The sequence below is a fragment of the Micromonospora halophytica genome (genome assembly GCF_900090245.1).
GTDB lineage: Bacteria > Actinomycetota > Actinomycetes > Mycobacteriales > Micromonosporaceae > Micromonospora > Micromonospora halophytica.
Genome location: NZ_FMDN01000007.1, coordinates 56,427 through 271,655 on the forward strand (window position 1 = coordinate 56,427; position 215,229 = coordinate 271,655).

At 73.9% G+C, this 215,229-nt stretch carries 192 protein-coding genes, 2 pseudogenes and 1 riboswitch (1 of these 195 cut by a window edge); of the genes and pseudogenes, 73 read left to right on the forward strand and 121 right to left on the reverse strand.

Annotated features, from left to right (window positions below):
* Nucleotides 1-2,542: the 5' portion of an FtsX-like permease family protein gene (locus GA0070560_RS12440; protein ID WP_091295230.1), read on the reverse strand. It extends 659 nt beyond the left edge of the window; the window shows 2,542 of its 3,201 coding nt (coding positions 1-2,542); the start codon lies at nucleotides 2,540-2,542; its stop codon lies off the left edge, out of view.
* A gap of 132 nt (nucleotides 2,543-2,674) precedes the next feature.
* Here GA0070560_RS12440 and GA0070560_RS12445 point away from each other — a divergent pair, with 132 nt between their 5' ends.
* Entirely contained in the window at nucleotides 2,675-2,968 is a 294-nt protein-coding gene (locus GA0070560_RS12445; protein WP_091295738.1) for a hypothetical protein, read from the forward strand.
* A 60-nt stretch (nucleotides 2,969-3,028) separates the two neighbouring features.
* Here the strand turns inward: GA0070560_RS12445 and ligD are convergent, their stop codons facing one another.
* Nucleotides 3,029-4,057, reverse strand: coding sequence for a non-homologous end-joining DNA ligase (gene ligD / locus GA0070560_RS12450; RefSeq protein ID WP_091295233.1), 1,029 nt, complete (start codon nucleotides 4,055-4,057; stop codon nucleotides 3,029-3,031).
* Between the two features lie 47 nt (nucleotides 4,058-4,104).
* On the opposite strand from ligD, the gene msrB reads away from it, so the two are divergent.
* The 7 genes from msrB to GA0070560_RS12480 all read left to right on the forward strand — a co-directional run bounded on the left by msrB (nucleotide 4,105) and on the right by GA0070560_RS12480 (nucleotide 8,530).
* Nucleotides 4,105-4,515, forward strand: coding sequence for a peptide-methionine (R)-S-oxide reductase MsrB (msrB, locus tag GA0070560_RS12455; RefSeq protein WP_091295237.1), 411 nt, complete (start codon nucleotides 4,105-4,107; stop codon nucleotides 4,513-4,515).
* A 157-nt stretch (nucleotides 4,516-4,672) separates the two neighbouring features.
* On the forward strand, nucleotides 4,673-4,930 hold the full coding sequence (locus GA0070560_RS12460) for a Prokaryotic metallothionein (RefSeq protein ID WP_091295240.1): 258 nt from the start codon (nucleotides 4,673-4,675) through the stop codon (nucleotides 4,928-4,930).
* A 90-nt stretch (nucleotides 4,931-5,020) separates the two neighbouring features.
* Nucleotides 5,021-5,611 (forward strand): redoxin domain-containing protein, encoded by a 591-nt coding sequence (locus tag GA0070560_RS12465; RefSeq protein ID WP_091295244.1) that lies wholly within the window; start codon nucleotides 5,021-5,023, stop codon nucleotides 5,609-5,611.
* A gap of 1 nt (nucleotide 5,612) precedes the next feature.
* Nucleotides 5,613-6,509 carry a cytochrome c biogenesis CcdA family protein gene (locus GA0070560_RS12470; RefSeq protein ID WP_091295247.1) on the forward strand — a complete coding sequence of 299 codons (897 nt, stop codon included), beginning with the start codon at nucleotides 5,613-5,615 and terminating at the stop codon, nucleotides 6,507-6,509.
* 9 nt (nucleotides 6,510-6,518) lie between these two features.
* Complete coding sequence (locus tag GA0070560_RS12475) at nucleotides 6,519-6,974, forward strand: GNAT family N-acetyltransferase (RefSeq protein ID WP_091295250.1); 456 nt, start codon at nucleotides 6,519-6,521, stop codon at nucleotides 6,972-6,974.
* A gap of 186 nt (nucleotides 6,975-7,160) precedes the next feature.
* The gene (locus GA0070560_RS29790; RefSeq protein WP_281184041.1) at nucleotides 7,161-7,292 is read left to right on the forward strand and encodes a hypothetical protein; all 132 of its coding nucleotides are present in this window, start codon (nucleotides 7,161-7,163) and stop codon (nucleotides 7,290-7,292) included.
* A 131-nt stretch (nucleotides 7,293-7,423) separates the two neighbouring features.
* Nucleotides 7,424-8,530: a lytic polysaccharide monooxygenase auxiliary activity family 9 protein gene (locus GA0070560_RS12480; RefSeq protein WP_091295252.1), complete on the forward strand. Its 1,107-nt coding sequence runs from the start codon at nucleotides 7,424-7,426 to the stop codon at nucleotides 8,528-8,530.
* Between the two features lie 42 nt (nucleotides 8,531-8,572).
* On the opposite strand, the gene GA0070560_RS12485 is transcribed toward GA0070560_RS12480, so the two are convergent.
* From GA0070560_RS12485 to hemE, 6 genes are all read right to left on the reverse strand, one after another.
* Nucleotides 8,573-9,946, reverse strand: coding sequence for an extracellular solute-binding protein (locus GA0070560_RS12485; protein WP_091295255.1), 1,374 nt, complete (start codon nucleotides 9,944-9,946; stop codon nucleotides 8,573-8,575).
* A complete protein-coding gene (locus GA0070560_RS12490) occupies nucleotides 9,943-12,510 on the reverse strand; it encodes a trypsin-like peptidase domain-containing protein (RefSeq protein WP_091295259.1) in 2,568 nt (855 codons plus the stop codon). Before GA0070560_RS12490 ends, GA0070560_RS12485 begins: the two co-directional genes overlap by 4 nt.
* Before the next feature lie 24 nt (nucleotides 12,511-12,534).
* Nucleotides 12,535-12,861: a CU044_2847 family protein gene (locus GA0070560_RS12495; RefSeq protein ID WP_091295263.1), complete on the reverse strand. Its 327-nt coding sequence runs from the start codon at nucleotides 12,859-12,861 to the stop codon at nucleotides 12,535-12,537.
* 199 nt (nucleotides 12,862-13,060) lie between these two features.
* Nucleotides 13,061-13,762, reverse strand: a complete 702-nt coding sequence (gene hemQ / locus GA0070560_RS12500) for a hydrogen peroxide-dependent heme synthase (protein ID WP_091295266.1) — start codon at nucleotides 13,760-13,762, stop codon at nucleotides 13,061-13,063.
* Nucleotides 13,759-15,195 carry a protoporphyrinogen oxidase gene (gene hemG, locus GA0070560_RS12505; RefSeq protein WP_091295270.1) on the reverse strand — a complete coding sequence of 479 codons (1,437 nt, stop codon included), beginning with the start codon at nucleotides 15,193-15,195 and terminating at the stop codon, nucleotides 13,759-13,761. The genes hemQ and hemG overlap by 4 nt, the downstream gene beginning before the upstream one ends.
* A gap of 11 nt (nucleotides 15,196-15,206) precedes the next feature.
* The gene (hemE, locus tag GA0070560_RS12510; protein ID WP_091295273.1) at nucleotides 15,207-16,349 is read right to left on the reverse strand and encodes a uroporphyrinogen decarboxylase; all 1,143 of its coding nucleotides are present in this window, start codon (nucleotides 16,347-16,349) and stop codon (nucleotides 15,207-15,209) included.
* Between the two features lie 305 nt (nucleotides 16,350-16,654).
* On the opposite strand from hemE, the gene GA0070560_RS12515 reads away from it, so the two are divergent.
* The 6 genes from GA0070560_RS12515 to GA0070560_RS12540 all read left to right on the forward strand — a co-directional run bounded on the left by GA0070560_RS12515 (nucleotide 16,655) and on the right by GA0070560_RS12540 (nucleotide 25,719).
* Nucleotides 16,655-17,227, forward strand: coding sequence for a DUF3000 domain-containing protein (locus GA0070560_RS12515; RefSeq protein WP_091295276.1), 573 nt, complete (start codon nucleotides 16,655-16,657; stop codon nucleotides 17,225-17,227).
* A gap of 128 nt (nucleotides 17,228-17,355) precedes the next feature.
* Entirely contained in the window at nucleotides 17,356-18,669 is a 1,314-nt protein-coding gene (locus GA0070560_RS12520) for a ribonuclease D (RefSeq protein ID WP_091295279.1), read from the forward strand.
* Nucleotides 18,670-18,911: 242 nt separating this feature from the next.
* Nucleotides 18,912-20,132 carry a thiolase family protein gene (locus tag GA0070560_RS12525; RefSeq protein WP_091295282.1) on the forward strand — a complete coding sequence of 407 codons (1,221 nt, stop codon included), beginning with the start codon at nucleotides 18,912-18,914 and terminating at the stop codon, nucleotides 20,130-20,132.
* Entirely contained in the window at nucleotides 20,129-22,198 is a 2,070-nt protein-coding gene (locus GA0070560_RS12530) for a 3-hydroxyacyl-CoA dehydrogenase NAD-binding domain-containing protein (RefSeq protein ID WP_091295286.1), read from the forward strand. The genes GA0070560_RS12525 and GA0070560_RS12530 overlap by 4 nt, the downstream gene beginning before the upstream one ends.
* Nucleotides 22,199-22,395: 197 nt before the next feature.
* Complete coding sequence (locus GA0070560_RS12535) at nucleotides 22,396-23,415, forward strand: hypothetical protein (RefSeq protein ID WP_091295290.1); 1,020 nt, start codon at nucleotides 22,396-22,398, stop codon at nucleotides 23,413-23,415.
* A 222-nt stretch (nucleotides 23,416-23,637) separates the two neighbouring features.
* The gene (locus tag GA0070560_RS12540) at nucleotides 23,638-25,719 is read left to right on the forward strand and encodes an NACHT domain-containing protein (protein WP_091295294.1); all 2,082 of its coding nucleotides are present in this window, start codon (nucleotides 23,638-23,640) and stop codon (nucleotides 25,717-25,719) included.
* Between the two features lie 229 nt (nucleotides 25,720-25,948).
* Here GA0070560_RS12540 and GA0070560_RS12545 read toward each other — a convergent pair whose 3' ends face one another.
* The 3 genes from GA0070560_RS12545 to GA0070560_RS12555 form a co-directional block, all read right to left on the reverse strand.
* Nucleotides 25,949-26,335: a VOC family protein gene (locus GA0070560_RS12545; protein ID WP_091295298.1), complete on the reverse strand. Its 387-nt coding sequence runs from the start codon at nucleotides 26,333-26,335 to the stop codon at nucleotides 25,949-25,951.
* 172 nt (nucleotides 26,336-26,507) lie between these two features.
* Complete coding sequence (locus tag GA0070560_RS12550) at nucleotides 26,508-27,650, reverse strand: sensor histidine kinase (RefSeq protein ID WP_091295741.1); 1,143 nt, start codon at nucleotides 27,648-27,650, stop codon at nucleotides 26,508-26,510.
* Between the two features lie 2 nt (nucleotides 27,651-27,652).
* Nucleotides 27,653-28,321 (reverse strand): response regulator transcription factor, encoded by a 669-nt coding sequence (locus GA0070560_RS12555; protein ID WP_091295301.1) that lies wholly within the window; start codon nucleotides 28,319-28,321, stop codon nucleotides 27,653-27,655.
* 133 nt (nucleotides 28,322-28,454) lie between these two features.
* Here GA0070560_RS12555 and GA0070560_RS12560 point away from each other — a divergent pair, with 133 nt between their 5' ends.
* Nucleotides 28,455-29,756: a peptidase C39 family protein gene (locus tag GA0070560_RS12560; RefSeq protein WP_091295305.1), complete on the forward strand. Its 1,302-nt coding sequence runs from the start codon at nucleotides 28,455-28,457 to the stop codon at nucleotides 29,754-29,756.
* On the opposite strand, the gene GA0070560_RS12565 is transcribed toward GA0070560_RS12560, so the two are convergent.
* Complete coding sequence (locus GA0070560_RS12565; protein ID WP_170839378.1) at nucleotides 29,757-31,052, reverse strand: outer membrane protein assembly factor BamB family protein; 1,296 nt, start codon at nucleotides 31,050-31,052, stop codon at nucleotides 29,757-29,759. It abuts the gene before it with no gap.
* Nucleotides 31,053-31,165: 113 nt separating this feature from the next.
* Here GA0070560_RS12565 and GA0070560_RS12570 point away from each other — a divergent pair, with 113 nt between their 5' ends.
* The gene (locus GA0070560_RS12570) at nucleotides 31,166-33,031 is read left to right on the forward strand and encodes a DUF6311 domain-containing protein (RefSeq protein WP_170839384.1); all 1,866 of its coding nucleotides are present in this window, start codon (nucleotides 31,166-31,168) and stop codon (nucleotides 33,029-33,031) included.
* Nucleotides 33,032-33,034: 3 nt separating this feature from the next.
* Here GA0070560_RS12570 and GA0070560_RS12575 read toward each other — a convergent pair whose 3' ends face one another.
* A complete protein-coding gene (locus tag GA0070560_RS12575) occupies nucleotides 33,035-34,831 on the reverse strand; it encodes a DUF6311 domain-containing protein (protein ID WP_091295747.1) in 1,797 nt (598 codons plus the stop codon).
* A 471-nt stretch (nucleotides 34,832-35,302) separates the two neighbouring features.
* Between GA0070560_RS12575 and GA0070560_RS12580 the strand changes: the two genes are divergently transcribed.
* Entirely contained in the window at nucleotides 35,303-36,496 is a 1,194-nt protein-coding gene (locus GA0070560_RS12580; protein WP_091295750.1) for a hypothetical protein, read from the forward strand.
* A gap of 554 nt (nucleotides 36,497-37,050) precedes the next feature.
* Here the strand turns inward: GA0070560_RS12580 and dxs are convergent.
* The 4 genes from dxs to GA0070560_RS12600 all read right to left on the reverse strand — a co-directional run bounded on the left by dxs (nucleotide 37,051) and on the right by GA0070560_RS12600 (nucleotide 43,623).
* Nucleotides 37,051-39,000: a 1-deoxy-D-xylulose-5-phosphate synthase gene (gene dxs / locus GA0070560_RS12585; protein ID WP_091295312.1), complete on the reverse strand. Its 1,950-nt coding sequence runs from the start codon at nucleotides 38,998-39,000 to the stop codon at nucleotides 37,051-37,053.
* Between the two features lie 71 nt (nucleotides 39,001-39,071).
* Nucleotides 39,072-40,247 carry an anhydro-N-acetylmuramic acid kinase gene (locus tag GA0070560_RS12590; protein WP_091295316.1) on the reverse strand — a complete coding sequence of 392 codons (1,176 nt, stop codon included), beginning with the start codon at nucleotides 40,245-40,247 and terminating at the stop codon, nucleotides 39,072-39,074.
* Between the two features lie 14 nt (nucleotides 40,248-40,261).
* Nucleotides 40,262-41,482 (reverse strand): class I SAM-dependent RNA methyltransferase, encoded by a 1,221-nt coding sequence (locus GA0070560_RS12595; protein WP_091295753.1) that lies wholly within the window; start codon nucleotides 41,480-41,482, stop codon nucleotides 40,262-40,264.
* Between the two features lie 68 nt (nucleotides 41,483-41,550).
* Nucleotides 41,551-43,623 (reverse strand): APC family permease, encoded by a 2,073-nt coding sequence (locus GA0070560_RS12600; RefSeq protein WP_091295319.1) that lies wholly within the window; start codon nucleotides 43,621-43,623, stop codon nucleotides 41,551-41,553.
* Nucleotides 43,624-43,785: 162 nt separating this feature from the next.
* Here GA0070560_RS12600 and GA0070560_RS12605 point away from each other — a divergent pair, with 162 nt between their 5' ends.
* Nucleotides 43,786-44,451, forward strand: coding sequence for a potassium channel family protein (locus GA0070560_RS12605; RefSeq protein WP_091295322.1), 666 nt, complete (start codon nucleotides 43,786-43,788; stop codon nucleotides 44,449-44,451).
* A gap of 3 nt (nucleotides 44,452-44,454) precedes the next feature.
* The gene (locus GA0070560_RS12610; RefSeq protein WP_091295324.1) at nucleotides 44,455-45,144 is read left to right on the forward strand and encodes a potassium channel family protein; all 690 of its coding nucleotides are present in this window, start codon (nucleotides 44,455-44,457) and stop codon (nucleotides 45,142-45,144) included.
* 29 nt (nucleotides 45,145-45,173) lie between these two features.
* Here the strand turns inward: GA0070560_RS12610 and GA0070560_RS12615 are convergent, their stop codons facing one another.
* The 4 genes from GA0070560_RS12615 to dut form a co-directional block, all read right to left on the reverse strand.
* Entirely contained in the window at nucleotides 45,174-45,857 is a 684-nt protein-coding gene (locus GA0070560_RS12615) for a DUF3159 domain-containing protein (RefSeq protein WP_091295327.1), read from the reverse strand.
* Nucleotides 45,854-46,234, reverse strand: coding sequence for an OB-fold nucleic acid binding domain-containing protein (locus GA0070560_RS12620; protein WP_088978070.1), 381 nt, complete (start codon nucleotides 46,232-46,234; stop codon nucleotides 45,854-45,856). The genes GA0070560_RS12615 and GA0070560_RS12620 overlap by 4 nt, the downstream gene beginning before the upstream one ends.
* 162 nt (nucleotides 46,235-46,396) lie before the next feature.
* Nucleotides 46,397-47,077, reverse strand: coding sequence for a DUF3710 domain-containing protein (locus tag GA0070560_RS12625; RefSeq protein ID WP_091295755.1), 681 nt, complete (start codon nucleotides 47,075-47,077; stop codon nucleotides 46,397-46,399).
* A 25-nt stretch (nucleotides 47,078-47,102) separates the two neighbouring features.
* Nucleotides 47,103-47,636, reverse strand: coding sequence for a dUTP diphosphatase (gene dut / locus GA0070560_RS12630; protein WP_088978068.1), 534 nt, complete (start codon nucleotides 47,634-47,636; stop codon nucleotides 47,103-47,105).
* A gap of 90 nt (nucleotides 47,637-47,726) precedes the next feature.
* Between dut and GA0070560_RS12635 the strand changes: the two genes are divergently transcribed.
* Nucleotides 47,727-48,221, forward strand: coding sequence for a DUF3093 domain-containing protein (locus GA0070560_RS12635; protein WP_091295757.1), 495 nt, complete (start codon nucleotides 47,727-47,729; stop codon nucleotides 48,219-48,221).
* Nucleotides 48,222-48,225: 4 nt separating this feature from the next.
* Here the strand turns inward: GA0070560_RS12635 and GA0070560_RS12640 are convergent, their stop codons facing one another.
* Complete coding sequence (locus GA0070560_RS12640) at nucleotides 48,226-49,200, reverse strand: hypothetical protein (protein ID WP_245675490.1); 975 nt, start codon at nucleotides 49,198-49,200, stop codon at nucleotides 48,226-48,228.
* A gap of 135 nt (nucleotides 49,201-49,335) precedes the next feature.
* A complete protein-coding gene (locus tag GA0070560_RS12645; RefSeq protein WP_088978067.1) occupies nucleotides 49,336-49,632 on the reverse strand; it encodes a DUF4193 domain-containing protein in 297 nt (98 codons plus the stop codon).
* A 432-nt stretch (nucleotides 49,633-50,064) separates the two neighbouring features.
* On the opposite strand from GA0070560_RS12645, the gene GA0070560_RS12650 reads away from it, so the two are divergent.
* Nucleotides 50,065-50,580, forward strand: a complete 516-nt coding sequence (locus GA0070560_RS12650; RefSeq protein WP_170839385.1) for a LytR C-terminal domain-containing protein — start codon at nucleotides 50,065-50,067, stop codon at nucleotides 50,578-50,580.
* Between the two features lie 172 nt (nucleotides 50,581-50,752).
* Here the strand turns inward: GA0070560_RS12650 and GA0070560_RS12655 are convergent, their stop codons facing one another.
* Nucleotides 50,753-51,571 carry an inositol monophosphatase family protein gene (locus GA0070560_RS12655; RefSeq protein ID WP_091295334.1) on the reverse strand — a complete coding sequence of 273 codons (819 nt, stop codon included), beginning with the start codon at nucleotides 51,569-51,571 and terminating at the stop codon, nucleotides 50,753-50,755.
* A gap of 286 nt (nucleotides 51,572-51,857) precedes the next feature.
* Here GA0070560_RS12655 and GA0070560_RS12660 point away from each other — a divergent pair, with 286 nt between their 5' ends.
* Nucleotides 51,858-53,462, forward strand: a complete 1,605-nt coding sequence (locus tag GA0070560_RS12660; RefSeq protein ID WP_091295337.1) for an RNA polymerase sigma factor — start codon at nucleotides 51,858-51,860, stop codon at nucleotides 53,460-53,462.
* A gap of 248 nt (nucleotides 53,463-53,710) precedes the next feature.
* Nucleotides 53,711-53,944 carry a DUF7455 domain-containing protein gene (locus tag GA0070560_RS12665; protein ID WP_088964796.1) on the forward strand — a complete coding sequence of 78 codons (234 nt, stop codon included), beginning with the start codon at nucleotides 53,711-53,713 and terminating at the stop codon, nucleotides 53,942-53,944.
* Between the two features lie 385 nt (nucleotides 53,945-54,329).
* Here GA0070560_RS12665 and GA0070560_RS12670 read toward each other — a convergent pair whose 3' ends face one another.
* From GA0070560_RS12670 to GA0070560_RS12680, 3 genes are all read right to left on the reverse strand, one after another.
* A complete protein-coding gene (locus GA0070560_RS12670) occupies nucleotides 54,330-56,063 on the reverse strand; it encodes a DEAD/DEAH box helicase (RefSeq protein ID WP_091295341.1) in 1,734 nt (577 codons plus the stop codon).
* Between the two features lie 220 nt (nucleotides 56,064-56,283).
* Nucleotides 56,284-56,934 (reverse strand): trimeric intracellular cation channel family protein, encoded by a 651-nt coding sequence (locus GA0070560_RS12675; RefSeq protein WP_091295345.1) that lies wholly within the window; start codon nucleotides 56,932-56,934, stop codon nucleotides 56,284-56,286.
* A gap of 42 nt (nucleotides 56,935-56,976) precedes the next feature.
* Nucleotides 56,977-57,195, reverse strand: coding sequence for a DUF3039 domain-containing protein (locus tag GA0070560_RS12680; RefSeq protein WP_088978061.1), 219 nt, complete (start codon nucleotides 57,193-57,195; stop codon nucleotides 56,977-56,979).
* Nucleotides 57,196-57,282: 87 nt separating this feature from the next.
* Here GA0070560_RS12680 and GA0070560_RS12685 point away from each other — a divergent pair, with 87 nt between their 5' ends.
* Together GA0070560_RS12685 and GA0070560_RS12690 are read left to right on the forward strand one after the other, a co-directional pair.
* Nucleotides 57,283-58,212, forward strand: a complete 930-nt coding sequence (locus tag GA0070560_RS12685; protein WP_091295348.1) for a pseudouridine-5'-phosphate glycosidase — start codon at nucleotides 57,283-57,285, stop codon at nucleotides 58,210-58,212.
* A complete protein-coding gene (locus GA0070560_RS12690) occupies nucleotides 58,209-59,108 on the forward strand; it encodes a carbohydrate kinase family protein (protein WP_091295351.1) in 900 nt (299 codons plus the stop codon). The genes GA0070560_RS12685 and GA0070560_RS12690 overlap by 4 nt, the downstream gene beginning before the upstream one ends.
* A gap of 81 nt (nucleotides 59,109-59,189) precedes the next feature.
* On the opposite strand, the gene GA0070560_RS12695 is transcribed toward GA0070560_RS12690, so the two are convergent.
* On the reverse strand, nucleotides 59,190-59,546 hold the full coding sequence (locus GA0070560_RS12695; RefSeq protein WP_091295761.1) for a DUF3099 domain-containing protein: 357 nt from the start codon (nucleotides 59,544-59,546) through the stop codon (nucleotides 59,190-59,192).
* Between the two features lie 104 nt (nucleotides 59,547-59,650).
* Between GA0070560_RS12695 and GA0070560_RS12700 the strand changes: the two genes are divergently transcribed.
* The gene (locus GA0070560_RS12700; protein ID WP_245675491.1) at nucleotides 59,651-59,962 is read left to right on the forward strand and encodes a hypothetical protein; all 312 of its coding nucleotides are present in this window, start codon (nucleotides 59,651-59,653) and stop codon (nucleotides 59,960-59,962) included.
* Nucleotides 59,952-60,257 (forward strand): hypothetical protein, encoded by a 306-nt coding sequence (locus GA0070560_RS12705; RefSeq protein WP_088978056.1) that lies wholly within the window; start codon nucleotides 59,952-59,954, stop codon nucleotides 60,255-60,257. Before GA0070560_RS12700 ends, GA0070560_RS12705 begins: the two co-directional genes overlap by 11 nt.
* A gap of 101 nt (nucleotides 60,258-60,358) precedes the next feature.
* On the opposite strand, the gene GA0070560_RS12710 is transcribed toward GA0070560_RS12705, so the two are convergent.
* From GA0070560_RS12710 to GA0070560_RS12720, 3 genes are all read right to left on the reverse strand, one after another.
* The gene (locus GA0070560_RS12710; protein ID WP_091295358.1) at nucleotides 60,359-61,555 is read right to left on the reverse strand and encodes a low temperature requirement protein A; all 1,197 of its coding nucleotides are present in this window, start codon (nucleotides 61,553-61,555) and stop codon (nucleotides 60,359-60,361) included.
* A 56-nt stretch (nucleotides 61,556-61,611) separates the two neighbouring features.
* Nucleotides 61,612-62,196 carry an HhH-GPD-type base excision DNA repair protein gene (locus GA0070560_RS12715; RefSeq protein ID WP_091295361.1) on the reverse strand — a complete coding sequence of 195 codons (585 nt, stop codon included), beginning with the start codon at nucleotides 62,194-62,196 and terminating at the stop codon, nucleotides 61,612-61,614.
* A 388-nt stretch (nucleotides 62,197-62,584) separates the two neighbouring features.
* The gene (locus GA0070560_RS12720; RefSeq protein WP_245675492.1) at nucleotides 62,585-62,752 is read right to left on the reverse strand and encodes a hypothetical protein; all 168 of its coding nucleotides are present in this window, start codon (nucleotides 62,750-62,752) and stop codon (nucleotides 62,585-62,587) included.
* A gap of 310 nt (nucleotides 62,753-63,062) precedes the next feature.
* Here GA0070560_RS12720 and GA0070560_RS12725 point away from each other — a divergent pair, with 310 nt between their 5' ends.
* From GA0070560_RS12725 to GA0070560_RS12735, 3 genes are all read left to right on the forward strand, one after another.
* Nucleotides 63,063-64,121: an iron ABC transporter substrate-binding protein gene (locus tag GA0070560_RS12725; RefSeq protein WP_091295364.1), complete on the forward strand. Its 1,059-nt coding sequence runs from the start codon at nucleotides 63,063-63,065 to the stop codon at nucleotides 64,119-64,121.
* 71 nt (nucleotides 64,122-64,192) lie between these two features.
* Nucleotides 64,193-65,725, forward strand: a complete 1,533-nt coding sequence (locus tag GA0070560_RS12730) for an ABC transporter permease (RefSeq protein ID WP_091295763.1) — start codon at nucleotides 64,193-64,195, stop codon at nucleotides 65,723-65,725.
* The gene (locus tag GA0070560_RS12735) at nucleotides 65,722-66,798 is read left to right on the forward strand and encodes an ABC transporter ATP-binding protein (protein WP_091295368.1); all 1,077 of its coding nucleotides are present in this window, start codon (nucleotides 65,722-65,724) and stop codon (nucleotides 66,796-66,798) included. The genes GA0070560_RS12730 and GA0070560_RS12735 overlap by 4 nt, the downstream gene beginning before the upstream one ends.
* 61 nt (nucleotides 66,799-66,859) lie before the next feature.
* Here GA0070560_RS12735 and GA0070560_RS12740 read toward each other — a convergent pair whose 3' ends face one another.
* Nucleotides 66,860-67,081, reverse strand: a complete 222-nt coding sequence (locus GA0070560_RS12740; protein ID WP_091295372.1) for a hypothetical protein — start codon at nucleotides 67,079-67,081, stop codon at nucleotides 66,860-66,862.
* 64 nt (nucleotides 67,082-67,145) lie between these two features.
* On the opposite strand from GA0070560_RS12740, the gene GA0070560_RS12745 reads away from it, so the two are divergent.
* Entirely contained in the window at nucleotides 67,146-68,630 is a 1,485-nt protein-coding gene (locus tag GA0070560_RS12745) for a DUF7782 domain-containing protein (protein ID WP_170839381.1), read from the forward strand.
* 145 nt (nucleotides 68,631-68,775) lie between these two features.
* Nucleotides 68,776-69,198 (forward strand): D-aminoacyl-tRNA deacylase, encoded by a 423-nt coding sequence (gene dtd, locus GA0070560_RS12750; protein ID WP_091295379.1) that lies wholly within the window; start codon nucleotides 68,776-68,778, stop codon nucleotides 69,196-69,198.
* Nucleotides 69,199-69,345: 147 nt separating this feature from the next.
* Here the strand turns inward: dtd and GA0070560_RS12755 are convergent, their stop codons facing one another.
* Nucleotides 69,346-70,134: a sporulation protein gene (locus GA0070560_RS12755; RefSeq protein ID WP_091295765.1), complete on the reverse strand. Its 789-nt coding sequence runs from the start codon at nucleotides 70,132-70,134 to the stop codon at nucleotides 69,346-69,348.
* Nucleotides 70,135-70,347: 213 nt separating this feature from the next.
* Here GA0070560_RS12755 and sigB point away from each other — a divergent pair, with 213 nt between their 5' ends.
* The 4 genes from sigB to GA0070560_RS12775 all read left to right on the forward strand — a co-directional run bounded on the left by sigB (nucleotide 70,348) and on the right by GA0070560_RS12775 (nucleotide 72,790).
* A complete protein-coding gene (gene sigB, locus GA0070560_RS12760) occupies nucleotides 70,348-71,364 on the forward strand; it encodes an RNA polymerase sigma factor SigB (RefSeq protein ID WP_425412639.1) in 1,017 nt (338 codons plus the stop codon).
* A 117-nt stretch (nucleotides 71,365-71,481) separates the two neighbouring features.
* Nucleotides 71,482-71,889, forward strand: coding sequence for an ArsR/SmtB family transcription factor (locus tag GA0070560_RS12765; protein ID WP_091295383.1), 408 nt, complete (start codon nucleotides 71,482-71,484; stop codon nucleotides 71,887-71,889).
* Nucleotides 71,886-72,386, forward strand: coding sequence for an SRPBCC domain-containing protein (locus GA0070560_RS12770; protein WP_245675493.1), 501 nt, complete (start codon nucleotides 71,886-71,888; stop codon nucleotides 72,384-72,386). The genes GA0070560_RS12765 and GA0070560_RS12770 overlap by 4 nt, the downstream gene beginning before the upstream one ends.
* Nucleotides 72,383-72,790: a VOC family protein gene (locus GA0070560_RS12775; RefSeq protein ID WP_091295386.1), complete on the forward strand. Its 408-nt coding sequence runs from the start codon at nucleotides 72,383-72,385 to the stop codon at nucleotides 72,788-72,790. Before GA0070560_RS12770 ends, GA0070560_RS12775 begins: the two co-directional genes overlap by 4 nt.
* A 7-nt stretch (nucleotides 72,791-72,797) precedes the next feature.
* Here the strand turns inward: GA0070560_RS12775 and GA0070560_RS12780 are convergent, their stop codons facing one another.
* The 3 genes from GA0070560_RS12780 to GA0070560_RS12790 are packed head-to-tail and all read right to left on the reverse strand — an operon-like array spanning nucleotide 72,798 to nucleotide 77,470.
* Nucleotides 72,798-75,356, reverse strand: coding sequence for a bifunctional acetate--CoA ligase family protein/GNAT family N-acetyltransferase (locus GA0070560_RS12780; RefSeq protein WP_091295388.1), 2,559 nt, complete (start codon nucleotides 75,354-75,356; stop codon nucleotides 72,798-72,800).
* Nucleotides 75,357-75,382: 26 nt separating this feature from the next.
* Nucleotides 75,383-76,564 carry an acetoin utilization protein AcuC gene (locus tag GA0070560_RS12785; protein WP_091295391.1) on the reverse strand — a complete coding sequence of 394 codons (1,182 nt, stop codon included), beginning with the start codon at nucleotides 76,562-76,564 and terminating at the stop codon, nucleotides 75,383-75,385.
* Between the two features lie 48 nt (nucleotides 76,565-76,612).
* Nucleotides 76,613-77,470, reverse strand: coding sequence for a sulfurtransferase (locus GA0070560_RS12790; RefSeq protein ID WP_091295394.1), 858 nt, complete (start codon nucleotides 77,468-77,470; stop codon nucleotides 76,613-76,615).
* A 161-nt stretch (nucleotides 77,471-77,631) separates the two neighbouring features.
* Here GA0070560_RS12790 and GA0070560_RS12795 point away from each other — a divergent pair, with 161 nt between their 5' ends.
* Nucleotides 77,632-78,321, forward strand: a complete 690-nt coding sequence (locus GA0070560_RS12795) for an iron-dependent transcriptional repressor DtxR (RefSeq protein WP_425412640.1) — start codon at nucleotides 77,632-77,634, stop codon at nucleotides 78,319-78,321.
* 38 nt (nucleotides 78,322-78,359) lie between these two features.
* Here the strand turns inward: GA0070560_RS12795 and GA0070560_RS12800 are convergent, their stop codons facing one another.
* The 4 genes from GA0070560_RS12800 to GA0070560_RS12815 form a co-directional block, all read right to left on the reverse strand.
* The gene (locus GA0070560_RS12800; protein ID WP_091295401.1) at nucleotides 78,360-78,908 is read right to left on the reverse strand and encodes a hypothetical protein; all 549 of its coding nucleotides are present in this window, start codon (nucleotides 78,906-78,908) and stop codon (nucleotides 78,360-78,362) included.
* 148 nt (nucleotides 78,909-79,056) lie between these two features.
* Nucleotides 79,057-79,299, reverse strand: coding sequence for a DUF5522 domain-containing protein (locus tag GA0070560_RS12805; RefSeq protein WP_091295771.1), 243 nt, complete (start codon nucleotides 79,297-79,299; stop codon nucleotides 79,057-79,059).
* 75 nt (nucleotides 79,300-79,374) lie between these two features.
* The gene (locus tag GA0070560_RS12810; RefSeq protein ID WP_091295403.1) at nucleotides 79,375-80,364 is read right to left on the reverse strand and encodes an asparaginase; all 990 of its coding nucleotides are present in this window, start codon (nucleotides 80,362-80,364) and stop codon (nucleotides 79,375-79,377) included.
* Nucleotides 80,365-80,403: 39 nt separating this feature from the next.
* Entirely contained in the window at nucleotides 80,404-80,622 is a 219-nt protein-coding gene (locus GA0070560_RS12815; RefSeq protein WP_091295406.1) for a hypothetical protein, read from the reverse strand.
* Between the two features lie 137 nt (nucleotides 80,623-80,759).
* Between GA0070560_RS12815 and GA0070560_RS12820 the strand changes: the two genes are divergently transcribed.
* Together GA0070560_RS12820 and GA0070560_RS12825 are read left to right on the forward strand one after the other, a co-directional pair.
* Nucleotides 80,760-81,671, forward strand: coding sequence for a DUF5753 domain-containing protein (locus GA0070560_RS12820; protein ID WP_170839382.1), 912 nt, complete (start codon nucleotides 80,760-80,762; stop codon nucleotides 81,669-81,671).
* A gap of 10 nt (nucleotides 81,672-81,681) precedes the next feature.
* Nucleotides 81,682-81,852: a DUF397 domain-containing protein gene (locus tag GA0070560_RS12825; RefSeq protein WP_091295414.1), complete on the forward strand. Its 171-nt coding sequence runs from the start codon at nucleotides 81,682-81,684 to the stop codon at nucleotides 81,850-81,852.
* 40 nt (nucleotides 81,853-81,892) lie between these two features.
* Here the strand turns inward: GA0070560_RS12825 and GA0070560_RS12830 are convergent, their stop codons facing one another.
* From GA0070560_RS12830 to nrdR, 3 genes are all read right to left on the reverse strand, one after another.
* A complete protein-coding gene (locus tag GA0070560_RS12830) occupies nucleotides 81,893-82,834 on the reverse strand; it encodes a DUF2332 domain-containing protein (protein ID WP_245675494.1) in 942 nt (313 codons plus the stop codon).
* 167 nt (nucleotides 82,835-83,001) lie between these two features.
* Nucleotides 83,002-85,887 carry a vitamin B12-dependent ribonucleotide reductase gene (locus tag GA0070560_RS12835; RefSeq protein ID WP_091295416.1) on the reverse strand — a complete coding sequence of 962 codons (2,886 nt, stop codon included), beginning with the start codon at nucleotides 85,885-85,887 and terminating at the stop codon, nucleotides 83,002-83,004.
* 66 nt (nucleotides 85,888-85,953) lie between these two features.
* A complete protein-coding gene (nrdR, locus tag GA0070560_RS12840; protein ID WP_088978034.1) occupies nucleotides 85,954-86,445 on the reverse strand; it encodes a transcriptional regulator NrdR in 492 nt (163 codons plus the stop codon).
* A gap of 614 nt (nucleotides 86,446-87,059) precedes the next feature.
* On the opposite strand from nrdR, the gene lexA reads away from it, so the two are divergent.
* The gene (lexA, locus tag GA0070560_RS12845) at nucleotides 87,060-87,842 is read left to right on the forward strand and encodes a transcriptional repressor LexA (protein WP_091295419.1); all 783 of its coding nucleotides are present in this window, start codon (nucleotides 87,060-87,062) and stop codon (nucleotides 87,840-87,842) included.
* Nucleotides 87,843-87,936: 94 nt separating this feature from the next.
* Here lexA and GA0070560_RS12850 read toward each other — a convergent pair whose 3' ends face one another.
* Together GA0070560_RS12850 and hflX are read right to left on the reverse strand one after the other, a co-directional pair.
* Nucleotides 87,937-89,646: a hypothetical protein gene (locus GA0070560_RS12850; RefSeq protein WP_091295423.1), complete on the reverse strand. Its 1,710-nt coding sequence runs from the start codon at nucleotides 89,644-89,646 to the stop codon at nucleotides 87,937-87,939.
* Between the two features lie 49 nt (nucleotides 89,647-89,695).
* A complete protein-coding gene (hflX, locus tag GA0070560_RS12855) occupies nucleotides 89,696-91,147 on the reverse strand; it encodes a GTPase HflX (protein WP_091295426.1) in 1,452 nt (483 codons plus the stop codon).
* Between the two features lie 175 nt (nucleotides 91,148-91,322).
* Between hflX and GA0070560_RS12860 the strand changes: the two genes are divergently transcribed.
* Nucleotides 91,323-92,795: an NAD-dependent malic enzyme gene (locus tag GA0070560_RS12860; RefSeq protein WP_091295430.1), complete on the forward strand. Its 1,473-nt coding sequence runs from the start codon at nucleotides 91,323-91,325 to the stop codon at nucleotides 92,793-92,795.
* Between the two features lie 58 nt (nucleotides 92,796-92,853).
* Here the strand turns inward: GA0070560_RS12860 and dapF are convergent, their stop codons facing one another.
* Genes dapF through GA0070560_RS12875 form a run of 4 tightly spaced genes read right to left on the reverse strand, consistent with a single transcriptional unit; the run spans nucleotide 92,854 to nucleotide 95,834 of the window.
* On the reverse strand, nucleotides 92,854-93,699 hold the full coding sequence (gene dapF, locus GA0070560_RS12865) for a diaminopimelate epimerase (RefSeq protein WP_091295434.1): 846 nt from the start codon (nucleotides 93,697-93,699) through the stop codon (nucleotides 92,854-92,856).
* A gap of 7 nt (nucleotides 93,700-93,706) precedes the next feature.
* Nucleotides 93,707-94,732 (reverse strand): tRNA (adenosine(37)-N6)-dimethylallyltransferase MiaA, encoded by a 1,026-nt coding sequence (miaA, locus tag GA0070560_RS12870; RefSeq protein WP_091295438.1) that lies wholly within the window; start codon nucleotides 94,730-94,732, stop codon nucleotides 93,707-93,709.
* Entirely contained in the window at nucleotides 94,615-95,334 is a 720-nt protein-coding gene (locus tag GA0070560_RS28140; protein ID WP_139131486.1) for a class III extradiol ring-cleavage dioxygenase family protein, read from the reverse strand. The genes miaA and GA0070560_RS28140 overlap by 118 nt, the downstream gene beginning before the upstream one ends.
* A 50-nt stretch (nucleotides 95,335-95,384) precedes the next feature.
* Complete coding sequence (locus tag GA0070560_RS12875; RefSeq protein ID WP_211565819.1) at nucleotides 95,385-95,834, reverse strand: hypothetical protein; 450 nt, start codon at nucleotides 95,832-95,834, stop codon at nucleotides 95,385-95,387.
* Between the two features lie 252 nt (nucleotides 95,835-96,086).
* Here GA0070560_RS12875 and GA0070560_RS12880 point away from each other — a divergent pair, with 252 nt between their 5' ends.
* Both GA0070560_RS12880 and GA0070560_RS12885 read left to right on the forward strand, forming a co-directional pair.
* Nucleotides 96,087-97,295 carry a DUF349 domain-containing protein gene (locus GA0070560_RS12880; RefSeq protein ID WP_091295442.1) on the forward strand — a complete coding sequence of 403 codons (1,209 nt, stop codon included), beginning with the start codon at nucleotides 96,087-96,089 and terminating at the stop codon, nucleotides 97,293-97,295.
* 609 nt (nucleotides 97,296-97,904) lie between these two features.
* On the forward strand, nucleotides 97,905-99,539 hold the full coding sequence (locus GA0070560_RS12885) for a cellulase family glycosylhydrolase (RefSeq protein ID WP_091295446.1): 1,635 nt from the start codon (nucleotides 97,905-97,907) through the stop codon (nucleotides 99,537-99,539).
* Between the two features lie 291 nt (nucleotides 99,540-99,830).
* Here the strand turns inward: GA0070560_RS12885 and miaB are convergent, their stop codons facing one another.
* The gene (gene miaB, locus GA0070560_RS12895) at nucleotides 99,831-101,399 is read right to left on the reverse strand and encodes a tRNA (N6-isopentenyl adenosine(37)-C2)-methylthiotransferase MiaB (protein WP_091295776.1); all 1,569 of its coding nucleotides are present in this window, start codon (nucleotides 101,397-101,399) and stop codon (nucleotides 99,831-99,833) included.
* 53 nt (nucleotides 101,400-101,452) lie between these two features.
* Between miaB and GA0070560_RS12900 the strand changes: the two genes are divergently transcribed.
* On the forward strand, nucleotides 101,453-101,680 hold the full coding sequence (locus GA0070560_RS12900) for a DUF2277 domain-containing protein (protein WP_091295449.1): 228 nt from the start codon (nucleotides 101,453-101,455) through the stop codon (nucleotides 101,678-101,680).
* Between the two features lie 87 nt (nucleotides 101,681-101,767).
* Here GA0070560_RS12900 and GA0070560_RS12905 read toward each other — a convergent pair whose 3' ends face one another.
* Together GA0070560_RS12905 and selD are read right to left on the reverse strand one after the other, a co-directional pair.
* Complete coding sequence (locus GA0070560_RS12905) at nucleotides 101,768-102,247, reverse strand: hypothetical protein (protein WP_091295453.1); 480 nt, start codon at nucleotides 102,245-102,247, stop codon at nucleotides 101,768-101,770.
* Between the two features lie 276 nt (nucleotides 102,248-102,523).
* A complete protein-coding gene (gene selD, locus GA0070560_RS12910) occupies nucleotides 102,524-103,513 on the reverse strand; it encodes a selenide, water dikinase SelD (protein WP_091295456.1) in 990 nt (329 codons plus the stop codon).
* A 199-nt stretch (nucleotides 103,514-103,712) separates the two neighbouring features.
* Between selD and GA0070560_RS12915 the strand changes: the two genes are divergently transcribed.
* The 4 genes from GA0070560_RS12915 to GA0070560_RS12930 are packed head-to-tail and all read left to right on the forward strand — an operon-like array spanning nucleotide 103,713 to nucleotide 107,116.
* Entirely contained in the window at nucleotides 103,713-104,468 is a 756-nt protein-coding gene (locus GA0070560_RS12915) for an amino acid ABC transporter ATP-binding protein (RefSeq protein ID WP_091295459.1), read from the forward strand.
* A gap of 57 nt (nucleotides 104,469-104,525) precedes the next feature.
* Nucleotides 104,526-105,404: a glutamate ABC transporter substrate-binding protein gene (locus tag GA0070560_RS12920; protein WP_091295463.1), complete on the forward strand. Its 879-nt coding sequence runs from the start codon at nucleotides 104,526-104,528 to the stop codon at nucleotides 105,402-105,404.
* Nucleotides 105,405-105,443: 39 nt separating this feature from the next.
* Complete coding sequence (locus GA0070560_RS12925; protein ID WP_091295467.1) at nucleotides 105,444-106,151, forward strand: amino acid ABC transporter permease; 708 nt, start codon at nucleotides 105,444-105,446, stop codon at nucleotides 106,149-106,151.
* A complete protein-coding gene (locus GA0070560_RS12930) occupies nucleotides 106,148-107,116 on the forward strand; it encodes an amino acid ABC transporter permease (RefSeq protein ID WP_091295470.1) in 969 nt (322 codons plus the stop codon). Before GA0070560_RS12925 ends, GA0070560_RS12930 begins: the two co-directional genes overlap by 4 nt.
* A 51-nt stretch (nucleotides 107,117-107,167) precedes the next feature.
* On the opposite strand, the gene rny is transcribed toward GA0070560_RS12930, so the two are convergent.
* From rny to GA0070560_RS12970, 8 genes are all read right to left on the reverse strand, one after another.
* Nucleotides 107,168-108,934: a ribonuclease Y gene (rny, locus tag GA0070560_RS12935; RefSeq protein ID WP_091295473.1), complete on the reverse strand. Its 1,767-nt coding sequence runs from the start codon at nucleotides 108,932-108,934 to the stop codon at nucleotides 107,168-107,170.
* Nucleotides 108,935-109,780: 846 nt separating this feature from the next.
* Nucleotides 109,781-110,479 (reverse strand): regulatory protein RecX, encoded by a 699-nt coding sequence (locus tag GA0070560_RS12940; protein WP_091295476.1) that lies wholly within the window; start codon nucleotides 110,477-110,479, stop codon nucleotides 109,781-109,783.
* A gap of 14 nt (nucleotides 110,480-110,493) precedes the next feature.
* Entirely contained in the window at nucleotides 110,494-111,540 is a 1,047-nt protein-coding gene (gene recA, locus GA0070560_RS12945; protein WP_091295478.1) for a recombinase RecA, read from the reverse strand.
* Nucleotides 111,541-111,725: 185 nt separating this feature from the next.
* Nucleotides 111,726-111,926 carry a DUF3046 domain-containing protein gene (locus GA0070560_RS12950; RefSeq protein ID WP_091295481.1) on the reverse strand — a complete coding sequence of 67 codons (201 nt, stop codon included), beginning with the start codon at nucleotides 111,924-111,926 and terminating at the stop codon, nucleotides 111,726-111,728.
* 4 nt (nucleotides 111,927-111,930) lie between these two features.
* On the reverse strand, nucleotides 111,931-113,238 hold the full coding sequence (locus GA0070560_RS12955) for an MFS transporter (RefSeq protein ID WP_091295485.1): 1,308 nt from the start codon (nucleotides 113,236-113,238) through the stop codon (nucleotides 111,931-111,933).
* A gap of 136 nt (nucleotides 113,239-113,374) precedes the next feature.
* Nucleotides 113,375-114,127: a GNAT family N-acetyltransferase gene (locus tag GA0070560_RS12960; RefSeq protein ID WP_139131487.1), complete on the reverse strand. Its 753-nt coding sequence runs from the start codon at nucleotides 114,125-114,127 to the stop codon at nucleotides 113,375-113,377.
* A 157-nt stretch (nucleotides 114,128-114,284) separates the two neighbouring features.
* A complete protein-coding gene (locus GA0070560_RS12965) occupies nucleotides 114,285-114,986 on the reverse strand; it encodes a UdgX family uracil-DNA binding protein (RefSeq protein ID WP_091295492.1) in 702 nt (233 codons plus the stop codon).
* A gap of 106 nt (nucleotides 114,987-115,092) precedes the next feature.
* The gene (locus GA0070560_RS12970; RefSeq protein WP_091295496.1) at nucleotides 115,093-116,433 is read right to left on the reverse strand and encodes an aminotransferase class I/II-fold pyridoxal phosphate-dependent enzyme; all 1,341 of its coding nucleotides are present in this window, start codon (nucleotides 116,431-116,433) and stop codon (nucleotides 115,093-115,095) included.
* A gap of 38 nt (nucleotides 116,434-116,471) precedes the next feature.
* Here GA0070560_RS12970 and GA0070560_RS12975 point away from each other — a divergent pair, with 38 nt between their 5' ends.
* Together GA0070560_RS12975 and leuE are read left to right on the forward strand one after the other, a co-directional pair.
* Complete coding sequence (locus GA0070560_RS12975; RefSeq protein ID WP_091295499.1) at nucleotides 116,472-117,716, forward strand: bifunctional pyridoxamine 5'-phosphate oxidase family protein/GNAT family N-acetyltransferase; 1,245 nt, start codon at nucleotides 116,472-116,474, stop codon at nucleotides 117,714-117,716.
* A 2-nt stretch (nucleotides 117,717-117,718) separates the two neighbouring features.
* Nucleotides 117,719-118,384 (forward strand): leucine efflux protein LeuE, encoded by a 666-nt coding sequence (leuE, locus tag GA0070560_RS12980; protein WP_091295505.1) that lies wholly within the window; start codon nucleotides 117,719-117,721, stop codon nucleotides 118,382-118,384.
* Nucleotides 118,385-118,527: 143 nt separating this feature from the next.
* On the opposite strand, the gene GA0070560_RS12985 is transcribed toward leuE, so the two are convergent.
* The 10 genes from GA0070560_RS12985 to GA0070560_RS13030 form a co-directional block, all read right to left on the reverse strand.
* Entirely contained in the window at nucleotides 118,528-119,457 is a 930-nt protein-coding gene (locus GA0070560_RS12985) for a sporulation protein (RefSeq protein WP_091295508.1), read from the reverse strand.
* Between the two features lie 231 nt (nucleotides 119,458-119,688).
* Complete coding sequence (locus GA0070560_RS12990) at nucleotides 119,689-120,753, reverse strand: hemolysin family protein (RefSeq protein WP_091295511.1); 1,065 nt, start codon at nucleotides 120,751-120,753, stop codon at nucleotides 119,689-119,691.
* Entirely contained in the window at nucleotides 120,750-122,099 is a 1,350-nt protein-coding gene (locus tag GA0070560_RS12995; protein ID WP_091295515.1) for a hemolysin family protein, read from the reverse strand. Before GA0070560_RS12995 ends, GA0070560_RS12990 begins: the two co-directional genes overlap by 4 nt.
* A 161-nt stretch (nucleotides 122,100-122,260) precedes the next feature.
* Nucleotides 122,261-122,602, reverse strand: a complete 342-nt coding sequence (gene mnhG, locus GA0070560_RS13000; RefSeq protein ID WP_091295518.1) for a monovalent cation/H(+) antiporter subunit G — start codon at nucleotides 122,600-122,602, stop codon at nucleotides 122,261-122,263.
* Nucleotides 122,599-122,862 (reverse strand): MrpF/PhaF family protein, encoded by a 264-nt coding sequence (locus tag GA0070560_RS13005; RefSeq protein WP_091295521.1) that lies wholly within the window; start codon nucleotides 122,860-122,862, stop codon nucleotides 122,599-122,601. The genes mnhG and GA0070560_RS13005 overlap by 4 nt, the downstream gene beginning before the upstream one ends.
* A complete protein-coding gene (locus GA0070560_RS13010; RefSeq protein ID WP_091295524.1) occupies nucleotides 122,859-123,434 on the reverse strand; it encodes a Na+/H+ antiporter subunit E in 576 nt (191 codons plus the stop codon). The genes GA0070560_RS13005 and GA0070560_RS13010 overlap by 4 nt, the downstream gene beginning before the upstream one ends.
* Nucleotides 123,431-124,936, reverse strand: a complete 1,506-nt coding sequence (locus tag GA0070560_RS13015; protein WP_091295529.1) for a Na+/H+ antiporter subunit D — start codon at nucleotides 124,934-124,936, stop codon at nucleotides 123,431-123,433. The genes GA0070560_RS13010 and GA0070560_RS13015 overlap by 4 nt, the downstream gene beginning before the upstream one ends.
* A complete protein-coding gene (locus GA0070560_RS13020) occupies nucleotides 124,933-125,415 on the reverse strand; it encodes a Na(+)/H(+) antiporter subunit C (protein WP_091295532.1) in 483 nt (160 codons plus the stop codon). The genes GA0070560_RS13015 and GA0070560_RS13020 overlap by 4 nt, the downstream gene beginning before the upstream one ends.
* Nucleotides 125,412-128,243, reverse strand: a complete 2,832-nt coding sequence (locus GA0070560_RS13025; protein ID WP_091295535.1) for a Na+/H+ antiporter subunit A — start codon at nucleotides 128,241-128,243, stop codon at nucleotides 125,412-125,414. Before GA0070560_RS13025 ends, GA0070560_RS13020 begins: the two co-directional genes overlap by 4 nt.
* Before the next feature lie 151 nt (nucleotides 128,244-128,394).
* A complete protein-coding gene (locus tag GA0070560_RS13030; protein WP_091295538.1) occupies nucleotides 128,395-128,772 on the reverse strand; it encodes a hypothetical protein in 378 nt (125 codons plus the stop codon).
* A 206-nt stretch (nucleotides 128,773-128,978) separates the two neighbouring features.
* On the opposite strand from GA0070560_RS13030, the pseudogene GA0070560_RS13035 reads away from it, so the two are divergent.
* A pseudogene (locus GA0070560_RS13035) lies at nucleotides 128,979-133,727 on the forward strand (Lhr family helicase); the annotation flags it as partial.
* 69 nt (nucleotides 133,728-133,796) lie between these two features.
* Here the strand turns inward: GA0070560_RS13035 and GA0070560_RS13040 are convergent.
* Nucleotides 133,797-134,339, reverse strand: a complete 543-nt coding sequence (locus GA0070560_RS13040) for a hypothetical protein (protein ID WP_091295541.1) — start codon at nucleotides 134,337-134,339, stop codon at nucleotides 133,797-133,799.
* 100 nt (nucleotides 134,340-134,439) lie between these two features.
* Here GA0070560_RS13040 and GA0070560_RS13045 point away from each other — a divergent pair, with 100 nt between their 5' ends.
* From GA0070560_RS13045 to GA0070560_RS13060, 4 genes are all read left to right on the forward strand, one after another.
* Nucleotides 134,440-135,231, forward strand: coding sequence for an SAM hydrolase/SAM-dependent halogenase family protein (locus GA0070560_RS13045; RefSeq protein ID WP_091295544.1), 792 nt, complete (start codon nucleotides 134,440-134,442; stop codon nucleotides 135,229-135,231).
* A gap of 76 nt (nucleotides 135,232-135,307) precedes the next feature.
* Nucleotides 135,308-135,550 carry a CPCC family cysteine-rich protein gene (locus GA0070560_RS13050; protein ID WP_211565821.1) on the forward strand — a complete coding sequence of 81 codons (243 nt, stop codon included), beginning with the start codon at nucleotides 135,308-135,310 and terminating at the stop codon, nucleotides 135,548-135,550.
* 141 nt (nucleotides 135,551-135,691) lie between these two features.
* Complete coding sequence (locus GA0070560_RS13055; protein WP_091295551.1) at nucleotides 135,692-136,495, forward strand: zinc finger domain-containing protein; 804 nt, start codon at nucleotides 135,692-135,694, stop codon at nucleotides 136,493-136,495.
* A 183-nt stretch (nucleotides 136,496-136,678) separates the two neighbouring features.
* Nucleotides 136,679-140,281, forward strand: a complete 3,603-nt coding sequence (locus GA0070560_RS13060) for a hypothetical protein (RefSeq protein WP_091295554.1) — start codon at nucleotides 136,679-136,681, stop codon at nucleotides 140,279-140,281.
* Between the two features lie 13 nt (nucleotides 140,282-140,294).
* On the opposite strand, the gene pspM is transcribed toward GA0070560_RS13060, so the two are convergent.
* The 7 genes from pspM to GA0070560_RS13095 all read right to left on the reverse strand — a co-directional run bounded on the left by pspM (nucleotide 140,295) and on the right by GA0070560_RS13095 (nucleotide 146,630).
* Complete coding sequence (pspM, locus tag GA0070560_RS13065; RefSeq protein WP_091295557.1) at nucleotides 140,295-141,080, reverse strand: phage shock envelope stress response protein PspM; 786 nt, start codon at nucleotides 141,078-141,080, stop codon at nucleotides 140,295-140,297.
* 23 nt (nucleotides 141,081-141,103) lie between these two features.
* Nucleotides 141,104-141,979, reverse strand: a complete 876-nt coding sequence (locus tag GA0070560_RS13070; protein ID WP_091295560.1) for a PspA/IM30 family protein — start codon at nucleotides 141,977-141,979, stop codon at nucleotides 141,104-141,106.
* Between the two features lie 193 nt (nucleotides 141,980-142,172).
* A complete protein-coding gene (locus tag GA0070560_RS13075; RefSeq protein ID WP_091295562.1) occupies nucleotides 142,173-142,604 on the reverse strand; it encodes a helix-turn-helix domain-containing protein in 432 nt (143 codons plus the stop codon).
* Nucleotides 142,605-142,767: 163 nt separating this feature from the next.
* A complete protein-coding gene (locus GA0070560_RS13080; protein ID WP_091295567.1) occupies nucleotides 142,768-143,331 on the reverse strand; it encodes a CinA family protein in 564 nt (187 codons plus the stop codon).
* Nucleotides 143,332-143,431: 100 nt separating this feature from the next.
* Nucleotides 143,432-144,019, reverse strand: coding sequence for a CDP-diacylglycerol--glycerol-3-phosphate 3-phosphatidyltransferase (gene pgsA / locus GA0070560_RS13085; protein ID WP_091295571.1), 588 nt, complete (start codon nucleotides 144,017-144,019; stop codon nucleotides 143,432-143,434).
* 77 nt (nucleotides 144,020-144,096) lie between these two features.
* The gene (gene rimO, locus GA0070560_RS13090; protein ID WP_091295574.1) at nucleotides 144,097-145,599 is read right to left on the reverse strand and encodes a 30S ribosomal protein S12 methylthiotransferase RimO; all 1,503 of its coding nucleotides are present in this window, start codon (nucleotides 145,597-145,599) and stop codon (nucleotides 144,097-144,099) included.
* A gap of 107 nt (nucleotides 145,600-145,706) precedes the next feature.
* Entirely contained in the window at nucleotides 145,707-146,630 is a 924-nt protein-coding gene (locus GA0070560_RS13095; RefSeq protein WP_091295780.1) for an ornithine cyclodeaminase family protein, read from the reverse strand.
* A gap of 92 nt (nucleotides 146,631-146,722) precedes the next feature.
* A riboswitch (guanidine-III (ykkC-III) riboswitch) is annotated at nucleotides 146,723-146,785 on the forward strand.
* Between the two features lie 58 nt (nucleotides 146,786-146,843).
* Between GA0070560_RS13095 and sugE the strand changes: the two genes are divergently transcribed.
* Both sugE and GA0070560_RS13105 read left to right on the forward strand, forming a co-directional pair.
* Nucleotides 146,844-147,158 (forward strand): quaternary ammonium compound efflux SMR transporter SugE, encoded by a 315-nt coding sequence (sugE, locus tag GA0070560_RS13100; RefSeq protein ID WP_091295782.1) that lies wholly within the window; start codon nucleotides 146,844-146,846, stop codon nucleotides 147,156-147,158.
* A 674-nt stretch (nucleotides 147,159-147,832) separates the two neighbouring features.
* Entirely contained in the window at nucleotides 147,833-148,075 is a 243-nt protein-coding gene (locus GA0070560_RS13105) for a hypothetical protein (protein WP_091295577.1), read from the forward strand.
* 84 nt (nucleotides 148,076-148,159) lie between these two features.
* Here the strand turns inward: GA0070560_RS13105 and GA0070560_RS13110 are convergent, their stop codons facing one another.
* Nucleotides 148,160-150,613 (reverse strand): FtsK/SpoIIIE family DNA translocase, encoded by a 2,454-nt coding sequence (locus GA0070560_RS13110; RefSeq protein WP_091295581.1) that lies wholly within the window; start codon nucleotides 150,611-150,613, stop codon nucleotides 148,160-148,162.
* A gap of 114 nt (nucleotides 150,614-150,727) precedes the next feature.
* Between GA0070560_RS13110 and GA0070560_RS13115 the strand changes: the two genes are divergently transcribed.
* Complete coding sequence (locus GA0070560_RS13115; RefSeq protein ID WP_091295584.1) at nucleotides 150,728-151,204, forward strand: type III secretion system chaperone family protein; 477 nt, start codon at nucleotides 150,728-150,730, stop codon at nucleotides 151,202-151,204.
* Nucleotides 151,176-152,805: pseudogene (locus tag GA0070560_RS13120) on the forward strand (YbjN domain-containing protein); the annotation flags it as partial. The gene GA0070560_RS13115 and the pseudogene GA0070560_RS13120, both read left to right, overlap by 29 nt.
* Nucleotides 152,806-152,945: 140 nt before the next feature.
* On the opposite strand, the gene GA0070560_RS13125 reads toward GA0070560_RS13120, so the two are convergent.
* The 6 genes from GA0070560_RS13125 to GA0070560_RS13150 all read right to left on the reverse strand — a co-directional run bounded on the left by GA0070560_RS13125 (nucleotide 152,946) and on the right by GA0070560_RS13150 (nucleotide 160,149).
* Nucleotides 152,946-154,523: a S1 family peptidase gene (locus GA0070560_RS13125; protein WP_091295588.1), complete on the reverse strand. Its 1,578-nt coding sequence runs from the start codon at nucleotides 154,521-154,523 to the stop codon at nucleotides 152,946-152,948.
* A gap of 179 nt (nucleotides 154,524-154,702) precedes the next feature.
* Nucleotides 154,703-156,391, reverse strand: coding sequence for a ribonuclease J (locus GA0070560_RS13130; RefSeq protein WP_091295591.1), 1,689 nt, complete (start codon nucleotides 156,389-156,391; stop codon nucleotides 154,703-154,705).
* A 52-nt stretch (nucleotides 156,392-156,443) separates the two neighbouring features.
* Nucleotides 156,444-157,367 carry a 4-hydroxy-tetrahydrodipicolinate synthase gene (gene dapA, locus GA0070560_RS13135; RefSeq protein WP_091295594.1) on the reverse strand — a complete coding sequence of 308 codons (924 nt, stop codon included), beginning with the start codon at nucleotides 157,365-157,367 and terminating at the stop codon, nucleotides 156,444-156,446.
* A gap of 46 nt (nucleotides 157,368-157,413) precedes the next feature.
* Nucleotides 157,414-158,157 carry an FAD-dependent thymidylate synthase gene (thyX, locus tag GA0070560_RS13140; RefSeq protein WP_091295599.1) on the reverse strand — a complete coding sequence of 248 codons (744 nt, stop codon included), beginning with the start codon at nucleotides 158,155-158,157 and terminating at the stop codon, nucleotides 157,414-157,416.
* A gap of 140 nt (nucleotides 158,158-158,297) precedes the next feature.
* On the reverse strand, nucleotides 158,298-158,915 hold the full coding sequence (locus tag GA0070560_RS13145) for a DUF2752 domain-containing protein (protein WP_245675496.1): 618 nt from the start codon (nucleotides 158,913-158,915) through the stop codon (nucleotides 158,298-158,300).
* Nucleotides 158,916-158,919: 4 nt separating this feature from the next.
* On the reverse strand, nucleotides 158,920-160,149 hold the full coding sequence (locus tag GA0070560_RS13150; protein WP_091295603.1) for a winged helix-turn-helix domain-containing protein: 1,230 nt from the start codon (nucleotides 160,147-160,149) through the stop codon (nucleotides 158,920-158,922).
* A gap of 125 nt (nucleotides 160,150-160,274) precedes the next feature.
* Between GA0070560_RS13150 and GA0070560_RS13155 the strand changes: the two genes are divergently transcribed.
* Complete coding sequence (locus GA0070560_RS13155) at nucleotides 160,275-160,826, forward strand: GNAT family N-acetyltransferase (RefSeq protein ID WP_091295607.1); 552 nt, start codon at nucleotides 160,275-160,277, stop codon at nucleotides 160,824-160,826.
* On the opposite strand, the gene GA0070560_RS13160 is transcribed toward GA0070560_RS13155, so the two are convergent.
* A complete protein-coding gene (locus GA0070560_RS13160) occupies nucleotides 160,725-162,035 on the reverse strand; it encodes a glycosyltransferase family 87 protein (protein ID WP_091295789.1) in 1,311 nt (436 codons plus the stop codon). The genes GA0070560_RS13155 and GA0070560_RS13160 overlap by 102 nt on opposite strands.
* Before the next feature lie 35 nt (nucleotides 162,036-162,070).
* Between GA0070560_RS13160 and GA0070560_RS13165 the strand changes: the two genes are divergently transcribed.
* The 3 genes from GA0070560_RS13165 (at nucleotide 162,071) to GA0070560_RS13175 (ending at nucleotide 164,240) form a co-directional block, all read left to right on the forward strand.
* Nucleotides 162,071-162,652 (forward strand): GNAT family N-acetyltransferase, encoded by a 582-nt coding sequence (locus GA0070560_RS13165; RefSeq protein ID WP_091295612.1) that lies wholly within the window; start codon nucleotides 162,071-162,073, stop codon nucleotides 162,650-162,652.
* Nucleotides 162,653-162,712: 60 nt separating this feature from the next.
* Nucleotides 162,713-163,672: a sigma-70 family RNA polymerase sigma factor gene (locus GA0070560_RS13170; protein ID WP_091295615.1), complete on the forward strand. Its 960-nt coding sequence runs from the start codon at nucleotides 162,713-162,715 to the stop codon at nucleotides 163,670-163,672.
* A gap of 187 nt (nucleotides 163,673-163,859) precedes the next feature.
* Nucleotides 163,860-164,240, forward strand: a complete 381-nt coding sequence (locus tag GA0070560_RS13175) for a VOC family protein (protein ID WP_091295619.1) — start codon at nucleotides 163,860-163,862, stop codon at nucleotides 164,238-164,240.
* A gap of 15 nt (nucleotides 164,241-164,255) precedes the next feature.
* Here GA0070560_RS13175 and GA0070560_RS13180 read toward each other — a convergent pair whose 3' ends face one another.
* The 18 genes from GA0070560_RS13180 to rimP all read right to left on the reverse strand — a co-directional run bounded on the left by GA0070560_RS13180 (nucleotide 164,256) and on the right by rimP (nucleotide 183,592).
* A complete protein-coding gene (locus tag GA0070560_RS13180) occupies nucleotides 164,256-164,729 on the reverse strand; it encodes a GNAT family N-acetyltransferase (protein WP_091295621.1) in 474 nt (157 codons plus the stop codon).
* Between the two features lie 709 nt (nucleotides 164,730-165,438).
* The gene (gene dapB, locus GA0070560_RS13185) at nucleotides 165,439-166,212 is read right to left on the reverse strand and encodes a 4-hydroxy-tetrahydrodipicolinate reductase (RefSeq protein ID WP_091295624.1); all 774 of its coding nucleotides are present in this window, start codon (nucleotides 166,210-166,212) and stop codon (nucleotides 165,439-165,441) included.
* 130 nt (nucleotides 166,213-166,342) lie between these two features.
* Complete coding sequence (locus tag GA0070560_RS13190; protein WP_091295627.1) at nucleotides 166,343-167,713, reverse strand: M16 family metallopeptidase; 1,371 nt, start codon at nucleotides 167,711-167,713, stop codon at nucleotides 166,343-166,345.
* A 136-nt stretch (nucleotides 167,714-167,849) separates the two neighbouring features.
* Nucleotides 167,850-170,225, reverse strand: coding sequence for a polyribonucleotide nucleotidyltransferase (locus GA0070560_RS13195; protein ID WP_091295630.1), 2,376 nt, complete (start codon nucleotides 170,223-170,225; stop codon nucleotides 167,850-167,852).
* Between the two features lie 221 nt (nucleotides 170,226-170,446).
* Entirely contained in the window at nucleotides 170,447-170,716 is a 270-nt protein-coding gene (gene rpsO / locus GA0070560_RS13200) for a 30S ribosomal protein S15 (RefSeq protein WP_043962418.1), read from the reverse strand.
* A gap of 195 nt (nucleotides 170,717-170,911) precedes the next feature.
* Entirely contained in the window at nucleotides 170,912-171,841 is a 930-nt protein-coding gene (locus tag GA0070560_RS13205) for a bifunctional riboflavin kinase/FAD synthetase (RefSeq protein WP_091295633.1), read from the reverse strand.
* Between the two features lie 49 nt (nucleotides 171,842-171,890).
* The gene (truB, locus tag GA0070560_RS13210) at nucleotides 171,891-172,775 is read right to left on the reverse strand and encodes a tRNA pseudouridine(55) synthase TruB (RefSeq protein ID WP_091295637.1); all 885 of its coding nucleotides are present in this window, start codon (nucleotides 172,773-172,775) and stop codon (nucleotides 171,891-171,893) included.
* Between the two features lie 189 nt (nucleotides 172,776-172,964).
* A complete protein-coding gene (locus GA0070560_RS13215) occupies nucleotides 172,965-174,281 on the reverse strand; it encodes an MATE family efflux transporter (RefSeq protein WP_091295641.1) in 1,317 nt (438 codons plus the stop codon).
* Between the two features lie 154 nt (nucleotides 174,282-174,435).
* Nucleotides 174,436-174,948: an AAA family ATPase gene (locus GA0070560_RS13220; protein WP_245675497.1), complete on the reverse strand. Its 513-nt coding sequence runs from the start codon at nucleotides 174,946-174,948 to the stop codon at nucleotides 174,436-174,438.
* 698 nt (nucleotides 174,949-175,646) lie between these two features.
* Nucleotides 175,647-175,856, reverse strand: coding sequence for a DUF6186 family protein (locus GA0070560_RS13225; RefSeq protein ID WP_170839387.1), 210 nt, complete (start codon nucleotides 175,854-175,856; stop codon nucleotides 175,647-175,649).
* Nucleotides 175,856-176,263 carry a hypothetical protein gene (locus GA0070560_RS13230; RefSeq protein WP_091295648.1) on the reverse strand — a complete coding sequence of 136 codons (408 nt, stop codon included), beginning with the start codon at nucleotides 176,261-176,263 and terminating at the stop codon, nucleotides 175,856-175,858. Before GA0070560_RS13230 ends, GA0070560_RS13225 begins: the two co-directional genes overlap by 1 nt.
* Nucleotides 176,264-176,319: 56 nt before the next feature.
* Nucleotides 176,320-177,351: a DHH family phosphoesterase gene (locus GA0070560_RS13235; protein ID WP_091295792.1), complete on the reverse strand. Its 1,032-nt coding sequence runs from the start codon at nucleotides 177,349-177,351 to the stop codon at nucleotides 176,320-176,322.
* A 23-nt stretch (nucleotides 177,352-177,374) separates the two neighbouring features.
* Nucleotides 177,375-177,857, reverse strand: coding sequence for a 30S ribosome-binding factor RbfA (rbfA, locus tag GA0070560_RS13240; RefSeq protein WP_091295651.1), 483 nt, complete (start codon nucleotides 177,855-177,857; stop codon nucleotides 177,375-177,377).
* Between the two features lie 151 nt (nucleotides 177,858-178,008).
* On the reverse strand, nucleotides 178,009-178,302 hold the full coding sequence (locus GA0070560_RS13245; protein ID WP_091295652.1) for a DUF503 domain-containing protein: 294 nt from the start codon (nucleotides 178,300-178,302) through the stop codon (nucleotides 178,009-178,011).
* Between the two features lie 88 nt (nucleotides 178,303-178,390).
* Nucleotides 178,391-181,396 (reverse strand): translation initiation factor IF-2, encoded by a 3,006-nt coding sequence (gene infB / locus GA0070560_RS13250; protein WP_091295656.1) that lies wholly within the window; start codon nucleotides 181,394-181,396, stop codon nucleotides 178,391-178,393.
* 93 nt (nucleotides 181,397-181,489) lie between these two features.
* Entirely contained in the window at nucleotides 181,490-181,822 is a 333-nt protein-coding gene (locus GA0070560_RS13255) for a YlxR family protein (protein ID WP_091295659.1), read from the reverse strand.
* A 16-nt stretch (nucleotides 181,823-181,838) separates the two neighbouring features.
* Nucleotides 181,839-182,882, reverse strand: coding sequence for a transcription termination factor NusA (nusA, locus tag GA0070560_RS13260; protein ID WP_091295662.1), 1,044 nt, complete (start codon nucleotides 182,880-182,882; stop codon nucleotides 181,839-181,841).
* The gene (gene rimP / locus GA0070560_RS13265) at nucleotides 182,879-183,592 is read right to left on the reverse strand and encodes a ribosome maturation factor RimP (protein WP_091295795.1); all 714 of its coding nucleotides are present in this window, start codon (nucleotides 183,590-183,592) and stop codon (nucleotides 182,879-182,881) included. The genes nusA and rimP overlap by 4 nt, the downstream gene beginning before the upstream one ends.
* 230 nt (nucleotides 183,593-183,822) lie before the next feature.
* Here rimP and GA0070560_RS13270 point away from each other — a divergent pair, with 230 nt between their 5' ends.
* The 6 genes from GA0070560_RS13270 to GA0070560_RS13295 all read left to right on the forward strand — a co-directional run bounded on the left by GA0070560_RS13270 (nucleotide 183,823) and on the right by GA0070560_RS13295 (nucleotide 189,379).
* The gene (locus GA0070560_RS13270; protein ID WP_170839388.1) at nucleotides 183,823-184,263 is read left to right on the forward strand and encodes a hypothetical protein; all 441 of its coding nucleotides are present in this window, start codon (nucleotides 183,823-183,825) and stop codon (nucleotides 184,261-184,263) included.
* Entirely contained in the window at nucleotides 184,260-184,709 is a 450-nt protein-coding gene (locus GA0070560_RS13275) for a ferritin-like domain-containing protein (RefSeq protein ID WP_091295666.1), read from the forward strand. The genes GA0070560_RS13270 and GA0070560_RS13275 overlap by 4 nt, the downstream gene beginning before the upstream one ends.
* Before the next feature lie 58 nt (nucleotides 184,710-184,767).
* The gene (locus tag GA0070560_RS13280) at nucleotides 184,768-185,352 is read left to right on the forward strand and encodes a PadR family transcriptional regulator (RefSeq protein WP_091295670.1); all 585 of its coding nucleotides are present in this window, start codon (nucleotides 184,768-184,770) and stop codon (nucleotides 185,350-185,352) included.
* Nucleotides 185,349-186,083: an ABC transporter ATP-binding protein gene (locus tag GA0070560_RS13285; RefSeq protein WP_091295674.1), complete on the forward strand. Its 735-nt coding sequence runs from the start codon at nucleotides 185,349-185,351 to the stop codon at nucleotides 186,081-186,083. Before GA0070560_RS13280 ends, GA0070560_RS13285 begins: the two co-directional genes overlap by 4 nt.
* 717 nt (nucleotides 186,084-186,800) lie before the next feature.
* Nucleotides 186,801-188,831, forward strand: coding sequence for an FtsX-like permease family protein (locus GA0070560_RS13290; RefSeq protein WP_245675498.1), 2,031 nt, complete (start codon nucleotides 186,801-186,803; stop codon nucleotides 188,829-188,831).
* 62 nt (nucleotides 188,832-188,893) lie between these two features.
* Nucleotides 188,894-189,379 (forward strand): nitroreductase family deazaflavin-dependent oxidoreductase, encoded by a 486-nt coding sequence (locus GA0070560_RS13295; protein ID WP_091295678.1) that lies wholly within the window; start codon nucleotides 188,894-188,896, stop codon nucleotides 189,377-189,379.
* Between the two features lie 201 nt (nucleotides 189,380-189,580).
* On the opposite strand, the gene GA0070560_RS13300 is transcribed toward GA0070560_RS13295, so the two are convergent.
* On the reverse strand, nucleotides 189,581-190,297 hold the full coding sequence (locus GA0070560_RS13300; protein WP_091295681.1) for a VIT1/CCC1 transporter family protein: 717 nt from the start codon (nucleotides 190,295-190,297) through the stop codon (nucleotides 189,581-189,583).
* Nucleotides 190,294-191,151, reverse strand: coding sequence for a type I methionyl aminopeptidase (map, locus tag GA0070560_RS13305; protein ID WP_091295685.1), 858 nt, complete (start codon nucleotides 191,149-191,151; stop codon nucleotides 190,294-190,296). The genes GA0070560_RS13300 and map overlap by 4 nt, the downstream gene beginning before the upstream one ends.
* 161 nt (nucleotides 191,152-191,312) lie before the next feature.
* Here map and GA0070560_RS13310 point away from each other — a divergent pair, with 161 nt between their 5' ends.
* Nucleotides 191,313-191,561 carry an STAS domain-containing protein gene (locus GA0070560_RS13310; RefSeq protein WP_425412641.1) on the forward strand — a complete coding sequence of 83 codons (249 nt, stop codon included), beginning with the start codon at nucleotides 191,313-191,315 and terminating at the stop codon, nucleotides 191,559-191,561.
* 60 nt (nucleotides 191,562-191,621) lie between these two features.
* On the opposite strand, the gene GA0070560_RS13315 is transcribed toward GA0070560_RS13310, so the two are convergent.
* The 5 genes from GA0070560_RS13315 to GA0070560_RS13335 all read right to left on the reverse strand — a co-directional run bounded on the left by GA0070560_RS13315 (nucleotide 191,622) and on the right by GA0070560_RS13335 (nucleotide 199,759).
* Entirely contained in the window at nucleotides 191,622-195,284 is a 3,663-nt protein-coding gene (locus tag GA0070560_RS13315; protein ID WP_091295692.1) for a SpoIIE family protein phosphatase, read from the reverse strand.
* A gap of 213 nt (nucleotides 195,285-195,497) precedes the next feature.
* On the reverse strand, nucleotides 195,498-196,046 hold the full coding sequence (locus GA0070560_RS13320) for a pyridoxamine 5'-phosphate oxidase family protein (protein WP_091295695.1): 549 nt from the start codon (nucleotides 196,044-196,046) through the stop codon (nucleotides 195,498-195,500).
* Between the two features lie 108 nt (nucleotides 196,047-196,154).
* Nucleotides 196,155-196,922: a 3-oxoacyl-ACP reductase gene (locus GA0070560_RS13325; RefSeq protein ID WP_091295801.1), complete on the reverse strand. Its 768-nt coding sequence runs from the start codon at nucleotides 196,920-196,922 to the stop codon at nucleotides 196,155-196,157.
* A gap of 5 nt (nucleotides 196,923-196,927) precedes the next feature.
* Nucleotides 196,928-198,283, reverse strand: coding sequence for an aldehyde dehydrogenase family protein (locus GA0070560_RS13330; RefSeq protein ID WP_091295804.1), 1,356 nt, complete (start codon nucleotides 198,281-198,283; stop codon nucleotides 196,928-196,930).
* A 111-nt stretch (nucleotides 198,284-198,394) separates the two neighbouring features.
* Complete coding sequence (locus GA0070560_RS13335; protein WP_091295697.1) at nucleotides 198,395-199,759, reverse strand: glutamine synthetase family protein; 1,365 nt, start codon at nucleotides 199,757-199,759, stop codon at nucleotides 198,395-198,397.
* A gap of 337 nt (nucleotides 199,760-200,096) precedes the next feature.
* Between GA0070560_RS13335 and GA0070560_RS29440 the strand changes: the two genes are divergently transcribed.
* On the forward strand, nucleotides 200,097-200,540 hold the full coding sequence (locus GA0070560_RS29440) for a hypothetical protein (protein WP_091295699.1): 444 nt from the start codon (nucleotides 200,097-200,099) through the stop codon (nucleotides 200,538-200,540).
* On the opposite strand, the gene GA0070560_RS13345 is transcribed toward GA0070560_RS29440, so the two are convergent.
* The 5 genes from GA0070560_RS13345 to pcaF form a co-directional block, all read right to left on the reverse strand.
* The gene (locus GA0070560_RS13345) at nucleotides 200,519-201,700 is read right to left on the reverse strand and encodes an FG-GAP repeat domain-containing protein (RefSeq protein WP_091295702.1); all 1,182 of its coding nucleotides are present in this window, start codon (nucleotides 201,698-201,700) and stop codon (nucleotides 200,519-200,521) included. The genes GA0070560_RS29440 and GA0070560_RS13345 overlap by 22 nt on opposite strands.
* Before the next feature lie 170 nt (nucleotides 201,701-201,870).
* Complete coding sequence (locus tag GA0070560_RS13350) at nucleotides 201,871-202,371, reverse strand: DUF456 domain-containing protein (protein WP_091295704.1); 501 nt, start codon at nucleotides 202,369-202,371, stop codon at nucleotides 201,871-201,873.
* A gap of 91 nt (nucleotides 202,372-202,462) precedes the next feature.
* Complete coding sequence (locus tag GA0070560_RS13355) at nucleotides 202,463-204,628, reverse strand: putative bifunctional diguanylate cyclase/phosphodiesterase (RefSeq protein ID WP_091295708.1); 2,166 nt, start codon at nucleotides 204,626-204,628, stop codon at nucleotides 202,463-202,465.
* A 6-nt stretch (nucleotides 204,629-204,634) separates the two neighbouring features.
* On the reverse strand, nucleotides 204,635-205,450 hold the full coding sequence (locus tag GA0070560_RS13360) for an SAM-dependent methyltransferase (RefSeq protein WP_091295711.1): 816 nt from the start codon (nucleotides 205,448-205,450) through the stop codon (nucleotides 204,635-204,637).
* Between the two features lie 195 nt (nucleotides 205,451-205,645).
* Nucleotides 205,646-206,851, reverse strand: a complete 1,206-nt coding sequence (gene pcaF, locus GA0070560_RS13365) for a 3-oxoadipyl-CoA thiolase (RefSeq protein WP_091295714.1) — start codon at nucleotides 206,849-206,851, stop codon at nucleotides 205,646-205,648.
* Nucleotides 206,852-207,068: 217 nt separating this feature from the next.
* On the opposite strand from pcaF, the gene GA0070560_RS13370 reads away from it, so the two are divergent.
* Together GA0070560_RS13370 and GA0070560_RS13375 are read left to right on the forward strand one after the other, a co-directional pair.
* The gene (locus GA0070560_RS13370; protein ID WP_091295718.1) at nucleotides 207,069-207,776 is read left to right on the forward strand and encodes a DUF998 domain-containing protein; all 708 of its coding nucleotides are present in this window, start codon (nucleotides 207,069-207,071) and stop codon (nucleotides 207,774-207,776) included.
* A 313-nt stretch (nucleotides 207,777-208,089) separates the two neighbouring features.
* On the forward strand, nucleotides 208,090-209,157 hold the full coding sequence (locus tag GA0070560_RS13375; protein ID WP_091295720.1) for an NADH:flavin oxidoreductase/NADH oxidase: 1,068 nt from the start codon (nucleotides 208,090-208,092) through the stop codon (nucleotides 209,155-209,157).
* 72 nt (nucleotides 209,158-209,229) lie between these two features.
* Here GA0070560_RS13375 and GA0070560_RS13380 read toward each other — a convergent pair whose 3' ends face one another.
* From GA0070560_RS13380 to GA0070560_RS13400, 5 genes are all read right to left on the reverse strand, one after another.
* Nucleotides 209,230-212,727 carry an ATP-binding cassette domain-containing protein gene (locus GA0070560_RS13380; protein WP_091295723.1) on the reverse strand — a complete coding sequence of 1,166 codons (3,498 nt, stop codon included), beginning with the start codon at nucleotides 212,725-212,727 and terminating at the stop codon, nucleotides 209,230-209,232.
* 104 nt (nucleotides 212,728-212,831) lie between these two features.
* A complete protein-coding gene (locus tag GA0070560_RS13385; RefSeq protein WP_245675499.1) occupies nucleotides 212,832-212,969 on the reverse strand; it encodes a hypothetical protein in 138 nt (45 codons plus the stop codon).
* 19 nt (nucleotides 212,970-212,988) lie between these two features.
* Nucleotides 212,989-213,828, reverse strand: a complete 840-nt coding sequence (locus GA0070560_RS13390; protein WP_091295726.1) for a GNAT family N-acetyltransferase — start codon at nucleotides 213,826-213,828, stop codon at nucleotides 212,989-212,991.
* A 158-nt stretch (nucleotides 213,829-213,986) separates the two neighbouring features.
* Nucleotides 213,987-214,817 (reverse strand): class I SAM-dependent methyltransferase, encoded by an 831-nt coding sequence (locus tag GA0070560_RS13395; RefSeq protein ID WP_170839383.1) that lies wholly within the window; start codon nucleotides 214,815-214,817, stop codon nucleotides 213,987-213,989.
* Nucleotides 214,818-214,896: 79 nt separating this feature from the next.
* Nucleotides 214,897-215,229 (reverse strand): transposase (locus GA0070560_RS13400; RefSeq protein ID WP_281184131.1); only part of this gene is annotated, 333 nt, incomplete at its 5' end.

Sequence of the window (215,229 nt, forward strand, 5' to 3'; positions counted from 1 at the left end):
CGCGCAGCTCGCCGACCACCCGCACCGGCACGGACACGCCGGAGAGCGAGAGCGGCACCACGTCGCCGGAACGGACATCGAGGGCGGCCAGCACCTGCGGGGTGACCAGCGCCGGCACCGCCCGGCTCTCACCGGCCCGGACGACCGCGAAGCGGATCGTCGGCTGGCTGGCGAAGCGCCCGCCCGCGGTCAGCACGACCGGGTAGTCCACGTCCACCCCACCGGCGGAGACCCCGGTCGCCTCGACGGGCTCCCCGCGCAGGGCGTCCACCAGGGACCAGCCGCCGGTCAGCGCCACCGGTCGGGCGGTCCCGACGGCGTCCTCGACGTGCAGGCCGTCGACCTGGAGCCCGTATCCACGGGCGGCGGCGTCACCGGCGTCGGCCTGGAAGCCGGCCACCCGCAGCGGCGGCCCGGCGGGCAGGTCCACGGCGAACGGGACGGTCCGGTCGTCGGCGGAGTTCGTGGTGGCCAGCGGCAGTCGCAGGGCCAGCCCGTCGTCGCGGGTGAGCAGCACCGTGACCTCGATGGACTGCGGGACGACCAGATCGCGTACCGGGGTGCGGACGGTGCCGGTGAGCCGCCGCGCGTCGGCCGGCAGCGGGACCCCGGCGGCCTCGTCGCGCTCGCGCACCATCCGGTCGAGCAGCTCGCGGGGCGGCCGGTCGCCCAGCCGGTCGGCGATCCGCGCCACGTCACCGGCGGCTGCCGCGTCCAGGGCCAGCACCGTGGTCGGCAGGCTGGCCCGCCCCAGCCGGATCTCGTCGCGCCAGGCCGGCAGCACCTGCCGTACCCCCGGTGCGCCGGCCAGTGCGGCGGAGCGGTCCACCGGCGCGGCGCCACCGCGCTCGACCACCCGCAGGTCGGCGCCGACACTGTGATCGGCCTGGTCGGTCTGCGACCGTTCCCAGGTGGTGACCAGCGTCCAGGCCAGGGTGCTGGCGCCGACGGCGAGGGCGAGCAGCAGCACCGGCCCGGCGTGCGGGCGGCGGCCGGCCTGCCACATGCCGAGCATGGTGGCCGTCCACGGCCGGCGGTCGACGAACCGCTCGGCGACCCGGGTGACCGGCGGCAGCAGCCGCAGCGCGAGCACCGCCCCGGCCAGCACGCCGAGGGTGGGGGCGACGGCGAGCAGCGGGTCGATGCCGAGCCGCCCGCCAGCGCCGGCCAGCGGCGACGAGTACTGCCGCAGCTGAGTCCAGGCGAGCAGGGCGAGCAGCACCAGGGCCAGGTCGACGCCGGCCCGCTGCACGGTGGCGGCCCGGGTGGGGCGGGAGCGGGCGGCCATGTCGGCGACATAGCTGCCCGCCCGGCGCAGCGCCGGCAGCACCATGGCGACCAGACAGCCGACCGCCGCGGCGAGCGCCACCGTCCAGACCGTGCCGGCGCCACCGCCGTCCAGGCGCAGGTCGGTCAGCCCGCCCTCGCCGCCGACGCGGCGCAGCGCCAAACCGGCCAGCGGGGGCGCGAGCAGCGCTGCCGGCAGCACCACCAGGGTCGCCTCCCGTACGGCGAGACCGGCGAGCTGGCCGCGCCCCGCCCCCCGGGCGCGCAGCAGCGCGGTCTGGCCCCGACGGTCCTCGTTGAGCAGCGCGGCGACGAGCACCAGCGCGTACCCGCCGAGGACCACGATCAGCAGCAGCGGGGTGAGCAGCGCCGAGCGCCCCACCAGGTCGGCCCGGCCGAGCCGGTCGATCAGCCGGTCCAGCCCGGTGACGCTCTGCGCCGACGAGCCGAGTCCCGCCTCCTGCGGCACCTCGCGCAGGGCGACGGCCACCGCCCGCCCGACGTCGGGCAGCCGGCTCGGCGCGACACCGGTGAGGTCCGGCTCGACCACCCAGGTCACCGAGGTGGAGCCGGGGAAGGTACCGACGAAGTCCGCCGGGTCGAGGACGAACGGCCCGTACGAGCCGCCGTCGCTCCCGGCGGCGCCCAGCGCCCCCGGCGCGAGCTGCCAGTAGGCGGCGGCCGGGTCGTGGGGGCGGAAGACCCCGGCGACCACCACGTCGGCGGCCCGGCCGGTGCTGCGGTCGGTCATCGGCACCCGGCTGTCGACGGTCAGCCGCAGCGCGCCCGCCACCCGCTCGGGGACGGCGACCTGGGCCGGGGACGTCCCGGCGGTGGGCCAGGACCCGGCGACGAGGTCGGCGCGGGCGGGCAGGTCGTCGAGGGTGGCCAGGTCGGCGAAGACCGGATCGTCGTCGACCCGGACGCCGCCCAGGTCGCCGGTGAGTTCCCGGCCGGTGCCGTGCCGGGCGGCCGACACGGTGACCGTCGCACCGCCCAGTCCCCGGGCGAACCGGTCCCGCACCGTCCGGTCGCGGGCAGCGGCCTCGGCCGCGTCCCGGCCACCGGAGCCGCTGATCAACAGGCTGCGTTCGGCGGCCGGCGCGGCGGCGAGCACGGCCCGCTGGCCGGCGTCAACCGCGCGGCGGCTGTAGTCGGAGAGCCCGGTGACGAGGGCGACCGCGACCAACGCTGCGGCCGTCGCCGCCAGCAGCAGACCCCGTGCCTCGCGGGCCCGCCTCCACACCAGCTTCATCCGACGCCTCCCCCGCCGCCCCCCGTCGGGCCGACGATCAGACAGAGCGGGTGGGGCCGGAAAAGGTTCGCGCCCTTTACGTGATCGTTACCGGTCGGCGGTCCCCTGGTGCCGGTCTGCTTCGATCAGCTCATGGAATACGCCCTCGCTGTCCTGCTCGTACTCGCCCTGACGCTGCTCGCCGCGCAGTCGACCGGGCCCGGTCGTCGGGACGCCACCGCGCTACGGCTGGCCGAGATCGAACGCCGTCTGGACCTCGTGATGAGGCATCTCGGCGTGGTGGACGAGGGGCCGGCCCTGCCGGGCGTGCGCGAGCACCTGTTGCGAGGCGAGAAGATCAAGGCGATCAGGGCGTACCGGGCGGCGACCGGCGCGGACCTCAGGACCGCCAAGGAGGCGGTGGAGGCGATGGCCGGGGGCCGCTGAGACGACGTGCCGGCCCAGCGGTGGACGTCGGCGTGCCGCAGCCGAGGTCGCCGGGCACGGTCAGCGCGGGCGATCCCGGTCCCGGGAGGGCTGGACCCGCTTCGGCTCGCCGGGCATCTTCGGGTGGTCCGGCGGGTACGGCAGGTCGCCCTGCCCGCCGGTGGCGTCCCGGTCGGCCCACTCCAGCAGCGCGGTGATGTCGTACGGGGCGTCGTCGATGCCGGCGTGCGGATCGCCCCGCTCGGCCAGCCGCGCCGGGACGGTACGCAGGTCGAAGTCGTCCGGGTCGACATCGGGCAGCTCGTCCCAGTCGACGGGGGTGGAGACGGTGGCCCGGGCGTTGGCGCGCAGCGAGTACGCGCAGGCGATCGTCCGGTCCCGGGCCATCTGGTTGTAGTCGACGAAGACCCGGGTGCCGCGTTCCTCCTTCCACCAGGCGGTGGTGATCAGGTCGGGGCGACGGCGCTCCAGCTCCCGGGCCAGCGCGATGGTGGCCCGGCGCACCTCGGTGAACGTCCAGCGGGGCTGGATACGCAGGTAGACGTGCACGCCCCGGCCGCCGGAGGTCTTCGGCCAGCCGACCGCGCCCAGCTCGGCCAGCAGCGCCCGGACCTCGCCGGCGGCGGCCACCGCGTCGGCGAAGTCGGTGCCGGGCTGCGGGTCGAGGTCGATGCGCAGCTCGTCGGGGCGGTCGACGTCGGCGGCGCGCACCGGCCACGGGTGGAACACGATGGTGCCCATCTGGGCGGCCCAGGCGACGTGGGCGAGGTCGGCCGGGCACAGCTCGTCGGCGCTGCGCCCGCTGGGGAAGCTGATCCGCGCGGTACGCACCCAGGGCGGCACGCCCCGGGTGGGCACCCGCTTCTGGTAGAACGCCTCTCCCTGGACGCCCTCGGGGAAGCGCTGCAGTGTGGTGGGGCGGTCCCGCAGGGCGCGCATGATGCCGTCGCCCACCGCCGCGTAGTAGTGGAAGACGTCGGCCTTGGTGAAGCCGCGCTGCGGGAAGATGAGCCGGTCGGGGCTGCTCAGCCGGACGGTGTGCCCGGCCACCTCGATCTCGGTCACCGTCGCCTTCGTGGTGCCACCCATTCCGCGACCATATGCGACACCTCCGACGTCCGGCGTACCGTTGACGGGTGAGTCTCGACGAGAACGAACTGCCCCGTACCGAGGACGAGTGGCGAATCCGGCTGACCCCCGAGGAGTTCCGGGTGCTGCGGGAGGCCGGCACCGAGCGGCCGTGGACGGGCGAGTACGTGGACACGAAGACCCCCGGCGTCTACCACTGCCGGGCGTGCGGGGCGGAGCTGTTCCGCAGCGACGACAAGTTCGACTCGCACTGCGGCTGGCCGAGCTTCGACGACGCCATCCCCGGCGCGGTCAAGGAGATCCCCGACCACACCCTCGGCATGGCGCGCGTGGAGATCCGCTGCGCGCGCTGCGACAGCCACCTGGGTCACGTCTTCGAAGGTGAGGGATTCACCCCGAAGGACACCCGGCACTGCGTGAACTCGCTGTCGATCCGGCTGGAGCCGAAGCAGGTCTGACCCGGCCGGCGGGACCGTGGCCGGCCGCCCGGGACCGAACGCACGACGCGCCGGGGGCGAAACGCCGCCCGACCCGATCGGCTCGCGGCATTTCGCCCCCGCGAACCCCAACCTGGCGCACCCTGGAGGCACATGTCCTGATTTGGGGGTTTTGAGCGTGGCTACCTGCGAGGTCTGCGGCAACGACTACTGGATGGCGTTCGAGGTGCGTACGGTCAGCGGCGACGTGCACACCTTCGACTGCTTCGAGTGCGCGGCACACAAGCTGGCACCGATCTGCGAACACTGCGACGTCAAGATCCTCGGGCACGGGGTGGAGGTCGGCGGCCGGTTCTTCTGCTGTGCGCACTGCGCCCGCAACGAGGAGACCCAGGGCGCCGAGATCCGCGACGCGGTGGGCTCCCGCCCGGCCTGACCGGCGCGCGGGGCGGGCCGACCGGCGCCGGACGCAGGCGTAAGCGAGCGGTAAGGGCCCGGCGGCCACGGTGCCGGCTAGCATCCGGACATGCCCGCCCTCACCCGCCGGATCCTGCCGACCGTCCTGACCACGGCCGTCCTGGCCCTCACCGCCTGCGGCGGCGCCACCGAGCAGCCGGCCACGCCCGACGCCGCCCCGGACACGGCCCAAGCCGGCACCGCCACACCGGCGAGCGGCACGCCGGGCGCCACCGGCGACGCCGCCCGCCCGGCCACGCCCCCGACCCTGGACTTCACCGCGCGCACCATCGACGACCGGCCCTTCGCCGGAAGCAGCCTCGCCGGCAGACCGGCGGTGCTGTGGTTCTGGGCGGCGTGGTGCACCCGGTGCCGGGCCGTCGCCGACGACGTGGCCGCCGTGCAGCGGGACAACGCGACCCGGGTCAACCTGATCGGCGTGGCGGGGCTGGGCAGCGGCGCCGACGCGATGCGCCGCTTCGCCCGCGACACCGGCATCGAGGGGTTCCCCCACCTCGCCGACGACGACGGCGCGGTGTGGCGCCGGTTCGGCGTCACCAGCCAGGAGCAGTACGTCCTGCTCGACTCGGCCGGCAAGGTCGTCCACTCTGGGCCGCTGGCCCAGGACGAGCTACGCCGGCGGATCGCGGAGCTGACCTGACATGCCGGACGCGTCCTACGGGCTCGCCCTCGGCGCCGGCCTGCTCGCCGCGGTGAACCCGTGCGGCTTCGCGCTGCTGCCCGCGTACCTCTCGGTGCTGGTGCTCGGCGACGGCCCGGCGGCCGACCGCGGGCCGCTGCGGCCGGTGGGCCGGGCGCTCGCCCTCACCGCCGCGATGACCGTCGGGTTCGTCGCCGTGTTCGGCCTCTTCGGGCTGCTCGCCGGGCCGGCCGCCGACGCGGTCGCGAGCCGGCTGCCCTGGGTGTCGGTGCTGATCGGCCTGGCGCTGGTGGCGGCCGGCGGGTGGCTGCTCGCCGGTCGGGAGCTGCCGACGATCACGCCGAAGGTGGCCGCCGGGCCCGCGGTCCGGATGCGGTTCAGCTCGATGGCGCTGTTCGGCGCGGCCTACGCGATCGCCTCGCTCGGCTGCACCATCGGCCCGTTCCTGGCCGTGGTGGTGGCCGGTTTCCGGGCCGGCAGCCCGGTCGCCGGCATCGGCCTGTTCGTGACCTACGCCCTCGGCATGGGGCTGGTGGTCGGGGCGGCCGCCCTGGCCGTCGCGCTGGCCCGGGAGTCGCTGGTCCGCCGCACCCGCCGGGCCGCCCCGCTGCTCGGACGGACCGCCGGGCTGCTGCTCGTCCTCACCGGGGCGTACGTCGCCTGGTACGGCTGGTACGAGATCCGGGTCTTCTCGGGCGGTTCCGCCGACGACCCGGTGATCGACACCGCCGGCCGGGTGCAGTCGGCGGTCAGCGGCTGGCTGGGCGGCCTCGGCCCGTGGGTGGTGACGGCCGTCGTCGTCGCCCTGCTCGCGGTGGCCGCCGGCAGCACGGTGGTACGCCGCCGACGCCCCGGCGCCGGCCCGGCCCCGACGCCCGAACGGGTGGACGCGGCCTAACATCGCAGGGTGCCGCAGACCGTCGCCCTCCACCTCGCCACCTTCGCCGAACTGGACGCCCGCACCCTGCACGACCTGCTCCGGCTCCGCATCGACGTGTTCGTGGTGGAGCAGGCGTGCCCGTACCCGGAGCTGGACGGCCGGGACGTCGAGCCCGGCACCCGGCACCTCTGGCTGGAGTCCGGCGGCGCCCCGCTGGCGTACCTGCGGATCCTGGCCGACCCCGGCGGCGTGGCGCGCATCGGTCGGGTCGTGGTGGCGCCCGGGGCGCGCGGCGCCGGTCTCGCCGGCCGGCTGATGACCGAGGCGCTGCGGCTGGTGGGCGACCGGCCGTGCGTGCTGGAGGCGCAGTCCCACCTGGCCGACTTCTACGCCCGGCACGGTTTCACCGTCACCGGACCGGAGTACGTCGAGGACGGCATCCCGCACCTGCCGATGCGCCGGGACGGCGCGGACCCCCGGTGAACCGGTAACGTTCTGCCGCCCGCTGTCGGGCGGGCACGGCGACCGGTCGGGGGAGGACACGGTGGACCACCTGTACGGCCACGGCCTGGAGACCTGGCGCATGTGGGCCCTGGCCCACAATCCGGCGGCCCCCGCCGACGTGCTGCTCCGACTGGTACGCCACCAGGGCTTCCGCCGGAGCGGCTCATGGACCTCTTCGACGACCCCGAACTGGCCGGCGCGGCGGCGGCCAACCCCCGGCTGCCGGTGCCGGTGATGATGCGGGTGCTCGCCGAGGCGGGTGTGCCCGACCTGCCGCCGGACGGCCGCAAATATTGACGGATACCGCTTTCCTGTGGAAACCTCCTGAGCAGAGCCGTCGCGGGAGCCACGCAGACAGGGTTCGGGAGGGGGCAACTCCCGGCCGTCCGGGCATCGTCATCGATCGACCCGCACACCCCGGAGGCTCCATGTCCACGCTCCTGTGCAGACGTCCCCTGCCGATCCTGGCGGCGTTGCTCGCCGTCGGCGCGGTCGTCGCGATGTTGCTCACCACCACCCTGGCCCGGCCCGCGTCCGCGCACGGCTCGGTGGTCGACCCGGCGTCCCGCAACTACAGCTGCTGGCAACGCTGGGGCAGCGACCACCAGAACCCGAACATGGCCACCGAGGACCCGATGTGCTGGCAGGCCTGGCAGGCCGACCCGAGCGCGATGTGGAACTGGAACGGGCTGTTCCGCGAGGGCGTCGCCGGCAACCACCAGGGCGCCATCCCCGACGGCCAGCTGTGCAGCGCCGGGCGCACCAGCAGTGGACGCTACGACTCCCTCGACACGGTCGGCGCCTGGAAGACCGTGCCGGCCACGAACAACTTCCGGATCAAGCTGTACGACCAGGCCAGCCACGGCGCCGACTACATCCGGGTGTACGTGACCAGGCAGGGATTCAACGCCCTGACCAAGCCGCTGGCCTGGTCCGACCTGGAACTGGTCGGCCAGATCGGCGACACCCCGGCGTCGCAGTGGACGAAGGAGACCTCGGGCGTGTCGATCCAGGTGCCGGCGAACGCGCCGGGGCGCACCGGGCGGCACATCGTCTACACCATCTGGCAGGCCAGCCACCTGGACCAGTCGTACTACCTGTGCAGCGACGTCGACTTCGGTGGCAGCGGGCCGACCACGCCGCCCACCACCCCGCCGCCCACCACCCCGCCGCCCACCACCACCCCGCCGACGAGCCCGCCGCCCACCACCACCCCGCCCACGACCCCGCCGCCGGCCGGCGGCTGCTCGGCGACCTACCGGATCACCTCGCAGTGGTCCGGCGGCTTCCAGGGTGAGGTCGAGGTGACCGCCGGCGCCACGCCGATCAAGGGCTGGACGGTGACCTGGACGTACGCGGGCGGCCAGCAGGTCAGCCAGGCGTGGAACGCCACGCTCAGCACCAACGGGTCGAGCGTGACGGCCCGCAACGTCAGCTACAACGGCGCGTTGGGCGCCGGGGCGAAGACCACCTTCGGCTTCCTCGGCTCCGGCAGCGGCGCCGCCCCGACGCCGTCCTGCACCGCGACCCTCTGAACCACCCGGCCGGGGTCGTGACCAGCACGGCCCCGGCCGGCCTCAACCGCCCTGCAACGCCTGGTTGAGCTGCGCCTCGAAGTTCTCCGGCAGGCTCCCGTCACCCTCCAGGGCCCGCCGGACACCCTCCCGGAACACCCGGCTGAACTGGAAGTAGTGCGGCACCCGGGGCCGGGTCCGGGCCTGCCCCACCGCGTCGGCCAGCAACGGCAGGTACGGGAACTGCTCACGCAGTTGGGGGTCGGCGTACACGTCGACCCGGGTCGGCGCGAAGCCGCCCAGCGCGAAGAGCTTGCGCTGGGCCTCCTTCCTGGTCAGGAACTCGACCAGCGCCTGGGCCGCCCTGGGCTGCCGGGTGTGCTTCGCGACCGCCAGGTTCTGCCCGCCCAGCGCCGACGGGCCGGGCAGCAGGGTGACCTCGAACGGCACCGGGGTGGCCGGGACCGCGTCGGGCGAGCTGAGCGACCGGTAGTTGACCGGCCAGTTGCGCATGAACAGCGCCCGGCCCTCCCGGAAGTCGCGCAGGCTGCGGGCCTCGTCACCGGGGACGGCGAAGGCGTCGCCCACCAGCAACCCGGCCGGCCTGGCCGTGGCGACGTCGCGCAGTCGCCGCTCCCACCGGTCCCGCTGGAAGACCACCCGGTTCTGCGTCTCGTCGACGAGCCGGTCCACCCCGGCGGACCAGATCAGCTCCATGCCGTTGACGGTCAGCCCCTCGTACGGCCCGAACTGCCCGACGTAGCCGACCATCGACGCCTGCGCGCCCCGGCCGGGCCCGGCGAGGGCGCGGCCGCGGTCGATGACGGCGTCCCAGTCGAACCGCGGGTGCCCCGACCCGGGCCCCGCCGCGCCGAGCAGGTCGGGTCGATAGAAGAGCAGGCCCGCGTCGGTGTTGAACGGCAGCGCCCAGAGCGAGCCCTGGTAGCGGCAGCCGTCGAGCACCTCCGGGACGAACGCGTCGAGATGGCCCGGGCCGAGCCGGGACTCGTCGATGGGACGGAGGTACCCGGCGGCCGCGAACTCCGCCGTGAAGGTCACGTCGAGGTTGTAGATGTCGACGTCGTTCTCGGGGTCCTGCCCCGGGTTCGTGGCCTGCGCCTGGGCGACCGCGGCCATCTCGCTGTGCTGCTGGTCCGTGGTGACGGGCGCCGGCCGGATCCGGGCGGGGCTCTCCGGATGCAGCTCGTTCCAGAGCTTCACCAGCTCGTCGCGCTGGCCGCCGGGGCTGGTGTCCTTGCCGCTGAGGATCACCAGCTGCCCGCGCTCCAGTGGCTGCTCGCGGGTCGCCGCGTACCACCCGACGGTGGCGACGACGCCGACCGCCGTACCGACCGCCACCCCGAGCAGGAACCCGGACGGGACCCGCCACCGGCGGGCGCGGACGACGGGCGGGCCGGTCGGACTCGGATCGGTCACTGCTCGGCTCCCTTCTCCCACAGTTGCCGGAAGAGTCCGGCGAGGGCCCGGTCCACCGTCCCGGCCGCCGCCTGTACGCACGCGCCGCCGGTGGCCAGGGTGGTCTGCCGGAGGGTCCGGGCCCGGAGCCGGTCGTCGCAGCTCGCCTCGCCGACGGCGATCACGTAGAGGCGTACCGGCGGATCGCCGTCGAGCCGGGGCACCAGCGCTCCGCTGGCGGTGTCCCGGCCGTCGGTGAGCACCACCACGGCCCGCAGGTGCTCGTCGTGCCGGTCGCCGCGCCGGCGCACCTCCCGCACCGCCGCGTCGATCGTCCGGTACAGCGGGGTGTCCCCCGCCGGCACGGTACGCCGGAGCCGGTCGAGCAGGGCGGCGTCCCGCGCGGGGTCGGCCCGGCCCACCTCCCGCAGCCGGGCCACCGCCCCCCGGTGCGCCGTCGAGAACGCCCACACGCCGACCTCGTCCCGACCGCCCAACTGGTCGAGCGAGCCGGCGACCCCGTCCACGGCGACGTCGAAGCGGGTGCCCCGGCCCGCCTCCGCCAGCATCGATCCGGACGTGTCCAGCGCCAGCAGCACCCGGGCCGGTCGGCGTGCCTCCCGGTACCACCGGTCCGCGGTGCCGAGCGCCAGCGGGTCGCCGGCGTCGGTCAGCTGCCACTGGGGGTTGTCCAGCAGCCACCCGGGCAGCACACCGTTGATCTCGCTGAGCACCGGGCCGGCCCGGTCGAGGTCCGGCACCCGGAAGCCCCGGGCCAGCAGCGCGTCCCGACCGGACCCGGTCAGCCAGCGCAGGAAGTCCTCCGCCGCGGCCCGGGCCGGGGCACTCTGCATCGGGGCCGCCCAGTCCAGCAGGACCATCCGGTGCTCCGCTCCCGGGGTCACCTCCGGGTAGAACGCCATCAGCGACCGGTCCCACGGCGGGCGGCCACGCTCCACGCAACCGCCGCCGAGCCGCTCGCCGAGGTTGAACTGGACCACGGCCTGCTCGGTCGTGATCAACGCGGGCAGCGGGGGCGCGGCCGGGTCCAGGGCGAGCTGCCGCTGCCTGCACAGCACGGCGGCCAGGCTCCCCAGTGGGAACCCGTGACCGTCCTGGGCGTCCGCCAGCCGGCGCTCCAGCTGCCGGATCCGGGACACGTCTGGCGCACCGTCGTAGAGCGCCACGTCGACCATCCGGGCCTCGGGCGACACCGTCGGGTCGGGACGGACCACCTGCCACCCGGTGCCGGCCAGCCGCCGGCCGGAGGCGGTGGGCAGCGGCTCCTCCGCCGGCACCCGGCTGGCCTTGGCGAACAGCTCCGGCCAGGAGAGCGCGCGTTGCCGGTCCGGGTCGTCCCGCCGGAAATCGACGCGGCCGCGGGGCACCGCGAGGACCAGCGGGGAACGGGCGATGACGCGGTACTCGCGGACCGTCGTCAGGCTCAGCACCTGCGCCGCCGGCAGCTCGGCGCCGGGGAACCAGACGTCCGGGCGCGGCCCCACGTCGGCCGGGTACCAGCCCGGCGCCCCCGAGCCCCGGTCGCCGGCCGGCAGACCGGCGAGGGCCGACCAGCCGAGCCGGAGCCCCTGGGCCACGTCTCCGGCGGCGGCGGGATAGACGAAGACGTTCGTCGGGCGGCAGCCGCCGGCCTGCACGGTGGCCCAGGACTCGTAGGCGGTGGCCACCGACTCGTAGGTGGCCAGGTCGTCCGGCGCGGCCGCGACCCGCAGCTCGACCGGGGCGGCGCAGGCGGTGAGCGGCTCGGGCGTGACGACCATGACGGCCACCAGCAGCGCCACCAGCACCGCCGCGATCCGACGTCGCGGTCCCGGCCGGTCCGGGGCCGGGGACGGGCCGGTACGCCACCGGCTCAGCGGCTGCCGCCAGCGGTGCAGCACCCGGAGCCGGCCGAACTGGTCGGGCACCGGTAGGCGGCGGATCGGGATCATGAAGGCGGCCGGGTAGTCCAGCTGCGGCCGGAGCCACTTGTCGACCGCGACGACCATGCCGATGACGCACCGCATCCGGCTGTCCCACACCGGCGCCCCGGAGAAGCCCGGTTCGATCCGGTAACCGGAGTCGGTGCGGTTGGCGAGCTGGATCCAGCCGCCGCCGACCGGCCCGACGACCCGCCCCTCGAACCACCGCCCCTCCGCCAGCGAGCGGGGGAAGCCGAAGACGCGGCAGATCCGGTCCCGGGTGCCGGCCTGGCCGGGACGGGCGAGCCGGACCGGCCGGGCGCCGGCGGGCGCCGGCCCGAGCAGTTGCAGGACGGCGACGTCGCCCGAGCCGTCCGGGCCGGCCGGCTGCCAGTGCTGCGGGAGCACCACTGCGGCGACGTGCCGGTCCGGCGCCACCAGGGGGAAGGCCAGCGTCACCAGGGTGAGGCCGGTCCCGCCGGGCGCCGGATGGCCTGGACCGAGCGCCGCCTGCACCACATGTGCGCAGGTCAGCAGCCGGGTGGAGTCGATCAGGAAGGCCGCGCCGTGGACCACCCCGGCGTCGTCCAGCACGGCGGCCACCGCGAACTGGGTGTCGTCGGGCACGGGTCGGCCCGGCGGCTGCCCTCTCGCTGCGTGCATGACGTGTCGCCCGACGCCACCGGCTCAGGCGGTGTCGCCGGGCCGGTTCCATTCGAGCTGCACCTTGAGGTTGGCCTCGGAGGTGCCGCTGGCGACGACGAGCCCGGCCTTGGCGGAGAGCTTCACGCCGAACTCCACGCAGACCCGGTCCGGCGGTTCGGCGGCGTCGCGCACGGTGCGCAGGACGGTGGCGGTCAGCGGGCGGAGCCGGCCCAGCACCGACTCCCAGATCTCGTGGGCCAGGGCCACCGCGTCGCCGGCCCGGCCGACGGGGGTCACGCCTTCCTCGTCGGGGACCTCCACCCGGACGGCGCCACCGCCCGCCAACGGGAACTCGACGAGCTGGGACACCTGGCCTCCCGACGGATCCGACGGTAAGGAAAGTTACCGTCATGGATCTGTCACGTTACCGTCGGCGTTCCCGCCCGGCCGTCCCGGAGACGATCGGGACAACCCGCGGTCCGACATCCGACAGAACGCTTGCGCACGGGCAGCCGCCCGACGGCCCGGACCCGGTGCCCGCCCGTGCGGGAGGGCACCGGGCCAACGGTCAGACCAGGCAGTTGACGATGTCGGCGACCGAACGACGCCGGCCGGTGTAGAACGGGATCTCCTCGCGCACGTGCCGCCGCGCGCCGGAGGCGCGCAGGTCACGCATCAGGTCGACGATCCGGTGCAGCTCGTCGGCCTCGAAGGCGAGCATCCACTCGTAGTCGCCGAGGGCGAACGAGGCGACCGTGTTGGCCCGCACGTCCGGGTAGCCACGGGCCATCCGGCCGTGCTCGGCGAGCAGCTCCCGCCGCTCGGCGTCCGGCAGCAGGTACCACTCGTACGAGCGGACGAACGGGTAGACGCAGAGGTAGGGGCGGGCCTCCTCGCCGGCCAGGAACGCCGGAATGTGGCTCTTGTTGAACTCGGCCGGCCGGTGCAGCGCCATCTGCGACCAGACCGGGGTGAGCGCCCGCCCCAGCGTGGTCCGCCGCAACCGCAGGTACGCGTCCTGCAGCGCGTCGCTGGAGGCGGAGTGCCACCAGATCATCAGGTCGGCGTCGGCGCGCAGGCCGGCGACGTCGTACAGGCCGCGGACCACCACGTCCTTGCCGGCCAGCTCCTCGAAGAGCGACTCGACCTCGCCGGTGACGTTGTCCCGCAGCGACGGCAGCGGGCTCGTGGCCCGGAAGACCGACCACATGGTGTAACGGATGCTGGCGTTGAGCTCCTTGAGCCGGGCCGCGTTGGTCTGCTCGGTCATTGACCCGATCCTCCCAGTGCTTCGATGATCTCCCCGGCCGCCGTCTCACCGGAGCGGACGCAGACCGGGATGCCGACCCCGTCGTGACCGGCGCCGGCCAGGACCAGCGTCGGGTGGGCCGTGCGCAGCGCCGCCCGGGCGGCGGCGAGGCGGTCGAGGTGACCCGGCGCGTACTGGGGCAGGGCCCCGCCCCACCGCTGAACGTGGCCGGCCAGCGGCGCGGGCAGCGCCACCCCGAGCACCTGCGACAGCTCCCGGTGCACGGTGGCCAGCAGGTCGTCGTCGGTGAGCTGGAGCTGCGCCTCGTCGCCGTACCGGCCGACGGAGGCGCGCACCAGGGCGACGCCGTCCGGCCGGGCCAGGTGCCCCCACTTGGTGGTGAAGAAGGTGGACGCCTTGATCAGCAGCCCCTCGGTGGCCGGCACCAGGAAACCGGAGAGCGCCGGCAGCTCCGGTCGCGGCAGGGCGAGGGTGACCAGCGCGACGCTGGCGTAGTCCAGCGCGCCGACCGTGGCGGCGGCCTCCGGGGCGACGCCGGCGAGCAGCCGGGCGGCGGGGCGGGCCGGCACGGTGAGCACGACCGCGTCGGCCTCGACCAGTTCCGGGTCCCGGGTCGGGCCGACGGTCAGCCGCCAGCCGGCCGGGCCGGGGGTGAGGTCGCGCACCGTCGCGTCCAGCCGGATCTTCGCGCCGCTGGCCGTCGCCGCCGCCTCCACCAGCCGGCTCATCCCGCCGGCCAGGGTGCCGAAGATCGGCCGGGCGGGGCCGGGCACGGCGGCGGCCCGCGCGGTCCGGGCCGAGGCGGCCTGCGCCGCCCGTACCGCCGCGGTCAGGGTGTGCTCGACGCGCGCCGCGCGGGCCAGCGCGGGCATGGTCGTCACCAGCGACAGGTCGTCCGCCCGGCCGGCGTAGACGCCGCCCAGCAGCGGGTCGACCAGGCGGTCCACCACCTGGTCACCGAACCTCGGCCGGACCAGCGCGCCGACGCTGACGTCCTCGTCGGGGCCGAGCAGCGGGCGGCCGCCGTCGTGGTCGGCCGCCGGGTCCGTCTCGGCGACCTCGGCCACCTTCGCCAGGTCACCGGGTACGCCCATCAGCGTGCCGCCGGGGATCGGGTGCAGCCCGGCGTCGACCACCAGCGCGGCCTGCCCGACGGTCGGGTGGACGATCCCGTCGGCCAGCCCCAGCCGGCGAACCAGGGCCACCGCGGCGGAGTCGCCCCCGGTGGCCGGGTCGCGCATCAGGAACGACTCGGCGCCGAACTCGACCGTCGAGCCGGCCAGCTCACCGGTGCGCAGCTTGCCGCCGAGCGCGCCGGAGCGCTCGTACACGGTGATCTCGGTGCCGGCGGGGGCGCGGTCGCGCAACCGGACGGCGGCGGCCAGCCCGGTGATCCCGCCTCCGATCACCGCGATCCGCCAGGGCTGCCGCATCGTCGTCCTCCCTAGTCGGCCGGTCGCGCGGACACCTCGTGCACCAGCGCGACCACCCGGGTCAGCACGTCGGGATCGGTCTCCGGCAGAACGCCGTGACCGAGGTTGAACACGTGGCCGGGCGCGGCGCGACCCTGCTCCAGGATCCGCCGCACCTCGGTCTCCACCACCGACCAGGGGGCGAGCAGCACGCACGGGTCGAGGTTGCCCTGCACCGCCCGGTCCGGGCCGATCCGGCGGGTGGCCTGGTCCAGCGGGGTACGCCAGTCCACGCCGACCACGTCGGCGCCGGCCTCACCCATCGCGCCGAGCAGCTCGCCGGTGCCCACCCCGAAGTGGATCCGGGGCACGCCCTGCGACCGTTCCGGCTCGGCGCGTCCGTCGCCGCGCCGCGACCCGGAGAAGTCGTCGGCCAGCCCGGCCAGCACGGCCGCCGAGTGCGGCAGCACGTAGCGGCGGTAGTCGGCCTCGGACAGCGCGCCGGCCCAGGAGTCGAAGAGCTGCACCGCGGAGACCCCGGCGTCGACCTGGACCTTCAGGAACGCCGCGGTCACCTCGGCCAGGCGGGCGCAGAGCGCGTGCCACAGCTCCGGCTGGCCGTACATGAGCGCCTTGGTCTTCGCGTGGGTCCGCGACGGCCCGCCCTCGACCAGGTAGCTGGCCAGGGTGAACGGGGCGCCGGCGAAGCCGATCAGCGGGGTGTCGCCCAGCTCGGCGACGAGCATCCGCACCGCCTCGTCCACGTAGGACACGTCGTCGCGGGTGATCGGGCGGATCCGCTCGACGTCCTCCCGCGTGCGCACCGGCTCGGCCACCACCGGGCCGGTGCCGGCCACGATGTCCAGGTCGACGCCGGCCGCGGCGACCGGGACCACGATGTCGCTGAACAGGATCGCGGCGTCGACCCCGTGCCGGCGGACCGGCTGGAGGGTGATCTCGGCGACCAGTTCCGGCCGGCGGCAGGAGTCGAGCATCCCCACGTTGGCCCGGATCTCCCGGTACTCGGGGAGCGAGCGGCCGGCCTGGCGCATGAACCAGACCGGGGTGTGCGGGCCCGGCTCGCGGCGGCAGGCCCGGACGAAGGCTGAGTCGGCCGGCCCGCCACGGCGGGGTTCTCCGTCTCGGGCGGCAGTGCCCGTGGTGTCGGTGGTCATCGCGGCAATCGTGCCACGCGACCGGGTGGGCGCAGCGGGCAGCGCCGCCTTTTGTGACCCTTGTCCGCAGGGCCGTACGACCCTGGCGCGCGGGCGCGGGCGGTGCCCGCGCGGGCGTTCGGCCCGGCCCGGCCGCCCGGTACGCGACGGCACGGGCGGCTCCTCGCGCCCCCGGACGTGCCGGGTCCGGCCCGTCGCGTGCCGTCCGGACGGCACGCGACGACCGCCCGGGCCGGGGTGGGACCGCGCCCCACCATCGGCGTGCCGTCCGGGCGGGTGGCCCGGGCGCGGCATAGGCTGCCGGCATGGCCCCCCCGATCGCGCTCCCGGAGACATTCGTCCGCGCGGTCGCCGGGCTGCGGTCGGTGACTCCCCGGGCCGAGATCGCGTTGGAGGAGGTCGGCGCCCCGCAGCGGCTCGCCCCGTACGCCTTCGCCCTCTCCGCCACCGTGCTGCGCGACGACGACGAGGTGGCCACCGGACGGCTGATCCTGCTGCACGACCCGGCCGGGCACGAAGCCTGGCGGGGCACCCTGCGGCTGGTCACCTACGTCACCGCCGAGCTGGAGGTCGACCTCGCCGCCGATCCGCTGCTGCCCGGGGTGGGCTGGACCTGGCTGATCGACGCCCTGGAGGCGCACGACGCCCGGTACCGCGCGGCGGGAGGCACCATCACCCAGACCCTGTCGACGAAGTTCGGCGAACTGGCCGGCCCGCCCGCCGCCGGGGACATCGAGATCCGGGCGTCCTGGACGCCGCTCGGCGACGACCTGGCCCCCCACCTGGAAGCCTGGTGCGCGCTGCTCGCCTCCACGGCGGGGCTGCCGCCGCCCGGGGTGACCGCGCTCTCCGAGCGCCGGCCGGCCGGCGCCGCCTGATGCGGCCCGCCCGGGCACGTCGTGTCGCCCCGGTCGTCCGGCCCCGACCGGCCATCCGCCGGACGCCGCACCAACACACGTCGGACCGGCTGCGCACACCGGATGGTGCGGCGCACTAGGGTTGTCAGGTGACCGACGAACCACCCCTGCGCCGTCGGGCCGCCGAAAGCCGTACGGGAGACGCCTCGCCCTCGGCCGCGCCGGAGCCGAAGGACGCGGGGACCGACCAGCCCGACGGCGGCCCTGTCCCACTCACCGCGCCCCGCGACGGCACGCCCCAGCCGGTGGCGACACCGGCGGAACTCGACGAGGTCGTGGCCCGCTTCGCCGCGGGCACCGGCCCGGTGGCCCTGGACGCCGAGCGCGCCTCGGGCTACCGCTACAGCCAGCGCGCCTACCTCGTGCAGCTACGCCGCGAGGGCGCGGGAACCGCGTTGATCGACCCGCTGCCGCTGCCCGACCTGACCGTGCTCGACGAGGCGATCGGCGGGGCGGAGTGGGTGCTGCACGCCGCCAGCCAGGATCTCGCCTGCCTGGCCGAGGTGGGGCTGCGCCCGCGCCGGCTCTTCGACACCGAGCTGGCCGCCCGGCTGGCCGGCTTCGAGCGGGTCGGCCTGGCCGCCCTCACCGAGCAGTTGCTCGGCTACACCCTGGAGAAGCACCACTCGGCGGCGGACTGGTCGAGCCGGCCACTGCCGGAGTCCTGGCTGACCTACGCCGCCCTCGACGTGGAGATGCTGGTCGACCTCCGGGACGCCCTGGACGAGGAGCTGACCCGCCAGGGCAAGTCCGAGTGGGCGGCCGAGGAGTTCGCGGCACTGGTCCGTAACGGCGCCCGGCCGCCGCGGGCCCGCGCGGAGCCGTGGCGGCGCACCTCGGGCATCCACCGGGTACGCGGGGCGCGGGCGCAGGCCCGGATCCGCTCTCTCTGGTACGCCCGGGACCAGATCGCCGCCCGGCGGGACGCCGCCCCGGGGCGGGTGCTGCCGGACTCGGCGATCGTCGCCGCCGCAGAGCTGGACCCTAAGGACGAGAAGACCCTGCTCACCCTGCCCGGCTTCGGTGGCCGCTCGGTACGCCGGCTGGCGCGCACCTGGCTGGCGGCGCTGGACGACGCCCGTCAGCTGCCGGAGGACGCCCTGCCGGTGGCCCCGACGGTGGAGGGGCCGCCCCCGCCGCACCGTTGGGCGGAGCGCGACCCGGTGGCGGCCGGCCGGCTGGCCCGCTGCCGCGAGATCGTGGTACGGGTCGCCGGCGAGCACGACCTCCCCCCGGAAAACCTGATCGCTCCCGACTCGATCCGCCGCCTGGCCTGGCAGCCGCCGGACGAGATCACCGAGGAGACCGTCGCCGAGGTGCTGCGCGGCTTCGGTGCCCGCGAGTGGCAGCTCCGCCTGCTGGTCCCCGCCCTGACCGAAGCCCTCCCCACTCCCGCCCCCTGACCCCACCGTGTCGATCATGAAGTGGACGGCGCCGAAGGAGATCGACTTCGCCGTCCAACTTCGTGATCGCCACGCGGGGCGCGCGCGGTGGGAGTGTGGGGTGGGCCACACGGGGGGTGGTGTCGAGGTTGGTTACTGGCGAGTAGCATCCGGGGAAATGCCAGTGCCGGCCGACCTTCGTTCGGTCCGTAGCGCCGCCTGGCGGCGCGGAGGACGAATCATGGTCGAAGAGGAGGCTCCAAGTGCCCCGTGAAGTTAGGGATGTCGTTTTCGTCGACGGCGTCCGCACCCCGTTCGGCAAGGCGGGTGGCATGTACGCCAACACCCGTGCCGACGACCTGGTGATCCGCTGCATCCGCGAGCTGCTGCGTCGTAACCCGCAGCTGCCGCCGGAGCGGGTCGAGGAGGTCGCCATCGCGGCGACGACCCAGATCGGCGACCAGGGCCTGACCATCGGCCGCACCGCCGCCCTGCTGTCCGGCCTGCCCAAGACCGTGCCCGGCTTCTCCATCGACCGGATGTGCGCCGGCGCGATGACCGCCGTCACCGCCGTCGCGGGCGGCATCGCCATGGGGGCGTACGACGTCGCCATCGCCGGCGGTGTCGAGCACATGGGCCGGCACCCGATGGGTGAGGGCGTCGACCCCAACCCGCGGATCATCGCGGAGAAGCTGGTCGACCCGTCCGCCCTGGTGATGGGGGCCACCGCGGAGAACCTGCACGACCGGGTCCCGCAGATCACCAAGGAGCGCACCGACGCGTTCGCGCTCGCCTCCCAGCAGAAGACCGCCAAGGCGTACGCCAACGGCAAGCTCCAGGGCGACCTGGTGCCGGTCGCGGTCCGCGACCCGGAGGCCGGCTGGGGCCTGGCGACCGTGGACGAGGCGCCCCGGGAGACCTCGCTGGAGAAGCTCGCCACCCTCAAGACCCCGTTCCGCCCGCACGGCAAGGTCACCGCGGGCAACGCGGCCGGCCTGAACGACGGCGCCACCGCCAGCCTGCTCGCCGCCGAGGACACCGCCCGCGAACTGGGCCTCCCGATCGCCATGCGGCTGGTGTCGTACGGCTTCGTCGGCGTCGAGCCCGAGGTGATGGGCGTCGGCCCGATCCCGTCGACCGAGAAGGCGCTGCGCATCGCCGGGCTGACCATCGACGACATCGGCCTGTTCGAGCTCAACGAGGCCTTCGCCGTGCAGGTGCTCGCCTTCCTCGACCACTTCGGCATCGCCGACGACGACCCGCGGGTCAACCCGTGGGGCGGCGCGATCGCCATCGGCCACCCGCTGGCCTCCTCGGGCGTACGGCTGATGACCCAGCTCGCCCGGCAGTTCGCCGAGCACCCCGAGGTCCGCTACGGCCTCACCGCCATGTGCATCGGCATCGGCATGGGCGGCACCGTGATCTGGGAGAACCCACACTGGACGGAGTCCGGCAAGCCGGCTCAGGGGGAGGGCAACAAGTGAGCGCGCTCGCCGCATCGAACGAGGTCGTCACCAAGGCGCTGCTGCGCCAGGTGAACGTGCCGGGGCTGGACCGTCCGGCCGCCCTGATCACGCTCGACAACGGCTTCGACCACACCAAGCCGAACAGCTTCGGCCCGGGCGGCCTGACCAGCCTGGACGAGGCGATCACCGCCGCGCTGGCGGCGAACCCGGCGTTCATCGCGGTCACCGGCAAGCCGTACATCTTCTGCGTCGGCGCGGACCTCACCAGCCTGCCGCAGCTCGCCGACCGGGACCAGGCGCTGGAGGTCGGGCGGCTGGGCCACCGGGTCTTCGCCCGCCTGAAGGACAGCGAGGTCCCGACCTTCGCGTTCGTCAACGGCGCGGCCATGGGCGGCGGCCTGGAGCTGGCCCTGCACTGCCACTACCGGACCCTGTCGGCCGGCGCGACGGCGCTCGCGCTGCCCGAGGTCTCCCTGGGCCTGGTCCCCGGCTGGGGCGGCACCCAGCTGCTGCCGAACCTGATCGGCATCCCGGCGGCGACCCAGGTGATCATCCAGAACCCGCTCATGCAGAACAAGATGCTCAAGCCGAAGCAGGCCGCCGAGATGGGCATCGCGGACGTGCTGCTCGAGCCGGCCGACTTCCTGGAGCGGTCGCTGGAGTGGGCCGCCGGCGTCGTCTCCGGCGAGGTCACCGTGACCCGCCCCGAGGTCGACAGGGACATGTGGGCGGGCGTGCTCTACTTCGCCCGGCAGACTCTCGACCAGCGGCTGCACGGCGCGGTCCCGGCCGCGTACAAGGCGCTGGACCTGCTGGAGACGGCGAAGGACGCCGACTTCGCCACCGGCACCGCCGCCGAGGACGAGGCCCTGGCCGACCTGGTCTTCTCCGAGGAGCTGCGCAGCGGCCTGTACGCCTTCGACCTGGTGCAGCGGCGGGCCAAGCGGCCGGCCGGCGCGCCGGACAAGGGCCTGGCCCGCCCGGTCACCAAGGTGGGCATCGTCGGCGCCGGCCTGATGGCCAGCCAGCTCGCGCTGCTCTTCGCCCGCCGCCTCCAGGTGCCGGTCGTGATGACCGACCTGGACCAGGCCCGCGTCGACAAGGGCGTCGGCTACGTGCACGCCCAGATCGAGAAGGCCGTCAGCAAGGGCCGGATGGACAAGGGCACTGCCGCCAAGCTGTACGGCCTGGTCAGCGGCTCGGTCGACAAGGGCGTCTTCGCCGACGCCGACTTCGTCATCGAGGCCGTCTTCGAGGACCTGAAGGTCAAGAAGCAGGTCTGGGCCGAGCTGGAGAAGATCGTCAAGCCGGAGGCGGTGCTCGCCACCAACACCTCCAGCCTGTCGATCACCGCGATGGCCGAGGAACTGGAGCACCCGGAGCGGGTCGTCGGCTTCCACTTCTTCAACCCGGTCGCCGTGCTGCCGCTGCTGGAGATCGTCCGCGGCGAGCGGACCGACGACGCCACGCTGGCCACCGCGTTCGCGGTCGGCAAGCAGCTGAAGAAGTCCTCGGTGCTGGTCTCCGACGCCCCGGCGTTCGTGGTCAACCGGTTGCTCACCCGTTTCCTCGGCACGGTCTTCGCGGCCGTCGACCAGGGCACTCCGCTGGACGTGGCGAACCGCGCGCTGGACCCGCTGGGCCTGCCGATGCGGCCGCTCGCCCTGCTCCAACTGGTCGGCCCGGCCGTGGCGTACCACGTGGGCGGCACCCTGCACGCCGCCTTCCCGGACCGGTTCGCGGTCAGCGAGAACCTCAAGCGGATCGCCGACTCGGGCCAGCCGATCGTGGTCGACGACCAGATCAACGACGAGGTCGCCAAGCTGCTCGTGGTCGGCGACCAGCCGCTCACCGAGGAGCAGGTACGCCAGAACGCGCTCGACGCGCTGGCGCAGGAGATCCGGCTCATGCTCGACGAGGGCGTCGTCGCCGAGGCGCAGGACATCGACCTGTGCATGATCCTCGGTGCCGGCTGGCCGTTCCACCTCGGCGGCGTGACGCCGTACCTGGACCGGACCGGCACCTCCGAGCAGGTCACCGGCCAGCGGTTCCTGCCGCGTGGGGTCGCCAGCCTGCCCGCCTGATCCATCCTCCGCTCCCCCACGACCGCGGTGGTCGGCACCCCCTGCCGGGGGTCGTCGGCCACCGCGGTCGTCTGTGCGGCCCGGTCGGACCCGGGCCGACGCCGGTTTGCGGCACCGGGTCAGACTCGGTGCGGGGCAGCGGAGCCGGCCCGCGGCTCGCTACCATCACGCGTTCTCATCTTCGCCTGGAGCTGATCATGTCCACACCGCCGGTCGACCCCTGGTCCACGCAGCCGGAGCCCGGATCGTTCCCGCCCCCGCACCAGCCCGGCGACTGGCCGCCGGGCATGCATCCGGGCGCCCAGCCGCCGCCGACGCAGGCATGGCCGCAGGTCCCGCAGCAGGGCGGTCACCACGAGCCCACCCAGGTGTACGGCGGCTACCCGCCCGCCCCGCAGCCCACCTCGCCGTACCCGGCGTACCAGCCGGGGCAGGCGGGCGTCCAGCCGCCGGTGTCGCCGGCCGGGTACCCGGGCGCGCAGCCGGCCGGGTACCCGGCGGTGCCGCCGGACGGCTTCGCCGGGGCTCCGGCGTACGGCCTGCCGCCCGCCCCGCCGCCCCAGAAGTCCCGGATGGGGTTGATCCTCTCGCTGGGCCTCGTCGGGCTGCTGGTGCTCTGTTTCGGCGGGGGCGGGCTGGCGTACGTGGCCCTCTCCGGCGACGACAAGAAGCCGACCCCCACCCCGTCCCTGGGCACCACGACCAGCTCCGAGCCGGAGCCGAGCCCGTCGGAGTCCGAGGAGGAGATCGAGCCGACCCCGGAGATCCGCCTGGTCACCCCGAGGACCCTCGCCGGTCGGGCGAAGAACACCGAGCCGCAGCTGCGCCGGATCGCCGACGAGATGGTCCGGGACATGAAGAGCGACGTCACCAACGAGACCGGCGCGGTGGGCGCCTTCTACGGCAGCGCCGCCAGGCGGAACATGGTGATGATCTCCGGCGTCTCCGGCCCGGTCCTCTTCCCGGAGAAGGAGCTCGACGACGCGGTCAAGAGCCTCTCCAGCTCCCTGTCGGTCAAGAAGGTCGCCTCGATCAGCCCCGGGCCGCTGGGCGGGGTGGCCAAGTGCGGCGACGGCAAGAGTTCCGGCATCGCGCTCGGCGTCTGCGTCTGGGCCGACGAGGGCAGCGTCGGCCTGATCGTGATGTTCTTCTCCTCCGCGGCCAAGGCCAAGGCCGAGTTCGCCACCATCCGGGGCCAGGTCGAGAAGCGGTCCTGACGGACGAGGTCGCAGGTCGCGGCGGCCGTGGCGTCCCCTGTGGACGACTGCGGTCGCCGGGACCGGGTGTCCACAGTGCAGGACGCCTCGTCGTTGTCGTTCCGCAGGTGCGGCGCCACTGTCGTCTCGCCTGCGGGACGCCCTCCCGGCTGATCCAGCACCGCACGGACAGAGCGACTAACGTGGACATCCAACGTAGTCGATGTAAAGAGGGTGCGAGTCGTGCGCTGGCGGCCATCGGCGATTGGGAAGGCTGCGCTGCCCTTCTCCTCCGCACTGGTCTCAGGTCTGCTCGTCGAAACCCTGAACCTGCCCGGATGGTGGTTGTGGATCCTGGTCCCGGCAACCGTGGTGCTCACCTGGCTCATGATCTGGGAGGCGTTGCGGCGCATGGAAGCTCCCGGGCCTCCCACCGTCTCCGGCCTGCCTGAGCTGGCCGACAGCCTGGCTGTCGCGGCAAACAACGAGTGGGAACGGGAGCAGGCGCAGCATCGGTCCGACGACCCGCTGCCCCTGCCGGTGTCGTGGCATCCGGCCGAGCAACGCCTGGTCGACCAGCCGGCGAACGTGCACGGGACGCGGCTGGGTGGTCGCGTGCCCAGGTTGAACCTCGCCGGCAAGCTGAGCGAGATTGCCAAGGTCTATGCCCGGATCCCGTCCGGGCGGCTGGTGATCCTCGGCAAGGCCGGGTCCGGCAAGACAGTCCTCGCCGGCAGGTTGCTCGGCCAGATCCTCAACGACCGCCAACCCGGTGAACGAGTGCCGCTGATGTTTGGTCTCCATTCATGGGACCCCAAGTCGGATCTGACGATTTGGCTCGCCGAACAGCTCTCGCGGCGCTATCCCGCGCTGTCTGTCCCCTTCGAGGGAGCGATCAACCTCGACGGGCGGACCAGCCGGGCAGCGGCATTGGTGCACGCCGGCCTGATCCTGCCGATCCTCGACGGCTTCGACGAGATCAACCCCGGGCTGCACGAGCAGGCAATGCGGCAACTCAACAAGACCACGAGGCTTCCGCTCATCCTGATCAGCCGCCGCGACGAGTACAAGAGAGCCGTCAAACGGACCGATGTGCTCTCCCGCGCTGAGGGCATCATGCTCGACGACCTCGAACTGAGGACCGTGGCCGAATATCTGCCTCGCACCACCAACCGCCTCGTGCCCGGCACCGAGAACGGGATCTGGCAACCGGTCCTCACCCGGCTGGGCGAGCAGCCCGACGACCCCGCTGCGGCGATGCTCCGGCAGGTCTTGCGGACCCCCTTGATGGTTTTCCTGGCTCGCGCCATCTACTCCGACACGCCGCCGAACGACCCAGCCGAACTCCTTGACACGCAGAGGTTTCCGACGCAGGAGGCGGTCGAGGAGCACCTGGTAGCCGCCTATGTCCCGTCTGCCTACCACAAGCAGTCGACCTCCGGCCAGAATTGGCACCCCGACCGGGCACAGAGGTGGCTGGCCCATCTCGCCGCCCACCTCGAAACCCAGAAAGCCACCGATCTGACCTGGTGGCAACTGCGCGACAGCATTCCCCTACGAGAGCGGGTCCGCTTCCTGGACTGGGGCTGGCTCGTGGCACTGGTCGTGGCTGCCATGGCGACCGGGGTCGCGACCGGCAGTCCAGCTATCGCGATCTTCTTCATGCTCCTCCCGGGGAACCTTCTCGTGATCAGCCAGATGCACTGGATCCGGGACAAGCCTTCCGTCCCGCAGACCAGACGCGTCCAGCTCAACCTCCGCGAGCTGCTCTTCGCGCTATCGTCCGGAGCGATGGCCGGGATCCCGGCGGGACTGTTCCTGTTCGGCGTAGCGTCCGACGCCGTGATCGGACTCGTGACCGGGATTGCGGTCGGGGCCGCCGTGACGCTCGGGATCACCTTCGGCATTCCACGCCCGCTCGACCAGACCTGGGCGGTCAGCGTCGCCGATTCGCTGTCCGCCGATCGTTCCTACACCCTTCGCCGGGCGCTTCTGGGCGGAGCCGGAATCATGCTCGCGGTTGGTGTCGTTGTCGGCGGCGCCTTCGGACATGGCCCTGCCGCTGGTGTGGTCGCGGGCCTCATGACAGCGCTCGTGATCGGTCCTGCGCTGATCCTGCCCTGCGCCTGGGGCCAATGGCTGCTGCTGGTGAGGGGTTATCTGGCGTTCACCCGTCGCCTGCCCTGGCGATCAGTCGCATTCCTGCAGGACGCCTGCAAGCGCGGCATCCTGCGCCAAGTCGGTGCCGTCTACCAATTCCGGCACAGCCGACTGCAAACCTACCTGGCCCAGCAGCACCCCTCGCGAGCTGCGCCAACGTCATGACCTCACCGCTTGGCCGATCAGGGCATCGATGAGCTACGCGCGTCCGCACCCACCCGGGTGACCGAACCCGAACTGCGGCGACCTCCGCAATCACGGGCGTCACCAGCGTGAGCCTCGGCCTCTGGGCACGACCGCCCAACCACGGCACGGGCGCCCGCCTGGGCCGCGCCATGGCCGTTACGCGTCGCGCCCACCCCCAGGAACGGGGGTGGGCGCCAGCCCCTGTCTGTCAGCCGGCGGTGGCCGCCCGCTCGGCGGCGCTGCGCAGCACGCAGAACTCGTTGCCCTCCGGGTCGGCCAGCACCGCCCAGCCGGAGCCGTCCGCCCGGCGGTGGTCGGCCACCAGGACAGCGCCGACGCCGAGCAGCCGCTCGACCTCCTCGTCCCGGGTCCGGTCGGTGGGTTCGAGGTCCAGGTGCAGGCGGTTCTTCACCGTCTTGCCCTCCGGCACGGCCAGGAAGAGCAGCTCCGGCCCGCCCGGCGGCAGCAGCCTCGCCTCCGGGTCACCGGGGAAGTCCTCCGGCTGACGGGGGCACTCGAAGACCTGGGCCCAGAAGCCAGCCAGGGCGTACGTGTCGCGGCAGTCGATGCCGACGTTGTGGATCCGTGCACTCACGGTGGTTCCTCCGCAGATGGATGAACGCGCCCCGCGTGAGTGGGATGTCAGCGGCGGACCGGGCGGGGCGCGGTGATCGACATGGTGGACATGGGACCGCACCTCCTCTCGCCCGTCGGGCTGACTCCGGCGATCATGTCAGCGATCCGCCCTGCCGCACAAGGGACTCCGCTCACGTCGCGGCGGCGGTGTCCGCCGCCGGCAGCGTGACCGTCACCTCCAGGCCCCCACCACGCTGGGCGACGACCTGCACGTTCCCGCCGTGCGCGTCACAGACCGCCCGGACGATGGAGAGCCCCAGCCCGGAGCCGCGGGCACCGGTCCGCTCCCGGCCACCCCGCCGGAACGGCTCGAACAGCCCTGGCACGTCGGCCTGGTCCACCTCGAACCCGGTGTTGCGGACCACCAGCCAGGACGTCCGCCCGTCGGTGCCGGTACGCACCAAGAGCCGGCCGTGCAGGTGGTTGTAGCGGACCGCGTTCTCGATCAGGTTGCCGGCCAACCGGTCGAGCAGGCCCGGATCGCCGATGACCGGGGCCGGCTTGAGCGAGGTCTGCACCCGCAGCCCGATCCGCTCCACCTCCCGGGACATCGCCGACAGCGCGTTGGCCGTACCGGTGGCCAGGTCACACTCGGTGCGGCGGGCGAGCCCGCGCCCGGCCTGGGCCTCGCTGCGGGCCAGCACCAGCAGCGCGTCGACCAGCCCGTTGGCCCGTTCGGAGGCGTCGCGGACCACGGTGGCCATCCGGCGGTACTCGGCAGTGTCCGCCTCACCGTCGCTGAGCGTCACATCGATCTCGGTCCGCATCACCGCGAGCGGGGTACGCAGCTCGTGCGAGGCGTTGGCCACGAAGCGTTTCTGCGCCTCGAAGGCGGCGGTGATCCGATCCAGCATCGCGTCGAAGGTTCGGGCCAGCTCGGCGACCTCGTCGTCCGCCCCGGACCAGCCGATCCGCTGGTCGAGGGTGGCCTCGCCGAGCCGGCGGGCGGTGGCGGTCACCTGATGCAGCGGACGCAGCGCCCGACCGGCCACCAGGTACGCCCCGGCGACCCCCACCACGCTGATCGCCAGCAGCGCGATCAGCCCCTTGACCAGCAGCTCCTGGGAGGCGGCGTCGACCAGTTGACGCTGCCAGACGTCGGCGTCGAGGGACCGGCCGTCGGCCAGCAGCACGGTGGTGCCGGGGCGCAGCTCGTCGCTGGGGCGCAACGCATCGCGGACCAGCAGCCAGGCCAGCACCACCAGGATCGCGCCCGCGCCGACCAGCAGCACCCCGTTCAGCAGGGTCAGCCGCAGCCGCAGCGTGGGACGCACGCTCACGCCACCACCTCCGCCGTGCGGTAGCCGGCGCCGACCACCGTCTCGATCAGCTGCGGGTCGCCCAGCTTCTTCCGCAGGGTCATCACGGTCACCCGGACGATGGTGGTGAACGGGTCGGTGTTCGCGTCCCAGACCCGCTCCAGCAGCTCCTCGCTGGAGACCACCGCGCCACGCGCCTTCACCAGCTCGCAGAGGACCCCGAACTCCTTGTTGGTCAGGTCGACCGGCACGCCGCCCCGGGTGACCACCCGGCGGGCCGGATCGATCACCACGTCGGCGACCTCCAGCACCGGCGGGGCGGCCGGAGTGGCCCGCCGGCCGAGCGCCTGCACCCGGGCGACCAGCTCGTCGAAGGCGAACGGCTTGGGCAGGTAGTCGTCGGCGCCGAGCCCCAGCCCTTCCACCCGGTCGGCCACGCTGTCGCTGGCGGTCAGCATCAACACCCGGGTCAACGTGCCGGAGGCGGCCAGCTCGGCGCAGATCTGGTCGCCGTGCATACCGGGCAGGTCCCGGTCCAGCACCACCACGTCGTACCGGGTGACGAAGGCCGCCTCGTGGCCGGCGTCGCCGTCGTACACCACGTCGACCGCCATCCCGCGCTTGCGCAACCCGCGCGCGATCGCGTCGGCGAGGTTCCGCTCGTCCTCGACCACCAGCACCCGCATCCCGACCTCCTCGCCGACCTGACCGACAACCTAGCGCCGGCCGCCAAGCCACCCGCCACGCACCGCCGCCGTTGCCGACACGGGCCGGGGTACGCGATGCTGCCGTCGTCGATCGTCGAGGACCGGAGGCGCCATGACGGGGCGGGACATCGCCTACCGGGGTTTCCGGCTCACCGCCGAGGCGTACCCGGGCACCGCCGACGGGGTGCGCGCCACGGCGCACGGGCTGACGCTGACCACCCCCACGCGACGGCCCGACCCGGACGGCGGGGCCGGCCACCACGAGTGCGGCAGCTGGACCTCTCCCCCGGTGTCCGCCGGCTTCGGCGTACGCGAGATCGTGCCCTCCTGGACCGCGCGGACGCCGCCGGGCTGCTGGATCGAGGTGGAGCTGCGCGGCTGGCACGCCGACGCCCCCACCACCGGCTGGTACCGGCTGGCCCGGTGGGCCGAGGGCGAGGAGCCGGTCCTCCGCTCCTCGGTGCCGGGCCAGCGTGACCCCGACGCCCACGTCGACACGGACACCCTGGTGGTGGGCGCGGCGACGGTGACCGGCTGGCAGGTCCGGGTGACCCTGCTACGCCCGGAGGGCGTCTCCGCAGCTCCCACGCTGCGCACGGTCGGCGCGGTCGCCTCCGGCCCGCCGGACGAGGCGAGGGCCGGCCTGACAGGCGACGCGGGGGCCGACGTCGCAGGCGGCCCAGGGGCCGGCACGACGGGCGGCCGGGCAGCCGGCCCGGGGCCCGACGCGACGGTGGGGGCCACGGAGACTGCGGGCGGCGACGCGGGTGGGTCGGCGGCGGGGTGGGCGGGCGCGAGCGCCCGGGGCACGGTGCTGGACGTGCCGCGCTTCTCCCAGCGCCGGCACGCCGGCGGCGAGACACGCTGGGGCGGCGGCGGGGACTCCTGGTGCAGCCCCACCTGCACCTCGATGGTGCTGGCCTGGTGGGGCGCCTCGCCGCCGGCGCAGCGCTACGCCTGGGTCGACCCGCCCGGCCCCCGGCCGGTGGTGGTGCACGCCGCCGGGCACTGCTACGACCATGCCTACGACGGGTGCGGCAACTGGTCCTTCAACACCGCGTACGCCGGGCTGCACGGGGTGGAGGCGTTCGTCACCCGGCTGCGCTCGCTGGCCGAGGCGGAGGCGTTCGTGGCCGCCGGGATCCCGCTGGTGGTCTCCGCCGCGTTCCGGGCCGGCGAGGTGCCCGGGCTGGACTACGACACCCGGGGGCACCTGATGGTGCTGGTCGGCTTCACCGACGCCGGTGACCCGGTGCTCAACGACCCGTACGCCCCCGACGACGAGTCGGTGCGCCGGACGGTCGACCGGGGCCGGTTCGAGGCCGCCTGGCAGGGCGGCAGCGGCGGGGCCGCGTACGTGATCCACCCGGCGTCGGCGCCGCTGCCCCCGCCGCCCGTCCAGGCCAACTGGTGATCAGTCGGCGAGCCGCCAGACGCCGTACTCGCCGGTGAGCATCCGGCACAGCAGCACCTTCCGCCCGGCCTGGCAGTTGCCGGAGACGCCGGTGAGCATGTCGAGGCGGTGGACCCGGCCCCCGGCGACGTCGAGTTCGCCGAACACCAGCCGCCCGGTGCCGGCCGGGCGCACCGCGGTCAGCCGGCCGTCCAGCCGGTCCCAGCCGATCAGGTCCCAGCTGCCGAGCTCGGCGACGAGCCGGCCGGTCGCCGCGTCGAGGATCGCGAAGGGCTCCTGGAGGCCGGTGCCCCGCCTGCTGACCAGCACCCGGCCGCCCCGCTCGGTCAGCACCCCGAACCAGTGGGTGGCCCGCCACCGGGTCTCACCGGTCGCCGGGTCGAGCGCGGTGATCCCGCCGGTCCGGCCGACCGCGCAGATCAGCCCGCCGCAGGGCTCGAAGTACGCCACCAGGCCGAGCCGGATCTCCCAGCGGCGGTCCAGCTCGGCCAACCCGTACGCGGTGACCAACTCCGCGTGGTGCCGGACCGTCAGCAGCAGATCACCGACCGGCTGGGCGCGCTGCCGCACGGACAGTTCGCCGGAGCGCAGGTCCCGGCTGACCAGTCGCTGCCCGCTGCGGGCGTCCCAGACCTCCGCCGGCCCGGTGGACGGGCTGAGCACGATCCGGTCGAGGCCGTCGAGGCCGTCGGGGCCGAAGCGGAAGGTGGTGGACTCCAGCGGCGTCGGCACCGACCAGCGGACCCGGCCGGTGGCGGGGTCGACGCCGCTGACCGCGGCCGGTCCCTGCCCACCGCGGGTGTAGAGCAGCAGCGGATCGCCGGTGCCGGCGAGGCTGCCCGGCAGGTCCCAGCGCGGCCGGCCGGTGGCCACGTCGAAGGCGTAGCTGCGGCCCGCCCCGTCTCTGGGCACGTCCGCGGTGACCACCAGCACGTCGCCGACGACGTCCGCCGCCGAGCCGCCGCCGAACGGCAGGGACGCCCACCACAGCGGGCTGAGCGGGCCCCGCCCCCGCGTGGGAACGGCGTACGCGGTCAGCGTCCCCGCCCGGTCCGCCGACTGCTCCGCCGGCGCGATGAGGAAGAGCCGGTCACCGTGGACAAAGGCCGTCGTGGTGGGGGCGGCCGGCACGGTGAAGAAGGCCGGCTGGTTCGGTGGCGCGGCACCGGCCAGCGACAACAGTGCGACCGCCAGCACCGCGACGATCCGGGTCGGTCGCCCGACGGCCCGGGGCGGACGCTCACGCGGGTCGGGCACCGGTTCGTCGCGCACGTCGCCCAGGTCGATGAGTGTCACGCCCAGACCTCCCCGCCTCCGCGTCCCACGCCGCCGCCCCACCGGCCGGCGGGCGCGACCGGTCACCGCCTGTACGATGGCCCGTCGTGGCTGTGCCGGTGGTAGATCCCTCGTTGAACCCGACGTCCGCGACGGAGACGGTCGAGCCCTCGGCGGCCGACCCGACACGGCGGCCGCGTCGGCGGCCTCGCCGGGCCGACGTCCTGGCCATCGGAGCCTATGTGCTGCTCGGTGTTTTCGTGTGCCTGAACTACTGGGTGGACGTGCAGCACCGGGTCTCGTCGCACCTGCCGACCGACCACAGCTGGTTCGAGTGGCTCTTCCAGCACGGCGCGTACTCGGTGCGCCATCTGGAGAACCCGCTGTTCAGCGCGCGGCAGAACGCCCCGGACGGGGTGAACATGATGGCCAACACCTCGCTGCTGGGCATGACCATCCCGCTGGCGCCGGTCACCCTCCTCTTCGGACCCCAGGTGACGTACGCGCTCTACCTGGGCGGCGCGCTCGCCGCGACCGCGGCCACGTCGTACTGGATGCTGTCCCGGCACCTGGTGCGCTCGCGGGCGGCGGCGTTCGTCGGCGGCGCCTTCCTCGGCTTCGCCCCGGGCGTCGTGCACCACGCCAACGGGCAGCCCAACTTCGTCTCCAACTTCCTGCTGCCGGTGATCGTGGCCCGGGTGCTGCGCCTGGGCCGGCCGGGCCGGTGGCGGCGCGACGGGGTGGTGCTGGGGCTGCTGGTGGCGTACCAGATCTTCATCAACGAGGAGATGCTGCTGCTCACCGCGCTGGCCTGCCTGGTCGTCGTGCTGGCGTACGTGGTGCAGCGACCGCGCGCGGCGCGGGAGCGGGCCGGCGGCTTCCTGGCCGCGCTCGGCCTGGGGGGTGGGATCGCCCTGGCGCTCACCGCCTACCCGATCTGGTGGCAGTTCAACGGCCCGCAGTCCTACCGCGGCCTGCAGGGTGGCGTCTTCCACAACTGGGGCGAGGACCTGATGGCCTTCGTCACCTTCGCCCGGGACACGGTGGCCGGTGACGAGGCGGTGGAGAAGACCATCGGCCTCACCGAGCAGAACACCTGGTTCGGCTGGCCGCTGGTGCTGGTGACGATCGCCGCCCTGGTGCTGCTGTGGCGGCGATCGCTGGCCGCCCGGATCGCCGGTGTGCTGGTGGTGGTCTTCACCGTCGCGGCGATCGGTCCGAAGGTGCGCTTCGACGGCGTGGAGACCGACGTCGACGGCCCGTGGGCGTACATCCCGGACGACGTGCCGCTGGTGGAGATGATGATGCCGACCCGGCTCGCCCTGGTGGTGACCGCGGCGGTCGGCGTCCTGCTCGCGCTGGCCTGGGACGCGGCGGCCCGGTACGGCCGCAGCCCGGTCCCGGCCCCGCGCGTCCCGGGAGACGACACCGACCCGACAGGCGGCGCCGAGGCGGGCCGGGCGCCGGCCCGCCGTCGCTGGGTCCGGCCGGTCGGGTACGCGGCGGTCGCGCTCGCCGTGCTGCCGCTCTTCCCGCGCCCGCTGCCGGCGCAGCATGTGGACCCGCCGCCGCGCTTCATCACCGCCGGCGGCTGGCGGCCGTACGTCCCGCAGGGGCGCACGCTGGTGCCGGTGCCGATCCCGAGCAACGTGCACGGCCTGCCCACGCTGCGCTGGAGCGCGCTGACCGGGCACGAGTTCCCCGTGCCGGGCGGCTACTTCATCGGCCCGAACGAGAACGGGGAGGGCGTCTTCGGCGCGCCGAACCGGCCGACCAGCACGCTGGTCTACGCCACCATGGACTCCGGCGAGGTCCCGGCGCTGACCGAGGAGAACCGCCGCCAGGCGGTGGAGGACCTGCGCTTCTGGAAGGCGTCGGTGGTGGTGCTCGGCGCCCACCCGCGCGAGGCGGTGCTCCGCGACCTGATGACCGGCCTGCTCGGGCCGGCGCAGCGGGTGGACGACGTGTGGCTGTGGGACGTGCGCCCGCTGGTCGGCTGAGCGTCAGGAGGCGGTGGTCCGGGCCGAGAGCGGCCGGACGTCCCACACCCACACGTCCAGGTCCTTGCGGGCAGGCCCGACGAGCTGCTCGACGGTGCGCCGCAGCGGCTCGGCGTTGTGCTGGCGCAGCGGCAGGACCAGCACGGCGGCGTTCCAGTGCCGCAGCTCGTCCAGGCTGCGGCGGCGCTGCCGGTCGTCGAGCTTCAGGGTGCGCCCGGTGGTGGCGACCTCGTCGAGCAGCTCCCCGATGCCGCTGGGCCGGCCGCCGAAGCGTCCCGGGTCGCCGGTGTTGCCGTTGCGCGGGGCGAGGAAGTAGCCCCCGGGGATCTTGAAGTCGAGGTTGGTGGAGGCGGCCCAGCGCATGCCGTGGGTGTTGCCCATGCTCGGCACGGGCACCGGCACCAGGGTCTGCTCGGGGCCGACGTACTCGCGCCAGCGGCCGGCGGTGACGAAGTCCGGCACCGGCGGACGGGTGGTCACCTTCAGCGGCATCGGCACGATCGGCAGCAGGGCGAGGACCAGCGCGGCGACCGTCACGGTCTTCGCGTGCCGCCACTCGGGGCCGCGCAGCGTCCAGGCCCGCTGCACGGCCAGCGCCAGCAGCATCCCGATCACCACGCTGGTGATCATGGCGAACCGGGTCGGCACCACCGCGTCGAGCAGCGGCAGCCGGACCAGCAGGTCCCAGGGGCCGGTGACGAGTTCCCGGTCCCACCAGGACACCCGCTCGCCGAGGGAGAGCACCGCGAAGAAGAGCCCGGTGGCGGCGAGCGCCCGGACCAGCACCTCCCGACGCAGCCAGATCACGATGCCGACGGCGATCAGCGACAGGCTCCAGCCGAAGAAGGCGTTCTCCTCCGAGTAGTTCGGCGCCAGGTTGACGTTGGCCCGCTCGTGGCCGCCGAAGGTGGGCGAGCCGGGGGCGAAGAAGGCGGCGATGTCGTTGCCGTAGTCGCGGACCGCGTCGCTGAGCCCATGGTACGCCATCGGCCCGGCGAACTGGATGTAGAGCGGGTACGCCAGCAGCGAGCCGGCGACCACCGTGCAGACCGGCAGCCCCTTGGCCAGCGGACGCCAGGCCGCCGACCAGAGCGCCCGGCGCTGCGCCACCATCGCGATGAGGAAGACGCCGCAGGCCAGCGCGGTGAAGAGCAGGATCTCCTCGTTGATGAACGCCTGCGCGGTGACCAGCAGGGCGAGCAGCACGCCGTCGCGGACCGGGCGGGTCGACCGGGTCAGCACCATGACCCGCCAGACGATGAACGGCAGCAGCCACTGGGAGATGATGTTCGGGTGCCAGTTGGCGTGCGACAGCATCGCCGGTGAGAACCCGCAGAACCAGGCGCCGACCGCGGCGGCCAGCCGGCGGCGGACGAGGTGCCGCGAGAAGACGTGGTACCAGGTCGCGGCGGTGCCGGCCAGGCCGAGGGTGACCAGCACCACGAAGGACACGGCCGGCCCGAAGAGCAGGGTGATCGGCACCATCGGGATGCCGAGCGCCAGCACCGCCGTGTTGGCCATCAGGTTGACGCCGTCGGGGTAGTTGAACTGGTCGGTGTAGAACGGGAAGTCGCCGTGCAGCACCACCCGCACCGAGTGGGCGAGGAAGAACTGCACCTGCGCCGGGTCGCTGCTGTAGAGCGAGGCGACCCGACCGGCCGGGTCCACCCAGATCTGGCTGGTCACCCAGAACGCGGCCAGCAGGAACACCCCGTAGACCGCGAGGTCCTTGCGCCGGGCCGTCCAGCGCCAGCGCCGGGACCACCCGGCCTCGGTCGCGCCGCCACGCTCCGCCCTCACCGACCCCTTCCCGGGTACGACCACGGTCCGGCCGCCACCGGCCGGCGCGTCGGTCGTCGGCTCCGCCGCGGGGCGGGCGAAACCGGGGGGCGCCTGCACGGGCGCCGGCCCGGCGGAGGGCGCGTGCCCGACGACCTTTGTGGTAGACGCGTGCCCGACGGCGTCGGTGGTAGACGCGTGCCCGGCGGCGTCGAGGGCGGGCGCGTTCGTCGCCGGTGGTGGCGGTGCGATGGCGGTGGCCGTCGCGCCACGGCCAGGGCCGCCGGAGGCGTCGGGGTCCGGTGCGGATGCGCCACGGGGCTCGACAGACGTCACAGTCGGCGGAGTCTACCGGAGCCGAAAAATCAGACGAAATCCACGCGGGAGTCCCTTGTGGCCGGAGCCCGGTGGGGCGGACCAGCGCCGACCGGCCGCCGGCCGTTGCGTACCATGTGGGCTTCCGACAACGGCGAGGCGATCGGGGGCGTACAGGTGGCTTCAGTCCGCCGCCGCGGCACGACGGTCACCGCACTGCTCACCCTGGCGCTGGCCGTGACCGCCTGCGGGCCGGTCGCCGAGCGCCAGGCCCGGGAACTGCGGGTGGGCTACGACAGCCTGGACGGCACGCTACGGGTGTGGCCGCCACGCGGCTCGCTCGCCGGTGACGCCACCACCACCGAGGCGGTGACCGAGGCGGTCCGCGCCTGGCGGTCCCCGATCGACGACCGGGCCCACCTGCCCTCCTCCGGCATCCTCTGGTCCGGCGAGGTGGACGGCGCCCGGCTGGCCCTGGTCGCCGCCGACGTGCCCGGCGAGGCGGCGTCCTGGCTGCTCCAGCTCACCGGCGTCGACGGCCGGTACGCGGTCGACCGGGCCACCGAGTACACCGACCCGGGTTATCTCGCCTACGCCGACGTGCTGCCGGTGCAGTTGGCCGACGGCCGCCGCTACCTGGTCTCCGGGCGGGTGGAGCGGCTGCTCGGCCCGGACGGCCGGGCGCTGATGGTCTCCGACGGACTGACCGGCCGGGTGTCGGTGCCGGAGTGCGCGGCGGTGCCGGTGACGGCGACGCTGCGCGCCACCGAGTCGCTGCCACGCGGCCGGGCGGCCGACCGGCTGCTCGACCTGGGCACCGCCACCACCGATCCGCGCTACCCGCTGGTCCGCGACGAGACCGGCTCCGGCCGGCGGGCCCTGGACGGGCTGGACACCTGCGTCCTCGCCGGTGAGCAGGGGCCGTTCGGCAGCATCCCGCGCCGGATCGGCGACCGGGACGCACCCGCCTCGGTGCCCGAGTCCTGGCCGGTGGAGAAGGTGGCCGTGCGGGGCATCGGCGAGATGGCGCTGGGTGGCGGCGATCCGGGCGACCTGGAACAGCTCAGCTGGGAGACCGCCGCCGGCACGGTGACCGCATTGGTCTACCGCCCGGCCGGCGACGGCGCGCCGGTGGTGTCCCCCGCCGACCGGTCCAACCCGCTGCAGACGTACGTGCTGCCGGTGCCGGGGCAGCCGCTGGTGGTGCTGACCTGGCGGGGCAACCGGGACGCCTCCTTGTCGGTGCCACCCGGCACGCCCCGCCTGGTGGACCGTCCCGGCCTGGTGGTGGTGCCGATGCCGGAGGCGAAGCAGACGTTCAGCCTGGCCACCGCCGAGAAGACCTACTACCGCTCCGTCGGCGGCCGCTGACCCCGGATCCGCCCATCGTCAGCCCGCCCATCGTCAGCCCGCCCGGACGTCGACAGCCGGGCTCCGCCGGAGCGGTGCCAGCGCCTCCATGGCCCGCCGTGGACCTCGGGTCGAACCCTGCACGGCCGTCTCACCGGCGTGCCCGATGGGGTTCCGCGAGGGCGCCTGCCACCGGTGCACACCCCTCTTCCGCACGCTACCGACCTGATCGCACAAGTGGATCGGGGCGAGAGTCCTCCAGGGCCCTGTCCGATCCATCCATGCGATCAGGTCGGTAGCGTCCGCACAGTACCGGTCCGGTCCGAAGGGACGGCCCAGGCGGTCCCGGACGGACAACCGCTGCCTCGGGCGTCGGTGCCGGAGCGTCCGGGCCGATACCCAGCTCCGCCGCGATCCGCGGCTACGGGGAGCGGCTGGAGACGCGGACGGCGCGGACGGCGGGTGACGTCCGTCGGCAGCGCCAGGGACGCCGACGGGCGGCCCTGGGAGCACCAGGACCGCCCGTCGGCGTGGTGTCACGCACGCCTCGCCGGTGCGTACACCGGCGCCCGTGGTCAGTTGCTGCTGGCGTCGCGGGCAGCCAGGCGGACCGGCTCGACCGGCTCGGCGTCCAGGCCGGAGATCCAGCCGGTGACGTCCCGGGCCACGTCCTGCGCGGTGAGCCGCAGGTCGGCCAGGATCTGCGCCCGGGTGCCGTGCGGGTGCCAGTCGGCGGGCACGCCGAGGTCGCGCAGCGGGACCCGGACGTCGGCGTCCCGCATCGCCTGGGCGAGCGCGTCACCGACACCGCCGACCCGGACGCCGTCCTCGACGGTCACCACGAGCCGGTGCGCGGTGGCCAGCTCGACCAGTTCGGCCGGGACCGGGCGGACCCAGCGCGGGTCGACCACGGTCACCCCGTAGCCCTGCTCGGCGAGGCGGGCGGCGACCTCCATGCCGAGGTGGCCGAAGGAACCGACCGCGACCAGCAGCACGTCGGTACGCGCCGACTCGGCCAGCACGTCGACCGCGCCGACCCGACGGACGGCCGGCAGGTCGGCGGCGACGGTGCCGGTCGGGAAGCGGACGATGGTCGGGCCGTCATCGACCGCCACCGCCTCGCGCAGCTCCTCGCGGAGGCTGCCGGCGTCCCGGGGCGCGGCGATCCGCAGGCCGGGCACCACGCCGAAGACCGACATGTCCCAGATGCCGTAGTGACTCGGCCCGTCCGGGCCGGTGATACCGGCGCGGTCCAGCACGAAGGTGACCGGCAGCTTGTGCATCGCCACGTCCAGCAGGACCTGGTCGAAGGCCCGGTTGAGGAACGTCGCGTAGACCGCCACCACCGGGTGCAGGCCGCCCATGGCCAGGCCGGCGGCGGAGGTGGCGGCGTGCTGCTCGGCGATGCCGACGTCGTACACCCGGTCGGGGTGCTTGCGGGCCAGGGTGGCGATGCCGGTGGGCTCGGCCATCGCGGCGGTGATGCCCACCACGTCGGGCCGGGAGTCGGCGATGGCGACCAGCTCGTCGGCGAAGACGTGGGTCCACTTCACCGACGGGGCCGCCAGCAGCTTGCCGGTCTCGACGTCGAAGGCGCCCGGGCCGTGCAGGCAGTCCGCCTCGTCCTCCTCGGCGGGGCGGTAGCCGTAGCCCTTGCGGGTGACCGCGTGCACGATCACCGGCCCGCCGAAGTTCTTCGCGGCCCGCAGCGACGACTCGACCGCGGCGATGTCGTGCCCGTCGACCGGGCCGACGTACTTGATGCCGAGGTCCTCGAACATCGCCTGCGGGGCGACCGCGTCCTTGATGCCCTTCTTGACCGCGTGCAGCACCTCGTACATCGGCTTGCCGACGAACGGCGTGTTGCCGAGGGCGTCCTTGACGGTGTCGAGGACCTTCTCGTAGCCGGGGTTGAGCCGCAGCGAGGAGAGGTGGTCGGCGAGGCCGCCGATGGTCGGCGAGTAGGACCGACCGTTGTCGTTGACCACGATGACCAGCGGGTTGCCGGCGGTGGCGATGTTGTTCAACGCCTCCCAGCACATGCCGCCGGTCAGCGCGCCGTCACCGACCACGGCGACCACGCTGCGCTGCTCGCCGCGCAGCGCGTACGCCTTGGCCAGCCCGTCGGCGTACGACAGGGCGGTGGAGGCGTGCGAGTTCTCGATCAGGTCGTGCTCGCTCTCGGCCTGGCTGGGGTAGCCGGAGAGGCCACCGCGCTGGCGGAGCTTGTCGAAGCCCTCCTGTCGGCCGGTGAGGATCTTGTGCACGTACGCCTGGTGGCCGGTGTCGAACAGGAGCCGGTCGCGGGGAGAGTCGAAGACCCGGTGCATCGCCAGGGTCAGCTCCACCACACCGAGGTTGGGGCCGACGTGCCCGCCGGTGCGGGAGACCTTGGCGATCAGGAAGTCACGGATCTCGGCGGCGAGAACGTCCAGCTGCTCGGCGGTCATCCGCTTCACGTCCTGCGGACCGCGCACCGTGCCCAGCAGCCGACCCTGGTTGGCCGTGCCCTCTTCAACACTCATGACGGAAGAGTCTATCGGCCCCCCGACACTCCGCAGCTCGGCCGTGGATCATCACAGCCTGCTCCCAGGATTCAGCGCTCGACGAGCAGCCGGCGCGGCGGCGTCGCCACGGCGGCCCCGTTCGGCGGCCCGGCCGGGGTCCACGAGCCCAGCACGGCGGCGTGCCGGGCGCCGGTCACCGAGGGAACCGCGCCGGGCAGGCCGTGCCAGGAGAGCCAGCCGAGCAGGGCGAACGCGTACGCCTCCTTGGCCTGGGCGGGCACGCCCAGCTCGTCGGTGACGCGCAGCCGCCACCGGCCCCGCCCGAGGACGGCCAGCCGGCCCAACAGTGTGGGATTGCGCACCCCGCCGCCGGCGGCGACCACCTCGGTCACCCGGTGCCGGTCGCACTCGGCGGCCACCGTCCGGGCGGTCAGCTCGGTCAGCGTGGCCAGCACGTCGTCCGGGGCCACCGGCTCACCCAGGGCGGCCAGCCGCTCGTCGAGGTAGCCGGCGTGGAACAGCTCCTTCCCGGTCGACTTGGGCGGCGGCACGGCGTAGTACGCCTCGGCGAGCAACGACTCCAGCAGCCCGGGGTGCACCCGGCCGGCCGCCGCCCGGGCCCCGTCGACGTCGCAGGGGCGGCCGAGGAGACGCCGGGCCGCCGCGTCCAGCAACGCGTTGGCCGGGCCCACGTCGTACCCGAGCACGGGCGCGCCCGGCGCGACCACGGTGAGGTTGGCGATGCCGCCCAGGTTGAGCGCCGCCCGCGGCGCCGAGCCGCCCGACCCTTCGGCCGCCGCCAGCAGCAGCGCGTCGAAGGCGGGGACCAGCGGCGCGCCCTGGCCACCGGCGGCGACGTCCGCCGAACGCAGGTCCGCCAGCACGGGTACGCCCACCCGGGCGGCCACCCGGGCCGGCGCGCCCAGCTGGAGGGTGCCCCGGACGGCGCCCGAGGAGACCCAGTGGAAGACCGTCTGCCCGGGCGAGACGACCAGGTCGGCCTGCCCGCCGGCCAGTTGCACGCCGAGCGCGGCGGCGTCGGCGAAGACCTCACCGAGGGCGTTGTCCAGCCGGCAGACCGCCTCGATCGTGGTGGCCGCCGGGGGCAGCAGCGCCCCGATCCGCTCGCGCAGGGCGTCGTCGTAGCTTCGCTCCCGGTGCCCCAGCGGACGCATCCGCAGGGTGTCCCCGTCGGCGGTGAACTCGGCGGCGACCACGTCCACCCCGTCGTACGACGTCCCGGACATCAACCCGACGATCTTCATCGGGCCAGGCTAGGTCAGTCCGACAGGGGCTGGAACAGCCCGACCAGCTCGACGTGCTGGGTCATCGGGAACAGGTCGTACCCGCGCAGCGCGGCGAGCCGCCAGCCCGCTGTGGTGAAGGTGCGCACGTCACGGGCGAAGGCGGCCGGGTCGCAGGCCACGTACGCCACGGCGCGGGGCCCGGCCGCCACCACGTCCCGCACCACCGCCGCGCCCGCGCCGGAGCGGGGCGGGTCGAGCACCACCAGGTCGACCGGGCCGGTGACCCGGCGGCGGGCCAGCGCGGTCTCCACCCGGGCCGCGACCACCTCCACCCGGGGCAGGTCGGCCAGGTTCTGCCGGGCGGCGGCCACTGCCTGCGCGGCGGACTCGACCAGGGTGACCCGGGCGTCCGGGCCGACCCGGCCGGCGAGGGCGGCGGCGAACAGTCCGGCCCCGCCGTAGAGGTCCCAGGCCGACTCGCCCGGACGCGGGTCGAGCAGGTCGAGGACCGCAGCCACCAGGGTATCGGCGGCGGCCGGGTGGACCTGCCAGAAGCCGGCGGCGGGCAGCGTCCAGTCCCGGCCGGCGGCGACCTCCCGGACCGTCCGCGACCCGCTGACCGCGGTGGCCACCCCCTCGGTGACGGTGGCGACGCTGACGTCCCCGCCGGTGGTGGCGACCGTCTCCACCGCCTCGGCGTCCGGCCAGCGTGCGCCGGAGCCGGGGAGCACCGGCAGGTCCTGGATGGCCGGGTGGGCGATCAGGCAGCGGTCGATCGGGACGACCTCGTGCGAGCGGTGCTTGAGCAGCCCGGCCCGGCCGGCGGCGTCGACCGCGTACCGGACCCGGGAGCGCCAGCCGAGCGGCCCGCCGGGCAGCGCCTCGACGGTCACGCCGAGCGCGTCCACCTCGGCGTCGGTGAGCCGACCGAGGCGGGTGAGCTGCTCGCGCACCACGTCGGTCTTCCAGGCCAGCTGGGCGGCGGGGGCGACGTGCTGCAGGTCGCAGCCACCGCAGCGGCCCGGCTTCGCGTACGGGCAGGGCGGTTCGACCCGGTCCGGGGACGCCTCGAGGATCTCGACGGCGTCGGCGCGGGCGAAGCCCTTGTGCAGCTCGGTCACCTCGGCGACCACCCGCTCGCCGGGCAGCGCGTGCCGGACGAAGACCACCTGGCCGTCGACCCTGGCCACGCAGTGCCCGCCCGGGGCGACCGCGCCGACGGTCAGCTCGACCCGCTCAACCTCCTCCAGCATCCGCCGCTCCTGCTCGACCGGCACCGGTCCGCCGCTGTGGTCGGGGCGGCCCACGCCGCGTCCGGCGGTCACGGGCGGTCCCCGGTGCTCGGGCCGCGCTCGCCGGGCGGGGCGGAGGTGACCGGCGGGACACTCGGCGGCAGGGTGCTGCGGGGCGCCACCCGGGGACCCCGGGCCGGGGTACGGCTCAGCGTCTCGTCCAGCCGGTCGAGGTTCTTGGTGGCGGTGGAGGCGAGCTGCCACGGGACGCTGGTGACCATGACGCCGGGCTCGAAGAGCAGTCGTCCCTTGAGCCGCAGCGCGCTCTGGTTGTGCAACAGGTTCTCCCACCAGTGTCCGACGACGTACTCGGGAATGAAGACGGTGACCACGTCGCGCGGCGACTCGCGCCGGGTGTTGGCGACGAAGTTGAGGATCGGCCGGGTGATCTCCCGGTACGGCGAGTCGACCACGGTGAGCGGGACCGGCAGCTCGCGCCGCTCCCACTCCTCCTGGAGCTGGCGGGTGTCCTTGTCGTCGACGTTGACGGTGACCGCGGTCAGCGTGTCCGGCCGGGTGGCCCGGGCGTACGCGATGGCCCGCAGGGTCGGCTGGTGCAGCTTGCTGACCAGGACGATCGCGTGGTTGCGGGCGGGCAGCACGCCCCGGACCTCGGTCGGCTCCAACTCCTCGGCGACCCGGTCGTAGTGCCGCCGGATGGCCAGCATCAGCAGGTAGATCACCGCCATCGCGACGATCGCGATCCACGCGCCGAGCAGGAACTTGGTGACCAGCACGACGACCAGCACCGCGCCGGTCATCGCCATGCCGAACGTGTTGATCGCCCGGGAGCGCTGCATCCGTCGCCGCGCCTCGGGGTTGCGCTCGTTGCGCAGGTGCCGGTTCCAGTGCCGGATCATGCCGGCCTGGGAGAGCGTGAAGGAGACGAACACCCCGACGATGTAGAGCTGGATGAGCTTGGTGACCTCGGCCTGGAAGCCGACGATCAGCACGATCGCGAAGGCGGCGAGGAAGACGATGCCGTTGGAGAAGGCCAGCCGGTCGCCCCGGGTGTGCAGCTGGCGGGGCAGGTAGCGGTCCTGGGCCAGGATCGAGCCGAGCACCGGGAAACCGTTGAACGCGGTGTTCGCGGCCAGGAAGAGGATCAACGCGGTCACCCCGGCCACCACGAACAGCAGCACCGAGCCGGAGCCGAAGACGGTCTCGCCGAGCTGGGTGGTGACGGTCTTCTGCACGTACCCCTCGGGGCCGGAGATGATCTGCAGCTTCGGGTTCTCGACGAACTGCAGGTGGGTCAGCCGGGACAGCCAGATGATGCCGACCAGCATGGTCACCGCGATGGTGCCGAGCAGCAGCAGGGTGGTCGCCGCGTTCCTGCTCTTGGGGGCTCTGAAGGCGGGCACCCCGTTGGAGATGGCCTCCACCCCGGTGAGCGCCGCGCAGCCGGAGGAGAAGGTGCGCAGCAGCAGGAAGACCAGCGCGAATCCGGTCACGCTGTGCTCGGCCTGGATCTCCAGGCCGGCGCTGGGCGCCCGCAGGTCGTGGCCGAGCACGAAGACCCGGATCAGCCCGGTGAGGATCATCGCGCCGATCACGATGATGAAGCCGTAGGTGGGGATCGCGAAGGCGGTGCCGGACTCGCGCATGCCGCGCAGGTTCATCGCGGTGAGCAGCACCACCGCGACGACCGCGATGAGCACCTTGTGGGTGGCCACGAAGGGCACCACCGAGCCCAGGTTCGCCACCCCGGAGGAGACCGACACCGCGACGGTGAGCACGTAGTCGACGAGCAGCGCGCTCGCCACCGCCACCCCGGCCCGGGGGCCCAGGTTGACCGTCGCCACCTCGTAGTCGCCGCCGCCGGAGGGGTACGCGTGCACGTTCTGCCGGTAGCTGGCGACCACGGTGAGCATCACCACGACGACCGCGAGCGCGATCCACGGAGAGAAGAAGTACGCCGACGCCCCCGCGATGGAGAGCGTCAGCAGGATCTCGTCCGGCGCGTACGCGACGCTGGAGAGGGCGTCGGAGGCGAAGACCGGCAGGGCGATGCGCTTGGGCAGGAGGGTGTGCCGCAGCCGGTCGGACCGGAACGGTCGACCGACGAGGAGTCGCTTCAGCAGCGAGGTGGGACTGGCCACAAGCGCTAAGGGTACGACCATCAGGACCGGGGAGTCGGGGGTGCCTGATCACGTCCGCCGGGGTCCGCGCGGTACCGTTCGATCCCCCGCCGGGGCGCTGGACGTGGCAGGCTCGCAGTCGACGCCGCCCGCCGTCGACGGGTGGCACCAGGGAGGGACACCGTGCATGTCGTGATCATGGGCTGTGGTCGGGTCGGCTCGACCCTGGCGCACAGCCTGGAGTCCCGGGGGCACTCGGTGGCGGTGATCGACCAGGACGCCGACGCGTTCCGCCGCCTGGGCCCCGACTTCGCCGGCATCACCGTGACGGGGGCCGGTTTCGACGGCGAGGTGCTGCGCCAGGCCGGTATCGAGCGGGCCGACGCCTTCGCCGCGGTTTCCAGCGGCGACAACTCCAACATCATCTCCGCCCGGCTGGCCCGCGAGACCTTCGGTGTCTCCCGGGTGGCGGCGCGCATCTACGACCAGCGTCGCGCGCAGGTCTACGAGCGGCTGGGCATCCCCACCGTGGCCACCGTGCGGTGGACGGCCGACCGGATGGTGCGGCACCTGGTCCCCGAGGGCAACGTGGAGATCTTCCGCGACCCGACCAGCACGGTCTCGATCATCGAGGTGCCGGTGCACAAGGACTGGGTGGGGCGGCCGCTGCACCAGTTGGAGGCGGCGGCCGGGGCGCGGGTGGCGTACCTCACCCGGTTCGGCATCGGCACGCTGCCCAACGGGTCCACCGTCGTGCAGGAGGGCGACCAGCTGTACGTGCTGGTCACCGACGACATCGCCGCCTCGGTCACCGCGGTGGCCGCGACGCCGCCCGAAGGAGGGCACTGAGCCATGCGGATCGCCATCGCCGGCGCCGGCAACGTGGGCCGCTCGATCGCGCAGGAGCTGATCGACAACGGCCACCAGGTGATGCTGATCGAGCGCCAGCCCCGGATGCTCCGCCCCGACCGGGTGCCGGCCGCCGACTGGGTGCTGGCCGACGCCTGCGAACTGGCCAGCCTGGAGGAGGCCAACGTCGCCGGCTGCGACGTGGTGGTCGCGGCCACCGGCGACGACAAGGTCAACCTGGTGGTGTCGTTGCTGGCCAAGACCGAGTTCGCGGTGCCCCGGGTGGTCGCCCGGGTCAACCGCGCCGAGAACGAGTGGCTCTTCACCGAGCAGTGGGGCGTCGACGTGGCGGTGAGCAAGCCGCGGGTGATGGCGGCCCTGGTCGAGGAGGCGGTCACCGTCGGCGACCTGGTCCGGCTGATGACCTTCCGACAGGGCGAGGCGAACCTCGTCGAGATCACCCTGCCGCCGACCGCCCCCTACGTCGGGCAGCCGATCCACGCGGTGCCGATCCCCCGGGACGCGGCCCTGGTGGCGATCCTGCGCGGCAAGCGGGTGCTGGTGCCCAGCCCGGACGACCCGATCGAGGCCGGCGACGAGTTGATCTTCGTGTGCACCGCCGAGGTGGAGGACGACGTCCGCACGGTCATCCTCGGGCCGGACAGCGTCGAGCGGACCCGCAACAACCGTTGAGCCCGCCCGCCGGTGGACGTCCCGCCGGCTCAGGCGCCGGGCAGTGGCTGCGGCGTGCTCTGCCGGGTCACCCGGCGAACCGTCCACACCGTGATCAGCAGCAACAGCGCGTACGGCGGGTAACCCAGCGCCAGCCGGGCCACACCCAGCGCGGTGTCCTGGTGGGCCAGGTAGAGCCCGGCCTGCACGCCCACCTTGGCCAGCCAGACCACGCCCCAGAGCACGGTGAGCCGGGTGAAGGTACGGACCAGCAGCGGGTCGTCGCGCCACTCGGAGCGCCCCTTGGCGACCAGCACCGACCAGATCCAGCCGACGATCGGCTGCCGGATCGCCGCCGAGACCAGCAGCGCCACCCCGTACGCGATGCCGTAGAGGATGCCGGGGAGGTAGAAGTCCCGCTCGTCGCCGGTGCGCCAGGCGATACCCGCGCCGACGGCGATGCCGAAGAGCCCGTTGACCGCGTGCCGGATCGGGCGGCGCTGGACCAGCCGGACGACGGCGATCGCCACCGCCACCGCCACCGAGGCGATCACCGCCGGGCGCAGCTCACCGATGATGTTGGCCAGCACGAAGACGACCACGGGGATGCTCGACTCGACCAGCCCTCGCCAGCCGCCGAGTTGGTCGGCCATCTGCTCGGCGATGCTGGGCAGCCGCTCGTCGTCCATCGCGTCGGTGCGCGGCTCGGCGCCGGGGTGCTGTCCGGTCGTCACTTCGGCGACTCCAGCTCGTAGTACGGGTTGTAGATGACCTTGCGGTCGTCGCGGACGGCCATCCGGCCCCGGGCGGTCAGGTGCCGGCCGGGCTCGATGCCGGCGATGTGCCGCCGCCCCAACCAGACCAGGGTCACCACGTCGCTGCCGTCGTAGAGGTCCGCCTCCAGCGTCGGCAGGTTGGTTCGGGGGGTGTAGACCACGGTGCGCAGCCGCCCGGCGACCGACACCACCTCACCCCGGCAGCACTGCCGGGCCGGCGTGCCGCCGGACTCGGCGCTCTCCCGCTGGAGTTCCTGCGCCTCGATCTCGGCCTCGCTCGCGGTGAGCCGGCGCAGGATCCGCCGCAGCGACCCTCGGCCCTCGTCGGTCGACATGACCTCCGCGTCACCCTCTCCACGCCGGCCGGGACACCCGGCACTGGTCCGGCCCCGGATGCCGGGACCATCCCGCCAGCGTACGCCGGTCCGGCCCGCACGCGACCGGGCCCGGCGCCGTCATGTGGACGACGCCGGGCCCGGTGCCGATCGTGCGGGTCGTCAGGCCTCGCGCGGCGCGGGCGCCGGTGCGCCACCTGCGGCGGCCTGCTCCTGCTCCTGCTCGGCGACCTCGCGGGGCAGCCGCAGCGGCAGCGGCTCGCGCACCGGCTTCGCCTCCTGCCCGCGGTCGACCACCAGGCCGTCCAGGCACACCGCGAGCGGACCGGCCGCGGCCGGGTCGGTGGCGGCCGCGCCCTGGTAGACACCGCGGACCATCCAGCGCGGCCCGTCCACGCCGACGAAGCGCAGGTCGGTGAGGCCGTCCGGGGTACGCACCCGGGCGTGCAGCTCGGGGCCGTACTCGCCCTGGACCTCCTGGGCGGCGGCGCCGTCGGCGAAGAGCGACTGGCGGATCTCCTCGCGCACCTCGTCCCAGATGCCGTCCGACCGCGGCGCGGCGAAGACCCCGAGCTGGAGCGCGTTCTCCCCGTGCACCAGCACGACCTGCTGGATCACGCCCTGCGGGTCGGCCTGCACCCGCACCTCGACACCCGGCACCGCCGGGATGTGCAGGCTGCCCAGGTCGAGCCGCTGCACGTCGTCCGGCGCCTCCGAGATGTCGTAGGGACCGCGCGACGTGTTCGTCGCCGTCCCCTCGGCGTCGTACGAGTCGGGGACCTCGACGGCCCGCTCGTCACGGGCGCGCCGCCCGGCATCGGCCCGCTTCCGGCTGAAGATCACTTCGCCCACCCTCCGCTGTTCGCACTCACCCTGCCACCTCTTCCGTCCGTCCGCCCGCCCGGCCGGCGAGTTCCGGCCGTCCGGCCGGGCCTCCGGGTGGCGGCACCAGACCGGCGTGCCCGCCGGTCGAGCCGTGCCCACCGGCGCCACGCCGGGATCCGGGCAGCTCGGCGACCGGCTGGAAATCGACCCGCTCCACCCGCTGCACAACGAGCTGCGCGATGCGATCGCCACGGGAGATCTTCGCCGGTGTGACCCGATCATGATTGATCAGGTTGACCAGGATCTCACCCCGGTAGCCGGCGTCGACCGTACCGGGCGCGTTCAGCACCGTCACACCGAGTCTGGCGGCCAGGCCGGAGCGCGGGTGGACCAGGCCGACGTATCCCTCCGGCAGCGCCAGCGCCACCCCGGTGGGGACCAGGGCCCGGCCGCCGGGAGGAAGCTCGACGTCCGCGGCGGCCACCAGGTCGGCGCCGGCGTCGCCGGGATGGGCGTACGCGGGCAGTGGCAGCTCCGGGTCGAGCTGCCGTACGGGCACGGGCACGACGTGGGTCACGGTTCCCCTCTTCCGTCCGTTTCGCGGGGTGACCCTGCCATCCTGCCGGGTCGGACGGCCGTCGTGCGCCGTACCCTGGCAGGAGTGAGCCTGTCGTCTTCTGCGTCGTCACCGGCGCCGCGCACCGCGGCGGCCGGGGAGCACTCCGAGCGGCTCGGGCTGCCGTGGTGGTTCTGGCTGGCCGGCCTGGCCCTGGCCACGCTGCTCGCGGTCGAGGTGTGGATGGGCGCGTCCGGTGTCCGGGCCTGGCTGCCCTTCGTGCTGCTGCCCCCGGCGACCGCGGCGGGGCTGTGGTGGCTGGGCCGGGTGCGGGTCGAGGTGCGCGACGGGGAGCTGCGGGTCGACGACGCCCGCCTGCCGGTGCGGTACGTGGCCGACGCGATCCCGTTGGACGCGGCCGGTCGGCGTGAGGTGCTGGGCGTCGGGTCCGACCCGCTCGCCTTCGTGGTGCAGCGGCCCTGGGTCGCCGGCGCGGTGCAGGTGGTCCTGGACGACCCGGCGGATCCGACCCCGTTCTGGGTGGTGAGCACCCGGCAGCCGGTCGAGCTGGCCGGGGCGATCCTGGCCGCCCGGGACGCCGGCTGAGCCGTCAGGGCAGCGCGGGCCGTCCGCCGGGCAGCGCCCGGCGCTGCTTGCGCAGGTCGGTGCGGAGCTGGTCGCCCAGCGTCCGGGTGGCCCGCCGGTTGAGATAGCTGGCGACCGCGGCGCCGGTGAGGAACGGACCGAGCGTGGTCAGGTTTCGCCCGAACCGCTTGAGCAGGGTGTCCCGCAGCTCCCTGCGGGCGGCGGTGCCGAGGACGGCGCCGACCCCCACCCCGGGCATCATCGGGTTGATGCCCCGCTGGCCGGCCCAGGACTGCATCAGGGCGACCGTCCGTGGGGTGCCGCCGGTGGGCAGCGGCGCGCCGTACACCTCGTGCAGCTCACCGACCAGCTTCAGCTCGACGGCCACCACCGCGACCGTCTCGGCGGCCAGCAGCACGGGGGCGGAGAGCAGGGTCGGGGTGACCGCCCACTCGACCGCGGCGACTCCCCCGCCGGCCGCGCCGACCCCGGCGGTGGCCCGGGCCGCGTTGCGGACCAGCCGCTGGGCGAGGGCCTCGTCGTCCAGTCCGGGGAAGTGGGCGCGCAGCGTCGCCAGGTCCCGGACCGGTACGTGCGGCGCGACGTCGGCGATCGTGTCGGTCATCCAGCGCAGCGCGGCCTTCGGTTTGAACAGGTCGGACAGTCCGCGCGAGCGGGCCTGCCCGACCAGCCGGGTGAGCAGTTGGCGTCGGCGGGCCAGCTCGACGTCGTCGGCGGTCAGCGCCGCGACCGTCGCACCCAGCTCGTCGCCGGCCCGGTCCGCCCCGCCGTCGGCCCGGTCCGCCCCCGCGCCGTCGGGCCGGTCCCCGACGGCGTCGGAGGTCGCACCCGCGTCCCGGCGGGTGGTGTCCGGCCGTCCGGTGTGGGACGTGACCGCGTCGTCCGGCCGGACGGCACCCGGGTTCCCGCCGGGGCCGTCCGGCCGTGCGTCGCCGTCGGCGGAGCCGTCCATGCCGGACCGACCCGTCCGCTCACTCATCCGCCCGGCCTCCCGAAGCTCCGCGGGCGTGCTGCCCGCCCGTCACGAGTCAAGCAGCTCCCCGCCGCCGGCGCACGGCAGCTCGGACAGCGGCGGCCCCGTCGAGGAGGCCGCCGCCGGTGTACGGAGTCGGGGTCAGACGCACTCGCGGCAGATCAGGTCGCCGTTGCGCTCGACCGCCAGTTGGCTGCGGTGGTGGACCAGGAAGCAACGGCCGCAACGAAACTCGTCCTCCTGCATCGGCAGGACCTTGACGGTCAGCTCCTCGTCGGCGAGGTCGGCGCCGGGCAGCTCGAAGCTCTCGGCCACCTCGGCCTCGTCGACGTCCACGGCGCCCGACTGTGAGTCGACCCGCCGGGCCTTGAGCTCTTCCAGGCTGTCCTCGCCGAGGTCGACCTCGTCGCGACGCGGGGCGTCGTAGTCGGTGGCCATCGGTTCACTCTCCCATATCGATATTGTCGCTTCCGGTTGTAACGCCGGGCGACGCTGTTTCGGTTCCCATGGCCGGCCACCACTTGTGTCGGTCACCCGACCCGACGGCCGTTCGGGCCGGAGCCGCCAGGGCACTCCCCAGCGAGCGCGGAACCTTACCCCCCTCCGGGCGAGGCATGTATACCGCCCTCGCGGCTGAGATGTACGCCCCCGCACCCCGAGTTCTTCCCAATGTGACTCAGGCGACACGAAGATAGGGGTAGTACTACCCGCTTCCCGGATGGCGCGCCGGCATGTCGGACTGTTTCCACGCCACGGTCGGACAACCGTTAACCTCAGCGGCGTACTCGACGGCCGGCGGGGCGGCCCGACCGCCGGCGGCCGCCGCCACCCACCCACTGTCCGGGGAGCGCCCAGATGAGCTTTGCGCGAGTGCGAGCACTCGTTGTCGTCGGTCTGCTGGCGGTCGTCGCCCTGGTCTTCGTCGTCGTCGCCATCGTGAAGGACACCCAGGGTGAAGCCGGGCTGGCCGGCGGCTGCCCCGAGGACTGGCCGCGGGCCGACGTGACCCTCCGCGAGCCCAAGGACGTCAAGATCAACGTCTTGAACGCCACCGAGGAGGTCGGCCGGGCCGGCGCGGTCGCGGACGACTTCAAGAACCGCAAGTTCCAGGTGAAGAAGGTGGGCGACGCGCCAAAGGGCGTCGACGGCGTGGCGGTGCTGCGCTTCGGTCCCAAGGGCGTCGGCTCCGCGCACCTGCTGCGGGCCTACTTCCTCGACAACGCCGACACCCAGTACGACGCCAAGCGCAAGGACGACACGGTCGACGTGGTGCTCGGCAGCGGCTTCCAGCAGCTCGCCACCACCACCGAGGTCAACCAGTCCCTCGGTGACCTGGGCTCACCGGCCGCGCCGGCCGGCTCCTGCCCGATGCCGGTCGACAAGTAACCGCCCCGGCGGGCTTCCCGCCACTCGCCGCGACGGCGGTGTCCGGTGCCGGACACCGCCGTTTCGTCGCGGTCGGGTCGCGCGGTCCTTCCGACCGGGACACGCCCGGCCGCCGGGACGCGCGACAGGATCCGGAACCCACCGCCGGGGCCGGGAACGCGCCCGTGGCGGTTCAGGGGCCGCCGGAGGCGTCCAGGTCGGCGAGGCGGTCGTGCAGGGGCTGGAACAGCGCCGGCGGCGCGGCGATCACCAGGTCCGGCCCGGCCGGCAGGCCGCGCAGCCCGGTGACCCGCAGCCCCGCCTCGGCGGCGACCAGCCCACCGGCGGCCAGGTCCCAGGCGGCCAGACCCTTCTCGTAGTACGCGTCCACCCGCCCCTCGGCGGCGAGGCAGAGGTCCAGCGCGGCGGCGCCGAGCCGGCGGATGTCGCGAACGTGCGGAATCAGCTCGGCGATCACCCGGGCCTGGTGCGACCGACGTCCCGGGTCGTAGCCGAAGCCGGTGGCGACCAGCGCCTGCCCCGGGTCGGTCTCGGTGGAGCAGCGCAGCCGCCGCCCGTCGCGCCAGGCGCCGCCGCCCGCGGTGGCGGTCCACTCCTCGCCGGTGAAGATGTTGCGCACCACCCCCGCGACCACCTCGCCGTCGACCTCGGCGGCCAGCGAGACGGCGCAGTACGGGATCGCGTAGAGGTAGTTCACGGTGCCGTCGATCGGGTCGACGATCCAGCGGACCCCGCTGGGCGCGGCGGCGGCCTCCGCCGCGCCGTACTCCTCCCCGAGCACGGCGTCGTCGGGACGCTGCTTGGCCAGGGCGTCGAGGACCTGCCGTTCCACCGCCCGGTCGGCGGCGGTCACCACGTCGGTGACGGTGCTCTTGGTCGCGGCGATCGACACCCCCTCGGCGCGCATCCGGTACGCGGTGGCCGCCGCGTCCCGGGCGACCTCGACAGCGATCTCCAACAGCTCCGCCGGCGGCGGCACCGAACGAGTCATGATTCGTCCCCTTCTCGCACGATCGGGACGTCCCGCCGCACGCGTGGTTATCATCCTTACAAAGTCCACAACTGCGCCCAATCGGCGGTCCTACCGCCGATCCGCCGTGCGCCGCAGGATGATCGCCGCAGACGGCGTTACAATTCACCCTGCCCACGCGCCACGGACCGCCAGCCACCGGCCGGCCCGGGACACGGGGGTCTCTCAACGACATCGCCCGGCACGGTGCGCCATGCTGCGCCGGACGACCCGGCCGTGCTCGCTCTTCGCCTCCGGAAGGTCATTCGTGACAGAACCCCGCCAGACCGGCGCCGACGTTCGCTCGCTCACCGACACTCTGATCGCCCACGCGCAGAGCGCCGGCGGTCAGTTGACGTCGGCCCAGCTCGCGCGCACCGTCGAGTCCGCCGAGGTGACCCCGGCCCAGGCCAAGAAGATCCTGCGGGCGCTCTCCGAGGCGGGAGTGACCGTGGTCGTGGACGGCTCGGCCAGCACCCGTCGTCGGGTCGCTGCCGCCCGGTCCGCCACCCCGGCCTCGCGGGCCACCACCGCCAAGACCACCAAGAAGGCCGCCGCGCCCGCCCCGAAGCAGGCGCCCGCCGCCGACGAGGCCCCGGCCCCCGCCCCGCGGAAGGCGACGGCCCGCAAGGCCGCCACCACCGCCGGGGTGGCGGCCAAGGCCGCCGCGCCGGCCGCGAAGGCGACCAAGTCCACCCGCGCCACCAAGGCGACCGTGGCCGCCGCCGGTGCGGCCAAGGCCGCCGGTAAGGCCAAGGGCGAGGGCGCCGAGGGCGAGATCGATCCCGAGGAGCTCGCGGCCGAGATCGAGGACGTCGTGGTCGAGGAGCCGGCCGAGCTGGCCAAGGCCGCCGCGACCGACGCCGCCGCCTCCGCCAGCGACAACGACTTCGAGTGGGACGACGAGGAGTCCGAGGCGCTCAAGCAGGCGCGTCGCGACGCCGAGCTGACCGCCTCGGCCGACTCCGTCCGGGCGTACCTGAAGCAGATCGGCAAGGTTCCGCTGCTCAACGCGGAGCAGGAGGTGGAGCTCGCCAAGCGGATCGAGGCCGGGCTCTACGCCGCCGAGCGGCTGCGGGCGGCCGAGGAGGGCGAGGAGAAGCTCACCCGCGAGATGCAGCGGGACCTGCTCTGGATCTCCCGCGACGGTGAACGCGCCAAGAACCACCTGCTGGAGGCGAACCTCCGGCTGGTCGTCTCGCTGGCCAAGCGCTACACCGGTCGCGGCATGGCCTTCCTGGACCTGATCCAGGAAGGCAACCTCGGCCTGATCCGCGCGGTGGAGAAGTTCGACTACACCAAGGGCTACAAGTTCTCCACGTACGCCACCTGGTGGATCCGCCAGGCGATCACCCGCGCCATGGCCGACCAGGCCCGCACCATCCGCATCCCGGTGCACATGGTCGAGGTGATCAACAAGCTCGGCCGGATCCAGCGTGAGCTGCTCCAGGACCTGGGCCGCGAGCCCACCCCGGAGGAGCTCGCGAAGGAGATGGACATCACACCGGAGAAGGTGCTGGAGATTCAGCAGTACGCCCGGGAGCCCATCTCACTCGACCAGACCATCGGCGACGAGGGTGACAGCCAGCTCGGTGACTTCATCGAGGACTCGGAGGCCGTGGTCGCGGTCGACGCCGTCTCGTTCTCGCTGCTGCAGGACCAGCTCCAGCAGGTGCTGCAGACGCTCTCCGAGCGTGAGGCGGGCGTGGTACGCCTGCGCTTCGGCCTGACCGACGGCCAGCCGCGCACCCTGGACGAGATCGGCCAGGTGTACGGGGTGACCCGGGAACGGATCCGGCAGATCGAGTCCAAGACGATGTCCAAGCTCCGGCACCCGTCCCGCTCGCAGGTGCTCCGGGACTACCTGGACTGACCCCTTCGCGTCAACCAACCGTGTCGGTTTGATCACCAGCCGTAGAACACCTTGAAGGTGATCGGTCGGTTGCCCGTTTGTGATCGTTGACGTGGCACCCTTGGCACACGGCACACTGTCTTCCCGTCATGTGTGACCTCGGTCGCCCGCGGGCACACAGGGAAGGCAGGGCCCGGCAAGGGTGTTGCACGATGGGTGAGCAACGACCGAAGAGAGTGTTCATCGGTGACGACCAGAGGAGGAAGGCGATGACCCCGACCCTCACGCCGCCGCCCGAGACGGTGGCTCCCCCAGCCGCCGATGAACGGTGCGACCGCTGCAATGCTGCCGGTAAGCTCCGGATCACTCTGGCGGGTGGGAGCGAGCTGGTGTTCTGTGGGCACCACGCGAACAAGTACGCGGAGGATCTCGTGAAGATCACCGTGAAGTACGCGACGGACCCGGAGTTCAGCTGGCGTGGCGCCGATCTGATGGCGAACTGAATCCGCAACCGTAAGAGCGACGACATAGCCGACCGGAGGTGACCCGACAGGGCACCTCCGGTCGGCTTTTCGCACCCCGCACCCCGCACCCCGCACCCCGCACCCCGCACCCCGCACCCCGCACCCAGATCGTGCTACTTCCTGGATGTAGTGGCATCCCAGCGGGTCGAGGCCACTACATCCAGGATCGAGCGCTTTCATGGCGGGTGGCGCCGGCCACGGCGGGCGGCGGCGGCGCGACCCATGGCGGGCGGCATCGGCCGGGCGGCATCGGCCCGTCGGTGCGCCCCCGCCCGCCACCGGCACCGCTCGGACGCGAAGCTGACGGAGGCACCGTAGGGACGGAGGCGCCGAGGGCGACCGGGGACGCCAGGGGGTGAACCGGTCAGAGGGTCTGGACGGTCGCGATGCGCTCTTCGAGCTGCTCGATCGTCGCCTGTGCGCTGGGCGGCCCACCACAGAGCCGGCGGAGCTCGGCGTGGATCTTGCCGTGCGGCTGGCCCGTACGGTGGTGGCGGGCGGCCACCAGGGCGTTCAACTGGCGTCGCAGCGCCACCCGGCGCTGGGCGGCACTCATCGGCGCCGCCGGCGGTGCCGGAGCCTCAGTGGCCGGCTCAGCGGGCCTGACGGCGGTTCGGCGGCGCTGGGCGGCGAGCTGTTCGGCCTGCCGCTTGGTGAGCAGCATGGAGACCTGGTCGGCGGTGAGCAGCCCGGGCAGGCCCAGGTACTCCTCCTCCTCCGGGGTGCCCGCCTGGGCGGCGGTGCCGAAGGACGCCCCGTCGAAGATCACCTGGTCCAGTTCGGCGGTGGCGGAGAGGGCGGTGAACCGCTTTTCCAGCTCGCCGCTGGCCTGGTCGTCGCGCTGGGCGCGCTCCAGCAGGTCGTCGTCGAAGCCCTCGCGGTCCTTGGGCTTGCCGAGTACGTGGTCCCGGGCGGCCTCCATCTCGCTGGCCAGCCCGAGCAGGTGCGGCACGCTCGGCAGGAAGACCGAGGCGGTCTCCCCGGGGCGGCGGGCCCGGACGAAGCGTCCGATCGCCTGGGCGAAGTAGAGCGGGGTGCTGGCGCTGGTGGCGTACACCCCGACGGCGAGCCGGGGGATGTCGACGCCCTCGGAGACCATCCGGACGGCCACCAGCCACCGTTGCTCGGACGCCGCGAACGTCGCGATCCGGGCGGAAGCGCCCACGTCGTCGGAGAGCACCACCGCGGCTTTCTCCCCGGTGACCTGCTCGATCAGCTTGGCGTACGAGCGGGCGTTCTGCTGGTCACTGGCGATCACCAGGCCGCCCGCGTCGGGCATACCGGCGTTGCGCAGCACGGTCAGCCGGGCGTCGGCGGCCCGCAGCACCTGCGGCATCCAGTCCCCGGCCGGGTCGAGGGCGGTACGCCAGGCCTGCGCGATGAGGTCCTGGGTCATCGGCTCGCCCAGTCGCGCCGCCAGCTCGTCGCCGGCGTTGGTGCGCCACCGGGTCTCTCCCGAGTACGCCAGGAAGAGCACCGGCCGGACGACGCCGTCGCGCAGCGCGTCGGAGTAGCCGTAGACCGAGTCGGCGCGGGAGCGCAGCAGCCCGTCGCCGCCCCGCTCGTACTCCACGAACGGGATGGGGTTGTCGTCGGAGCGGAACGGCGTGCCGGTGAGCATCAGGCGGCGCACCGCGGGCTCGAAGGCCGCCTTGACCCCGTCGCCCCAGGAGCGCGAGTCGCCGGCGTGGTGGATCTCGTCGAGGATGACCAGGGTGCGCCGGGTCAGGGTGCGCCGCTTGTGCACGTGCGGGGCCATGCCGACCTGGGCGTACGTGACGACGGCGCCGTGAAAGTCGGTGGAGGAGTGCACGTCGGCGTTGCGGAACGCGGAGTCGAGGTGGATGCCGACCCGGGCGGCGGCCTGGGCCCACTGGGTCTTCAGGTGCTCGGTCGGGGCGACCACGGTCACCGCGTCGACGGTGCCGTCGACGAGCAGCTCGGCGGCGATCCGCAGGGCGAAGGTGGTCTTGCCCGCGCCGGGGGTGGCGACCGCGGTGAAGTCCTCGGTCCGGCGGCGCAGGTACTCCACCATCGCCTTGCGTTGCCAGGCACGCAGGGGTGGGAACGTCTCGAGCGCCGGCAACCGGGGTGCCACGCGTAGCTCCTCTCGACCGCACGGCGGCGGGCCCGGCCGAGGGCCACGGGTACCGCCGCCCATGAAAAGGCCCTCGCGCATCGGGTGCCGCGAAGGCCGACTCAGCATAACCAGCGGGGGCCCGTCTCCCCACTCGACGCCACGCTGGTCACATCCGTCGCCCCGCCCGCACACCATCCGGAGCCGGGAACGTGACCGGCGCGACCGGTGCCGCGGCGGGTCAGCCCCGGGGGCCGCGGACGCCGGTCTTCGGGGGACGCAGCGTCGCGACCGGCGCGGACCAGCGCCGCCGCAGGGCCACCAGCCGGAGTACGAAGACCAGCACGGCCGCCGCGGTCAGCCAGGCGGTGTCGGCCTGCCTCAGGGAGTCCAGCAACGCCACGGCGATCGCGCCGACGAGGGCGGCGACGGCGTAGATCTCCCGGCGCAGCACCACCGGGATCTCGGCGGTGAGCAGGTCCCGGCCGAGCCCGCCGCCGATCGCGGTGAGCATGCCGATCACGCAGGCGCCGACGGCCGGCACCTGGGCGTCGAGCGCCTTGAGCGTGCCGGTGACGGTGAACAGCGCCAGCCCGGCAGCGTCCAGCACGAGCACCGTGGTCCGGAGCCGGGCGAGCTGGGGGTGCAGCCAGAAGACGGCGACGGCGGTGACCCCGGCGGTGGTGGCGTACCGCCAGTCGGCGAAGGCCAGCGGGGGCACCTCGTCGATGGCCAGGTCCCGGAAGATCCCCCCGCCGAGGGCGGCCACGAAGCCGACGAAGACGACTCCGAAGAGGTCGAGGCGCTTGGCCACCGCCGCGGAGGCCCCGGAGGCGGCGAAGACGGCCACTCCGGTGAGGTCGGCGACGAGCAGGGCGGTGGAGGTGGTCACGGCCCGAAGGTTACGGGGGCGGCCGGGACGGCCGCCGGAGGATCACTCGGCGTACGAGTCGTAGATCTCCTTGCACTTCGGGCAGACCGGGGAGCCGGGCTTGGCCGCCTTGGTCACCGGGAACGTCTCACCGCAGAGCGCCACGACGTAGGTGCCCATGACGGCACTTTCGGCGATCTTCTCCTTGCGGACGTAATGGAACATCTCGGGACCGGTGTCGGCGTCCTTCAGTTCGGGACGCTCAAGAATCTGAGTGCTCATGTCTACACCTCCAACTTTCCAGTTTGGCAGGTCGCAAGGGCCGGGTCCACCGCAGCCCACCCGACGGCGGCCCGTACGGTAACGGAGGTGACCAACTTTCACACCCGTCTCGGCGCCGAGGTCGCCGACGCCCTGCGCGACGGCCACCCCGTCGTCGCACTGGAGAGCACCATCGTCTCGCACGGTCTGCCCCGACCGGACAACCTGCGGGTCGCCCGCGAGATCGAGCAGGCCGTACGCGACGCCGGGGCGGTCCCGGCCACCATCGGCATGGTCCGCGGCGAACTTGTCGTCGGTCTCGACGACGCCGAGCTGACCCGGCTCGCCACCACCGACGGGGTGAGCAAGCTCTCCGTACGCGATCTCGCGGTCGCCGCCGCGACCGGCGCGGACGGTGCCACCACGGTGGCCGCGACCAGCGCGGTGGCCGCGGCGTCGGGGATCGGCGTGTTCGCCACCGGCGGGCTCGGCGGGGTGCACCGGGAGGCGGCGCAGAGCTTCGACGAGTCGGCCGACCTGGTCACCCTGGCCCGGACGCCGATCACGGTGGTCTGCGCCGGGGTCAAGTCGATCCTCGACGTCGGGGCCACCCTGGAGCGGCTGGAGACCCTCGGGGTCGGGGTGGTCGGCTACCGGACCCGGCGCTTCCCCGGCTTCTACCTCACCGACGCCGGCTTCGACCTGGACTGGTCGGTGGACTCCCCGGAGCAGGTGGCGGACGTGCTCGCCGCCCGGGAGCAGCAGTGCGTGCACGACGGCGGGCTGATCGTGGCCAACCCGCTCCCCGTCGACGAGCAGCTCGACCCGGCACTGCACGACCGCACCCTCGCCGAGGGCCTGGCCCTGCTGGAGCGCGACGGGGTGACCGGCAAGGCGGTGACCCCGTTCCTGCTGGCCCACTTCCACTCGGCCACCGACGGCGCGAGTCTGGCGGTCAACGTGCGGATCATCCTGCGCAACGCCGACCTGGCCGCCCGGATCGCCGTCGCCGCGGCCGCCCGCCGACACGCGGCATGACCCGCCCGTCCCGGGTGGTGGTGGTCGGTGACCTGATCACCGACGTGGTGGCGGTGCTGGCCGGCCCGCTCGCCACCGGCTCGGACACCCCGGCCACCATCCAGGTCAGCGGGGGCGGTCAGGCGGCGAACACGGCCGCCTGGCTGGCCGCGCTGGCGGTACCGGTGACCCTGGTGGGCGCGGTCGGGGACGACGGCGCCGGCCGGGACCGGGTGGCCGAGCTGGAGCGGGTCGGGGTGGACTGTGCAGTCGAGGTGCACCCCGGCGCGACCACCGGCACGGTGATCGTGCTGGCCACCGGTGACGAGCGCACGATGGTCACCGAGCGGGGCGCGAACCTGAGGCTGACCGCCGGGCACGTCGAGCGGGCCCTGGCGGCGGTGCCCGACGCCGCCCACCTGCACCTGTCCGCGTACTGCCTGCTGGACGCCGCGTCGCGACCGGCCGGGCTGGCCGCGCTGGCCGTGGCGCGCGAGCGCGGGCTCACCACCAGCGTCGACGCGGCCTCCGCGGCGCCGCTGCGGCGGGTCGGCGCGGCGGCGTTCCTGTCCTGGGTACGCGACGTCGACCTGCTGCTGGTCAACGCGGACGAGGCCGGCGTGCTGGCCGGCGGGCTGGACCCGGGGGCGCAGGCGCGGGTGCTGTCCGCCTCGGCGCGGCGGGTGGTGGTGAAACGGGGCGGCGCAGGCGCGGTCTGGTTCGACCGGAGCGCGACGGTGAGCGTGGCGCCGTCCCGGCGGGTGGCGGTGGTCGACGTCACCGGCGCCGGGGACGCGTTCGCGGCGGGCCTGCTGGCCGCCTGGCTCGACGGGGCGACCCCGAGGGCGGCACTGACGCGCGCCGGCGACCTCGGCGCGCTGGCGGTGTCGACGGTCGGGGCCCGGCCGGCGGGCTGACCGTCGTCCGGCGCGCCCGGCCCCCGTCGAGGGGCTGACCGTCGCAGGTGTCCGGGCGCGGCGACCGCGTCCGGGCACCGGTCAGGGCTCGGCGTCGATGATCTTACGCGGCCGCTCCTCCGCGGTCAGGCTCATCGGCGGGGTGTCGTCACGGCGGCGGGGCTGGAACTTCCCGGCGAGCCGGTGCTGCTCCTTCGGCGGGCGATCGTTGGCCAACAGCACGGCCAACCAGGGGATGAGGATCATGCCCAGAGCGACCAGCGGCAGCCAGAGCCAGAGCAGCGGAGCCTGCACGCCGACCAGGATCGCGCCGATGATCACGCAGGCCACCCGGACGCCCATCATCAGCACGTACCGCTTCTGCCGACTGGTGAGTTGATCGTCCTGGCTGCGTGAGGCGTCGGTGATCAGGATCGGTTGGTACGCCTGACGCTTCACCACGGACCTCCTCGATGGGTACGCCCCATCCTGTCACTCCCCCACCGTGATCAGCGACAATCGACCCGATCGCGTGCGTGTTACGTGCGTGGTACGCTCCGCTCGTGGGCAGCCGGTACAGCTTCACCGACGAGGCGTTGGGCAACCTGCGGGTCTACGACGTCGCGCCCGGGGAAGTCTGGGAGGCCCTGCACAGCACCCGCCGGGTGATCCGGCACCTGGGCGACGACGTGATGGTCGTCTACGCGGCCACCCGTCGCGGCCGACGACTGGCCGTGCTGCTCGCCGAGGCCGACGGCACCGACAACGACTGGGACATCCTCTCCGCCCGCGAGCTGAGCGACGTCGAGGCCAAGCGCTACGACGAGGCCGTGCGGAGGGGTCGCCGACGAGGAGGCGGTCACGATGAACCGTGACGAGGCGACCAAGCGGTTCCACGGTGAGGCGCTCGCCGAGCTGATCGACGAGAGCCAGCCGGTGGAGCTGCCCACCCCCGACACCGACGTGCCGATGGTCAGCCGCTCGGTGCGCCTGCCCGTGGAGACGTACGAGCGGGTGCGGGCTGCCGCCGAGGCCCGGGGCATCGGCGTCACCACGCTGATGCGGCAGTGGATCGAGGCTGGCCTGGCCGACCTGGACGACTCCGCCACCGTCTCCCTGGCCGACGTGCGGCGCGCGCTGGCCTCACTCTCCCGCCCCACCGCCGCCTGACATCGGGCCCAGCCACCTGGCCGTGCCGCCCGGCCCGCACGGCCGCCTGACCGGCCCGGCCCGCCCGCGCTCGGCCGCCCGACCCGCACGGCGGCACCCGGTTACAGCGGCGTCGCCGGCTGCTCCAGCGGACGCCCGTGGGCCCGCACGGCGTCGGCGACGGCGATCCCGGCCAGCACCAGGGCACTCAGCGCCAGCGCGCCGATCGACGGCAGCCGCCACACCACCGGAACGAGCCCGATCAGCAGCACGACCCCGACCACCCGACTGCGGGACACCCGCCCGAAGATCTCGTACTCGAAGCGGGCCCGGGCGGCCAGGAAGAGCGCCGGCCCACCCATGACGAACAGCGGCCAACCCGAGGCGGTTTGCCCGTAGGGGTAGGCGATGACCAGCTCGTAGCCGACTCCGGTGAGCAGCACGCCGGCCACGATGACCAGGTGGGTCCAGCTCGCCGACTCGCCGAGCAGACCCGGGGAGCGGGCCGCCCTGATCGCCTCGGCCAGCACGTGCCCCGCCCGGTGGAAGTAGATCCACCACAGCAGCGCCGTGATCAGGAACGACAGGGCGAAGGCCGACGCGTGGGCGGCCGAGAAGGCCGCGCCGCTGAACGTGATCCCGATCACCAGGATCGTCTCCCCGAGCGCGATCAGGAAGAACTGCTGGTAACGCTCGACCAGGTGCTCCCCCATCACCGCCCAGCCCGAGGCCCGCACCGACCCGCGCCCGGGCAGCGGCCAGCCCAGCGCCAGCCCGACGTAGTCCCAGGCCAGGGCGAGCGTCCAGAGCACCGCCCGCGCCGACGGCACCAGCGCGCCGACCAGCCAGGGCACCGCCCCGACGACGGACCAGAGCAGGATCCGCGAGGTGACCGTCCGGCGGGGATGGCCGCGCAGGGCCAGGGTGAGGAAGAGCGGCCGGCCGACCTGCACGGCCAGGTACGCCAGCACGAACGGCACCGCCCGTTCCGCGAACGCGCGCGGCGTCGCCACGGCCATCACCATGCTGCCGAACATGGAGGCCACCACCACGAACTGGATGGCGCTGCGTTCCGGCTCGTACCGGCTGGTCACCCAGGCGGTCAGCGACCAGACGATCCACAGCGCGAGGAACAGCACCACGGTCTGCGCGCCCTGACGGAGCAGGTCCGGGCCGCCGGCCGTCACGTCGTCGATCAGCCGCTTGGAGACGCGGGTCAGCGCGAAGACGAAGACCAGGTCGAAGAAGAGCTCCAGGAAGGTGGCGCGGGGCGAACTCGTGCCGCCACGCAGCAGCTCCTCGCCCTGCTTTTGCGCCATCGCCCACCGCCCCCGCCGTCGCGGTTACCAACGAACGGGGCGCACGCGCGGTTGCGTCAGCCCTTCGCGGCCTTCGCCTCGGCCTTGGCCGCCTGCTTGAACTCGCGGACCCGACGCAGCGACTCCGCGTCGGTGATGTCGGCCACCGACCGGTGGGAGCCCTCCTCGCCGTAGCCGCCGGCCGCCTCCCGCCAGCCGTCCGGGCGCACGTCGTACCGCTTGCCGAGCAGGGCGACGAAGATCTGCGCCTTCTGCCGGCCGAAGCCGGGCAGCTCACCGACCCGGCGCAGCAGCTCCCGGCCGTCGGCGGCGTCCGCCCAGAGCCGGGCGGCGTCGCCGTCGTACCGGTCGACCAGCGCCCGGCACATCTCCTGCACCCGGGCGGCCATCGCCTTCGGGAAGCGGTGCAGCGCGGGCGGCCGGGCGAAGACCTCCACCAGCGCTTCCGGGTCGTACCCGGCCAGCTCGCGGGCGTCCGGGTCGTGCCCGAGGCGCTGGCTGAGCACGTACGGGGAGGAGAACGCCTTCTCCATGGGGATCTGCTGGTCCAGCAGCATCCCGGTCAGCAGGGCCAAGGCGTTGCGGTTGAGCAGGTCGTTGGCCGCGGGTTCGATCGGAAGGGAGAGTGCCATGGCAGTCATGTTTCCGCACCGGCCCGCGCGGCTGCCCGGATAGCCTGCTGGACACGCGGGGACGAGTGGCCACAGCCCGGTCCCGCCGTCGAGCACCGACCCCGACCGCCACGGTGGGCCCGGCCCGACCGCCACGGCACAGTCCAGCCGCCACCACGCGGCACGCCACGGCACGGCGCGCCGCCGGCAGCCGGGGCGGGGTGGGGATCGCTACCGACTTGATGGCATGGATGGATCGCCGACCGCCGCCGTTGATCCATCCATGCCATCAGGTCTGTAGCGTCCGTAGACCCCTCCCGCTCCTGCGGCGGACGATCCAGACCCCCTCGACCCGGACGACCGCTGCGCTCCGCACCGGAGCAGCAACCGCCGGCCGGCGCCAAGGGGTCGATCCGGGTCAGTCGCGGGCCCGGGCCCAGGAGAGGAAGCGCCCGTGCAGGTCCGGGGCCCGGTCCGGACTGAGCTGGGCGAGCTGGTCACGCGCTTCGGCCATCAACGCGCCCAGATAGACCAGATAGAGCAGCAGCGCAGTACGGCTGCCCCGGTACTCCACCAGCAGCGACATCACCGGAATCAGCGGCCCACATCCCACCGCTGCCGAGGCGCCACCCGGAACGCCGGACAGGGCCACGGCTCACCGCAGGTCTCACAGTCCCACTCCGGGTAATTGCCGATGTGACCGCACCGGCATCGGCCGAGTGGGCTGACGCATCCACTCCGGAAGACTGGAGTCACGCTCACGCTGCGGCAAGCAGCACTGACCGGGGTGTGTCGGCCGTCCCATTCGCCACCAGGGCCGATCCGATCTGAGGTTAGGCTGTGCTAACTTCGTGAGCGTCGGCGGGGTGCCCGTTGACCGAGCGAAGGAGTACGTCGTGCCCGTCCCCGCCCGCAGGTCCCTCGCGGCCGTCGCCGCTGCCGGCCTGCTCTCGTTCGGCCTGGTCGCCTGCGGCTCCGGCGAGGACGACGCCGGGGATCCGGGCAAGGCCGGCGACAAGATCATCACGGTGTACAGCGGCCGCAACGAGAACCTGGTCAAGCCGCTGCTGGACAAGTTCAGCCAGCAGACCGGGATCACCGTCAAGACCCGGTACGCCACCACCGCCCAGCTCGCGGCGCAGTTGCTCGAGGAGGGCGACAAGTCGCCCGCCGACGCCTTCTTCGCCCAGGACGCCGGTGCCCTCGGCGCGGTCGCCAAGCGCGACATGTTCGCCCCGCTGCCCGCCGCCGACCTGGAGAAGGTGCCGCAGGCGTACCGGGCGCGCAACGGCCAGTGGGTGGGCGTCAGCGCCCGCGCCCGGGTGCTCACCTACAACGCCGACGCGGTGCCCACCGCCGAGCTGCCGAAGTCGGTCTTCGAGCTGACCGACCCGAAGTGGAAGGGCAAGGTCGGCGTCGCCCCGACCAACGCCTCGTTCCAGGCGTTCGTCACCGCCATCCGGGTGCAGCACGGCGACCAGAAGGCGAAGGACTTCCTCGCCGGACTCAAGGCCAACGAGCCGCAGATCCGCGACAACAACGTCAAGATCGTCGAGGACGTCGACAAGGGCACCATCCCGGTCGGCCTGGTCAACCACTACTACCTCGGCGAGATCGCCAAGGAGAAGGGCACCACGCCGGACGGGCTCAAGGCGAAGCTGCACTTCTTCCCCGGCGGCGACACCGGCGCGCTGGTCAACGTCGCGGGCGTGGGCGTGCTCAAGCGCTCCGCCGAGGACCCGGACACCAGGGCCTTCGTCGACTTCCTGCTCAACCCGGAGTCGCAGAAGCACTTCGCCGAGCAGACCTTCGAGTACCCGGTGGTGGCCGGGATCGCCGCCCCGGCCGGCGTGCCGCCGCTGACCGACCTGGACACCCCGGACATCGACCTCAACGACCTGGACACCCTGGATGCCACGATCACCCTGATCAAGGACTCCGGGCTCGTACCCTGACCATGACCGTCACCACCCCCGACGCGGGGCCGGCCCGAAACGGGCCGGCCCGTTTCGGCGTACCCGGACGGTTGCGCCGCCTGGCCCCGCGCCCGGCGCTGCTCGTGGCCTCGACCGCCGCGGTGGCCGTCGCCCTGGTCCCCCTGGTCTACCTCGCGGTACGCACCGCCGAGGCCGGCGCCGAGCGGATCGGCGCGGAACTGTGGACCGAGCGGGTCGGGCTGCTCGCGGCGCGCAGCCTCGGGCTGGCCGCCGTGGTCACCGCCGCCTGCGTGGTGCTCGGGGTGGGCACCGCCTGGCTGGTCACCCGCACCGACCTGCCCGGCCGGCGGTTCTTCGCGGTGCTCGCCGCGCTGCCGCTGGCCGTGCCCACCTACATCGCCGCGTTCGCCTGGGTCTCCACCGTCGATCGACTGGAGGGGTTCTGGCCGGCGGCGCTGGTGCTGACCCTCTGCTCCTACCCGTACGTCTTCCTGCCCGTCGCGGCCGCCCTCAGGGGCGCGGACCCGGCGCAGGAGGAGGTCTCCCGCTCGCTGGGCCGGGGCGACTGGCGCACCTTCACCGACGTCACGCTGCGCCAGATCCGCCCGGCGACCGCCGCCGGGGCGCTGCTGGTCGCGCTCTACGTGCTGGCCGACTTCGGCGCGGTGTCGATCCTGCGGGCGGACACCTTCACCCGGGCCATCTTCGTCGCCTTCGACCTGGGCTTCGACCGCACCGGCGCGCTGGTGCTCTCCTGCGTGCTGGTGGCGCTGACCGTGCTCCTGCTGGCCGGCGAGACAGCCACCCGCCGGCGCGGCGCCCGGTACGCCCGACTCGGCGGCGCCCGCCGCCCGGCCAACCGACTGCGGCTCGGCGCGGCCCGCTGGCCGGCTCTCGCGGCGCTGGTCGCGGTCGCCGTGCTGGCGCTCGGCGTGCCGGCGGTGAGCCTGGCCCGCCGGCTGGTGAGCGGCGTGTCCCGCCCGGGTGCGCTGACCGAGGTCGCCACCGCCGCCGGCAACTCGCTCTGGCTCTCGCTGGCCGGGGCCGCCCTGACCATGCTGCTGGCGCTGCCGCTGGGGCTGCTCACCGCCCGCGCCCCCGGCCCGGTCGCCACCGTGCTGGACCGGCTCGCCTACCTGGCCCACGCGCTGCCCGGCGTGGTGATCGGGCTGTCGCTGATCTTCTTCGGCATCACCGTGGCCCGCCCGCTGTACCAGACGTCGTGGCTGCTGGCACTCGCCTACGCCACCCTCTTCCTGCCGCTGGCGGTGGGTTCGGTCGCCGGGGCCGCCGCCCAGGCCCCGCCCGGTCTGGAGGAGGTGGCCCGGTCGCTGGGACGGGGGCCGCTGGCCGTGCTGCGGACGGTCACCCTGCCGCTGACCCTCCCCGGCATCGGGGCCGGCGCGGCGCTGGTCTTCCTCACCGGCATGAAGGAACTGCCGGCCACCCTGCTGCTCCGCCCGACCGGCACGGACACGCTCGCCACCGAACTGTGGACGGCCACCTCCGTCGGGGCGTACGCGGCCGCCGCCCCGTACGCGGCGCTGCTGGTGGCCATCTCGGCACTGCCCACCTGGTGGCTGGTCGCCCGCGGCGGCCTGCTCGACAAGGAGGACCGATGAGCGAGGTCGTGCTGACCGGGGTGGTCAAGCGGTACGGCCCGGTGACCGCGCTGGACGGGGTGGATCTCACCGTCCCGGCCGGCGCGCTGACCGCCGTCCTCGGCCCGTCCGGGTGCGGCAAGACCACCCTGCTGCGCTGTCTGGCCGGCTTCGAGCGACTGGACGCCGGCACCATCCGGGTGCACGGGCTCCAGGTGGCCGGCCCGGGTCGGCACCTGCCGGCGCACCGCCGCCGCATCGCCGTGGTGCCCCAGGAAGGCGCGCTCTTCCCGCACCTGACGGTGGCCGCCAACGTCGCGTACGGCCTGGACCGCGCGGCCCGGCACGGCGATCGGGTGGACGAGGTGCTGGCCCTGGTCGGGCTGGCCGGGTACGGCGACCGGATGCCGCACCAGCTCTCCGGCGGCCAGCAGCAGCGGGTGGCGGTGGCCCGGGCGCTGGCCCCGCGGCCGTCACTGGTGCTGCTGGACGAGCCGTTCAGCGCGCTCGACGCGGGACTGCGGGCAGGGCTGCGGCACGACATCCGGGAGGCGCTGCGGGCCGACGGGGCGACCGCCGTGCTGGTCACCCACGACCAGGGCGAGGCCCTGTCGGTGGCGGACCGGGTGGTGGTGCTCCGCTCGGGGCGGGTCGTGCAGAGCGGCTCCCCCACCGCGCTCTACCGGGAGCCGGCCGACCAGTGGGTCGCCGGGTTCGTCGGCGACGCGGTGCTGCTGCCGGCGGTCGCCGCCGACGGGGCCGCCCGGACCCCGCTGGGCGTCCTGCCGATCTCGGGAGCCACCCCGGACGGGCCGGTGACGGTCCTGGTCCGTCCCGAGCAGCTGCGACTCACCCCGGCCTCGACGGACGCGGCGGTGACCGCGACGGTGCTGCGCCACGACTTCCACGGCCACGACGCGCTGATCGCCCTGCGGCTGGCCGACGGCACCCGGGTCACCGCCCGGATCTGGGACGAAGCCGACCCGGCCCCGGTCGGCGCCGAGGTGGCGGTGCACGTCGAGGGCCGGGCCCGGGCCTGGCCGGCCCCGCCCAGCCCCGCCCCGGTGGACACGCCAGCCCTCCCGGTCGGCTGACCGCCGCCCCGACCGGCGGCGCCGTCGCCGACGCGGCGTCGACTTGCCGGCTGCCGACCGCCTACGACGGGACGCGCCTCGGTGGACAGGGGTGGGGTCCACCGGGCGAGTGGTAGCAGGCGTTGGCGTTGGCGCTGCCGGAGCAGTCGAGCACCTTGACCGCGAACAGGCGCACGCCCCTGGTGGCGCTCATCGTGGCACTGAAGCCGGTCGGCGCGGCGCCGTAGACGTCGGCGACGCTACCGTCGTACCGCTTGACCAGGCCGGTGGCGCGGTCCGGCACGGCCGTGCGGGCGGATGTCGCGGGTGCCGACCGGCGAGGGACGGCAGGCAGGCAGGATGGCCTCGTGGAACGACACGACATGCTGCTCTCCCCCGCCGGCGTCGAGGCGCTGCGCACCGCGCTGGACCGGGCGGGCTTCACCTCCAACGGCATCGCCGGCCGGCTCGGCCCGCAGGCCACCGGCGGGGTGGCCCGCAACGACTTCCGCGCCGCGCTGCGCGCCACCTCCGACCGCGACCCGCTCGCCACCCTGATCCGGGTGTTCATCTGCGCCCAGACCGAACCCGAGCCGGCGGTGGCCGCCGCCCTCGCCCCGCTCGACCTCGCCGAGGCGCTCACCGGTGGGCTGGTCGAGCGGCACGGTGACGGCCTGCGCGCCGGGGTCGACCTGGAGCCGTACGGGGACGACTGGTGGGTGCTCGCCGACGTGCCGGCCAGCGCCCGACCCGGCCGGCCGCTGCACGCCGAGCACGTGCTCGGCATCGGCGGGGCCACCCAGACGCTGATCGGGGCGACCATGCGCCGGTCGGTGCAGACCGCGCTGGACCTGGGCACCGGCTCCGGCGTACAGGCGCTGCACCTGGCCACCCACGCCCGGTCCGTCACCGCGACCGACGTCTCCGAGCGGGCGCTGCGCTTCGCCGCCACCACCGCAGCCCTCAACGGCCAGGACTGGGAACTGCTCCGTGGTGACCTGGTCGCCCCGGTCGCCGGACGCCGCTTCGACCTGGTGGTGAGCAACCCGCCGTTCGTGGTCGGTCCCGGCACCACCACGCACGTCTACCGTGACTCCGGCCGGGTCGGCGACGCGATCGGCGCCGAACTGGCCGCCGCTGCGCCCGGCCTGCTCACCGAGGGCGGCACCATGCAGTACCTGGCGAACTGGGTGCACGTGGCCGGCGAGGAGTGGGCCGAGCGGGTGGCCGGCTGGTTCGCCGGCACCGGGCTGGACGCCTGGGTGATCCAGCGCGAGGTGGCCGACCCGATGGCGTACGTCAACCTGTGGCTCACCGACGTCGGCGAGGCCGCCGACCCGCAGCGAATGGCCGCCTGGCTGGACTGGTTCGACGCGCACAAGGTGGAGGCGATCGGCTTCGGCATCGTCTCGCTGCGCCGCCAGGGCCACGACGACCCGGTGGTCCGGGTGGAGGACCTGCGCCAGCGGGTGGAGCCGCCGATGGGCGACCGGATCGCCGCCTGGTTCGACCGCCAGGACTTCCTGCGGGTACGCGACACCGACGCGCTGCTCGCCGAGCGCTACCGGGCCGCCGAAGGGCTCCAGCTGCGACAGGAGGCCACCATGGGCGACGAGGGCTGGGCGGTGGACCGGCAGGTCCTCGCGATGCCGCACGGGCTGCGCTGGACCGAGGAGATCGACCCGCTGGTGCTGGCCCTGGTGGGCGGGGCCGACGGCCGGCTGCCGCTGCGCGACCAGCTCGCCCTGCTCGCCGCCGCCCACGACGTCACCCCGGACGAGCTGGCCGACGCCGCCGGTCCGATCGTGGCGCACCTCGTGGAGCGCGGCATCATCGAGCCGGTGACGCCGTGACACGGGCGGCTCCGGTGACACGGGCGGCGCAGTCGACGCCAGCGACAACGGCGGCACGGGCGGCACGGACGGCACGGGTGATCCGGGCGACGCCGGCGGCCGGGGTGTCGCGGGTTGTGCCGGGCGGCCGAAGGGGGGTCCGCTGATGCGGGCGGTGGTGCAGACGGTGAGCCGGGCCAGCGTGACGGTCGACGGCGAGGTGGTCGGCGAGATCGCCGACGGCCTGCTGGTGCTGCTCGGGGTGACCCACACGGACACCCCGCAGGTGGCGCAGACCATGGCCCGCAAGATCCATGAGTTGCGCATCCTGGACGAGGAGCGCAGCGCCGCCGACACCGGCGCCCCGGTCCTGGTGGTCAGCCAGTTCACCCTCTACGGCGACGCCCGCAAGGGCAGACGCCCGACCTGGACCGCCGCCGCCCCGGCCGAGGCGGCCGAGCCACTGGTGACCGCCGTCGTGCAGGCGCTGCGCGAACGCGGCGCCAAGGTCGAGACCGGCCGCTTCCGCGCCCACATGCTCGTCGAGAGCGTCAACGTCGGCCCCCGCACCATCCTCCTCAACCTCTGACGACCCCCACCCCACCTCCACCCCACCCGTCGATCCTCGCGATCTTGCACTTATGGCCGCCGATTCGAGTGTGATGCGCCCTTTGTCGCGGCCCGAACTGCAAGATCGCGGGGGTGGGAGTCGGGCGGGGGTGGGGGTGGGGGTGGGTTAGAAGAAGAGGCCGCGGCGTTGGATGGACTGGCGCAGCCAGGCGTCGAGCTGGGCGGCCCAGTCGACCGTGTCGACGGTTGCGTGGTCGACGGTGAAGCGGCCGAAGGCGTCGCGCCCCTCGGAGAGGACGCCACCCCGCTTGTCGATCTCCAGCACCACCTGGGTCTGTCGTGGCTCGGTGATGAAGGTCAGCTCCAGCTGGTTGATCGCGCGGGCGTACTGAGGGGCGGGAAAGAACTCGATCTCCTGGTAGAAGGGCAGGCTCTGCCGTACGCCGTAGATGTGCCCCCGCTCGACGTCGGCGCGGGCGAACCGGAAGCCCAGCCGCAGCAACGCCTCCAGCAGCCGCTCCTGCGCCGGCAGCGGATGCACCGACACCGCGTCCAGGTCACCGGAGTCGACCGACCGCGCCACCTCCAGCTCGGTACGCAGCCCCATCGTCATCCCGTGCAGGCGCTGGCCGTAGAGGTCGGTCAGCGGGGTCTCCCAGGGCACCTGGAAGCGGAACGGGATGTCGTACCGCTGCCCCGCCTCCAGCCGGAACGGGCCGGTCACCTGCTGGCGGGCGAACTCCTGGTTGGTGTTGTACTCGGAGTCGGCGCCCTCCACCTCGACCCGGGTGACCAGGCCGAGCGCCACGTAGGAGATGTCGACGCCGTGGTCGCCGCCGGCCACCTGGATCCGCCCCTCCAGCTGACCGCCCGGCCGGCAGTGCGGGTTGGCCAGCACCGTCTCCACGGAGGGGCCACCGACGCCCATCGCCTGCATGAGCCGCTTGAAGACCACCACGTCCTCCATCGCTGTCGTCGCCGACCCCGATGGCCGACCGCTGGCACGGTAACCGCCACCGGCAACAGATGTGACGCAGGACACTCGAACGTTACGCTGTCGGGTCCCCGATCGCCTCACTCCCGTCTCACGCCCCGATTGGAAAGCTGTTCATCACCGGCACCACTGGGCCGGTACGCGGCACAGAAGCGGACACGGGGAGAGATAGAGATGGCCCTGCAGATGATCGAACACCAGACGCGCCCGGCCGCCACCATCGACGCCGGACACGGCACGGAGTCCCTCACCGACCTCGACGCCACCGACGAGCGCGGCGTCTCCACCGACCTGGTCCGGGCGTACCTCAACGGTATCGGCCGGACCAAGCTGCTCACCGCGGCGCAGGAGGTGGAGCTGGCCAAGCGGATCGAGGCGGGGCTGTTCGCCGAGGAGAAGCTGTCCACGTGCACCCCGGTCTCCACCGAGCTGCGGACCGACCTGGAGCTGATCGTCGCGCAGGGCCGCGCCGCCAAGGACCACCTGCTGGAGGCGAACCTGCGGCTGGTGGTGAGCATCGCCAAGCGCTACACCGGACGCGGGATGGCGTTCCTGGACCTGATCCAGGAGGGCAACCTCGGCCTCATCCGCGCGGTGGAGAAGTTCGACTACGCCAAGGGCTACAAGTTCTCCACGTACGCCACCTGGTGGATCCGCCAGGCGATCACCCGGGCCATGGCCGACCAGGCCCGCACCATCCGCATCCCGGTGCACATGGTCGAGCAGGTCAACCGGATGGTCCGGGTACGCCGTGAGCTGTCGGTCACGCTGGGCCGGGAGCCCACCGTCGCCGAGGTGGCTCGGGCGTTGGAGATCCCCGAGTTCCAGGTGATCGAGCTGATCTCGTACGACCGGGAGCCGGTCAGCCTGGACCAGGCCGTCGGCGAGGACGGCGAGAGCGCGCTCGGCGACTTCGTCGCCGCGGTGGACCCGCGCACCGAGCCGGGCGAGGCCGCCACCAACGGCGAGCTGCGCAACGAGGTGCGGATCGTGCTGGCCACCCTCTCCCAGCGGGAGCAGGCCGTGATCCGGCTCCGGTTCGGCCTGGACGACGGCCGGCAGCGCACCCTGGACGAGGTGGGCAAGGAGTTCGGTCTGTCCCGGGAGCGGATCCGGCAGATCGAGAAGGTGACGCTGCTGAAGCTGCGTGCCCCGGAGCGGGCGCAGCGGCTGGAGGCGTACGCCTGCTGAGGGTTCCGTGATCCGAAGCGCCCCGGCGGTTCGCCGGGGCGCTTTCGCGTGCCTGCTTGACCTGGCACCCCGACCCGGGTTACATAACCTTCTGGTTATCAAACCAGGAGGTTACGAGTGCCGACCGAGCCGCTCGACGCGACGTTCGCCGCGCTGGCCGACCCGACCCGCCGGGCGATCCTGGCCCGCCTGGCCGCCGGGGAGGCCACCGTCACCGAGCTGGCCGCCCCGTTCCGGATGAGCCAGCCGGCGATCTCCAAACACCTCAAGGTGCTCGAACGCGCCGGCCTCGTCTCCCGGGGCCGGGACGCCCAGCGACGGCCGTGCCGACTTCAGGCGCGACCGCTGCGCGATGCTGTCGCCTGGCTCGCCGACTACCGCGACTACTGGGCGGAGAGCTACCAACGCCTCGACGCCCTGCTCGACGACCTCCAAACCGGAGGCGGCCCCGACGACGCTGATCCTGGTCCGTCGGCTGGGCAGGACGGCGCCACGCCCCGCAGCCCGGACGGGCGTCCCGGGTGACGGGCGCGGACGAATCCCTCGTGGTGCACGCCCCGGGTGACCGGGAGATCGTGCTCAGCCGGATCTTCGACGCCCCGGCTGACCTGGTCTTCGCCGCGTTCACCCGGCCGGAGCTGCTGGTCCGCTGGTACGGCGCGCGCGGCTGGCGGCTGGTCGGGTGCGAGGTGGACCTGCGGGTGGGTGGACGCTGGCGTTTCGTCTCCGAAGGCCCGGACGGCGCGCTGATGGGCCAGAGCGGCGTCTACCTGGAGATCGACCCGCCCCTGCTGCTGGTCGGCACCGAGGTCTTCGACGACCAGTCCTACCCCGGCGAGACCCTGGTCCGTCACGTTTTCACCGAGGTGGCCGGGCGGACGACGGTGACCACCGCCCTGCGGTACGCGACCGCACAGGGCCGCGACCGGGTGCTGCGGTATCCGATGGCGCGTGGCGTCTCCGAGAGCTTCACGCGGCTCACCGAGCTGCTCACCACATCCACGACAACGGGAGAGACATGAACTGGACCCTCGAAGTGGTCGTCGTGCCGGTCAGCGACATCGACCGGGCCAAGGCCTTCTACGCCGACCAGCTCGGCTTCGCCGTCGACCACGACACCCGGATCGGTGACGACGTACGGATCGTGCAGCTCACTCCCCGCGGATCGGGGTGCTCCATCGTGATCGGCCGGGGTGCCGTGCCGGACATGCCCCCGGGCTCGCTCAAGGGCCTGCAACTGGTCGTCCCCGATCTGGGGAAGGCCCGGGCGGAGCTGGTCGAGCGGGGCGTCGAGGTCAGCGAGATCCAGGTGGTCGGGAAGAACCCGCGCCCGGTCCCGCACCCGCTGGACAACGTCGGCTTCGTCTTCTTCACCGACCCGGACGGCAACGCCTGGAGCGTGCAGCAGATCTCCGACCGGGCCTGAGCGACGATCAGAGTCGACGGGGGCCGGTGTCCGGGCGGGCGCCGGCCGTACCGACCCGAACGGTGGCGTGCAGCACCGAGATGCCGTCCGGCCGGGCCAGCACCGGGTTGAGGGTCAGCGAGCGGACCCGGGGCTGCTCGTCGGCGAGCCGCCCGACCCGCAGCAGCAGGTCGGCCAGGGCGGCCCGGTCGACCGGGGCGGCACCCCGGTGCCCGCGCAGCAGCGGCGCGGCCCGTGGCTCGTCGACCAGCTCGGCGGCGTCCCGGTCGGTCAGCGGCACCGCCCGCCAGGCCCGGTCGCCGAGCAGCTCGGTGGCGACGCCGCCCAGGCCGAAGCCGACCACCGGACCGAACGCCGGGTCCTCCATCAGCTCGACCACGCAGGCCACGCCGGGCGGGACCATCGGCTGGACCAGGACCTCCGGGCCGAAGACCGGGGCCATCTCGGCGTACGCGCGCCGCAGCGCGCCCTCCTCGGCGAGGTCGAGGCGGACCGCGCCGAGGTCGAGGCGGTGCCGCAGGCCGGGGGCGGCGGCCTTGAGCGCGACCGGCCAACCCAGCCGCTGCGCGGCGGCGACCGCCTCGTCGGCCGTCACCGCCGGGGCCGACCCGACCAGGTCGATCCCGTACGCGGCGAGCAGCCTGGCGGGGTCGGACGGGTCGGCGCGCAGCGCGGCCTGCCCGGCGTCCGGGTCCACCCGGGACAGCTCGGGCAGCGCCCCCGGGTCGCGGCGCAGCCAGCCGGCGTACGTGGCGACCCGGCCCAGGGCCCGGACCGCCTCCTCGACACTCGGGTACGCCGGCACCCCGGCGGGCACCCGGCCGGCGAGGAACGTCGCCACGGTGGGCTTGCCGGCGGCGAGCGCGGTCGGCAGCGCGGCGGTGAAGTCCGCCTCCTCGGCGGTGAGCTGCCCCGGCAGCGGCGGAGCGAAGACGGCGACCAGGGCGTCGACGCCCTCGTCGGCGGTCGCCTCGGCGAGCGCCGTGGTGAACTCGGCCGCGCCGGCGTGCGGGCCGACGTTGCGCGGGTACCCGTCGGCGAGGACGAGCCCCTGGGTGGCGCAGGCGGTGGCGGCGAGCCCGGTCAGCGCCGAGGAGTTGCCCACCACGGCGACCCGGGGGCCGGCGGGCAGTGGCTGGTGGGCCAGGAGCACACCGATGTCGAGCAGTTCGGCGACGGTGTCCACCCGGATCACCCCGGACTGGGCGAAGAGCGCGCTCACCGCGGCCTCGTCCAGGGCGGGCCCGTCGCCGAGGCCGACCGGGCGGGCCAGCGAGGCGAGCGCCACCACCGGCTTGTCCCGGCCGATCCGCCGGGCCAGCCGGGCGAACTTGCGCGGATTGCCGAAGGTCTCCAGGTAGAGCAGGATCACGTCGGTGCCCGGGTCGTCCTGCCAGTACTGCAGCAGGTCGTTGCCGGAGACGTCGGCCCGGTTGCCGGCGGAGACGAAGCTGGACAGGCCCAGCCCCCGCCGGTGCGCCTCGGCGAGCAGCGCCACCCCGAACACGCCGGACTGGCTGAACAGGCCGACCCGGCCGGGCGCGGGCAGCGCCGGGGCGAGGGTGGCGTTGAGGCGTACCTTCTCGTCGGTGTTGGCCACGCCCAGGCAGTTCGGGCCGACGACCCGCATGCCGGCGGCGTGCGCGGCCCGCACCAGCGCCCGCTGCGCCGCCGCGCCGTCGGCGCCGGCCTCGGCGAAGCCGGCGGAGATGACCACCAGGCCGTGCACCCCGGCGGCGGCCGCGTCGGCGACCACCGTGGGCGCCACCTCCGGGGACACCGCGACGACCGCCAGGTCGATCTCGCGCCCGGCGTCGGCCGCCGAGGGGTACGCGGGCAGCCCGGCCACGGTGGCCGCGTTCGGGTGCACCGGGACGATCGCGCCGGTGTAGCCGCCGTCACGCAGGTGACCGAGGACGGCGGCGCCGACCCCCTGCCCGGTGGCGCTGGCCCCGTAGACGGCGATGCCGCGCGGGGCGAGCAGCCGGGCGATCGAACGCGCCTCGGTGCGGTGCTCCCGGCCGCGCTGCACCTCCAGGGTCGCCTCGGTGGGGGCGATCGGGAAGGTCAGGTGCACCACGCCGTCGGCGTACTGGCGCTGGACCTGGTAGCCGAAGTCGGCGAAGACCCGCAGCATCGCGCCGTTGGCCGGCAGCACCTCGGCGACGAAGTGGACGATGCCGTAGCGGCTGGCCGCGGCGGCGAGGTGTTCCAGCAGCACCGAGCCGATCCCCCGGCCCTGGTGGGCGTCCTCGACGACGAACGCGACCTCCGCCTCCGGCGCCTGCGGGCCGAGCCGCTCGTACCGGCCGACGGCGACGATCCGGCCGCCGGCGAGCACCACGAACGCCTCCCGGTCGCGGTGGTCGACGTTGACGAAGCGTTGCAGGTCCCGCTCCGGGATTCGCGGGTACGGCGAGAAGTAGCGCAGGTAGCGGGTGCGCTCGGAGAAACGCGAGTGCATCGCCACGATCTCCGCGGCGTCGTCCGGGCGGATCGGGCGCAGCTGGACGGTGGTCCCGTCGCTGAGCAGCACGTCCACCGGTTGGTCCACAGTGGTGGTCACCGGTCGGTCTCCTCCCAGGTCCCGGCTCAGTCGCGCGGGTCGTGCGGATCGAGCCCGAGCAGCGGGAAGACCGCCTTGCGGGTGGCCGCGATGGCCCGGTCCACCGAGTTCGGCTCGCCGGTCGGCTGCCACGGCTCGTACGACGGGTCGACGTCGTCGGTCATCCGCAGCGGGATCCGGCTGCCGGGCAGCCGCCGCGCCGCCAGCTCGCGCCAGCCCGGCGGGGTGAGCGTGGCCGGCTCGACCGGCGCGCCGGTGGCCACGGCGAGCAGGTGCGTCCAGGCCCGGGGCACCACCTCGGCCAGGGCGTACCCGCCGCCACCGGTGGCCACCCACCGGCCCTCGCAGAGTTCGTCGGCGAGCGCCCGCAGCGCCAGGTAGGTGGCGCGCTGCCCGTCCACGGAGAGGTGCAGGTCGGCCAGCGGGTCGAGGCGGTGCCCGTCTGCCCCGCACTGGGTGACGAGGATCTGCGGCCGGAACGCCCGCAGCACCGAGGGCACGACCGCGTGGAAGGCGCGCTGCCAGCCGGCGTCGCCGACGCCGGGCGGCAGGGGCAGGTTGACCGCGGTGCCCTCGGCGCCGGGGCCGCCGGTCTCGTCGGGGAAACCGGTGCCGGGGAAGAGCGCGAGCGGGGTCTCGTGCACGCTGACCGTGAGCACCCGGGGGTCGCGGTAGAAGATCTCCTGCACGCCGTCGCCGTGGTGCACGTCCACGTCCACGTACGCGACCCGCTCCGCGCCGAGGTCGAGCAGCCGGGCGATGGCCACGGCCGGGTCGTTGTAGACGCAGAACCCGGCGGCCCGGTCGGGCATGGCGTGGTGCAGCCCACCGGCGACGTTGACCGCGCGGCGGGCCTCGCCCCGCCAGACCGCCTCGGCGGCGGCCACGCTGGCCCCGGTGACCAGCGCGCTGGACTCGTGCATCCCGGGGAAGACCGGATTGTCCGAGGTGCCCAGCCCGTACCCGGCGAAGAGCGGGTCGTGCGGGGCGACCCGGACCGCGTCCAGGTAGTCGGGCAGGTGCACCCGGGTGAGCAGCGCGTCGCCGGCCGGCTCGGGCTCGACCAGCCGGACCCCCGGCCGGTCGAGGACGCCCAGTTCCCGGGCCAGCGCGACGGTCAGCTCGACCCGGACCGGATCCAGCGGGTGCTCACCCATGTCGTAGGCGAGCAGGGACTCGTCCCACACCACCACCGTGTCGTCCGACATGAGGTCATCGTCGCACGAGCGTCGTCGGCCGCCGACGGCACGCGCTGCTCACGGCCGTGGCGTCCGGCCCTTCGCCACCGGGCGGGCCGGGTCGGCCACCCACTCGCTCCACGACCCGACGTAGAGCGCGGCGTCCGGCCGGCCGGCGAGGTGCAGGGCGAGCACCGCCTGCGCGGCGGTCACCCCGGACCCGCAGTACGCCCCGACCGGCGCGTCCCCGGTCACGCCGGCGGCGGCGAAACGTTCGCGCAGCGCCTCGGCGGACGGGAAGCGCCCATCGGTGACGTACTGCGGCGCGGGGAGGTTCACCGCGCCGGGTACGTGCCCGGCGACCGGGTCGATCGGCTCGGTCTCGCCCCGGTAGCGGGGCGCGGCCCGCACGTCCAGCAGGACCCCCTCGTCGGCGGCCGCCAGGGCCGCCGCGGCGGCGGTGTCCAGCACCGGCAGCACGCCCGGGCGGACGGTCACGTCCCCCGGGGTGGGGGCCGGCGCGTCGGTGGAGGTGGGCAGACCGGCGGCGAGCCAGGCCGGCCAGCCCCCGTGCAGCAGGCGTACCTCCCGGTGGCCGGCCCAGCGCAGGGTCCACCAGGCGCGGGCCGCTGCCATGCCGTCGCCGCCGTCGTACACGACGACGGGGTGACCGGCGCGGACGCCGGCGGCCCGCAGCGCGGCCTGCAGGGCGGCCGGGTCGGGCAGCGGGTGCCGGCCGGCCGCGCCGGGCGGGCCGCAGAGCGCGGTGTCCAGGTCGACGAAGACCGCGCCGGGCAGGTGACCGGCGGCGTAGTCGTCGCGCCCGGGTGGGCCGGCGAGTCGCCAGCGCACGTCGAGCAGGGTGGGCGGCTCGGGCCGGGACAGCTCGGCGGCGAGCTGTCCGACCTCGATCAGCGGCGTCTCGGTTCCGGACATGGCGTCCAGTCAACACCATCCGGGCAGCGACCTCGCGGTTCGGCACCGACGGTCCGTCGGACGGCCGGGGTAGCATCGTGCACCGGAGGGCCGCTGACCGTGAAACACGATCTGATCGACACGATTGAGGGCGAAGTCACCTCCGAGGAGAGGTGGTAACGATGGCCCGACATGATCTTGTCGATACGACCGAGATGTACCTTCGCACCATCCTCGAACTGGAGGAGGAGGGGGTGCCGCCGCTGCGCGCCCGGATCGCCGAGCGGCTGCGCCAGAGCGGGCCCACCGTCAGCCAGACCGTCGCCCGGATGGAGCGCGACGGCCTGCTCACCGTCGAGGGCGACCGGCACCTGGCGCTGACCCCGCTGGGCCGCAGCAGCGCCGTCTCCGTGATGCGCAAGCACCGCCTCGCCGAACTGCTGCTGGTCAACGTCATCGGGATGCCCTACGAGGAGGCCCACGAGGAGGCCTGCCGCTGGGAGCACGTGATGAGCGACGCCGTCGAGAAGCGGGTCTACGACCTGCTCAACCGGCCGACCCGCTCGCCGTACGGCAACCCGATCCCGGGGCTGGAGGAGCTGGGCTCACCCGAGCCCGCGGCCACCGACACCACCGAGGCCGAGCGCAACCTCGCCTTCCCCGGCCTCTCCGGGCCGGTCGTGGTCCAGCGGATCTGCGAAAGCGTGCAGACCGACTCGGGCGTGCTGCGCCAGTTGCACGCCGCCGGCATCGACCCGGGCGCCACGGTCACCGTCGCCCAGGAGCGGGACGGGGTGTCCATCGACCGCTCCGGTGAGCGGATCCGACTGCCCCGCGAGGTCGCCTCCCGGGTGTTCGTCGCCGCGCACTGACGACGGTCGGCCCGGCTGGTCGGCCTGTCGCCCCGGCCTCACAGAGCGCGGGTGTCGATCTTCCCGGCCAGGTCGACCAGCTTGCCGGTCAACTCCTCCGCGTCGGCCTTCGCCGCGCCGCGCTCACACGTCCAGCGCAGGGTGGCCAGCCGTTTGTCGGTGGCCAGCCAGCCCACCTCGGCCGCCGGGCCCTGCTTGGCCGTCTTCGCCACCGACCGGCGGTAGGCGGCCCGGCCCAGCTTCGACACCTTCGTCGCGCCCTTCGGCAGCACGTCGGCGTGGAAGCTCGCCACGTCGATCGAGGTGTCGGTGACGGTCAGGGTCAGCTCCGGCAGGGTGGCGCCCTCGGCGCGTACCACGCAGGTGCGGGTGTCCTTGCGGTCGCTCGCCGCCGCCACGTCGAAGCGGACGCCGGTGTGCTCCTCGATCACCGCGAAGTCCAGCAGCGTGCAGGCCCCGCCGGAGGAGGCGGCGGCCACCTCGACGGTCACCGGCTCCACGGGTGGCACGGCCACCGGCGCGGGATCACCGGCGCAGCCGGCGGTCAGCAGGATTGCTGCGGCACCCAGCCAGATCCGCACACGCACGGGAACCTCCGCGATCGTCGGCGGGCGGGCCCGCCGGTTGTCCGTCGGACACCGTACGACCAACTCGGCCGCAGCGGTAGTCCGCTGGTGCTGCGCCCCGGTATCCGGGCACCGTGACGCCGGGCCGACGTCGGCACCACCTCACCTGTCAGTCGTCGACGTACGGGCAGTGCCGGCAGCCCCGGCCGCAGCAGGTGCCCCGACGGGCCAGGAAGGCGGCGCTGAGCACGAAGAGCCCGCTGGACGGGTCGAGGTAGCCAGCCTCCCCGGCGGCCAGCGCGGCGGCGTGCGCGGCGAGGATCCGCGCCCGGTCGGGGTGCTCCGGCGGCAGCCGCGACGGGTGCGGCTCGGTCAACGGCCGGTCCGCCAGGGGTCGTCGCACGCCACTCATCGCGGCGATTCTACGGAGCTGGACGCCCCGGGCCGGCCGCCGGGAGGCATCGTCGGGCCCGTGCGCCACCGCCGGTCAGCCGTGCCGGGCGAAGGCGGCGGCCACCTCGTCGCGTCCCGCGCCGGCGGCGAGCAGCGTCCGCAGCAGCACCACCGCCTTGTACGGGTCGAGCAGCCCGCCGTTGACCAGGCCCCGCCGTTGCAGGTCGGTCTCCGAGCCGACCGCGCCGTAGGTGTGCCGCAGCACCGGACCGGCGCCGGTGCGGGAGGTCAGCACGACCGGCATCCGTTCGGTGAGCGCGCCGAGCACCGGGGCGAGCGCGGACGGCACGTGCCCGACGCCGTATCCGGCGACGACCAGGCCGTGGCGGCGGTCGGCCAGCCCGTCGAGCAGCCAGCCGTCGTCGTCGAAAGTAACCGTGTGCAGGGCTACCCGGGTGGCGTCCAGTCGCGCCGGGTCGACCGGCGGCAGCGGCGCGTGCCGGGGCGGCCGGGTGAGCAGGCGTACCCGACCCTCCACGACGTGGCCGAGCGGCCCGGCGTTCGGGGAGGCGAAGGTGGCCGTACTGGTGCTGTGGGTCTTGCGGACCCAGCGGGCGGCGTGGATCTCGTCGTTGGCGACGACCAGCACCCCCAGGTCGCGGGCCTCGGCGGACGCGGCGACCCGGACCGCCGCGAGCAGGTTGGCCGGGCCGTCGGCCCCGGCCAGGGTGGGGTTGCGCATGGCGCCGGTGAAGACCAGCGGCGCGGCGTGCGGCCAGACCAGGTCGGCGAGGTGGGCGGTCTCCTCCAGGGTGTCGGTGCCCTGGGTGACGACGACGCCGGTCGCGCCCTCGGCCACCGCCCGCGACGCGGCGTCGACCACGTCCAGCAGCCGGCGGTACGTCAGGTCGGCGCTGGGCACGGCGAGCGCGTCGCGCACGTCCAACTCCTCGCCGACCGTGTCGAGTCCGGGTACGGCGGCGACCAGTTCCGCCCCGGTCAGCCGGGTCACCACCGCCTTCTCCCCCGGGCCGACCCCGGCCATCGCGATGGTCCCGCCGAGGGTGAAGAGGACGACACTCACCCGCGCGACCCTACCTGGCACCGCCCGACCGGATCACGCTCACCGGATCCAGCCCAGGAAGCGGCGGTGCAACAGCCCCGCCGGCACCCAGGTCAGGTCCTCGGCGGCGGAGACCAGGTAGGAGCCCATGTAGAGCGCCAGCGAGACCGGGGCACCGTCGAACTCCGCCGCCAACTCCTTGCGCCGGGTCGCGCAGGGCCACGGCCCGTTGCAGCCACCGCAGGTCCACACCGGAAGGACCGGCCCGTGGGTGGTCACGAGCCGCCACCCAGGAAACGCAGGGTGGTCGCGCGGGCTTGCCGGCGGCACGCCCATTCCGCTTGATAGCAGGGGTACGGAGAAAGCCGCGCCCACCACCGCCGGCAGCCGACACAGAGCCCGTCGGGACCGGGCCGATGGATCGCCAGGAGCTGGTTCACCTGATGCTCGGTCATGCCTGGTCCTCCCCCGGCCAGTGGCCGCGACGGATCGGTATGCGATGGCGGGCGCGGCAGGGCAGCGTCGAGCCACATCGACAGACCCGCCGCCACAGCCGCCAGGACCAGACCGGGCGGGACGTCATCGAAGTCTCAGCGAGCACACTTCGGCGCATCGAGGCCGGACGTGTTGGGATCAAGGGACCCGCCCTCAATGCCCTGATGGATCGCTACGGCGTAACCGACGCCGGGCTGCGGGACACGCTGCTGTCGATGGCGAAGAGCGGCAAGCAGCGAGGCTGGTGGGCCAAGTACGGCGACCTACCGTCGTCGTACCGCCAGTACATCGGCTTGGAGTCCGCCGCCGAGGAGGTACACAACTTCGAGACCTTGGTCGTGCCGGGACTGCTCCAGACGGCGGACTACGCACGGGCCATGACAAGCGAGGACGCCTTCGAACCCTCGCCTGAGGCGGTCGAGCGACGCGTCGCCGTACGGATGCAGCGGCAAGAGCTGATCACCTCGGGGAAGCTGCGGCTCGTAGCGGTGCTGGACGAAGCGGTCCTGCACCGGAAGATCGGCGGCGCGGAGATCATGGCCGATCAGTTGGCCGCCCTGCTCGACGCCGGCAAGCACTGGAATGTGACAGTCCAGGTGATTCCGTTCCGGGAAGGCGCCTACGCGTCCATGCTGTCCAGCTTCCATATCCTGAACTTCGGCAACGGACCAGGAGTGGTCTACGTCGAGGGCATCACGGGTGACCTCTACGCCGAGGGCGAGGATGTCCGCCGCTGTACAGTCATCTTCAACAGCCTGCGCGGCGCGGCCTTGTCGCCCACGGACTCGACCGCGATGATCGAGGAGATCCGGGACGCGAGGCGCAACGAGTAGGGGGCGGACCGTGGACTCGCAGTGGCGTAAGAGCACCCGGAGCGGCAGCAACGGTGCCTGCGTCGAGGCCAGGTACATCGTCGGGACGATCGAAGTCCGCGACAGCAAGGACCCTTCCGGCCCGACCCTTCGCTTCGACGGGCCGGCATGGTCCACCTTCCTCGCCCACCTCACGCGGTAGCCGACGCGCTGAACAAGCTCGTCACCGAGTCGTCGGCGGGCTAACCCAACCAGGTCACGGCCTGCCCGTGCCCGCGGACCCACGCGAGTGGCGTGCCGTCCAGCGAGAGCACGTTGTGGAACCCCTCGCCCGGCGGCTCGGGCAGCCCGTCGTGGCGCAGCACCCGCCGGTCCTCGGTCGCGATCCAGTGCCCGGGCAGCCTACGAACCAGGTCGACGAAGGCGGCGCGCCGTTGCGCCGGTACCTGGTACAGCACCGAGGTGTGGAACACCACAAGCGTCGCACCGGATGGTGCCAGCGCGGCCAGTGCCGGCAGGTCGTCCACCAGGTCACCGCGGACGAGCAGCGGCGGATCGGCCGCGACGACGTTCGCCGCCGCCCGCAGCCGTGCCCGGCGATGGGCATGCTCCGGCCAGATGAGGGCGTCCAGCCACGCGACGTCGTCCGCGTCGGTCACGTCGAGCGGATTGAGATCCAGTCCGGCCCGCCACGCCACGGTGGGCACGCGGGTCGGGGGCGCGCTGCCGGTGAGCGTGCAGTCGAGGACCGGCTCACCGTCGCCCAGGAGGTGGCTGTCGTAACGGTACGCGTACCGGTCGGGGTAGAGGCAGAGGCCGGCGGACGCGCCGACCTCCAGCAGCGCGATCGGCTGGGGCAGCGCGGCGAGCACCGGAAGCAGGACGGCGCACCGGCCGGCCTCGTTCGTCTGCGTCGCCCTGGTCAGGACCTCCGCCTCGATCGCCGGCCAGTTCGCCAGGACGTGGGCACGGAAGGCGGCGGCGTCCTCGACCGGACCACCGAGCAGCCGGACCACCGCGAACAGCAGGTTCGGCTGCCGCTTGGCCGGCGGAAGCGTCTCGATCAGCGCGAGCAGTTCGGCGTCGCGGGACACCGCCAGCGCCAGGCGCTCGTACGCCGGTGACACGCCGGACGCCTCCCGGCTGGCGAAGGTGCGATAGATGTCGGCTGCCGTCACGCCCACAGGATCGCACCTCGCCGGACCACCCGCCGACCCCCGGCGCCGGTGATCCACCCGGGATACGGGAAGTCGGGGTGTCCGATGCCCTCGAACACCCCGACTTCCCGCATGTTGTGCCGGTCGATGGCGCGCGGCCCGGGCACACCGCCCGGGCCGCGCATCGTCGTACGTCAGCTGCAACCGCTGGTGGAGCCGCAGCCCTCGCAGACGTAGCAGCTACCGGCCGGGCGCATCTTCGTGCCGCAGGTGAAGCAGAGCGGCGCGTCGGCGGCCTTGCCGATCACGGCCTCCAGCAGTTCGGTGGAGGAGCCCACGGCCGGCGCCGGCTTGACGGCGGCGACGGCGGCGACCTCCTGCGCCGGCTGGGCGACCGGGCCGGTCTTCGGCTCCGGCGTCGCGACGGGGGCCGAGGACGCCATCGCGGTCAGGTCGGCCCCGGCCTCCGCCTCGGCCTCGGCCCGCAACTGGGCGGCCCGCTCCTTGGCGGTGAAGATGCCCAGTTCGGCGCGGCGCTCGTACGGCAGGAAGTCCAGCGCCAGGCGACGGAAGATGTAGTCCATCACCGAGGCCGCCATCCGCACGTCCGGGTCGTCGGTCATGCCGGCCGGCTCGAAGCGCATGTTGGTGAACTTGCTGACGTACGTCTCCAGCGGGACGCCGTACTGCAGGCCGATGGAGATGGCCACCGAGAAGGCGTCCATCACGCCGGCCAGGGTGGAGCCCTGCTTCGACATCTTGAGGAAGACCTCGCCGAGGCCGTCGTCCGGGTAGGACGACGCGGTGAGGTAACCCTCGGCGCCGCCGACGGAGAAGCTGACCGTCTGCGACGGGCGCTTCTTCGGCAGCCGCTTGCGCACCGGGCGGTACTCGACGACCTTCTCGACCACCTTCTCCACCTCGGCCGGGGCCTCGGCGGAGGAAGCTGCCTTGTTCGGCTTGGCCACCGAGAGCGGCTGGCCGACCTTGCAGTTGTCCCGGTAGATCGCCAGCGCCTTCAGGCCGAGCTTCCAACCCTCGAAGTAGATCTTCTCGACGTCCTCGACGGTGGCCGCCTCCGGCATGTTGACCGTCTTGGAGATGGCGCCGGAGATGAACGGCTGCACGGCCGCCATCATCCGTACGTGTCCCATCGGGGCGATGGAACGCTCGCCCATGGCGCAGTCGAAGACCGGGTAGTGCTCCGGCTTGAGGCCGGGGGCGTCCACCACGTGGCCGTGGTCGGCGATGTGCTCGACGATCGCCTCGACCTGCTCCTCGGGGTAGCCGAGGCTACGCAGGGCGCGTGGCACGGTCTGGTTGACGATCTGCATCGACCCGCCGCCGACCAGCTTCTTGAACTTGACCAGCGCCAGGTCCGGCTCGACGCCGGTGGTGTCGCAGTCCATCATCAGGCCGATGGTGCCGGTCGGGGCGAGCACGCTGGCCTGCGAGTTGCGCCAGCCGTGCTTGTCACCGACCTTGTTGCCCTCGGTCCACTGCTTCGTCGCCTCCCGCTGGATGGCGGTGGCGACCGTGCCGGCCGGCTTGATCGCGTCGTTGGCGGCGGCGTGCTTACGCATGACCCGCTTGTGCGGCTCGGCGTTGCGGGCGTAGCCGTCGTACGCGCCGACGATGGCGGCGAGCTCGGCCGATCGGCGGTACGCGGTGCCGGTCATCAGCGAGGTGATCGCCGCGGCGACCGAGCGGCCCTGCTCCGAGTCGTACGGCAGGCCCGAGGCCATCAGCAGCGCGCCCAGGTTGGCGTACCCGATGCCGAGCTGCCGGTAGGCGCGGGTGGTCTCGCCGATCTTCTCGGTCGGGAAGTCGGCGAAGCAGATCGAGATGTCCATCGCGGTGATGACGAACTCGACCGACCGGACGAACTTCTCCACCTCGAAGCCGCCGTCGGCGCGGAGGAACTTCATCAGGTTCAGCGAGGCCAGGTTGCACGAGGAGTTGTCCAGGTGCAGGTACTCCGAGCACGGGTTCGACGCGGTGATCCGCCCGGTCTCCGGGCAGGTGTGCCAGTCGTTGATGGTGTCGTCGTACTGCAGGCCGGGGTCGGCGCACTCCCAGGCGGCCTGGGAGATGCTGCGGAACAGCTCCTTGGCGTCGATCGTCTCGATGGTCTGCCCGTCGAGCCGGCCGCGCAGGTCGAAGCCGCCGCCGTTCTCCACCGCCGTCATGAACTCGTCGGAGACCCGGACGGAGTTGTTGGCGTTCTGGTACTGCACGCTGACGATGTCGTTGCCGCCGAGGTCCATGTCGAAGCCGGCGTCGCGCAGCGCGCGGATCTTGTCCTCCTCGCGCGCCTTGGTGACCACGAACTCCTGGATGTCCGGGTGGTCCACGTCGAGGATGACCATCTTCGCGGCGCGCCGGGTGGCGCCGCCGGACTTGATGGTGCCGGCGGAGGCGTCCGCGCCGCGCATGAAGCTGACCGGGCCGGAGGCGTTGCCGCCGGAGGAGAGCAGCTCCCGGGAGGACCGGATCCGGGACAGGTTGACCCCGGAGCCGGAGCCGCCCTTGAAGATCAGGCCCTCCTCTTTGTACCAGTCCAGGATGGAGTCCATCGAGTCGTCGACAGCCAGGATGAAGCAGGCGCTGACCTGCTGCGGCGACGGCGTGCCGACGTTGAACCAGACCGGCGAGTTGAAGCTGAACACCTGGTGCAGCAGCATCCAGGTCAGCTCGTGGGCGAAGACCTCCGCGTCCGCCGGATTGGCGAAGTAGCCGTGCTCCTCACCGGCCTTGCGGTAGGTGGTGACCACCCGGTCGATCAGCTGCTTGAGCGACCACTCCCGCTCCGGGGTCCCCACCGCGCCCCGGAAGTACTTGGTGGTCACGATGTTGGCCGCGTTGACGCTCCAGGACTCGGGGAACTCCACCCCGCGCTGCTCGAAGTTGATCGAGCCGTCCCGCCAGTTCGTCATCACGACGTCGCGGCGCTCCCACGCCACCTCGTCGTACGGGTGCACCCCCTCGGTCGTCCAGACCCGCTGCACCTTCAGCCCCGTCACCGCCGCGCCGTTCCTGGCCGCCCGCGACCGGCTCGTTGTCACGTCGTCCCCCGCCATCTCATCCGCCCCCTCGTCTGCGCGGTCACCCGCCGCGCATCGTCACTTGTCAGAAATCCGAAAAACTCAACTGGTACGGCCGGCGGCCTCGACCGCGTCGGCCGCCCGGGCGCGCGCGGCGGCCCGCAGCGTCTCGATCTCACGCTCGAAGTCGGCGAGCGAGTCGAAGGACCGGTAGACGCTGGCGAAGCGGAGATAGGCGACCTCGTCCAGGTCCCGCAACGGGCCCAGGATCGCCAGCCCCACCTCGTGGCTCGGGATCTCGGCCGCCCCCTTGGCCCGCACGGTCTCCTCGACCTTCTGCGCGAGCAGCGCGATCGAGTCCTCGTCGACCGGCCGGCCCTGGCACGCCTTGCGCACCCCGCCGACGATCTTCGTCCGGCTGAACGGCTCGGTCACCCCGCTGCGCTTGACCACCGCGAGCACCGCCTCCTCGACGGTGGTGAACCGCTTGCCGCACTCCGGGCAGGACCGGCGGCGGCGGATCAGCTGCCCGTCGTCGGCCTCGCGGGAGTCGACCACCCGGGAGTCGGCGTGTCGGCAGTACGGACACCGCATCGCCTGACCTCCTTGATCGACCGCGGGCCCGCGCCGCCCGACTCCGGGCACGCGTCGACCCGGCGGGGCCACCTTCGGTGACCGTCGCCGTCGTCGACGGTACGGGAGTGCGGTCGGTAGTCGAACCCAACCTGTAGGCGACTTACGCCCATGTGACTACTACATCTAGGGGTTGACCGTAGGCGGCCGACCGAGCGCGGTCAAGTTGGGCGGCGCGTTCGGCGCGTCACCCCGGTGACTGGCCGGCGGCGGCACCACAGCCCAACGGCGGGTCACCCCACCGCGCCGCCGACAGACCCAACCGCCCGGGCCCGCCGGAGGTTACCGCCCGTCCGGCCACGGCCCGGGGAAACCGGACGGCCGAACCGAAAGGACGTGCCGGTCGAACAGGAGTTCGACGAGGACGTACCATTTATCAGAACGCACGTTCGAGTTTCCAGGATTTCCGCACCGACACGCCGACGGCAGGTCGTACAGATGTTTGAAAATGACCGATCTCACCTATACGGTCATGAACGACCGGGCGCGTCACGCGACGTCGGGCCCGGCACCGCGACACCCCCGTACGCACCACGAGCCGCCAAGGCACCCAGCGCCGACCAGGGAGGACGGACGTGACCGAGGACCGGGCCAGCCGGCAGAAGAAGCCGCAGCCGATCGCCGAGGCGGGTCCGCCGGCCACTCGGCGTCCCCGCACCACGCGCAGCCGGGCGGCACAGCCGGCGGTGCGCCAGGTCACCCCGGTGGTCAGCAGCTTCCCCGACCCGGCCACGGTCGACCTCACCGCCCGCCAGCGGCGGATCCTGGAGTTCATCCGCAGCTGGGTCGAGCGCCAGGGCTACCCGCCGAGCGTGCGCGAGATCGGTGAGGCCGTCGGCCTGGTCTCCCCGTCCAGCGTCGCCTACCAGCTCAAGGAGCTGGAGAAGAAGGGCTTCCTGCGCCGCGACCCCAACCGGCCGCGCGCGGTGGACGTCCGTGCCCCCAGCGACGCCGACGACGAGCTGAGCCGATCGCAACGCCCCGCCCCGGCGTACGTGCCGATGCTGGGCCGGATCGCCGCCGGTGGGCCGATCCTCGCCGAGCAGGCGGTGGAGGACGTCTTCCCGCTCCCCCGCGAGCTGGTGGGTGAGGGCGAGGTCTTCATGCTCCAGGTCAAGGGCGACTCGATGCTCGACGCGGCGATCTGCGACGGCGACTGGGTGGTGGTCCGGCAGCAGCCGACCGCCGAGGCCGGCGACATCGTGGCCGCCATGCTCGACGGCGAGGCGACCGTCAAGACGTACCGCCGGCGCGACGGACACGTCTGGCTGATGCCGCAGAACCCGGCCTTCGACCCGATCCCCGGCGACGACGCCACCATCATGGGGCGGGTCGTCGCGGTGCTGCGCCGGATCTGACCCGTACCGACACGACGGGGTGGCCGCTGCCGAAGCGACCACCCCGTCGTCGTGTCAGCCCGCTGCTGGCCGACGCGGCCCCGCCGTCTGCGGCTCAGTAACGCTCGCCGCGGTGCTCCCGACCCGGCGGCTGGCCGTAGCCGTGCCGGTCGTCGTACCCCTCGTCGCGGCGATGGGCGGAACGGGGATCACGCGGGCCCGGCTCGCGGCGCGGGGGCTCGGCCCGGCCGCCACCGCCGTACACGCCGCCACCCCGGGGCGCGGCCCCGTTCGGTGCGGCACCGCGCGGACCAGCGGGCGGAGCAGCCGGGCCGCCACCACGCGGAGCGACACCGGGCGGACCAGCCGGAACACCACCACGCGGAGCGCCGCCGCCCGGGGGAGGGCCGCCCGGCGTCCCGCCGTAGACCGCACCGCCGGCCGGGCGGGCACCGCCGTACACCCCGCCACCGGGACGACCGCCCGGGGCGCCGCCGCCGGGTGCCGCGCCGCCGGGACGGGCGCCGCCGTAGACCGCGCCGCCGGCCGGCGGACGGGCGGGCGCACCGGCTGCCGGCGGAGCGCCGTAGACGCCACCACCGGCGGGCACGCCACCGTAGACGCCGCCACGCGCACCGCCGGCACCGTCGTCCCCCCGGTCGACCGCGCCGGACGGGAACGGATCGTCGCGCTCCGGATCGTCGGCGGCGCGTCCGGTGTCGACCGGGGCGGGCCTGCGCCGGGACCGCAGGATCCCGACGATGCCCGCGCCGACCAGGAGCGCGCCGAGCACGCCGACCGCAGCGATCAGGTACGTGATCTGGTCCAGGCTGAGCGTGTCGAACCAGGACTTCTCCGCCGCCGGCTTCTTCGCGTCGTCCGCGCCGGCCAGCGCCTCCGCCCCCGAGGTCGACGGCGTGTACGCCAGGATGTCGATCGGGTCGTCGGCGGCCAGTTCCCCGGCGTCGGAGACGGTGAGGAAGGTCTTGCCGTCGGGGCTGTAGGAGATGGCCTCACCGAACGGGTCGGCCAGCGGGGTCACCCGGGGCTTGCCGGTGGTCAGCGCCCCGACGATGTCGTCGCCGGTGACGTCGTACTCGAAGGCGTCGGCGTAGGTGCGCAGCACCACCTTCGCGCCGTCGGGTGAACGGGCCGCACCGGTGATCGCCACCCGGCCGAAGATGTTCAACGGATTGTCGGTGCTGGTCTCCGGCAGTGCGATCTCGCCGACCTTCTTCATCGGCACCGGCACGGTGTCGCCACTGCTCTTCAGCTTCGCCGTCGGGGTGTAGATCTCCGCCTTGCCGCTGGGCACCTTGGTGATCACCAGGGGCAGGTTGTCGGCGCCGACCAGCAGCGCCTCGGCGTCGTGCGGCTTCTGCTCCGGGTACGTCAACCGGTGCAGCACCGGCTGCTTGCCGCCACCGATCGGCATCGTCCAGACCGCGATCCGGCTGCGTCGCTCCTTGCCCGGGTTGTCACCGATGTCGGCGATCCAGAGGGTCTTGCCGTCCGGCGAGACGGCGAGGTCCTCGGTGTCGAAGGGGCCGGCCCCCGAGTAGCGGACCGGCTCCTTGGCGATCCTGCACTTCGTGTCGAGGTAGAAGACCCGCTTGCGGTTCTCCTGCAACGAGCCGTCGTTGATCACGATGTAGCCGGTCTTCGTGGCGACCAGCCCGGACAGCTCGTCCAGCCGCGGGTCCTCGACGGTGCAGCGCTTCTTGGGCGCGGGGGCGGCCTGCGCCGCCGTGGCGGCACCGGGACACGCCACGATCGCCCCCAGCAGGCTGAGGGCAACCGTGACCGAGGAAACAGCGCGGCGCATTGCGCCAGTGTCGCATGCCCCGTGTTGCGTCCGGGTGACGCCGGGAGCGCTATCGCGCCCCGACGCCCGCGTGCTCCGCCGCCGCCGCGTACGGGGCCAGCTCGGCGGCGAGCGCCTCGCCGACCCGTACGTGCAGCAGGGTGCCCTCGGCCAGGTGGGAGGCGCTCAGCACCTCACCCTGCCGGTGCACCCGGGCGACCAGGTCCCCCCGGTCGTACGGGAGCACGGCGCGGACCTCCACCGCGGGGCGGGGCAGCCGCTCCTCGATGGCCTCACGCAGCCCGTCGACCCCACGCCCGCTGTGTGCGGAGACGAAGACCGCCTCCGGCCAGAGCCGCTTGAGCCGCAGCAACGTCTCGGAGTCGGTGGCGTCGGTCTTGTTGACCACCAGCAGCTCCGGCAGCCGGTCGGCGCCGACCTCGGAGAGGACCTCGCGGACCGCGCGGACCTGCTCCTCCGGATCCGGGTGGGTGCCGTCCACCACGTGCACCACCAGGTCTGCCTCGGCGACCTCCTCCAGGGTCGAGCGGAACGCCTCGACGATCTGGTGCGGCAGGTGCCGGACGAAGCCGACCGTGTCCGACAGGGTGTAGAGCCGACCGTCGGAGGTGGTCGCCCTGCGGGTGGTCGGGTCCAGGGTGGCGAAGAGCGCGTTCTCCACCAGCACACCGGCCCCGGTGAGCCGGTTGAGCAGGCTGGACTTGCCGGCGTTGGTGTAGCCGGCGATCGCCACCGCCGGGACGGCGTTGCGGGAGCGGCGGGCGCGCTTGGTCTGGCGTACCGTCCGCATGCCCTTGATCTCGCGGCGCAGCCGGGAGATCCGGGTGCGGATCCGGCGCCGGTCGGTCTCCAGCTTGGTCTCACCGGGACCGCGCAGGCCCACGCCGCCGCCGGCACCGCCGCCACGGCCGGAGCCACCGGTCTGCCGGGAGAGGGTCTCACCCCAACCGCGCAGACGCGGCAGCAGGTATTCGAGCTGGGCCAGCTCGACCTGCGCCTTGCCTTCCTTGCTCTTGGCGTGCTGGGCGAAGATGTCGAGGATCAGCGCCGTCCGGTCGACCACCTTGACCTTGGTGCGCTGCTCCAGGTTCCGCAGCTGCGACGGCGACAGCTCACCGTCGCAGATCACCGTGTCGGCGCCGGTGTGCAGCACCACCGCGCCGAGGTCGTCGACCTTGCCCCGGCCGATGTAGGTGGCCGGGTCGGGCCGGTTGCGGCGCTGGATCAGCCCCTCGAGCACCTGCGAGCCGGCCGTCTCGGCCAGCGCCGCGAGCTCGGTGAGGGAGTTCTCGGCGTCGTCCTGCGTGCCCTCGGTCCAGACACCGACCAGGACGACCCGCTCCAGCCGCAGCTGGCGGTACTCGACCTCGGTGATGTCGGTGAGCTCGGTGGAGAGGCCGGGGACCCGCCGTAGCGCCTGCCGCTCCGACAGCTCGAACTCACCGGTGGTGGCGTCGAGCTCGTCGTCCTCGTAGGGAACGTAGGTCTCCTGGTCTCGCAAACTGAGTCTCCTGTCCGTTTGGTCACGTAGGAAGCAATCCTGACATGTGCCAACGCCGGGCGCACCCGCTATATGCCCGTGCCGAACCCCCTGAAAAGCGGGGCCGGGTGCCCGTCGGCCCCGACGGGCGAGTAGAAATGCTGACGAGCCGCTCAGCGTCGACGGAGGGAACCGCGTGGCCATCACCCGACTTCCGAGTGCCGGATTCTCGATCACGATCCGGATCGCGGTGCCCGCGGACGCCTCCTCCATCGGCCGGCTCACCACATCCGTCGGCGAGGCCGGCGCGATCGTCACCGCACTCGACGTGGTCGACTCCGACCCGACCCACGTGATCGTCGACCTCACCTGCGACACCGCCGACACCGGCCACGCCGACCAGGTGGTCGACGCGCTGACCGCCCTCGACGGCGTGGACGTGCGCAAGGTCTCCGACCGCACGTTCCTGCTGCACCTGGGCGGCAAGATCGAGGTCCACTCGAAGGTGTCCCTGCGCACCCGCGACGAGCTGTCCCGCGCGTACACCCCGGGGGTGGCCCGGGTCTGCATGGCGATCGCGGAGAACCCGGCGGACGCCCGGCGGCTGACCATCAAGCGCAACACCGTCGCCGTGGTCAGCGACGGCTCGGCCGTGCTGGGCCTGGGCAACCTCGGGCCGGCGGCGTCGCTGCCGGTGATGGAGGGCAAGGCGGCGCTGTTCAAGCGCTTCGGCGGGGTGGACGCCTGGCCGGTGGTCCTCGACACCCAGGACACCGACGAGATCGTGCAGATCGTCAAGGCGATCGCCCCCGCGTACGGCGGGATCAACCTGGAGGACATCGCCGCGCCGCGCTGCTTCGAGATCGAGGCCCGGCTGCGGGAGGCGCTGGACATCCCGGTCTTCCACGACGACCAGCACGGCACCGCGATCTGCGTGCTCGCCGCGCTGACCAATGCGCTGCGCGTCGTGGGCAAGCAGCTCGCGGACGTCCGGGTCGTGGTCTCCGGAGCCGGCGCGGCCGGCACCGCGATCATGAAGCTGCTGCTGCGCCAGGGCGTGGGCGACATCATCGCGTACGACCGGCAGGGCGCCCTGCACCGCGGCCAGAGCGGACTCAACCCGGCCTGGCAGTGGCTGGCGGAGAACACCAACCGGGAGAACTACTCCGGCGACCTGCCCGGGGCGGTGCGGGACGCGGACGTCTTCATCGGGGTGAGCGCGCCGAACCTGCTGACCGGCGACGACATCGCCACCATGGCCAAGGGCGCGATCGTCTTCGCGCTGGCCAACCCCGACCCGGAGGTCGACCCGCGGGAGGCGCGCAAGCACGCCGCCGTGGTCGCCACCGGCCGCTCGGACCAGCCCAACCAGATCAACAACGTGCTCGCCTTCCCCGGCGTGTTCCGGGGCATGCTGGACGCGCACGCCGAGGAGTTCACCGAGGAGATGGCAATCGCCGCCGCCCGGGCGATCGCCGACGTGGTCGGCGAGGACAAGATCAACCCCACGGTGATCGTGCCGAGCGTCTTCGACTCCCGGGTCGCCCCCGCCGTCGCGGCGGCCGTGCGCGCCGCGGCCCAGAACCCGGCGGCCACCCCGCCCCCGGCCGCCGACCCGGGCCCGGCCGACCTCCCCGAGATCGCCGCCAACGCCTCCGCCACCCCCTGACAGCGCGCTCCCGTCCCCGCACCCGCCCTGCGGGGACGGGAGGGCCGAAGGGGGACTGTCAGGGGTGCAGGGCGGCCGGGGCGAGGTTGCCGGTGGCGACCAGGACGGCCGGGCCGGAGAGCCAGCAGGAGTCCTCCGTCACCGTGACCGTGAGGCGGCCGCCGGGGACGTCGACCGCCACCGTGCCGGTGTCGAGGCCGGCGTCGCGCAGCGCCACCGCGCCGACCGCGCAGGCCCCGGTGCCGCAGGAGAGGGTCTCGGCCGAACCGCGCTCGTACACCCGCATCAGCACGTGCCCGTCGGTGTCGGCGACCGGCTCGCCCGGGGCGGTGAACTCGACGTTCACCCCGGCCGGGAAGACCGCCGGGTCGAACTCGGGCGCGCGGGTGAGGTCGAGGCCGGCCAGTTCCAGCCCGGCGGGGAGCGCGCAGACCAGGTGCGGGTTGCCGACGTCCACCGCCGCGCCGGGCAGGGTCAGCCCGCCCAGGGTGGCGACCGAGGCGTCGTACACCCGGGGGCGGCGCATCTCGACGGCGATGGCGTCGGCCTCGACCCGCGCGCGCACGACGCCGGCCCGGGTGGCCACCGGCAACGCCGCGCCGGACGGCGTGGCCAGCCCGGTCTCCAGCAGGTAGCGGACGAAGACCCGGGCGCCGTTGCCGCACATCTCGGCGAACGAGCCGTCGGAGTTCCAGTAGTCCATGAACCACTCGGCCTCGCCGGCCAGGCCGGCGCCCTCGGGGTGTCTGCCGGCCCGTACGACGCGCAGCACGCCGTCGCCGCCGATGCCCCGGCGCCGGTCGCAGATCGCCGCGACCAGCCCCGGCGTCAGGTCCAGCGTGCCGTCCGGGTCGGGCAGGATGACGAAGTCGTTGCCGGTGCCGTGGCCCTTGGTGAACTCCACGCCCCCATCATTGCCGATGCTCGGCGACCATCCGCAGCGCAGTGTCGATGAACGTGGGTGAGGCCGAGTCCAGCCAGTGGATGCGCGGGTCGCGGCGGAACCAGGAGCGCTGCCGGCGGACGAAGCGGCGGGTCGCCCGGACCGTCTCGTCGTGCGCCTCCGCCTCGGTCGTCTCGCCGGCGAGGAAGCGCAGCACCTGCTGGTAGCCGAGCGCCCGGCTGGCGGTACGCCCCTCGGCGAGGCCGCGCCCGACGAGCGTCCGCGTCTCGGCGACCAGTCCGTCGGCCCACATCCGGTCCACCCGCAGCGCGATGCGCTCGTCCAGCAGCGCGGTGTCCAGGTCGACGCCGAGCTGCACCGCCGGGTAGTACGGCGTGGGCTGCGGCAGGGAGGCGGTGAACGGCGCGCCGGTCAGCTCGATCACCTCCAGGGCCCGCACGATCCGCCGGCCGTTGCCGGGCAGGATGCTCGCCGCCGCGGCCGGGTCGGCCTCGCGCAGCCGCGCGTACAGCGGTGCGGGACCGACGGCGGCCAGTTCCCCCTCCAGCCGCTCCCGCACCGCCGGGTCGGTGCCGGGGAACTCGAACTGCTCCAGCACCGCCCGCACGTAGAGCCCCGAGCCGCCGACCAGCAGCGGCACCCTGCCCCGGGCGAGGATGTCGTCGACCGCCGCGCGGGCCAGCTTCTGGTACTCGGCGACGCTGGCCGGTTCGGTGACCGCCCAGATGTCGAGCAGGTGGTGCGGCACGCCCGCACGCTCGGCGGGGGTGAGCTTGGCGGTGCCGATGTCCATGCCCCGGTAGAGCTGCATCGAGTCGGCGTTGACCACCTCGCCGTCGAGCGCGTGCGCGAGGGCGATGCTCAGCGCCGACTTGCCGGCGGCGGTCGGCCCCACCACGGCCACGACGGTGCCGCTCACACCCGCTCCCAGGACGCCACGAAGTAGGCAACGCCGTAGGGGGCCGAGTAGTGGCGCAGCTCGCCGCGCCAGTCGCCGCCCGCCGCGCGGGCCGCCCCGGCCAGCACCTGCCACGGCGCCCGCCCGGCGGCCTTCAGCTCCGTCGAGAGGCGCGGGTCCAGGCCGAGCAGGGCCTCGGCGTCCGCGTCGGCCAGGGCCCGGGCGACCGCGTCGTCGTACGCCTCGGCGCGCGGGTCGTCGTAGCCGGGTGCCTTCGGGCCGCGGCAGGCGGACCCGTCCCCCATCACCAGCAGCCCCCAGTCGACGTCGCTGCGCCAGCCGCCGCCGAGCGCGGCGCATTCCGCCGGGTCGGCGTCGGCGGCCAGGGCGTGCATCCGGGCCACCGACGACGGGCCGGTCGGGCTGTGGCGCAGCAGCCACGCCCCGATGGTCAGGCTCAGCGGCAGCGACTCCGGCCGGTCCGGGCGTGGACTCCCGAGAAAGACCTCCACGGCGGCCCCCCAAGGAGCGAGCGAACCGTGGAAGGGGAAGCCGTAGGACCGGGTCTCGGGTCCGTCGCCGACCACCACGATCCGGTGGGCGCCCGAGTCCAGGAGCCCGGCGACGGCGGCGTCGCAGGCGGCGCGGAGCCCGTCCAGCTCGGGCGCGGCGGCGCCGGCCAGCTCGGGCACGATCAGCGGCGGGTGGGGGCAGACGGCGGCGGCGACCAGGGGCACCCGGCAACCGTATCGGCACGGCGGCGCCCGGTGTCCCTGGCCCGGCCGGGTCAGCCCGCCTGGCCGCCCCAGCCGCCCTGCACCATGGTCTGGAACCGCCACCGCCCGCCGGCCTTCACCAGCAGGTCGGCGTAGCGGACCCGCTGCCGCTCGCCGTCGATGGTGAACTCGGCCTCGGTGAGGACGACGGCGAGGCTGCGGGTGAGGAAGTACGGCGTACGCCGGGACTCCATCCGCAGGTCGCCCCCGCCGCCGAGCACCCCGCCCATCATCTCCAGGTACGCGTCGCGGTCGAGCTGACGCGCGGAGCCCTCCCCGGCCGGGTCGTCGGTGACCGTGTTGAGCGGGAACATCGCCAACTCGGCGGTGCCGGCCACGTCGCCCGCCTCGGCCAGCGCGTCGTACCGGCGGAACCACTCGTCGAGCTCGGCCAGATCGGCCGCGTCGGGCACGAAACCCTCGTCGACCGGGGGCGTCATCCGGCTGTGGGACTGCGTCATCTGCTCCTCCTCACCGGGCCGGAACCGGACCTCCGGCACCTCGTACGTTGTACGGTACAACGTACGTCCGATTACGACACTCCCCCCAGAGAGCCTGTCTGTGGGTGCTAGGACACCGTATGGTCACGGTCAGAGACAGGCGCTCGACGCGGACGGGGTCGGACCTGTGACAATGCCGAGAGCAACTTGGCTGCGCCGTGGCGGCGATCGCGGGGGCTGTCCCGTCGACGCCGGGAGAACGAGGATGGGCACATGAGCGACTGGACTGCCTTCGGACGGGTGGACGCGGACGGCACCGTGTACGTCAAGACCGCCGAGGGCGAGCGGGTGGTCGGATCCTGGCAGGCGGGGGCCCCGGAAGAAGGGCTGGCCCACTTCGCCCGACGCTTCGCCGACCTGGTGACCGAGGTGGATCTCACCGAGGCCCGGCTCAACTCGGGCGCGGCGGACGCCGGCCACTCGCTGACCACGATCCGCCGGATCCGCGCCTCACTGGCCGAGGCGCACGTCGTCGGCGACATCGACGCGCTGGCCGCACGGCTGGACAAGCTCGCCGCAGTCGCCGAGGAGAAGGCCGGCGAGGCGCGCGCCGCCAAGGACGCGGCCCGGGCCGAGGCGCTCGCCCGCAAGACCGCCCTGGTCGAGGAGGCGGAGAAGCTCGCCGCCGAGTCGACCGGCTGGAAGACCGCCGGGGACCGACTCAAGGAGATCCTCGACGAGTGGAAGACCATCCGCGGGGTCGACAAGAAGACCGACGGTGAGCTGTGGAAGCGGTTCGCTGCCGCCCGGGACGGCTTCACCCGCCGCCGGGGTGCCCACTTCGCCTCCCTGGACCAGCAGCGCAAGCAGGCGCAGACGGTCAAGGAGGAGCTGGTCGCCGAGGCGGAGAAGCTGAAGGACTCCACCGAGTGGGCGGCCACCGCCAACCAGCTCAAGGACCTGATGAACCAGTGGAAGGCCGCCCCGCGGGCTTCCAAGGAGGCCGAGCAGAAGCTCTGGGAACGGTTCCGGGCCGCACAGGACGCGTTCTTCAGCCGGCGCAGCGAGGTCTTCTCCGCCCGCGACAACGAGCAGCGGGCCAACCTGGAGCGCAAGCAGGCGCTGCTCGCCGAGGCCGAGGCGCTCGACGTCGAGGGCGACCCGAAGGGCGCGCAGGCCAAGCTGCGGGAGATCCAGGCGCAGTGGCACGAGGCCGGCCGGGTGCCGCGCGAGGCCGCCGCCGGGCTGGAGCGGCGGCTGCGAGCCGTCGACGACAAGGTCCGCGAGGTCATGGACTCGGCCTGGCGGCGCACCACCCCGCAGGACAACCCGCTGCTCGCGCAGATGCGGGCGCAGGTCGCCGAGGCCGAGGATCGGCTGGCCCGGGCCCAGGCCGCCGGGGACTCCCGCCGGATCAAGGAGGCCGAGCAGGCTCTCGCCTCCAAGCGGCAGTTCCTCCAGCTGGCCGAGCAGGCCGGCTGACCTGACAGCCCGGAAGCCCCGGTCCCACCAGGGGACCGGGGCTTCCCCACGCCCCACGCCCCACGCCCCACGCCCCACGCCCCACGCCCCACGCCCCACGCCCCACGCCCCACGCCCCACGCCCCACGCCCCACGCCCCACGCCAAGATCGTGCTACTTCCCGGTTGTAGTGGCATCCCCGCGCGTTCGAGGCCACTACATCCGGGATCGAGCACGACCTTGCGCGACCCAACCGCGATCTTGGCGTGGACCCTCGGTGAGGCGGGGCGGCGGGAGCAGGGAGCAGGGGCGGCGGGAGCAAGGGGGCTGCGGGAGGCAGGTGGGCGACCGGCCTGAACAGGAAAGCGCCCTCCTGGGCCGCCAGCGGTCGGTGTCGGTTGACGCATCGAGGTGTGCTGATCAGAATGGGCGCAGAGTCAGGTCGATCACCGGCGCGAGGGCACCGGCGGCGCGGGTCGCCGTCGGAGGTCGCCGGCACTTCCCGCGAGTGGCCGTCCACGTGACACGGCCGTCGACGCTCGTCCGCGTACCCGATGACGAGCGGGCCGTCTCCCTTGGTCCTTCCGCCCGCGGCGCTCGCGCGGCGCGGGCATCCGAAGTGGAGCCCTCATGCACCGACCCACCACCCTCGGTGGCGCGCTGACCGCGCTCGCCACCGCCGCGGCCGGCGTCCTCGTCGCCACCGCCGTCAGCACCTCACCGGCCGCCGCCGCTGTCGGCGGCACCGGCACCGGCTACCTGCACACCAACGGCAACAAGATCGTCGACAGCACCGGCGCGACGGTACGCCTGACCGGCATCAACTGGTTCGGCATGGAGACCGACAACAAGACCTTCCACGGGCTCTGGTCGAACAACCCGTGGCGCGGCCAACTCGACAAGATGGCCAGCCTCGGCTACAACACCCTGCGGATCCCGTACTCGAACGACGCGCTGAAGCCGGGGGCCACGGCCAGCGGGGTCAACGACTTCGTCAACCCGGACCTGGTCGGGCTCTCCCCGTTGCAGATCCTCGACAAGGTCATCGACTACGCCGGCAGCAAGGGGATGCGGGTCATCCTGGACCGGCACCGGCCGACCTCGGCCGGGCAGTCGCCACTCTGGTACACCTCGACGGTCTCGGAGGCGACCTGGATCGCCGACTGGAAGATGCTCGCCCAGCGGTACGCGGGCAACCCGACGGTGATCGGCGCGGACCTGCACAACGAGCCGCACGCCGAGGGCACCAACCCGGCCGCGACCGGCGCCTGCTGGGGCTGCGGGGACACCGCCCGGGACTGGCGGCTGGCCGCCGAGCGGGCCGGCAACGCGATCCTCGGGGTGCAGCCCGACTGGCTGATCTTCGTGGAGGGGGTGAGTTGCCCCAGCGGCGGCCTGTCGAACGTCTGGGACAACGACCCCAGCAACGACGAGGACTGCGGCTGGTGGGGCGGCAACCTGTCGAAGGCCAAGGACTTCCCGGTCCGGCTGAACGTGGCGAACCGGCTGGTCTATTCGCCGCACGAGTACGCCACCAGCGTCTACGAGCAGGCCTGGTTCAAGGCCCCGGACTACCCGGCGAACATGCCGGCGATCTGGGACAGGTACTGGGGTTACCTGCACAAGCAGAACATCGCGCCGATCATGATGGGCGAGTTCGGCACCACGTTGGCCGATCCGCGGGACAAGGTCTGGCTGGAGAACCTGATGGCCTACACCGGCACCGGGGTCGACGGGATGTCCTTCACCTACTGGTCGTGGAACCCGAACTCCGGCGACACCGGCGGCATCGCGCTGGACGACTGGACCAACATCAACACCGCGAAGCAGGCGATCCTCCAGCCGTACCTGATCCCGCCGGTGGGCGGCGGCACCGGCCCGACCGGCAGCCCCACCGCGAGCCCGACCGGCAGCCCGACCGCGACTCCGACCGGGACGCCGACCACGCCGCCGCCGACGGGCGCGTGCACGGCGACCTACCAGCAGGTCAACGCCTGGCAGGGCGGATTCCAGGGTGAGCTGACCGTGAGGAACACCGGCACCGCGGCGGTGAACCCGTGGTCGGTGACCTGGTCCTGGCCGTCGGGGGTGACCCTGGCCAGTGGTTGGAACGCCACGGTGACCCAGTCCGGCACGACGGTGACGGCCGCCGGGCCGACCTGGTCGCCGTCGCTCGCCGCCGGCGCGTCGGTGACCATCGGCTTCACCGCCAACGGCGCGGCCTCCGCGCCGGGCTCGGTGAAGCTGGGCGGCGTCGCCTGCTGAGCCGACCGGCACCGCCCTGATCGGTGGCCGTCCCCTCGGACGGCCGTTCCATCTGGGTGAGGGCGGCTCCGGCCCGGGCACCCCGGTCGCCCGGAACAACCACTTCGTGGACTCGGGCAGCGGCCGGGCCGGCGGCAGCGTCCGCAGCATCCCGTAGCCGTACAACCTGGACAGCGCGAGCAGCGTGAAGTCGATCGTGTCGGGCGGCGCGGGCGCCGGCCGGATCTCGGTCTGACCGTCCGGGAGGAAGCAGTCGGGGCCCGCCCCGTGCGGCGGGCCCCGACCTCGCCGTCAGTGGGCGGCGCAGCCGGTCGTCGGCGCGGGCGCCGCAGCCGGCGCGCCGACCGTTGGCAGCCCGAGCAGCACCCCGGGCGTACGCGGGGAGCGCCCCGCCTCGGCCGCGTCGCCGGCCCGGGTACGCCGGTGCGACAGTGGTTCGCCGTCGGCGTTGAGGTGGTGCGGCGCGGCGTAGGTGACCCTGGTGTGCACGATGTCGCCGGGGCGGATCGACCCGGCGAGGGAACCCGCGTCACCGGGCCGGCCGTTCGCTCCGGCTGCGCCCGTCGCGAAGTGCACGAGGCGGCCGTCGCGGGCCCGGCCGGACATCCGGCCGGTGCGCTCGTCCTTGCGCCCCTCGCCGACGGCGACCAGCACCTCGACGGCCTTCCCCACCAGGCGCTTGTTCTCCGCCCAGGTGATCTCCTCCACGCAGGCGATCAGCCGCTCGTAGCGCTCCTGCACGACCTGTTTGGGAAGCTGACCGTCCATCGTGGCGGCCGGGGTGCCGGGGCGCTTGGAGTACTGGAAGGTGAACGCCGAGGAGAACCGGGCCTCGCGTACCACGTCCAGGGTGCGCTGGAAGTCGGTCTCGGTCTCACCGGGGAAGCCCACGATGATGTCGGTGGTGATCGCCGCGTCCGGCATCGCCGCCCGGACCTTCTCGATGATCCCCAGGTAGCGCTCCGACCGGTACGACCGGCGCATCGCCTTCAGCACGTCGTCGGAGCCGGACTGCAACGGCATGTGCAGCGAGGGGCAGACGTTCGGCGTCTCGGCCATCGCGGCGATCACGTCGTCGGTGAAGTCCTTCGGGTGCGGGCTGGTGAACCGGACCCGCTCCAGCCCGTCGATGTCGCCGCAGGCGCGCAGCAGCTCGGCGAAAGCGGACCGGCCACCACTGCGCTTCCAGTTCGGCTCGCCAGCGTCGCCGAACGCGACGCCGTAGGAGTTGACGTTCTGCCCGAGCAGGGTCACCTCCAGCACGCCCTCGTCGACCAGGGCACGGACCTCGGAGAGGATGTCGCCGGGGCGGCGGTCCTTCTCCTTGCCCCGCAGGGAGGGCACGATGCAGAACGTGCAGGTGTTGTTGCAGCCGACCGAGATCGACACCCAGCCGGCGTACGTGGACTCGCGCCGGGTCGGCAGCGTGGACGGGAAGACGTCGAGCGACTCCAGGATCTCCACCTCGGCGGCGGCGTTGTGCCGGGCCCGCTCCAGCAGCACCGGCAGCGAGCCGATGTTGTGCGTGCCGAAGACCACGTCCACCCAGGGGGCCTTGCGGACGATGTCGCCGCGGTCCTTCTGGGCCAGGCAGCCGCCCACGGCGATCTGCATCCCGGGGTGTTTGTCCTTCACGGGGCGCAGGTGACCGAGGTTGCCGTAGAGCCGGTTGTCGGCGTTCTCCCGGACGGCGCAGGTGTTGAACACCACCACGTCCGGGTTGTCGTCGACCTCGCCGGCGCGGACGTAACCGGCCTGCTCCAGCAGGCCGGAGATGCGCTCGGAATCGTGCACGTTCATCTGGCAGCCGTACGTACGCACCTGATAGGTGCGCGGGCTGCGCTCGGCTGCGGTAGTCATGACGTGCACAGCGTATCCGGGCCGACCGGGATCCCCCGAACGAGGAGCAGCCAATGTGCCGGAGCATCAAGACCCTGCGTGAACCGTACGTGCCGGAGGTGACCCAGGCCGACGTCGAGGCGGCGGCGTTGCAGTACGTCCGGAAGATCTCCGGGTTCCGCGCCCCGGCCGCCCACAACGCCGAGGCTTTCGACGCCGCGGTACGCGCCGTGGCCGCCGCCACCGCGACCCTGCTGGACCAGTTGCAGGTCCGCGGCTCCCGACCCGCCGCCACCCGCTGACCGCCACGGGGCCGGAGCGGTCCGCCCGCGAGCCGACCCCGGCGGGCGCCACTGCCAGGGCGGGCCCCCGAGGCGGGCGCGGCCGGGTCAGGCGGCCGCGCGGGCCGGGTTGACCGAGTCGGGGGCCCACCTCGAACGGTGGCAGCGGGACCAGCCCCGGCAGCCGGGGTGGGTCAGCGTGCAGAGCCGCTGGTTGGTCAGCACCTCACCGTCGTCGGTCTCGGTGACGTCGAAGTGCACCGGGCGGATCGTGCCGTCCGGCGCGACCAGCAGGTGCCGGCCCGCGTCCAGGGTGTCGTCGGTCAGCAGACAGTTGCGGTCGAGCAGCCGGGCCAGCGCCGCGATCGCGCGCTGTTCGTTCAACGATTCCGGCACCCCGTAACAGTCCACCACCGTGCCGAACTCCCCCGGCGCCTCCCACACGTCGCAGACCACCGCGTACGTGGGCAGCCGCACCGGGTCGGCGATGGCGAGGGGCATCACCACCCGGCCGAGCGCCTCGGCCAGCGCCGGGTACACCTCCACGGGTGCCGCCCGGTCGATTCTCCAGTTCCACAGCTCGGTCACGCCGCCTCCTCGCTGCGTTCGTCCCACTGGCCTCCGGATCGGGCCTTACAGACGATGGTGGGGTGCATATGGCATCAACCGGGGGCAAGTTACCGGTCTGTGACCATTCCGGGCAAAATTTCCTGGAGCGCCATTGCTCCGAGTAGCGGGAAGGTGACAGTTTATCGGGTATGGTGCCCGCTCCGGCGGACCCCGCCCGCCGCGTGGCGCACCGGCCGTCTCGCCCGCACGGTCCGCCGGGTGGCGCACCGGTCGCCTCGTCGGCGGGCCCGGCGGTCAACGCAGCACGACCAGGTGCTCGCCCCGGGGCAGCAACTCGCCGATCACCGTGCCGCCCGGCACCTCTCCGGCCAGCAGCAGCCCGCCGGAGGTCTGGGCGTCGGCCAGCAGCAGCCGGGCCGCCTCGGCGGCCGGGCCGAAGTCGGTCCACGGGGACACCCAGTCCAGGTTACGGCGGGTGCCGCCACTGACGTACCCGTCCCGGACCGCCTCCCGCGCCCCCGGCAGGTACGGCACCCGGGCGACGTCGACCGCGACCGTCAGCCGGCTCGCCCGGGCCAGCTTCGAGGCGTGCCCGAGCAGCCCGAAACCGGTCACATCGGTGCCGCAGCGCACCCCGGCGGCGACGGCCGCGCGGGCCGCCTCCCGGTTCAACGTGGCCATCGAGGCGACTGCCGCGTCGAACCGCTCACCGGTGCGCTTGTGGCGGGTGTTGAGCACCCCGACACCGAGCGGCTTGGTCAACGACAGCGGCAGGCCGGCCCGCCCCGCGTCGAGGGTGATCAGTTCCTCCGGGCGGACCACGCCGGTGACGGCGAGGCCGTACTTCGGGCCGTCGTCGTCGACGCTGTGCCCACCGGCCAGGTGGCAGCCGGCCTGCCGGGCCACGTCCTGCCCGCCGCGCAGCACCTCCCGCGCCAACTCCAGCGGGAGCACGTCACGCGGCCAGCAGAGCAGGTTGAGCGCGACCAGCGGGGTGCCGCCCATGGCGTACACGTCGGAGAGCGCGTTGGCGGCGGCGATCCGGCCCCAGTCGTACGGGTCGTCGACGACCGGGGTGAAGAAGTCGGCCGTGCTGACCAGGCCGGTGCGCTCGTCCAGCCGGACCACGGCGGCGTCGTCGCCGTGCTCCAGCCCGACCAGCAGGTCGGCGGCGCCGACGGCCGGGGCCAGCCCGGCGACCATCGCCTCCAGCTCACCGGGAGGTATCTTGCAGGCGCAGCCCCCACCACGGGCGTAATCGGTCAGGCGGACCCGGTCGGTCATCCTCACATGATCTCCGTCGGACCTGCCGCCCGCCACCGGAGCGCGGTGCCGAATGGCGGAATTCGGACGCCCGGGGACGGCGTGGACCGGTGTTACCGCTCCGTGACCATCTGAGTTGCGTTCCGCCACGTCACCCCGCCTACAGTTGCCCGAACCGGGGGTCGACCGACCCCGCTTTCCGGGACCGACGACAGGGACGGTGGACGACGTGGCGACGGGCGAACCGCTCATCGTGCTGGACGGGGTCAACAAGTGGTTCGGCCCGCTGCACGTGCTCGACGACGTGTCACTCTCCGTCGGCAAGGGTGAGGTCGTGGTCGTGATCGGCCCCTCCGGCTCCGGCAAGTCGACCCTGTGCCGGACGATCAACCGGCTGGAGCCGATCACCTCGGGCACCATCACCTTCGACGGGCAGCCGCTGCCGGCCGAGGGCAAGGCGCTGGCCAAGCTGCGCAGCGAGGTCGGCATGGTCTTCCAGTCGTTCAACCTCTTCGCGCACAAGACCATCCTGGAGAACGTCACCCTCGGCCCGGTGAAGGTCCGCAAGGAGAAGGCGTCCGTCGCCCGCGAGCGCGGCCTGGCCCTGCTCGACCGGGTCGGCATCGCCAACCAGGCCGACAAGTTCCCGGCCCAGCTCTCCGGCGGTCAGCAGCAGCGGGCGGCGATCGCCCGCGCGCTGGCCATGCAGCCCAAGGCGATGCTCTTCGACGAGCCGACCAGCGCGCTGGACCCGGAGATGGTCGGCGAGGTGCTCGACGTGATGACCTCGCTGGCCGGCGAGGGCATGACCATGGTCGTGGTGACCCACGAGATGGGCTTCGCCCGGCACGCGGCGAACCGGGTCATCTTCATGGCCGACGGGCAGCTCGTCGAGGACGCGCCGCCGTCGCAGTTCTTCGCCAACCCGCGCAGCGAGCGGGCCCGGGACTTCCTCTCCAAGATCCTCACGCACTAGGCGTCCGTAGTGGACCGCGCCGTCCCCCGGTGGGTTCCGTCCAAGAAGGAGATGAGTATGCGTTTCAAGCGCGTGGCGGCAGTCGCCGCAGCGGCGACCCTGGCGCTCGGCCTGGCCGCCTGCGGTGGCGACGACGCCGACGAGGGCACCGGCGCCGGCAGCAAGTCCTTCCCGGCCGGCAGCACCATGGAGAAGCTCAACAAGGCCCAGAAGATCAAGGTCGGCACGAAGTTCGACCAGCCGGGCTTCGGCCAGAAGGGGCTGTCGGGCAAGCCGGAGGGCTTCGACGTCGAGGTCGCGAAGATCATCGTCAAGGAGCTCGGCATCCCCGAGGACAAGATCGAGTACGTCGAGACGCCGTCGAAGGTCCGCGAGGACGTCATCGTCAACGGCACCGTCGACCTGGTCGCGGCGACCTACACGATCAACGACAAGCGCAAGGAGCGCATCGCCTTCGCCGGGCCGTACTACGAGGCCGGCCAGAACATCCTGGTCAAGAAGGACGACACCACGATCACCGGGCCGGACTCGTTCAAGGACGGCACCAAGAAGGTCTGCTCGGTGACCGGCTCGACCCCGGCCGAGGAGATCAAGAAGTACGTCAAGGACGTCGCCACTCAGGTGGTGCTCTTCGACACGTACGACAAGTGCCGCGACGCCCTCAAGGGCGGCCAGGTGGACGCGGTCACCACCGACAACGTGATCCTGCTCGGCTTCATCGCCAAGGACGAGGCGTCGTTCAAGCTGGCCGGCGACAACTTCACCAAGGAGCCGTACGGCATCGGGGTGAAGAAGGAGGACACCGACTTCCGCACCTTCATCAACGACACGCTGGAGAAGGCGTTCGCCGACGGCAGCTGGAAGAAGGCGTGGGACGACACCGCCGGCAAGTTCGGCGCGGAGCTGGGCACCGCTCCGACCGTCAACCGCTACTGACCGACCGCTGATCTGGAGGGTGGGGAGGAACACCGACCCGTGAACGTGCTCATCGACAAGTTCGACGTCTTTGCGGGTGGCTTCTGGCTCACCCTCCAGATCTGCGTACTCGCCGCGATCGGCGCCCTGATCCTGGGCGCCGTCGTGGCGGTGCTGCGCATCTCGCCGGTGCCGCCGCTGCGCGCGGTCGGCACCGGCTACGTGAACGTCTTCCGGAACATGCCGCTGACCGTGGTGATGTTCTTCGCCGCCTTCGGCCTGCCGGCGCTCGGCTCCAACGCCGACTTCCTGCGCGTCCCCGGGCTGGACGCGATCTTCAGCCGGCTCGGCACGGACCTGCCGTACTTCCGCTTCGCACTGATCGCCCTGGTGCTCTACACCGCGGCGTTCGTCTGCGAGGCGCTGCGCTCCGGCGTGAACGCGGTGCCGGCCGGCCAGGCCGAGGCCGCCCGGTCGCTCGGCCTCACCTTCGGCCAGAACCTGCGGTACGTGGTGCTGCCGCAGTCCTGGAAGGCGTCGGTGGTGCCGCTCGGCTCGGTCATCATCGCGATGATCAAGAACTCCGCGCTGATCGGTTTCTTCGGCGTCGTCGGTGACCTCTCCCAGACCGCCGACCAGCTCACCTCCGCCGAGGGCTACGCCTTCGTCCCGGTGGCCATCGGCATCTCGATCGGTTACCTGATCATGACCGTGCCGCTCGGCGCCCTGCTGGACCGGCTGGAGAAGCGACAGGCGGTGGCCCGATGAGTCAGCAGACCAGCGTCCTCTACGACGTCCCAGGCCCCCGCCAGCGGCGGATCACGCTGATCAGCAGCATCGTCGCCACGGTGGTGCTGGCCGTCGGGGCGTACTTTCTGATCTACCAGCCGCTGGACGACAAGGGCCAGTTCTCGATGGAGCTGTGGGGGCCGCTGGTCGACCCCGCCAACGAGAACTTCCCGCTGGTCTGGGACCGGATCGGCACCGGCCTGAAGAACACCCTGATCGCGGCGGCGCTGGCCATCGTCGCGTCCCTGGTGGTCGGCACCCTGCTCGCCGTGCTGCGGATCCAGCTCAAGAGCCTGACCCGGCGGCGGTTCACCGGGCTGGCCACGCCGGTGGCGTACCTGCTGCGCGGGCTGAGCCTGACGCTGTCGGCGGTCACCCGGGTCTGCGTCGAGGTGTTCCGCGGCCTGCCGGTCGTCATCACCATCTTCTTCGTGGCCCGGGGCTTCCCCGAGTTCGGCATCTCCTTCGACACGCTCTGGTACCTGGTCATCGGCCTGACCGTCTACAACGCGGTGGTCATCGCCGAGATCCTGCGCTCCGGTATGGAGGGGCTGCCCGGCGGGCAGGCGGAGGCCGCCGCCGCGATCGGCCTCTCGCCGCTGCAGACCACCCGGATGATCCTGCTGCCGCAGGCCTTCCGGATCATGCTCCCGGCGCTGATCAGCCAGCTCGTCGTGGTGCTCAAGGACACCTCGCTGGGCTTCATCATCAGCTACGAGGAGACCCTCAACATCGGCAAGCAGATCATCGGTGTGCTCGGCAACCCGATCCAGGTGTACGTGGTGATCGGCGTGCTGTTCATCGTGGTGAACTACTCGCTGTCCAAGCTGGCGCAGTACGTCCAGCGCCAGCTCTCCCAAGGTCGCAAGTCGACCGGGGTCCCGGCCCAGACCCCACCCGCCGCGCTGGCCTCCCAGTCCGAGGCCACCGGCCAGGGCGTCTGATCCGCCGTCCGATGAAGGGCCGGCCATTTCGGCCGGCCCTTCTCGGGTCCGTCAGCGGGCGATCTCGGTGACCCGGGACTCCCGGACCACGGTCACCCGGATCTGACCGGGGTAGGTCAGCTCCTCCTCGATCTGCTTCGCCACGTCCCGCGCGAGCACCGCCGCGCCGATGTCGTCGACGTCGTCCGGCTTGACCATCACCCGGATCTCCCGGCCCGCCTGCATGGCGAAGACCTTCTCCACGCCGAGCTTGCCGGCGGCGATCTCCTCGATCCGCTCCAGCCGCTTGACGTACGCCTCCAGGCTCTCCCGCCGGGCCCCCGGCCGACCGCCCGAACAGGCGTCGGAGGCCTGGGTGAGCACCGCCTCGATGGTCTGCGGCGGCACCTCGTTGTGGTGCGCCTCGATGGCGTGTACGACGTCCTCGTTCTCGCCGTACTTGCGGGCCAGGTCCGCGCCGATGATGGCGTGGCTGCCCTCCACCTCGTGGGTGAGCGCCTTGCCGATGTCGTGCAGGAACGCCGAGCGCTTGATGATCGGCACGTCCAGCCTCAGCTCGGCGGCCATGATCCCGGCGATGTGCGCGGTCTCCACCAGGTGCTTGAGCACGTTCTGCCCGTACGACGTGCGGTAGCGCAGCCGGCCGAGCAGGGTGACCAGCTCCGGGTGGATCTCGGTGATGCCGACCTCGACCAGGGCGTCCTCGGCCGCCCGGTGGCAGAGCTCCTCCACCTCCTGGCGGGCCAGCTCGTGCACCTCCTCGATCCGGTGCGGGTGGATCCGGCCGTCGAGGACCAGCTTCTCCAGGGTGAGCCGGCCGACCTCCCGGCGTACCGGGTCGAAGCAGGAGAGCAGCACCGCCTCAGGGGTGTCGTCGATGATCAGGTTGACCCCGGTCACCGACTCGAAGGCGCGGATGTTGCGCCCCTCCCGGCCGATGATCCGCCCCTTCATCTCGTCCCCGGGCAGGTGCAGGACGCTGACCACGCTCTCCGCGGTCTGCTCGCTGGCCACCCGCTGGATCGCGTCCACCACGATGTGCCGGGCGCGCTGCTCGGCGGTGTTCCGGGCGTCCGACTCGATGTCCCGCACGAGCAGCGCGGCCTCCCGCTTGGCCTGCGTCTCGATCACCTCGATCAGCTCGGCGCGGGCGGAGTCGGCGGTCAGTCCGGCGATCCGCTCCAGTTCCCGGCGGCGCTGCTCCTCGGCGGCGGCCAGCGCGGCCTCCCGCTCGACCAGGCCGCCCTCACGCTCGGCCAGGGCGGCGCTGGCCGCCGTGAGCTGCCGTTCCCGCTCGGCGAGGCGCTCCACCTCCTCGGTGTGCATCCGCTCGCGCTCGTCCATCCGGGCCGCCCGGCGTTCCACCTCGGCGGCCTGCTCGCGGGTGGTGGCGGCGAGGACCGCCACCTCCCGCTCGCCGCTGCGCCGGGCGGTGGTGCGCAGCTGCTCGGCGTCCAACTCGGCCTGCTTGTGGGCCCGTTCGAGGACGGTGTCGGCCTCGGCACGCGCGTCGTCGAGCACCCGGCGGGCCTCGGCCCGGGCCGCCTTCGCCTCGGCCTTCGCGGCGGCCGCCTCGGCCCGGGCCGCCGCGGCGGCGGACTTCGCCACGTCGATGGTGCTGTTCGCCTGGTCGGCAGCGGTACGCAACGCGGCCAGGGACTGCTCCTGGCGGTCCTTCTCGGCGATGAACGCCGGGTCTTCCGGCCGGGGCGTCGCGCCCAACCGCCGTACCACCCGGACACCGAACAGGACGGCGCCGACGACGATCGCGGAGAGGAGCACCACCGCGACGAGCAGCACCACCTCGACGGCACTCATGACCGCGCCCCGTCGCACCGCACCGCGGAACGGGGGTGCCGTACGTCGCCGGCTGATCCGCGCCAGCCGACACCCCCTGGGGACCCGTGGTCCCTGTGCCGCCCCGCCATGGCCGCCTCCCCTGAACGTCGACGCCGCGGCGAAACCGTGCCTCGGGCACGAACCGCCGCGGCCCTGGACGCCCGACCGAGCGGCTGGCCGTGGGTGCAGCTCTCCGTCGGCGGTGCCCGGGGCGCCGTCGACAGCCGGTTGCAGTTGTCGGACCGACTCCGGACCGGCCGTCCGGAGTCGCCGTCACAGGCCGGTGGAGCTGGCCAAAGTGATGCTGTTCTGTTACGCGATCTATGTTGTGCGCTTAGCCTGCGTTGGTCGGGCAGTTTGAGCCTGTATGGCGAGGCTAGGTCGCGGACGGCCGTTCGGTCAAGAACTCATGATCAAACCCCCCGAACGGAGAGAAGTTGAACCGTCACCCGGTGGTGATGTCAGGCCGGACACCAGGGGACAAAGAACGCAGTCGACGAGGGGCCGTGGGCACAGAGCAGCAAGATCGTCTCCGTGTCGCCGAAGTGGCGGTGTCATTGCACCTGGGACACCGCCACCTCGGCGCAACGGAGTCGATCACCACGGGGGACACGCGGGGGAATCGGCCACGACCGCAGCAGCACGACACCCCGGGGGCGCGACACAGCGCCGTCAGGCGGCGCCGAGAGTGCGCGTCGCGGGTGTCCAGATGCCGGCCTCGACCGCCGGAGCGCCGGGCACGCCGGGCACGGAGCCGCAACCTGCGGCGGGACCCGCGAGCCATGACGGCCGACAGGCGATGACGGACCGCGAGCCGTGACGGGGTCAGTCGGTCGGGCGGGTGTCCCGGTCGAGTTCGCCCTCGGCCTCGGCGAGGGCGTCCGCGTCGATCTGCTCGGCGAACTCGGCCGCCTCGGCGCTCTGGGCGGCCAGGGCGTCCTTCACCGCGCGGATGGCCACCCCGGGCGGGTAGCCCTTGCGGGCCAGCATGCCGACCAGGCGGCGGAAGACCGCGTCGGGCTCGCCCCGGGCCGTCCGCAGCTTCCGCTCCACCAGCGCGCGGGCGGTCTCCGCCTCGGTCTCCTCGTCCAGCTCACCGAGGGCCTCGCTCGCCACCTCACCGTCCACGCCGCGCTGGCGCAGCTCGTTGGCGAGAGCGCGGCGGGCCAGCCCACGGCCGGCGTGACGACTGGAGACCCAGGCGCGGGCGAAAGCAGCGTCGTCGATGATGCCGACCTCGTCGTAACGGTCGAGCACCTGGGCCGACACCTCGTCGGAGATGCCCCGCCTGGCCAGCGCCCCGGCCAGCTCCGCCCGGGTACGCGGACGCACCGCGAGCTGCCGCAGGCAGATTTCCCGGGCCACCTCGGCCTCGTCGCGCGGCGGGGTCTCGGGCGCTTCCGGGTCCGGGTCGTCGGCCCCGGACCGGCGACCCCGGCGGGGGCGGGGCGGGCTGGTGGCGTCGCCAGCCCGGGGCGGACTGGCGTCCCAGCCACGCCCCGTGCGGGCGCGTCGTCCTGCCACGACTCAGCGACCGGTCAGAAGTCGACCGGCGGCAGCTCCGGGCCACCGGCGGCGTCGCCCGCGCCGATCCCGACGCCGAGCTTCTCCAGGATCTTCTTCTCGATCTCGGCGGCGACGTCCGGGTTCTCCCGGAGGAACTCGCGGGCCTTCTCCTTGCCTTGGCCGAGCTGATCGCCGTCGTAGGTGTACCAGGCGCCGGACTTGCGGATGATCGCCTGCTCGACGCCGACGTCGATCAGCGAACCCTCGCGGGAGATGCCCTTGCCGTACATGATGTCGAACTCGGCCTGCTTGAACGGCGCGGCGACCTTGTTCTTCACGACCTTGACCCGGGTGCGGTTACCGACCACGTCGGTGCCGTCCTTCAGGCTCTCGATACGGCGCACGTCGAGCCGGACCGAGGCGTAGAACTTCAGCGCCCGGCCACCGGTGGTGGTCTCCGGGCTGCCGAACATCACGCCGATCTTCTCGCGGAGCTGGTTGATGAAGATCGCCGTCGTGCCGGTGTTGTTGAGCACACCGGTGATCTTCCGCAGCGCCTGGCTCATCAGCCGAGCCTGGAGACCGACGTGGCTGTCGCCCATCTCGCCCTCGATCTCGGCGCGCGGCACCAGCGCGGCCACCGAGTCGATCACGATGATGTCGATCGCGCCGGAGCGGACCAGCATGTCCGCGATCTCCAGCGCCTGCTCGCCCGTGTCGGGCTGGGAGACCAGCAGGGCGTCGGTGTCGACACCGAGGGCCTTCGCGTACTCCGGGTCGAGCGCGTGCTCGGCGTCGACGAACGCGGCGATGCCACCGGCCCGCTGGGCGTTGGCCACCGCGTGCAGGGCCACCGTGGTCTTACCGCTGGACTCGGGACCGTAGATCTCGACGACTCGGCCACGGGGCAGACCGCCCACGCCGAGCGCCACGTCGAGCGCGATGGAGCCGGTCGGGATGACGGCGGTCTGCACGACCGGCCGCTCCCCCAGCCGCATCACCGAACCCTTGCCGAACTGCTTGTCGATCTGAGCGAGAGCAAGGTCGAGTGCCTTCTCCCGGTCGGGCCCTGCGGCCATGTTTGCCACCCCTGCCTTCGCCGGCGTCTTTCCTGAGCTTCGCGTCACGCGGGACACGCTAGGCGCTGGGTCCGACAGAAAACCAGCCGACCGGCCGTGAGCTGTGGACGAGCACCCCGCTGTGGACAATAGCCGAACAGGTGTACGACTCGACAAGCGACACGCGGGAGTGACGAAAATGCTGCTCAGCGTAGCCGGGCGGGAACCCGCTCGGGATAGGCGGCGACGACCGCCCGCCACACCACGTGCGTCTGCTCACCCTCGGCGAGCGCCTGCGTGATGGTCCGCCCGCCCAACTCGGAGAGCACCTGGTCGCTGGCGATGCTGGCCGCGTAACCCGGCCCGAAGGCCTCCTCCAGCCGGGTCCAGAAGTCGGTCAGCCGCACGTGATCATTCCTCCTCGTCGGTCGCCCCGGACGGCGGCGCCGGACGCAACGCTAGCGCCACCAGGGGCACCACCGCGATCGCCGCCAGCAGGGTGAGCGCCGGATAACCCGCCATCCGTACGACAAACCCGCTGGCCGCCGCCGCACCGGCCCCGGCCAGCCCCATGGTCAGGTCCGACAGCCCCTGCACACTCGGGCGGACCCCGGTCGGCACCGACTCCGACAGCAGGGTCGAGCCGGCGACCATGGTGCCCGACCAGCCCAGCCCGAGCAGGACCAGGCCGACCGAGAGCAGCGGCGTGTGGTGCCCGGCCGTCCCGGCGACCGCGCAGGCGGCCAGCAGGGTGCCCACCCCGCCGAGGATCACCGCGCGCCGGCCGACCCGGTCGGTGAGCCAGCCCACCACCGGGGAGAGCGCGTACATGCCGGCGATGTGCAGGCTCAGCACGATGCCGACCACGCGCAGCACGTCCACGTCGGCGTGCGACTCGCCCAGGCGTACCGGGGTCATCGTCATCACCGCGACCATCACCAGGTGGCCGACCGCGACGGCGGCGATGCCGAGCCGGGCGGCCGGCCGGGCGGCGACCACCCGCCACGCCGCGCGCATGCCGGCCCCGCGCGGCTCGGCCGCCGCCGGGGACCCGGCGGCCACCGGCACGGCCGCCGCGAGCCGGCGCGCGGTGAGCAGCGGGTCGGGCCGCAGCAGCACCAGCAGTACGATCGCCGCCAGCACGAAGGCCGCCGCGCTGAACGCGAAGGGTCCGGCCAGTGGCGGGATTCCCCAGCCGTGGGTGACGCCGTCGGCGAGCGCGGCGAAGTTCGGGGCGGCCACCGCGCCGATGGTGGTGGCCCAGACGATCAGCGACAACTGGCGGGCGCGCCGGGCCGGCTCGGCGAGGTCCACCGCGGTGTAGCGGGCCTGGAGGTTGGCGGCGGTGCCGCCACCGAAGAGCAGCATGCCGAGGAAGAGCAGGGGCACCCAGCCGGTGACCGCGGCGAGCACCACCAACACCCCGCCGACCGCGCCGACGAGGTACGCCAGCACCAGCCCCGGCCGGCGGCCGTGCCCGGCCATGATCCGGGTGACCGGGATCGCGAGCAACGCCGCGCCGACCACCCCGGCGCTCTGCGCGAGCCCCGCCACGGCCGTCCCGGCGACCCGGGCGGCGAGCAGCGCCCCGACGGACAGCCCGATGGTGACGCCGATGCCGCCGATGATCTGGGTCCCGAAGAGCAGCCGCAACGTACGTCGCTGGATCGGGGCGACGTCCGGGCGGGTGGGTGCCGGCGCGGTCAGGTCGGTGGCCATCGAAGGCTCCTGGGTAAGGGGTGACGGGCTGCCCCATCCTTGCGCATCCGCCTGCGGCGGCGCACGGGTGTTCCTCCCGGAGCCGAGTTCCGTCCGGCGCACCCGCACCGGGCGGCCCGGCGTGCCCGGCGGCCGCTCAGCTCCACCAGGTGGCGTCGGCGACCGGAGCGAACCCGAGCGAGTCGTAGAGCGGCCGGCCGGCCCGGGCGGCGGTCAGCGTCACCGGCCGGTCGCCGAGGTGCGCCAGCGCCCCGTGCAGCAGCGCCCGGCCGACGCCGCGGGAACGGTGCGTGGGCAGCGTGGTCATCCAGTAGATCCCGGCGCCGTCGTCGGCCACGGTCAGGCAGGCGCCGGCCGGCGTCCCGCCCCGGTGGGCCAGCAGGAAACGGGTCTGCGGCCGGTCGAGCAGCGCGGGCGGGAACGCCTCGCCCGGCCGGTGGGGCCGCCACGCCTCCAGCGGGAAGCCGTGCACCACCAGGCCCTCGGCGACGGCGAGCTGCGCCGGGGTCGTGGCGAGGGTGACCTCCAGGGCGGGCGGCGGGACCGGTGCCGGCCGGCGGACCATGATCGGCAGGGACCGCCGGGTGAGCCCGGCCCCGGTGAGGTCCACGCCGCCGAACGGGTCCTCGACGACGACCCGGCCCGGCAGCCGACGCCGCACCAGGTCGGTCAGCGCCGCCACGTCGGCTGCCGACGGCGAGGAGGTCAGCAGCAGGATCCGCAGGCCGGCTCGGTCGTCACCATGGACGGCGAGCAGACCGGGCAGCCGGGTCAGCGCATGCCCCCGGGCCTCGGCGAGCGCCGTCCAGAGCACGGCGGCGTTCCGGGTGGCGAGGCGCAGGTCGTCGATGGCCTCGTCGGACCGGGCGGTGATCGGAGCGGTACCCATGCCGGCCACGCTAGGCGGCCCGCCGCCACCGACGCAGGTCCAATACGGCAGCCTCGGACTGGTCCCCTCGCCGAAGGTGGTCGGTCATCGTCGCCGGGGGCGGCGTTTGCCGGCGACGACCCGGAACGGGGACGGCGCGGACGGCACCGGCGGTGGGTCAGGCCGCCAGTGCCCGGGCGGCGACGGTGAGGTCGGCGACCAGTCCCTCGTACGCCGTGTTCTGGTCGTCGGCGCGCAGCACGGCGGACGGGTGGATGGTGGCCAGCAGCCGGGCGGCGGGCGCGTCGGCGACCTTCCCGGCGCTGTCCACCGGCACCCGGGCGAAGTCCTCGGGGCGCTGGGCGGACGCGGGCCACGGCAGCAGCTCGCCGCGCTGCCGGGTGACCCGGAACGACGGGCCGAGCAACGCCTTCGCGGCGGTCGCGCCGAGCACCACCACCAGTTCCGGGCGCAGGCGGGAGAACTCGGCCACCAGCCACGGCCGGCAGGCGGTGATGTGCACCCGGTCCGGGGTCTGGTGGATGCGCCGCCTGCCCCGCAGCTCGAAACGGAAGTGCTTCACGGCGTTGGTCAGGTAGAGGTGACCCGGGTCGATGCCGGCGTCGTCGACCGCCTTGCGCAGCAGCCGCCCGGCGGGGCCGACGAAGGGCAGCCCCTTGTGGTCCTCCATGTCGCCGGGCTGCTCACCGACGAAGACCAGCCGGGCGCTCTCGTCGCCCCGGCCGAAGACCGTCTGCGAGGCGTCCCGGTACAGCTCACAGCCCTGGCAGCCGGCGGCCGCGGCACGCAACTGGTCCAGGGTGTCGGCCTGCGGCGGGATGAACTGCTGGGCACCGGGGGCGTCGATCTGCTCGGCCATGCCGAAAGTTCTACCCTGCGCGGCGGTCACGCGGCGCACCCGCCCGGCGTGGCGGCGGGGCCTTCGCCGCCACCCGTGCCCGTCGCCCGTCCCGAAGTGCCGCGGGTCAGGCGCTGAAGCCGCCCGGGCCGGTGGGGCGCACCGCGGCCGCGACCGCGTCGGCCAGGGGCTCGACCTCGGCGTCGTCGAGGGTGCTGACGGTGATCCGGACGCCCGGCTCGGCCCCGATCCGGAACAGCGCGCCCGGGGCCACCGACCACCCGGCGTCCCGCAGCGCGGTCACCGCGACGGTCTCGTCCGGCACCGGGAGCCAGACGTTGATGCCGGTGCGGCCGTACCCGGTCAGGCCCCGGGCGGCGAGCGCGGCGAGCAGGGCGTCCCGACGTCGCTCGTACTCCTGCCCCGCCCGACGGACCAGCCCGGCGGTGGCCGGGTCGCGCCAGAGCGACAGTACGAGACGTTGCAGCACGGTGGAGACCCAGCCGGCGCCGACCCGGGCCCGGCCGGCGACCCGGGCCACCGTCGCCTCGTCGCCGGTCAGCACGGCCAGCCGCAGGTCGGGCCCGAAGGGTTTGCTCACCGACCGGACGAAGGCCCACGCCGGGGTCGCCCCGGCGAGGGGGTGCAGCGGCACGTGGGCCAGCTCGGCGGCGTGGTCGTCCTCGATCAGCAGCAGGTCGGGGCGGCCGGCGAGCAGGTCGCGCAGCGCGACGGCCCGGTCGATGCCGACGGCGGCGCCGGTCGGGTTCTGCGCGCGGCTGGTCACCACCAGCGCCCGCGCGCCGAGGGCCAGTGCGTCGCGCACGCCGGCCACGGTGGGGCCGTCGGGGTCCACCGGTACGCCGATCGGGCGCAGCCCCGCGGCGGCGACCAGGTCGAGCAGGTTGGCCCAGCCCGGGTCCTCCACCGCCACCGCGTCGCCGGGGCGCAGGTGGGCGGCGAGCAGCCGCTCGATGCCGTCCAACGCTCCCCCGGTGACGGTGATCTCCGCCGCCGGCACGCCGTCGGCCGCGAGGCGCGCGCGGGCCACCTCGGCGAGCTCGGGGAGCACGGCGCTCGACGCGTACCCGACGGGTGGGCCGATCTCGGCGGCGAGTGCGGCGAGGTGCGGGCCGAGCGGGGGCAGCAGCCGGGAGTCCGGCTGGCCCTGGGAGAGGTCGCGGGCGCCGGGGGCGGACGGGGGACGCAGCGCGGCGCGGCGGGTGGCGACCGGCGGGCGGGGCCGGACCCGGGTGCCGTGCCGGCCGGCGGTGACGACCAGGCCCCGCCGGCGCAGTTCCTGGTAAGCCTTCGCGACCGTGGCCGGGCTGACGGCCAGCTCGGCGGCGAGCGCCCGGACGGCGGGCAGCGCGCTGCCGGCCGTCAGCGCGCCGGTGCGGATGCCGGTTTCCACGCTGGCCGAGATGGCGGCCGAGCTGCCGCCGCTGATCTGATAACGTACTGCCACAGTTCGAGGATTGTACTAGCACAAAGGTGGGATGTCACATGTACGCCCCGACCGCGCGGACCACCGCCAGCCGCTCCCGGGACCGGATGAGCTACGACCGGGCGGCGGCGCACGCGGTGCTCGACGAGGCGTACCACTGTGTGCTGGGGTTCACCGTGGACGGCGAGCCCCGCCTGCTGCCCACCCTGCACGTACGCGTCGGCGACACCCTCTACCTGCACGGCTCCACCGGCAGCCGACCGCTGCTGGCCGCCCGGGGCGACGCCGGGCTGCGGGTCTGCGTCACCGTCACGCTGCTCGACGGGCTGGTCTACGGCCGCTCGCAGTTCCACCACAGCGCCAACTACCGCTCGGTCGTGGCGCACGGCGTCGCGCGCCTGGTGACCGACGAGGCGGAGAAGCGCGAGATGCTGACCGCCCTGGTCGAGAAGGTGGGCGTCGGCCGCAGCGCGGACAGCCGGCCGCCGAGCCGCCGGGAGCTGGCCGAGACGGCCGTGCTGGCGCTGCCGCTGCGCGAAGTGTCGGTGCGGTCGCGCACCGGCGGTGTCCGCGACGAGCCGGGCGACTACGAGCTGCCGTACTGGGCCGGAGTGGTGCCGCTGCGGCTGACCGCCGGGCTGCCCGAGCCGGACGCGGGGGTGACCGCGCCGGTGCCGGCGTACCTGCGGGCCGCCGACTCGCCCTGGCGGGCGGCGGCGGCCCTGCGCGGCGAGCACGTGCTGCTGGAGCCGCTGGACCTGGCGCACGCCGACGAACTCTTCGCCGCCACCGCCGAGCCGGAGGTCTGGGCGCACCTGGGCCACCCGCCGCCCAGCACCCCGGCCGACATGCGGGCGATCGTCGCCACCGCGCTCGCCGCCGGGCAGCGCGGCGAGCGGGTGCCGTGGGTGCAGCGCTGCGCGCGGACGGGGGCGGTGGTCGGCACCACCTCCTACCACGAGCTCGACCCGGAACGGCGGTCGGTGGCCATCGGGTACACCTGGCTGGGCCGGCCGTGGTGGCGCAGCGGGATCAACACCGAGGCCAAGCTGCTGTTGCTGACCCGTGCCTTCGACGAACTGGGCGCGGTGCGGGTGGCCTGGCACACCGACATCCGCAACACCCGCTCGCAGGCGGCGATCGAGCGGCTCGGCGCGACCCGGGAGGGCGTGCTGCGGATGCACCGGCAGCGCCCCGACGGCTCCTGGCGGGACACCGTGCAGTACGCGATGACCATCGACGAGTGGCCGAACGCACAGGTCAAGCTGCGGGAACGACTTCACCGCGCGGCACCGGTGGGGTGAGGATGGCGGGCGTGCTGGGCATCACCGACATCTGGACGTACGTGCTGGGGACCGTGGCGATCATCCTGCTGCCGGGTCCCAACTCGCTCTTCGTGCTCTCCACCGCGGCGAAACGGGGGGTGGGGGCCGGTTACCGCGCCGCGGGCGGAGTGTTCGTCGGCGACGGGGTGCTGATGTTCCTCTCCGCCGCCGGGGTGGCGTCGCTGCTCAAGGCGTATCCGCCGCTCTTCCTGGTGATCAAGTACGCGGGCGCGGCGTACCTCGGCTATGTCGGGTTGACGATGCTGCGCGGCGCCTGGCGGCGCTGGCGCGACCGCAACGACCCGACGGCGCCGCGGCTGATCGACGCGGCGGAGCCGGCGGCGATGCGCAGCCCGTTCCGCAAGGCGCTGGTGATCAGCCTGCTCAACCCGAAGGCGATCCTCTTCTTCATCTCGTTCTTCATCCAGTTCGTCGACCCGGGCTACGCCTGGCCGGCGCTGTCGTTCCTGCTGCTCGGGCTGATCGCCCAGGTCACCAGCGTGCTCTACCTGACCGCGCTGATCTTCGCGGGCACCTTCCTCGCCGCCCAGTTCCGGCGCCGTCGGCGGCTGGCCGCAGGCGCCACCACCGGGGTCGGGGTGCTCTTCCTCGGCTTCGGCCTCAAGCTCGCCACCGCCTCGGTCTGACCGCGCGCGGCAGCACCACGAGCCGGCCACTCGCACCGGGCCGGCGGGCCCGCGACACCGGCCACGCTCCGAGGGAGGCAGCACGGCGAGCCGACCACACGCCGAGCGGGGCACACCCGTGGGCCGGTGGCGGCGTACCGGCGTCAGGCGCCGTCGCCGCCACCACCGCCGCCACCGATGCCCGGGCCGCCGGCGGTGCCGCCGAGCCCGTAGCCGGGTGCGACCGGCTCGTCCGGCGGGCGGCTGACGTGCGCGGACTCGCTGATCCGGGCGGACCAGTCGGAGTGGGCGACCGCGGCCGCGTGCCGGTTGATCGCCACCCGTAGCCAGCCGTCCACGGTGGCGACCCAGTCCCGTCGCTCCCCGCCGGCGTGCCAGATCCGGAACCGGCTGATGCTCTGGTGGCTGATCCCGGTCAGGGAGAGCCGCCGGTCCATCCAGAGCAGCACCTCCAGGCCGGCCGAGTTGGCCACGAAGATCAGTTCCAGCTCGGTGATGGGGCCGGCGTAGAGGGGCGCCACCCAGTACCCGAGGCGTTGGTGCAGCGGCAGAGCCTGCTCGACCCCGGGCAGCCGGCCCTGCACCAGGCCCGCCTGCCGCATCACGAAGCCGAGCGTGTCCAGCGCGGCCAGGATGTGCTGCTGGACGGGGAGCGGGTGGACGAGGACCGGCACCATCGCGCCCACCTCCCGGTCCAGGTCGACGGAGACCTCGGTACGCAGTCCGGTGCGCAGACTCATCAGCGGCACCGCGCCGAACACCGTCACCGGGGTCTCCCACGGCAGCGGCAGGGCGAAGTCGACCGCCCGCCGCCGCCCGGCCGGCACCACGAACCGACCGGCGATCGGCACCCGGTGGTACTGCACGAGCCTGCGGGGAGCGTCCGGATCCTCCGGCTCGGCGGTGGCCACCAGCCCGAGCCGGATGCGCCGGACGGGCACGTCGTCCCGGCCGGCGGTGAGCGTCACCCGCCCGGGCAGGCGCAGTCCGGGCCGGGTGCTCGGATTGGTCAGGGTGGTGCTCACCGACAGCCCGCTCCATCCGGACTCCCGCGCCACCCCGGTCAACCGCATCCCGCCGCTCCCCCGTCCGTCACCGCACGGGGCCGTCTTCCCGCTCTCCGGCCGGGCACGCCACCGGATCCAACCCGGCCGGCTGCCCGGCCCGGCCGACGCGAGCCGACCGCGTCTCGGGTGCCGCCCGGCGACCTGCCAGCCGGCACGCGGCGGCGCGGGCGGGTCCACGGACGCGGACCGGCCGCCGGGTCACGGGGATCCGGCGGCCGGTCGGTACGGGGTACGGGGTCAGCGCATGCGCCGCCCACGCGGCACCGGGTCGGTCTCGTCGTCGAACTCGCCGATGACCTCCTCCAGCAGATCCTCCAGCGCCACGAACCCGATCGGCCGGGTCGGGCCGCCGCCGTTGCGGACCAGAGCCAGCTGGGCCTGGTCGGCCCGCATCGCGGCCACCGCCTCGGTGACCGAGGAGGCCGCCGGCAGGGTGAACGCGCGGGTCATCAGCTCACCCGCGGTCGCCGACCGGCCGGTGGTGACCGCCCGCACCGCCTCTCGTACGTGGACCAGGCCGCAGACCTCGCCGGACGGGTCGAGCACGGCGAGCCGGGACCGGCCGCTGTCGCGGCTGACCTGCTCGACGTGCTCGGCGGAGTCGTCCCGGCGGACCGTGACGATCCGGTCGAAGGGCTCCATCACGTCGGCGACGGTGGTGCCCTGCAGCTCCAGCATGCTGGTCAGCAGCTGGTGCTGCTCGGCGCCGAGCATGCCGTGCTCGCGGGACTGTTCCAGCAGGATGCGCAGTTCGTCCGGGCCGTGCACCTGGGCGAGCTGGTCCTGCCCCTGCACGCCGACCAGCCGCAGCATCGCGTTGGCCAGCGCGTTGAGCGCCGACAACACCGGGCGGGCGACCCGGGCGAAGGCCCGGAACGGCAGGGCCAGCAGCATCGCCGACCGCTCCGCGTCGGTGATCGCCCACGACTTCGGGGCCATCTCGCCGACCACCAGGTGCAGGAAGGTCACCAGCCCGAGGGCGAAGACCAGGGCGATCAGGTGACTGGCCGTGTCCGGCAGCCCGACCGCGTGCAGCAGCGGGCTGAGCAGGTGCTCGATCGCCGGTTCGGCCAGGGCGCCGAGGCCCAGCGTGCACAGGGTGATGCCGAGCTGGGCGCCGGCCAGCATCAGCGACAGCTCGCGGACACCGTCCAGCGCGGCCCGGGCGGCCCGGCCACCCCCGGCGGCGGCCTGCTCCAGTCGGTAGCGTTTCGAGGCCACCAACGCGAACTCGGCGGCCACGAAGAAGCCGTTGAGCGCGAGCAGCACCACGGAGGTCAACAGCGCGACGGTGGGGCTCATCCGACCTCCTCCGCGCCGCCGGCCATCCGCAGCCGGACCGAGTCGGCGACGTGCCGGTCCACGGCGAGCACCTCGACGAGGGCCTTCGGCCGCCCGGCCGGCTCCTCGCCGTCGGCCGGGAGGGTGATCTCCAGCCGGTCACCGACCTCGGGCACCCGGCCCAGCTCGCGCATGACCAGGCCGGAGAGGGTGTCGTACTCGGGGGCCTCGGGCAGCGCGATGCCGGTGCTGTCGGCCACCTCGTCGATCCGCCAGCGGGCCGGCACCACCCAGGAGCCGTCCGCCTGCCGCGCGGGCGCCCGCTCCGGCGGGTCGTCCTCGTCGCGGATCGGGCCGACCAGTTCCTCGGCGAGGTCCTCCAGCGTGATCACGCCGGCGAAGCCGCCGTACTCGTCGACCACGCAGGCGAGCTGTCGGTGCCCGGACCGCAGCCGGTCCAGCACCGTCGGCAGCGGCAGGGTCTCCGGCACCAGCAACGGGGGTACGGCCACCGCGCTGACCGGGGTGCTCGACCGCTGCGCCGGGGGTACGCCGAGCACGTCGGCGATGCCGACCACGCCGACCAGGTCGTCCACCCCCTCGGCGCCGCGCACCGGGAAACGGGAGTGGCCGGTGTCGAGCAGCTCGACCACCCGGCTGACCGGCTCGTGCGCCCGTACGGTGTGCACGTGGACCCGGGGGACCATGGCCTCCCCGGCGGTCAGCTCCCGGAAGTCGAGCCCTCGGTCGAGCAGGTCGGACATCTCGGCGTCGAGGTGCCCCTCCTCGCGGGACTCGGCGATGATCTGTTCCAGGTCCTTCGGGGTGGCTCCGCTGGGCAGTTCCTCGATCGGCTCGATGCCGATCCGGCGCAGCAGCCGGACCGCGGCCCGGTCGAACAGCGTGATCAGCGGGCCGGCGACCTTCAGGTAGATCAGGGTGGAGCGGCTCAACGCCCGGGCGAGGGGCTCGGGGCGGGCGATGGCGAGGTTCTTCGGGGCCAGCTCACCGAGGACCATCTGCACCACGGTGGCGATGGTCAGGGCCAGCGCGACCGACAGCGGCAGGCTGACCGCGGTGGACACCCCGACGCCACCGAGCAGCTCGGCCAGCCCGGCACCCAGGTACGGCTCGGCGACGTAACCGACGAGCAGGGCGGTGACGGTGATGCCGAGTTGGGCGCCGGAGAGCATGAAGGAGAGCCGACCGGTGACCTCCAGCGCCCGGGCGGACGCCTGGTCGCCGTCGTCGGCGCGCTGCTTGAGCTTGCCGCGGTCCACCGCGACGTAGCCGAACTCCTGCGCCACGAAGTACCCGGTGGCGGCGGTGAGGACGATGATGAGGACGAGACCGACGACGATCAACACGGGTCGCTCAGGGCTCCCGGGGTCGTCGGGCCGTGGGGATGCCGGGCACGACCCGGCTGGCTACTGCTGCCCTCCTGGGCAGAAGAGTCGATCATGCAGCAATTCTATCGGCAGTCGCTGAATGCCCGCTGAAGGTGGGGACAATGCCGCTGCTCGGTCCGCTATCTTCCCGGATCGGCCAACTCGTCGACGTCGAGCAGGTCCCGGTCGACCCGGCCGGACCGGTAGGCGGCCCGGCCGATCATCTGCGCGGCGACCGGCGCGGTGGCCAGTTGGAAGACCCCCACCAGCAGGATCATGCCCAGGTCGGTCGGGGTACGCAGCCGCAGCGCCAGCCCGACCAGCAGCAGCAGCACGCCGAGCACCTGTGGCTTGGTCGCCGCGTGCATCCGGTCCAGCACGTCCGGGAAGCGCAGCACCCCGATGCCGGCGACGAGGCTGAGCAGGGCGCCCGCCACCAGCGCCACCGCACCGAGCCAGTCGAGGACCGTGCCCGTGTTCACGCCTCCTCCCGGACGGCGAAGCGGACCAGGGCCACCGAGCCGACGAAACCGAGCATGGCGAGGACCACCAGCACGGGCAGTGTGGTGGCGTGCCGGTTGACCGCCGCCTCGGCGCCCACCGCACCGAGCATGACGGCGAGCAGCAGGTCGGCGGCGATCACCCGGTCGAGCAGGGAGGGGCCCCGGTAGATCCGGGCCAGGGCCAGCAGCGCGGTGACCGAGAGCAGCACGGTCAGCACGACGGCGAGGACGACGGTCATGTCTCGGACCTCCGGTCGGCGGGATCGGTGGAGAGCAGGCGCAGCTCGGCGTCGGAGCCGATCGCCCGGACGATGCGCTCCTCGACGGCGAGGACCCGGTCGCGGCTGCCGGTCAGATCCTGCGGTACGCGGACGTCGAGGACGTGCACGTAGAGGACCCCGGCGTCCCGGTCCACCTGGACGATCAGGGTGCCGGGGACAAGGGAGAGCAGTTCGGCGGTGAGCGCCAGGTTGAGGTCGCTGCGCACCCGCAGTCGTACCCCGATGATCGCCCCCCGGGGCCGGAAGCCGGGGCGTACCGCGATCGCGGCGACGTGGACGCTGGCGCTGACCAGCTCGACGACGAAGGTGCCGGCGAGGACCAGCAGCGCCGTCGGCCGCAGCCGGCCGCCGAAGGAGACCGGCGGGAGCGGGAAGAAGAGCAGCACCGCCGCGCCGACCAGCGTCCCGCCGACCAGGTTTCCCCAGGTGACCTCCCCCCAGAGCAGGTTCCAGACGGCGATCAGCCAGCCCAGCGCGATCGCCTGGTCCCGCCAGCGGCCGTACCGGCCGGGCGGCGGGGACGGGGTCACCGCGCGCCGCCCGGCAGGACGGCCTCCACGTACGGGGTGCGCTGCCGCAGGTCGGCCGCGGCGTCGGCGGTGACGCGGAAGAGCGGGCCGGCGGCGAGCGTGAGCACCAGGCCGAGCGCCACCAGGGCGACGGTGGCCCCGACCATGAGGTGCGGCAGCCGGACCATCGGCTCGGCGGTGGCCAGCTGCGGCGCCCGCCAGAAGGCGATGGCCCACACCCGCGACGCCGCGTACAGGGTGAGCAGGCTGGTCAGGGTGCCGGCGGCCACCAGCACCCAGGGCAGCGGACCGCCCACCGCCACACCGGCCTGGAGCAGGCCCAGCTTGCCGAGGAAGCCGGAGAAGGGCGGGATGCCGGCGAGGTTCATCGCCGGGACGAAGAAGAGCACCGCCAGCAGCGGGGTGATCCGGGCCAGGCCGCCGAGCCGGCGCAGGTCGGTGCTGCCGGCCCGCTCCTCGACCAGGCCGGCGACCAGGAAGAGGGTGGTCTGGACGGTGATGTGGTGCACCACGTAGAAGATCGCGCCGGAGAGCGCGGCGGCGGTGCTCAGCGCCACCCCGAAGATCATGTACCCGATGTGGCTGACCAGGGTGAACGAGAAGAGCCGCTTCAGGTCCGACTGGGCCACCGCGCCGAGGACACCGATCACCATCGTCAGCCCGGCGACCACCATGAGCAGCCCGGAGACGTCCCCGCCGGGGAAGAGCAGCGTCTCGGTACGGATGATGGCGTACACGCCGACCTTGGTGAGCAGGCCGGCGAAGACGGCGGTCACCGGGGCCGGCGCGGTCGGGTAGCTGTCCGGCAGCCAGGCGGAGAGCGGGAAGACCGCCGCCTTGATGCCGAAGGCGAGCAGCAGCATCAGCTGCAACCCGAGCCGTACGCCGTCGGGCAGCGCGTCGAGCCGGGCGGCGAGCTGCGCCATGTTGAGGGTGCCGGTGGCCGCGTACACCAGGCCCACCGCGGCCAGGAAGATCAGCGAGGAGAGGATGCTGACCACGACGTACGTCGAGCCGGTGCGGATCCGGGCTTCGGTCCCGCCGAGGGTGATCAGCACGAAGCTCGCAGCGAGCAGCATCTCGAAGCCGACGAAGAGGTTGAACAGGTCACCGGCGAGGAAGGCGTTGGTGATGCCGGCGGCCAGCACCAGGTAGGTCGGATGGTAGATGCTCACCGGCGCCGACTCGCTGGTCTCCCCCCGCCCCTGCCCGATGGAGTAGAGCAGCACGCAGAGGGTCACCGCCGAGGAGACCACCAGCATCAGCGCGGCCAACTGGTCGGCGACCAGCACGATCCCCACCGGCGCGGGCCAGCCGCCCACCTGCACCACCACCGGGTCGTACCGGTACGCCTCGACCAGCAGCAGCACCGCGACGAGCAGGTTGGCGGTGAGCGCCACCACGCTGACCGTCCGCTGCGCCCGGGGCCAGTTCGCCAGGATCAGGGTGAGTGCCGCGCCGAGCAACGGCACCACCACCGGCAGCGGGACGAGTGATCTCACTGCGCGCCCCCGGGTCGGCGCAGCCGTCGGCGGGCCGGTCCGGGGTCGACCTGTTCCGGGTCGTCGCCCGGCCCCTCCCCGCCGAGGTCACGGCTGGCGATCTCGTTGCGCTCGGCGAGCCGGACGATCTGCCGGTCCTCCAGGTCGTCCTGCACCTCGTCGTCGCCGCTGAGATACCAACTGCGGTACGCCACGGCGGCCAGGAAGGCGGTCAGCCCGAAGGTGATCACGATGGCGGTGAGGATCATCGCCTGCGGCAGCGGGTCGCTGAAGTCACCGGGCGCCCCGGTGCCCACCACCGGCGCGTCACCGGGCCGGCCGCCGAGCAGGATGAGCAGGTTCACGCCGTTGCCGAGCAGGATGACGCCGAGCAGGATCCGGGTCAGGCTCCGTTCCAGCAGCAGGGTCACCCCGGTGCCGGTGAGCACGCCGACGGCGAGCACCAGCACCAGGGTGGGCCCCGCCCCGCCGGTCCTCACGTCGACTCCCCGTCCTGGACGACCAGTCCGCGCTCGGACCTGCCGGCCGCCTCGATGTGCCGGTCGACCTCGGCGCCGAGGCTGCGCAGAATGTCCAGCACCAGCCCGACCACGACCAGGTAGACGCCGACGTCGAAGAAGAGCGAGGTCACCAGGTACGGCCCGCCGAGCCCGGGCAGCGGCAGGTCCACCTTGGTGCTCTCCAGCACGGTGCCGGTGACGAGCAGGCCCACCACGCCGCTGCCGACGGAGATCGCCAGTCCGGCGCCGAGCACGGGCCCGGCCCCGACCGGGGCGCTGTCGGCCAGCTCGTACCGGCCGCCGGCGAGGTAGCGCAGGGCCAGCGCGAGGCCCGCGACCAAGCCGCCGGAGAAGCCGCCGCCGGGGGCGTTGTGGCCGGAGAAGAGCAGGAAGAACGAGAAGAGCACGAGGGTGTGGAACACCAGCCGGGTGACCACCTCGAAGACGATCGAACGGCGCCGTTCCTGGAGGGTGGGCCCGCCGCGCAGCCAGACCGGCCGGCTGTCGCGGTGGGGCCCGGACGGCTCCCGCCGGCGGGGCCGGGGCCCGGTGCGGGACCGCTCGAAGATCAGACTGGCCACCCCGGTGGCGGCGACCACCAGCACCGAGATCTCGCCCATGGTGTCCCAGGCCCGTAGGTCGACCAGCGTCACGTTGACCACGTTGCGGCCGTACCCCTGCAGGACCGCGAGGTCGGGGAAGGCCACCGAGATCGGTTCGGCGGTGCGGGCGGTGGCGGCGACCAGGGCGAGGCCGGCGAGCACCACCCCGACGGCGAGGCCGATCAGCCGCCGTAGGTAGCGGCTGCGGCGCAGCGGACGGGCGGAGAAGCGCTCCGGCAGGCGGCGCAGCACCAGCACGAAGACCGCGATGGTGGCGGTCTCCACCAGGAACTGGGTCAGCGCCAGGTCGGGCGCGCCGTGCAGCACGAAGATCATGGCGGTGCCGTAGCCGGTCACCCCGACCAGCAGCATCGCGGTGAGCCGGCGGCGGGCGGCCACCGCGAACAGCGCGGCGACGGTGATCACCAGGGTCACCATCAGCTGTGCCGGGCTGTCCCACAGGGCGACCCGCTCCGCCCAGGGCCGGGTGAGCAGCAGCGTGCCGCCGGGCACCAGCACCAGCGCGAGCAGCACGGCGCCCAGGTACTGCGGCAGGGAACCGCGCTGGGTCGCGCCGGTGACCTCGATGGCCAGCCGGTCGAACCGGTGGGTGGCCCACTCGTACCCCTGGTTGCCGCCGACCGGCGAGCGGAGCCGGGCCAACGCCGGGGCGAGCGGGCCACGCACCGCGTGCAGCGCCACCCCGACGGCCAGCGCCAGCGCCGACAGTCCGAGCGCCGGGGTGATTCCGTGCCAGAGGGCCAGCTTCTCGTGCGGCACGCCGAAGAGTTCCGCGTACGGGCGCAGCAGGCCGTCCAGCCCGGCGGCGGCGGGTCCGGCGACCAACCCGGCGACGGCGAGCAGCGCCGGGGGCGCCAGCATCGCCGCCGGCACCGGGGCGGCCTCGGTGGGCGGGGTGTCCGGCCGGGTGGCGAAGGCGCCCCAGAGGAACCTGATGCTGTACGCGACGGTCAGTGCGGTCCCCGCCACCAGTCCGGTGAGCAGCAGCGGCCGATCGGTGAGCGCGGCGAGGACCGCCTCCTTGGCGACGAAGCCGAGCAGCGGCGGGACCCCGGCCATGGAGGCCGCGGCGAGCGTGGCGATCCCGGCGAGCACCGGCGCACGCCGGCCGAGACCACTGAGTTCCCGCAGGTCACGGGTGCCGACGTCGTGGTCGATGATGCCGACGACGAGGAAGAGCGCCGCCTTGAACAGGGCGTGCGCCAGCAGCATCGCGACCCCGGCGAGCGCGGCGTCGGCGCTGCCGGCGCCGAGCACCACCGCCAGCAGGCCGAGCTGGCTCACCGTGCCGTACGCCAGCAGCAGCTTCAGGTCGCACTGCCGAAGCGCGGCCCAGCCACCGGCGATCATCGTGACCAGGCCGAGGGTGAGCACCACCGGCCGCCACGGGCCGGCGTCGGCGAGCACCGGGGCGAGCAGCCCGATCAGGTAGACACCGGCCTTGACCATGGCGGCCGCGTGCAGGTACGCGCTGACCGGGGTGGGCGCGGCCATCGCCACCGGCAGCCAGGCGTTGAACGGCACGATCGCCGACTTGGCCAGCGCCCCGGCGAGGATCAGCAGCACCGCGACGCCGAGGGTGGCGCCGCCGGGCAGCGGCGCCGCGGCGATCACCGACCAGCGGTAGCTGCCGGCGTGCGCGCCGAGGATGAGGAAGCCCACCAGCATCGCCAGTCCGCCGAGGGTGGTGACGGTCAGCGCCTGGGCGGCCGCCCACCGGCTGGACCGCCGCTCGGTGCTGTGCCCGATCAGCAGGTAGGAGAAGACCGTGGTCAGCTCCCAGAAGACGTAGAGCAGCAGCAGGTCGTCGGCGAGGACCAGGCCGAGCATCGCCCCGGCGAAGGCGACCAGCACCGCGACGAAGCGGGTCAGCCCGATCGAGCCGCGCGGGAAGTACCGGCCGCAGTAGACCAGCACCAGGGCGCCGACGCCACCGACCAGCATCGTCATCAGCCAGGACAGCGTCGTCATCCGCAGCGCCACGTCGAGGTTGAGCTGGCCGATCCAGGCGTACGTCTCGACGACCGCGCCACCGTCGTGCACGGCGGGCGTACGGGCCAGCGCCCAGCCGACAGCGGCGGCCGGGACGAGCGCCAGCGGGTAGCAGGCACGCGGTCCCCACAGCCGCACGAGCAGCGGCGCGACGAGCGCCGCCACCAGGTGGAGGAGCAGCAGTACGAGCACGCGTCCTCCCCGGGCGAGCTGGCGGCGCGCGCCGGGTCGATTTGTCCCGGCCAGCACCGATCACACGCCAGATCGCCGGCCGATGGGCGGTTTTGCGGGAAATCGCCCCGGGGCGACCGGTCGCTGAGTGGCGTTCGGGGCGGTCGTGAGGTCAGCGCAGGGCGATGTCGCCGGCCGGGACGGCGGGCTCCCGGTCCCGCCGGACCTCGACCAGCAGATCGGGACGGTCGAGCTGCCGGGCCACCTTGTTGACCACCCGCTGGGCGGCGGCGAGGGAGCGCACCGAGAGCAGATTGCCCCGGCTCTCCCGGCGCAGGACGAAGTAGTGCACGGCGGCCCGGACCTGGGCCCGGTCGGCGGCGCTGGCCTGGGCGGTGGCGACGACCAGCTCGCGCAGCGAGGCGGCGAGGCGCTCGGCGAGCTCCAGCTCGGGGCCGCGCAGGCTGCCCCGGACGGCGGCGAGATGGCTGTCGACCTTGCGGATGAGCACGTCGGTGCCGGGCGCGAAGCCGTGCTCCTCGACGGTCATCCGGCCCCCTCCACCCGACGCTGCGTTGCGGGTGAAGTTACTTTATGTTGCGGGCCACAAGCAAGCAGTTAAGTAAGACTTAACACCTCAAGCGCCTGATCCGCCACGTAAGAGCCGCAGCCGGACAGAACAGCGTCCGGGCCGGGGTGGATGTCACACCGGCGGGGCAGGATGGAGGCGTGACCGAGCAGGTGGACGGGGTGGGGCCCGCTGCGCTGGCCGACTTCGGGCCGGCGACCCGGGAGTGGTTCCGCGCCGCCTTCGCCGCGCCCACCGCCGCCCAGACCGGTGCCTGGCGGTCGGTGGCTGCCGGGCGCAACGCGCTGGTCGTCGCCCCGACCGGCTCCGGCAAGACCCTCGCCGCCTTCCTCTGGTCACTGGACCGGCTGGCCAAGGAGCCGCCGCTGGCCGAGGCGCGGCAGCGCTGCCGGGTGCTCTACGTCAGCCCGCTCAAGGCGCTCGCGGTCGACGTCGAGCGCAACCTGCGTGCCCCGCTGGCCGGGATCCGGCAGGCCGCCACCCGGCTGGGCGTCGCACCGCCGGAGATCACCGTCGGCATGCGCACCGGCGACACCCCCGCCGACGAGCGCCGCGCCTTCGCCCGTACCCCGCCGGACATCCTCATCACCACCCCCGAATCGCTGTTCCTGCTGCTGACCTCCGCCGCCCGGGACTCCCTGCGCGGCGTCGAGACGGTGATCGTCGACGAGGTGCACGCGGTCGCCGGCACCAAACGCGGCGCCCACCTGGCACTCTCCCTGGAACGCCTCGACGAGCTGCTGGAGCGCCCCGCGCAGCGGATCGGGCTCTCCGCCACGGTCCGGCCGATCGACGCCTGCGCCCGCTTCCTCGGCGGGGCCCGCCCGGTCGACGTGGTGCAGCCGGCCACCCCCAAGACCATCGAGGTGAGCGTCCAGGTCCCGGTGGAGGACATGACCCGCCTCGACGAGCAGGAGCCACCCGAGGACGACCTCGGCGGCCCCGGCCCGCGCCGCGCCTCGATCTGGCCGGCCGTCGAGGAGCGGGTCTTCGCGCTGGTCCGGGCGCACCGGTCGACCATCGTCTTCACCAACTCGCGGCGCAGCGCCGAGCGGCTCTGTGCCCGCCTCAACGAGCTGGCCGCCGAGGAGCTGGCCGCCGCCGCGAGCCGGCCCGACGGCCTGCCCTCGACCGGGCTCACCGCCCGGGGCGGCCGGCCGGTGGGCGTACCCGACGGGTCGCTACCGGGCGGAGAGCCGGCGGACGGCGACGGCGGCCCGGCGGGCGGCGCGGCCGGCACCACGCACGGCGGCCCGGCGAAAGCTGCCGGAGACGCACCGGCCGGCGGGGCGGACGCGTGGGGCGGACCGACCGGGCCGGTACGGGTCAACCGGCCACCCGCCGAGGTGATGGCGCAGTCCGGCGCGGCCACCGGCGCCACCCCGGTGATCGCCCGGGCGCACCACGGCAGCGTCTCCCGGGAGGAACGCAAGCACATCGAGGAGGCGCTCAAGTCCGGCCAGCTCCCCGCCGTGGTCGCCACCTCCAGCCTGGAACTCGGCATCGACATGGGCGCGGTCGACCTGGTGGTGCAGATCGAGGCGCCGCCCAGCGTCGCCGCCGGCCTGCAACGCGTCGGCCGGGCCGGGCACCAGGTCGGCGCGGTCTCCCGGGGCGTGGTCTTCCCCAGGCACCGGGGCGACCTGCTCCCCTGCACGGTCGTCGCCGAGCGGATGGCCACCGGTGCCATCGAGGAGCTGCACTACCCCCGCAACCCGCTCGACGTGCTGGCGCAGCAGGTCGTCGCGATGGTGGCCCTGGAGCCCTGGCGGGTCGGTGACCTCGCGGTGCTGGTCCGCCGGGCGGCGCCCTTCGCCGAGCTGCCCGACTCGGCGTTGCACGCCGTGCTCGACATGCTCTCCGGGCGCTACCCGTCGACCGCCTTCGCCGAACTGCGGCCCCGGCTGGTCTGGGACCGCGCCACCGACCTGCTCACCGGTCGGCCCGGCGCCCAGCGTCTCGCCGTGACCAGCGGCGGCACCATCCCCGACCGAGGGCTCTTCGGGGTCTTCCTGGCCGGCGCGGAACGCGCCGCCCGGGTCGGCGAGCTGGACGAGGAGATGGTCTACGAGTCCCGCGTCGGCGACGTCTTCCTGCTCGGCTCCTCCTCCTGGCGGATCGAGGAGATCACCCCCGACCGGGTGCTGGTCTCCCCCGCCCCCGGCCAGGCCGCCCGGATGCCGTTCTGGAAGGGCGACCAGCTCGGCCGCCCGGTCGAGCTGGGCCGGGCCATCGGCGCCCGGGTCCGCGCCCTGCTGCGCCAGGGCGACGACGAGGCGGTCGCCGCGCTGCGCGCCGGCGGGCTCGACGACTGGGCGGCCGGCAACCTGATGGCGTACCTGCGGGAGCAGCGGGCCGCCACCCGGTCCCTGCCCGACGACCGCACCGTGGTGGTGGAACGGTTCCGCGACGAGCTGGGCGACTGGCGGCTCGCCGTGCACAGCGTCCTCGGCGCCCGGGTGAACGGGCCGTGGGCGCTGGCCATCGGCCGTCGGCTCGCCGAGCGGTACGGGGTGGACGCTCAGGTCATGCCCGCCGACGACGGGATCGTGGTCCGGCTGCCCGACACCGCCGACGCCCCGCCCGGCGCGGACGTGGTGGTCTTCGAACCGGACGAGATCGCCCAGCTCGTCGAGGAGTCGGTCGGCGCCTCCGCGCTGTTCGCGTCCCGGTTCCGCGAGTGCGCGGCCCGGTCGCTGCTGCTGCCCCGCCGCGACCCGCGTCGTCGCCAGCCACTGTGGCAGCAGCGCCAGCGCGCCGCCCAACTGCTCGACGTCGCCCGCGAGTACGCCGACTTCCCGGTCACCCTGGAGGCTGCCCGGGAGTGCCTGCAGGACGTCTTCGATCAGCCGGCCCTGGCCGCCCTGATGCGTGACCTCGCCGCCCGCAGGGTGCGCCTGGTCGAGGTGGAGACCGACCGGCCGTCGCCGTTCGCCCGCTCGCTGCTCTTCGGGTACGTCGGCGCGTTCCTCTACGAGGGCGACGCCCCCCTCGCGGAGCGGCGGGCCGCCGCCCTGGCGCTGGACTCGGCCCTGCTCGGCGAGCTGCTCGGCCGGGTGGACCTGCGTGAACTGCTCGACCCGGCGGTGCTCACCGAGACCGAACGGCAGCTGCGCTGGCGCACCAAGCAGCGCCGCCCCCGCGACGCCGAGGACGTGGTCGAGCTGCTCCGGGTGGTCGGCGACCTCTCCGAGGCGGAGCTGGCCGAGCGGGGTGTGCCGATCAGCTGGCTGACCGAGCTGGCGGCGGCCCGACGGGCGCTGCGGGTCCGCATCGCCGGCGAGGAGCGCTGGGTCGGCGTCGAGGACGCCGCCCGGCTGCGCGACGCGCTCGGCGTGGCGCTGCCGGTCGGGGTCGCCGAGGCGTACCTGGCGCCGGTGGCCGACCCGCTCGGCGACCTGGTCGCCCGGTACGCCCGCACCCACGGCCCGTTCGCCGCGACGACCTGCGCCGCCCGCCTCGGCCTCGGCGTCTTCGTGGTGGAGCAGGCGCTGCGCCGGCTCGCCGCCACCGGGCGGGTCGTCTCCGGCGAGTTCGCCCCGGACACCGTCGGCATCCAGTGGTGCGACGCGGAGGTGCTGCGGCTGCTGCGCCGCCGCTCCCTGGCCGCGCTGCGCCGGGAGATCGAGCCGGTCCCCTCGCGGGCCCTGGCGGCGTTCCTGCCCCGCTGGCAGCAGGTCGGCTCCTCGGCCCGGGGCGTGGAGGCGCTCGCCGCCGCCGTCGAGCAACTGCAGGGGGCGGCGGTGCCGGCGTCCGCACTGGAACGCCTCGTCCTGCCCGCCCGGGTCGCCGACTACTCCCCCGCCCAGCTCGACGAGCTCTGCGCCAGCGGCGAGGTGCTCTGGGCCGGCTCCGGGGCGATCTCCGGCGGGGACGGCTGGGTCACCCTGGCGTACGCGGACGCCGCGCCGCTGCTGCTGCCCCCGCCGGACGAGGCGTTGAGCCTCACCCCGCTGCACGAGTCGGTGCTCGACGCGCTCGCCGACGGGCAGGCGCTGTTCTTCCGTTCGCTGTCCGACCGGGTGGGTGCCACCGACGACGCCGCGTTGACCGCCGTCGTGTGGGACCTGGTCTGGGCCGGTCACCTCACCAACGACACGCTCGCCCCGCTGCGGGCGGTGCTCGGTGCGGGCGGGGCGCACCGGTCCCGGCCGTCCGCCCCGCGTACCCGCTACCGCCGTCCCGGCCGGGTCGCGCTGCCCAGCCGCACCGGCCCGCCCACGGTCGCCGGCCGTTGGTCCCGGCTGCCCGAACGCGACCTCGATCCGACCCGCCGGGCCGCCGCTGTGGCCGACCTGCTGCTGGAACGGCACGGGGTGGTGACCCGGGGCGCGGTCATGGCGGAGCAGGTGACCGGCGGGTTCGCCGCGGTCTACCCGGTGCTCTCCGCGCTGGAGGAGCGGGGCGCGGCCCGGCGGGGCTACTTCGTCGAAGGGCTGGGCGCGGCCCAGTTCGCGGTGCCCGGGGCGGTGGACCGGATCCGCGCGCTCGCCGACCCCGCTGACGGGGCACGGGGGCGGGGCGGCCCGACCCTGGTGCTCGCCGCGACCGACCCGGCCAACCCGTACGGGGCGGCGCTGCCCTGGCCGGAGCGGGTGGTCGACTCCGGCGACGGGGCGGTGCCGGCGACCGGGCACCGGGCCGGGCGCAAGGCCGGCGCGCTGGTGGTGCTGGTCGACGGCGACCTGGTGCTCTACGTCGAACGGGGTGGGCGGACCATCCTCTCCTTCACCGACGACACCGACGCGCTCGCCGCCGCCGGCAAGGCGCTGGCCGACGCGGTGCATTCCGGGGCGCTCGGCGCGATGTCGGTGGAGCGGGCCGACGGCGAGGCGGTACAGGCGTCGCCGCTGCGCGACGCGCTCACCGCCGCGGGCTTCCGGGCCACTCCGCGCGGGCTGCGGCTGCGTGGCTGAGCCGCCCCGGCCCACCCCGTCCGGCCGGGTTCCGGCCCGCCCGATCCGGCCGTGTCCGGCCGGCGGTGCTCAGCCGAGCGTGGCGAGGGTGTCGTTGTAGCGCTTCCGCTCCGCCTCGCTCGTCTTCGTGCCGAGGTAGCTCAACACCACCGCACCCCTGCGGTACGCGTCGGCGCCCCAGATGTCGGTCTGGTTGGTGGCGTTGGCCTCGGTGGGGAAGACGTACACCTTGACGGCGTCGGTGACCAGCAGCTCGGCGCAGCCGGTGCCGGCGCCGTCGGGTCCACAGTCGACCGTCCGGTTGCGCAGGTTCGTCACCTTCAGGCCGGCGGCCTTGAAGGCGTCGACCACCTTGCGGGCGGCGGGGGTGCCGGCGGCCTTCGTCGGCATGGTGAAGGGCGGGGTCGACGGGCTCTCCGACGGGGTCCGGGGCGCGCTCGGCGGGGCCTCCTGCGGCGCCTCGGGCGGGGCGGCCTCGGCGGTGGCGGCGGGCTTCGGGGACCCGTCGGCCCACGAGGGGTCCCCGGGTTCGGGGTCGTCACCGCAGGCGGAGAGCCCGAGGGCGATGAGGAGCGTCGCGACAACCGGAAGGACACGAGGGCGTTTCGTCACCCCGGCAGTCTGCCGCAACGGCGCGGCGGCCCGTCACCGTCCGGTCGGGCCGACGGCGTTCGCCGGAAAGCGCGACCGGTGCTCCGGCTAGCCTTCCGGCATGACCCCGACCGCCTGGATCTCGCTGACCACCGACTACGGTCTCGCCGACGGGTTCGTGGCCGCCTGCCACGGCGTGATCGGCCGGCTCGCCCCGGCGGTACGGGTGATCGACGTGACCCACCTGGTGCCGCCGGCCGACGTCCGCCGGGGCGCGGCGGTGCTCGCCCAGACCGTGCCGTCCCTGCCGTACGGGGTGCACGTCGGGGTGGTCGATCCCGGTGTGGGCACGGCACGGCGCGGTGTCGCCCTGGTCACCCCGGGCGGGTTGCTGGTCGGGCCGGACAACGGCCTGCTGCTGCCGGCCGCCACCGCGCTGGGCGGGGTTACCGCGTCGGTGGAGCTGGCCAACCCGGCCTGGCTGTCCCCGGAGGTGTCCCGCACCTTCCACGGCCGGGACGTGTTCGCCCCGGTGGCCGCCCGGCTCGCCCTGGGCGGGTCGCCGGCCGAGGCGGGGCCGGCCGTCGACCCGGCGACCCTGGTACGCCTGCCGGAGCCGGTGGTCCGCCGGGAGCCCGGCGGGTTCGTGGCCGAGGTGCTCACCGTCGACCACTTCGGCAACGTGCAACTCGCCGCCGGAGCCGACCTGCACGACGCGCTGCCCGCCCGGCCGCGCGTCGCGGGCCACCCCGCGGTACGCGGGCGCACCTTCGGTGACGCGCCCGACGGCGCGCTGGTGGTGCTCGTGGACTCCGCCGGCCGGCTGGCGGTGGCGGTGAACGGCGGGCGCGCGGCGGACCTGCTCGGCGTCGCCCCGGGGGACCTCGTCCGGGTGACCGGAGCGGACGGCTGAGCGTCTCCCCCCGGGCGACGACGGACGGCCGTACCGGCCCCTGCCGCCACCTGATCCGATGTGGAATGCTGCTCCGGTGGGTGAGCTCTGGGTTCCCGTCGCCTGTCCCTGCTGCGCGTCCCGGACCGGCGGCGGCACCTGCCCGGTCTGCTTCTGGACCGACGACGGCCAGGGTGACACCGACGCCGACGAGGTGCGCGGCGGCCCGAACGGCGACCTGAGCCTGACCCACGCCCGGCTGAACTTCGCCGTGTACGGCGCGAGCCACCCCCGCTACCAGGACACGGTCCGCCCGCCCCGCCCCGACGAGCGCCCCTGACCGCTCCGGCCGCCGCCCCGAGCCCGACGCCCGGAGCGGCGCCCCGCAGCCGTTGATGCTGGCGCGTTTGTCGCCTTTTCGGGAAGAAGGGCACAAATAGCGACAGATGCGGATTCCACCCGGACGAGGGAGAATGGTGGGGTGCCCGAAGGCGACACCGTCTGGAACACCGCCCGCGTCCTGCACCGCGCGCTGGCCGGCACCCGGCTCACCGGCAGCGACTTCCGGGTGCCGCAGCTCGCCGCCACCGACCTGACCGGCTGGACGGTCCGCGAGTCCGCCAGCCGGGGCAAGCACCTGCTGCTGCGGCTGGCCGCGCCGACGGACCATCCGGGGGCCGCGCACTGGACGCTGCACTCGCACCTGCGGATGGACGGCGCCTGGCGGGCGTACGGCCCGGGTGAGCGGTGGTCCGCGCGACCCGCGCACCTGATCCGGGTGGTGCTGCGCGGCACCGGCGTGGTCGCCGTCGGCTACCACCTGCACGAGCTGACCCTGCTGCCCACGGCACAGGAGGAGACGCTGGTCGGGCAGCTCGGCCCGGACCTGCTCGGCGACGACTGGGACCCGGCCGAGGCGGTCCGCCGGCTCGCCGCGCACCCGGACGCCACCATCGGCGAGGCCCTGCTGGAGCAGCGCAACCTGGCCGGGGTGGGCAACCTCTACAAGTGCGAGGTGCTCTTCCTGCGTGGACTGTCCCCGTGGACACCGGTGGGCGCGGTGCCCGACCTGGCCGGCACGGTGACCCTGGCGCAGAAGCTGCTCGCCGCCAACCGGGGCCGGTGGACGCAGAGCACCACCGGCTCGCTGCACCGCGGGCAGACCAGTTACGTGTACGGCCGTCGGGCGCAGCCCTGCCGGCGCTGCGGCACCGCCATCCGCAAGGAGGAGTTGGGCGAGCGGGTCACCTACTGGTGCCCACGCTGCCAGCCCGGACGGTCCTGACACCCGGCCGTCCGTGGAACTTCCACGAACCGGCAAGTTACCGCCGAGACACGGACGAACAGGTACTTCCCTCCCCGGGCTCCGGCGTCGCATGCTGCGGTGGACCGCTCACCGAACGTCAGCGGCGGGTACGGCCACCACGCCGGGGTGGCGGACGTACCCGCCCCGATCCCGGGGAGAGCCATGGCCCTGTTCCGCATGTTCCGGCCGGGCTGGGCCGGCCGTGCCGTCCGGACCGCCGCGCCGCAGCACACACCGACCGTGCCCACCGCCCGCACCGCCGAGCAGCAGAGCGCCCCGGCCAGCCTGGACCCCGCCGCCGTGCCCCGCTGCTTCGGCGCGGTGCCGAACTTCGCGTACAGCCCGCTGCCGGTGCTCGACGCCGACGGGCGGGTGGTGCCGGGCACCGGCATCCGCAAGTTCGTCGACGCGCTGCCGTTGCCCGGCGCAGCGGGCCGCAACGGGCTGGGCGCGCACCTGCCCGTCGCGGTGCCGGACACCGTCACCCACCCCGGCTGCGACTACTACGAGATCGGGCTGCGCGAGTACCGCCAGCGACTGCACCGCGACCTGCCCACCACCCGGCTGCGCGGCTACCGCCAGCTCAACCTCGGCACCGACCCGGACGGGCACAACACCGTGGCCCCGCCGGAGCGGCCGTACCACCTGGGACCGATGATCGTCGCCCGGCGGGGCCGGCCGGTCCGGATCAAGTTCATCAACCAACTCCCCACCGGCCGGGCCGGCGAACTCTTCCTGCCCGTCGACCCCAGCCTGGACGGGGCCGGCACCGGGCCGCTGGACGGCCCTGCCCCGTACCCGCAGAACCGGGCCGTGCTGCACCTGGCCGGGGCGCAGACCGGCTGGATCAGCGCCGGGAACCCGTGGCAGTGGGTGGCCCCGGCGGGCGAGATCACCCCGTATCCGACCGGGCCGGGGCTGGCCCACGTGCCGGACATGCCGCACCCGGGGGCCGGAGCCACCACGCTGCACTTCCCGAACGAGCAGAGCGGCCGGCTGATGTGGCTGCACGACAACACCCTCGGCCTGTCCCGGCTGACCGTCTACTCCGGGCAGCTCGCGCTCTACCTGCTCACCGACCCGGCCGAGGAACCGCTGGTGGCCGACGGGGTGCTCCCCGCCGACCAGCTCCCGCTGGTGATCCAGGACAAGACCTTCGTCCCCGACGACGCCCAGCTCGCCGCGCAGGACCCGACCTGGGACCGGGACCGGTGGGGCGCCCGGGGCGACCTGTGGCACCCGCACGTCTACCAGCCCCGGCAGGACCCGTACCGGGAGTCGGGGCGCAACCCCACCGGCCGCTGGGACTACGGCCCGTGGGCGGGCGACGGTGGGGACGGGGTCGCGACGGGCCCGGTGCCCAACCCGCACCACGACCCGGTCGCCGCGCCGGAGGAGCCGCCGCAGGCGCCGGGGGTGCCGCACCCGGGCGCAGTGCCCGAGGCGTACGGGGACACCCCGCTGGTCAACGGCGTCGCGTACCCGTACCTGACGGTGGCACCGAAGGCGTACCGGTTCCGGATCCTCAACGCCTGCGCCGACCGCAGCCTCAACCTCGCGCTCTACCGGGCCCGCTCGGACGCTCCGATGTGGCACCCCGACGGCTCCCTGGCCGACGCCGGCGCCGGCGAGGTGCCGATGGTGGAGGCGGTGCGCGCCCCCGGACGGCCGGCGGACTGGCCCGTCGACGGCCGCGAGGGCGGCGTGCCCGACCCCCGGGCCGCCGGCCCCCGCATGATCCAGGTCGGCAACGAGTGCGGGCTGCTGCCCGCACCGGTGGTGGTGCCGAACCGCCCGGTCGGCTACCGGTACGACCGGCGCGACCCGACAGTGCTCAACGTGGACACCCACGCACTGCTGCTCGCCCCCGGCGAACGGGCCGACGTGGTGGTCGACTTCTCCACCGTCCCGCCCGGCGGCACCCTGATCCTCTACAACGACGCCCCGGCCCCGCTGCCCTGCTTCGACCCCCGCTACGACCAGCACAGCGACGCCCCGGACCGCACGGCGGAGGGCGGGCCCCCCGGCACCCGGCCCGGGTACGGCCCGAACACCCGCACCCTGCTCCAGTTCCGGGTGGCCGGCGCCCCGGCCGCCCCGTACGACCTGGCCCGGCTGACCGCGCGCCTGCCCGGGGCGTACGCGGCCAGCCAACGGCCGCCGATCGTGCCGCAGCCCGAGTACGACGCCGCCTTCGGCACCCGTACCGCCCGGCGGACCGTGGTGCCGGCACACGCCGTCACGGTCAGCTTCACCCCGGCCGGGGCGACCACCCCGGTGACCCTGCCGATCGAGGTGAAGACCGTCGGGCAGGTCTTCGAGCCCGGTCACGGACGGCAGGCCGGCCGGCTCGGCGTCGTCCACCCGTACGCCGGCCCGCTCGGCGCGACAGCGCTGCCGCTCGGCCCGACCGACCCGGCGACCGAGGTCGTCGTCGCCGCCGAACCGGCCGCCGCGTCCGGCCCGACGACCGACGGCACCCAGCTCTGGCGGATCAGCGGCGGCGGCCGGCAGACCCACGCCGTGCACGTCGGCGGCTGCGACGTGCAGGTGGTCAACCGGGTCGGCCGGGACGGCACGGTCCGCCGGCCCGGCCCCGGCGAGCTGGGCTGGAAGGAGACCGTCCGGGTGAACCCCGGCGAGGACGTGGTGGTGGCGCTGCGCCCGGTGGTGCCCCCGCTGCCGTTCAAGATCGGCGACAGCCTCCGGCTGCTCGACCCCACCCGACCGGCCGGGGCGCGGGTCGGCTCCACCCCGGTCAGCCCGCTCGACGGGCGCCCCGCCGCCGTGGTGAACCAACTGGTCAACCTCGGCTGGGAGTACCGCTGGTCCAGCGCCGCCGTCGGCCTGCGCGACCTGGGCATGAGCCGGCCACTGGTGCTGCGGGTCTCCCCCAAGGCGCCGACCGGGTTGACCGCGACCCCGGCGCCCGGCTCGGCGACCGCGCTGCCGGCGATCGCGCTGGCCTGGACCGGCAACGGCAGCCGCCCGCCGGCGACCAGCCACCTGCTGCAACGCGCCACCGACGGGGCCTTCACCGAAGGGCTCACCACGCTCACCGTGGCCGCCACCGCCACCCGGTACACCGACGCCACGGTCACCCCCGGCGTGAGCTACCACTACCGGATCCGGGCGGAGAACGCGGCGAGCTGCTCGGCCTGGTCGAACAGCGTCCCCGCGTCGGTGGGGCTGGCCGCGCCGAGCGGGGTGTCCGCGGCGGTGCCCCCGGCCGCACCGCTGCGGATCGCGCTGCGCTGGACCAACCGCTCCTTCGCCACCGGGATCGACGTGCAGCGGGCCACCAACCCGACCTTCACCAGCGGCCCGGGCACCACGGCGATCGGGGTGGCGGAGAACCACCTCGACGCGGCGGTCGCCCCCGACACCACGTACTACTACCGGGTCCGCACCACGTACCTCGGCGCGGCGTCACCGTGGTCGACGGTGGCGACGGTGATCACCCCGCCCGTCCCCGGAACCCCGACCCGGGTGACCGCCACCGTGACCGCCCCGGCCCCGGACACCGCCACGGTGGTGCTGAACTGGGCGTCGAGCACCCCGAACGGGCCGGGGGCGGGCTGCACCGTGCAGCGGGCCGTCGACCCGGCCTTCAGCCGACAGGTCGCCACCTTCACCGTCACCGGCCGGGGCTTCACCAACACCGGGCTGGCCCGGGGCGTGACGTACCACTACCGGATCCGCTCGTTCAACGTGGTGGGGAACTCCCCCTGGACCGGACCGCTCCCGGTGACCACCCCGCGGTGATGACCCCGGGCGCTCAGCGGGTGGGGGCGCGCAGCGGGTCGCCGACGGCGCGCAGCTCGGCCAGGGCCGAGGCCACCCCGTGCAGCAGGTCGGTTGCCTCCGCCAGCCGGGAGGCGGCCGGGTGCTCGGTGCTCGGCCGGGCGTCCTCGGCGACGTAACCGGCCGCGGCCGCCACCAGCGCCTCGTACGCGGCCACCCCGCTCTCCAGCTGGCCGGCCAGGGCGCGCTGCGCCTCGGCCAGCCGGGGCCGGGCCTCCGGCGGGGCGACCTTCAGGGCGCGATCCACGCTGGCCACCCGCTCGGCGAGGTCCCGCAGGGAGCGGTCGGCCGCGGCGGCCTCCAGCACCGCCGGCCCGGCGAGCCCGGTGAGCCGGGGCGCCATCCCGGCGAGGGTCAGCGCGGCCCGGTCCAGCCGGGCCCACGGCGCCGCGGCGGTGGTGCCGCGCAGCGCGAGCCGGGAGCGCAGCCGCCGGGCCTCGGCGAGCACGCCGGGACCGACGGGGAGCCGTTCGACGGCGGCGACGAGCCGGGCCCGGGAACGGGCGGCGGCCTCGGCCGGGTCGAGGGCGGGTGGGGCGGGACGGGCCGCGAGGGCCCGCAGATCGACCCAGCGCCACGCGGCCAGCGCCACCGCGCCGCCCGCGCCGGCCGCCCAGGCCGCGTCGGGCAGCCCGATCCCGGCGTACGGGGTCAGCACGGCCGCCGCGCCACCGAGCCCACCGGCCAGGACGCTCCACCGTCGGGCGGAACGCCGCAGCCGGCGCAGCCGGCGGAAGTGTCGCGCTCGCTCGTCCGCCACCGCAACCTCCTCGTGACCGCCGCTCAGCCGGCGGCGCTGGTGTCGCCCGTGCCGCGCTCGCGGCTCATGCTGGCCCGGATCTCGTCGAGCCGGGCGGCGGCGGCCGGGTCGGCCGCCGGCTCGGCCGGCTGCGCCTGCTGCTGCACGCTCGGGCGTTCCTGCTGGCCGGTGAGCTGCTCGCCGGCCATGCTGGACCGAATCTGCTCCAGCCGGGAGGACCCGGCGGCGTCCAGCGTCGACTTCTGGATCTCCAGCATCCGCCCCTCGACGGAGTTGCCGGCCAGTTCGGCCCGGCCCATCGCGGTGGCGTAGCGCCGCTCGATGCGGTCGCGCACCTCGTCCAGCGTGGGCACGTTGCCGGGGGCGGTGATCGCCGACATCGACTCCAGCGAGCGGGCCACGCTCTCCTGCATCTTGGCCTGCTCCAGCTGGCTGAGCAGCTTGGTGCGCTCGGCGAGCTTCTGCTGGAGGATCATCGAGTTGTTCTCCACCGCGCGGCGGGCCTGGGCGGCGGCGCCGAGCGCCTGGTCGTGCAGGGTCTTCAGGTCCTCGGTGGCCTGCTCGGCGGAGACCAGCTGGGTGGCGAGCACCTGAGCGGTCTGCTCGTAGCGGCCGGCCTCGGCCTCGTCCCCCCGGGCCCGGGCCTGGTCGGCGAGGACGAGCGCCTGGCGGGCGTTGGCCTGGAGGCGTTCGACCTCGGACATCTGCCGGGAGAGCTTCATCTCCAGTTGCCGCTGGTTGCCGATCACCGCGGCGGCCTGCTGGACCAGCGCCTGGTGCTGGCGCTGCGCCTCCTCGACGGCCTGCTGGATCTGCACCTTCGGGTCGGCGTGCTCGTCGATCTTGGCACCGAAGAGCGCCATCAGGTAGTGCCAGCCCTTGACGAACGGGTTCGCCATCTCCGCGGTATCCCCTCAGTAGCGTCGCTGCGCCTCGGCCCGTGCCGGACGGGGCCGACCCACCGCCGCGCGGCGTGTCCCCATCGTCGCAGCCGTGCGCCAGCGGGACATCCGTGCCGCGGGAGAGCGCCACGCGGCCCACGATCAACCCTACGCGGCACGGGCGAACCCGGCCACGCGACGCGAAGAGCCGTCAGGCGGCGCAGACCACGTCCCGGTCCGAGGGACGGACCCGGGTGCTGCGCAGGGTGGCCTTGAGCGGCGAATCCTGACGGACCTGGACGGCGACCTTTCCGTCCGAGGTGACCTGCCGGACACCCCGGTTGGTGGCCTTGCGCACCGGGGCGGTGGCCGGCTCGTCCTGCACCGGCACGAGCACACCCGGCATCTGCTCGGCGAGGGCGACGGTGTCGCTCACCTCACGCAGCAGCTCGGACAGGCGGGCGCCGAGCGCGTCGCAGATCGCGGCCAGCAGCTCGCTGGAGGGCTCCTTCTGGCCGCGCTCGATCTCGGACAGGTAGCCGAGGCTGACGTTCGCGGCGGTGGAGACCTCGCGCAGGGTGCGGTGCTGACCCTGCCGGCGCGCCCGCAGTGCGTCGCCAATCACGCGGCGGAGCAGGACCATCGCACCTCCCCCTGACGGGAACACCTCTCGCCCGGGCGTGCGCCCGCGCCGCGCGCGGTCCCCCGCGCCGACGCCGACGTCGCGCGCCGGAGCCTTCCCGCAACCGTACCCGTTGACCGGCCCCGCGACATCCCACCCCGGCGGTCAAATCCGTTCACGCGGCTCACCGCCGGCCGGCCGGAGTGGACGCGCCGTCGCCCTCGACGGCCGGCCCGGTGGGGTCGCCGGCGTCCTGGATCTGCTCGGTGAGCAGCCGCAACGCCTCGATCACCGCGGCGGCGCGGATGTGGTCCCGGCCCCCGTCGAGGTCGAACCGGCGGACGGCCGGCCCGGTCGGCCCGACCGCCGCGACGTAGACCAGCCCGACGGGCTTGCCGTCCTGCGGCTCCGGCCCGGCCACCCCGGTGGTGGCCAGCCCCCAGTCGGCCCCGCAGCGCCGCCGCCCGCCCTCGGCGAGGGCGACTGCCACGTCCGGGTCGACCGGCCCGCGTTCGGCCAGCAGGTCCTCCGGTACGCCGGCCAACCGCGACTTCAGCTCGGTGGCGTAGGTGACCAGGCCGCCCCGGTAGATCCCGCTCACCCCGGCGATCTCCACGATCGCGGCGGAGAGCAGCCCACCGGTCAGGGACTCGACGGTGGCCAGGGTCTCGTGCCGCTCGTGCAGCCGGTGCACCACACCCGCCGCCGGATTTCCGGCGGGCCGCTCGTGCTTCGCATCCGTCGCCATGGCAACCCTCCCTTCCCCCTGTCCCGTCACCTACTCATCCTCCGCCGTGATCCGGCGGTGCGGATGTCGACGCCCCGACCCGCGCGGGCCCGAGCGGAGGTCAACGGGCCGGGCGGCGCAGGCGCACCGCCTGGGCGACGTAGTCGAAGCCGGTCACCACGGTGACGAGCACGGCGGCGGCCATGATCCACGGGCCGACCACGGCGAGGGCGGCCGGCATCGGCCACAGGTACCAGGTGATCGCCAGGATCTGCAACGCGGTCTTCACCTTGCCGCCTCGGCTGGCCGCGATCACCCCGTGCCGGATCACCCAGAAACGCAGCGCGGTGATGCCCAGTTCGCGGGCGAGGATCACCGCCGTCACCCACCAGGGCAGCCGGTCGTACCAGGAGAGCAGCAGCAGAGCGGCACCGGTGAGCGCCTTGTCCGCGATCGGGTCGGCCACCTTGCCGACCGAGGTGACCAGGCCGAAACGGCGGGCGATCCACCCGTCGACCAGATCGGTCACCGAGGCGACCACGAAGATCAGGCAGGCGGCCGTACGCCAGCCGGCATGGCTCATCCCCGAGACGACCACCGAGCCGGCGAAGACCGGCACCAGCAGCAGCCGCAGCAGGGTCAACCCGTTCGCCGCGTTGAGCACCGGCACCCGGGCGACCACCGGCGCCGACTCCGTCGCCCCGGTCACCGCCGCACCCCGCTCCGGCCGCCGTGGCGTACCTGGCACCGCACCACGTGGCTCCCCCGCTCCCTCCGGGCCCGCCGTCACCGTTCCGCGCCGGGCGCCGCCGAGATCATCTCATCCGGCACGGCCACCAGGTCGACGCCCTCGGTCGCGGTCACCGTGGCCCGGACCAGGTCGCCGGGGCGCAGCGCGGCCAGGTCGACCCCGCCGCCCTCGGGAGCGACCAGCGTGGTGGAGCCGTCGACCTCGGGGGCCTGGTGGGCGGCCCGCCCCTCGACGACACCGTCGACGACCGAGTCGACGAGCACCTCGACGCGGGAGCCGAGCCGCTCCTCGGCCCGCTGCGAACAGAGCTCGTCGGCGAGCGCGGCGAGCCTGTCGTAGCGGCGCTTCACCGTGGCGGCGGAGACCTTGCCGGGCAGCCCGGCGGCCTCGGTGCCGTCCTCGTCGCTGTAGTCGAAGACGCCGATGGCGTCGAGCCGCGCCTCGGTCAGGAAGCGGACCAGTTCGTCGTAGTCGGCGCGGGTCTCGCCCGGGAAGCCGACGATGAAGTTGCTCCGCGCACCGGCCTCGGGAGCCAGGGCCCGGGCGCTCGCCAGCAGCTCCAGGAACCGGTCGGTGGAGCCGAATCGGCGCATCCGACGCAGCACCGGCTCGCTGGAGTGCTGGAACGACAGGTCGAAGTAGGGGGCCACACCCGCCGTGGTGGCGATCGCCTCGACCAGGCCCGGCCGGGTCTCGGCGGGCTGGAGGTAGCTGGCCCGCACCCGGACGATGCCGTCGATCGCGGCGAGCTGCGGCAGCAGCTTCTCCAGGGCACGCGGGTCGCCCAGGTCCTTGCCGTACGAGGTGGAGTTCTCGCTGACCAGCACCAGCTCCCGTACGCCGGTCTCGGCCAGCCACTCCGCCTCGGCGAGCAGCTCGTCGGGCGTACGCGAGACGAAGGCGCCGCGGAAGGCGGGGATGGCGCAGAACGCGCAGCGCCGGTCGCAGCCGCTGGCCAGCTTCAGCGAGGCGACCGGGCCGGTGTCGAGCCGGCGGCGCAGCACCGGCCGCAGGTGCGCGGGGGTGTGCTCGTCGGTCTCCACCGCGCTGCGGACACCGGTGCCGTGGCCGGGCAGCGAGACGGCCGCCTCCCGCCGCTTGACCGGGGTGAGCGGCAGCAGCTCGCGCCGGTCGCGGGGGACGTGCGCGTCGATCGCCTCACCGGCGACGACCGCGTCCAGCCGGGCGGCGATCTCCGGGTAGTCGTCGAAGCTCAGCACGGCCTGCGCCTCCGGCAGGCTGTCGGCGAGCTCACGGCCGTACCGCTCGGCCATGCAGCCGGCCGCGACCACCTTGGCGCCGGTGTCGGCGGCGGCGAGCAGGGTCTGGATCGAGTCCTGCTTGGCCTTCTCCACGAAGCCGCAGGTGTTGACGACCACCACGTCGGCGCCCTCGCCGTCGGTGGTGACCTGCCAGCCGTCGGCGTGCAGCCGGGCGGCCAACTCCTCCGAGTCGACCTCGTTACGGGCGCAGCCCAGGGTCAGCAGGGCGACGCGGCGGCCGTCGGCGGCTTGCGAAGGGGAGGTGGCAGACACCATCCGAGGGTACCGGGCCGTCCGGCCGGGCCCGGCAACGGCGGGCCGCCCGCATCGGCCGGCTCACATCCGCCGCCCGTCCCGAGTCGGCCGGGCCCGACCGCCGGCGGTCAGACCGCCGCCGCGCCGAGCAGGACCAGCCGGTCGAGGAGGAAGACCTCCGTCCCGGCCAGGCCGGTGGAGCAGAAGACCGAGATCTGGTCCGCGCCGGTCCGGCCGGGGACCGCCCCGGCGAGCACCGCGCCCAGGTCGCGCAGCCGTCCCGCGTACGGCTCGACGGCGGCGAGCATCGGCGGGGAGTACGCGCCCGCCTGGGCCGGGGAGTCGGTGACCAGCACGTCGGCGACGTCCAACAGGTCGGTGCCGAACTCGTGCCGGTCGGTCTGCTTGAAACCCACCGTGCTGACGTGGGTGCCCGGGGCGAGGTCGGCGGCGTCGAGCACCGGCGTGACGCTGGTGGTGGCGAGCACCACCATGTCCCGATCGGCGACGGCCTCCCGGGCCGTGTCGACCGCGCGGGCCGGCACGCCCAGCTCGGCGTGGACCCGGGCGGCGAACGCGGCACGGCGGGCCGCCGAGCGGCTGTGCACGGTCACCTCGCGCAGCGGGCGTACCGCCGCGGTGGCCCAGACCTGCGTCCACGCCTGGCGGCCGGAGCCGACCACGCCGAGGGTGGCCGCGTCGGGGCGGGCGAGGGCGTCGACGGCCACCCCGCCCAGCCCTCCGGTACGCCGGGAGCCCAGCTCCTCGCCGACCGCCACCGCCCGCACCGCGCCGGTACGCGCGTCGTGCAGCACCACCAGCTGCGCGGACTCCGGCAGCCCGAAGGTGTCGTACGAGCGGAAGCCGTACCACTCGCCGGTGAGGTGGCCGGCGGTGAGCACCATCCGTCCGCCGCCCAGCGGGGCGGACGCCCGGGGCGGGGCAACGAGCCGGCCGGCGTGAGCGGCCAGCAACGCGTCCCGCATCGCCGCCACGGTGATGCCGGCGTCGAGCGTGGCGGCGACCTCCCGGTCGGAGACAAGCATCGTCATGCGGCCCAGCATGCAACCTGAAGTTGACGTGAACTCAACTGTTGGTGGGAGAGATCACCCTCGGTCCCGCCCCACCGGTGTTAGCGTCGGCCCCGGTGGCTACGGCCGCCCCGGACGAGTGGTGGGCGTACCCGGTCAGGACAAGACGCCCCGCGAACCCGACTCGTCCCGGCCCCTCGTGGCCCGGGGCCCTTCTGCGACGAGGTGATCGCCGTGGCCTGGATCGTGCTGGTGCTCTCCGGACTGCTGGAGACCGCGTGGGCGGTCTCCCTCGACCGCAGCGCCGGCTTCAGCCGCCCGCTCCCCTCGATCATCTTCGTGGTGACGCTGGTGGCGAGCATGGCCGGCCTGGCGTACGCGCTGCGCGAGATCCCGGTCGGCACCGGCTACGCGGTCTGGGTCGGCATCGGCGCGGTCGGCACCGCCCTGGTCGGGATGCTGGCGCTGGGCGAGTCGGCCAGCCTGCCCCGGATCCTCTGCCTGCTGCTGGTGGTCGCCGGCGTGGTCGGGCTGAAGCTCTTCCACTGATTCCCTGCGGGCTACTTCTGCGGACGCCGACCGCCGCTGGTGGCCGGCCCCCAGCCGACCGCCGCTGGTGGCCGGCGCTCAGCCGGCCGCCGGACCCGGAGGCTCCGCCTACCGCCGGGCCCCGCACCACGCCGTGACTCGGCCCACCGCCGGACGCCCGACCGCCGTGACAGGGATCGGCGGGAGCCGTCCGGACGGCCGGCAGGTGAGGGTCCGGGACGCTACGGACCTGATGGCGTAGATGGATCGCAGGGCCGGATCAGGCGACCGAAGCAAGGCGGAGCAGGCGGCCGGTAGCAGGCAGAGCAGGCGGCCGAAGCAAGCGGAGCAGGCGGCCGGTAGCCGAATCAGGCGGCCGACGGTGACGGCCGGCCGATCCAAGTGTTGGATCGGCCCTCTGAGCTGCGCCGCCTGATCCATCTGTGCCATCAAGTCCGTAGCGTCCGGCAGGACATCCCACTCCCGCCGCAGCCGCAGCCACTGCCGCAGCCGCAGCCGCAGCCACTGCCGCAGCCGCTGCCGGGAGCATCGTCGGACGCGGGTGCCGGGCGCGCGGCGTCCGGGGGGCGGCGGGCCGGCGACTGCGCCCTATCCGCCCGGACGCGTACTTCGAGGCCGGAGTGGGTAAGCACGGGCCGACCACAGGACTGCAGGCTCTCATCACGGAGGACGTCATGGCCGACATGCACGCGACCGCCCGCCCGCGCAGCAACGCCGCCCGGATCTGCACGATCCTGGCCTTCGTCTTCGCCGTCGTCGCGATCTTCGTGGCGCCGCTGCTCTTCGGTATCGCCGGCCTGGTGCTCGGCATCGTCGGTGCGGTGCTGGGCGACAAGCCGCTCGGCTGGTACGCGGCCGCCGCCAGCGTCGTCGGCGCGATCATCGGCATGGCCCTCGTGGCCGCCCTGCTCAACTGACGTCCCCACCACCACCGCACGAGGCCCGCCGGAATCCGGCGGGCCTCGTCGCGCCCGGACCCGGGACCGGGAGGGACCGCGCGGTCAGTCCCCGTCGCCGCGCAGGCCGACCAGGACCTCCTCCAGCTCGTCCGGCTTGACCAGCACGTCGCGGGCCTTGGAGCCCTCGGAGGGGCCGACCACGCCCCTGGTCTCCATCAGGTCCATCAGCCGGCCCGCCTTGGCGAAGCCGACCCGCAGCTTGCGCTGGAGCATCGAGGTCGAGCCGAACTGCGAGGTGACCACCAGCTCCACCGCCTGCACCAGCAGGTCCAGGTCGTCGCCGATGTCCTCGTCGATCTTCTTCTTGCTGTCCTGTGCGGGGGCCAGCACGTCTGGGCGGAACTCCGGCTCCCGCTGGTCCTTGCAGAACTTGACCACGTCGGCGATCTCGCGCTCGGTCACCCACGCGCCCTGGATCCGGATCGGCTTCGACGCGCCCATCGGCAGGAAGAGGCCGTCGCCCCGGCCGAGCAGCTTCTCCGCGCCCGGCTGGTCGAGGATGACCCGCGAATCGGCCAGCGACGAGGTGGCGAAGGCGAGCCGGGACGGCACGTTCGCCTTGATCAGGCCGGTGACCACGTCGACCGAGGGGCGCTGGGTGGCCAGCACCAGGTGGATGCCGGCGGCGCGGGCCAGCTGGGTGATCCGGACGACGGAGTCCTCCACGTCGCGGGGGGCCACCATCATCAGGTCGGCCAGCTCGTCCACGATCACCAGCAGGTACGGGTACGGGCGCATCTCCCGCTCGCTGCCCGGCGGAGCCTTGATCTCGCCGCTGCGCACCTTGCGGTTGAAGTCGTCGATGTGCCGGACCCCGTTGGCGGCGAGGTCGTCGTAGCGCATGTCCATCTCGCGCACGACCCACTCCAGCGAGTCGGCCGCCTTCTTCGCGTTGGTGACGATCGGCGTGACCAGGTGCGGGATCCCCTCGTAGCCGGTCATCTCGACCCGCTTCGGGTCGATCAGCAGCAGCCGTACCTCGTCCGGGGTGGCCCGGGTCAGGATCGACACCAACAGCGAGTTGAGGCACGAGGACTTGCCAGCACCCGTCGCGCCGGCGATCAGGATGTGAGGCATCTTCGCGAGGTTGGCCACCACGAAGCCACCCTCGATGTCCTTGCCGAGCGCCACCACCATCGGGTGATGGTCGCTGGTGGCTGCCCGGGAGCGGAGCACGTCACCGAGGGCCACGTTCTCCGGGTCGGTGTTCGGGATCTCCACACCGACCGCGCTCTTGCCCGGGATCGGGCTGAGGATGCGCACGTCCGGGGACTTCACCGCGTACGCGATGTTGCGGGAGAGCTGGGTGATCCGCTCGACCTTGACGCCCGGGCCGAGTTCGACCTCGTACCGGGTGACCGTCGGGCCCCGGGTGAAGCCGGTGACCTCCGCGTCCACCCCGAATTGGTCGAAGACGCCGGTCAGCGCGGCGATCACCTCGTCGTTGGCCCGGCTGCGGGTCTTCGGCGCGGCGCCGCCGCTGAGCATGTTCGCCGGCGGGAGCGTGTAGTCCCCGTCCATCGCGGTGAGCGCGAGCTGCTCGGCCCGGGTCGGCGGCGGCGAGTGCTCCGGCGGCTCGACCGGCTTGCGGCTGGCGGGCACCTTCGCCGGTGGCTTGCGGGGCAGCACCAGGGTGTCCTGGAGGTCCACCGCGTCGGGATCGTCGTCCAGGTCGTCCGGGTCCAGCGGCGGCGGCACGGCCTTCTTCCGCGGCCGCCGGGCCGGCTTCTCGACCACCACCTCGGTCTCGCCGGGGGACGGCGGCGCGACCAGCGTGCCGGCGAGCAGGCCGAGCCGCTCGGGGATCTTGTTGATCGGGGTGGCGGTGACCACCAGCAGACCGAAGACGAGCAGCAGGATCAGCAGCGGCACGGCCACCCAGGCGGTGACCGCCGCCTCCAGCAGGTCGCCGATCCCGGCGCCGATCAGCCCACCCGCGTAGTCGCGCTGCACCGGGTCGACCGGGTCCTGTCCGATGTGCAGCATCGCTGCGGTGGCGACGAGCATCGAGCCCCAGCCCACCAGGCCGCGGCCCCGGTGCTCCGGGTCGGGCGGGGTGCGCATCAGCCGCCAGGCGCCGATCATCAGCAGCACCGGCACCACGATCGCGATCGCGCCGAGGAAGAGGCGCACCGTGTCGGCGAGCCGCGCGCCGAGCGGACCGGCCCCGGAGAACCAGATCCCCACCCCGCTGAGGATGGCCAGACCGAACAGCAGCAGGCCCGCGCCGTCACGGCGGTGCTCCGGGTCCAGGTCGCCCGCGGAGGCGACCTGCCGGCCGGCGCCGCGCACCGCCCAGCCGACGCCGTGCGCCAACCCCATCCACAGTGCACCGATCGCCCGGCCGACGTACGCCGCCGGGGTCGGTCGGGCCGCGGTCCGCCGCCGGGGCGCGGCCTTCGCGGCCTTCTTCGCCGGTTGGCGGGCACGACTGTTCGTGGTCCCGCGCGGCGACGCGCCGCGTCGCCGACTCGCCTGAGAGGTACGGCCCGCCATAGAGTCACCGTAACGGCGTGACCCGGGAGATCGCCGCTTTTCCGGGTCGTGTCCGTGTGTCGCAGCACGGACCGCGCCCACAGACGTGTTATTCGCCTCAGGAAGGGATGCCCGATGGCGTCGCCTGCTTTCGAGGACGGTTCGGACCCCCTGGCCGGACACCCGCAGGCCCTTCGGCCGCTGACCCGCGATCTGGTCGCCGCCGTGCTGGGCAACCGGGGCTACGCCTACTCGACCGACGACGACGGCGACCTGGTGGGCCGCTGGGACGACAACCTGATCTGGTTCCTCCGCCCCGGCGAGGCCGGGGAGCTGCTCCAGGTCCGCACCATGGCGGCCCCGGCCTTCGGCATCGAGTACGTCCCCGCGCTCTACGCCTTCTGCAACTCCTGGAACCACGACCGACTCTGGCCGAAGGCGTTCGTGCACGTCGACGACGACGGGGTGGCCCGGGTCTGCGGCGAGGTCATCACCGACCTGGAACGCGGGGTCACCCCGCACCAGCTCGACCAGCTCATCGACTGCGGCATCTCCACCGGCTGCCAGCTCGCCGCCGCCGTCGGTCGGCTCCCCGGCGGGACGACCCGGTGACCGGCCACGCCGGGGACGCGGACCGCCGGCTGCGGGGCGCCCCGGCGCCCGAGCTGGTGGCGGCGCTGGCCGACGCCCGGGACATGCCGGACGGTGAGGCCCGCTTCGCCGAGCTGGAACGGATCGCCGCCCGGGCCGACGCGCTCGGCGACGCACGGTCCGCACTGGACGCCCGGTTCGCGCTGGTCGAGGCGTACCTGCTGCACGGGGAGCGGTGGCGGCTGACCGAACCGGTGCGCCGCTGCCTCGCCGCCGTCGACCGCTTCCCCGAGCTGCTGGCCGAGCGCCCCGGCGAGGCGGAGCTGCTGCGCCGGCACCAGCGGTACGCGGTCGAGGCGGCGATCGGCACCCCGCGGATCGGCCTGGACACCGCCCGCGCCCTCCTCGACGACCTGGCCCGCCGGGGCGGCGAGACCAGCGGGCTGGTCGCCCAGCTCCGATGCCGGCTCGCCGACCACCTCGGCGACGAGCCGACCGCCCGCCGCTGGCACGACACCTGGGCCGCGGCCGAACCCGACCCGACGGCCGGCTGCCCCGGCTGCCTGCCGGCCCGCCGGGCGGAACTGCTCGCCGGGTGGGGCGACGACGTGGCGGCACGGGAGACGCTGCGTCCGGTCCTCGACGGCGCGGTGGACTGCACCGACCAGCCGGAGCGGGCCCTCGCGGTGGGGCTGCTGCCCTGGTTGCGCGCCGGTGAGACGGAGCGGGCCGGGCAGGCGCACGTCCGGGCGTACCGGCGGCACCGGCGGGAACGGACCGCCTTCGGGTACCTGGCCGTGCACCTGCGCTTCTGCGCTCTGGCCGGGCATCCCGGGCGAGGGCTGGACGTCCTCGCCGAGCAACTGCCCCGGCTGGACCACCCGTACGACGACCTCACCGCGATGGAGTTCGCCGCCGCCGGGGCACTGGTCTGTGCCCTGGCCGCCGAGGCGGGGCTGGGCGGACGGCGGATCCACCGCCCGGCGCACGGGAGCCGTCCGGCGGCCGAGGTGGACGTGGACACCCTCGGCACCGACCTGCTGACCCTCGCCACCGGGCTGGCCGGCAGTTTCGACGCCCGCAACGGCACCGGGCACCAGTCCGGCCGGATCGCCTCGTGGCTGGCCGAGCGGCCGGTCGGCACGCCGGTGCCGCTGCCGGACGACGACGGCGAGCCGGCGGAGGACGACGCGCCCTTCGTGCCGGCGGCCGACGAGCTGGCCCCGCTCAGCCTGTCCATGATCACGTCGGTGCTGGACGGTCGGGGCGACGTCTACGCGGTCGACGCCGGCGGCGTGGTGGTCGGACGCTGGAACGAGGCGGTGATCCAGTTCCGGCAGGTGGGCACGCGTGGGGAGATCCTGCACGCGCGGGTGGTGGCGGCCCGCCGGCTGCCGTCGGCGCGGCTGACCGAGGCGTACGCCTTCTGCAACGCCTGGAACCACGACCGGCTGCTGCCCAAGGCGTACGTGCACGACCTGGGCGGCGGCGAGCTGGTGCTGGCCGGCGACGTCACCACCGACCTGGAGCACGGGGTGGCCCCCGCACAGCTCGGGGTGCTGGTCGACGCGACGGTCGCCACCGGCGTCGCGTACGCCGAGGCGGTCGCCGCCCTGCCCTGACCGGCCGGTGGGCGACGGCCCTCGCGCCGGTCGCCCGGACCGCCGCGGCGGTGTCCGGGCCGGTGACCTCCGGACGCGGTGCGGCCCCCCGGCCACCGGGCGGTGGTGGTCGGGGGGCCGCGGTCCGCGGTGCCGGTGGTTCAGTTCGCGGAGAACGCGAGCGTGTACTCGCCCGAGCCGCTCTGGGCGGTGACCCGGTAGCGGTAGGCCCCGGCGGCGCCGTCGGCCTCCAGCCTGGCGATGCCGTCGACGGTGGCGGCGCGGGCCACGGTGCGGAAGCCGGCACCGGTCCAGCGCTGCAGCTCCAGCACCAGCCGGGCGCCGTCGGGGGCGTCCAGGCAGGCGCTCTGCGCGCCGGCCTCCGTCACGTACCAGCGGCCGTCCGGCTGGACCTGCGAGCGACCGGCGGAGATGGCGCCGGTCCGGCTGACGTCGCCGGTGCAGACCGAGGTCTCCGCGCCGCCGGCCGGCGGGGCGGTCGGGGCGACGGTGGCCGGCGGCGCGGTGGCGTCGCCGCCGGCCGGCGGATCGGCCGGGGCGGACTGGCCGTTCGCGGTGACCAGGGTCAGGTTGTTGCGCTGGAGGATCTCGTTGACCGGCTGGAAGAAGGTCACCCCGCCGACGGTGCAGTCGCCCGACCCGCCGGAGGTGACACCCTGCGCCTGGTCGCCGGAGAGCCACGCGCCGCCCGAGTCACCGGGCTCGGCGCAGACGTTGGTCCGGGTCAGGCCGGTGACCGTCCCCTCCGGGTAGTTCACCGTGGCGTTCCTGGCCTGGATCACGCCGCAGCGGGCACCCGTGGTGGAGCCGGAGCGACAGATCGACGCGCCGACCGGGGCCTCGGTCGAGCCGTTCACCGGCGCGACACCGCCGTTGAAGTCGTTCACCACGCCCTGCGGCGTCCACTGGTTGTTGGTCCGCACGAACGCCCAGTCGTCGCCGGGGAACGAGGACGCGGCGAAGGTGCCCTGGGCGACCCGGTTGGCACCGGTGGTGCGGTCCCCCTGCCGGCCGCAGTGCCCGGCGGTCACAAACCCGCCGACCACGGAGAAGCCGACCGAGCAGCGACCGGCGTCGTTGATGAAGTAGGCGTCGCCGCCGCGCACGTCGAACAGCGGGCGCGGCTGCTCCCGGGACGTGGTGACCCGGACCGCCCCGGCCGGCGCTCCGGACGTCGCGGCGAAGCGGCGGCCGGCCTCCTCGGCGCCGGGCCGGGCGAGCACCACCACCGAGTTGGTGGCAACGTCGACGTACCAGCCGGCGATGTCCGGGGTGGCCTGCCGGCCGGCGGAGTCGAGCCGGCTCTTCACCGCGTCCAGATCGCTCACGCCGCGCCGCACCTGCTTCGGCACCGCGCCGGCCGCCTCGACCTTCGCCGCCTCGGCCGGGTCGGCCACCGCGACGGTCAGCGTCGCGCCGTCGGCGCTCAGCCAGGCGCCGGCGTAGTCGGCGCCGAGTTGGGCGCGGAGCCGGCCGAGGGTGCCGGTGGCCTGCCGCTCGGCGGTCAGCCGCCGCACCGCCTGCTCGCGGCTGAGCCGGAGGTCGCGGCTCATCGCGTCCACCACCTCGGGCGCCACCCCGCCGGTGGTCTTCGCGCCGGCCGGTCCGCCGGCCGGCGGGGTGGCGTTCTCGCCGGCGAACGACGGCAGGGTCACCGCCGCCGTCAAGCCCGCCGCCGCCACCACGACACCGACGGCTGTCATCCTTCTGCGGTCCATCCGCCATGCTCCTCCCGGCCCGCGCCTGGGTGCGCCTGCCGGAACGGAGTACGGAGACGATGGCCGATCGGTTGAAGCCGATCCGGACCTTTCACCTCACCGTGTCCGAGTGATCACGTACCGGACACGACGACGCCGGTCCACCGGGAACGGTGGACCGGCGTGCGGAGCCAATGGGATCAGACCTCGACGACCGTGGGGACGATCATCGGACGCCGGCGGTACGCGTCGTTGACCCAGCGCCCGACGGTGCGCCGGACGATCTGCTGGAGCTGGTGCGGGTCGGTGATGCCGTCCGCGGCGGCCCGGTTGAGCGCCTCGGTGACCAGCGGGACCACCGGGTTGAACGCCTCCGGGTCCTCGGAGAAGCCCTTCGCCGAGACGGTCGGCCCGCCGACCACCTTGCCGGTGACCGAGTCGACCACCACGGTGGTGGCGATGAAGCCGCCGTCGCCGAGGATGCGACGCTCGGTGAGCAACGACTCGCTGACGTCCCCGACGGCGAGACCGTCGACGTAGACGTACCGGCTCTTCACGTGCCCGACCAGGCTGGCCCGCCCCTCGACCAGGTCGACCACGTCGCCGTCCTCGCAGAGCACCACCCGGTCCGGCGCGACGCCGGACTCGATGCCGAGCCGGGCGTGCGCGCGCAGGTGCCGCCACTCGCCGTGCACCGGCATCAGGTTGCTCGGACGGACCACGTTGAGCAGGTAGAGCAGCTCACCGGCGGGGGCGTGGCCGGAGACGTGCACCTTGGCCACGTCCTTGTGCACGACGACCGCGCCGGCCCGGGCCAGCCGGTTGATCACCCGGTAGACCGAGGTCTCGTTGCCGGGCACCAGCGAGCTGGCCAGCACCACGGTGTCACCCGGGGCGATGGTGATGTGCCGGTGGTCGCCGCTGGCCATCCGGCCCAGCGCGCTCATCGGCTCGCCCTGCGAACCGGTGGACATCAGCACGATCTGCTCGGGCGGCAGGGTGGTGGCCTCATCCAGCCCGACGACCAGGCCGGGCGGGATGTTGAGCAGGCCGAGGTCGCGGGCGATGCCCATGTTGCGGACCATCGACCGGCCGATCAGCGCCACCTTGCGGCCGTGCTCGATGGCCGAGTCGAAGACCTGCTGCACCCGGTGCACGTGCGAGGCGAACGAGGCGACGATGATCCGCCCCTTGGCCTTCGCGAAGATCGAGTCGAGGACCGGCCCGATCTCCTTCTCCGGGGTGACGAAGCCGGGGATCTCCGCGTTGGTGGAGTCCGACAGGAGCAGGTCCACGCCCTCGGCGCCGAGCCGCGCGAAGCCGGCCAGGTCGGTGATCCGGCCGTCCAGCGGGAGCTGGTCCATCTTGAAGTCGCCGGTGTGCAGCACCAGGCCGGCCGGGGTGCGGATGGCCACCGCGAGGGCGTCCGGGATCGAGTGGTTCACCGCGAAGAACTCGCACTCGAACGGGCCCAGCCGCTCCCGGCCGCCCTCCCGCACGGTCAGCGTGTACGGCTGGATCCGCCGCTCGGCCAGCTTCGCCTCGACCAATGCCAGGGTGAACTGGGACCCGACCAGCGGGATGTCGGGCTTGTGGGCCAGCAGGTACGGCACCGCGCCGATGTGGTCCTCGTGGCCGTGGGTGAGCACGATCGCCTGGACGTCGCCCAGCCGGTCCAGGATCGGGCCGAAGTCGGGCAGGATCAGGTCCACACCGGGCTGCTCGACGTCGGGGAAGAGCACCCCGCAGTCGACGATCAGCAGCTTGCCGTCGTACTCGAAGACGGTCATGTTCCGACCGATGGCGCCGAGCCCACCGAGCGGGATGATCCGCAGGCCGCCCTCCGGCAGCGGCGGGGGCAGCTCACCCTCGAAGTGCGCCTCGGTCACGCGTCCACCTCATTCTGCGACGCCGGCAGGCGTCCGTCGTGTCGTACGGTCATCAGGGAAGGTCCACGCCGGCCGCCGCGCAGTCGGCGCGCAGCTGGGCGATCTCGTCGGCTCCTGCGTCCACCAGCGGCGGGCGCACCGGGCCGGCCGGCAGGCCCTTGGCCGCCAGGCCCGCCTTCACCAGGATCACGCCCTGGGTACGGAAGATCCCGGTGTACAGCGGCAGCAGCCGCCGGTGCAGGGCCAGCGCGGTGGCGTGGTCGCCCGCCTCGTACGCCTCGATCAACTGCTTGGTGCCCAGGCCGGTGAAGTGCGTCGAGGTGCCCACCACGCCGACCGAGCCCACCGCCAGGGCGGGCAGGGTGAGCGCGTCCTCGCCGCTGTAGAAGGCCAGGTCGCTGCGGCTGGTCACCCAACTGGTGGCGGTCAGGTCGCCCTTGGCGTCCTTCACCGCGACGATCCGGCCGTGCTCGGCGAGCCGCACCAGGGTCTCGGTGGCGATCTCGGTGCCGGCCCGGTGCGGGATGTCGTAGAGCATGACCGGCAGCCCGGTGGCGTCGGCGACCGCGGTGAAGTGGCGCAGCAGGCCGCTCTGCGGCGGCTTGTTGTAGTAGGGGGTCACCACCAGCAGGCCGTGCGCGCCGGCCTTCTCGGCCGACACGGCCAGCTCGATGGTGTGCCGGGTGTCGTTGGTGCCCACCCCGGCGAGGATCCTGGCCCGGTCGCCGACCGCCTCCGCGACGGCCCGGATCAGGGCCTCCTTCTCCGCGTCCGTGGTGGTCGGCGACTCGCCGGTGGTGCCGTTGAGCACCAGCGCGTCGTTGCCCTGCTCGTCGACGAGGTGGGCGGCGAGGCGTACCGCGCCGTCGAGGTCGAGGGACCCGTCGGCGGCGAACGGGGTCACCATGGCCGTGATCAGTCGGCCGAACGGGCGCGACAGGCCCCGGTCGGGGGCGGCAGGGTGGTCGTGCGTCATGTTCACAACCTAGCGGACGACCACCGGAGGGCCGGTGGGGAAGGGCTCAGGACCACTCGGCGTGCGGGCTGCTCGCCACCTCGGTGCCGTCGGGCAGGGTGGCGATGACGAAGTCGTCGAAGACGTTCGGGGCGACCTGCTGGAGCTGGCGCAGGCACTCCACCGCCAGCTCGCGGATCTCCACGTCGGCGTGCTCGGTGGCACGCATGGCGATGAAGTGCCGCCAGGCGCGGTAGTTGCCGGTGACCACGATCCGCGTCTCGGTGGCGTTGGGCAGCACCGCCCGGGCCGCCTGCCGGGCCTGCTTGCGCCGCAGCGTCGGGTTGGGCTCGTCGGCGAAGCGCTGCTCCAGCCCCTCCAGCAGTTCGGTGTACGCCCGGACGCCGGCCTCGGCGGCCTCGACGAACTTCTTGTGCAGCTCCGGGTCCTCGGCGATCACCGCGGGCTCGACCATCGCCGCGTCCCGCTCCGGGACGTACCGCTGGGACAGCTGGGAGTAGGAGAAGTGCCGGTGCCGGATCAGCTCGTGGGTGAAGGAGCGGGAGACGCCGGTGAAGTAGAAGCTGACCGAGCCGTGCTCCAGCACCGACAGGTGCCCGACCTCCAGGATGTGCGCCAGGTAGCCGGCGTTGGTGGCGGTCGCCGGGTTCGGCTTCTTCCAGCTCTGGTAGCAGGCCCGGCCGGCGAACTCGGCGAGGGCCTGGCCGCCCTCGGCGTCGGTCTGCCACGGCACGTCGTCCGGGGCCTGGAACTGGGTCCACGCGATCAGCTTGACCTGGGGCTGCACCAACATTCCTGCGACTGTAGTGGCCGCAGCGCCTGCCGCGAAACTTGGGCTCGCGGGGCGGAAAGGGTGCATGAGCTGCGAATCGTGGACACTTGCCGGCGACCGGGGCCGGCAAGTGTCCAAGATCTCCCAGGCGCGACCGGTCAGACGTAGAGCGATGTGAAGGGTGCCCAGGGCAGGTTGCGGGCCACCGAGAAGGCGAACCAGACCGCGAGGAAGCCGCCGATCATCGGGGAGCTGACCCGCAGTTCGGGCAGGCGCCAGCCGAACGCCTGCTTACCCGCCCAGGCGACGAAGAGGTACGCCAGGAAGGGCAGCGCGAAGACGAAGACGAAGTGGTGCCGGGCGGCGGCCGGCAGATCGGCGTTCAGCACGTACCAGAGGGCGCGGGTGCCGCCGCAGCCCGGGCAGTCCAGCCCGGTGGTGAGTTTGAGCAGGCAGCTCGGAGCGGCGTCCGGCGCACTCCGGGTCGGGTCGCTGACCAGCGCGTACGCCAGGCCCAGGCCGACGCAGCCGAGGGCGGCCAGCGGCACCGCCCAGCGTGGGGCGCGCTCGTGCACCCGCAGCACGAACCGGGTGAGCCGGTCCGGCTCGACCTGGGGGTACGCCCCGGGCGGTGGCCAGGCCGCCTCGGCCGGCCAGGCGCCCGGGGCGCCCCCGGCAGTCGTCGGCCCACCCGTGAAGGTGGTGCCGGGAAGCTGCGACCCGTCGGTATCCTGCACCTGCCGACCCGCCCCGGCCGGCCCGTCCACACTCGTCACGCGCTCACGGTACACCGCCCACGCCCTTCAGCGCGGCGGCCAGCGGGGCGGCGAGATCCCCGGCGACCGGCGGGGCCACCGCGGCCAGGCCGAGCCAGCCGGCGAGCCGGTACAGCTCGGCGGCGAGCGCGACGGCGGTCTCCCCCTCGTCGATGCCCGGCTCCCGCCAGGCCGCCGGCACCAGCAGCACCCCGGCCCGGCGGTCGGCTTTGAGGTCGACCCGCGCGGCGAACCGCTCCCCGTGCAGGAACGGCAGCACGTAGTAGCCGTGCACCCGCCGCGGGGCAGGCACGTAGATCTCGATCCGGTAGCTGAAGTCGAAGAGCCGCTCGGTGCGGGCCCGTTCCCAGACCAGCGGGTCGAAGGGGCTGACCAGGGTGGCGACCCGGACCCGTCGGGGCAGCCGCGCGGCGGCGTGCAGCCAGGCCGGCTGCCGCCAGCCCGGCACGGCGACCGGCCGCAGCTCCCCCGCCTCGACCAGCTCGGCGATCGCCTGCCGGGCCCCGGCCAGCGGCAGCCGGAAGTAGTCGCGCAGCTCCGGCTCGGCCGCCACCCCCAGGCAGCGGGCAGCCACCGACACCAGCGTGCGGTACGCCTCGGCGTCGGTCGGGGTGGGCGCGTCCAGGGCCGCCGTCGGCAGCACCCGCTCGGGCAGGTCGTAGCGGCGGGCGAAGGAGGTGGTCCGCTCGGCGGCGGCCACCTCGCCGGCCCAGAAGAGGAACTCCAGCGCCCGCTTGACCGCCGACCAGTTCCAGCCCCAGTTGCCGGTCTCGCGGGGTGCGTCGTGCTCGATCTCGGCGGCGGTGAGCGGCCCCCGGGCGGCCACCTCGTCGCGCACCCAGGCGACCAGTTCCGGCTGCTCCTCGGCGACCCGCCGCATGCCGCCCCAGGCGTGGGTGCGGGCCCGGGCCATCCGCCAACGCAGCGCCGCGTGCAGCCCGACCGGCACCAGCGACGCCTCGTGGCCCCAGTATTCGAACAGCTCCCGGGGACGGCGGTAGGCGGCGGTCTCCAGCAGAGCGGTCGGGTAGGGCCCGAGCCGGCTGTAGAGCGGCAGGTAGTGCGCCCGCTGGAGGACGTTGACCGAGTCCATCTGGATCAGGCCGACCCGGTCCAGCACCCGGCGCAGGTGTCGCCGGGTGGGCACGCCGGCGGGTGCCGGGTCGGCGAAGCCCTGGGCGGCAAGCGCCACCCGCCGGGCCTGGGCGAGGGAGAGCGATTCCGGTGCGGCCATCGTCGAAGGACCCTAGACCAGGGGTACGACAGACGGCTTCGGGTCGGGGCGGCAGACGCGCCGAGCTTGAGCGTCGTACGGAGCGGACACTGGACGCTGCGTCCGTCCGGGCATACAACGGACACATGCTGACCATCCGCCGCGAAGAGCCGGAGGACGCCGAGGCGATCGCCCGGGTGCACATCCACGGCTGGCAGGCCGGCTACGCCGGGATCATGCCGGACGAGGTGCTGCGCCGACTCAACCCGCTGGCCTGGGCGCAGCGCCGCCGGGACCTCGGCACGGCCGAACCGGAGCACCCGTTCACCACCCTGCTGGCCGAGGTCGACGGGGTGCTCGCGGGATTCACCACGTTCGGGCCGTACCGCAACGACCAGGACCGGGACGACCTGGACCCGGCGTACGGCGAGATGGTGGCGATGTACGTGGAGCCGGCGCACTGGGGTGACGGCACCGCGCGGTCGCTGCTCGCCGCCGCCCGGGACGGCCTGGCGGCCCGGGGCTGGCGGGAGTACCGGCTCTGGGTGCTGGAGGACAACGCGCGGGCCCGCCGCTTCTACGAGCGGGCCGGTCTGTCAACCGACGGACAGCGGTCGACCTACCCGGTGCCGCTCGCCGGCGGGCGTCCCCCGCTCCACCTCGACGAGCTCCGGTACGTCGGCCGGCTCGACGGCTGACCCGGTCGGCCCGGCCCGCCCGGGACCCGGCAGGCCGGCCGGCGCCGCCGTACGCCGGATCGGCAGCAGCACCAGCAGCGCCAGGCTGATCCAGACGTAGGTGTTGCTGCCCAGGAAGCCGTCGACCCCGGAGAAGTCCTTCTCCCAGGCCCAGACGATCCGGCTGCACAGCAGCCCGTACGCGATGACCGCGAACCCGGCCAGCGCGCGACGCCGCAGGCTGCGGGCCGGCGCGGCGACGGCGTTGTCGACCAGCAGGATCAGCCCGGGGATCAACCAGACCAGGTGGTGCACCCAGGTCACCGGGCTGACCAGGCACATCAGGGCGCCGGTCAGCGCCAGCCCGGTGGCCTGGTCGCCGACGGCCGACGCCGCCCGGCAGCGCCAGGCCCAGACGGCCAGGGTGGCCAGGACCAGCGCCAGCCAGGCCAGGGTGCTCGGGTGCTCGGGGTTCAGCCGGGCCACCACGCCGCGCAGGGACTGGTTGGAGACGAAGGCCAGTTCGCCGACCCGGCCGGTGTTCCACAGCGCCGAGGTCCAGAACTCGCGGGAGGCGTCCGGGAAGAGCGCGGCGGCGGCCAGGGTGGCCGCCGTGGCGGCGGCCATCGAGGTGAACGCGGCCCGCCAGCGCCGGGTGACCAGCAGGTAGACGATGAAGACGCCCGGGGTCAGCTTGATCGCGGTGGCCAGGCCGATGCCCACCCCGGCCCACCGGTTGCCCGCCGGCAGCAGCCGCAGCAGGTCGACCGCGACCAGGAACAGCAGCAGCATGTTGACCTGGCCGAAGTTCACCGTCTCGCGCATCGGCTCGTACGCGGCGGCCAGGCAGAGCGCCACGGCCAGGGCGAACCAGCGGGTCCAGCCGGCCCGCCGGGAGACCGGGTCGAGCAGCCACCAGATCAGCACCGTGCTGACCACCACGCTGGCGGCCACGCTCACGGTGATCGCCGCCGGCCACGGCAGGTACGCCATCGGCAGCATGACCAGCGCCGCGAACGGCGGGTAGGTGAAGCCGTACTGGGTGCCGGGCTTGAGGTAGTCGTAGATCTCGCCGTGGTCGTGGACCCAGAAGTCCAGCGCCCCGTAGTAGACCTTCAGGTCGAAGAAGCCGTGCCGTACGGCCGCCACGGAGAGGAAGGCGGCCACCGCGACGGCGAGCGCGACCACCCCGACGACCTGGACGGCCGTCCTCCTGGCACCCTGCGCCACCGTCATCTCCCCCGCCCTGCGTAGGCTTCCGTCCCATGGCTATGGGGTACGTCCGCCCGGCGCGTCCCGAGGACGCCGGCGAGATCGCACGAATCCAGCTCGCGACCTGGCGGGTCGCCTATCGCCGCATCCTGCCCCGGCATGTGCTCGACAACCTGGACGAGGCGTGGCTCGCCCGGCGGTGGAGCGCGGCGGTGCAGGAGCCGCCCTCGGGCGCGCACCGGGTGCTGGTCGCCGTCGAACAGGCCGAGCAATCCTATCTGGTGGGGTTCGCCGCCTCCGGTCCGGCGGACACCGAGGCGCTCGCGCCGCAGGAGCCGGCCGAGTCCCTGGGGGAGGGCGTGGTGGCGGTGACCGACCTGCTGGTCGAGCCGCGCTGGGGCCGGCGCGGGCACGGCAGCCGGCTGCTCTCGGCGATGGTGGAGCACTGGCGCGCCGACGGCTTCTCCCGGGCCGTGGCCTGGGCGTTCGACGGTGACGAGGCGACCCGGAAGTTCCTCACCAGCACCGGCTGGGAGCCGGACGGCGCGGCCCGGGCCCTGGACGTGGAGGACATGCTGGTCCCCCAGCTGCGCCTGCACGTCGCGGTCCCGGCCGAGCCGGTCGCCACCGACTGACGGTGCCCGTCCGCGCGTCGGTCGGTGCGCGGTGTCACAGGTGGGGCATACGGTGGCCCCATGACCACGGCCCCGACGAGTGCGGCCACCGACCTGGAGCAGTTCCGGGTCGAGCTCACCGGCTACGCCTACCGGATGCTCGGCTCCGTCTTCGACGCCGAGGACGCGGTGCAGGAGACCATGCTGCGCGCCTGGCGCGGCCTGGACCGGTTCGACGGGCGGGCCAGCCTCCGCACCTGGATCTACCGGATCGCCACCAACGTCTGCCTGGACGCGCTGCGCGGGCGGGAGCGCCGACCCCTGCCGACGGATCTCGGGGCCCCGTCCGCCCCGGTGGCCGCGGCGCTCGGCGTGCCGGCCGGCACGTGGCTGGAGCCGGCCCCGGACACGGCCGTGCTGCCCACCCCCGGCGACCCGGCCGAGCTGGCGGTGGCCCGCGAGTCGGTCCGGCTGGCCTTCGTCGCCGCGCTGCAGCACCTGCCGCCCCGGCAGCGGGCCGTGCTGATCCTGCGGGACGTGCTGGGCTGGCAGGCCGGCGAGATCGCCGTGCTGCTCGACGCCACCGTCCCCGCGGTCAACAGCGCGCTGCAACGGGCCCGGGCCACCATGGGCGGGCGGGACGTCACCGCCCCGGCCCCGGCGCTGGACCGGGAGCACCTCGACCTGCTCGACCGCTACGTGCGGGTCTTCGAGCGCTACGACATCGACGCCCTGGTGGACCTGCTGCACGAGGACGCCGTGCAGAGCATGCCGCCGTACGCGATGTGGTTACGCGGCGCGGCCGACATCGGCCGGTGGCTGCGCGGGCCGGGGGCCGGTTGTCGGGGCTCACGGCTGGTCAGGGTGACGGCCAACGGCGGCCCGGCCCTGGCGCAGTACCGGCCCGATCCGGCCGGCGGGCACCGGGCGTTCTCCATCCAGGTGCTGACGGTCGCCGGCGGACGGATCACCGGGTTCGTCCATTTCCTCGAACCCCGGCTCTTCCCCCTGTTCGGCCTGCCGACCCGCCTCGCCGCATGATCGTCTCCGCCTCCGCCGCGCCGGCCACCGGGCACCTCGCCGGGTTCGCGCCGATGATTTCGGGCTTCCCGCGTCGTCCACCCCGGTAGGCCTCGTGGGGCCGGCGCGGAGCGGGCCGGTGCGCCGCAACCGAGCGGGGCCGTCTCGCACCGACCTTGTCCGACCACGTACGACGTGAGGAGTGGCGATGTTCAGGGACACGAAGGCGTTCAGCGGATTCTCGGTGGACGACACCGACCAGGCGCAGCGGTTCTACGCCGAGACGCTCGGCCTGCGGGTGTCGCGGGACGACGCGATGGGCGGGCTGCTGACCCTGCACCTCGCCGGGGACCGGCCGGTGCTGGTCTATCCGAAGGCCGACCATGTGCCGGCGACGTACACGGTGCTCAACTTCCCGGTCGAGGACGTCGACCGGGCCGTCGACGAGCTGACCGCGCGGGGGGTGCGGTTCACGCGCTACGAGGGGATGCCGCAGGACGAGAAGGGGATCATGCGCGGCAACGGCCCGGACATCGCCTGGTTCACCGACCCGGCCGGCAACGTCCTGTCGGTGCTCGCCCAGGGCTGACCCGAGGGCTGCGGCTCAGCCGCGGCGGAGTTCGGCGACCACCTCGTCGTCCTCCACGGTGCCGGTCGGGGTGAAGCCGATCGAGCGGTAGAGGGCGGCGGCCGGGGCGTTGTCCGGGTGGTACGACAGCCGGACCGGGTGGCCGCCGTCCTGCGCCGCGAGCCAGTCGGCGAGAGTACGCACGGCCGCCCGGCCGATCCCCCGGTCCTGCTCGGTCGCGTCGATCACCATGCCGCCGATCCAGCGCGACCCGTCGTCGTCCACTCCCCACATGACGTGGCCGACCACCGTCTCGTCGGCGTACACCGCGAGCGAGGTCCAGACGTCGGAGCGCATGGTCAGCACCAGGTAGCGGGCTGCCAGGGCGGGCACGTGGGCCCGCTGGTCGTCGCGGGGGGCGACGTCGGCGACGGCCCGCCAGTTGTCGTCGTCGACCGGCCGCAGTGTGACGTGTCGGCCCGCCCGGTCGCGCAGCCCAGAATCGATCATGGAGACGAGCCTAGGCCCGGCCTCGTCGCGCGGCGACCACTTTCCGCCGCCCGCGCCACCGGCCGTACCGGCCGTCGACACCGGCTGCGCCGACCCGCGCTGACGACGCCGAGTACCGGCCCGCACCCATGGCCGGCGCTGGCTGCGTCGGCCGCGAGCGGTCGTCGTGCCGGCGGACGTCACCGTCGCAGGCACCGCCCCAACCGGCAGCGCTCGCCGTGCCGGGGTGAAGGGGCGTGCCGACCAGGTCGGCCACCACGTACGTGCTGCCCCGACCGACAGCAGCGCGATCTGCTCCGTCGGTCGCCCGGTCCGGCGCAAGGCCGTCGAGAGTTGCCACCGCGTCAGCGGCCGGTGCGCGAACCGCGTCAGCGGCCGCATCTGTGATGCGAACCGCGTCAGCGGCCGGCATGCGAACCGGACGCTACCGACCTGATCGCATCAATGGATCAGCACCCGGGACCATGCCTTCGCCGACCGATCCATCCTTGCGATCAGGTCGGTAGCGCACAGCCAGCCATCGGCCACCGCCTCCCGGCGACCGCGACAGCCCGCAGGGGGGAGCGACGACGGCGGGAGCAGCCCCGGCCGGGCGAACAGCCCGGCCCACGCAGCCCGGCCCACGCGAACAGCCCGGCCCACGCAGCCCGGCCCACGCGAACAGCCAGGCCCACACAGCCCGACCCACGCGAGCGGCGCCTCGGGCGGCTCAGTCCAGCAGCTCGTCGATGCCGATGGTGAGGCCCGGACGGTGCCGCACCGCGCGCACGGCCAGCAGCACGCCGGGCATGAACGAGGCCCGGTCGAACGAGTCGTGCCGGATGGTCAACGTCTCGCCGGTGGTGCCGAAGAGGACCTCCTGGTGGGCGACCAGGCCGGTGGCGCGGACGGCGTGCACGCGTACCCCGTCGATGTCGGCTCCCCGCGCGCCCGGCACCTCGGCGGAGGTGGCGTCCGGGACGGGCCCGAGACCGGCGGCGGCGCGCGCGGCGGCGATGCGGCGGGCCGTGTGGGTGGCGGTGCCGCTGGGGGCGTCCAGCTTGCGGGGATGGTGCTGCTCGATGATCTCGACGCTCTCGAAGTGCCGGGCGGCCTTCGCCGCGAACTGCATCATCAGCACCGCGCCGATGCCGAAGTTGGGGGCGATCACCACTCCGACGCCGGGCTTGCGCTCCAGCCAGCCGCGCACCCGCTCGAGCCGCTGCTCGGTGAAGCCGGTCGTCCCGACCACCGCGCTGATGCCCTGGTCGATGCACCAGTGCAGGTTGTCCATGACGACGTCCGGCGTGGTGAAGTCGACGACCACCTCGGCGCCGGCGTCGGAGGCGTTGAACAACCAGTCGCCCTGGTCGACCATCGCCACCAGGTCCATGTCCCCGGCCGCGTCGACCGCCTTGCACACCTCGACGCCCATCCGGCCCCGGGCACCCAGCACGCCGACCCGGATCGGCGCGTCCAGGCCCTTCTCCTGCTCGTCAGTCACGGGGCACAACCTATCCCAATCGGGACGCCATCATCCGCCGGGCCGCCCACCGTCCCACCGACCGATCCCACCCCACCGCCGCGGTCCGGAGAGCCACGGCGGCAGGCGGGCCGGACCGGGAGGGACCGGGTCAGGCGGAGAAGTCCCGCTCGCCGAACGGGCCGACCACCGCGAGGGACATCGGCCGGCTGAGCAGCTCGGCGGCGAGGGTGTTGACGTCGTCGAGGCTGACGGCGTCGACCCGGGTGAGCAGCTCGTCCACCGGCATCAGGTCGCCGTAGAGCAGCTCGCCCTTGGCCAGCCGGCTCATCCGGGAGCCGGTGTCCTCCAGCCCGAGCACGAACGAGCCCTTGCTCATCCCCTTGCCCCGGGCCAGCTCCGCCTCGGTGATCCCGTCGGCGGCCACCCGGGCCAGTTCCGCGCGGGTCAGGTTCAGCACCTCGTCCACCTTGCCCGGCGCACAGCCGGCGTAGACGGCGAACAGGCCGCTGTCGGCGTACTGGCTGGCGTAGGAGTAGACCGAGTACGCCAGGCCGCGCTGCTCACGGATCTCCTGGAACAGCCGGCTCGACATGCCGCCACCGAGGACGTTGTTGAGCACCCCGAGGGCGAAGCGCCGGTCGTCGGTGCGGTCGATGCCGGGGCAGCCGAGGATGACGTGCGCCTGCTCGGTCTCCTTCGGCTCGACCAGGGTGGTGGCCGGCTTCGTGCGTACCGCCGGGCTGGCCGGGCGGTGCGCGGCCGGCGTCGCCGGGTCGGTGTCCAGCGGGGTGCCACGCAGGGCCTGGCGGACCAGCTTGACCACGGCGGCGTGGTCGAGGTTGCCGGCGGCGGCGACGACGATCTGCGGGGCGGTGTAACGGCTGCGGTAGTAGCCCTGGATCTGCCGCCGGGTCATCGGGGTGACCGTCTCCTCGGTGCCGGAGATCAGCCGGCCGAGGGGGTGGTCGCCGTAGACGGCGCGGGCGAAGAGGTCGTGCACCTCGTCGCCGGGCTCGTCGTCGTGCATGGCGATCTCTTCGAGGATGACGCCGCGCTCGGTCTCCACGTCGGCGGCTTCCAGCACCGAGTCGGCGACCAGGTCGCACATGACGTCGATGGCCAGCGGCAGGTCCTCGTCCAGCACGCGGGCGTAGTAGCAGGTGTACTCCTTGGTGGTGAAGGCGTTGGTCTCGCCGCCCACCGCCTCGATCTCGGAGGAGATCTCCAACGCGCTGCGCTTGTTCGTGCCCTTGAAGAGCAGGTGCTCCAGGAAGTGGGCCGCTCCGGCCTGCGGGCCGGTCTCGTCCCGGGAACCAACCGCCACCCAGATGCCGAACGAGACGCTGCGCATCGCCGGGATCGCCTCGGTCAGCACGCGCAACCCGCTGGGCAGCACGGTACGGCGCACCGTGCCGCCGAGCGGGTCGTCACTCAACGTGCGGGTGACCGCCCGGGCCGGCGCGCCGGTACGCGGAGGCTGTGCCTCTGCGGCGTGCCGGACGGTGCCGGACGACCCCACCTCCCGTCGAGCCGCAGGGAAAGACGAACGCCGGGCCCGACTCACAAAGACCTGCTCTCACTTCGACGAGGGGTGGGTGGTGCGGTGTCACGGACCGGCCGGGCGACGCCGTCGGCGTCGCCCGGCCGGTCACCGATCAGCTGTGCCGGGTCCGGCGACGCGGGCGCTGCTCGCCGCCCTCGCCACCCTCGCCGCCCTGGCTGCGCTCGCCACGCTCCGGGGCACGACCGCCCCGGTCGCCGCCGCGGTCGCCACGATCGCGCGGGCCCCGGTCGCCGCCGCGGCCGGCCGGACGCTCGCCACCGGCGGCCTCGCCGGCGGCCGGCGCCTCGGCACCCTCCGGGCGGACCTTGTCCAGGTAGATCTTGCCGCGGGCGTCGATGTCGGCGATCTCCACCTCAACCTTGTCGCCGACGTTGAGGAAGTCCTCGACCCTCTCCACCCGCTTGCCGTCGCCCACCTTGGAGATGTGCAGCAGACCGTCGCGGCCCGGCAGCAGCGAGATGAACGCGCCGAACGCGGCGGTCTTGACCACCGTGCCGAGGAACCGCTCGCCGGCCTTGGGCAGCGTCGGGTTCGCGATCCCGTTGATCCGGTCCACGGCCGCCTGGGCCGACGGGCCGTTGGTGGCGCCGACGTAGATCGTGCCGTCGTCCTCGATGGAGATCTCGGCGCCGGTCTCGTCCTGGATGGCGTTGATGGTCTGCCCCTTCGGGCCGATCACCATGCCGATCTTGTCGACCGGGATCTTGACGGTGGTGACCCGCGGCGCGTGGTCCGACATCGTGGCCGGGCCCTCGATCGCCGACTGCATCACGCCGAGGATGGTCTGCCGGGCCTCGTTGGCCTGCTGGAGCGCGGCGGCCAGCACGTCCGACGGGATGCCGTCGAGCTTGGTGTCGAGCTGGAGCGCGGTGACGAACTCCGGCGTGCCGGCGACCTTGAAGTCCATGTCACCGAACGCGTCCTCGGCACCGAGGATGTCGGTCAGCGTCACGTACTGGGTCTTGCCGTCCACCTCGTCGGAGATGAGGCCCATGGCGATGCCGGCCACCGGGGCCTTGAGCGGCACACCGGCGGAGAGCAGCGCCAGGGTGGAGGCGCAGACCGAACCCATCGAGGTCGAGCCGTTCGAGCCGAGCGCCTCGGAGACCTGCCGGATGGCGTACGGGAACTCCTCGCGCGCCGGCAGCACCGGGATCAGCGCCCGCTCGGCGAGCGCGCCGTGCCCGATCTCGCGCCGCTTCGGCGAGCCGACCCGGCCGGTCTCACCGGTCGAGTACGGCGGGAAGTTGTAGTTGTGCATGTAGCGCTTGGACTTCTCCGGGGAGAGGGTGTCCAGCGACTGCTCCATGCGCAGCATGTTCAGCGTGGTGACGCCCAGGATCTGGGTCTCGCCGCGCTCGAACAGCGCCGAGCCGTGCACCCGGGGCAGCACGCCGACCTCGGCGGTCAGCGGCCGGATGTCGCGCGGGCCGCGACCGTCGATGCGGACCTGCTCGCGCAGCACCCGGTTGCGGACCTCGGACTTGGTCAGCGAGCGGAATGCGGCACTGACCTCCTTCTCGCGGCCCTCGAAGCGCGGGTTCAGCTCCTCCTGCACCCGGGCCTTGACCCGGTCCAGGGCCTCCTCACGGTCCGCCTTGCCGGCGATCTTGAGGGCCTCGGCGACGTCGGCGCGGGCCAGCTCGGCGACGGCGTCGTAGACGTCGTCCTGGTAGTCCAGGAAGACCGGGAACTCGGTGACCGGCTTGGCGGCGACCTCGGCCAGCTCGCTCTGCGCGCGGCACAGCTCACGGATCGCCGGCTTGGCGGCCTCCAGGCCGCTGGCCACGATCTCCTCGGTCGGCGCGGTCGCGCCACCGGCGATCAGGGCCACGGCGTTCGGCGTCGCCTCGGCCTCGACCATCATGATCGCGACGTCGCCGTCCGGCAGCGCGCGGCCGGCCACGACCATGTCGAAGGTGGCCCGGGCCAGCTCCTCCAGGGTCGGGAAGGCGACCCACTGGCCGTCGATGTGCGCCACCCGGGTCGCCCCGATCGGGCCGGAGAACGGCAGGCCGGAGAGCTTGGTCGACATCGACGCGGCGTTGATCGCCACGACGTCGTACGGGTGCTGCGGGTCGAGCGCGAGGACGGTCTCGACGACCTGGACCTCGTTGCGCAGGCCCTTGACGAACGACGGGCGCAGCGGCCGGTCGATCAGCCGGCAGGTGAGGATGGCGTCCTCGCTGGGACGACCCTCACGGCGGAAGAACGAGCCGGGGATGCGGCCCGCTGCGTACATCCGCTCCTCGACGTCGACGGTCAGCGGGAAGAAGTCGAACTGCTCCTTCGGGTGCTTACCGGCGGTGGTGGCGGAGAGGACGACCGTCTCGCCGAGCTGGGCGATGACGGAGCCGGCGGCCTGACGGGCCAGGCGGCCGGTGGAGAACGTGATCTCACGGGTGCCGAAGGACCCGTTGTCGATCACGGCGGTGCGGGATTCGGTGCCGAGGTTGGTCTCGGTCATGTGCTGTGGTGCTCCTTCGCGTCGTGGGCCCACGACACCGGAGCTGCTCAGACGGCCGGTCTTCGATCGAAGCGCCCGGGTGGCCGGCGTGATGCCGGGGTGCCCGGAGGCCACTACCGGAGACCGGTACGCTGACCGGCTCCCTGTCGGGTGGTCGCGCGGCCCTTTTCCTTCTGTAATACCGGGACGGGGGAGCGACCGCAGGCCACTCCCCCGTCACGTCATCGGCGCAGGCCGAGCCGCTCGATGAGCGACCGGTAGCGGTTGATGTCCTTCTTCTGGACGTAGTTGAGCAGCCGACGGCGACGGCCGACCAGCAGCAGCAGCCCACGGCGGCTGTGGTGGTCGTGCTTGTGCACCTTCAGGTGCTCGGTGAGCTCGGCGATCCGCTTGGTGAGGACCGCGACCTGCACCTCCGGCGAACCGGTGTCGCCCTCGGCGGTCGCGTACTCCGCGCGGATCTTGGCCTTGGCTTCCTGGTCGAGCGCCATGTTCTCCCTGTTTCGTGGGTTGTTCGATGATGTCCGTCGGACCGGTCAGGGACCGGGAGACGGACCGGTTCCTCGCACCCGCGGCGTCGTGCAGGCACGCGAGGCCCCACGTCGGTCAGCCGACGTCCCCGCCAGACTACCAGCCCACGGCGCGAGCACCCGGTCAAGGGCGGCGACGCGGCCGTGGGAGCGTGCTCAACCGAGCACCCGGCGGGTCCGCTCGACGTCCTCGGCGATCTGGGCCAGCAACGGCTCGATCGCGTCGTACTTCCGCTGTTCGCGCAGGTGGGCGACGAAGTCCAGGGCGAGCCGCTCGCCGTACAGGTCGCCGGAGAAGTCCAGCGCGTACGCCTCGACCCGGCGCTCCCGGCCGGAGAACGTCGGGTTGGTGCCGACCGACACGGCCGCCGCCAGCGGCTCCGGGTGGCCCCGGCGGATCAGCCGGGCGGCGTACACGCCGTCGGCGGGGACCGCCGTGTACCGGTGGGTCAGCAGGTTGGCGGTGGGGTAACCCAGCTCACGTCCACGCTGGTCGCCGCGGACCACCACACCCTCGACCCGGTGCGGGCGGCCGAGGGCGGCGGCCGCCGCGGCCACGTCGCCCGCCGCGACGCAGGCGCGGATGTACGTCGAGGAGAAGACGGTGCCCGCCTCGGCGACCAGCGGCGCCCCCTCCACGGCGAAGCCGAAGGCGCGGCCCAGCCGCTCCAGCAGGGCCACGTCACCGGCCGCCCGGTGCCCGAAGCGGAAGTTGTCCCCGACCACGACCAGCGTGGCGTGCAGGTGCTCGACCAGGATGTCGTGCACGAACGCCTCGGCGGGCAGCCGGGAGAACTCCGGGGTGAACGGCACCACGCAGAGCGCGTCGACGCCGAGCGCCTCGATCAGCTCGGCCTTGCGGGCGGGCTCGGTCAGCACCGCGGGGTGCGAGCCGGGGCGCACCACCTCGGCGGGGTGCGGGTCGAAGGTGACCACCACCGACCGTACGCCCAGCTCCCGGGCCCGGGTCACGGCGTGCCCGATGGTCGCCTGGTGCCCCTTGTGCACGCCGTCGAAGACGCCGATGGTGACGACCGAGCGCCCCCACCCACCGGGCGCCGCGTCGTACCCCCGCCACCGCTGCATGTCTCTCCTCCCCGCCGGCCGACGACCGGCCGGCGACCACCCGTGGCTGTCAGGCCGGGGCGAGCACGATCTCCGCGCGGGCCCGGCCGTCCCGCTCGCTGACGATAGCGATCACGCCGCCGTCGGGTCCGAACACGGCGTACGGTCCGGCGACGCCGGTCGCGTCGAGGGGCCCGCCGTGGGAGAGCACCTTCGCCTCGTCGGCGTTGGCGTCCCGGCGCGGGAAGTACCGGTCGGCGGCGGCGTCGAGCGGCAGGTTGACCACGTCGGGCGCGCGCTGTTCCAGCTCGTTCAGGGTGGCGGCCTCGGTGAGGGTGAAGTTCCCGACCGCGGTGCGGCGCAGCGCGGTGAGGTGCCCGCCCACCCCGAGCGCCAGACCGGCGTCGCGGGCGAGGGCCCGGATGTACGTCCCGGACGAGCAGGTCACGTCGATGTCGACGTCCACCACGTCCGGGGTGTCCCGGCGGACGGCGAGGACGTCGAGGCGGGAGATGGTGATCCGGCGGGCGGGCAGTTCGACGCTCTCCCCCTCGCGCACCCGCTTGTACGCCCGCTGACCGTTGACCTTGATGGCGCTGACCGCGCTCGGCACCTGGTCGATCTCGCCGCGCAGCGCGGCGAACGCCTGACCGACCGCCTCGTCGGTGAGCTGCCCGGCCGGGGTCGTGGCGATCACGTCACCCTCGGCGTCGTCGGTGACCGTGGCCTGCCCGAGCCGGACCGTCGCCGTGTAGCTCTTGCCGGCGCCGATGACGTACGTGAGCAGCCGCGTCGCGCGGCCCACCCCGATCACCAACACGCCGGTGGCCATCGGGTCGAGGGTGCCGCCGTGCCCCACCCGCCGGGTCTTCGCCAACCGGCGGATCCGCGCCACCACGTCGTGCGACGTCATGCCGCCGGGCTTGTCCACCACGATCAGACCGTCAGTGCTCACGACCGCCAAGCCTGCCAGACGGGGTCACGCCGGCCACCACCGCACGGGCACAATGCGGCGTGCCCCTCCTCGCCCCCCAGGAGCCCGCGTGCCCAACCCGCCTTCCCCCGAGCACCGCGCCCGGGTCGACGTGAGGGCACGGTGGCGCGGGCGGCTGCCGCGTCGCCGGCACCGCCTGGGCCCGGGTTCTCAGCGGACCGCGCCGACCACCACCCATCCGCCGGTGCGCAGCCGCAGCAGCAGGGCGGCCAGCCGGAGCACGACGAACAGGGTGAGCCCGGCCCAGATGCCGCCGAGCCCGAGGTCCAGCCCGTAGGCGAGCCAGATCGCCGGCAGGAAGCCGCCGAGCGCGGCCACGATGGTCAGGTTGCGCAGGTAGCGCACGTCCCCCGCGCCGATCAGCACACCGTCGAGGGCGAACACCACTCCCGCGAGGGGCTGCATCGCCACGAACCAGGGCCAGGCGACCGTCGCCTGCTCCTGCACCTGCGGGTCGGAGCTGAACCAGGACGGCACGACGCCGGCGCCCGCGGCGATCAGCACCGCGAAGCCGACCCCGCAGACGCCGCCGAGCAGCGTGAAGCGACGCGCGAGGGCCCGCGCCCCGGCGGCGTCGCCGGCGCCGAGCGCGGCGCCGATCAGCGCCTGGGCGGCGATGGCGAGCGCGTCGAGGATCAGGGCGGTGAAGAACCAGAGTTGCAGGGCGATCTGGTGGGCGCCGACGGCGGCGGCACCGAACCGGGCCGCGACCGCGGTGGCGGAGAGGAAGCTCGCCTGGAACGCGAGGCCCCGGACCAGCAGGTCGCGGCTGAGCACCAACTGCTGGCGGATCAGTCGGGGCCGGGGTCGCAGCGACACCCGCTCGCGTACCAGCGCCGCGGCGAAGAGGCCGCCGGAGATGGTCTGGGCGATCGCGTTGGCCACCGCCGAGCCGACCAGGCCGAGCCCGGCCGGGTAGACCAGCACCGGGCAGAGCAGCGCGGAGAGCAGGTTCGGCGCGAGCACGAAGAGCAGGGGGCGGCGGGTGTCCTGAATGCCGCGCAGCCAGCCGTTGCCGGCGGCGGCGACCAGCAGGCCGGGGGCGCCGAGCGCCGCGATCCGCAGCCACTGCGCGGCCGCGCCGGCCACGTCGCCCCCACCACCGGCGAGGGTACGCGCCAACGCCCCGCCGCCGACCTGCATGCCGAGCGCCACCAGCACGCCGACCGCGAGGGCGAGCCAGGACGCCTGGACGCCCTCGGCCACCGCCGCCGCCCGGTCGCCGGAGCCGAAGCGCCGGGCCGCCCGGCCGGTGATCCCGTACGCCAGCACGGTGCCGAGCCACGCGGTCAGTGTCATGACGGTGCCGCCGACCGCGAGCGCGGCGAGCGGCATCCGGCCGAGGTGCCCGACCACGGCCGTGTCGACAAGCACGTAGAGCGGTTCGGCGGCGAGCACGACCAGGGCGGGCAGGGCGAGGGCGGCGATTCGGCGCGGGGGCGCCGTCGCGGTGGCGGACTGGCTCATCGCCGCCGATCCTGGCACACCCCGGTAAGGCACACAACGCCCAGTTGGGCTTACATTCGGCTGATGGCGGACGACCTGCGCCCCATCCTCGCGCCGCCGTACCAGTCGGCACCGCAGGGAGTGCGGCACCGGCGCCCGACGGGTGGGGCCAAGTTCAGGCCACGGGAAGGGATTCGCACCAGCGGTCGGCCTGCCGCCGACTGCCCAGTCGCACCACCGGCAGCGCCGGGGCGTGCGCGGCGACCGCCGCGAGGACCCGTGGGCGGGACCGCCGGGGGTAACGCGGGACGTATCGGAGGAAGTCCAGGTCGAGCCGTTCGGGGCAGCCGTCCGGGAGGTCGGGGCGGTCGGCGGCGCGGGGATCCCAGCGGCGACGGATGACCCGGGCGAGGCAGAGCGGCCAGGGCGGGTCGACCAGGACGAGCAGGTCGGCGCGGGGCAGTCGGAGGTCGAGGGTGCCGGCGTAGTTGCCGTCCATCACCCAGTGTTGCCGGGCGGCCAACGCGGCCACCTCGGTCCGGAATTCCGCGGGGGCGGGGGCGATCCAGCCGGGACGCCAGTAGTGCCGGTCGAGGTGGATCAGCGGAAGGCCGAGCCGGCGGGCGACCACCCGCGCGAGCGTGCTCTTGCCGGCTCCGGAGTTGCCGACGATCAGGATCCTGCGCACCGCCCGACCCTACTGCCCGGACAGTCCTGGTATGTGGCGCCGAGGCGCCCGGCCGGGCACGCCGGAGCAGGTGCGGTCAGGACGGCCTGCCGGGCCGGGCGAAGGCTGCCGGACGAAGGTGGGCCGAAACAGGGTGGGCCGGGCGAAGGGCGGTGACGTCGTCGACGCGGACGTCGGCGGCGTCACCGCCGGTCGGCCTGGGTCACTGACGGGTGTCCATCGAGGTCTGCAGGGCGCGCCGCATCTGCTCGCGCGCCTCGTCGGTGGTCTCGGTCTTGGGCTTGCCGGCCATGGGAGTGTCCCTTCCAGGGTGCGGACCATCACGCGACGGCCCTACGGGCGGTCCTGCTGAGCGCCGGGTAGCGGTCCGGGGTCACCGGAGCGGCTCACCTGGCAGCGTGAGCCCGGGTCGATCGACCCTGGGGGGAGGCAGCGCCGGGTGTGGCCCCACCCCCATGACCAGCGCCGAAACGCCGGCCCGCTCCCAAATTAACGTTCACTTTCCACATGCTGCCCACTCTTCCCGTCATCTGGACACCGGGGATGACCTGCGGCGTGATCGGTATCAGCCGGACGTCGCGAAGTCCGCGCGCGCCAGCGGCACGCGACGTCGCAGGAACGCGATGGGCCCCCGGGCACCGGTCGTGGGCCGGGACGGTCAGCAGGGGGCGGTCAGGCAGGAACGGTCGGTGGGGCGGTCACCGGGCCAGGAAGTGCCAGCCCAGCCACCACCAGAAACCGAAGACCCCGATCCGCCCCACCGGCACCGGCCCGACCTCGTACCGCATCACGTAGGCGCAGACCTCGGCGAGCGACGGCACCCGCGAACCCGGACGGCGGGCCAGCCACTCCAGCACGGCCAGGAGCAGCAGCGCGGTCAGGAAACCCGCGATGGCGATCGCCCGCATCATCGCCGCACCAGGCCCCAGAAGGCGGCCAGCCAGCCGAACCAGGCGGCGGAGCGCACCAGCTCGTCCTCCAGGAACGGATCGGCCAGCCGGGAGAAGGTGGGGAACTCGTCGCCGGCCGACAGCGCGAACGTCGCGCCCTCCAGGACACCGAAGACGGCCACCGGCAGCACCCACCAGACGGCGCCCCGACCGAGCCGGACCGGGGCGGGACGCCGGGGCACCCGGTTGCCGAGCCCCAGCCAGATCAGGGCGCCACCGGTGCCCAGGGTCCAGAGGTTGGCCTGCGCCGAGAAGGAGGGCAGCTGCCCACCGACCAGGGAGAGGCAGGCCAGCACCGGCACGGTGACGACCGGACGGTCCCAGGCGCGCGGCGCCTCGACGGTGAGGTCGCGAGGCTGCTCCATCCTCCGATTCTGCCCGCGCCCACCCGGCACGGAAAGGCCGACACCCCCGCGGGAGATCACGAACCGGTCAGCGCGCCGTCCAGCTCGGCCCGGATCCGGCCGAGCACCTCCTGGGCGCCACCACGCCCGGTGAACCCGGCGGCGAACCGGTGACCGCCACCGCCCAGCGCGATCGCCACCCGGCTGACGTCGACCGCGCCCTTGCTCCGCATGGAGACCGCCCACTCGTCGACCCCGACCTGCTTGAGCACACAGGCCACGTCGGCCTCGGCGGTGCACCGGACGGAATCGATCAGGGACTCCAGCACGTACGGCTGCTGCTCGTGCCGGGCCAGATCGTCCAGGGTCGCGTACGTCCAGACCAGCCCGCGCCCGGCGGCGGCCGCGCGGTCCAGACGGGCCCGACCCAGCACCTCGCCGAAGAGCCGCACCGCGCCGAACGGCCGGGTGTCGAAGACCCGGCGGGAGATGTCGCCCGGGCGGATGCCGGTGGCGAGCAGCCGGGCGGCGAGCTGGTGCACGGCGGGCGTGGTCGCCTCGAAGCGGAACGACCCGGTGTCGGTGGTCAGCGCGACGTAGAGACACGTGGCGGTGTCCGCGTCCAGCGGCACGTCGAGCCGGGCCAGCAGTTCCTCGGCGACGACCGAGGTGGCCGCGGCCCGCGGGTCCACCAGGTGGATGCGCCCGAACCCGGTGTTCGAGGCGTGGTGGTCCAGCACCAGCGCCTCGCCGGCGGTGTCGAGCCGGTCCACCAGCTCACCCAGCCGGGACTCGCTCGCGGCGTCGAAGCACACCACCAGGTCAGGATCGGGGTACGCCTCGACCGCCGGCACCAGCAGGTCGAGCCCGGGCAGCCAGCGGAACGGCTCGGGCACCTCCGGCGGGCCGGGAAAGGTTGCCTGGAGCCGTCGTACGCCCGACCGGCGCAGCCCGAGCCCGAAGCCGAGCATGCTGCCCAGCGCGTCGCCGTCGGGGTTGACGTGACAGATCAGCAGTACCCGGGCGTCGGCCGGCAGCCGGCGTACCGCCGCGACCGCGGCGGCCCAGTCGTCCTCGGTCGGGCCGGTGGACGCCGACCCGGAGAGCAGGCCGCCGGCCGCGCCCGGGGCGGTCACCGCCGGTCCGAGGCGGGCGGGGTGTCCTCGTCGTCGGAGTCGAGGTCGCCCTCGTCGGAGTCCTCGTCGACCCGGTACGGCTGGGCCTCACCGGCGTACCGGGCGTTGGCGGCCAGCCGCTGCACCTCGGCGTCGGCGTGGCGGGCCTGGGCGAGCAGGTCGTCGATGTGCTTGACCTGGTCCTGCACGTCGTCGAGGACGAAGGTCAGGGTCGGCGAGTGCCGCAGCCCGAGCGCCTTGCCGACGGTGCTGCGCAGCATGCCCTTGGCGCTCTCCAGCGCGGCGGCGGTGCTGGCCTGGGCGGCCGCGTCACCGAGCACGGTGTAGAAGACCGTGGCGTCCCGCAGGTCGGCGGTGATCCGGGCGTCGGTGATGGTGATCATCCCGAGCCGGGGGTCCTTGATCTGGCTCCGCACCACCGACGCGACCAGTTCACGGATGCGCTCCGCGTGCCGGCGTACCTTGGCCGGATCCGTCATCTCCCCCACCTCCAGGGCATCCTGCTCCCGGCCGGCACGACGGCGCGGGGCACCGCCGGGACCGACCGCCCAACACCTCGAACACTACCCGCGCGCCCGCTGCCGTCGCGCGCCGCCGCCGCTGGCGACGGCCACCGGCGGGACGGTGGCGTCACTCGTCCTCGCCGTGCAGCCGGCGGCGCACCGACAGCAGCTCGGCCTCGGGTCGGCCGGCCACCAGGCGCTCGCAGGAGTCCAGCACCTCGCGGACGTGCGACGCCTCGGCGGCCACCACGGCCACCCCGATCTGGGCCCGACCGTGCAGGTCGAGCGCTCCCACCTCGGCGGCCGACACCTCGAAGCGGCGCAGCGCCGCCACGATCGGCCGTACGTATGATCTCTTGGCCTTGAGCGACCGGGAGTCGCCCGGCAGCAGCAGGTCGAAGACTGCGGTTCCGGTGAACATCGCCCCGGACATTACGGTCACCCCCAGACATGATCAAGGGGTTTACGCCGTTCGGCGTAAACCCCTTGATCACCGTGTCAGCACCGGATCAGGCGCGCGGCTTCTCCCGCATCTCGAAGGTCTCGATGATGTCGCCGACCTGGACGTTGTTGTAACCGCCCAGCGTCAGACCACACTCGAAGCCCTCGCGGACCTCCGTCGCGTCGTCCTTGAACCGCTTGAGGGAGCTGATCGTGAGGTTGTCCGCCACGACCGACCCGTCCCGCAGCAGCCGCGCCTTGGCGTTGCGGCGGATGATGCCGGACCGGACGATACAACCGGAGATGTTGCCGACCTTGGACGAGCGGAAGACGTCGCGGATCTCCGCGCTGCCCAGCTCGACCTCCTCGTACTCCGGCTTGAGCAGACCCTTGAGCGCGGCGTCGATCTCCTCGATGGCCTGGTAGATGACCGTGTAGTACCGGATCTCCACGCCCTCGCGGTCGGCGATCTCGCGGACCTTGTTGGCGGCCCGCACGTTGAAGCCGATGATCGTGACCGCCTCGGACGAGGCGCTCGCGAGCATGACGTCGCTCTCGGTGATCGCACCCACGCCCCGGTGGATGATCCGGAGCTGGACCTCCTCCGGGATGTCGAGGTTGAACAGCGCGTCCTCGAGGGCCTCCACCGAACCGGAGACGTCGCCCTTGAGCACCAGGTTGAGCGAGGTCTTCTCGCCCTCCTTGAGCTGCTCCATGAGCGTCTCGAGAGTCGCCCGGCCGCGGGAGTTGGCGAAGGACGCCGCCCGCCGCCGTGCCTGCCGCTGCTCGGCGATCTGGCGCACCGTGCGGTCGTCCGCGGCGGCCAGGAAGGTGTCACCCGCACCCGGCACCGCGGTCAGACCGAGCACCAGGACCGGACGGGCCGGACCGGCCTCGGCGACCTGGTTGCCGTTCTCGTCGAGCATCGCCCGGACCCGGCCGTGCGCCCCACCGGCGACGATCGAGTCGCCCGCCCGCAGGGTGCCCTTCTGCACCAGCACCGTCGCCACCGCACCACGGCCCTTGTCCAGGTGCGCCTCGATCGCCACACCCTGCGCCGGCCCGTCGATCGGAGCGGTGAGCTCCAGCGACGCGTCGGCGGTGAGCAGGACCGCCTCGAGCAGGTCGTCGATGCCGATGCCCGGCTTCGCCGCCACGTTGACGAACATGGTGTCGCCGCCGTACTCCTCGGCGACCAGGCCGTACTCGGTCAGCTGCTGGCGGACCTTGTCCGGGTTGGCCTCCGGCTTGTCGACCTTGTTGACCGCGACCACGATCGGCACGTCGGCCGCCTTGGCGTGGTTGAGCGCCTCGATGGTCTGCGGCATCACGCCGTCGTCCGCCGCGACGACCAGCACCACGATGTCGGTGACCTGGGCACCACGGGCACGCATGGCGGTGAACGCCTCGTGACCCGGGGTGTCGATGAAGGTCACCGCGCGGTCCTCGCCCTCGTGCGGCACGTGGACCTGGTAGGCGCCGATGTGCTGGGTGATGCCACCCGCCTCGCCGGCCACCACGTTCGCCTTGCGGATCGCGTCGAGCAGCTTGGTCTTACCGTGGTCGACGTGACCCATGACGGTCACCACCGGCGCACGGCTGACCAGGCGGTCCTCCGCGACCTCGGCGTCGAGGTCGATGTTGAACTGCGCGAGCAGCTCGCGGTCCTCGTCCTCCGGGCTGACGATCTGCACGTCGAAGCCGAGGTGCTCACCCAGCAGCAGCAGGGTTTCGTCGGAGCAGGACTGGGTCGCGGTGACCATCTCGCCCAGGTTGAACATCTCCTGGACCAGCGAACCCGGGTTGGCGTTGATCTTGTCGGCGAAGTCCGACAGCGAGGCGCCACGGGAGAGCCGGACGACCTGACCCTGACCCCGGGGAGCACCCGAGCTCATGGTCGGAGCCGACAGGTTGTCGAACTCCTGTCTGCGCTGCTTCTTGGACTTGCGGCCACGGGTCGGCCGACCACCCGGACGCCCGAAGGCACCCGCGGCGCCGCCACCACGGCCACGGCCGCCACCACCGGGACGACCACCGCCACCGGCCGGACCGCCCGGACGGAAGCCGCCGCCCGGAGCACCGCCGCCGCCACCGGGACCGCCACGGTAGCCACCGCCACCGCCGCCGCCACCGGGACCGCCGCGGAAGCCACCGCCACCGCCGCCGCCACCGGGACCGCCGCGGAAGCCACCGCCACCGCCGCCGGGACGACCAGCGCCGCCACCGGGACCGCCACGACCGCCACCGGGACCGCCGGGGCGACCCGTGGTGGGCCGCTGGCTCGGCATCGAGGCCGGGCTGGGCCGCGGCGGCATGGAGGCCGGGCTGGGCCGCGGCGGCATGCCCGCCGGGCTGGGACGGGGGCCGCCGGCACCGGCGGCCGGGGGCCGCTGCTGCTGCTGGCCACCCTGGATGCCGAACGGGTTGTTGCCGGCGCCGCGCGCAGGCGGACGGCCACCCGGACGGGCGTTCGGGCCCGGGGCAGGCGCGCCGGGCCGACCGGCGGCCGGGGAACCCGGGCGGGGCGGCATCGCGCCCGGACCCGGACGCGGGCCGGGACGCGGGCCACCCTCGGTCGGGGGCTCACGCCGGACGTTCTCGCGCTGCTGCTGGCGGGCGGCCTGGGCGGCCTTGACCGCGGCCTCCTGCTCAGCCTTCAGCGCGGCGGCGCGCGCCTCGGCGGCCGCCACCTCGATGTCGTGTGCGCTCGCCGGCTTGGCGACCGGGGTCACCGGCTGCGGCGGGCCGGGAACGGGGCCCTTGGGCTTCGGCCCGGGGGTCGGCGCGGCCGGCCGCCGGGGCGGCATCGGCTTGGCCGAGACCCGGGGGGCGCCCGGGGCCGGGGTCGGCGTCGGGGTCGGGGTCGGGCTCGGGGCGGCCGCCGGCGGGGCGGACGGCGCCGAGTTGCCGGCGGACGCGACGAATGCGCCACGCAGCCGTCGGGCGACGGGCGCCTCGACGGTGCTGGACGCGGACTTCACGAACTCGCCCATCTCCTTGAGTTTGGCGAGAACGGTCTTGCTTTCGACCCCGAGCTCTTTTGCCAGCTCGTGTACGCGGGCCTTACCTGCCACTGCACTCCTCACTCCGAGGTCGTGCGGGCAGCACCCGCAGCGACCTCACTCGTGCACTTGAAGCCTGGTCATTTCAGGGACTTCATCGTGTGCTCATGTCGGTCGTCCTACCCTGCTAGCGACCCTCGCCCGGTCGGGTTGACCGGACGTAGTGGTTGGCGCATCGATGTACTCCGCGACGGCGCCGTGGTCAGGGACCCCGGTGAGGCGCAGCGCACGCCCGAAGGCGCGACGCCGCACCGCCTGCGCGAAGCAGGCCGGATCCGGGTGCATGTTCGCTCCCCGACCCGGCAGCCTGCGAGTCGGATCGGGCCGGAGACTGAGATCAGCCCCGTCGCCGACCGCGACGATCCGCAGCAATTCGCTGGCCGGCGCACGTCGCCGGCAACCCACACAGGTGCGCTCCGGCTGCGCGCGTCGTACCACTGGAGGAAGTCTACCCCTAGCTCGCCGAGATCGCGCCGCCCGGCTCCGGGACGTGATCAGCCCCGCCCCGACCGCCCGCCCCGGCCTGCTCCGCATCGGACCGGATGTCGATCCGCCAACCGGTCAACCGGGCAGCAAGCCGGGCATTCTGCCCCTCCCGCCCGATGGCGAGGGAGAGCTGGAAGTCCGGGACGGTCACCCGGGCCGTCCGGGTGGCCAGGTCGACCACCTCGACCCGCAGCGCCTTGGCCGGCGACAGCGCGTTGCCGACGAAGGTCGCCGGGTCGTCCGACCAGTCGATGATGTCGATCTTCTCACCGTGCAGCTCGCTCATCACCGCGCGCACCCGCTGGCCCATCGGGCCGATGCAGGCGCCCTTGGCGTTCACACCCTGGGCGGTGGAGCGGACCGCGATCTTCGTACGGTGACCCGCCTCACGGGCGATCGCGCCGATCTCGACGGTGCCGTCGGCGATCTCCGGCACCTCCAGCGCGAAGAGCTTCTTCACCAGCGCCGGATGCGAGCGGGAGAGGGTGATCTGCGGACCACGCATCCCCTTGGCCACGTGCACCACGACGCAGCGGATCCGCTCACCGTGCTCGTACCGCTCGCCGGGCACCTGCTCGGACTGCGGCAGCACGCCCTCCAGCTTGCCCAGGTCGACGCTGACGATGCCCTTCTCCTTGCGGGCCTCGTGCGCCTGCACCACGCCGGTGACCAGGTCACCGTCGCGGCCGACGTACTCGCCGAAGTGCACCTCGTCGGTGGCCTCCCGCAGCCGCTGGAGGATCACCTGCTTGGCGGTCATCGCGGCGATCCGGCCGAAGTCGTGCGGGGTGTCGTCCCACTCCCGCACCACGGTGCCGTCGTCGTCCAGCTCCTGGGCGTAGACCAGGGCGGCACCGTTCTTGCGGTCGATCTCCACCCGGGCGTGCGGCTCGGCGCCGTCGGTGTGCCGGTAGGCGGTCAGCAGCGCGGTCTCGATCGCCGCGAGGATCGTGTCGAACGGGATCTCCCGCTCGCGCTCGAGTGCGCGCAGCGCCGCGAGGTCGATGTTCACCTCTCCTCGTCCTCCACATCATCTTCGTCGTCGATGTCGTCGATGTCCTCGCCGTCCTCGCCGGCGCCGTCGAACTCGTCCGCCTCGTCGATCTCGTCGAGGCGGTTGAACTCGACCTGCACCCGGCCGGGGCCCAGCTCGGCGTACATGTGCTCGGTGCGGCCGGAGCCGGTCTCCAGCGCCACCCGCTCGTCGTCGGCCGCCACCACCCGGCCGGTGACCTGACGGTCCCCGGCGGGCTGCCCGTCGCGCTGCTCCGGCAGCGCCGCCGCGCCCCGCACGGTCACCTTGACCAGCCGGCCGACGTTGCGTCGCCAGTGCCGGGGCAGGGTGAGCGGCCGGTCCACGCCCGGCGAGCTGACCTCGAGCTGGTACTCCCCCGCCACGATGTCGCCGCCGGACTCCTCGGCCGCGTCCAGCGCCGCCGACACCGCGCGGGAGACGTCCGCGACGGCGTCCAGGTTGACCCCGCCGTCGGCGTCCACGATCACGCGGACGACGTGCCGGCGGCCGGCCCGGGAGACCGACAGGTCCTCCAGGTCGTACCCCTCACGGGTGACCACGGGCTCGATGACCTCGCGCAGCCGGGCACGCCGCGCGGCGAGGTCGGTCCGGGGTGCGCCCGCGCGGTCCCCGCCCCGGGAGCCGTCGGTACGACGGGATCGCCCCGCCGGCCCCGTCGGCCTGGTGGCACGGCCACGCTGCGTCATCTGCGCACCCTTCTGCTGTTCGGCGGCGGTCCGGGCGGCCGCCACGCCGGCACGCCACCGGGGCGGTCGCGCCGGTGGCTGCGCAGAGCGTAACGCGCCGCCGGGGTGGTGGACCGAGCGGCGCACCGACGGCGGTCACCCACCTGACCGCGCCGATGGTGTTGACTTGTCCGGTGGCGACGGGCAGATGGACCGCGAACGACGGTGGACCGGGACGAACCCGGCGCGCCCTGCTGCGTACCGGGGCGCTGCTGGCGGTGGGTGGCACGGCCGCGCCGCTGACCGGCTGTGATCTTTTCGACGGCGACGAGCCCCCGCCGCCCGACCCGCTGGAGCCGCTCGCCGCCGAGGCCCGGGAGCTGGCCGCCCGGCACCGGGCCGCGATCGCCGCCGACCCGGGGCTGGCCGACCGGCTCACCCCGATCGCCGACGCGCACGCGGCGCACGCCGACGAGATCCATCGGCTGATCGGCCGGCCGGCGCCGTCCGGGTCGCCCGGCCCGCAGCCGACAGCCGGGGACCGCGCCGGGCTGCTCGCCGGGCTCCGGGAGGCGGAGCAGCGGGGCCGGCAGGCCGCCGCGAAGGCGTGCGCGGAGGCGCCGGGCGAGCGGGCCGCCCTGCTCGGCTCGGTCACCGCCGCCCGGGCCACCCACGTGGAGGCGCTGAAGTGACCCGACGGCAGGCACCGACCGACGCCGGCCAGGCGTTCGCCGACGCGCTGGCCGCCGAGTACGCGGCGATCTTCGCCTACGGCCCGATCGGGGTACGGCTGACCGGCGCCGCCCGGCGGGACGCCCGCTCGGCCGAGGCGGCCCACCGCGCCCGCCGTGACGCGCTGGTGCTCCAACTCACCACCGGCGGTGGTCAGGTCCCGGCGGACAAGGCCGGCTACGCCCTGCCCTACCCGGTCACCGACCGGGCCGCCGCGCTGCGGCTGGCGATCGAGGTCGAGGAGCGGACGGCCGCGTACTGGCGGGCAGCGCTGCCGGTGACCACCGGCGCGGACCGCACCCGCGCGTTGAACGCGTTGACCGACTGCGCGGTCCGGGCCGCCCGGTGGCGGCGGGCGGCGGGCGTCGATCCGGTCACCGTGGCCTTCCCCGGCCGGCCCGACTGAGCGGGGCCGGCACCGCTGCGGTTGCGCTCCGCATACGGGGTATGCATACTCCGTTGCCATGTCCATCCGCCACGGCCTGCTCGCCCTGCTCGAGCGTGGTCAGATGTACGGCTACCAGCTGCGCGCCGCCTTCGAGGAGTCGACCGGCTCGACCTGGCCGCTGAACATCGGGCAGGTCTACACCACCCTCAACCGCCTCGAACGCGACGGGCTGGTCCGCCCGCTGCCCGAGCACGAGGGCGGGCAGCGGCCGTACGAGATCACCGACGCCGGCCGGGCGGACCTGGCGCTGTGGTTCGCCACCCCGATCAGCCGCGCCGACCGCCCCCGCGACGAGCTGTCGATCAAGTTGGCCCTCGCGCTGACCACGCCCGGCGTCGACGTACGGGCGGTGGTGCAGACCCAGCGCAGCGCCACCATGCGCACCCTGCAGGAACTGACCCGGCTGAAGTACGCCAGCGACAGGCCGGAGGACCTGCCCTGGCGGCTGGTGCTGGACGCGATGGTGTTCCAGGCCGAGGCGGAGATCCGCTGGCTGGACCACTGCGAGACGAGCCTCGTCCGTTACCGCCCCGCCCCACCCGCCGGCCGCACCACCCATCCGGGGGCGGTGGACCGGGCCGACGAGGAGGCCCGCCGGTGAGCGGGCCCGACGCCCCGGTGCTCGACCTGCGGGACGTCCACCGCACCCACGGCAGCGGCGCGGCCGCCGTGCACGCGCTGCGCGGGGTCAGCCTCACCGTCCGGCCCGGTGAACTGGTCGCCGTGATGGGTCCCTCGGGCTCCGGCAAGTCCACCCTGCTCACCCTGGCCGGCGGGCTGGACAGCCCCACCGCCGGCGAGGTCGTGGTCGAGGGGCAGCCGCTCGGCACCCTCGACCACCGCGAACTCGCCCGGCTGCGCCGCCGGCGCATCGGCTACGTCTTCCAGGACCTCAACCTGCTGGGCAGCCTCACCGCCGCGGAGAACGTGGCCCTCCCCCTCGAACTCGACGGTTCGGGCGTACGGCCGGCCCGGCGGGCGGCGCTCGCCGCCTTGGAGGAGGTCGGGCTGACCGGGCTGGGCGAGCGCTTCCCCGACCAGATGTCCGGCGGTCAGCAGCAACGGGTGGCGATCGCCCGCGCGCTGGTCGGCGAGCGGCGGCTGGTGCTGGCCGACGAGCCGACCGGGGCGCTGGACTCGCAGACCGGCGAGGCGGTGCTGCACCTGCTGCGCCGCCGGGTCGACGCGGGTGCGGCCGGGGTGCTGGTCACCCACGAGGCACGGCACGCCGGCTGGGCCGACCGGGTGGTCTTCCTCCGCGACGGGATCATGGTCGACTCGACCGCGCCGCTGCCCGGCGTCGAGCAGTTGCTCTCCGGCAGCGGCAGGTGAGACCGCACCCGGTGACCCGGCGCACCGGTCGGATCGCCGAGGCGGTCGGTTCCTGGCGGGCCGCGCTGCGCATCGCCCGACGGGAGGCGCGCCGGGCACGCGGGCGTACCGCGCTGGTGCTGGCGATGATCACCCTGCCGGTGCTGGCGCTGAGCTTCGTCGCGGTCAGCTACGACATGTCCACCCTCACCCGCGCCGAACGGCTCGACCAGCGGATCGGCGCCGCCGACGTCGAGCTGCGCTGGGTCTCGGAACTCCCGGTCATCCAGGATGCCTGGGGCGAGAACGTGTACCCGCCCGGCGGCATGGACCGGCTGCGGACCCGTCCGGTGACGGCCGCGGAACTCACCGCCCTGCTGCCGCCCGGCAGCCGCGTCGCCCCGGTGCGCTGGTGGACGCCCTTCGAGGTGCGCGTCGGCGACGAGCTCGAGATGCTCACCGGCCGGATACTGGACCTCACCGACCCCGTCGCGGGCTCCGTGGCCCGGCTGCACGAGGGCCGGGTGCCCCACCGACCGGACGAGGTCGCCGTCAGCGCGGCGGCGCTGCGCGACCTCGACGTCGACCTGGGCACGGCGGTCACCCTGGCCGACGGGTCGCGCGCGTACACCGTGGTCGGGGTGGTGGAGTTCCCGGACGACCTGGGCGCGACCGCCGCGCTGCCCCCCCGGCGCGACGCCTCCGCCGCCGCCCGGCACCTCGGACGAGAGCTGGCTGGTGGACCTGCCCGCCCCGGTGGACGCCGCGCTGACGGCCCGGCTCAACGCGCACGGGATCTCCGTCTCCGCACGTACCCCGGTGCCCGGCGCCGCGGCGGTCCCGGACGCCTATCCGTCCAACGCCCTGGTCTCCGACCCCGAGGGGACGGGCAGCGCGGTGCTGGTCGGCGGGCTCGGCCTGCTGGAGGTGGTGCTCCTGGTCGGACCGGCCTTCGCGGTCGGCGTACGGCGGCGACGTCGCGACCTGGCGCTGGTCGCGGTCGCCGGCGGCGACGCGGTCCACCTGCGCCGGATCGTGCTCGCCGACGGGGTGGTGCTGGGTGGCGTCGGGGCCGCCCTCGGCGTGCTGCTCGGGGTCGCCGTGGCGTTCGCCGGCCGGCCGCTGGTCGAGGAGCACATGATGGGGGCCCGGTTCGGCGGGTACCGCGTCTTCCCGGCGGCGCTGGTGACGATCGCGGCGGTCGCGGTGCTGGCCGGGGTGCTGGCCGCGCTCGCCCCCGCCTGGACGGCCGCCCGGCAGGACGTGGTGGCCGGGCTGGCCGGGCGGCGGACGGTGCCGCCGCACCGCCGGCGCTGGCTGGTCCTCGGCGGGACGCTGACCGTCCTGGGCACCGCGACCGCCGCCCTGGGCGCGCAGCGCGGCACGCCGTTCGTGATCCTCACCGGGCTGGTCCTCGGCGAGCTGGGCCTGGTCTTCGCCACGCCCACCCTGGTCGGTCTGCTGGCCCGGGTGGGACGGTTGTTGCCGCTGGCGCCCCGGATCGCGCTGCGTGACGCCAGCCGTAACCGCTCCTCCGCCGCCCCGGCGATCTCGGCGGTGATGGCGGCGGTCGCCGGCAGCGTCGCCGTCGGCGTCTGGGTGGCCAGCGACGCCGCCCGGGCCCGGGCGGGCTGGCAACCCAGCATGCCGCCCGGCCATGTGATGCTGGTCCGGTCTGGCCCCGCCGAGGCCGACGAGCTGCCGCCGCTGCCGCCGGTCGCCGACCGGGTCCGCAGCGTGCTGGCGGCCGACTCGGTCGCCCGGATCGACGTGCCGGTCTGCGCCCGGCCGCGTCGGGACGACGAGCACTGCACGGTCGACACGGTGCTGCCTCCCGAGCAGATCTGCCCGTTCCAGGTCGAGGCGTTCCAGTCGGCCGAGGTCCGCCGGCGGGCGCAGGCCGACCCGCGATGCCGCCGCCCCACCCCACCGCCGAGCGGGTTCCACCTGCCGGTCGTGGTGGACGACGGGTCCGCCCTGCCCGCACTGACCGACGCGCCGACGGAGGAGGTGGCCCGGGCGGCAGAAGTGCTGCGGGCCGGCGGCGCGGTGGTGACCGACCCGCGCCACGTCCGCGACGGCACGGTGACGGTGGCGATGAGCCGGCTCGCCGAGGGCTCCGAGCCGCCGGTGACGACCACCGCCGTGCTGCCCGGGTACGTGCTGCGCGGCGGCCTGCCGGTGGACCGGCTGGTGCTGTCCACCCCGGCCGCCGCCAGGCTCGGCCTGGCCGTCGAGCCGTTGGGGTACGCCGTCGAGACCCATGCCGTGCCGACGATGACCCAGCAGCGGCGGCTCGTCGCCGAGCTGCGTCCGCTGGCTCCGTTCTGGGTCGAGGTGGACACCGGCCCGCCCGATTCCGGCCGCCGACCGCTGCTGTTGCTGCTGGCGGCCGGCGCCGGGGTGATCACCCTGGGGGCCGCCGGGGTGGCCACCGGGCTCGCCGCAGCGGAGGGCCGCCGGGACCTGTCCACCCTGGCCGCCGTGGGGGCCAGCCCCCGGGTACGTCGGGTGCTCTCGCTCTGCCAGGCCGGGGTGATCGCCGGGCTCGGCTCGGTGCTGGGCATCGTGGCCGGCCTCGGCTCGGCGGTGGTCATCCTGACCTCGGTCAACCGGCAGTACGCCGAGTCCTGGCCGGTCCAGGTGCCGTATCCGATCGTGGTGCCCTGGCTGACCCTGGGGGTGCTGGTGGTCGTGCCGCTGGTGGCGATGCTCGGCGCGGGCCTGTTCACCCGGTCCCGGCTGGCCGTGGAACGCCGGCTGGACTGACCGTGCCGGCGACGGCCGTCCGGAGGGTGCCGCCCGGGCCGTCGAATTGGCAGACTGTCAACGTGTCCGTTCTGGGATCCCTCACCCGCCGCCTCGGTCACCACCGCTGGTTCGGTGCCACCATGCGCCTGCTCGTCCCCGCCGACCGGCTGGTCGGGCGGCTCACCCGGGGCCGGGTGGTCGCGCTCGGGCTGGTCCCGTCCCTGGTCGTCACCACCACCGGTCGCCGCTCGGGCCTGCCCCGCAGCAACCCGCTGCTGTACGTGCCGGACGGCGACGCGTACGTGGTGATCGGGTCGAACTGGGGGCAACGGCACCAGCCGGGCTGGGCGATGAACCTGCTGGCCGAGCCCACCGCCGAGGTGGACGTGAAGGGGCGCCGCCTCCCGGTCCGCGCCGAGGTCGCCACCGGAGCGGAGCACGACCGGCTCTGGCAGCTGCTGGTGACCGAGTGGCCGGCGTACCGGACGTACGTGGCGCGGGCCGGCGACCGGCAGATCCGCATCTTCCGGCTGGTCCCGACCGACCGGCCGGCCGCGACTTCCTGACCACGGTGCGCCGGTCGCGCACCGGCGACCGGCCGACGGCCCGGCCGGCCCGGCTGCGGCGACCCGACGCGGCGTACCGGCGGGTGGCGGCGGCCCGGCCAGGCGCTGCTGATGCCCGGTGAGGCCCGACTGGCGGTGGCCACGGTGATCGGGCTGCTCACCCGCTGACGACCGCCGCTGAGCGGCCTCGCCCGGGGCGGGTCAGCCCAGGCCGCCCTGGACGCCGATCAGCGCGCCGATGCCGTACGTGGCGACGGCGGCGAGGCCGCCGAGCAGGAGTTGGCGCAGGCCACCGGACCACCAGGGGCGGCTGGTGAACCCGGCGACGATCGCCCCGGCGGCGAAGAGCCCCACCCCACCGACGCCGAGCGCCAGCCAGAGGTTGGTGAAGCCGAGCAGGTAGGTCAGCAGCGGGATCAGGGCGCCCACCGAGAAGAAGAGGAACGACGAGATCGCCGCTGCCCACGGGCTGGGCTGCTCGTCGGGGTCGACGCCCAACTCCTCCCGGACGTGCATCCGCAGCGCCTCTTCCGGGTTGCGCCGGATCTCGTTCGCCACCTGCACGGCCAGGTCGCGGGGCAGGCCCCGGGCGACCCACGCATCGGCCAGCTCGCGGGCCTCCGCCTCGGGGTGCCGTTCCAGCTCGCGGCGCTCCTTGGCCACCTCGGCGGCGATCTGCTCGTTGGCGGAGCGGACGCTGGTGTACTCCCCCAGCCCCATCGAGATGGCCCCGGCGACCAGGCCGGCGGTGCCGGTGAGGACGATGCTGCGGGGCGAGACGCCACCACCGCCGACGCCCGCGATCAGGGCGATGTTGGTGACCAGGCCGTCCATCGCGCCGAAGACGGCCGGCCGCAACCAGCCGCCGGACACGTCCGCGTGGTGTGCCTCGCGCAGCGCGGCGGGAGTCTCGGTCATGGCAGGGTCAGGATCTCGTGGCCGTCGTCGGTCACGACGATCGTGTGCTCGAACTGCGCCGTCCACCTCCGGTCCTTGGTGACCACCGTCCAGCCGTCGTCCCACATGTCGTACTGGTGGGTGCCGAGGGTGATCATCGGCTCGATGGTGAAGGTCATCCCGGGCTCCATGACGTCGGTGGGGCGCGGGCTGTCGTAGTGCGGCACGTAGAGGCCGCTGTGGAACGCCTCGCCGATGCCGTGGCCGGTGAAGTCGCGGACCACCCCGTAGCCGAACCGCTTGGCGTACGACTCGATGACCCGGCCGACCACGTTGATCTGGCGGCCCGGGGCGACGGCCTTGATGCCGCGCATCATCGCCTCGTGGGTCCGCTCGACCAGCAGCCGGGCCTCCTCGCTCACCTCGCCGACGCAGAAGGTGGCGTCGGTGTCCCCGTGCACCCCACCGATGTACGCGGTGACGTCGACGTTGATGATGTCGCCGTCCTGCAGGACCGTGGTGTCCGGGATGCCGTGGCAGATGACCTCGTTGAGGCTGGTGCAGCAGGACTTCGGGAAGCCCTTGTAGCCCAGCGTCGACGGGTACGCGTCGTGGTCGCAGAGGAACTCGTGCACCACCCGGTCGATCTCGTCGGTGGTCACGCCCGGCTTGCAGTGCTCGCCCGCGAGCCGGGTCGCCTGGGCGGCGAGCCGGCCGGCGAGCCGCATCTTCTCGATGGTCTCCGGGGTCTGCACGTGCGAGCCGCGCCACTCCGAGGGGCGCTTCTTGCCCACGTACTCCGGTCGGGCGATGTGGGCGGGCACCGCTCGCCACGGGGACAGCGTGCCAGGGGTCAGCGGCGCACGGACGTTCATGACGACAGCCTATCGCCGCGCCTCCGGTGACCCCCGCCACGCACCCGCCCACCGAGGTTGTTGCCGCGGCAACCGTGCTGTGCCAAAGTTGCTCCGTGGATCAAGGGGGCGCACCTCCCGTCTTCTCCGCGAGCGCGGAGCTCGACGGAGACCACCTCCGCGTGGTGGTGACCGGCGAGGTCGACATGGCCACCGCCGGCACGATGCTCCAGACCGCCCTCCGCGAGCCCGCCGAGCGGGTCACCCTCGACCTGCGCGGGGTCGGCTTCTTCGACTCGGCCGCCATCCACGCGGTGGTCCGGCTCGCCGACCGCCTCCCCGGCCGGCTCACCGTGCTCCCCTCCCGCCAGGTCGTCCGGGTGCTGGAGATCTCCGGCCTGGGCGAGCAGGGCTGGCTGCACCGGGACTGACCGGCTGCCCGTGGCCGTGGGCAGGCGTGGCGGAGCCCGCCGGGCCCGCGCGGGTCGGGCTCAGTCCTGCAGCCGCCGGCGCAGCGTCACTTCCGTCCCGTCCGGGGTACGGTTCACCGACAGCTCCCCCAACGCCTGGATCAGGGACAGCCCTCGGCCGCGGAAGCCCGACCCGGTCGACTCCCGCCACCGCCCGCTGTCGCGCACGGTCGCCGTCACCGTCCGGTCGTCGATGCCCACCTCGACGCTGATCGTCTCCTCGCGCGGCGCCACCGGGTGTTCGATGGCGTTGGCGGCGGCCTCGGAGACGGCCACGGTGAGGTCGAAGAGGTCGTTCTCACCGACCCGGTGGGCGAGGAGGAAGTTCTCCAGCCGCTTGCGCAGGACGCTGAGCCGGGTCGGGTCGGCCGGCAGCCGGAGCGCGAATCGGTGGAGTTCGGCCGCCTCCAACGCCAGCACCGCCACGTCGTCGTGCCGGTTCCGCTCGGCGACCCCCTCCACCACCGCGTCGATCAGGTCGGCGACGTGCTCGCCCGGCGCCGAGGCGTCCTGCCGCAGCTGGACCAGCGCGGCGTCGATGCCCGCGTGCCGGTCCTCGATCAGCCCGTCGGTGTACAGCAGCAGCCGGTCGCCGGGGGCGAGTTCGCCCTCGACGGTCCGGTAGCTGGTGCCCGCGATCGCGCCGATGGGTGGACCGAGCGCCCGCTCGTGCAGGAACGCCACGTCGTCTCCTCGGATCAACAGGGGGGACGGATGACCGGCGCTGGCGTACCGCAGGAGGCCGGTGCGGGGGCAGAACGAGAGGCAGACCACCGTGGCGAACGACTGTCGCTCGGTCGAGCCGACCAGCCGGTTGAGCCGGGTCAGCGACTGACCCGGGTCGAAGCCCTCCAGCAGGTACGCCCGCAGCCCGTTGCGCAGCTGGCCCATCGCCGCGGCGGCGCGGACGCCCTTGCCGACCACGTCGCCGATGACCAGCACGACCTCGTCGTCGCCGACCCCGATCACGTCGTACCAGTCGCCGCCGACCTCCACGTCGGCGCTGCCGGGCAGGTATCGGCTGGCCACCACCGCGCCGGGGAGCTGCGGCAGGGTGCTCGGCAGCAGGCTGTGCTGGAGGGTGGTGGCGATGTGGTGCTCGGCCTCGTAGAGCTGGGCGTTCTCCAGGCGCACCCCGACCAGGCGGGCCAGTTGGGTCAGCGCCGCCCGCTCGGGTCCGTCGCCGTCGGTGCGCCACACCCGCAGCTCGCCGAGCTGCGTGCCGGCGGTCCCGGTCAGCGCCAGCACGTCCGACGGCTCCTGCGGTGTCGTCCCGCCGGCGTCGGCCTCGTACCGCGCGCCGGTGCTGGTGGTGACCAGCACCCGGGCCGCCTCGGCGAGGCTGAGCGCGTGCCGGGCGGCGACCTGGACCACGTCGGCGGTGGAGCGGGCGGTGTTGACCGCCACCGCGGCATCGGCCAGCGCCCGCAGCCGGCGGATGATCTGCCCGCGCAGCTGGCCCAGCTCGACGTTGGCCCGGACCCGGGCGATCAGCTCCTGGCCGGAGAAGGGCTTGGTGAGGTAGTCGTCGGCGCCGACCGACAGCCCGGCGACCGCCTCGGCGGAGCCGGCCCGGGCGGAGAGCAGCACGATCGGCACGTGCCGGGTGCGCGGGTTCGCCCGCAGCGCGGTGACCAGCCCGAAGCCGTCCAGCCGGGGCATCATCACATCGGTCAGCACCAGGTCGAACGTGCCGTCGACGGCCTGTTCGAGGGCCGCCACGCCGTCGGGCACCGCGACCACCTCGTACGACGGGCCGAGTAGCCGGGTGACGTGCTCGCGCAGGTCGGCGTTGTCGTCGGCGAGCAGGATCCGGCCGGCGCCGGCCGGCTCGCCCGGCGCCGGCGGCGGGGCCGCGGCGTCCCGGTCGTCGGTCCAGATCGCGGTCTCCGCGACGTAGAGCGCGGCCTGCTGGGGCTCGGCGAGCGGCGTCGGGCCGCCGCTGGCCACCCGGTCGGCGGGCAGGTGCGCCGAGCCGAACGGCAGGGTCACCGCGAAGGTGCTGCCCTCGTCCACCCGGCTGCTGACCTCGACCTTGCCGCCGTGCATCTCGACCAGCTCGCGGACCAGCGCGAGACCGATGCCGGTGCCCTCGTGGGTGCGGGAACGGACCCCCGGCACCCGGTGGAACCGCTCGAAGACGTGCGGCAGCTCCTCGGCGACGATGCCGACGCCGGTGTCACTGACCTCCAGCCGGGCCGAGCCGGCGACGGCCCGCACCCGGACCCGGATCTCGCCGTCGAAGGTGAACTTCAGCGCGTTGGAGACCAGGTTGAGGACGATCTTCTCCCACATGTCCCGGTCGACGAAGACCGGCGCGGGCAGGGGCGGGCAGTCGACCACCAGGCGCAGGCCGGCGCGGGCGGTCGCGGAACGGAAGGTGCTGCTCAGCCGGGACGTGTAGTCGGCCAGATCGGTGGGCTGGTAGTGGGCGGCCAGCCGGCCGGACTCCAGGCGGGAGAAGTCGAGCACCGTGTTGACCAGCTTGAGCAGGCGCAGTGCGTTGCGGTGCATGACGGTCAGCCGCTCGGTGTACGCCGGTGGCAGCCCCGGGTCGGCGAGCAGGTCCTCCAGCGGCCCGAGGACCAGCGTCAGCGGGGTACGGAACTCGTGGCTGACGTTGGCGAAGAAGTTGGTCTTGGCCCGGTCGAGGGCGGCCAGCTCGGCGGCGCGGGCCTGCTCCTGCTCGTACGCCCGCTGCTGGCCGAGGGCCCGGGAGATCTGGGCCGTGACCAGGTCGAAGAAGGTGCGGTACTCGTCGTTGAGGTGCAGCCGGCGGGACACGCCGACGACGAGCACCCCGGCCGGCTCGTTGGTGGCGGTCAGTGGCAGCACCAAGGCCCGGTCGGCGGCCTCCGGCGGCACCACACCGGGCAGCTCGGCCACGTCGACCTCGGCGGTGGCGCCGCCGGCGGCGACCCGGGCGAGCACGGGCGGCGCCTCGGCGGGGACGCTGCCCGGCGCGGTCCCACCGGTCCCGGCGAGGGCGAGCCGGCCCTGGTCGTCGTAGAGGCGGACCCGGGCGATCGGGACGTCGGAGCGGTACCGGTCGAGGACCTCGGCGGCGAGGCGGGCGACCTCCGCCACGCTGCGCGCCTCGCCGAGGCGGGAGCCCAGCTCGGCCAGCGCCCGCAGCCGGCGTTCGCCGAGCACCCGGCCGCTGGTCTCGTTGACGAAACAGAAGATGCCCTCGACGCTGCCGTCCACGCCCCGGATCGGGTCGTAGGAGACGTCGAAGTAGACCTGCTCGACGAAGCCGTGCCGGTCGATGAGGAACGGGTGGTCCCTGCCGTGGTACGGCTCACCGGTGCGCAGCACGCCGTCGAGCACCGGTCCGAGCACGTCCCAGGTCTCCACCCAGTGCTCGCGCGCCGGCTGGCCGATCACGGCCGGGTGCTTGGTGCCGATGGTGGGCAGGTAGGCGTCGTTGTAGAAGGCGCGGTGGTCCGGGCCCCAGAACATGGCGATCTGGGCGCGGGAGCCGAGCATCATGCTGACCGCGTGGCAGAGCGCCGGCGGCCAGGTGTCGGGGGTGCCGAGCGGAGTGCGGGACCAGTCGTACCCGCGCAGCCGACGCCCCATCTCGCCGCCGGCCGCGAAGGCCTCGGCGAGCTGCGCGGGGAGCGTCCCGTCGGCGGGACGCGCGTGGAACCGTCCCTCCTCGCCCATCTGGGCCGAGCTCATGCACCCTCCCGCTCCGGCCGTGCCCCGTGACGCCTGGCGTCACGCCGGCCGCGCCCCGCCTTCTACCCAGACGGACCAGCAACGTAACGCATGCCCCGCGACGATCGCCGGTTACCTGCGTCTCATCCTGCCGTCATCGATCCGTCGACGCTCGCCGGGAGGGGACGGGCCGGTGCGACCGCGGACGGTGGCACCCCGGTCGGACGGCGGCGGTCAGAAGACTGGCAGGCCGTCGATGCTGGTGGCGTTCTTGCGGGCCCGATAGTCGGCCAGGTCCTCGTCGGTCTTGCGGGCACCCCACCGCAACAGGAGGTCGCGGTCGCCGCGGTAGTCCATCAGTGGCACCGAGTAGCCGCAGGAGTCGCTGACCCGCTCGACCTCGACGGTGATCACCGCCCGGACGCCGTGCAGGTCCGGCGGGTCGGGGAAGTGGGCGAGCAGAGGCCGGAACCCGGGGTCGGTGAGCGCGGTGGTCACTCCCCGCCCGTGCAGGCGGACCACCTTGGGCGGGCCGGTGAAGGCACAGAACATCACCGTGACGCGGCCGTTGTCCCGCAGGTGGGCGATGGTCTCCGCGCCGCTGCCGTGGAAGTCCAGCCAGGCGACCCGCAGCGGGTCGAGGACGGCGAAGGTGCCCCGCATGCCACGGGGTGAGACGTTGACGTGCCCGTGCGGCCCGGAGGGGGCGGAGGCCACGAAGAAGACCGGCTGTTCCTCGATCCACCCGCGCAGCCGATCGTCGATCCGGGGATGCACCTTCATGTCGACATCCTCGCACCGGTTACCGAAAAGTGGGACACATCTTCCGCCAGATGGGACGAGAAGCGCGGACGAGGTCGCTGCCCCCGCTGATCCCGATCAACGGGCGGCTCACAGCGGGGTGACGTACGCGCCGGTGATGCCGCCGTCCACCACGAACTGCGCGGCGGTCATGAAGGACGAGTCGTCGCTGGCCAGGAAGGCCACCGCGGCAGCGATCTCCTCCGGCCTGCCGAACCGCCCCATCGGTACGTGCACCAGCCGGCGGGCGGCCCGCTCCGGGTCGGCGGCGAAGAGCTCCAGCAGCAGCGGGGTGGCGACCGGGCCGGGACAGAGCGCGTTGACCCGGATCCCCTCCCGGGCGAACTGCACGCCCAGCTCCCGGGTCATCGCCAGCACCCCGCCCTTGCTCGCCGTGTACGCGATCTGCGACGTCGCCGCGCCCATCAGCGCCACGAACGACGCGGTGTTGATGATCGAACCCTTACCCTGCCGGCGCATGTGCCCGATGACGTGCTTGCAGCAGAGGTAGACGCTGGTGGTGTTGACCCGCAGCACCCGCTCCCAGGCGTCCAGGCCGGTCTCCAGGATGGAGTCGTCCTCCGGCGGGGAGATGCCGGCGTTGTGGAACGACACGTCGACCCGGCCGTGCCGCTCGACGACTCCGTCGAAGAGGTCGCGCACGGACGTCTCGTCCGCCACGTCGCAGGCGACGAACTCGCCGGCGACCTCGGCAGCGGCCCGCTCGCCGGCCTCGGCGTCGATGTCGACGCAGACCACCCGCGCCCCCTCGGCGGCGAAGCGCCGCACGGTGGCCAGCCCGATCCCGCTGCCCGCCCCGGTCACCACGGCGACCCGGTCCGTCAGTCGACCCTGCATCACGCTCACTCCTCGGTGCTGATGAAGACGTTCTTGACGTCGGTGAAGGCGTGCAGGGCGTCGGGGCCCAGCTCACGGCCGAGCCCGGAACGCTTCATGCCGCCGAAGGGCGTCCAGTAGCGCACCGAGGAGTGCGAGTTGACGCTGAGATTGCCCGACTCGACCGCCCGGGCCATCCGCAGCGCCCGGCCGACGTCCCGGGTCCAGATCGAGCCGGAGAGCCCGTACTCGGTGTCGTTGGCCAGCCGCACCGCGTCGGCCTCGTCGTCGAACGGCAGCACCGACACCACCGGACCGAAGACCTCCTCCCGCCAGTGCCGGTCGCCCGGCGAGTCGGCGAGCAGCACCGTCGGGGCGTACCAGAAGCCGGGGCCGTCGGGGCGGGTGCCGGTGAAGGCGACCTTCGCGCCGTCGACGTACCCGGCGACCCGCTCCCGGTGGGCGGCGGAGATCAGCGGGCCCATCTCGGTGCTCTCGGCGGCCGGGTCCTGCACCCGGAAGCCGCGCACGGCCGGTTCGAGCAGTTCGAGGAAGCGGTCGTACACCGGGCGCTGGACCAGGATCCGGGAGCGGGCGCAGCAGTCCTGGCCGGCGTTGTCGAAGACCGCGGCCGGCGCGGTGGCCGCCGCCCGCTCCAGGTCGGCGTCGGCGAAGACCAGGTTGGCGGACTTGCCACCCAGCTCCAGGGTGACCCGCTTCACCTGCGCCGCGCAGCCGGCCATGATCCGGGTGCCGACCTCGGTGGAGCCGGTGAAGCAGACCTTGCGCACGGCCGGGTGGGTGACGAACCGCTCCCCCACCACGTCACCCCTGCCGGGCAGCACGGTGAACACGCCCTCCGGCAGGCCCGCCTCCAACGCCAGCTCGGCCAGGCGCAGCGCGGTCAGCGGGGTCAACTCGGCGGGCTTGAGCACCACCGTGTTGCCGGCGGCGAGGGCCGGGGCGAACCCCCAGCCGGCGATGGGCATCGGGAAGTTCCACGGCACGATCACCCCGACCACGCCGAGCGGCTCGTGGAACGTGACGTCCAGGCCGCCGGGGACGGGGATCTGCCGGCCGGTCAGCCGCTCGGGGGCGCCCGCGTAGTAGTCGAGCACGTCGCGGACGTTGCCCGCCTCCCAGCGGGCGTTGCCGACGGTGTGCCCGGCGTTGCGCACCTCCAGCCGGGCCAACTCCTCGACGTGGGCGTCCACCACCGCCGCGAACCGCCGCAGCAGCCGCGCCCGGTCCCCCGGCGCCACGGCCCGCCACGACTCGTACGCCCGCGCCGCCCGCCCGATCGCCACGTCGGTGTCGGCCTCGCTGCTCGCGGGCACCTCCGCCACCGTCTCCCCGGTAGCCGGGTTGATCACCTCGGTCACCCGCGCACCCACCCCTCGACCTCGCGATCTTGCACTTGTGGCCCCGACAATTGCCACCGACACCCACGAATCAGAGGCCCAAGGTGCAAGATCGCGGGGGAAGGGGGCGGGTCAGAGGCGTTCGAAGCCACGGCGCAGTTCCCAGTCGGTGACGGTGGCGTCGAAGGCGGTGAGCTCGACGCGGGCCTGGTTGGCGTAGTGGGCGACCACCTCGTCACCGAAGGCGTCCCGGGCCACGGCGGAGCCCTCCCAGAGGGTGAGGGCGTCACGCAGGGTGCCCGGCACCCGCTGCGCCGTCGCGTCGTCGTACGCGTTGCCGGTGCACTCGGGGCCCAGCTCCAACTCCCGCTCGATGCCGTGCACCGCCCCCGCCACCAGCGCGGCGATCGCCAGATACGGGTTGACGTCCGCCCCGGGCACCCGGTTCTCCACCCGCATGCCCGGCCCGTGCCCGACCACCCGCAGCGCACAGGTGCGGTTGTCGACGCCCCAGCGCAGCGCGGTCGGGGCGAACGAGCCGGGCTGGTAGCGCTTGTAGGAGTTCACGTTCGGGGCGAAGAAGAGGCTCAGCTCGCGCATCGTGTCCAGCAGACCGGCGAGCACCCGCTGCCCGGTGACCGACAGGTGCGCCGGCCCGTCGCCGAGCATCGCCGAGGCCCCGGAGACGTCCCGCAGTGAGAAGTGGATGTGGCAGGAGTTGCCCTCCCGGGCGTTCGGCTTGGCCATGAAGGTGATCGACATGCCCTCCTGGGCGGCGATCTCCTTGGCCCCGTTCTTGTAGATGACGTGGTGGTCGGCGCAGGTGACCGCCGCGTCGTAGCGGAAGGCGATCTCGTGCTGGCCGAGGTTGCACTCCCCCTTGGCGCTCTCCGGGGTGAGCCCGGCGCCGGCCATCTCCGTGCGGATGCGGCGCAGCAGCGGCTCCACCCGGGCCGTGCCGAGCAGCGAGTAGTCGACGTTGTACTGGTTGGCCGGAGTGAGGTCGCGGTAGCCGCGCCGCCAGGCGTCCTCGTACGAGTCGCGGTAGAGGACGAACTCCAGCTCGGTGCCGGCGTACGCGGTCAGCCCGTGGGCGGCCAGCCGGTCGAGCTGCCGGCGCAGGATCTGCCGGGGCGAGGCGACCACCGGCCCGGAGCCGTCCAGCCACTCCAGGTCGGCCAGGAGCATGGCCGTCCCGGGCTGCCACGGCACCCGGCGCAGGGTGGCCAGGTCGGGGCGCATCGCGAAGTCGCCGTAGCCGCGTTCCCAGCTCGACATCGCGTACCCGTCGACGGTGTTCATGTCGACGTCGACGGCGAGCAGGTAGGCGCAGCCCTCGCTGCCGTGCGCGACCACCTGATCGAGGAAGTAGGGGGCGTGGAACCGCTTGCCCTGCAGGCGGCCCTGCATGTCGACCAGGGCGAGCACCACGGTGTCGATCTCGCCCTCCGCGACGGCGACCCGCAACTGCTCCAGCGTGAACGGCTTTCTGCTCATCAGCGGGCCTCCATCACCAAGGTCTACTGGCAAACCGGATCACCGTCAATGCCCTGCCGGGGGCGACGGCAACCGTCGCGGCCCCACCCGACCGTGACCCGGCCCGCCCCGGCCGGCCCACTGGAGGCCGGACCGGGAAATCACGTTGCCGCCCGAGCTGCTCCGGCCGCATGCTTGAGCCCGTGACCAGGCCCGATCGCGACGGGACTGAAGACCGGGCGCTCGGCAACGTCCGGTCCACGCGGCGGCGCGGGGCGTCCACCTCTCTCTCACGTACGGCGATCCGCCGTACCCGACGGACGCCCCTCGCCACCGCCTCCTCCACCATGGTGCGGCGATGACCGCCGCACTCACCCACTACCGCAACGGAATCGTCGACAGCGGCCGGTGGAACGACTTCGACCTGCGCCCCGACGACATCGTCGTCAGCACCCCGTCGAAGTGCGGCACGACGTGGGCCCAGATGATCTGCGCCCTGCTGGTCCACGGCGTGCCGGTCGGGAATCGCGTCGACGTAGGTGGCGTCGGCGATCAGCAGGTCGGCGTCACGGGCCAGGGTCACGGGGTCGGCGCCGGCGCCGGTGTCACCGGCGACCGCGGCCGCGGGCACCTCGGCGATCCCGGGCGGCCCCCTTCACTACGGGCGGACTGGTGCGGCTTGATCCCCATGCTCGTCCGATTACCGCTTACCGCAACAAAGCGGCACCGCCGGGGCGTCATCCCGGCGGTGCCGCTTTGTTCACGGACTCAGTTCGAGGGTCAGAGCGGCATCGGGATGTAGATGTTACTGGCCCAGCCGGTTCCGGTGGACAAGGTGATCGTCACGGGAGTCCCAGGGTAAAAGAACCCGTGGTCCGCGAGCCCGTCGCCGTTGATGTCTACCCATCCGTGCGTCCCTGGAATGGTCACGTCATCTGAAGGATGGTTCATGGTCGCACCGAAGGACGTGCCGGTGGACAAGGTGCACCGGGCGATCTCTCCGCCAGTAACCCGGCAATGGTCGTCCCGACCGTCTCCGTTGACGTCGGCCCACCCGACGGTGCCCGGATACCCAGCGTCCGTTACCGGGGAGGTGACCTCACTGCCGAAGTTGGCACCGGTGGACATGGTGCATCGGACGTTCGTGTACGCGTACCAGACGCTGCCGACATTACGGCAGAAGTCCGCCCGCCCGTCACCGTTGAAGTCAGCCCACTTCCGACTATCGTCGTATCCGCCGTCGAGCGTGACTGAGGTGAATGTCTGCCCGAACGATCCGCCGCTGGAGACGGTGCACTGCAGTTGCGCGCTGTTGACCACCCGACAGTAATCGGCACGCCTGTCACCGTTGACGTCCACCCAGGCGCGGCCGGCATCCCAGCCGGGGTCGATGGCGCCAGACGTGATGGTCTGACCGAATCCGGTGCCGGTGGACAGAGTGCACTGGGCCCTCTTGTCCCAGGACCCCACCACCCGGCAGTAGTCGGCACGGCCGTCACCGTTGAAGTCAGCCCACGCCCGACCGGCGTCGTAGCCGGGATCCAGGGCGCCGGAGGTGAATGTCGTGCCGAATGCCGTGCCGGCCGACACGGTGCACTGGATCGACTTGGAGCCCCCACCAACGACACGGCAGTAGTCCGCACGTTGGTCGTTGTTGACGTCCGTCCAGGCCCGCCCGCGGCCATAGCCCTTGTCGGTGCTGGTGAGCACGATCAACTGCCCCAGTCCGGTGCCGGTACCGTTGATCAGCACGCAGCGGAGGCCGTCGTTATAGGGTTGGCAGTGGTCCGTCCTGCCGTCACCGTTGAAATCAACCCAACCGTAGGAGTCCTGGACCGTCTTGAAGCCGGCCAGCACGGCATACGCCGGGGTTGCCGGCACGACGACCACCGAGCCCAGCAATATCAGAAGCAGCGCGGGAAACGACCGGGCGATCCGCTTCCTGCAGATTCCAGCAAACATGCCCAAGAGAGACCTTTCGTACCGCACGACAGATCCCGCGCATGCTCGCGGGCGTCGGCGAGTTGACCTTGCACCGATTGAGGTCCGCCGAACAAGCGAGATTTCGAACACGACATCAATTCGTGATAACAGACGCGCCCTAGCCAGCCACCGACGGTGACGGGCAGGCGTCAGGCGAACAGTAGGCCGGCCACCCAGAGCGCGGCGACGACCAGGCCGGTCAGAAGCTCCACCAGCATGGACAGTCCGGTCGCCTTGAGCGCCTGCACGGTCGCCGGCCAGGCGAGCTGGTTGCTGCCCAGCCGCAGCCGCTCGGCACCCCACACCCCGCCGACGAAGCCGAGCACCAGGCCGACCACCGGGATCACGAAGAACCCGACCAGCCCCAGCAGTCCACCCGCGAGCAGCGACGACGTCGGCACCCCGGTGCGCTTCAGGTTCCGCCCCGGCCAGGCGTACTTGACCACGGTACCGCCGGCCACCACCACGGTCGCCGCCGCCAGCACCGCCCAGCGGCCGGGCCCCGCGCCGCCGAAGACCGCCCACACCAGCACCCCGCCCCAGCACAGCGGCAGCGCCGGCAGGCCGGGCACCACCACCCCGGCCAGCCCGGCCAGGATGGCCAGGGCCGCCACCACCGACACCACGGCCTGCGAGTCCGTCAGGTCCACCCGGCCACCTCCGCCCGTCGCGCGTCGTCGCGGCCCGGGGCACAGCCGAGGTACGCCGTCCGTCGCCCGCTCCCGGCGAACCGTACCCCGGTCACGCCACCGCCCCACCGCGCAGCCGGGCGGTGATCTGCTCGGCCGGCACGGGTGGGCCGAACCAGCGCCCCTGGCCGGTGTCGCAGCGCAGCGACCGTAGCCGCTCGGCCTGTGTGCCGGTCTCCACCGCCTCGGCGGTCACCCACAGCTCCAGCGCGTGCGCCAGTCGCACCAGCGCGTCGACGATCCGCTCGTCGCGGTGGTCGGCGGTGTCGTCCGCGCCGTCGGTCCGGATCCCCTCCACGAACGGCCCGGCCAGTTTCAGGCAGTGGATCGGCAGCCGGCGCAGGTACGCCAGGTTCGAGTACCCGGTGCCGAAGTCGTCGATGGCCAGCCGTACGCCGAGGTCGGCCAGCCGGTGCAGCGAGCGCAGCGGCTCCCCGGCGGTGCCCATCACCGCGCTCTCGGTCAGCTCCAGTTGCAGCAGTTCGGCGGGGAGGCCGGTGCGCCGCAGCACGTCCGCCACGGTGTCCACGATGGCCGGATCGTCGGCCTGGCGGGCGGCCAGGTTGACGCTGACCACCAACCGTTGCTCGGGGAACTCCCGCTGCCAGGCCCGGGCGTCCCGGCAGGACTGGCCGAGCACCCACTCGCCGAGGCGGACGATCAGCCCGGTCTCCTCGGCCAGCCCGATGAACCGGTCCGGACCGACCAGACCCAACTCGGGGTGCCGCCAGCGGACCAGCGCCTCCACGGCCTGCATCCGCCCGTCGAGCAGCGAGACGATGGGCTGGTAGTGGAGCACGAACTCGCCCCGGTCCAGGGCGGCCGGCAGGCCGGCGGCGAGCGCCGAGCGGGCGATGTCGGCGGCGCTGCGCTCCGGGTCGTACACGGCCCACCGTCCGCGCCCCTCCGCCTTGGCCCAGTAGAGGGTGGTGTCGGCGGCCTTCATCAGCTCGGAGGGGCTGGTCTCCGCCGCGGGGCAGTCCACCACGCCGACACTGGCCGAGACGGCGAGCTGCTGTTCGCCGATGAGCACCGGGGCGGAGACCGCCGCCAGGGCCAGCTCGGCGACGCCGACCGCGTCGTCGATCCCCTCCGCGGAGTCGACCAGGATGACGAACTCGTCGCCACCCATCCGGGCGACCAGGTGCCCCTGCCCGGCGACGCAGTCGGCCAGCCGGCGCGCGATGGTGACGAGCAGCCGGTCCCCCAGGGCGTGGCCGAGGCTGTCGTTGACCGCCTTGAAGCCGTCCAGGTCGAGGAAGCAGACCCCGATCCGCTGCTCGGGGCCGGCGTCGTTGAAGAGCCGTCCCAGTGTCTCGAAGAAGAGCGTGCGGTTGGGCAGGCCGGTCAGCGGGTCGTGCAGCGCCTGGAAGCGCAGCCGCTGCTGGAGTTCGTACCGCTCGGTGATGTCCTCGATCATCGCGACGGTGAACCGGGGCCGGCCGTCGTCGTGCCGGATCAACGAGACGGCGAGGTCGGTCCAGACGACGCTGCCGTCCTTGCGGTAGTAGCGCTTCTCCATCCGGGCGCTGTCGTGCTTGCCCTCGATCAGCTCCTGGTACATCTCCCACATGCCGGCGGCGTCGTCGGCGTGGAACAGCGACGCCACGTTGGTCTGGCGCAACTCCTCGATGGTGTAGCCGAGCATGTCCGCGAAGGACTGGTTGACGTCGATGATCCGGCCGTCGATGCCGGCGATGCCGATGCCGATGGCGGCGCCGGTGAACACCGCCCGGAAGCGGGCCTCGCTGTCCCGCAGGGCCCGCTCCACCGCGTCCCGGGCCTGCCAGGCCGAGCGGGCGATCCGCTCCTGCTGGGTGAACGTCCGGTCGCGCAGGGCCCGGGCGAAGCCGGCGGCCAGCGCCCCCTGCACCGCCGCCACCCGGGCGGCGGCGTCGGGCAGGTCGGCCCGGGCCGGCAGCACCCGGGCCAGGAACCGGTCGCCGAGGGCGCGCAGCGACCAGTCCAGCATCCGGGGCTCGGTGAGGTGCGCCTCGACCAGCGCCCGGCCCACGTCCTCCGCCGGGGCGGTGGAGAACTCCTCGGCCAGCAGGGCCTGGGCCAGCCGTACGGTGTGCACGAGCAGCAGCCGCTCGGTCTCGTCCGCGCTCAGCGGCACGAAACCGAGCCGGCGTGCCGCCCGGGCCCACTCGGCGGCGTACCCCTGGGCGCCCGGCCGGCTGAAGTCGCCCCCGCCGGGATCCGGGACGGCGGACATGTCGGCTCAGCCGGCGTGGTCGTACCGGGCGACGCCACCGAACGCCCCGAACCGCTCGGGGTGCTCGTCCACGTCGGCGGGCGAGTCCGGCCGCCACAGCGGCATGTGCACCACGCCCGGCTCCAGCAGCGTCCAGTCACCGAAGAAGTCGGTGACCTCGGCCCGCGAGCGGAGCGTGATCTCGGTGTCGGTACGCGCCGAGAGCCGCTGCGCGTCGAGCATCTCCTTCGGCTGGTCCTCGAAGGTGGAGTGGGAGACGACCAGGAAGCTGCCGGGCACGGCGGCGGCCCGGAGAGCGGCCAGGACGTCGCCCGGGCGGTCGACGTCGGGAATGAAGTGGACCACCCCGGCGAGCAGGATGCCGACCGGCCGGTCGAAGTCGATCAGGCCGCTGGCCCGGGCCAGTTCCAGAATCAGCTTCGGCTCGCGCAGGTCGGCCCGGATCGCGGTGGCCCGCTCGTTGCCGGCGAGCAGTTCCAGGCTGTGCGCCACCGCCACCGGGTCGATGTCGACGTAGACGATCCGCGCCTCGGGGTTGGCGGCCTGGGCCACCTCGTGCACGTTGCCGACGGTGGGGATGCCCGAACCGATGTCGAGGAACTGGTCGATGCCGGCGTCGAGCAGCACCCGGACGGCCCGGCGCAGGAACTCCCGGCCGGCGCGCATGGTGGCGGCCAGGTTCGGTGTCATGCTCGCGATCTGCTCGGCGAGCTGCCGGTCGATCTCGAAGTTGTGCGCGCCGCCGAGGAAGTAGTCGTAGACCCGGGCCGCGCTCGGCCGGCTCAGGTCGATCTCGGCGGGAAGTCCGTCCGGCATCTGCATCTGCCTCGCCCCAGTTTCGTCGCCGCGGTGCGGGAGGGCACCGGCGTGCCCGGACGCGCGGGCACGCGGAGGCGTCACCGGCCGACCCGCGGATCGTGTGGTGCTGCCCACTCTATGCGCGTCCGCCAGGGTATGGGAGATCCACTTTGCCCGGCCGGCGCGGACTGCGCGCGGCGCGCGGCTGAGCCGGGCGGCTCAGCCGGCGGACTCCAGCATCAGCGAGATGCCCTGCCCGACGCCCACGCACATGGTGGCCAGCGCCCGCCGGCCACCCCGGCGGCGCAGCTCCAGGGCGGCGGTGAGCGCCAGCCGGGCACCGCTGGCACCGAGCGGGTGGCCGAGGGCGATGGCGCCGCCGTTGGGGTTGACGTGCTCGGCGTCCTCCGGCAGGCCCAGTTCGCGCAGCACGGCGATGCCCTGCGCGGCGAACGCCTCGTTCAGCTCCACCACGTCGACGTCGCCGAGGCCGACACCGAGCCGGTCGAGCAGCCTGCGGGTGGCCGGCACCGGCCCGATCCCCATGATCCGGGGCGGTACGCCGGCCGCCGCCGCGCCGCTGACCCGGGCGAGCGGGGTGAGGCCGTACCGGGACACCGCCGCCTCGGAGGCGACCAGCAGCGCGACCGCGCCGTCGTTGACGCCGGAGGAGTTGCCCGCGGTGACCGTCCCGCCCGCGCGGAACGGGGTGGGCAGGGCGGCCAGCTTCTCCAGCGAGGTCTCCCGGGGATGCTCGTCGACCTCGACCAGCTTCGTCTCGCGACGGCCGGCGGGCACGGTCACCGGCACGATCTCCTCGGCGAGCCGACCGTCGGCCTGCGCCTTGGCGGCCCGCTGCTGGGAGCGGAGGGCGAACCGGTCCTGGGCGGCCCGGTCGACGCCGAACTCGGCGGCGACGTTCTCGGCCGTCTCGGGCATCGAGTCGATGCCCCATCCCTGCTCCATCAGCGGGTTGACCAGCCGCCAGCCGATGGTGGTGTCGTACACCTCGGCGGTGCGGGAGAAGGCGGAGGTGGCCTTCGGCAGCACGAACGGCGCGCGGCTCATGCTCTCCACGCCGCCGGCCACCATCAGCTCCGCCTCGCCGGCGGTCACCGCACGCGCGGCGGTGGCGAGGGCGTCCAGGCCGGAGCCGCAGAGCCGGTTGACCGTGCTGCCGGGGACCTCCTCGGGGAGGCCGGCCAGCAGCGCCGCCATCCGGGCCACGTTGCGGTTGTCCTCACCGGCCTGGTTGGCGCAGCCGAGGACGACGTCGTCGACGCGGGCCCAGTCCACGGACGGGTGGCGGGCGACCAGTTCCCGGATCACGTGCGCGGCGAGATCGTCGGGGCGTACCCCGGCGAGGGCGCCGGCGTACCGGCCGATCGGGGTGCGGACTCCGGCCACGAGGTATGCCACGGTCATCGGCGCTGTCCTTCGGGGGTGGGAAGGGGCTGGAGGCGGCGGCGTCACCCGGGTCACGGGGACGCCCGGCGCCAGGATATCCGCGGGCCGACCGGATAGGTTGGCGGCATGTCCCGGCCCCAGTTCAGCGCAGAGACCGCCGGCGGTGGCGGGTTCGCCCGCCGGCCCGACCGCCTCACCGGCCCGGACCTGTCCGGCTGGACCACGCCGCACGGGCGTGGCTGAGCCCGACCGCGCCGGCACGACGCCCGCCGGGGCACGACAAGCACGCCGGGCACGACCCCGAGCCCGGGCCGCCGCCGCGTCGGTGGCCGCCGGCTGCGTCCTGGCCGGCACGGTCGCGGTGACGGTCGCCGTGGTCGCCGGTCCCGGTCCGGGGTTGACCGGGTACGTCAGCGAGGCCGGCATCGCCGGCAGCGCGTACGCCCCGACGTACCGGATCGGGGTCTTCGCCCTGGCGGCGGCGCTGCTGCTGCTCGCCGTGGCGCTGCCGGCGGGGTTGCGGGCGGCGGCCGGGCTGCTCGCCGCCGGCGCGGTGTGCACGGCGCTGTCCGGGGCGGTGACGTGCAGCGACGGCTGCCCGCTGCCGCCGTTCGAGACGCCGACCGTGGCGGACCTGGTGCACGGGGGCGCGAGCATCGCGGCGATGGCGGCGACGGTCCTCGCGATGCTGGTGATCTCCTTCTCCCCGGTCGCCGGGCCCGGTTTGCGCCGGGTGGCGCGCTGCGGCGCGGCGGTGGCCCTGCCGCTGGCCGGCGCGGTCGCGGTGGGGCTGGTGACGGTGGGCCGGGGCAGCCTGGTGGGCGGCCTGGAGCGGGTGCTGCTGGCGGCGGGTGTCGGCTGGGGCCTGGCGACGGCGACCGTCCTCGGGCTGGCCCGCCGGAACGTGCCGGGCGGGTCGACAGGTCGCAAACCGTCGATGTAAGGAGCCTCACGCCGATCACTCCTTCCACCTGACGATGGGCCGGGAGTAGCGTCGCCAGGCGATGACCAACGTCTGGCACCTCACCGTGCGCCTGTACGTCGACCTCCAACGGCAGGCCAGCGGCGTCTGTCCGGCGCAGCCGCTCTCCTGACCGCTGCCCCGTTCCGCCCGCTGACAGAGTGTGGACCCCACATGCCTTCCGTCCTGCGCAAGATCCCCTTCTCCGTGCAGATCCTGCTCGGCCTGGCGGGACGAGCCGGCCCGGTGCCCGCCTGAGTTCCGCTCGTCCGCCCCGACCGAGGAGGATCACCACATGAGTGCCCTGTTCACCCCGCTCGCCCTGCGGGCGGTCACCCTGCCCAACCGGGTCGCCCTCGCCCCGATGTGCCAGTACAGCGCCGGCCCCGACGGGCTGCCCACCGACTGGCACCACGTCCACCTCGGCTCCCGGGCCGTGGGCGGCGTCGGCCTGGTCCTCACCGAGGCCACCGCGGTCGTGCCGGAGGGACGGATCAGCCCGCAGGACACCGGACTCTGGTCGGGGGCGCACGTCGACGCCTGGCGTCCGGTCACCGCCTTCGTCGCCGCCCAGGGGGCGGTGCCGGCCGTGCAGCTCGCGCACGCGGGCGTCAAGGCGTCCACGTACCGGCCGTGGGCCGCACAGCGCGGCGGCGTGCCGGACGCCGAGGGCGGCTGGACCCCGGTCGGTCCCGGCGCGGAGCCGTTCCTGCCCGACTACCGGCGGCCCGCCGCGCTGGACGGGGCCGGGATCGCCGCGGTGGTCGAGGCGTTCGGGGACGCCGCCGGCCGGGCGGTGGACGCCGGCTTCCGCGCGGTGGAGATCCACGCCGCGCACGGCTACCTGCTGCACGAGTTCCTGTCGCCGCTGACCAACCACCGCGGCGACGGCTACGGCGGCGACCGGCCGGCGCGGATGCGCCTCGCCCTGGAGGTGGCCCGGGCCGTCCGCGCCGCCGTCGGCGAGCAGGTGCCGGTGCTGGCCCGGATCTCGGCCACCGACTGGGTCGACGGCGGCTGGACCGTCGAGGACAGCGTGGTGCTCGCCGCCGAACTGGCCGCCGCCGGGGTGGACCTGGTCGACGCCTCCTCCGGCGGCGCCTCCGCCGGGGCGACGATTCCCGTCGGCCCCGGCTACCAGGTGCCCCTGGCGGCCCGGATCCGTCGCGAGGCGGGCGTACCGACCGGCGCGGTCGGCCTCATCGTCGAGCCGGAGCAGGCCGAGCAGATCGTGGCCGGCGGCGAGGCGGACCTGGTGCTCCTCGGCCGGGAGCTGCTGCGCGACCCGTACTGGCCGCGCCGCGCGGCGGCGAAGCTGGGCGCCGAACCCCACTGGCCCGACCAGTACGCCCGCGCCTTCTGACCCCGGCCACCCGGCCCCACCCCGCGTCGGTGTTCGTCCGGATCGCCGCCGTCGACGCGGGGTGGGGTGGGATCAGCCCGCCAGGTGGGACCAGTGGGGCTCCAGGTCACGCCAGGGGCCCTGGGCGGCCACCACCCCGTCGCGGAGCACCACCACGTGGTCGGCGCGGACCAGCGCGGCCCGCTTGGACGTCGAGCCGACCACGGTCACCCCGTGCTCGCGCAGCGCCGCCCAGAGCGCCAGCTCGGTGGTGACGTCCAGCGCGGACGAGACGTCGTCGGCCACCAGCAGCTCGGTACGCGGCGCGAGCGCCCGGGCCAGCGCCAGCCGCTGCAACTGCCCGCCGGAGAGCCGGGTCCCCTTGTGGCCGATGAGCAGGCCGAGCCCGCCCCCGGCCGCGGCCAGGTCGTGGTCCAGCTGGGCGGTGGTCACCGCGCCGGCCGCGTCCACGTCGTGGCCCAGGGCGATGTTCTCGGCGACCGTGCCGGAGAGCACCCGGGGCAGCTGCCCCACGTACCCCACCTGCTGCGGGCGCAGGAACAGCTCCGGCTCGGTGACCGGGTCGCCGTTCCAGCGCAGCTCGCCGGTGTGGTGCACGATCCCGGCGAGCGCCCGCAGCAGCGACGACTTGCCGGCGCCGACCGGCCCGACGACCAGCACGAGCTGCCCCCGCTCGACCGTCAGGTCGACGTCGCGCACGGCGAGCGCCCCGTCGGTGTGCAGCGCGCCGAAGCCGACCAGCTCCAGCCGCCGCAACGGCCGCCGGGCGGGTACCTCGGGCGCAGGAGCGGTGCCGGCCGCGATGTCCACCCCGGGCACCGGCGCCGAGTACGCCGCGACCCCGCACATCGACACGGTCCGCCGGGTCCACACCCGCGCCGACGGGTAGTGCGACACCAGCGACGCCGTCGTCCAGGCGAACCAGCGGGCGGCCCCGAGGGTGGAGACGGCCACCAGCACACCGCCCGCCGACAGCCCGCCGGCCAGGTAGAGCGCCCACGCCCCGATCGGCAGCAGTCCGCTGGCCATGGCCGGTGTGGAACGCGCCCACACCTGCATGGCGATCTCCCGGCGCTGCCGGTCGCTGCGCACCACGTCCAGCCGGGCGAGGTGGGCCAGCACCGGGCCGGTGGCACCGGCCAGCTTGACCGTCCGCGCGGCCGACAGCGACGACACCAGCGCGGTGGCGAACGCGGCCCGCGCCTTGACCGTGCCCCCGGCGGAGCGTTCCAGGCGCGGCCCGAAGAGGGTCGCCGTCAGCCCGGAGACGACCATCGTGCCGACGAAGAACAGGCCCGGCACGACGCTGCCGGTCACCACGGTCATGCTGATCAGCAGCGTCACCGCGATGAACTGGTCCACCAGGTTGTCGGCCAGTTCCACCACCCGCTCGGTGTCGCCGCCCTGGGCGACGACCTCGGCCGGGGTGTGCCCGCTGACCCGGCGCGGGCCGGTCTGCCCGTGCACCAGGCGCAGGCTGATCCGCAGCATCTGCCGTACCCACCACTGCGGGAACCACAGGTTGGTGAGGAAGGGCAGCGGCAGCACCAGCAGCAACGCGGCGCTGATGCCGAGCGCCGGCAGCCACGGGCTGCCGCCGTCGACGACGTCCGCCCAGAGCCAGGGCAGCACCGAACCGTCCAGGCCGAGCAGCAGCATGACGACGAACAGGCCGACCGAGACCAGGCCGTAGCGGGGGTCGTTCAGGCCCAGCCGGAGGATCTCCCGCATGGTCCGCGCGGGCGGTTGCGGTGGCAGCGGCGGCGGGTCGGCCCTGGGTACGGCCACCGCCTGCGGAGCCGTCGCCGGCGCGACGGTCTCCGGCTCGGTGTCCCACTCCCCGGCCGGGGCCGGCAGCAGGTCCACCCCGCCGCGGGTCGCCCCGGCGGCGGCGTACGCGCCGGCGTGGCTGCTGGCCAGCAACTCGGCGAAGTGGGCGGACTCGCGCAGCGGACCGGCCTCCAGCACCGTGCCGTCAGCCATCACCACCACCTCGTCGCAGCGCCGCACGGAGGAGAGCCGGTGCGCGATGACGATGCCGATCCGGTCGGTGAGCAGCCGCTCGGTGGCCCGGCGTACCCGGTGCTCGGTGACCGGGTCGAGCCGGGCGGTCGCCTCGTCGAGGATCACCACGCGCGGGTCGCGCACCAGGATCCGGGCGAACGCCACGAGCTGCTCCTGGCCGGCGGAGAGCACGTGCCCGCCGTCCCCCAGCCGGGTGTGCACGCCGTCGGGCAGCTCGGCGATCCAGCCGGCCAGCCCCAGCTCCGCCAGCGCCCGGCCGGCGTCCTCGACCAGGTCGGGGTCGAACAGCGCGACGTTCTCGGCCAGCGTCCCGGCGAGGATCTCGGTGCGTTGCGGCACCACGGCGATCCACCGGCGCAGCTGCTCGACGTCGAGGTCGACCAGGTCGGTGTCGCCGAGGTACACCGTGCCGCGGGGCACGTCCACCGCGCGGGTGAGCACCTTCGCCAGCGTCGACTTGCCCGACCCGGTCCGCCCGACCAGCGCGTACGACCGCCCTCGGGCGAAGGTGAGCCGGACGTCGCGCAGCGCCGGCCCCCGCTCGGCGTCCCCGGTCGCCGAGTAGCGGAAGGTGAGCCCGCGCACGGTCAGGTCGCCGTCGACCGGGGCGGCCCCGCCCTCGGGCTCCTGCCGGGAACCGGCGAGCAGTTGCACCCGGGCCCACGCGCCGAGCGCGTACTGCACCTGCGGCACCCAGCGGGCGAGGTGCTCGCTGGTGGCCCCGAAGGCGATGGCGAGCAGCCAGACGGCGGTGAGTCGGGCGCCGTCGACCCGGCCGGTGGTCAGCGCCCACGCTCCGCCGAGCACCACGGCGACGATGCCCGCCCGGACGGCTCCACCGGCGACGGCGGTGACCCACGCCGTCATCCGGAACACCCGGCGGGCCCGGGCGAGCACCTCGGCGGCGCGCCGGGCGTACAGGCGCAGCACGTACGGCCGGGCCAGGCTGGTCCGCACGTCGTCCTGGCCGTGCACGGCCTCCTCCATCACGGCGGCGAGGTCCGACCAGGCTTCCTCCTCGGCCATCCGGGCCGGTCCGATCCGCGCGGTGGGGCGGCGCAGCGCCACGGCGAGCAGCACGACCAGCAGCACCATGGCGACACCGGCCGGCCACCAGACGACGAGGGCGGTCAGCGTGGAGAGCAGGCAGACGGCCAGGCCCTGCACCAGCCGGACACCGGTGCCCCGCACCTCGGAGGCGACCTGGTAGACGTCGTTGTCGATGCGGTCGAGCAGCTCGCCGACGGGGGTGGACTCCAGGGTGGGCAGGTCCTGCCCGAGCGCGACCCGGCAGAGCCGGCGGCGCACGTCGGCCGACCAGTCGGCGGTCAGCCGGGCCATGACCAGCCCGATCACCAGGTCGCTGACGACGGCGGCGACCAGCGCGACGGCCAGCGCCACGAACCAGCCCGCCGAGCGTTGCACCAGGACGGGGCCGGCCAGCGCGGCGGCGGCCGCCTGCCCGGCGGAGCCGAGGACGACCAGCAGCACCACGGCGGCCATTCGGCGCGGCGCGGTGGCCCAGAGATCACGGAGCAGGCGCATGGGTCGGTCCCTCCGGACTCAGGGTGGTGAAGGCGGTGACCCCAGCCTGGCCGTCGGGCCACCACGGTTCAACGCATTTACGCCCCGGGCAGACAGCCCTCGACTCAGGTGCGGGCGACCCGCCGGACGATGCCGAGCAGCGTCTGCTGGACGTCGGAGATCGGCCGGTCGGGCTGGAACACCAGCCGGTCCACGGCCATCACGAGACCGAGGCCGAAGAGCGCCGAGGAGGAGGTACGCACGCCCAGGCCGGGCGGCCGGTCAGAAGAGCACGGTGGCCAGGGTGCCGACCGGGCGGAAGCCGCAGCGCTCGTAGACCCGGCGGGCGGGCAGGTTGAAGTCGTTGACGTAGAGGCTGACGGTCGGGGCGACCCGGAGCAGGGCGTCGCGCACCACCGCGGCCATCGCCGCCGTGGCGATCCCCCGCCCCCGCCACTCGGGGGCCACCCAGACCCCCTGGACCTGGGCGGTACGCCGGGTCACCACCGCCAGCTCGGCCTTGAAGACGACCACTCCGTCCACCAGGCGCGCGTACGCCCGACCGGAGCGGACCAGGTCGGTCACCCGGCGGCGGTAGGCCCGCCCGCCGTCCTCGGCCAGCGGCGAGACGCCGACCTCCTCGGTGTACATGGCGACCGCCGCCGGGAAGAGCCGGTCGACCTCACCGGCGCGCACCCGACGCACCTCGGGGTCGGCGGGCACCCGGGGCAGCGTGTCGGTGGCCAGCAGCGGCTGGTTCGGGCGGACGTCCCGGGCCGGCCCCCAGTACGCGGAGAGCCGGTCCCAGAGACCGAGCACCGCGTCGGCCCGCCCGACGATCGAGGAACAGATCCGCTCCTCGGTGGCGAGCTGCTCGGCGAAGGCGGCGACCGCCGGCTCGGAGGCGAGCACCGGCGTCAGGTTGCCGCCTAACCAGCAGATCGACTCCAGGTTGCGCCGGGACCCGTAGCCGAGCACCCGCCCCTCGGCACGCCACCACGCCAGGCCCCGGGCGGCGACCCGCTCGGCGACCTGCGCGCCCGCGATCGGGTCGAGGTCGAGCAGCCGCTCGACCGCCCGGCGCTCCGACTCCCCCAGTTGGCGTACCGGCACCGTCAGCACGGTTACCAGCCTGCCAGATGGGGGCGGGGGCGCGCGGGTCGACCGGGTCAGACGGTGGTCGGCTCCGGGGCGACGCCGGGCACGCCCGCGACGCGACGCGCCGGGCCCGCGCCGACGGGGTCAGCCAGGACACGGCCGCCCCTGCCGGCACACGAGCCTCAGCCGCACCTGCGAGCGATCAGCAGCAGGTACTCCCACCGCATCGCCCCGGCCTTCAGGTGACGCCGGGCCTGCTCAGCGAGGGCGTCGTCGAGCGCGGCGACCCGATCGGGATCACCGGCGATCCCCCGGTACGCGGCGATCGTCGGGCCGTAGCAGGTCTTGAAGTAGTCACGGAACGCCTCCGGGCTGGCGAACCGGTCCACCACGACCGTCTCCCGGCGCGTGACGACGTCGGTGACCCGGTCCCCGAGCAGTGCCCGGACGTGATCCTCACGACCCCACAGCGGCGCCGGCTGCGCACCGGGCGGCGGCGGTGGCGCGTACGGCTTCATCACCGCGAACATCTGCCCGATGAACCCCTCCGGCGTCCAGTTGAGCAGGCCGATCGTGCCGCCCGGACGGCACACCCGGACCAGTTCGTCCGCGCTGGCCCGGTGTCGCGGAGCGAACATCACGCCCACGCAGGACAGCACCCGGTCGAACTCGCCGTCGCCGTACGGGAGCGCCTCGGCGTCGGCCTGCTGCCATTCCAGTTCCGCCCCGCGTCGCACGGCGAGTGCCCGTCCCGCCGTCAACAGTTCCGGGGTCAGGTCGCTCGCCACCACGGTGGCCCCGGCCAGCGCCGCCGGGATGGCGGCGTTGCCCGTACCGGCGGCCACGTCCAGCACCCGGTCGCCCGCCTGCACGTCGGCCGCCCGGACCAGGACCGCGCCCAGGTCCGGGATGACCTCCTCGGCGACCGCCGGATAGTCACCCAGTGCCCACATCTGCCGGAGCCGGGCCTTGACCGCCCGGTCGATCTCCGTCGCCTCGGTCTGCGCGACCACGATGCCTCCTCCACTCGTCCTGCTCTGGACGGTAGGCAGCGCCGCACCGGCAACCTAGACGAGTTGTTCCGAAGTCTGGTCAGTGGTCGTAGGCGATCAGTGATCGGGTGACGGGTGCGTTGGTCTTGTTGTTGTGCCAGATCGCGGCGGCCATGGCCAGGAGACGTTGAGCCACCCGCACGGCAACGCCGGCGAAGGTACGGCCGCCGTGTTCCTCCAGGTCAAGCTGGCCCTTGAGGGTGTCGTTGACTGACTCGATGAGCTGGCGGACCTTCTTGAGCGTCGCCTCGCCGTAACGGGTTTTCTCCTTCTTGCGTGACGGCCGTAGCAGTTCGATGCCCTGCTCGGCCAGGTTCCGCTCGAATGCCTTGGACGCGAAGCCCTTGTCCGAGATCAGCAGGATGCCTGGGTG

Coding starts and splice junctions, on each gene's coding strand:
- GA0070560_RS12535 (WP_091295290.1), top strand. CDS start 22,396: ATGTCCACACCGCCGGTCGACCCCTGGTCCACGCAGCCGGAGCCCGGA.
- GA0070560_RS13155 (WP_091295607.1), top strand. CDS start 160,275: ATGCTGACCATCCGCCGCGAAGAGCCGGAGGACGCCGAGGCGATCGCC.
- miaB (WP_091295776.1), bottom strand. CDS start 101,399: ATGACTACCGCAGCCGAGCGCAGCCCGCGCACCTATCAGGTGCGTACG.
- GA0070560_RS13080 (WP_091295567.1), bottom strand. CDS start 143,331: ATGGCGACGGATGCGAAGCACGAGCGGCCCGCCGGAAATCCGGCGGCG.
- GA0070560_RS13195 (WP_091295630.1), bottom strand. CDS start 170,225: ATGACCGAGACCAACCTCGGCACCGAATCCCGCACCGCCGTGATCGAC.
- GA0070560_RS12640 (WP_245675490.1), bottom strand. CDS start 49,200: ATGAGTGAGCGGACGGGTCGGTCCGGCATGGACGGCTCCGCCGACGGC.
- GA0070560_RS13345 (WP_091295702.1), bottom strand. CDS start 201,700: ATGTTTGCTGGAATCTGCAGGAAGCGGATCGCCCGGTCGTTTCCCGCG.
- GA0070560_RS12445 (WP_091295738.1), top strand. CDS start 2,675: ATGGAATACGCCCTCGCTGTCCTGCTCGTACTCGCCCTGACGCTGCTC.
- GA0070560_RS12960 (WP_139131487.1), bottom strand. CDS start 114,127: ATGGGTACCGCTCCGATCACCGCCCGGTCCGACGAGGCCATCGACGAC.
- GA0070560_RS12805 (WP_091295771.1), bottom strand. CDS start 79,299: ATGAGTGGCGTGCGACGACCCCTGGCGGACCGGCCGTTGACCGAGCCG.
- GA0070560_RS12470 (WP_091295247.1), top strand. CDS start 5,613: ATGCCGGACGCGTCCTACGGGCTCGCCCTCGGCGCCGGCCTGCTCGCC.
- GA0070560_RS12645 (WP_088978067.1), bottom strand. CDS start 49,632: ATGGCCACCGACTACGACGCCCCGCGTCGCGACGAGGTCGACCTCGGC.
- GA0070560_RS12710 (WP_091295358.1), bottom strand. CDS start 61,555: ATGGCGCAAAAGCAGGGCGAGGAGCTGCTGCGTGGCGGCACGAGTTCG.
- ligD (WP_091295233.1), bottom strand. CDS start 4,057: ATGGGTGGCACCACGAAGGCGACGGTGACCGAGATCGAGGTGGCCGGG.
- GA0070560_RS12555 (WP_091295301.1), bottom strand. CDS start 28,321: ATGCGGGTGCTGGTGGTCGAGGACGAGCGGAACCTCGCCGACGCGATC.
- GA0070560_RS12720 (WP_245675492.1), bottom strand. CDS start 62,752: ATGTCGCTGCTGGTGGAGTACCGGGGCAGCCGTACTGCGCTGCTGCTC.
- GA0070560_RS12990 (WP_091295511.1), bottom strand. CDS start 120,753: ATGAGCCCCACCGTCGCGCTGTTGACCTCCGTGGTGCTGCTCGCGCTC.
- GA0070560_RS13170 (WP_091295615.1), top strand. CDS start 162,713: ATGACCACGGCCCCGACGAGTGCGGCCACCGACCTGGAGCAGTTCCGG.
- sigB (WP_425412639.1), top strand. CDS start 70,348: ATGGCCCTGCAGATGATCGAACACCAGACGCGCCCGGCCGCCACCATC.
- GA0070560_RS12775 (WP_091295386.1), top strand. CDS start 72,383: ATGAACTGGACCCTCGAAGTGGTCGTCGTGCCGGTCAGCGACATCGAC.
- GA0070560_RS13075 (WP_091295562.1), bottom strand. CDS start 142,604: ATGGTCCTGCTCCGCCGCGTGATTGGCGACGCACTGCGGGCGCGCCGG.
- GA0070560_RS13070 (WP_091295560.1), bottom strand. CDS start 141,979: ATGGCGAACCCGTTCGTCAAGGGCTGGCACTACCTGATGGCGCTCTTC.
- GA0070560_RS13175 (WP_091295619.1), top strand. CDS start 163,860: ATGTTCAGGGACACGAAGGCGTTCAGCGGATTCTCGGTGGACGACACC.
- nrdR (WP_088978034.1), bottom strand. CDS start 86,445: ATGCGGTGTCCGTACTGCCGACACGCCGACTCCCGGGTGGTCGACTCC.
- GA0070560_RS13335 (WP_091295697.1), bottom strand. CDS start 199,759: ATGAGCAGAAAGCCGTTCACGCTGGAGCAGTTGCGGGTCGCCGTCGCG.
- leuE (WP_091295505.1), top strand. CDS start 117,719: ATGGCGGGCGTGCTGGGCATCACCGACATCTGGACGTACGTGCTGGGG.
- GA0070560_RS13380 (WP_091295723.1), bottom strand. CDS start 212,727: ATGCGCCTGCTCCGTGATCTCTGGGCCACCGCGCCGCGCCGAATGGCC.
- GA0070560_RS12590 (WP_091295316.1), bottom strand. CDS start 40,247: ATGAAGATCGTCGGGTTGATGTCCGGGACGTCGTACGACGGGGTGGAC.
- GA0070560_RS29440 (WP_091295699.1), top strand. CDS start 200,097: ATGACCGCCGCACTCACCCACTACCGCAACGGAATCGTCGACAGCGGC.
- dxs (WP_091295312.1), bottom strand. CDS start 39,000: ATGAGTGTTGAAGAGGGCACGGCCAACCAGGGTCGGCTGCTGGGCACG.
- GA0070560_RS13165 (WP_091295612.1), top strand. CDS start 162,071: ATGGCTATGGGGTACGTCCGCCCGGCGCGTCCCGAGGACGCCGGCGAG.
- GA0070560_RS13355 (WP_091295708.1), bottom strand. CDS start 204,628: ATGTCCGCCGTCCCGGATCCCGGCGGGGGCGACTTCAGCCGGCCGGGC.
- GA0070560_RS13060 (WP_091295554.1), top strand. CDS start 136,679: ATGGCCCTGTTCCGCATGTTCCGGCCGGGCTGGGCCGGCCGTGCCGTC.
- GA0070560_RS12790 (WP_091295394.1), bottom strand. CDS start 77,470: ATGTCCGGAACCGAGACGCCGCTGATCGAGGTCGGACAGCTCGCCGCC.
- GA0070560_RS13280 (WP_091295670.1), top strand. CDS start 184,768: ATGTCCATCCGCCACGGCCTGCTCGCCCTGCTCGAGCGTGGTCAGATG.
- dapA (WP_091295594.1), bottom strand. CDS start 157,367: ATGACGCACGACCACCCTGCCGCCCCCGACCGGGGCCTGTCGCGCCCG.
- pcaF (WP_091295714.1), bottom strand. CDS start 206,851: ATGACCGTGGCATACCTCGTGGCCGGAGTCCGCACCCCGATCGGCCGG.
- GA0070560_RS12955 (WP_091295485.1), bottom strand. CDS start 113,238: ATGGCCACCGACCTGACCGCGCCGGCACCCACCCGCCCGGACGTCGCC.
- GA0070560_RS13360 (WP_091295711.1), bottom strand. CDS start 205,450: ATGCAGATGCCGGACGGACTTCCCGCCGAGATCGACCTGAGCCGGCCG.
- GA0070560_RS12595 (WP_091295753.1), bottom strand. CDS start 41,482: ATGCTGGAGGAGGTTGAGCGGGTCGAGCTGACCGTCGGCGCGGTCGCC.
- rimP (WP_091295795.1), bottom strand. CDS start 183,592: ATGACGCAGCGTGGCCGTGCCACCAGGCCGACGGGGCCGGCGGGGCGA.
- hemE (WP_091295273.1), bottom strand. CDS start 16,349: ATGACCACCGACACCACGGGCACTGCCGCCCGAGACGGAGAACCCCGC.
- map (WP_091295685.1), bottom strand. CDS start 191,151: ATGAACGTCCGTGCGCCGCTGACCCCTGGCACGCTGTCCCCGTGGCGA.
- GA0070560_RS12715 (WP_091295361.1), bottom strand. CDS start 62,196: ATGACTGCCATGGCACTCTCCCTTCCGATCGAACCCGCGGCCAACGAC.
- dtd (WP_091295379.1), top strand. CDS start 68,776: ATGCGGGCGGTGGTGCAGACGGTGAGCCGGGCCAGCGTGACGGTCGAC.
- GA0070560_RS12820 (WP_170839382.1), top strand. CDS start 80,760: ATGGATCGCCAGGAGCTGGTTCACCTGATGCTCGGTCATGCCTGGTCC.
- GA0070560_RS12930 (WP_091295470.1), top strand. CDS start 106,148: ATGAGTCAGCAGACCAGCGTCCTCTACGACGTCCCAGGCCCCCGCCAG.
- GA0070560_RS13225 (WP_170839387.1), bottom strand. CDS start 175,856: ATGCGGGCGATCGCCATCGCGGGTTTCCTGACCGCGCTGCTGCTCCTG.
- GA0070560_RS12875 (WP_211565819.1), bottom strand. CDS start 95,834: ATGACGCAGTCCCACAGCCGGATGACGCCCCCGGTCGACGAGGGTTTC.
- selD (WP_091295456.1), bottom strand. CDS start 103,513: ATGACCGACCGGGTCCGCCTGACCGATTACGCCCGTGGTGGGGGCTGC.
- GA0070560_RS13180 (WP_091295621.1), bottom strand. CDS start 164,729: ATGATCGATTCTGGGCTGCGCGACCGGGCGGGCCGACACGTCACACTG.
- rbfA (WP_091295651.1), bottom strand. CDS start 177,857: ATGACGGATCCGGCCAAGGTACGCCGGCACGCGGAGCGCATCCGTGAA.
- GA0070560_RS13315 (WP_091295692.1), bottom strand. CDS start 195,284: ATGAGCTCGGCCCAGATGGGCGAGGAGGGACGGTTCCACGCGCGTCCC.
- GA0070560_RS13320 (WP_091295695.1), bottom strand. CDS start 196,046: ATGAAGGTGCATCCCCGGATCGACGATCGGCTGCGCGGGTGGATCGAG.
- GA0070560_RS13045 (WP_091295544.1), top strand. CDS start 134,440: ATGACCCCGACCGCCTGGATCTCGCTGACCACCGACTACGGTCTCGCC.
- GA0070560_RS13110 (WP_091295581.1), bottom strand. CDS start 150,613: ATGGCGGGCCGTACCTCTCAGGCGAGTCGGCGACGCGGCGCGTCGCCG.
- GA0070560_RS13300 (WP_091295681.1), bottom strand. CDS start 190,297: ATGACCGAGACTCCCGCCGCGCTGCGCGAGGCACACCACGCGGACGTG.
- GA0070560_RS12920 (WP_091295463.1), top strand. CDS start 104,526: ATGCGTTTCAAGCGCGTGGCGGCAGTCGCCGCAGCGGCGACCCTGGCG.
- rpsO (WP_043962418.1), bottom strand. CDS start 170,716: ATGGCGCTCGACCAGGAAGCCAAGGCCAAGATCCGCGCGGAGTACGCG.
- GA0070560_RS12835 (WP_091295416.1), bottom strand. CDS start 85,887: ATGGCGGGGGACGACGTGACAACGAGCCGGTCGCGGGCGGCCAGGAAC.
- GA0070560_RS13215 (WP_091295641.1), bottom strand. CDS start 174,281: ATGAGCCAGTCCGCCACCGCGACGGCGCCCCCGCGCCGAATCGCCGCC.
- rny (WP_091295473.1), bottom strand. CDS start 108,934: ATGAGTGCCGTCGAGGTGGTGCTGCTCGTCGCGGTGGTGCTCCTCTCC.
- recA (WP_091295478.1), bottom strand. CDS start 111,540: ATGGCCGCAGGGCCCGACCGGGAGAAGGCACTCGACCTTGCTCTCGCT.
- GA0070560_RS12665 (WP_088964796.1), top strand. CDS start 53,711: ATGACCCCGACCCTCACGCCGCCGCCCGAGACGGTGGCTCCCCCAGCC.
- GA0070560_RS12680 (WP_088978061.1), bottom strand. CDS start 57,195: ATGAGCACTCAGATTCTTGAGCGTCCCGAACTGAAGGACGCCGACACC.
- GA0070560_RS13030 (WP_091295538.1), bottom strand. CDS start 128,772: ATGACCGTCGAGGAGCACGGCTTCGCGCCCGGCACCGACGTGCTCATC.
- GA0070560_RS12610 (WP_091295324.1), top strand. CDS start 44,455: ATGCGGATCGCCATCGCCGGCGCCGGCAACGTGGGCCGCTCGATCGCG.
- GA0070560_RS13115 (WP_091295584.1), top strand. CDS start 150,728: ATGGCGTCGCCTGCTTTCGAGGACGGTTCGGACCCCCTGGCCGGACAC.
- GA0070560_RS13230 (WP_091295648.1), bottom strand. CDS start 176,263: ATGGAGCAGCCTCGCGACCTCACCGTCGAGGCGCCGCGCGCCTGGGAC.
- hemG (WP_091295270.1), bottom strand. CDS start 15,195: ATGCGGCAGCCCTGGCGGATCGCGGTGATCGGAGGCGGGATCACCGGG.
- GA0070560_RS12560 (WP_091295305.1), top strand. CDS start 28,455: ATGACGGGGCGGGACATCGCCTACCGGGGTTTCCGGCTCACCGCCGAG.
- GA0070560_RS12985 (WP_091295508.1), bottom strand. CDS start 119,457: ATGCGGTTGACCGGGGTGGCGCGGGAGTCCGGATGGAGCGGGCTGTCG.
- GA0070560_RS13325 (WP_091295801.1), bottom strand. CDS start 196,922: ATGCAGGGTCGACTGACGGACCGGGTCGCCGTGGTGACCGGGGCGGGC.
- GA0070560_RS13205 (WP_091295633.1), bottom strand. CDS start 171,841: ATGCAGCGGTGGCGGGGGTACGACGCGGCGCCCGGTGGGTGGGGGCGC.
- GA0070560_RS13375 (WP_091295720.1), top strand. CDS start 208,090: ATGAGTGCCCTGTTCACCCCGCTCGCCCTGCGGGCGGTCACCCTGCCC.
- GA0070560_RS29790 (WP_281184041.1), top strand. CDS start 7,161: ATGGACCTCTTCGACGACCCCGAACTGGCCGGCGCGGCGGCGGCCAAC.
- GA0070560_RS12850 (WP_091295423.1), bottom strand. CDS start 89,646: ATGCGCCGCGCTGTTTCCTCGGTCACGGTTGCCCTCAGCCTGCTGGGG.
- GA0070560_RS13125 (WP_091295588.1), bottom strand. CDS start 154,523: ATGGACCGCAGAAGGATGACAGCCGTCGGTGTCGTGGTGGCGGCGGCG.
- rimO (WP_091295574.1), bottom strand. CDS start 145,599: ATGGTGTCTGCCACCTCCCCTTCGCAAGCCGCCGACGGCCGCCGCGTC.
- GA0070560_RS13150 (WP_091295603.1), bottom strand. CDS start 160,149: ATGGCCGCACCGGAATCGCTCTCCCTCGCCCAGGCCCGGCGGGTGGCG.
- GA0070560_RS12900 (WP_091295449.1), top strand. CDS start 101,453: ATGTGCCGGAGCATCAAGACCCTGCGTGAACCGTACGTGCCGGAGGTG.
- GA0070560_RS12690 (WP_091295351.1), top strand. CDS start 58,209: ATGACCCGCCCGTCCCGGGTGGTGGTGGTCGGTGACCTGATCACCGAC.
- GA0070560_RS13005 (WP_091295521.1), bottom strand. CDS start 122,862: ATGACCGTCGTCCTCGCCGTCGTGCTGACCGTGCTGCTCTCGGTCACC.
- GA0070560_RS12885 (WP_091295446.1), top strand. CDS start 97,905: ATGCACCGACCCACCACCCTCGGTGGCGCGCTGACCGCGCTCGCCACC.
- GA0070560_RS12620 (WP_088978070.1), bottom strand. CDS start 46,234: ATGTCGACCGACGAGGGCCGAGGGTCGCTGCGGCGGATCCTGCGCCGG.
- GA0070560_RS12490 (WP_091295259.1), bottom strand. CDS start 12,510: ATGCACGCAGCGAGAGGGCAGCCGCCGGGCCGACCCGTGCCCGACGAC.
- hemQ (WP_091295266.1), bottom strand. CDS start 13,762: ATGACCGAGCAGACCAACGCGGCCCGGCTCAAGGAGCTCAACGCCAGC.
- GA0070560_RS12480 (WP_091295252.1), top strand. CDS start 7,424: ATGTCCACGCTCCTGTGCAGACGTCCCCTGCCGATCCTGGCGGCGTTG.
- GA0070560_RS12465 (WP_091295244.1), top strand. CDS start 5,021: ATGCCCGCCCTCACCCGCCGGATCCTGCCGACCGTCCTGACCACGGCC.
- GA0070560_RS12705 (WP_088978056.1), top strand. CDS start 59,952: ATGAACCGTGACGAGGCGACCAAGCGGTTCCACGGTGAGGCGCTCGCC.
- GA0070560_RS12735 (WP_091295368.1), top strand. CDS start 65,722: ATGAGCGAGGTCGTGCTGACCGGGGTGGTCAAGCGGTACGGCCCGGTG.
- GA0070560_RS12795 (WP_425412640.1), top strand. CDS start 77,632: ATGGCCCGACATGATCTTGTCGATACGACCGAGATGTACCTTCGCACC.
- GA0070560_RS13245 (WP_091295652.1), bottom strand. CDS start 178,302: ATGTTCACCGGAACCGCAGTCTTCGACCTGCTGCTGCCGGGCGACTCC.
- GA0070560_RS12515 (WP_091295276.1), top strand. CDS start 16,655: ATGGCCCCCCCGATCGCGCTCCCGGAGACATTCGTCCGCGCGGTCGCC.
- GA0070560_RS13105 (WP_091295577.1), top strand. CDS start 147,833: ATGGCCGACATGCACGCGACCGCCCGCCCGCGCAGCAACGCCGCCCGG.
- GA0070560_RS12785 (WP_091295391.1), bottom strand. CDS start 76,564: ATGTCGGACGACACGGTGGTGGTGTGGGACGAGTCCCTGCTCGCCTAC.
- GA0070560_RS12975 (WP_091295499.1), top strand. CDS start 116,472: ATGTACGCCCCGACCGCGCGGACCACCGCCAGCCGCTCCCGGGACCGG.
- GA0070560_RS12655 (WP_091295334.1), bottom strand. CDS start 51,571: ATGACTCGTTCGGTGCCGCCGCCGGCGGAGCTGTTGGAGATCGCTGTC.
- GA0070560_RS13095 (WP_091295780.1), bottom strand. CDS start 146,630: ATGACGATGCTTGTCTCCGACCGGGAGGTCGCCGCCACGCTCGACGCC.
- GA0070560_RS12880 (WP_091295442.1), top strand. CDS start 96,087: ATGAGCGACTGGACTGCCTTCGGACGGGTGGACGCGGACGGCACCGTG.
- GA0070560_RS12965 (WP_091295492.1), bottom strand. CDS start 114,986: ATGGCCGAGCAGATCGACGCCCCCGGTGCCCAGCAGTTCATCCCGCCG.